Consider the following 229404-nt stretch of genomic DNA (forward strand, 5'->3'; position numbering starts at 1 on the left):
GGCCGATGTGACGGACCGCAAGGGCGCCTTGCAGGCGCTGCAGCGCTGCAAGCCCGCGTTGGGTCAAGTGCGAAGCCTGCTGTGCGACAGCGGCTACGTGGGCAAGCCGTTCGCGCAAGGTGTACAGGAGATCCTGGGTGGGCATGTGACGGTGCAGATCGCCAAGCGAAACGAGCTGCGCACGTTCAAGGTCATGCCCAGGCGCTGGATCGTAGAGCGCAGTTTTGCCTGGTTGGAGAAGAACAGGAGGCTGTGGAAGAACTGCGAGCGATGGCTCAACACCAGCTTGCAGTTCGTCCACCTAGCGTTCCTGGTTCTCCTGATCAGGAGACTTTGAACACGTTCTAAGAAGTCCATGATTGGCACCGAAGGCTATCGAGCAGCCGCTTTGACAATGTTGACTAGGTGCTTCGTGCTAGGGCGGAAATGGTTCCCCTGGCAGAGCAGATGTTCGCGTGATCGAATAGAGCATGCATCGTATTCGCCAGCAACTGAAACGCTGCAGGCATCTGTCCCGCAGCCTCGCTAGTGTTCCGAGCCACCTCGGCCGGGCAAATGCTGCAAGCTTTAATTTGGCTGCACCCAGCTAGTAGCAGCCTTCCGCTAAGTCATGGCGTAGTCCGCGACGGGAGGCGAGCGGTCGCCGACCATATTCAAACCTGCGGCACTCTGTAAGCTAGACGAAGGCGCTCTTGCGGCATACTGTTATGAATACATCTACAGGCTTAGGCGGGCCGCTTCTGCTGGGGCGTCTAGGACGGCCAACGGGTCGCGAACCACACGTCGAGTACTAGTGAGCATATGGAGGGGTATGGTTTCGTTTTTTAGCGTTCACTGTCGTCAACTGAATCTGGCCCCCAAGCTGCACGGTGTCTGTGCCGGGTACGAGTCAGGCAAGTGGCGCGCAAAAGAGTTGTCCCACTACTTGATGGAGTGGTTGCCGGAGTTCTCGCTTTCCTATTCGGAGCGGGCCTCCATCGATCAAACGAACGCTGTCGCGCAATTGCGGCGGGCTGCTCAAGTTGTCTACGACACAGACAAATACGACCGCAGAGGCGAATTTGGCGAGCTCCTCCTCCACGCTCTGATGCGCGAAACCATCGGCACGGAACCCGCCATCAGCAAGATTTTCTTTAAGGACTCAGTCAACAACACGGTCAAGGGCTTTGACGCGGTACACGTCCTCGCAACCTCCTGCGGACTTGAACTTTGGTTAGGAGAGGTCAAGTTTTACAAGAAAATCGAACTGGCAATTGACCACGTGGTCAAGGAACTCGAGGACCACTTCAAGGACGACTACTTGAAGAAGGAGTTTGGCCTCATCGTCAATAAGTTGGATCGTGACTGGTCGGGCGCCAAGGCGCTTCAAGACTTGCTGCACAAGAATCGGTCTCTTGACGAGGTAGTAAGCACTATCGTTGTCCCTGTCCTGCTGACCTATGAGAGCCCAACATCGCGGAGCTACACCACGGCCTCCATTGCCTATAAGCAGGCGCTCGAAGCTGAGTTGATCGCGAACCACAAGAAGTTTGTGAGCAAGAACAAGGTCACTAAGGTTCGTGTCGAGCTGTTCCTCTTCCCCATGGCGAGCAAGCAGGAGCTCCTCACACAACTACATAAGCGGCTGTCTGCCGCCCAGGACATATGACCTATCACCAACTTCGGAAAAAGCTTCTTGCAATAGGTCGCGGTGAAGCGGTGGATGCTTTCGAATTCCTAGCTGATCTTTCGGCGTTCGCTTCGCTAGCTGACGACGAAGACGAGATTCAGCAGGCCCGCGAGATTGTGGTGCGCCTGCTTGAGTACCCGGAGCCGTTCGATAGCTACAAGCCCGTTGTGCAGTCTCTGCTGCGTCGCGTCGGACTGTTTCCCTATGTCGATCATGCTGAGATGGGCGCCGCTGTGCAAATCGCGACCGAGGCCCATCGTCCGACGTCGATGCCCAATGGGATCGTCTTTACCACAAAGCAAGCCGAGGTTTACCGTGAAATAATGGCAGGGCGAAACGTGGTCCTCAGCGCGCCGACTAGTTTTGGGAAGAGTCTTATCATTGATGCGGTTATCGCCAGTCGCCGTCACAACAATATCGTGGTCGTCGTACCGACTCTGGCGCTGGTGGACGAAACCCGCCGACGCCTGATGAGGTTCAGCGATCAGTACAAGGTCATTACCCATCTAAGCCAAGAGCCTGCCAATCGAAACATCTTCGTTCATACCCAAGAACGAGTGGTTGAGAATCCACACATCGAGTCTGTCGACTTCTTCGTGATTGATGAGTTCTACAAGCTCCAGATCGAGGAAGGAAGTGATGGGACAGAGCGTTCAGTTCTGCTCAATCAAGCCTTCTACCGGCTAGTGAAGCAAGCCAAGCAGTTCTACATGCTAGGCCCCAATATCAATGAACTCCCGGACGAGTTCGGCGCAAACTATCGCTGCACATTCATCAAGACCGACTTTAGCACGGTGGCTTCTGAAACACATTCGGTGCCTGAAGGCGGGACCGACGTGGTACGGTTGCAGAAGCTTGTTCCGAAGTTGGAGGGACCATCCCTCGTTTTCAGCGGCTCCGTCAACGGGGCGCGGAAGCTCAGTAAGGCTGTGGCGGATGTATATCGCGCCGCGCTGCCGAGTTCCTTGCTCGCGGCCACTATCGACTGGCTAAGCGTCAACTATAGCTCCAAGTGGGGTCTCGTTAAATCGCTAAAACATAAGGTCGGCACTCATCACGGGAAGTTACCTCGGTCCATCGCCCAGTTGTTGGTGAGACTATTCAATGAGGGTCATCTCGACTACTTGGTTTGCACATCGACACTCATTGAGGGGGTGAATACCGCTGCGCGCAATGTTGTCGTAGTTGACAACAAGATCAACCGCAAAAAGTACGACTTTTTCACCTTCAATAACATTCGCGGTCGGTCCGGTAGGATGCGGAGGCACTTCGTCGGCCATGTCTACCTGTTCCATGATGCGCCCGAGAAGGAGCTCCAATTCGTGGACATCCCCGTCTTCACGCAGAACAACAATGCACCAGACGCCCTTCTAGTGCAGATCGACAAACAAGACCTCTCCGAGGACGCCTCTCGTCGAGTTCGCCAGATCTGGGAACAAAATTGGCTCTCGCTAGACACAATTCAGAAGAATGTCGGACTGGACCCGTGGGCACAGATCGATTTGGCCCGTGAAATCGAGAGTGAGCTAGACAAGTACGCGCCCTTGCTGTCTTGGTCCGGCATGCCAACATATGACCAGTTGAAAGCGGTTTTCGACTTAGCGTGGCGGCACTTTAAGGTCCGAAGTGCGGCCGGCGTTACGTCAGCGAGCCAACTGACTTTCCTCGTCAATCGGTATCGGGTCACGCCGAACTACAACGCTCAGATTGCCCTGGCCATGAAGGGGAAGTCTGGTGACGAAGCGGACGAGGCCATGGAGACCTTCTTAGAGTTTGCACGTCAGTGGATGAGCTTCAAAGCGCCACGGCTCATGAGCGCTGTGAACCGCATCCAGGCCGAAGTCCTCTATCGCAACCGTCGCAAACCAGGTGACTATATGTTCTTCTGTGGGCAGATGGAGTCTCTGTTCATGAGCCCTGTCATCCTCGCACTTGAGGAGTACGGTATTCCGCTGCAGTTAGGGTTGCGCCTAACGCCGATCCTCGGCAACCCGGAAACGCTGGATAAGGCCCTGGATGTTCTAAGCAAGCGCTTCTCGTTTGACTTTAGGGACCTTAGTCCTTTCGAGCAGACGCTTGTTAAGCCACTTTGCCGTGACGGTGTCCTGATGCCAGATGGGTTATCGACCCTGCAGTGATTTTTGAGGTTGGGCTGCTTCTACGGGCGGTTATCGCTTGACTCTCAAAACGGTATTTGGTTTTCTCGTTGATCTCCGTTGCTTGGCCTCGGCATGCCTCGGGGACGACGCAGCGTTCGAACTCCACGGGTGAGTGGTAGCCCAGCGCGGAGTGGCGCAGGCGCGGGTTGTACCAGCCCTCGATGTAGCTGAACACCGCGACCTTCGCCTCTCCCTTGGATGTGAAGCTGCGACGCTCGATCAGTTCGCATTCGAGCGTGGCGAAGAAGCTCTCGGCCATGGAAGGGGCCGCCGTAATTCCCAATCACCCGCGCACCAACACCAGCCCCGGCGGCAACGCCTCCCCGAACACCCGCCGCTGGTCCGCCTCGTCCAGCACCGTCACCTCCCGCACCATCGCCACCCAGCCCGGCGCGGCATGTGCGGCCTCCAACTGCCCGGCGATCCGCAGGCGAACCTCTTCCGGCAGATCCCGCACCCGGTCCCCCGTGGCCTGCGCGATCTGGGCCACGGCGAAGGCCGCGGCCTCGTGCCGCGCCCAGTCCGGCGCGATGTCGGCCTCGATCTGCGCGAGCCAGCCCTGCACGGTCTCAGGGGGCAGCACATGGTGCACGCTGGCATACAGCGGCTGGCGCGCGCCCAGGCGGCCCAGGGCCCACCAGAGTTCGGCTGTGGGGCGTTGCGGTTGCTGCTGTTGTTGTTGTTGCTTCAGCCGCTGCAGCAGCCAGTCGCCGAACTGCATTTTGTCGGCCGGCTGGATGCGTTCGAACGAGGCCGCCATGCGCAGCAGTTCGTCGGGCGCCTGCATGCGCGGGCCCTCTGGCGCGGGGATGTCGGTGCCGCCCGCGGGCTGCAGGTAGTAGGCGATGACGTCGTAGACCATCTGCTGCTGCTCGGCGTCCATGCCGCCCGCGGTGCGGCGCCAGAGGGTCCACCATTCGGACCATTGCTGGCTGTCGTCACTGTGGGCGATGCCGGGGCCGAACAGCTCCCACATCTGCTGCATGCGCCAGCCGTCGAGCGGGTCGCCGAAGCCGGGGCGCAGGGTGAAGCCGACGAGGTTGAACCAGGTGCGTTCGTGCTGGGCGGAGCGGCGGCGGCGTTTGGCGCCCTGCAGCAGGGCGCCGAAGAGGGTGCGCAATAGCTGCGTGGGCCAGGTGGCGCGGTCGCCGAGCAGGCGCTCCAGGGTGGCGCGCAGCTGGCGGACCTCTTTCGCGTCCACGCCCTGTTGCTTCTTGCCGCCATAGACGCGGTCGATGGCGGCGAGTGCTTCGGGCAGGCGGGGGTGGGTCGTTGCCGTGGCCTTGGATGGGGAGGCGGCGGAAGCGGTCCTGGCGCCGGTATGCGCGTCGGCACCTGCATCCCCGTCGTCATCGTCATGCCCATCCTGCGTGGCCGCATCGCCGCGCAGCTGGAATTCGAGTTGCCAGCGCTGGGGATGCTGGGTGTTCACGGCGACGCAGTGCATTTCCAGCGTGCCGACGTCGGTGATGCGGGCTTCGAGCTGTACCTCGACCTGTGCCGCGCCGCCCGCCTGTGTTTTGGGCAGCACGGTGGCGATGGGTGGCAGGCGCTGCAGGCCTTCGTCGCCGTCCTGCAAGGCGACGAGATCCCCCGCACCGTGGTGGCGATCTGTGGCGCTGGTGGCGAGGTTGAAGCGCACCGGGCGGCCCAGGCGCAGGCGGAAGCGCCGGTCCGCGAGCCGCACGGTATCGCCCTCGGGCGTGCCGTGCGGCAGCACGCAGACGCCCTGGCCGCCATCGAGCGCGAGGTAGTAGGCGCGGGCCGCGCTGCTGCGGATGCGGGGCGCGCTGCCGGCGCGGGCCATGGCGTAGGCGACGGCGCCGCGTGCGACGGCGGCGTCGAGGCGGGGGGCATCGACCTCCAGTAGGCGGATGGGCGGGGCGCCGGCCGGTTGCCAGGCGCGCAGGGTGGCGAGCAGGCGATCGCGCAGGGCCCGGGCGTGGAACACGCCGCCGTTGAGCAGCACGGTGTCGGGCAGGGCGCCGCCCTGGCGCTGCAGGAAGGCGGCGATGTGGCGGGTGATGGCGGCGTCGTGGGCGTAGGGCAGGCCGAATTCGACGAGGGCGCCACGGGCACGCAGGGGCTGCGCATCCGCCGCGACCTGCGGGAAAAATCCTTCGACCAGCAGCCGGTCCACGTCGGCGCGCGTGAGGGTGGCGGAGCGCGCGCCGCCGATCAGCCGGCTGCCGCTGCCCTGGAGCGTGACGGTGGTCTCTTGCGGGCCGTCCGGGGCGAGCAGGCGCTCCTTGGCGCTGCGGCAGCGCTGGGTGAGCTGCGCGAGCTGGATGGCCGAGAGCGGGGCATGCGCGGGCTGGCCTGCTTGGCTGGGTTGACCCGCCGGTCCGCCAGACAGCCGCGGCTCGATCCAGCGCGCGAGCGCGAGGTCCATGTTGTCGCCGCCGAGCACGAGGTGGTCGCCCACGCCGGTGCGCGCGAGCTGGGGCTGGCCGGCGGCGTCCAGCGTGACGTCGATGAGGGTCAGGTCGGTGGTGCCGCCGCCCACGTCCACCACGAGCAGGCGGCGCGTGCCGGCCAGCTGGCTGGCGAGGCCGGCGCGGTGGGCGAAGACCCAGTCGTAGAACGCGGCCTGCGGTTCTTCGATGAGGTGGACGGGGCCCAGGCCGGCGAGTGCGGCGGCCTGCAGCGTGAGCTGGCGCGCGCCTTCGTCGAACGAGGCGGGCACGGTGAGCACGGTGGGCTGCTGCGCGAGAGGGGCCTCGGGGTGGGCGTGGTCCCAGGCGTGGCGCAGGTGGCGCAGGTAGCTGGCGCTGGCCTCCAGCGGGGAGACCTTGGGCACCTCATCCGGCGCGCCCCAGGGCAGGATGGCGGCGGTGCGGTCCACGGCGGGGTGCGACAGCCAGCTCTTGGCGCTGGCGACGAGCCGGCCGGGCGTCTGCTGGCCGAGTTCGCGCGCGAAGGCGCCGAGGATGGCGGGCTCCTGCGATGGCCAGGGCAGGGGCAGGTCGGCCGCCGCGAGCGCGCCTTCGGCCGGATGGAAGCGCAGCGAGGGCAGCAGGGGCCGCGGCGCGACCTCGCCGGCCGCGATGCTCTGCGGGATGGGGAAGACCTGGATGTCGTCCGCGCCCAGGGGCGCGAACGCGAGCACGGTGTGGGTCGTGCCCAGGTCGATGCCGATGCGGAAGGCGGCGGCCATCACGCGTCGCGGACGTCGAACTCCACCTTCCACTGCGCGCCGCCGGATGCACCAACACTTGCTTGTGCCAGCAGCTCCAGCGTGCCGATGTCGGTCACGCGCGCGCGCAGCTGCACGGGCACGACCTCGCCCGCGGCGCGGCCTTCGGCGGGCAGCGTGGCCTCGATCTGCGCGAGTTCCTGCAGTTCTTCGGGCGACCAGAAGTCCAGCAGGGTGCCGGGCTGGTCGCCCCGCCGCACGGACGATCCGAAGAAGCGGAAGCGCACGGATTCACCGACCACGAGGCCCAGTTGCTGCGGCGGCAGCGGTGCCTCGGAGCCTTCTTCCATGCCGAAGGGCGCGACGCACAGGGCCTGCACGGGCGGCTCCAGGCCGGGCACGGCGGGCATGCTGGATTCGATGCCGACGTAGAAGGCCTGGGCGGTGCCGCCGCGGATGCGGATGCCGCGGCCCTGGCGCACCTGGCCGTAGTAGGCGGCGCCGCGCGCCACGGCGTGGTCCATGTCGGCGCCCTGCAGCAGGCGGGCGGCGGGCGCGCCGTCGGCGGCGAGCCAGGCGTTGAGCGTGGAGAGCACGCGGTCGGCCAGCAGTCCGGACTTGAACACGCCGCCGTTGAACAGCACGGCCGTGGGGTGCAGGAAGGTCGCGCCCTCGGGCTGCGCGAAGCCCGGCAGTTGCGCGGTGGCGCCGACCTGGCGGCCCAGCAGCGCGGCCAGGTGGCGGGTGACGGCGGCATCCTGCGCATAGGGCAGGCCGATCTGTGTGAGGCCGGCGCGCGGGCGGGCGACGGGCCGGGCGCTGCTCTCGACGGCCGGGAAGAAGCCTTCGAGCAGGATGGTGGAAAGCAGCTCGCGCTGCAGCTCGGTGCGGATGGAGCCGCCGATGAGCTTGGAGCCGCGGCTGGGCACGACCAGGGGCACGCTCTGCAGGCCGGGGTCGCTCAGCAACTGTTCCTTGGCCAGGCGGCAGGCATAGGTGAGCGCGCGCATCTGCCAGGGGTCGAGCTGTCTGCCTTCGGCGGCCAGGCTGCGCGCGACGCCGTGGGCCAGTGCCAGGTCCATGTTGTCGCCGCCGAGCAGGATGTGCTCGCCCACGGCCACGCGGTTCAACTGCAGGTTGCCGGCGTCTTCCGTGACGGCGATGAGCGAGAAGTCGCTGGTGCCGCCGCCCACATCGACGACGAGGATCACGTCGCCCACCTGCACCTGCTTGCGCCAGTCGCCCGCGCTTGCGGCGATCCAGCTGTAGAGCGCGGCCTGGGGTTCTTCCAGCAGCGTGATGCCTTGGTAGCCCGCGGCCTGGGCGGCCTCGGCCGTGAGCTCGCGCGCGGCCGGGTCGAACGATGCGGGGATGGTGACGGTGACGGACTGCTGGTCGAACGGCGCCTCGGGGTGGCGGTGGTTCCAGGCGTCGCGCAGGTGCCGGAGGTAGTGGGTGCTGGCGGCCAGCGGCGAGATGCGTTCGACCTCGGGCGGCGCGTCGGCCGGCAGGATGCCGGCGCGGCGGTCCACGCCGGCATGGCCGAGCCAGCTCTTGGCGCTGGAGACGAGGCGGATCGGCGTCAGCGCGCCGTGGCTGCGCGCCCATTCTCCCGTGATGCGGCCGGGCGCGGTGTTCCAGGGCAGGGCCAGGTCGCCGGGCGCGAATTCGCTGTCGTGCGGCACGTAGAGGAAGGACGGCAGCAGGGAATAGTCCTGCACGGCGCCGGGGCCGCTCTGCTGGGCGATGGGCAGGATGCCGGGCGCCGCGCCTTCGCTGTGCAGGTCGACCCAGGAGAGCGCGCTGTGCGTGGTGCCGAGGTCGATGCCGATGGCGTATTTCGCTTCGCTCACAGTTCGACCTCCGCGGGGGCGATCACGCGGGTGTCGTGCCCTTCGGTGAGGGCGGGCAGGCGCACGGCGGTGGCGCGCCAGCCCTTGTGCTGCAGGGTGCCCGTGAAGGGCGGCTGGCCGACCACGTTGCCGGTGACGCGCACGGCGGCGGCATCGAAGCCGGCCGGCAGGGTCAGGCGGCTGCCCTCGGCTTCGGCACGCACGGGTTCGAGGTCGAAGGTGTCCTGCAGCACCTTGCGCGCGCCGCCGTGCAGCAGGCGCGCGGCGCCGCCCACGTCGGCGTCGGAATAGGCGCCGATGTCTTCCTGCAGGAAATCGACGAAGCGCGATTCGCGCTGCAGCAGGGCCAGAAGCTGCAGGGCGGCATCGACGTCGGCCGTGGCGCGCACGGGGGGCGGGGCAGGTACCGGGGCCGGCGGCGGGGCCTGCACGGGCGCAGGTGCCGGTGCGGGAGGGGGCGGCGGCACTTCGCTGGCCAGCGGAGCGCCGCTGCGCAGCGCCTGCACGCGCGCGGCCAGGCGGCCGTCGCCCAGCAGGGCGAAGAAGCTGCCGATGGCCAGGGAGAGGCGGGAGAAGAAGGGGAGTTCTTGGGGTTCGGTCATGGGTCTGTGGTGGCGCCATCGGGCGCGACGGGCAGCAGGTGGGCCGGCCTGGCGCCGGGCCCTGTGACCGCTATTGTCTTCAATGCGGGAAAGCAGTTGTAAAAACCGAGGATTCCGCACGGGGCTGCCGGGTGACGGGCAGGCATTGCAGCACGCCGAAGACCAGCTCGAACACCGTGAACCCCAGCACGATCGCGTTGGCGCCTTGCACCACGGCATGGATCTGTGCGGCGGCGAACAGCAGCCGGGCGAGGGCATCGAGGCGGCCCAGCAGGACCGAGGGCGACAGCAGCCTCGCCAGCGACCACGCCACCACGACGGAGCCCAGCAGGTTGGCCAGCAGCATGTGCGTGGCGTCCAGCGGGTGGACGGTGCCGGGCAGCTGCCAGTAGAGCGCGAGGGTGGCCAGCTGCGCGTACAGCCAGGCGAAGGTCCAGGGCAGGGCGAAGGGCCAGGTGACCAGCAGGTCGTACCAGGCGCTGGCGCGCACGATCCGGAGATAGGCAGGAGGAGTCATCGATGCGTTCGCAAAAAGTGGTGGAAGAGGGCGCGAGCTTCCACCCTGAAGTAAGCTTCAGGGTCAACCACTTTTTTTCGTTCCGCGCCACTGCGGGGCGGCTGCACGCATGCGCATCGGAGAACTGGCCGAACTGTCGGGCCTCAGCCGGGAGGCACTGCGCTTCTACGAACAGCGGGGGCTGATCCGGGCCCGCCGCCAGGACAACGGCTACCGGGACTATCCGCCGGAGGCGGTGATGCTGGTGCAGTACATCCGCACTGCGCAGCAGCTCGGCTTCACGCTGGCGGAGATCGGCGAGCGCCTGCCGCAGCTGTGGGACGCGCCGGATCCCGCGCCCGCGCTGGTGGAGGTGCTGGTACACAAGCTGACCGAGATCGACGACCGCATCGCGGCGCTCACGGAGTTGCGGGCCATGCTGGCCGGGCGCATCGCGCTCGCCTGTCCGCTGGAGCCCGCGTGACGCCCCGGGCCGGGCGCCGCCGCCTTACTGCATGAACCAGCCGTGGCTCACCACCAGCGACTGGCCGGTGAGCGCATTCGTGGGGAAGGCGGCGAACAGCAGGGCGGCGCGCGCGACGTCGTCGGTGGTGGTGAATTCGCCGTCCACCGTTTCCTTGAGCATGACGTTCTTCACGACTTCGTCCTCGGTGATGCCCAGCGTCTTCGCTTGCTCGGGGATCTGCTTTTCCACGAGGGGCGTGCGCACGAAGCCGGGGCAGATCACGTTGGCGCGCACGCCCTTGGCGGCGCCTTCCTTGGCCACGGTCTTGCACAGGCCGATCAGGCCGTGCTTGGCCGTCACGTAGGGGGCCTTGAGCTTGGAGGCTTCCTTGGAGTGCACCGAGCCCATGTAGATCACGCTGCCGCCGCGGCCCTGCGCATACATGTGCTTGAGGCAGGCGCGCGTGGTGAGGAAGGCGCCGTCCAGGTGGATGGCGAGCATCTTCTTCCAGTCGGCGAAGCTGAATTCCTCGACCGGGTGCACGATCTGGATGCCGGCGTTGCTGACCAGGATGTCGATGCCGCCGAAGGCCTTGGCGGCTTCCTCGACGGCGGCGTCCACCTGGGCCTCGTCCGTCACATCGACGGCCACGCCCAGGGCCTGGGCGCCGGTGGCCTTGAGTTCATCCGCGGTGGCGGTGGCGGCGTCCTTGTTCAAATCGGCGATGACGACCTTGGCGCCTTCCTTCGCGAAGAGGGTGGCGATTTCCTTGCCGATGCCGCTGGCCGAGCCGGTGATGAAAGCGACCTTGTCCTTGAGTTGCATGGGAATGTCCTCGGGTTGGGTTGGATGAGCGGATGGATGAATGGAAGCGGGGAAGGCGGGCCGGTCAGGCGAGGTAGTCGTGTTCCACGGTGCCCAGGGCCAGCGTCATGTCGGCGATGTAGTGCACGGCGGATTCCACCTTGCGCACCGGCAGGTCGGCCACGGGCGCGAGCGCGTGCGGATGCAGCTCCAGCGATGCCGGGGCCGTCCAGGCGCCGTGCAGGGTCACATCGACCATGTGGTAGCGCACCAGCTCGCAGATGCGCGGCGTGCCATCGACGTGGGGAATGATCTTGAGCAGGAAGTTCGGCTGCGCGATGCCGGCGAGCACCGGGCCGGGGTCCAGCTGCCGGTGCTTGAAGCCCATGGTGGCGTTGGCCACGCGCACGCGGCCGTAGTCCAGCGTGCCGACGATCACGTCGGTCTCGTAGCTGAACGCCGGGTTGGCGAGCTTCTTGGGAAAGCCCCACAGCTCGCGACCGCCGGCGATGGGGGGATGGTCGTCGAGGTACATCGCGTGCACGTAGGCACCCTGCTCCACGCCGCGGTCGGTGCGCAGCTGCACGGGGATCACCTGGCCCGACTCGGTGTAGTCGCCGAAGCCGGTGGAGTCGGGCATGCGGATGAATTCGTATTTCACGAGCGGCTCGGTCACCTCGAGCGGCTCGGGCACCACGGCGCGCAGCGCGTCCAGGTCGGTGCGGTAGGTGATGACCATGAACTCGCGCCGCATGAAGCGGTAGGGCCCCGGGGGAAAGGCGGGACTGGTCAGGGGCATGGCGAAAGCCTGCTGGCGGACGTCTTCGATCTTCATGCGGGCACTTTCGGATGGAAGGGGTGGAAAGGCAGGAGGGATCTTCGCCGCCAGTCTTGCCAGGGCCGCTTAGAAACGGCTTAAACAGGGGTGGGACGGGGCCGCGTCCTACAGGCCGCCGGGCTCGCCCGCCGGGTGGCGCACCCGCGCGGCGCCGGGCTCGCTCAGGTCGAAGGTGGTCACGCCGTTGCGGGCCTCGCTGCGCAGCCACTCCGGGTGCGCCAGCGTGGCCTGCATGTCGCGCATGCCGGCCTGCCAGTGCTCGCGCACCGTGGCGCGCGAGAACTCGTAGTCCTTGGAGTCGCGCTCGTAGGGCCGGCCGCGGTAGATGAGGTGGACGATGTCGATGGGCGCGTGCGTGAACTGCGCGCGCAGGGTTTCCACGCTCGGGTCGCCCTGCAGCGCGGGCGGCAGTTTTCCGATCAGGTCGGCCAGGGCCTGCTGCAGGTTGACGTTGGCCGACAGCGCATCGGTGTTCATGCGCGTGCGGCTGGAGTACATGATGTCCTTCTGCCGCTGCGCCACTTCCGAGAGCGTGGCCGGCAGGGCGCCGCGGGCGCTGAACAGGTCCACCTGCAGCACCACCAGCGGGCGCGTGCGGGGATGCACGTCGAGCACGTACTGCAGCGGGGTGTTGGAGACCACGCCGCCGTCCCAGTAGTCTTCGCCGTCGATGTGCACCGCCGGGAACCCGGGGGGCAGGGCGCCGCTGGCCATGATGTGCTCCGGGCCGATCGCCTGCTCGGTGCTGTCGAAATACACCGAGTTGCCGGTGCGCACGTTGACGGCGCCCACGCTGAGCCGCACCTCGCCGTGGTTGATGCGGTCGAAATCGACCAGCCGCTCCAGCGTGCCCTTCAGGGGGCTGGTGTCGTAGTAGCTGGTCACGGGGGCGGAGGCGCCCAGCAGCAGTGCGGGGTCCAGCCGCGGCTGGAAGAAGCCGGGGATGCCGAACAGCGCCCCGGTGGCGGCGCTCCACTGGTTGAGCAGGGCGCGGTCGCCCAGGTACTGCGGCACCTGCTGCCCGAAGCCCGAGGACACGAGGTTCCAGAACTCCCGCAGGCGCGCCACGCGGTGTTCCGGCGCGTTGCCCGCGATGAGCGCCGCGTTGATGGCGCCGATCGAGACCCCGGCGACCCAGTCGAGGGCCGGATGCGCTTCGAACAATGCCTCGTACACCCCCGCCTGGTAGGAGCCGAGCGCGCCGCCGCCCTGGAGGACGAGGGCGTGGTCGGCGGACTGCATGTCCACGCCGGCCGCGGGGAGGCGGGCGTCCGGCAGGGGGTGGGAAGGAGCGGTGGGAGGGCGGGGTGTCCTGGTCTTGGTGCTCATGCGGGTGCCTGGCGGATGGAAGGGAGGGCCCGGGCGGCGGGCCCACGCGATGGAGCAGCGGCGGTACTGCCGGGTTCCCCAATATACGCACCTGCGGCCCGGCAGGCGCGGCGGCGGGCGCTTTCCGTGTCTGGACCATGCCGTGGCCGAAACAATTTTTACCGCACCGCCGCAACTTCATAAATACAAATAATTCGCATTACTTATTTTGTTTGTATCATCGCTTTCCGCGCGACGGAACCGCCGCCGCCCATTCCAGGAAAGCGATGCCTATGTCCTTCTTGCCCTTGTCCGAACCCTCCCTGGCCGATGTGTTCGTGGCCCACCGTGCGCAGTTGTGGCGCGTGGCGCGGCAGATCGTCAATACCGAGGATCTGGCGGACGACGTGGTGCAGGACGCCTACCTGAAGCTGGCGGAAGGGCCCGGGCGCGTGGCGGAGCGGCCCATCGGGTATTGCTGCCAGGTGGTGCGCAACCTGGCGCTGGACTATTGCCGGAGGCACCGCGTGGAGGCGAGCTACCGCACCTTCGACGTGGACGTGGAGGCCATCGACGTGCCATGCCATCGCTCCCCCGACCGCCACATGTGCGAGCAGCAGGTGATCCATGCGATCGACGAGGTGCTCTCGCAGTTGCCGCCGCGCACGCGCATGGTGTTCGAGCTCTACCGCATCGAGGGCCTCACGCAGCGCCAGATCGCCGAACGCCTGGGCTGCGCGCTGGGGCTGGTGAACGGCCTGATCGCGGAGGCGGCGAAGGCGGTGGCGCGCTGCCGCGTCCACATGATGGCGGGGCAGTGACCCTGGTGCGGCGCCCGAAGCGGCCTGACGGGGCGGCCTGACGGGGCGGCCGGAGCGGGGCGCAGGCCGCCCATGGCGGCGGCGTTACTGTCGGGATGCGCTAGGCTCGGCGCATGACTCCCCCCCACGATGAAGATCCCGCATGGGACGCGGCCTGGACCTGGGTCCAGCGCGAATTCGACCGCGAGACGTTCGGTGAGGCCGAGCGCGCCGCGCTGGCCGCGTGGCTGCAGGCGGACCCGCTGCACCGCCAGCGCTACGAAGAAGCCGCGCAGCTGTGGCGGCTGGCCGGCATGGTGCCGCGCCGCACGGACGATGGCGACGGGCATTCCTGAAGTGCGCGGCAGCGGCCCCGGGTGCAGGCCGCGATGAACAGATGGCTCCGCCAATCGTCTTGTGAAGGCAGGCCCGCTTGCATGCGCTCTCCTTGTCGGGAGCCGCGCGGCGGGGCTGGATGTTCAACCGCACAAGGGATGCACCGATGTCTACGAGCTGCTTCGACCGCGAGGACGAAACCTTCATCGTCCTGATCAACCACGAGGAACAGTATTCGATCTGGCCGCACTGGAAGGTCGTGCCCGAAGGCTGGAAGGCCGTGGATGGTGTGCGCGGCGACAAGAAGACCGTGGTGGCCTACGTGGACGGCGCCTGGACCGACATGCGGCCGAAGTCGCTGCGCGACTGGATGGCGCAGCAGGACGCCGGGGCCGCGGCAGAAGGTTCCACCGCCGCGGCGGCCTGACGGCGATGGCCATGGCGAGCGACGCGGACCTGGTGCTGCTGTGCCTGCCCTGTGCGGGCGCGAGCGCGACGATGTACTTGCGCTGGCAGCGGCGCCTGCCCCCCGGGCTGCGGGTGGTGCCGGTGGAGCTGCCCGGCCGCGGCGCGCGCATGGGCGAGCCGTTCGCGCGGTCGTACGCCGATCTTGTCGGCCCGCTGGCGCAGGGCTGCCTGCGCGCCGCCGGTGGTGCCGCGTTCGCGCTCTTCGGCCACAGCATGGGGGCGCTGCTCGCCTATGGCGTCGCCTGCCGCATGGCGGCCCTGGGCGGTGCCGTGCCCGCGGCACTGGCCGTATCGGGCTGCGCCGCACCTGCGCTGCGCAGCGGCGAGCGCTATGCGGAGCCGCTGGACGATGCGCGCCTCATCGCGGACCTGCGCGAGCAGGGCGGCACGCCGGAGGCGGTGTTCGCCGAGCCTGAGCTGCTGCGCCTCACGCTCGACGTGCTGCGGGCGGACTACCGCCTGTGCCATGGGTTCCGCCGGTCGGAGGACCTGGAGGGGGTGGAGGGCGCGGCGCCGCTGTCCTGCCCCGTCCACATTTTCGGCGGGCGCTCCGACCGCATCGCCGCGGCCGAGCTGCAGGCCTGGGCGCGCGAGACGCGGGGCCCTGCGACCCTGGACTGGTTTGGCGGCGGGCACTTCTTCCTGCGCGAGGAGGAGGACCGCTTCCTGCGGACCCTGGCCGAGCGCATGACGGCACCGGGGGCGACGCGCGGCGCGCAGCCCCTGGCGGCCACCGCCTGACCGCGGCCACCCTTTTCCCCTGCTTCCTTTTCTGGTTTCCCGGGCTGCCTTTGGCGCCGCGGGCTGGCAGCGCCTTTGTGCGCACGAGGAGTTCCACATGAATGAAATGCCGATGCAATTCAGGCGCCAGGCGCCCGAAGGGTCCGAACTGCCCCTGCTGATCACGCCGAACCGGCCCGGGGAAGGGCTGCTCGATGCCTTCGGCCGCCTGCTCCCGCGCATCGAGGAGGCACTGCCGGCCGTGGGCGGGGTGCTGCTGCGCGGGTTCGACGTGCCGGCCGTCGAGACCTTCCAGCAGTTCGCGGCGGCCTTCGGCGATCCGCTGCTGAAGTACGAATTCGCCTCGACGCCGCGCTCGGCCGTGGAGGCCTCCACCGGTGCGGGGGTCTATACCTCCACGGAATATCCCGCGCACCAGACCATTCCCCTGCACAACGAGCAGGCCTACACGCGCGAGTGGCCCATGCGCATCTGGTTCCACTGCGTGACGGCGGCGCCGGAAGGGGGCGAGACGCCGATCGCGGACAGCCGGGCCATCCACCGGCGCATGCCCGAGCGCATCCGCCGCCTCTTCGAGCCCGGGGTGCTGTACGTGCGCAATTTCGGCGAGATGGACGTGCCGTGGCAGAAGGTGTTCAACACGGACCGCCGCGATGCGGTGGAGGCGTTCTGCGCTAAGGCGGGCATCGCTTGGGAGTGGAAGGACGACGGCGGGCTGCGCACGCGGCAGCTGTGCCAGGGCATCGAGGTCCACCCCGTCACGGGCGAGACCGTGTGGTTCAACCAGGCCCACCTGTTCCACATCTCCGCGCGCGACGCGGAAGAGCGCGAGGTGCTGGAGGAGGTGCTGGGCATCGACAACGTGCCGCGCAACACCTTCTTCGCCGATGGATCGCCCATGCCCGATGCGCTGATGGACGAGGTGCGCGCGGTGCTGGACGCCGAGACCGTGTCTTTCCCCTGGGAGAAGGGCGACGTGGTGATGCTGGACAACATGCTGGCGGCCCACGCGCGCTCGCCCTTCAAGGGGCCGCGCAAGGTGGTGGTGGCCATGGCGCGGCCCCACGGCAACCTGGGAGCGGGCGCATGAACGCGAAGGATCTCGCACTGTCCGCGGCCCTGGACGCGGAGGCCGCAGCGCCGCGCAATTTCGTCGAGCGGCTGCGCACGCTGGCCGAAGAGCAGCCGGACACGGTCTGGCTGACGGTGGTGGACGAGCCGCAGGGCGGCCGGCGCGAAGTGGCGCTGACGTATGCGGAGTTCGCGCGCCGCGTGCACGCCCTGGCCGCGCGGCTGCAACAGCGGTTCGCCCCGGGCGAGCGCGCGCTGGTGCTGCAGGACAACGACGAGCACTATGCCGCCAGCATGCTGGCGTGCTTTCACAGCGGCATCGTCGCGGTGCCGGTGTTCCCGCCGGAATCGCAGCGGCCGCAGCACCTGGCGCGGCTGCAGGGCATCGCGCGGGACTGCGGCGCGGCCTGCGTGCTGACCACGACGGAGTGGGAAGCGATGGTGCGCGCCGGCTTCCCCGGCCTGGAAGTGATCGCGGGCGACGCGGTGGACCTGGCGCTCGCGGGCGCCTGGCGTGCGCATGAACCGGCGGACGACGACCTGGCCTTCCTGCAGTACACGTCCGGCTCCACGGGGCATCCCAAGGGCGTGATGGTGACGCACGGCAACCTGATGGCCAACGAGCGCGCCATCCAGGAAGGCATGGCCACGGGGCCGGAAGACCGGTTCGTTTCATGGGCGCCGCTGTTCCACGACATGGGCCTGATCGGGGGGCTACTGCAGCCGCTGTACTGCGGGGCATCGCTGGTGCTGGTGTCGCCGCGCTACTTCCTGGAGCGCCCGGCGCGCTGGCTGGAGCTGGTGTCGCGCCACCGCGCCACGGTCAGCGGCGGGCCCGACTTCGCTTACCGCCTCTGCCTGGAGCGCATCGGCGACGCGCAGGCCCTGGGGCTGGACCTGTCGCACTGGCGCGTGGCCTACAGCGGGGCGGAACCCGTGCGGGCCGACACCATGGCGGCCTTCGCCGAACGCTTCGCGGCGCAGGGTTTCCACGCGGGCGCGGTGCATGCCTGCTACGGCCTGGCCGAGGCGACGCTGTACGTGACCGGTGCGCGCCCCGGGCAGGGCCTGTGGGCGCGGGGTTTTTCCGCGCAGGCGCTGGCCGTGGGCGCGGCAGAGCCCGGCGATGCGGGAACGGGCACGTTGCTGGTGGGCTGCGGGGGGGCGGCGAGCGGACACGCCGTGCAGATCATGGATGTGGCATCGCTCACCCCGGCCGACGCGGGCTGCGTGGGCGAGGTCTGGGCGAGCGGGCCCAGCGTGGCGGCGGGCTACTGGGGCCAGCCGGAGGCGACGGCCGCCACCTTCGTGGAGCACGGCGGCCGGCGCTGGCTGCGCACGGGTGACCTGGGCTTCCTGCATGAAGGGCAACTGGTGGTGACCGGGCGCACCAAGGACCTGATCATCCTGCGCGGCCACAACGTCTATCCGCAGGACGTGGAGCGGGCCATCGAAGCCGAAGTGGAGGCGGTGCGCAAGGGCCGCGTGGCCGTGTTCCCGGTGCAGGGGGCGCAGGCCGAGGGGATCGGCGCGGCGGTGGAGGTGTCGCGCGGCATGCAGAAGCTGGTGCCGCCGCACGCGCTGGTGGAGGCCCTGAGCGCGGCCGTGAGCGAGGCGGTGGGCGAGCCGCTGTCGGTCGTGCTGCTGCTGCAGCCCGGCACGCTGCCCAAGACCACCAGCGGCAAGCTGCAGCGCAGCGCCTGCCGCGCGGCCTGGGCGGAGCGCAGCGCCGATGCCTACGCCATCTACGAGTGGGGGCGCTTCGTGCGCGGCGGGCAGGAGGAGGCCGCTGCGTCCGGCGGTGGCGCCCTGGATGCGCTCGAATCCGAGGTGGCGGGCATCTGGCAGGAGGTGCTGCGCACCGCGGCGCCGCAGGCGCTGGACCGCCAATCGCATTTCTTCGTGCTGGGCGGCAATTCGCTCGCGGCCACCCAGGCGGCGGCGCGCATCGCGCAGCGCTTCGGCGTGGCGTTCGCGCCGCGCGTGCTATTTGACCACCCGCGGCTCGGCGCGTGCGCGGAGGCCCTGCGCGCGGCCATGGCCGCGGGGCCGGGGGGCAGTGCCGGCGCCAGTGCGGCCGCGAGCGCCGTGGAGCCGCTGCCGCTGCCGCTGGCCTTGCGCGCCGGGAACCGTCCGCTGTCGCATGCCCAGGCGCGCCAGTGGTTCCTCTGGAAGCTGGCGCCCGCGGAGGCCGCCTACCACGTGGGCGCGGCACTGTGGATCGACGGGGAGTTCGATGCTGCTGCGGCACAGGCCGCGCTGGAGGACGTGGCGCGGAGGCAGGCGTCGCTGCGCACCGTGTTCGGCGAGGGCCCGGATGGCGTGCCGTTCCAGCGCGTGGAGGGCGTGGAGGAGATGCCGGCGATCGCGCTCGAGGTGGAGGACCTGGGCCGCACGGCCTGCTCGGAGCGCGACGATGCCGTGCGCGAGCGGCTGGATGCGCTGCAGTCCCGGCCCTTCGACCTGCTGCAGGGCCCGCCCTGGCGCGTGGCGCTGCTGCGCCTGGATGCGCGCACGCATGTGCTCGCCGTGGTCATGCACCACATCCTTTCGGACGGCGCATCGATGCAGCTCTGGGCCGCCGAGTGGCTCGAGGCCTATGGCGCACGCCGCCAGGGCCTGCCGGCGCGGGCCATGCCGCCGCTGCAGTACATCGATTACGCGGCCTGGGCCGCCGGCCGGCTGGAGGCCGGCGAAGGCGAGCGGCAGTGGGCCTGGTGGCGGGAGCGGCTGGCCGATTGGCACGCGACGCCCTGCGAGGTGCGGCCGGACCATCCACGCCCGCCGCGCGTGTCCTACACCGCCCGCCGCCACGCCTTCGAGGTGCCGGCGGCGGTGGTGCAGGGCCTGCGCGCGCTGCAGGCGCGCGAGAGCGCGACATCTTTCATGGTGCTGCTGGCAGCCTTGCAGGTGCTGTTGTCCCGGTACACGGGGCAGCCGCGCGTGCGCGTCGGCGCGGCGGTGGCGCAGCGGGGCGTGCCCGGCGTGGACGGGCTGGTCGGCCTTTTCGTGAACACCCTGGTGCTGCCCGGTACGGTGGGGCCCCAGGCCACGCTGCTCGATGTGCTGCGCGATGCGCGCGAGATGGTGCTCGGCGCGCAGGCCCACCAGGAGCTGCCGTTCGACCGGCTGGTGGAGGCGCTGCGGCCGGAGCGCAGCGCGGGCGCGAGCCCGCTGTTCCAGGTCATGCTCAACCACCTGGCGGAGGACGAGCGGCTGCTGCAGGCGGTGCCGGGTCTCGCCGTGCGGGGCGAGCCGCTCCAGGGGCCGCAGGCGCAGTTCGAGCTGGTGCTGGAGGCGCGCGAGCGCGGCACCGGGGCGCTGTCGCTCACCTGGGTGTATGCGGGCGAGCTGTTCGAGCCCGCCACCATCGAGCGGCTGGCCGGCCATTTCCTGGCCCTGCTGCAGGCGATGGCCGGGGGGCCTGAGCAGCCGGCGTGCGCGGTGGAGTGGCTTGCGCCCGCCGAGCGCGCGCAGTTGGACGCCTGGAGCCGCAACGGCCACCGCGAGAGCCCGCCCGTGCCGGTCTTCCAGCAACTGGAGGCGCATGCCGCGCGCCAGCCGCAGGCCACGGCGCTGCTGTTCGGCGATGAAGCCATCGGCTACGGAGAGTTGAATGCGCGGGCCAACCGTCTCGCGCACCACCTGCTGCGCGCGGGACTGCAGCCGCAGTCGCTGGTGGGCATCTGCATGCAGCGTTCGACCGAAATGATCGTGGGCATGCTGGCGGCGATGAAGGCGGGATGCGCCTACCTGCCGCTGGACCCGGAACTTCCGGCCGGGCGGCTGGGCGACATGCTGGAGCACAGCGGCGCGGCCTGGGTGCTGTCGCATGCGGCGACGGCCGGGCAGGTGCCCGCGCTGCCGGGCGTGCGCGTGATCGGCGTGGACGGCCTGGGGGGCCTGCCCGGCGCCATGCCGGGCGACGCGGAGAACCCCGGCATCGCGGTGCATGGCGAGCAGCTCGCCTACGTCATCTATACCTCGGGTTCCACAGGGCGGCCCAAGGGCGTGGCCGTGTGCCATGCGGCGCTGCACACCTGCATGGCCTGGATGCAGGGCACCTACGGGCTGGCCGCGTCGGACACGGTGCTGCACAAGGCGCCCTTCGGCTTCGACGTGTCGTGCTGGGAAATCTTCTGGCCGCTCACGGCCGGTGCGCGCCTGCTGGTGGCGCCGCCCGGGGCGCACCGGGATCCGGAGCAGATCGTGCAGTTGATCGAGTGCCACCAGGTCACCACGCTGAATTTCGTGCCATCCATGCTGCGGGCCTTCCTGGACCATCCGGGCATCGAGCACCGCACCCGCCTGCGGCACGTGATCTGCGGGGGCGAGGCGATGCCCGAGACCCTGCAGAGGGAGGCCCTGCGGCGCCTGCCGGGCGCCACGCTGCAGAACCTCTACGGGCCCACGGAAACGACGATCCACGTCACCCGCTGGACCTGCCGGGACGAGTCCGGGCCCGTGCCCATCGGGCGGCCCATCAGCGAAACCCAGGCCTGGGTGCTCGATGCGCAGCTGCAGCCGGTGCCCCAGGGCGTGGCCGGCGAGCTCTACATCGGCGGGGCCCTGCTGGCGCGCGGCTACCTGGGCCAGCCGGGGCTCACGGCCGAGCGCTTCGTGGCCGATCCGCAAGGGGCGGGCGGGCGCCTGTACCGCACCGGGGACTGGGTGCGCTGGAATGCCGAAGGGCAGATCGAATACCTGGGCCGCATCGACCACCAGGTGAAGCTGCGCGGCCTGCGGATCGAACTGGGCGAGATCGAATCGGCGCTGCGCTCCCAGGCCGGCGTGAAGGATGCGGTGGCCGTGGTGCGCGGCGCTGAAGGCGCCGAGTCGCTGGTAGCCTACGTGGCAGGCGCGGGGGATGCCGTGGCGCTGCGTGCGGCACTGGCGCAGCGGCTGCCCGGCTACATGGTGCCCCGCGCCATCGTGGTGCTGGACGCGTTGCCGCTCAATGCCAACGGCAAGGTGGACCGGGCCGCGCTGCCCGATCCCGCGATTGCCGGGGGCACGGGCCGCGGCGAGCCCGCTGCCCCGCAGGGCAGCACGGCGCACCGGCTGGCGGCGCTGTGGAGCGAGCTGCTGGGCGTGCCGTCGGTGGGCCTGCAGGACAACTTCTTCGACCTGGGCGGCCACTCGCTGCTGCTGGTGCGTGCCCACCGCCGGCTGGAGGACGAGTGGGGCTGCCGGCTCGCGCTGGTGGACCTGTTCCAGCACCCCACGGTGGAATCGCTCGCGCGCCGCATCGACCAGGCCGCGGGTGAGAGCGAAGGCGAGGGCGGCAGGGCGCATTCCGGCGCATCCGCTGCGCTGCAGACCGCCGACGACCGCGCGCGCCGGCAGCGGACGGCATTGCTGCAGCGCCGCGCGCATCTTCAAGGAGCCCGTGAATGAATGCACCCATCGACTCTCCCATGATCTCTTCGCAGGCACCGAGCGGGCTGGAGATCGCGATCGTCGGCATGGCGGGGCGGTTTCCCGGCGCCCCGGATGTCGATTCCTTCTGGCAGCGCATCCGCGATGGCCTGGACTCCGTCAGGACCTATTCGGATGCGGAGCTCGAGGCCCTGGGCGTGCCCGAGGCGCTGCGCCGCGATCCCGACTATGTGAAGGCGGGCGTGCCGCTCGACGGGTTCGACCGCTTCGACGCGGAGTTCTTCGGCTTCACGCCGCGCGAGGCCGAGCAGCTCGATCCACAGCAGCGGCTGTTCCTGGAAAGCGCCTGGGCCTGCCTGGAGCATGCCGGCTGCGATCCGGCGCGCCGGGAGGGCAAGGTGGGCGTGTACGGCGGCGAAGGGCCGGGCGTGTACCTCATGCGCCACCTGCTGCCCGCGGCCGGTCTGGACGCGGGCTCGGGCATCGCCGACGTGCTCGGCCTGATGGGCGCCAACGCACCCAGCTCGCTCTGCGCCCGCGTGGCGTACAAGCTGGACCTGCGCGGCCCGGCCGTGAGCGTGCAGACGGCCTGCTCCACGTCGCTGGTGGCCGTGCACATGGCCTGCCAGTCGCTGCTGGGCCACGAATGCGACATGGCGCTGGCGGGCGGCGTGTGGCTGAACCTGCTGCAGCAGGGCGGCTACCGCTACCAGGCCGGCGCGATCCTGTCGCCCGACGGGCATTGCCGCGCGTTCGACGCCGATGCCGCCGGCACGGTGATCGGCAGCGGCGTGGGCGTGGTCGCGCTCAAGCGGCTGGAGGACGCGCTGCGCGACGGCGACACGGTGCATGCCGTCATCAAGGGCAGCGCGGCCAACAACGACGGCGCGGCCAAGGTCGGCTTCACCGCGCCCGGCGTGGACGGGCAGGCCGAGGTGATCCGCGCGGCGCAGCTCGTCGCGGGCGTTTCGGCCGACACCATCGGCTACGTGGAGGCGCACGGCACGGGCACGGTGCTGGGCGATCCCATCGAGATGGCCGCGCTCACGCAGGCATTCCGCGCGGACACGGACAGGCGCGGCTTCTGCGCGGTCGGATCCGTGAAGACCAACATCGGCCACCTGGATGCGGCGGCGGGCGTGGCGGGGCTCATCAAGGCCGCCATGGCCCTGAAGCACGCGCAGTTGCCGCCGAGCCTGCACTGCCGGCAGCCGAATCCGCGCATCGATTTCGCCTCCAGCCCCTTCTACGTCAACACCGAGGCGGCCCCATGGCCCCGGGGCGCCTTCCCGCGGCGCGCGGGCGTGAGTTCGTTCGGCATCGGCGGCACCAACGTGCACGTGGTGCTGGAAGAGGCGCCGCCGCCGGTGCCGCGCGCGGGCCGCTCCGTGGAGGGGCAGGCCGGGCAGGGCATGGAGGGCCAGGGGAGAGTTCCGGAGCCGGAGTGGGAAGTGCTCCCGCTGTCGGCGCGCACCGAGGCCGCGCTGCACGCATCCCGCGCGCAGATGGCCGCCCACCTGCGCGGCGCTGAGCCTGGGCCGCTGGCGGACATCGCGCACACGCTGCAGTGCGGCCGCCGGGCGTGGGCCTGGCGCACGGCCGTGGCGGCGCACGAAACCGGCCTGGCGGCGCAGCGGCTGGAGGCACCCCTGCCCGTGCCGCAGCGCGTGCCGGCCGCTGCGCCGGAGGTAGTGTTCCTGTTCCCCGGCTCCGGCGCGCAGCACATCGGCATGGCGCAGGGGCTCGACCGGCGCAGCGTGGTGTTCCGGCAGGCACTGGACGCATGCGCCGCCGTCCTGCGGCAGGAGACCGGGATGGACCTGCGGGCGTTGATCCACCCCGCGCCCGGCCAGGAGGCCGAGGCGGCCGGGCAACTCGCGCGCGTCGAGGTGCTGCAACCCGCGCTGTTCGCGGTCGAGTATGCGATCGCGCAGTGGTGGATGTCGTGCGGCGTGCGGCCCGCGCTGATGCTGGGCCACAGCCTGGGCGAATATGTCGCGGCCTGCCTGGCGGGCGTCTTCGCGCCCGAGGATGCGATGCGCATCGTGGTCTGGCGCAGCCGGCTGATGGCCGGCCTCCCTGCAGGCGCGATGACGGCGGTGCCATTGCCGGAGGCGGAGATCGCGCCGCTGCTGGCCCTCGGCTGCGACCTGGCTGCCGTGAACGGCGATGCGCTCTGCGTGCTGTCCGGCCCGCCCGCGGCGATCGAGGCGGCGGAAGAGGCGCTGCGCGCGCAGGGCCATGCGCCCCGTCGGCTGCACGTGGCCGTGGCCATGCATTCGCGGATGGTGGAGCCCATCGTGGCGGAACTGGAGCGGCGCATCGCCGCGGTGCCGCGCCATGCGCCGCGCATTCCCTTCGTTTCCAACGTCACCGGCCGGCCGATCACGGCCGAGGAGGCCATGAGCCCGGCCTATTGGGGGCGGCACCTGCGGGGTACCGTGCGCTTCCGCGAGGGACTGGACGCCGTGTTCGCGCAGCCGGGGCGCGTGGTGCTGGAGGCAGGGCCTGGCGAATCCATGGCGGGGCTCGCGCGGCGGCATGCGCAGGCGGCGACGGCCGCCGGCATCTGGGCCAGCCTGGCCCATCCGCAGCAGCGGGACCGTGACGCGCAGCAACTCGCCCAGGCCCTGGCCGGCCTGTGGACGGCGGGCGTGGAGATCGACTGGCCCGCCACGCGCGATGGCGCACGGCGCCGGAACGTGCCGCTGCCCACCTACCCGTTCCAGCGCCAGCGCTTCTGGGTGGAGGCCGGTGCGCAGCGACCGCTGAGCGATGCATCCGCGGCGCAGCCGCAGGGCATTTATTACCTGCCCGCGTGGCAGCGCAGCGGCGCGGTGCCGCAGGCCTCCGGGCCCGGCCCGGGCGATACGGTGCTGCTGCTGGGCGGCGCAGGGCTGCCGCTCGCGGAGCGCCTGGCACAGCGCCTGACGGAGCGCGGAGCGCGCGTGGTGCGGGTGGCGGCGGCCGAAGGCTTCAGGGATGACGGCCATGGCGGCTTCGCGGTGCGGCCGGACGAGCGCGGCGACCATGCGGCGCTCTGGCGCGCGCTCGGGCCGGTGACGCATGCCTTCCACTTGTGGGGGCTGGGGGAGGACTGGGAGCGCGGCTACTTCAGCCTCCTGGCCCTGGCCCAGGGCCGCGAGGACGCGGGCCGGGACGGGCCGCTGTCGCTCACCATCGTGACCGACCGGGCCGAGGAAGTGGCCGGCAACGAGCCGCTGGAGCCCGGCAAGGCGACGGTGGCGGCCCTGGCGCGCGTCCTGGGCCAGGAAATGCCGCGCATCGCCTGCCGCGTGGTGGATGTGCTGGTGCCGAACGCCGGCAGCGCCGCCGAGGCGCAACTGTCCGAAGCGCTGGCGGGCGAGCCGGCACGCCCGGCAGACGAGTTCTGCGTGGCCTGGCGCGTTGCGCAGCGCTGGGTGAAGACCTATGAACCAGCTTCTGCGCCAGCGCCCTGCGCACAGCGCCTGCGGCAGGGCAGCGTGGTGCTGATCACGGGCGGCCTGGGCAGCGTCGGCCTCGCGCTGGCGCGGCACCTGGGCCGGCGCCACGGCGCGCGGCTGGTGCTGCTGGGGCGCACGCCGCTGCCGCCGTACGGGGACTGGGAGGGCCTGCTCGCGCGGCCCGACCTGCCCGCCGCCCAGCGCCGCAGGCTCGTGCAACTGCAGGCGATGGATGCGGATGGCATCGAATGGATGGCCGTGGCGGCCGACGTCACCGATGCGGCGCAATGGCGCGATGCGCTGCAGGCCGTGCATGCGCGCTTCGGCGGCGTGAACGGCGTGGTGCATGCCGTGATGGAGCCGGGCGGCGGCATGCTGGCGACCCGCACGCGGGCGGAGGTGGAGGCCGCCTTTGCCGCGAAGATGCAGGGCACGTTGGCCATGGTGGACGCCCTGCGCGCCGAGCCCGTGGATTTCGTGCTGCTGTGCTCGTCCGTCGCCAGCTGGGTCGGGGGGCTGGGCCGCGGCGACTACGCGGCCGCCAACGCCTGGCTGGATGCCTTCGCCACCGCCAGCCGGCGCGACAGCCCGTGGCCGGTGTTCTCTGTCAACTGGGATGCCTGGCGCGACGTGGGCGCCGGTGCCGACATGGACGTGCCCGAGGGCATGGGCCTGGACGAGCGCACGGGCATGGAGGTGTTCGACCGGGTCGTGAACGGGCCGCTGCAGCCGCAGACGCTGGTGTCGGTCACGCCGCTCGCGCAGCGCCTGCGCCCGCTGGACGGGCTCGTGGATGCGCTGGAGGCCGCGCCGCAGCCGGCACCGCTCTCCGGCGCCGCCGCGCACCCCCGCCCGGTGCTGTCCACGCCCTACCGCGCGCCGGAGGGCGAACTGGAGGACAACCTCGCGGCGCTGTGGACCGAGGCCCTGGGCATCGACGGCATCGGCGCCGACGACAACCTCTTCGAACTGGGCGGCGACTCCCTGCTGGCGATCCGCCTGCTGGCCCGCGTGCGCAAGGCCTATGCCGTGGACATCCACCCCGCGGCCTTCTTCAAGGCCCCGCGCATCGCCGACCTGGCGCAGCTCGTGGAGCTGCGGCTGATCGAGGACATCGAGCGCGGCGCCGCACCTTCTTCCGTTTCCCTGCAGGCCGATTGACATGAGCGACAGTCCTCTTCTTTCCGAGCGCCGCGCGCGCCTTTCTCCCGAACAGCAGGCACTGCTGCGCCAGCGGTTGAGCGGCAGGTCCCCCGCCTCCGATGGGGCGGAGTCGTCCTCTGCATCCACCATGGATGTGCTGCCGCGCAGCGGCGTGCCGGAGGGGGCCGAGGCTCCCCTGTCCTGGGCCCAGCAGGGCCAGTGGTTCCTCTGGCGCATGGACCCCGGCAATACGGCCTACCACGTGGGCGGCGGGCTGGATTTCGAAGGCCCGCTGGATGCCGCCGCCCTGCATGCGGCGCTGCAGGCCCTGGTGCGGCGCCACGAGGGCCTGCGCACCGTCTTCGGCGAAGGCGATGACGGCACGCCGTGGCAGCGCGTGGAGCCCGCGCGGGAGGTACCGCTGCCCTGCACCGACGTTTCAGGGTGGGCGCCGGCCGATCGCGATGCCCGGCTGCAGGCGCTGGCGCGCGAGGTGTGCGCGGAGCCCTTCGACCTGCGCCGCGGCCCGATGCTGCGCTGCGCGCTTGCCCGGCTCGGCCCGCGGGAGCACCGGCTGCTGTTCATGATGCACCACATCGCCTCCGATGCCTGGACGGTGGAGCGCATTCTCGACGAGTGGGCGCGGGGCTATGCGGATGCGCTGGAGGGCCGCGCGCCGTCCGGTGCGCCGCCGGCACTGCGCTACGTCGATTTCGCGGTCTGGCAGCGGCAGTGGCTGCAGGGGCCGGAGGCCGCACGGCACAGGGACTATTGGACACGGCAGCTCACGGAGGAAGCGCCCGTGCTGCAGATCGGCCGGGGCGCCGCGGCCCCGTCGCCGCAGGCAGCGCCGGCACCGGAGGCCGTGGCCGTGCAGCACCTGCTGGCCGTGCCCGCCCCGCTGGCCCAGGCGCTGCGCCAGCGCGCCCGTGCCCACGGCACGACGCTGTTCTGCGTGCTGCTGGCGGCCTTCCACGCCGTGCTGTTCCTCCATGCCGGGCACGCCGTGCAGCGCGTGGGCGTGCCCGTGGCGGGACGCAACCGCCCGGAGACGGCCGACGTGGCCGGCGTCTTCATCAACACCGTGGTGATGCAGGCGCGGCCCGCGCCGCAGATGCCGCTCTCCGCCTTGCTGGCGCAGGTGCATGCGACCGCGCTGGAGGCCCGCGAGCACGAGGACCTGCCGTTCGAGCACGTCGCGCAGGTGCTGCGGCCCGAGCGCACACAGGACGGCGGCGGACTCTTCCAGTGCATGTTCAACCACCTGGGCGAGGGCGGCCGGCCCCTGGCGGGCTGGCCGGGGCTGGCCGTGCGGCGCTTCGATCCCGGGCTGCGTGCGGCGCCGTTCGGGCTCACGCTGGAGACCATGGAAGACCCGGACGGCGGGCTGCGGGCCGCGTTCCGGTACGACGCCGCGCGCTTCGGCGCGCAGGACATGGCGGAGATCGCCGGCCACTACGAACGCATGCTGGATGCGCTGGCGCACGACCCCGAGCGCCCCGTCGGCGAGGTCGCCATGCTCGGCGATGCGGAGCGCGCGCGCCTGCAGGCGTGGTCGGCGGACGGGGAGGCCGTGGACATGGATCTGCCCGTGCACCGGATGTTCGAGCGCCAGGCGGCGCTCACCCCCGATGCGCCCGCCCTGGTGGCCGAAGGCCGCGAGTGGACGTATGCGCAGCTCGACGCGCGCACCAGCCGCCTCGCGCACCGGTTGCGCGCCTGCGGCGTGGGCCCGGAGACACTGGTGGGCGTGGCCCTGGCGCGTGGCGCGGACATGGTGGAGGCGCTGCTCGCGGTACTGAGGGCCGGCGGCGCCTACGTGCCCCTCGACCCCGAACTGCCGGCGGATCGCATCGCCTACATGCTCGGCGACTGCGCACCGGCGCTGGTGCTGACCGATGCCGCCCACCGTGCCTGCCTGCCGTCGGAGATGGCGCAGCCGGTGATCCTGCTGCCCCTGGAGGATGCGCCGGGCGAGGGCACCACCCAAGGCGCTCTTCCGCCCGCGGCGCTGCACCCCGAGCACCTGGCCTACGTGATCTACACCTCCGGCTCCACCGGCCGGCCCAAGGGCGCGGCCAACCGCCACGGCGCGCTGTCGAACCGGATCGCGTGGATGCAGCAGGCCTACGGCCTGGGCCCGGGCGACACGGTGCTGCAGAAGACGCCGTTCGGCTTCGACGTGTCGGTGTGGGAATTCTTCTGGCCACTCGCCGTGGGCGCACGCCTGGCGGTGGCCCCCCCGGGCGCGCACCGCGAGCCCGCGCAGCTGCAGGCGCTCATCCAGCGGCATGCGGTGACGACGCTGCACTTCGTGCCCTCGATGCTGCAGGCCCTGCTGGCGCAGCTGGATGCGCACGCCTGCGCCAGCGTGCGGCGCATCGTGTGCAGCGGCGAGGCGCTGCCGGCCGAGGCGCGCCGCCAGGTGCTGGAGCGGTTGCCCGGCGTGGCGCTGTACAACCTCTACGGCCCGACGGAGGCCGCCATCGACGTCACGCACTGGACCTGCCATGTGCAGGAGCGCGGCCCCGTGCCGATCGGCCGGCCCATCGCCGGGCTGCGCACCCATGTGCTCGATGCCGCGATGCAGCCCGTGCCGCCGGGCGCTCCGGGGGAGCTGTTCCTGGGCGGCGCCGGGCTCGCGCGCGGGTATGCCGCCCGGCCGGGCCTCACAGCCGAACGTTTCGTGGCCGATCCGTTCGAGCCGGGCGCGCGGCTCTACCGCACGGGCGATCTCGTGCGCTGGCGCGAGGATGGCGCCCTGGAATACCTGGGGCGGCTGGACCACCAGGTGAAGATCCGCGGCCAGCGCATCGAACTGGGCGAGATCGAGGCGCGACTGCTGGCCTCGCCCGGCGTGCGCGAGGCCGTGGCGGTGGCCGCGTCCACGCCCGCGGGCATGGCGCTGGTGGCGTACTGCAGCCCGCACGCAGGTGCCGCGCTGGACGCCGAAGCGCTGCGCGCGCGGCTCGCCGCGGAACTGCCCGAGGCCATGGTGCCTTCGCAGATCGCGGTGCTGCCGGCGCTGCCGCTGAACGCCAACGGCAAGGTGGACCGCAAGGCGCTGCCCTCGCTGCAGCCTGCTTCCGGGGCGGCCTACACCGCACCGCAGGGCGAGGTGGAGGAGGCGCTGGCGCGCATGTGGTGCGAACTGCTGGCGCTGCCGCGCGCTGGCCGAACCGACCACTTCTTCGCCCAGGGCGGCCATTCCCTGATGGCCATGCAGCTCGTCGCCCGCGTGCGCTCGGGCCTGCAGGCCGAGATTGCGGTGCGGGACGTCTTCCTGCACCCCGTGCTGGCGGACCTGGCGCGGTGCGTGGAAGCCGCGCGCCCGCAGCGCCCCGTGGCGGACGCGCTGTCGCGCCTGGATGCCTTCCTCGACGATATGGAGATTGCCGGATGAGCGATATGGATGCACTTCTTCCCCAGGCCCGGATGGCCCGGCGCTTCATGCGGCTGACCGATGCGCAGCGCCGCGCCGCCTACGCGAAGATGCGCGAAGAGGGGTTGACCATGGGCCAGTTCCCCATCCTGCCGCGCGAGCCGCAGGACGGTGGGACGGAGCCCGGACAGGCCCCTCTGTCGTACGCGCAGATGCGCCAGTGGTTCCTGTGGCAGATGGAGCCGCAGGGCTCGGCCTACCACATCACCGGCGCATTCGCGCTGAGGGGCGCCATCGACGTGCCCGCGCTGGAGGCCGCCTGGCGCGACGTGATCGCGCGGCATGCCGCGCTGCGCACCGTCTTCCGCGCCGATGCCGAAGGCCATCCCTACCAGCAGGAGTTGCACTCCGTGGAGTTCGGCGTGCACCGGATCGACCTGTCGGACCTGCCCGAGCCCGAGCGGTGCGCCCGCGCCGAGGCCGCCGCCCGCGCCTGCTGCGAGACGCCCTTCGACCTGGGCGAGGGGCCGCTGCTGCGGGTCTGGCTGCTGCGCACCGGCGTGGAGGAGCACCGGCTCGTGGTCGCCATGCACCACATCGTGTCCGATGGTTGGTCGCTGCGCGTGCTGGTCGACTCCTTCGCCGAGCGCTACCGCGCCCGCCATGCGGGCGAGGGCGCCCCCGCGGAGCCCGTTGCCGCGCTGCAGTACGCCGACTACGCCCTCTGGCAGCGCCAGTGGATGGAGGCCGGAGAGAAAGAGCGCCAGCTCGCTTACTGGCGCACCCGTCTGGGCGGCGAGCAGCCCGTGCTGCAGCTGCCCGCGGAGCATCCGCGCCGCGCCGACGGCCGCTACCGGGCGGCCATGCATGCGTGGAACCTGCCCGCGGACCGCGTGCGGGCGCTGCGCTCCGCGGCGCAGGCGCGCGGCATCACGCCGTTCATGGCCCTGCTCACGGCCTTCCAGGCGGCCCTGTACCGCTGGAGCGGGCAGCACGACGTGCGCGTGGGCGTGCCGGTGGCCAACCGCGGCCGCGTGGAGACGGAAGGGCTGGTCGGCCTGTTCGTGAACACCCAGGTGCTGCGCCTGCAGGTCGATGGCCGCATGCCGCTCTCCGCCGCGCTGGACGCGGTGCGCGATGCCTCCCTGGAGGCCCAGGCCCACCAGGACCTGCCTTTCGACCAACTGGTCGAGGCGCTGCAGCCCGGCCGCAGCCTGGCCGCGCCGCCGCTGTTCCAGGTGATGTTCAACTACCAGCAGCACGACCACCGCGCGCTGGGCAACCTGCCGGGCCTGGCGCTCGAGCGCTGGGACATCCCGGGCCAGACCGCCCAGTTCGAGCTCATCCTGGGTGCCGTGGAAGACGGGCAGGGCGGTCTGCGGCTGGAGTTCCACTACGCCCGCGAGCTGTTCGCGGCCGGCACGGTGCGCCGCATGGCGGGCCATTACGAAGCCGTGCTCGCGGCCGTGATGCAGGTGCTGGAAGGCACGGGCGACCCGTGCGTGGGCGACGTGCCCCTGCTGGCCGGTGGCGAGGCGCGCCAGCTGCGCGAGTGGGGCGACTGCCCGCGCGCGCAGCCCCATGCCGAGCCCGTGCACCGCCTGTTCGAGCGCATGGCGCGGCGGCAGCCCGATGCAGTGGCAGTGGAGGCCGGGGATGCCGCCTGGAGCTACCGCGCGCTGGACCGCCGGGCCAACCATCTCGCGCACCACCTCGCTGCGCTGGGCGCCGGGCCGGAGCGGCGCATCGGCGTCGCCCTGTCGCGCTCGCCCGAGCTGGTGGCCGCCCTGCTGGCCGTCCTCAAGGCGGGCGCGGCCTTCGTGCCGCTGGACCCGGCCTATCCGGCCGAGCGCCTGGCCCACATGGCGCGCGACAGCGGCATGGCGCTGCTGCTCACCGAAAGCGCGCTGGTAGGACGCATCCCGCTGCCGCCCGGCGTGGCCTGCATCGCCTGCGACGACGAACCCGGCGCCTGCGACACCGGCCCTCATGTGCCCGTGGGCCCGCGCCAGCTGGCCTATGTGATCTACACCTCCGGCTCCACCGGCCTGCCCAAGGGCGTGCTGGTGGAGCACGGCCCCTTCGCGGCCCACTGCGTGGACACCGCCGCCTGCTACGAGATGGGGCCGGGCACGCGCGAGCTGCACTTCCTCTCGTTCGCCTTCGACGGCGCGCACGAGCGGCTGTTCACCGGGCTCACCTGCGGCGCCGCCGTGGTGCTGCGCGACGACACCCTCTGGACCGCCGAAGAGACCCTGGAGGCCCTGCGCGTGCGCGGCATCACGCACGCGGGCTTTCCGCCGGCCTACCTGGGGCAACTGGCCGACTGGGCCGGGCGGGCAGGCGACGATGCGCCTGCGCTGGAGCTGATCTCCTTCGGCGGCGAAGCGATGCCGCGCGAAGGCTTCGACGCCGTGCGCCGCCACCTGCGGCCGCGCCTGCTCATCAACGGCTACGGGCCCACCGAGGCCGTGGTCACGCCCATGCTCTGGAAGGTGGATGCGCTCGCCTCCTTTCCCCAGGCCTACGCGCCCATCGGCCAGCCGATGCCGGGCCGCACCGCCCATGTGCTGGATGCCGACCTGCAGCCCGTGCCGCGCCACGTGCCCGGCGAGCTGTACCTGGGCGGGACGGGCCTGGCGCGCGGCTATGGCGGCCGGCCCGGCCTCACGGCGGAGCGTTTCGTGGCCGACCCCTTCGGCAGCGGCGGGCGCCTCTACCGCACCGGCGACCGGGTGCGCTGGCGCGAGGACGGCCAGCTCGAATACCTGGGCCGCACGGACCACCAGGTGAAGGTGCGGGGCTTCCGCATCGAGCCGGGCGAGATCGAGGCCGCGCTGCGGGCCGCGCCGGGCGTGGGCGAGACCGTGGTCGTGGCGCGCGCGACGGCGCAGGGCACGCGGCTGGTCGCCTACGTGGCGCCGGCGCCGGCAGCCATGCCCGCAACACCGTCTGCACTGGACGAAGGGGCCCTGCGCGCGCACCTGGAGCGCAGCCTGCCGGACTACATGGTGCCGTCGGCCATCGTCGTGCTCGATCGCCTGCCCACGGGCCCCGGCGGCAAGGTGGACCGCAAGGCGCTGCCCGAGCCGCCCGAGGCCGCGGCCTCCCAGGCGGGCGGGGCGCCGCGCGGCGAAGCCGAACAGGCCGTCGGCCGCGTCTGGTGCGAGGTGCTGGGCCGCGCCGGGGTGGGCCGCGACGACAACTTCTTCGAACTGGGCGGCGATTCCATCCTCAGCCTGCAGATCGTGGCCCGGCTGCGGCTGGCCGGCTGGCGCGCCACGCCGCGCCAGCTGTTCGAGCGGCAGACCATCGCCCAATTGGCCGCCGTCATCGAGCGCCTGCCTTCCGGCGAGGCACGGCCCGCCGGCCCGGCACGCGGCGAGGTGCCGCTGCTGCCGTTCCAGCGCGACTTCTTCGCCATGCCGATGCCGGCCCGCCACCACTGGAACCAGGCCGTGCTGCTGCGCAGCCCCGCTCCGTTGCAGGCGCAGGCCCTGCGCGGCGCGCTGCGCGCTGTGGCGGAGCGGCACGATGCGCTGCGCCTGCGCTTCACGCGCCGGCAGGGCGGGGCAGGCGAGGTGTGGACGCAGCGCTACGAGGACACCGCCACGGCCCTGTCCGGATGGGACGACGTGCTGTGGATGCGCGCTGCAGACGGCCCTGCCCAGCTCAGCGCACTGTGCGAACAGGCGCAGTGCAGCCTGGACCTGGAGCGCGGGCCGCTGCTGCGCGCTGTCGCCGTGGCCCTGCCGGGCGGGGATGCGCGGCTGCTGCTTGTCATCCACCACCTCATCGTCGATGGCGTGTCCTGGCGCATCCTGCTGGAGGACCTGCAGCAGGCCTACGCCCGCTGCCTCGCGGGCGCACCGGCCGCCTTGCCGCCGGCCTCCAGCGGCCTCGGTGAATGGGCTGCCGTGCTGCAGCGCTACGGGCAGGACCACGCCGGCGAGCTGGCGCACTGGGCCGCCCTGGCCGGCTGCCCGGCACAGTTGCCCTGCGCGCGGCCCGAAGGCCCGCGCACCGCGGCCCAGCAGCAATCCGTTTCCATCCGCCTGGACCGGCGCACCACCGAGGCCTTCCTCGCGCAGGCGCCCGCCGCCTACCGCACCCAGGCCAACGACCTGCTGCTCACCGCCCTCGCGCGTGCGCTGTGCCGCTGGAGCGGCCACGACCGCGTGCTGGTGGAGATCGAAGGCCATGGCCGCGAAGACCTCGACCCCGCGGTGGACCTGTCGCGCACCGTGGGCTGGTTCACCTCGCTCTATCCCGTGGCGCTGGACGCGCGGGGGCCGCTGGGCGACGCCGTGCGGCGCGTGAAGGAGACTTTGCGTGCCGTGCCCCGCCACGGCGTGGGCCATGGCGCGCTGCGCCACTTCGGCACGCCGGAGCAGCGCCAGGCCCTGCAGGCGCTGCCGCGCGCGCAGGTGGTGTTCAACTACCTCGGCCAGTTCGACGCCCGGCCGCAGGACAGCGCGGGCGGATGGACGCTGGCGCCCGAGCCGGCCGGCCCGTTCGTGGATTCCGGCGCCCCGCTCATGCACGAGTTCACCGTCAACGGCCGCGTGCTCGCGGGCGAACTGTCGATGGACGTGCTGTTCAGCGGCGCGCGCCACGATGCTGCAGCGGTGCGCGGCTGGATGGCGGATTTCGAGCGCGAGCTGCGTGCGCTGATCGACCACTGCGCGCAGGCACCGCAAAGCGCCACGCCTTCCGACTTTCCGCTCGCGGGGCTGGACCAGGCCGGCCTGGACGCACTCGGGCTGGACTGGGCACAGGTGGAAGACCTGTACCCGTTGTCGCCCCTGCAGGCCGGCCTCGTCTTCCAGACCCTGCTGGATCCGGATGCGGCCGCCTACCGCAACCAGCTGCGCATCGACTTCCGCCACCTCGACGCAGGCCGGCTGCACGCCGCCTGGGAAGCCGCCTTCGAGCGCCACGCGGTGCTGCGCAGCGGCGTGCTGGCCGAGGGCACCCGGCCCCTGCAGTGGGTGGCCCGGGCCGGCAGGCTGCCGTGGCGCGAGGTCGATGCGCGCGGTGCGGTGGATGTGCACGCCCGCCTGGACGCGATCGCGCAGGAGGAGCTGGCCGCAGGCTTCCCCGGCATGCAGCCGCCGCTCATCCGCTTCGCGCTGGTGCGCACCGGCGAGCAAGGCCACCACTTCATCTGGACCATGCACCACGTGCTGCTGGACGGCTGGAGCACCTCGCAGCTCATGGCCGAAGTGCTGCGCCACTATGCCGGCGAGCCCGATGCAGCGCCGGCCGGCCGCTACGGCGACTACATCCGCTGGCTCCAGCACCGCGACGCCGAGGCGGACCGCGCCTGGTGGACCGGGGCGCTGGGCGGCGTGGAAGAGCCGACCCTCCTGGCACGGTGCCTGCCACGCCCCGCGCTTCCCGCAACGCCCGCGCCTTCCGCGCGGGAAGAGGGCCCCGCACGGCCCGATGCCGGCCAGGTGCAGGCGTCCTTCACGCAGGAGGAAACCGCGCGCCTGCAGGCCTTCGCGCGGCGCGAGCGCATCACCCTCAACACGCTGGTACAGGCGGCCTGGGCCCTGGTGCTGCAGCGCCATGCCGGCCAGGAAACGGTGGTCTTCGGCACCACCGTCGCAGGCCGCCCGGCGGAGCTGCCGGGCGCCGAGCGCGCGGTGGGCCTGTTCATCAACACGCTGCCCATGGCCTGCACCCCCCGTTCCGGCGCTGCGGTGGGCGACTGGCTGCGGGAACTGCAGGCCCAGGGCCTGCGCATGCGCGAACACGAGCACACGCCGCTCTACGACATCCAGCGGTGGATGGGCACGGATGCCGCCGGGCTCTTCGATACGCTTCTGGTGTTCGAGAACTATCCCGTCGATGGCGCCCTGCACGCACTGCCCGCGGGCCTGGAGGCCGAGGTGGCCGCGCAGCGCGAGGAAACGCACTACCCCGTCACGCTGCTGGCGCTGCTCGAGCCAGTGCTGACGCTGCAGCTGCGGCACGACCCCGGGCGGATCGATGCCGCCGCGGCCGGCATGCTGGCGGACCAGCTGGTGCGCGGGCTGCGCGCGCTGGCGGAGGATGCCGGCCGGGCCCTGGGCTCGCTGGATGTGCTGCCCCCGCCGGATGTCCGCCAGGCCCCGGCCCCCGTGGCGGTGGACGGCTACGACACGATCCACCGCCTGTTCGAGCACCAGGCCCGCCTGCGGCCCGACGCCATCGCGCTGCGCTTCGAGGGCGACGCGCTGACCTACGGCGAGCTCGACCGCCGCGCCAACCGGCTGGCGCACCGGCTGCGCGCCGCGGGCGCGGGGCCGGAAGCCCGCGTCGGCGTCGCGCTCGGCCGGGGACTCGACCTCGTGGTGGCGCTGCTGGCCGTGCTCAAGTCCGGCGCGGCCTATGTCCCGCTGGACCCCGACTACCCCCCGGAACGGATCGCCTACATGGCGGCCGACAGCGGCATGGCCTGCGTGGTCACGCAGGACGGCCTGTGGGATGCCTCGCCGCTGCCCGCGGGCCTGGCCGTGGTGGAACCGCGGTGCGATGCCGGCGCCTGGCCCGAGACACCGCCGGCTGTGGCGGTGCATCCGGACCACCTCGCCTACGTGATCTACACCTCGGGCTCCACCGGGCGGCCCAAGGGCGCGCAGCTGTGCCATCGCCAGGTGGTGCGCCTGCTGCGCGGCACCGACGGCTGGTTCCGCTTCGGCCCCGAAGACGTCTGGACGCTGTTCCACTCCTGCGCCTTCGACTTTTCCGTGTGGGAGCTCTTCGGTGCGCTCTGCACGGGCGGGCAGCTGGTCATCGTCCCGTACTGGGTGAGCCGTTCCCCGCAGGATTTCCTGGCGCTGCTGCGCACACAGCGCGTGACCGTGCTCAACCAGACGCCGTCCGCCTTCGGGCAGCTGGTGGGCCTGCCTGCCACCTACGAACCGCCGCCGGCCGGCATGCCCGGGCTGTCGCTGCGCGTGGTCATCTTCGGCGGGGAGGCGCTCGACCCGCAGCGCCTGCGGCCCTGGATCGCGCATTTCGGTGATGCGCGGCCCGAGCTGGTCAACATGTACGGCATCACGGAGACCACGGTGCACGTCACCTGGCGCCGCATCACCCGGGCCGACCTGCAGCCGCTGCGCAGCCCGGTCGGCACGGCGATTCCCGACCTCGGCCTGTGCGTGCTCGATGCGGACCTGCGGCCCGTGCCGCCCGGGGTACCGGGCGAGCTGTTCGTGAGTGGTGCGGGCCTGGCGCGCGGCTACCTGCGCCAGCCCGCGCTGACCGCGCAGCGCTTCGTCGCGCACCCCTCGCCGGGCACGCCCGGGGAACGCCTCTACCGCACCGGCGACCGCGTGCGCCGGGGCGAGGATGGGGAGCTCGAGTACCTGGGCCGGGTGGACCACCAGGTGAAGGTGCGCGGCTTCCGCATCGAGCTGGGCGAGATCGAAACCAGGCTCCTGGCCCAGCCGGAGGTGCGCGAGGCCGTCGTGGTGGCGGAGCAGGGCCCGGGGGGCGCTCGCCTGGTCGCCCACGTGAGCGCCCAGCCCGGCCTCGTGATCGACGTCGCCCTGCTGCGCGAGCGCCTCTGGGAGTCCCTGCCGGACTACATGGTGCCGGCCGCGGTGCTGGTGTCTGGCGGCCTGCCGCTCACGCCCAACGGCAAGGTGGACCGCCGGGCGCTGCCATCGGCCGCCCAGGCCCTGCCTGGTGCCGGTGCGCCCGGCGAGCCGCCGCGCGACGGCGTGGAGGCGGCCCTGGCCGCGCTGTGGCGCGAGGTGCTGCAGGTCGAGGCCATCGGCCGCCACGACCACTTCTTCGAGCGGGGCGGGCACTCGCTGCTGGCGGTGCAGCTCGTCGCCGCCATCCAGCGGTCCTGGGGGCGCACCGTGGCGCTGCGCACGGTGTTCGAGGTGCCGGTGCTCGCCGACCTCGCCGCGCGCCTCGCGGCCGACGGCGCGGCGCCGCAGGCGGATGGCGCCGCCGCGGCCAGCGATCCGGCCCGGCGCATCGACGCCCTGCTGGGCGAGCTGGAACTCTGAATCACGAACGGGAAAGACGACCATCGCATGACCACCGAAATGCACGAGCTCTCGCGCCGCTTCGCGGCCCTCACCCCTGACAAGCGCCAGGTGTTCCTGGAGCGGCTGCGTGCCAGCGGCATCGGCTTCGAGGCGCTGCCCGTGGTGCCCCGGGCCGCCGCCGGCGAAGCGCCCATGGCCTACGCCCAGCGGCCCCTGTGGCTCGCGTGGCAGCGCGATCCCGCTTCGCCCGCCTACAACCTGGCCGGCCGCATGGCGCTGCCCGGATCGCCGGATGCCGCCGCGGTGCACCGCGCCCTGGCCACGCTGGTGGCGCGCCACGCCGCGCTGCACACCTGCTTCGGCTGCGACGCGCAGGACCAGCCCGTGCAGAGGGAGGACCCGGAGCAGCGCTTCGGCTGGTCGGTGCGCGAATGGAGCATGCCCCGTGCCCAGGCGCACGAGGCCCTGGCCGCACAGGCGCAGGCCTTCGCCATGGAGCCCTTTGACCTGGAGCGCGGCCCCGTCTTCCGCGCCTGCCTGCATCTCTTCCCCGACGGCGCGCCCGAGCTGGTGCTGTGCGTGCACCACATCGCGGCCGACGGGCAGTCCATCGGCCTGCTGCTGTCCGAATTGCGCGCGCTGCTCGCCGCACCGGGTGACGCGGCGCCGAATCCGGCGGCGCCGGGCGCGGCATCGCTGGGCTATGCGGATTACGCCGCCTGGCAGCGCCACTGGATGGAGGCCGGGGAACTGCAGCGCCAGATCGGCCACTGGCGCGAGCGCCTGCGCGACGCGCCGCTCGCGACCGCGCTGCCGCTGGACCGGCCGCGCACCGCGCGGCGCGGCACGCAGGGCGGCATGGTCCATGCGGTGCTGGACGAGTCCGTATCCGCCTCGTTGCGCGCGCTGGGCCGCGCACATGCGGCCTCGCCCTACCTGGTCTGCCTGTCCCTGCTCGGGCTGCTGCTGCACCGCCTGGGCGGCCAGGACGACCTGTGCATCGGCGTGCCCACCACCACGCGCGACCGGCCCGAACTGGCCGGCGTGGTGGGCCATTTCACCAACGTGCTGGTGCTGCGGCTGCAGGCCGACCGGGCCTGGTCCTTTGCGCAGTGGCTGGAGCATGTGCGCGATCGCTTCGTCGAGGCCAAGGCCCACCAGGAAGTGCCGCTGGACATGCTGGTGGACGCGCTCTCGGTGCCGCGCGTGCCCGGCCTGCATCCGCTCTTCCAGGTCAAGTCCACCCAGCAGCAGGCCGCACCGCGCGGGGCGCAGAAGCAGGCCGCGGCGGCCGGAAGCATCTCCGTGGACGAGGTGCATTTCGACCTGAGCGTGGACGTGATGGACGGTGGCGACACCCTCTCGTTCGGCATCGCCTACGCGGCCGACCTGTTCGACCACGACACCATCCTGCGCCTGGCCGACGGGCTGCGCCTGCTGGCGCGGCAGGCGGCCGGTGGCGGCATCCCGGCCATCGGCCAGGCGGCCCTGCCGCCCGTGCCGGATCTGCGCGGCGAAGACACCGCATGGCCCTGCGCCACCGTGCTGGACGCCTTCGCCGCCGCCGCGCGGCGCGATCCCGCGGCCCCGGCCATCGCCGCGGGCGGGCGCACGATCAGCTACGCGGAGCTCGACCGCGCGAGCGCCGCATGGGCGCAGCGCCTGCAGGCCCATGGCATCCGCGCGGAAGACCGCGTGGCCGTGTGCCTGGAGCGCGGCCCGGAGTTCGTGCTGGCCTGGCTCGCGGCGATGCGGGCGGGGGCCGTCTGCGTGCCGCTGGACCCGGCGCTGCCGCCTGCGCGGCGCGACGAGCTGCTGCACGACTGCGGCGCCGCCCTGCTGGTCGGCGATCTCCCGCAGCCCCCGGACGGCGTGCCGCAGTGGCGCGTGGATTTCGGTGCGTCCGGTGCGGCGGCCACCATGCCGCCGCCTTCGGTCCACCCCTCGCACCCCTCGCACCCCTCGCAGGGCGCCTACATGATCTACACCTCCGGCTCCACCGGGCGGCCCAAGGGCGTGGTCGTGCCCCACGGCGCGCTGGCGAACTACGCCCAGGGCGTGCTCCAGCGCCTGGACGTGGGCCCGGGCCGCTGCTTCGCCATGGTCTCCACCGTGGGCGCGGACCTGGGGCACACTGCGCTGTTCGGCGCGCTGTGCTCGGGCGGCTGCCTCTACCTGCCCTCCACGGCCGAGGCGTTCGATCCGGATGCTTTCGCGGCCGGCATGGAGCGCTGCGGCGCCGACGTGCTGAAGATCGTCCCCAGCCACCTGCGCGGCCTGCTGAATGCGCGCCATCCCGCCGCGGCGCTGCCGCGCCATACCCTGGTGCTGGGCGGCGAGACGGCCGACGACGAACTGCTGCGCACCGTGCGCGCGCTGCGCCCGGGCCTGCGCATCCTCAACCACTACGGCCCCACCGAAACCACGGTGGGCGTGCTCACCCATCCCGCCGCGCCGCCGGACGAGGGCCCGCGCGGGTTCACCGCGCTGCCGCTGGGCCGGCCCCTGCCGGGCATCCGGGCCCATGTGCTGGACGCGCGCCTGGAGCCCGTGCAGCCCGGCATGCCCGGCGAGCTGTACCTGGCCGGGCGCGGGCTCGCGCGCGGCTACGCCGGCCGGCCCGGCACCACGGCGGAACGGTTCGTCGCCTCGCCCCTCGAAGCCGGCGAGCGCCTCTACCGCACGGGCGACCGCGTGCGGCTGCGTGGCGACGGCGCGCTGGAGTTCCTTGGTCGCGCGGACGACCAGGTCAAGATCCGCGGATGGCGCGTGGAGCCCGCGGAGGTCGCCCAGCGCCTGCGCGAGTGCACCGGCGTGGCCGATGCGGTGGTGGTCGCGCGGGCCCGCGACACCGATGGCGCGATGGCCCTGCATGCCTACGTGGTGCCCGCCGAGGCCGCTGCGCCCACCGATCCCGGCGCGCTGCCGGCGCAACTGCACGCGCAGCTACAGGCCGCGCTGCCGGCCTGGATGGTGCCGGACCACATCCTGCCCATCGCCGCGCTGCCGCTCACGCCCAACGGCAAGCTCGACCGCCGTGCCCTGCCGCTGCCCGCCGCCGCGCCCGGCGAAGCCGAGCGCGCCGAGGCCCGCAGCGCGCCCCCGCGCGGCCCCCTGGAGGAAGCGATCGCGAAGGTGTGGAGCGAGGTGCTGCGCGTCGATCGTGTCGGCCGCGACGACAACTTCCACGCCCTCGGCGGCGATTCCATCCTGTGCCTCAAGCTGGTCGCCCGCCTGCGCAGGCAGGTGCCGGGCGGCGCGCAGGCGAGCCTGGCCGACGTGATGCAGTCCCCCACGCTCGCGCACCTGGCGCAGCGGCTGCGCGAACGCTTCGAGGGCGCGCACGATGCGGTCTGCCTGCAGGACGGGGGCGACGGCGTGCCGCTCTACTGCCTGCCCGGCATGGTCGTGAACACGCGCGAGTTCCTGCCGCTGGCCGGGGCGCTGCGCGGCGAGCGCACCGTGTACGCCTTCGTGAGCCACGTGTACACGCGGCAGCGCTGGCGCGGATTCGCGGTGGAAGCCCTCGCGGCCGAGTACGCCGACTTCATCGCGGCCACCGCCGCGGGCGGCCGGTGCGCGCTGCTGGGCTGGTCCTCCGGCGGCGACCTGGCCGTCGAGACTGCACGGCGCCTGCAGGGCCGCGTGGAGGTCGCCTTCACCGCGCTGGTGGACGTGCACCGCACGGAGCCCCTGCGCCCCGGCCGCCCGCTGTCCGCGGCGGAGCGCGCGCAGGCGCAGGCCCGGCTGGATGCCTGGCTGTCCGCCTCCACCATGGCCGGCCGGTGGCACGAACTGCTGGAGCGCATGCAGCCCGAAGAACGCGACGGCGTGCTGCAGCAACTGATCGATGCCCGGCAGCCCCTGCCGCTGGATGGCGAGGGTGAGGACTGCCACGAATACCTGCTCTGGACCACGCTCGACAAGCGCGTGCAGGCTTGCCGGCACGCGCCCGCCAGCGACGGGCTGCCGGTCCACCTCTTCCAGGCGGGCCGCTCCGTGGAAGAGGGCGGGGCGCTGCGCGACTGGTCCGCGATCGCGGACGTGCGCGGCGTGCAGGTCGTGGAAGGTGCGGGGCACCTGGACATCATCCGCCAGCCCGCCTTCATCGAGGCCCTGCGCGACGCCCTGCGCGCGGCCGACGGCGCCCCGCACGCCTGAAAGGAAAGCAGGCGCCTGAAGGCGCCTGCCTGCCTTACCAGCGGTACGTGGCCGTGGCCACCACCCGGCGCGGGTCGCCGTAGTAGCAGTTGCCGTACTGGTCGCAGTTGCCGATGTAGGTCTTGTCGCCCAGGTTGCGCACGTTCAGCGCGAAGCTCCAGCGGTCGATGTCGTAGCCGATCATCGCGTCGAACACGGTGAAGGACGGCACCCGGGCCGGTGCCGCGTCCAGGTCGCCGCGGTTGGAGCCGGTGTAGCGCGCGCCCAGGCCCACCTTGATGCGGTTGGCGAACCGGTAGTCCACCCACAGCGCCGCGGCGTTGCGCGACACCGCGGTGAGCGGCTTGCCGATCTCGCGGGCCGTGCTGCTGGCCGTGATCTTCGCCGTGGGCGTGTAGGTGTAGGAGCCCACCACGTTCAGGCGCGGCATCAGTTCGGCCGAGGCTTCCAGCTCCAGGCCGCGCACCTGGATCTCGCCGGTCTGGCGCGGCACGAAGTTGTCGTCCGCGGTCAGGTAGTTCTTGCGGCGCAGGTCGAAGATGGCGGCGCTGTAGCGCTGCTTGCCGCCCTCGGGCTGGTAGCGCACGCCGGCCTCGTACTGGCGGCCCGTCTCCGGCTTGAACGGCTGGCCCGTGGCCGGGTTGCGCATGGCCGTGGGCACGAACGATTCGGTATAGCTCACGTACGGCGCCCACCCGCCTTCGACCAGGTAGGTCAGGCCGGCACGCTTCGTCGCCTTGTTTTCCGACACCCGGGTCTGGCTGCCGTCCAGCCGGCTGTCCGCATCGCTGGTGGCGCGGTCGTAGCGGGCGCCCAGGGTGAGCACCCAGCGGTCGCGCCACTTGATCTGGTCCTGCAGGTACAGGCCCGTCTGCGCGAGCGTGGCGACGCCGTCATACCACGGCGCGGGCAGCTGCACGGCACCGCCATACACGGGGTTGTAGATGTTGAGCGGGCTCGCGGAGCCGCCGCTGTAGCTGACCTGGTCGATGCGGGTGCGCTGGTATTCCAGCCCCGCCAGCACGGTGTGCTGCACGTCGCCCGAGCGCAGGCGCGCCTCCAGCTGGTTGTCGAGGTTCAGCGCATGGATGCGCTCATTGCTGCCCGACACCGTGCGCCGCAGCGTGGAGAAATTCGCCGGATCGCGCGGGTTCGCCGGGTTCACGGTGATGAAATTGCGGCCCTGCACCGCGGTGTAGTCCACCTCGAGCCGGCCGTAGCGCGCGTTCTGCCGCACCGTGAAGGCATCGTTGATGCGGTGCTCGAACAGGTAGCCGATCATCGCGGTGTCCAGGTCGAACCGGTTGTACCCCGGCTCCCCGGCGAACAGGTCGGTCGGGATGGTGGTGCCGATGGCCGTCGGCACCAGCGAGCCCACGGCCGGCCGCGTGCGCGAATACACCCCCGCGCGGGTGCGGCCGAACTGCGACAGCACGGTCAGGCTGGTGTCGCTGGAGGGCTTCCACGTGAAGGCCGGGGCGATGAAGGTGCGGTCGTCCTTCATGTCGCCCGCCGGCAGGTCGGCATCGCGCGTGAGCGCGGTCAGGCGGTAGAGCAGCTTGCCGTCCTCGCCCACCGGGCCGGAGACATCGGCCGCGATCTGGCGGCGCCCGTGGTCGCCGATCTGCACCTGCACCTCGCGCAGCGGCTCGGCCGTCGGGCGCTTGCTCACGGCGTTCACCAGCCCGCCCGGCCCGCTCATGCCGTACAGCACCGACGCCGGGCCGCGCAGCAGCTCGATCCGTTCGGCGCCGTAGCTCTCCACCGGCCAGATGCCCCAGTTGCCGTTGTTGCGCAGCGGCATGCCGTCCAGGTAGAAGCCTGGCGAATAGGCATCGAAGCCGCGCAGCGACATCCAGTCGTAGCGCGAGTCCGCGCCGAAGCGCGTCGGGATCACGCCCGGCGAGTAGCTGAGCGCGTCCTTCACCGTGCGCGCGCCCTGCGCCTCCATCAGGTCCGCCGGGATCACCGAGATGGACTGGGGCGTCTCGATCAGGGGGGTGTCCGTCTTGGTGGCGGTCGCGCTGCGGCGTGCCGTGTAGCCGTTCACCCGGCCCGTGGCGCTCTCCTCGGCGCCGCCGGTCACCGTGACCGTGGGCAGCGTGGTGGAGCCGGCAGGGGCCTCCTGCGCCCCCGCCAGCGGGGTGGACAGCACGGCCGCGGTGCCGAAGGCTGCGGTGATGGAAGCGTGCAGCAGGCGCTGCCGCGCAGGCCTCGCGGCGGAAACATGGCGCATCGGAAAACCCCCTTCAGGAATGGAATAGGTGCAAAAGTGCGGAATGCATACGAATTGTAATGAGAATGTTTCTTATTAACCAGCCGAGAGTTACGTTTTTTCCGTGACTGCTCAGGTCCGCGGCAGCCACAGCCCGTCGTAGAAGTAGTGCTCGCGCAGCAGCATCACCAGCTGCGCGCGCTTGTGCGGCAGGTCGAACTCCTTGACCTTCGCGTAGCCGGACTTGTCGAGGTTGCGTATCTGCTGGTGGTGGTCGATGCGCGGCTCGCCCAGGATGCGCTGCGTGCGCGCATCGCACAGGAACAGGTAGTGCGAGATCGAGGTGAGCCACGCGGTGGCGAAAGCCTTGCCCCGGAACGCCGGCTCCCCGACCAGCACATGCCAGCCGCGGTCGTAGTCGTGCGCGTCGTAGAACGGCGCGATGCGGCTTTCCTTGGTCCAGTACGCCTCGAAATACGCGAACGCCTCGCCATCCAGGCTGGCGATCATCGAATGCATGTGCGGATCGCGGGCGATCCCCTCCAGGTAGGCCCGGTGCTTCTGCAGGTCGCCTTCCTCCTCCCAGATCACCGCCACGTCGGGGTCGTTCATCCAGCGGTTGAAGCGCGGCAGGTCCCCGTCGATGTCCAGGCTGCGGAAGGTGAACGTGCGCCCCAGCCACGGGATGTAGCGCTGGTAGAGCAGCCCGTGCGGCTTCGGCGCGCGGCGCGGGTGGTAGCGGCCCTCCGTCAGCGCGAAACGCTGCGCCATCGGCGGGGGCACCACGGGCCGCCAGAGCCCGGGCTGCTGCCACAGCGTGTCCCGGCAGGCGCGCCAGTTGCCGTCCGCCGCCGGCAGCACCACGCCGGCCTCCGCCAGCGCGGCCAGGGCCTGCGGGTCAACATGCTGCATCGCGATGTCGCGCCGTTCCGGATGGGCGGCAAAGGCGCCATCCAGCGCCGCGAGCAGGTGCGTTGCCGGCGCCGGCCGGCCACCCTCCGCTGCGGGCCCGAGCGCGAGATCGCCGCCGTGCCCGGACAGTGTCCAGTGCGAGGGCGGGTCCGCCGGCCCGCCCTCCACCTGAAGCGAGGCGCCATCGATGCGCACCGCATGCGCCTGCCCGCCTGCGTACGACAGGAATGGCCGGCCGGCGGTGGCCCCGGCCGGAACACCCGCAGGGGTGGAGGAGGGCGCGGCTGACGGGGAGGAGGAAGCGATGGGGGAAGCGCTGGATGATGCGCTCGGGGTATGGGGCGTGGCGAATTTCACGGTCTGTCTCCTGGTCGTCCTCAAGGGTTGAATGGCGAAGCGGGCCGCGGTGCGCCCGACAGGTGCGGGGCCAGCAGCAGCAGGCCCTGGTGGAGCGCGGGGAACAGGCTGCGGTGGAAGTTGTTCCAGCGCAGTTCCAGGATCGTGTCGGCCGGGTCGATCGGCGTGCCCAGCACGTCGTGGATGACCTCGCCCGAGTCGATCCCGTCATCGACGTAGTGCAGCGACGCGCCGGTCCGCAGGATCGGCGTGGCCGGTTCCGTCGCCATGCGCTGCCAGTCGGTCACGCGCTCGCCGCGGGCTCCGTGCAGGGCGTCCAGCGTGGCATGCGCGCCGCGGCGCCGGTAGGGCGACTCCAGCCGGGTGATGCCCGGGTGGATGTTCACGATGCGGCGGTGGAACGGCGCACCGGGCTGCACCAGCGCATCCAGGATGACCAGCAGGCCGTCGAGCACCACGATGTCGGCCTGCAGCGATTCGAGCGTGCGCTGCAGCGCGGCCTCGAAGGCCTGCTTGCCGGCCGCGCGGCCCGGATCGGCCAGGGGCAGGCGGCGGTACTCCGACGGCACGGGCCGCAGCAGGTCGCGCAGCTTGCGGTCCTGCGTGGCGAGCTCGTGCGGAAAGATCCAGCGCTCGCCCGGCGTGCATGCGAAACCGTAGCCGTTCAGCGCCGCGCGGTCTCGCGGCGATTGCGGGTCGTCGTCGAACACGATGCCCTCCAGGGAATAGGCCTCCCCGAGCGGCGTGGTGTCGAGCGCGTGCGCCAGGTATTCGAGCGGGGAGGGCATGTAGCGCCGCCCGCCGCGGTAGTCGATGAACTGGCCGGCCTGGTCGGCGGCCGCGTTGCGCAGGGACAGTATGTAGACGAGCTTGGCCTGTGGCATGGAAGGGCAGGGGTTGGAGGTCGGAACGTTCTGGAAAAAATGAGTGGATCGCGCAGCGCCGCGGTGGTGTGCCTGCGGGCCGCTTCAGCCCGGGCCCGCCGGCTGCGCCGCGTCCGGTGCATCGGCACAGGCATCCGGCCTGCGCCCGGCAGGCGGTGCGCGGTGCCGCGGGTCCAGCGGGCAGCGGCCGCAATAGCCTTCACCCGGCAGGCGGTAGTACAGGCAGCACTCGCGGTGCAGCGCCACGGATTCGGTGCCCTGCGCGGTGGCCATCGCCACCACGCGGCGCGGGCGGCACAGCGGATTGGCGCGCGGCCCGCCGGCATCGGGCCATAGGGGCGCCTGCAGCAGGTCGGCGGCATCCTGCGCGATGGCGGGCTGCTGCGGCGCGAGCCGCACCGCCTGCTCCAGCACCGCTTCCAGGTGCCGCGCCGCATTGCTCCACAGCACCTTCTGCGGCACGCGCGCCACCTGCTCCAGGGCCGCGAACAGCGGTGCCCAGTGCTGCCAGACCAGCGGCGCATAGCGCTGCGCGGCGGGGGCGCCCGGCAGCGCCGTGCCGGTGCCGCCCAGGTGGATGCCGCGCACCCGCCCGTCCGCGGCCAGGTCCAGGTGCAGCCCCTCCAGCCCCACGGGAAACACATGCCCCAGCACGCTCGCGGCGGCGGCCACCGGCGGCACCAGCACGCCCAGAGTGTCGAGCACCCAGGCCGAGGCGGCCGCGCGCAGGTCCTTCGCCGCCGGCCCCTGCAGCCCCCACACCGCGGCGGCGTACCGGCGCAGCAGGTCTTGCAGCTGCGCGGGCTCGAGCAGCCGCGCACCCGGCCACGCACCCCCGGGCGCAGGCCCGGCATGCAGCCGCTGCGCGAGCGGCGCGAGCGCGCCGGGAAAAAGCGGCCGCAGCAAATCGATCATGGCGCGCGGCGCACGGGCAGTGAGAGGGGCGCGAAGGCGCAGTGCATTCCAAGGTGACGATCCAGCGCGCCGCTTGTTCATCCGCCATCGGTGCAGCAGCGTTGGGCACCCCTCGCGCATGAACATCCCCGCGCCCGCAGCGTCTTTGGAGCAGGCGTCCCGCCTTGCAACCAGCCCTCGACGGGCGGAAAGAGATCTTGCGCATGACTGCAGCCCCCGCTCCGCGTGCCCCGGCTTCCGAGGTGGCGCGGCTCCTCCGGCCCTTCCTTCCGTGGATCGCAATGTCCACGGTATGCGGCCTCGCCGCCGGCATCGCCACCGTGCTGCTGCTGCGCACGGTCAACGACGTGCTGCACAGCGAAGGCGGCATGTCCGGCGGCATGCTGTGGACCTTCGTGGCCCTGTGCGCCGCCGCGCTCTTCGGGCGCCTGGTGGCCGACGTGTCCACCAACTACGTCGGCCAGAAACTGGTGGCGCAGGTGCGCGTCGGCCTGGCCCGGAAAATCCTCTCGGCCCCCATCGACGCGCTGGAGCGCTACCGCACCCACCGCCTGATGCCCGTGCTGTCGCAGGACGTGGACATGATCAGCGACGCGGCCTTCGTGCTGTCGTCCGCGCTCATCGCCTCGGCCGTGATGCTGGGCTGCCTCGTGTACATGGCCTGGTTGTCCCTGCCGCTCTTCGGGCTGGTGGTGCTGGCGCTGGCCATCGGCGCCAGCCTGCAGGTGGTGGCCCAGACGCGGGCCGAGAAAGGCTTCTGGAAGGCCCGCGAGCACGAAGACAGCCTCCACAAGGCCTACCGCGCCATCAGCGAAGGCGCCAAGGAACTGCGCATGCACCGCGAGCGCCGCGCCCGCATGCTGGATGGGCAGGTCGAGCGCATCGTGGCCCGGATCCGCGAGGTCAACGGCCGCGCCATCAACACCTACGTCACCGCCACCGCCTTCGGCTCCGCGCTGTTCTTCCTGCTCATCGCCATGATCCTCGGCTGGGCCGCCTTCCAGCCCACCGAACCGGCGGTGCTCAGCGGCTTCGCGCTGGTGCTGCTCTTCCTCAAGGGCCCCATCGACCAGATCGCCGCCACGCTGCCCCACATGGGCCGCGCCAAGGTGGCCTTCCTGCGCATCGCCGACCTGTCGGCGCGCTTCGCCACGCCGGAGCCCCACCTGCACCAGGACCGCCCCGCGCCCGCCCCCGTGCTGCACGAAGGCATCTCGCTGCAGGGCGTGCGCTACGCCTTCGAGCCGCCCGCCGACGGCGGCGAGCCGTTCGCGCTCGGCCCCGTGGACCTGGAGCTGCGCCGCGGCGAAATGGTCTTCATCGTGGGCGACAACGGCTCGGGCAAGACCACCCTCATCAAGCTGCTGCTGGGCCTGTATGCCCCGCAGGACGGCGAGGTGCTGATCGACGGCGTGGCCGTCACCGCCGAGTCGCGCGACGACTACCGCCAGCTCTTCACCACCGTGCTCTCGGACTTCTACCTCTTCGAGGACCTGGCCGGCGCAGGCGAGGGCGGCGCGGGCATGGCGGCCCTGCCCGAGGCCGCGCGCCCCTACCTGGAGCGCCTGGAAATCGCCCACAAGGTGAGCATCCGGGACGGCGCCTTCAGCACCGTGGACCTCTCCACCGGCCAGCGCAAGCGCCTCGCGCTGGTGCATGCCTACCTCGAAGGCCGCCCGGTCATGGTGTTCGACGAGTGGGCCGCGGACCAGGACCCGGCCTTCCGCCACCTCTTCTACACCGAGCTGCTGCCCGAGTTGCGCGCCAAGGGGCACCTGCTGGTCGTGATCTCCCACGACGACCGCTACTTCCACCTGGCCGACCGCGTCGTCCACATGAGCGCGGGCCGCATCGCCGACAACCGCGTGCGCGCCGGCCGCGAAACCCTGGCCGCCTGACCGTCCGAATCCCGGTGCGGCCGCGAGCCGGCCGGCCCGTCCCTTTTTCAAAGGAGTTGTCATCCCATGCAGCACATCCATGACCTGATCGGTATCGGCTTCGGCCCCTCCAACGTGGGGCTGGCCATCGCGCTCGAAGAGCACCGCGGCACCCACGGCCGCGCGCCCCAGGCCTTCTTCATCGAGCGCCAGCCGGCCTTCGCGTGGCATCCGCACATGCTGCTGGACCACGCGCACATGCAGATTTCCTTCCTCAAGGACCTCGCCACGCTGCGCAATCCGCAAAGCCGCTTCACCTTCCTCAACTACCTGCACGAGCAGGGCCGGCTGCAGGACTTCATCAACCTCAAGAGCTTCTACCCCAGCCGCCACGAGTTCAACGACTACCTGGGCTGGGCCGCGCGCCAGTTCGAGGGCCAGTGCGCCTACGGCGAAGAGGTGTTCGAGGTCCTGCCGGAGCCCGGCCCGGACGGCACCGTCGAACAACTGCGCGTGCGCTCGCGCAACGCGGCCGGCCGCGTGCAGGAGCGCCTGGCACGCAACCTCATCGTCGGCGTGGGCGGCACCGCGCGCATTCCGGAAGTGTTCCGGGGTCTGCAGGGCGACCCGCGCGTCTTCCACTCGAGCACCTACCTGCGCGACATCGCCCGCCAGGGTGCGGCGCGCAGCATCGCCCTGATCGGGGCCGGCCAGAGCGCCGCGGAAATCTTCATGGACCTGCAGGGCCGCGCCCATGCGCCCGAGGTGGACTGGGCGATGCGCGCCCGCGCCATCCGCCCCTCCGACGACAGCCCCTTCGTCAACGAAATCTTCAACGCCGACTTCACCGACTACATGTTCGGCCGCTCTGGCCCGGAGCGCGAATCGCTGCTGCGCGAATACGCCCACACCAACTACGCCGTGGCCGACCTGGAGCTGATCCAGCAGGTCTTCAAGACCTTCTACGAGCAGCGCGTGACCGGCGGCCGGCGCCTGCGCATGCTGCGCCAGCACGAAGTGCGCGCCGCCCGTGCCGATGCCTCCGGCGTCTATTTCACCTTCCACGACCGCGAATCGGGCGAGGACAGCACCGTGCGCTACGACGCCGCCGTGCTGGCCACCGGCTACGAACGCGCCGCCCACCGCGACGTGCTCGCGCCGCTGGCCCCCTACCTGGGCGACTTCACTGTCGATCGTCACTACCGCGTGCAGGCGGCCCCGGGCTTCCGGCCCGCGATCTTCCTGCAGGGCGCCTGCGAATCCAGCCACGGCCTGAGCGACACGCTGCTGTCCGTCACCGCCGTGCGCACCGGAGAAATCGGCCAGGTCCTCGCCGCCGCGCTGCCCCCGGCCCGGGAACCGCTGCGCACGCGCGGCCCGGACGCCCCGGCACGCGGCAGCGCAGGGGACGCCGAGCGGGAGACGCAGCACCTGCACGTGGCCTGAGGGCGCCGGGGCCATGCCCGCAGCGGCCATGCCCGGCACCGGCAGGGCAGGGCCGCGGCGCCTGCCCCCGCCATGCGGACAATCCGGGCCATGCCGCCATCGCCCATGACCCTGCCCGTCCCGTGGCCCCTGCCGCCGGAGGTGCCGCCCGCCCTCCGCGCCTGGCGTGTCCCGCTCCACCTGGAGGCCCCCATCCCCGCGGACGACTGGGCCATGCTTTCTCCCGCCGAGGCCGACCGCGCTGCGCGCCTGCGCCAGCCCGCCGACCGCGTGCGCTCCGCCTGCACCCGGGCCGCGCTGCGCCGCCTGCTGGGCGAGCGCATCGGCCTGCCCCCGCAGGACGTGCCCCTGGCGGCCGGCGCCCATGGCCGGCCGGCGCTGGCGGGGCCTTTGGGGCGGGATGGGCGGGATGGGCGGGAGAGGCTGGATTTCAACGTCTCCCACTCCGGCGCATACGCGCTCATCGCCCTGGCCGAAGGCCCCTGGTCCGTGGGCGTGGACGTGGAGCGCTGCGATGCCTTCGGCGCGCAAGGCCTCGCGGACCCGGCCGCGCTCGAATCCCTGGTGCTGTCCCCCCGCGAGCGGGCCGCGCCGCCCGCCGCACGGCCGGATTTCCCTACGCTCTGGACCGTGAAGGAAGCAGTCCTCAAATGCCTGGGCCTCGGCGTGGCCGAGCACCTGCCGCACGTCTGCGTGGAGCGGCGGGAGGCCGCTGGGGGCAAGGGTGAGGTGGGCGTGGTACTGGAGGGCCCTCTGCAGGATTCGGCCGTACAGGCCTGCGTGCTCGCCGCGCCACCCGGCTACGCCGCCGCCCTGGCCTGGGCCGAGGCGGGGATAGGCACGCCCCGCTGACCGGGCACGCCGTTTGCCGCATGCCGGGCAGGAGCCTTCTCCTCCGGGCCCGGCCCTGCCCGCCATGCCGGGGGAGGGGAGGCGCATCGGCAAATTTGCAGCAAGGAGCGACCATGCCCGCCACGAATTCCCGCACCCCCTGGCCCTTCCCGACGGCCGACGCCCATCCCTCTCCCGCGCCTGGCACCAGCACCGACAGCGCAGCCGGCGGACTGCAGGTGCAGGCCGTCGAGGAAGACACGCTCGACAGCGCCGTGGAAGAGACCTTTCCCGCGAGCGATCCCGTGTCCGTCGTCAGCACCAAGTCCGTCTCCGCCGACGAGGGGGCGGCGGACTACCCGAAGGCCAAGCGTTGACGCCAACGAAAGCGCCGATGCCTACGCCGACGCCAGCCCCGGCAGTAGTCACCGGACCGCCCGGCCCGGCTGCACGGATCCAATGAACCCGCAGCAACCCGCGGCCCTGCTGCCCTTCGGCATCCTGATGGCCCTGTGGATCGCCGCGGGCGCGGCGGACTGGTGGTGCCACCGGCGCACCCGCATCGAAGCGACCACCACGGGCCTCGCGGAATCGGCCTTCCGTGGTGAATTTTGCAGCGGCGACTGCGTACGGGGGCGTTAACCTATATCCAAATGTTTTACAGCGACAAAGCCGATTTAATTCAAACACCCACCTGCGACCTGTAGAGTGCGGGCTGCGCTGCGCTCGACAAGACCCTGCGCGAATTTCCCGAATCCAGAATGCGGCAGACGACCGGCTTGATTATCAAGCCTGTCGTGCGCGGTGCTTTTCGGGAGTTTTTTGACATTCAATCCGTACTTCACCAGAGGCAGGGTATGCAAAGCCGTTTCATCGGTTGGTCGGAACAAGTGCTCGATGTGAACGATATACAGGCAGTCTTGAGGGATATTGGCCGATACGGTTTTGCCATCGTTCATGGCGAATGGCGGTTCGATGCTTCAGACTTCGAGCGCATGGCCGAACTCTATGGCCTCGGCCCCATGTACCAGTCCGAATTCAACCGCCGCATGCATGCGGAAGGCATGTCCATGCATGGCGTGAACCAGGTCGGCGGCCTGGCGAGCGGGCAGCACGATGTGTTCAATGGAACGGCAGGCGCGGCCTTGCACACCGATGGCTCCTACCTGCCGATCGGCACGATCAAGACGTCGATCCTGCTGTGCAGGCAGCATGCGGCTTCCGGCGGCGAATCGATACTGTTCGACAGCCTGTCGGCATTCCGGGCCCTGTCCCGCCATGACCCGGTGCTTGCCCGAAGCCTGCTGGCCCCGAAGGTGTTCCGCCGCAGATCGACCGATCCACGCCTGGACCAACAGTACGAGCACATCGGCCCGGTGTTTCACACCGGAGAAAACGGTGAAATGGCGGGCGGCTTCACCCTCGACGTGACCGCGGACTGGGACTATTCCCGCCGCGCCGACCCCCGGGTGATCGACGCCGTGGCTTACCTGAAACATCTTGCCGAGCCAGGCAGTGCATACACGCTGAGCTTCACGCTGCAAAGAGGGCAGGCATTGGTCATGCGCAACGACCAGCTTTCACATGGGCGAAACGCCTATATCGATGATCCGGCCCACCCCCGCGTCCTGCTGCGAGGCCTGTTCCTCTCCGCTCCACGCGCAATGCAGGAAGCGCTCCCGGCCGCTCCCGTTCACCAGTCCGCGCATCCGGCACAGTGCAGATGACGGATACGACAGGACACATGCCGGCGTCCTGGTGGTCTTCATGGATGTCCTGTGGCGAGAGTGAGCTCGCCACGCGCATCCGGAGTGATATCGAGGAATACGCGGTCGGCCATGACATGGCATCGGCCATCGTCGCATTCGTGCACGAATACCGCGCCGGCGGAAAGAACTGGAGCCGCACAGGGCTGCGCGGAGACGAGGCGCTGGCGCCCATGCGGGCCCTCGCGGAGCGCTCGCCCGAGGTATTCGAACTCATGCGCGCCCAGGTCGCACAGGCCGAGCACAACAAATGGCTGGGCGGCAGCCTGCCCGAAAGCGTCGCGTTCGCGCAGAAGCAATATACGAAATTCGCCATTGTTTCGACCCCGCGCTCCGGCACGCACCTCCTGCGGACGCTGCTCGGCTCACATCCGTGCATCGAGATGCACGGCGAGGCATTCAACCGGTTCGGCCAGCACCTGCTTCCGTATGCACAGGACACCACCGTGCAGAACATCCTCGACCGGCATCTGTTCCGGCCGTACTTCGAATACGTGGAAGCCGTGGGTTTCGTGCTTTTCCGGGATCTCGACACCGAATGGGCGGGTGCAAACATATGGGAGTCCCTGGTTGGCCTGCAGGACCTGAAGATCATCCTGCTGGATCGACGCAACCGGCTCGAGCGCCTGGTGTCGCTGAAGAAAAGCCTGCGGGACCAGATCTGGTATGTCGGTCGCGACGACAAGAGGCACAGGCAGGAAATCAGGCTGACCATTCCACCGGCGGAACTCATCGAATTCATCGACCAGGATCTTGCCAATCGGGCCGAATTCCTCGACTGCTTCAGCCGCCACGCCATCCTCACCGTCGAATACGAGGACCTGCTCGAAAATCCCGGGCCCGTGCATGCGCAATTGCTCGATTTTCTCGGAGTGTCGGCCGCGAGGCTCGTCCCCGGAACCGGAAAAAAAGAAATATCGTCGATGGCATCGGCGATCGAGAACATTCATCAATTGAAATCCGAACTTCAGGGGACGCCGTATGCACGCCATGTCTAGATCCCGCGGTTATTGGCCGCCTTATACCCCCATGGGCTTCGATGATGAGCGGCCGAGAATCGTGCGGGGCGAAGGAGCCTGTCTCTACGACGATGCAGGGCGGCGTTACCTGGATGGCATATCGGGCAGCTACAACCATTGCCTGGGCCATTCCCACCCGGCCCTGATCGATGCGGTCAAGCAGCAGATGGACACGCTGGTCCACGCGTGCAATATCGGTTCGAGCACGGTACTGCCGGAGGCCCTCGCGGAACGGCTCATCGATGCGTCCGCACCCATGGGGCTCGCGCACATGTTCCTCGTGGGAAGCGGCAGCGAGGGGGTCGAAGCCGCACTGAAGATGGCGTGGCAATACCAGGTCAACCGTGGGCGCCCACGGCGCACGCATGTGGTGGCCATCGATGGCGCCTATCACGGCTGCACGCTGGGCGCGATGATCGCGACGCGGCGTGCCTTCATCAACGAAGGAGCATTGCCACTGGTCGCGGCTTGCTCGCTAACGATGCCCCCGCCGCTCAGCAACGACGACTTGCCGGCATGGGAAGCACTTCTGGCCGAACATGGCTCGACCGTGGCAGCGATCATCATCGAGCCGGTGATGGCGATGGCAGGAACACGCCAGTTCCCGGAGGGCTTCCTGCGATCGCTATCGTCGCTCGCCAAGGCCCACGATATTCCCCTGATTTGCGACGAAGTCTATTGCGGGATCGGCCGAACCGGCGTCTTGTGCGAATCGTTCTCCCAGGGCGCCAGCCCTGACATCGTCATTTTCAGCAAGAACCTCGGAGGCGGTTTCCCCATCACCGCCGTGATGGCCACGGCCCACATCGCCGAGAGCTTCTCATCACAGCCCGTCCCGCTTCTCCGGCATGGGCACACGCAGTCCGGCAATCTTCTGGGCTGTCGCGCTGCCCTGTTCATTCTGGATTACCTGCACGCACATGGCTGCTTTGAACATGTTCGAACGAACGGCACACGGCTGCTGCAGTGGATTCGCGAGAAGTTGCCGACAGTCGATGATGCCGTGACCGTGCAAGGAAAAGGGCTGATGCTGTCGATCACTTTCGATTCAGCCGATACCTGCAGGCGTGTGCAAAACGACGCGCGCCGGCAGGGTTTGATCGTCGGGGCTGCAGATCGGCACCTGAAGCTCGCACCCCCTTTCACCATCGATGACTCCGAGATGGAAGAGCTGGTCCACCATCTGATCCGGGCCATAGGCAACGCGCCGCGCCATTGACTTGATTGTTGTGCGAAGAAACATATGACATCGGGATATTTCTCGCTCGGGCAGATCGCCGGGGGCAAGCTGCATCACACACCTTTCAACTGGGGGGAACTGCAGAACATATGGAGCAACGACGCGCTGGCCCGGAAGCTGGCCAGCGAGTTCCCGACGGAAGGTTTCAACTTCCGCGAACGCAACGGTGGGTACTTTTACCGGCGCACCATCGTCCCCCTGGGCTCTTCCGGTGTGGACGATCCGGCAACCCTGTCCGATGCATGGCAGGCGTTGGGCCAGGAACTGGCATCTGGTGCATTCCGGTCGGCCATGGCCGCTTTCAGCGGCACGGACCTGGCGGAATTCCCGATGGAGGCCGTGGCATTCCGTGGAGGCCAGAACACGCACTACCTGCCGCATGTCGATGCATCGCTGCGCCGGGGCTTTCGCCTGATCATCTACTTCAACGCCCACTGGCAACCAGAGTGGGGCGGGCTGCTTCGCATTCTCGATCCGCGGGATCACCACCAGGCCTGCCACACCGTCGTTCCCGTGGTGGGAAATGCCACCGTGATCATTCGCGATGGGCAGTACGAAGATACCTGGCATGAGGTCACGCGACTGTCTGCAACAGCAGGCCTGACCCGAAACACGCTCAACGTCACGTACTATGAACCAGGGACAACCCACACAGCACAGTAAGGCCTCCATGGTTCCCGGCCGCGGGAGAAAGATCGTCATGCTCTACGGCCCGCCTGCCGTGGGGAAACTGACCGTTGGAAAAGAACTGGCGAAGAAATGCTCCGCTGCGCTGTTTCACAACCACCTGACGCACGACATCGCGATCGTCCTGCTCGGCGACAACAGCAGTTTCGAAAGCCGGCGGCAATTTGCATGCCGGTTGAGGCTCAATGCCATCGCGTTGTTGCTGGAGTCCGATGCGCAGGACATCATCACGACCTTCTGTTATGAGGGGCCCCATGACGACTGGTATATCGATGGGCTCAAGGCGCTGTGCGCGGAACACCAGGCGACCCCGTATTTCATTCAACTGAAGGCGCGCAACGACCAGCTCATGGGCCGGGTGGAAAACGCAGACCGGCGTGCGTTCAGGAAGGTCAACAGCGGTGAACAGCTTGCTGCGATCCTGGAGCGATGCGCCTATGGGATTCCGATCCGTGCGGACAACCATCTCTGTATGGATACCTCGGATCTTCTACCCGATGAGGTTGCGGGTGAGATCACGGAGTGGTTGGCAACAGCGCAGTGCCGCGGCGTTCGATCGGTGTGCGGAGGCCTTGCGGCGGCGCCAGAGGGAATTTTTCAGAACCCCTGACACGAGGGGGGCAGAGCAGAGCATCGGGGGGGCAGGCGCGCACATTCCAGTGATTTGAATGCGCAGTTGTGCCTCTGCCGGGGGGATGCCGCGAGATTCGGATCGAGTCCTCCGCCGGCTCGTGGCCTTCCTGCTGGCGATGTGGCTGCTGCACGAGGCCGCCACCTGGCTGGAGCTGCGCATGGTCGCGCCCGCACGCACCATCACGCCGCTGGAGCAGATGGTGCACAGCTTACTGGGATCCTGCCCCTGGCAGGCATCCTGCTGCTCTGCCAGCCGGCCCTGGAGGCGTAGCTCGCGGCAGGGGCGCGGCGCTGGACTGGCGCTGGCGGATGCGTTCGGAATTGCCGTCTTGGCCCGTGCTTGGGGGCTTCGCCGTGGCCATCGTGCTGCTCGCCACGCCGACCCCAGCGCTCGCGAAACCGCCATGGGAGCGCAGAAAAACCCGGTCCAGGTCGCGAAGCCTGGCTTGGTGAATTTTGCGGCGGCGACTGCGTGCAGGGGCGTTAACCATCAATGATGAATTTTGTGAGTTGCTAGAATCAATCCAATACATTGCAAGCCGTCGCGCGTTGCAACATTAGCTCCCGTTCTAAATCTGCCTTGGCGCGGAAACCTTGAAATTGGATGGGTGCGAAAAGGTTCTTCTGTCGTTCCACCAAAATGGCTTTGTCCTGGGTGCCTGCAAGGAAAAGCGCCTTAATAAGGGGCTCGTCGCGCATGACTTTTAAACGCTCCTCGGTCGTAAGTGTGCATCGATCGGCTGGCGCCGCATCGAATTCGAAAACTATGGCAGAAACCACAATACTGCTTAGCCGGCCAGGCGCGATCGAAGCCGCAGCATAAAACCCTACAGCTGTTCCCAGGAAGCTGGCTATAAGCAGCAAGAAAATTCCCACCTTGCGCTGCGCCGCCCGTACACGAAGGCGTTCCGAACGCCGCCGGTAGGGCTGCAAAGAAAAAAGCAGGAGAAGTGTGCTGGTCCCGCGGCTATCCAGATGGAATCGTTTGTTCGATGGTGTAAAGAAAATAAAGGAAAACTCAAATAAAATTGCAGTGGCAGAGAGGAGTAGAGCTACGGCGAGCAGCAGAAAAAAACTCGTTGCGGCGAAATGGGCCATTGGGACGTTTGTGGCACTGATTTTCAATATTTGTCCGATCCACAAGGCAGCATATCCTTTTGCAAGATAGTGAAGCAGGATAGGGGTCGCCAACAGGCAAACCTTGAAGAAAGTGTCTCCCCAAAGTTGCTGAAAGTAAGGTAGTTTCATGAACAGGGAGAGCGTCAGCGTCGATACGAGAAAAACATAACCCAATAGAATTAAGGTTATCCATAAAATCTCTTGAGGTCGCGTAATTGAGTAAAATAGAATTCCTCCTGCCACTGCATGTGCAAGTACAGTAGTCCAAATACGGTTCGCCGACAGAGCGCAAAGTTGATTGGTGAAGAAAATGAATAACTTCCTCCAAGTCTTTGCTCTATTTCTCCAAAGCGTTGCGGCCAGAAATGCATTGAGCAAAATATATAAGAAAATTAGAATAGGAAAACCAAAGACAGCGATGATTAGAGTTATCATGAAATTACTAATGAACTGCGGTTGTTAACGGTTCACGTTTTTAAGTTTGCGAAATGTTTTTATAGATTGATAGAAGAGTAATGTGAAAATCAGAAAAGATGTACCAATAAAAAACGTCGCGATGAACGGCTGGCGGCATCTAAGAAGTTCATGAGTGATGGAGAATTTCCCTTGACAGGGGCCGCTTGCCAAGCTGGCAGAAGAGAATAGCCACATGACACTCCATAAAAAGATAAGGAAGAAAATTAAAGCTGATAGGGATAAAGTGAAGAATTTTGTTTTTTTGCTCATTAAAACCTCCTTTCATGGAGATGGATTGTCAAATGGAAAGGCGCTAGGTGGCCCGCTCGCATCTATTTTTGGTTGATTTGCTCCCATGAAGTCCTTTCCCTCCCTTCCTGGCTATCAGTATTTCACCCGCGCCATTGGCGGAAGTGCTCATTTTTCCCACGAGCCAATATCTAAGGATGCCTGCAACCCCCTCCCCATACGCTGTGTGGCCGAATCAGTGGTACCAGTGCCGCCCATGGCACCACACGGTTCATCTCTTCGAGGAGATCTCCTTGCGGATCTTCCTGGGAGAGCTTTGCCTACGGGTTCTTGTCGTAATTATTTCGGCCTCAATTGGCGATATATAAGAGTGCAAAAACAGCTAACAACTACTTGTGCTTCCATTTTTTTGTTTATTAATAGTTCTGATATGACTACCCCGGTTGTAGGGTGGCTTATCTTGATTTTTGTTTCCGGGTCAGGCGTTTTTTCTATTTCTTTTCCTATCTCTAGGCAGTCATTGCCCGTAATTGGAAAATAGAATTCAAGGAATAATAGCTTCAGCTTGATTTTTGCCTCTTTCAGGGTTGTGAACTCTGTTTTTTCCCCTTCCATTTGATAGAAGGTGTCTCCCTCTTTTTTGACCAAAAAATTCTCGTTACTTGTGCTTGTTAGTCCCAAAGCGGAGTAGCTGTTTTCTGTTGAATTTATTTTTTCAACGCTCTTTCCCCAGTCAAGGCATGCATGGGCGTGAACACCTCCTGACCATAGAATAGTTAAGATCGTCAATAATTTCGCTATGCGCATAATTGGTTCTTTTCGTTAGTTAAACGGCGTAAGAATTTTGCGCGAAACAGGCTGAATAATGGGACTGCTTTTAATGCGCTCTATTTCATGCTGCTAATGGAAAAAAGAAATTTGCACGGCCGGGACAGGTTTGTGATATTCCAGCGGTGAATCGTCGAAGTCTGCTTTTGTTATGCATATCTTCTCTGTGTTATGGAGTGTAGATAATATCTACATCTTTCCATTTGCTACTGCTCAAGAAAATCTCGCTGCTGGTCTTTGGGGATTTGATGGATAATTTTCTTTCTGTCCATAAAAATTCAGGATCGCTATCATTCGTGGAGACAAAAACCTTGTCGCCGAATTTATCTTTATTTTTCTCGTTGATTTTTTGAAGATAAATTATCTTTGCGATTTTGGTTGTGCTGCCACAATTACGCCGCGTAGCAGTAGCTAGGATCTGACCATCTGCAGAAGTTTTTGAAGATATGACCTCATTCCCGCAGTTGCTTTCGTCATGAATGGGGTGGCATCCGGTGATGAGCAGCAGGACGGCGATGTAGAAAGGTCCCACTCCCGAATTCCATGCATTTACAGTTTTGATCCCTTTGAGGACTTGCCCATGGTCATCGGGCTCGTCTCCATTTTTGCGGTTCAAGATAATTTTTATCGAGGTTGCAATTTCGGGCGGCAAAAGTTTGGCGCGGCATCCTTCGGGTAACTGATGCATGTCCAAGTAACGCTACCGTTGGAAATTGTGGGTTCTTGAATCAGTAGAACGTCGTATTTCTTGCTTTGAATAATGATGCTTCCTTCTTTGGTTATCCATCCAAAATCTATTGGCATCTGAAGTTTTTTGTCCTTTATCGGGTTGATTTTTAGTTCTCCACTTATCTTTATGGCCTCTCCAATTGAAAGGGACTTGGAGATCTCTTCTCGATTGGGCTGAGTTTCGCCAATGATCAGTCCTATATAAGATCTTGGCGTGATTTCATCGACCTGAGTGCAGGATAAGCACAATGCGGAAATAATTATAATGAATAATATTTTTCTATAACTTAATTGCACTTGCAACCCCCGTTCGATTTTCTGAGTGATATATATTTTTCAATTAACTCGGGAGTTATCATGCTGTCTGCTTTATCGTCCAGTTGACGATGAAAGTAGCCAAGTGGATTTCCCATTCTGAATCCGTTGCTGAGTAAGCGCTGCAAAAAGCTCTCGTTGACATGGAGCATTTCGTGCGCCAGTGTTTGAAGGAATTGGTACTCATCTCCGCTGGTGATGCACTGAGAGCTTTTGCCGAATCTGTCAGAGTTGAGGGTTATATTGTTTGACCAATCTGTCATGCCTAAGCCATTGTCGCCCATGGGTTGGGGGTTGACTGATGTGGGTGATTTTGGAAATTCGGTTGGATAATTTCCCTTAAGTGTTTTTATGCCATCATCTATTTCTTTTTGTGTTAGTAGCCCCAGTGGATCCTGATATTTAATGGGGTTGTCCTCGGCGTACATATAGCTATTCACCCCACCCGCCAACCCGATCGGATCCTGCGACACATACCTCCCCATCCCCGGGTCATAGTACCGGTGCCGGTTGTAGAACAACCCCGCCCCGTCCCCTTCGTCGTGCTGCCCCTGCATGCGGATCGGCTGGTGCAGCCCCAGCGGGTTGTGCTCTTTCACTGTGTTCCCCCACGGGTCCAGCTCGATCTGCCAGTCTATGCGGCCCCGGGCGTCGATGAGCGCCAGGGGCGTGCCCAGGTGGTCGCAGTGGTAGAGGTGCAGGTGCGTGATGGTGGCGCCTTCGCCGCGCAGTTGCCGCTGCAGGCGCTCGGCGTCCCAGCCCATGTTGTGCAGGTGGCGGCGCGTGTGGTCGCTGGCGCCGTGGAGCAGTTCGTCCTGCAGCGCCTGCAGGGGCGCGTGCTGCTCGCGGTCGCCGGGTTCGGCGGCGCCCAGCAGTTGCGCCAGGGTGGGCGGTTCGGCGCAGGCCCCCGTCTGGATGCGCAGCAGGGGCACGAAGGTGCCCGGGTGGTAGAGCGTGTGGATGCGCTGCGTGTCCTGCGGGCGCAGCGGGTCGCGCAGTTCGGTGAGCGTGAGGGCATCGCCCTGCCAGCCGTGGCAGCGCTCGGTGACGGTGGCGGTCGGCTGTTGTTGTTGCGGGCCGCTGCCCTGCGAGCGTTCGATGCGGCTGGCGATGCGCCGGCTGAAAACGTCGTAGTGGTGGATGCGCCGGACGCGTTCGCCCGTGGCGTGGTCGATCTGCTCGTGGGCGACGAGGCGCTGGGCGTGGTCCCAGTGCAGGCGGTGGGTCTGCCGGCCGTCGGCGTGGGTTTTTTCCACGAGGTTGCCGCAGGCGTCCCAGCGGTAGCGCCAGGGGCCGTGGGCCATGACGCGGTTGTCGGGCCAGCGGTCGCGGGCGTGGCCGGGCAGGGCGCTGCCCTCCTGCCGCAGCAGGTCGAAGGCCGGGTCGTGCAGGTGGCGGCGCACCTCGCCGGCCCAGTCACCCTGCGGGCCGCTTGTGGCGTCGGCGGCGGGCTGCCAGGGGTTGCCGGCCGGGTCGTAGCGGTAGTGCAGCGGCTTGCGCCCGGGCAGGTGCGCCGCGGCCAGGCGGCCGGCGGTGTCGTAGGCATGGTGGATCGAGCCCTGCGGGGTGTCGATGCGCGCGAGCCGGCCGGCCGCGTCGTAGTGGTGCTGGCGCGCGAGCGCGCACAGGCCGGGATGGCCTGCGGACGGCCGTGGCACCCCGCCATCGGCCGTGCCGTGCACCGAAAGCGCCTGCAGCCGCGAGAGCGCATCCCGGCGCCAGCGGGTCTGGCTCGCCCCGAAATCCAGCGCCACGGGACGGTGCAGGCCGTCGCGCTCGATGTGCAGCAGGGGCTCGCCGTCCAGCAGCAGGCCGTGCACGTGGCCAGGGCCGTAGGTCAGCCATTGCAGCGGCGGCAGGCCGGGCAGGTCGGCGCCCGTGGGCGCGCCCCCCGCGTCCAGGGCGTGCGTGCTCTCGTGGCTCCAGAGCAGGGCGCCATCGGCGGCGCGCATTTCCTGGCGCTCGCCCAGGATGCGGCCCAGGCGGTCGCGCCGCAGGTACACGCTCACCTGGTGGCCGTGCAGGGCGGTGTGGTGGTGGGCGGCCACCAGCTGTCCCGCGCCGTCGTGCTCGAAGCGTTCGGTGATGGGCGCTTCCTGCGTGGTGCCCGGCAGGGGCGTGATGGTGCGGGCCAGCAGTTGCCCGGTGCCGCTCCACGCGTAGTCGATGGCGTGGCGCGCGCCGTCGGTGCGGATGCGCTGGCCGCCCCGGTCGTAGGCATGGCGGGTCACCAGGCCGTCGAAGCCGGTTTCCGCGACGAGCCGGTCGCGCACGTCATAGGTGAAGCAGTGGGCCCGCGCATTCTCGTTGTGCAGTTCCACGAGGCGACCGGCCAGGTCGTAGCGGTAGTGCTGGGCGAGCCAGTGCGGCGGGGCCGGGGTGCCGTCCTGCGGTTCGGGCGTGGAAGCACCGCCGTATTCGTAGCGGACCACGCGGCCCCAGGCATCGTGCGCGAAGCGTTCGCACAGGCCGCCGGGGTGGTCGATGGCGGCCAGGTCATCGCCCTCCGGCGTGTAGCGCCAGCGGGTGCTGCGGCCCAGGGCGTCGATGGATTCGGCCGGCCGTCCCAGGTCGTCGTAGGCCGTGCGCAGTTCCAGCCCTTCCTCGCCCTGCACGCGCACCGTGCGGCCCCAGGCGTCGTAGTGGAAGCGCGTCGCGCGGCCGCTGCAGTCGGTGCGGCAGGCCAGCAGGCCCAGCGCGTTCCACTGCAGCGTGCTGGTACCGCCCCGGGCGTCGGTGATGGCGATGGGCAGGTCGGGGTGCGCTGCCGTGGTCTCGGGGTAGCGGTAGTGCGTGGTGTGGCCGAGCGGATCGGTATGGCGCACGAGGCGGCCCCAGGCGTCGTGCTCCCAGGTGGTGACGAGTGGATCGCCCATCGGGCCTTCCGGTGCCGGAGCCTGGTGGCGCAGGGGCAGGCCCAGCGCGTCGTGCGCGATGCGGTGGCTGCGGCCGGCCGCATCGGTGATGCCGATGGCGAGCCCCGTGGCCGGGTCGATGGTGTGCTGCACGCGCCGGCCCAGCGCATCCGTGTGCTCCAGCAGGCGGCCTGCGGTGTCGTGCTTCCAGGTGGAGCGGGCGCCGTCCGCCTCGATGCGCTCGGCCACGCGGGCCAGGCCCCCCGTGCCTTCGAACACGTAGCGGCGCTGTCGGCCCAGGCCGTCGGTGACCAGCGTGCTGGCGCGCACCGGCTGCGGCGGCGAGGCCGTCGGGTCCGCCGGGAGCGGGGTGTAGTCGAAGCGCAGGTCCAGCCCGTGCGGCGTGGTCTGTGCGATTACGCGGCCCTCGGTGTCGTAGGCATAGCGCGTCATGGGGCGGCCGGCGCGGGCATGGCCCGTCATGCGGCCCGGGCGGGCCGCGTCGCCGTATTCGAAGCGGCGCACGGTGCGGCCCGTGCGGTCGGTCACCTGGGCCAATTCTCCGCGGCCGGTATAGGCGTAGCGCACCAGTGCGAGCGGCGCGGGCAGCGATTCGCGGGTCTGGTGCGGATCGGCCTGCAGCCACACGGCCACGAGGCGCACGCCACCGTCTGCGCCCCAGCCATGGGCGGCCGGCGAGGCCGGGGCCACGCGCTCCAGCTCGAAGCCGTAGCGGCGGCCGGCACCGTCGGTGACGCTGCGCAGGTGGCCCGCGAAAGGCCCGTCCGCATGGCGCTCGTGGCGCTGCACGCGGCCGAAGCGGTCGCAGATGCCGTGCAGCACGCCGTGCGGGGCCGCGTGGTCGTTCGTGCCGCCCGTGTTCGCCGCGGGGCCGTCCGGCGCGGCAGGCACCGGTGCCGGCGCGAACACCCACCAGGGGCCCAGCGGCGATGCGGTGGCCACGGTGATGCGCGCATCGGTGCGCACGGGCGCCGGCAGGGCATTCCACAGGCGCGCGAGGCGCCCGGCATGGCCGCCCTGGTGCGCGCCGGGCAGGTGCTCCGTGCCGCAGCGCACGAGCCAGAGGCCTTCGCTCGGGCTGTGGGCGATCTCGCCCGGCGCCAGGGCCTCGAAGGCGATGCGGCGGCCCCGGCCGTCGTGCAGGTGCAGGGCTCCGGGCGCGCCGTCGCCTGCGGGCAGGTGCGCCACGCGGGCTTCTCCGGGCATCCACCAGCCCGGCCCCAGCAGCCCCACGGGTGCGGGGTCGGGGCTCTGGTAGCTGGAGTACGAGCGCACCAGCGCGAAGGGCAGCGGGCCGGGCAGGCCGAAGTCTTCCTCGCCGGGCAGCACCTTGGCGCCCAGCAGCGGGTTCACCGGATGGCCTTCGGTGACGCCGCCCGGGCACACCGAGCAGGCGATGCCGCCGGCCGAGCCGATCAGCACCGTGTGCGAGCCCTGCACGATGGGCCCGCCTTTCTTGGTCAAGTCTGTCTGGCGTGCGGCTGGCTTGCCTTGGGTCATGCGGTGCGGCCCGGCCCGCGGCGGCCGAACGGTGGAGTTCAAAACGGCCGCGATGATAGGAAGCGCATTTCGGGCAGGGAAGGGTTTGCGGAAATTTGTTTTGTGTCGGAGTGTCTTCGTTTATCGATGGGCAAACGAAGCGTTATGGCGAGAGACAGGACGGCCATCGGCGGCCGCCGTTCGCTGCTGGGGTTGTCCACGTTTACAATGATTTGATAATTCAACAATAATTGAAATATGGAAGAAAATGATGCCGTCCGGGCCCTGCTGGCACTCGCCCAGGCCGTGCGCCTGCGGGTGTTCCGTGCGCTGGTCGTGGCGGGCCCGGAAGGGATGACTCCCGGCGCGCTGACCCAGGCGCTGGACGTGCCCGCCACCAGCCTGTCGTTTCACCTCAAGGAGCTGGCCCATGCGGGCCTGGTGACCCAGGAACGCCAGGGCCGCCACCTCATCTACCGTGCCGCCTTCGACCGGATGAACGGCCTCATGGCCTACCTCACCGAGAACTGTTGCCAGGGGCAGCCGTGCCTTCCCCGTCCCTTGGGTGCCCCATGCTCGCCGCCGTCCTGATCTTCGTCGCCACGCTCGTTCTCGTCATCTGGCAGCCGCGCGGCCTGGGCATCGGCTGGAGTGCTTCGCTGGGAGCGGCCGCAGCGCTGCTCTCGGGCGTAGTGCACCTTGCGGACATCGCGGTGGTGTGGGGGATCGTGTGGAATGCCACGGCCACCTTCGTGGCGGTGATCCTCATCAGCCTGCTGCTCGATGAAGCGGGCTTCTTCGAATGGGCGGCCCTGCACGTGGCGCGCTGGGGCGGTGGGCAGGGGCGGCGGCTGTTCGTGCTCATCGTGCTGCTGGGGGCGGCCGTGGCGGCGCTGTTCGCCAACGATGGAGCGGCGCTGATCCTGACCCCCATCGTCATGGCCATGCTGGTGGCGCTGGGCTTCTCGCCCGCGGCCACGCTGGCCTTCGTGATGGCCGCCGGCTTCATTGCCGATACGGCGAGCCTGCCGTTGATCGTCTCCAACCTGGTCAACATCGTTTCGGCCGACTACTTCCAGATCGGCTTCAACCGCTATGCATCGGTGATGGTGCCGGTAAACATCGCCGCCGTGCTGTCGAGCCTGGCCGTGCTGCTGCTGGCCTTCGGGCGCGATGTCCCGGCACGCTACGAGGCATCGCAGCTCAAGGAGCCCGTCGATGCCATCCGCGATCCACGGACCTTCCGGGCGGGCTGGGTGGTGCTGTGCCTGCTGCTGGCGGGCTTTTTCGGGCTGGAGCCGCTGGGTGTGCCGGTCAGCGCCGTGGCAGCCGCGGGCGCTGCCCTGCTGCTGGCGGTGGCGTGGCGCGGCGAAGTGATCGACACCAGGCAGGTGCTGCGTGGCGCCCCCTGGCACATCGTCGTCTTCTCGCTGGGCATGTACCTCGTGGTCTATGGGCTGCGCAATGCAGGGCTCACGGACCTGCTCGCCGCCCTGCTGGACCGGCTCTCGGCCATGGGCATCTGGGGGGCGGCCCTGGGCACCGGCTTCCTCTCTGCAGGACTTTCCTCGGTGATGAACAACATGCCCACGGTGCTGGTCGGTGCGCTGGCCATCGATGCCTCGCATGCCGGCGGCGCGGTGAAGGAGGCCATGGTCTATGCCAACGTGATCGGCTGCGACCTGGGCCCCAAGATCACGCCCATCGGCAGCCTGGCCACGCTGCTGTGGCTGCACGTGCTTGCCAAAAAGGGCACCCGCATCGCCTGGGGCTACTACTTCAAGGTGGGCACCGCCATGACCCTGCCCGTGCTCGCCATCACCCTGGCTGCCCTGGCCATCCGCCTGGGCGCAGGGTGAGGCCCATGCGCCCGGCCATCCGTTTCCATCCGCGAGGATTCCTCCCATGAGCGACATCACGATCTACCACAACCCCGACTGCGGCACCTCGCGCAACGTGCTCGCGCTCATCCGCAACAGCGGCGTGGAGCCGACGGTCATCGAGTATTTGAAGACCCCGCCCGACCGGGCCACGCTGGAGCGCCTGATCGCCGACATGGGTACGCCCGTGCGCGACCTGCTGCGCGAGAAGGGCACACCCTGTGCGGAGCTGGGCCTGGCCGACCCGAAGTGGAGCGATGCGCAGCTCATCGACTGCATGCTGCAGCACCCCATCCTCATCAACCGGCCCATCGTGGTGACGCCCCTGGGCACGCGCCTGTGCCGCCCCTCCGAAACGGTGCTGGACATCCTGCCCGGCCCGCAGCAGGGTGCGTTCTCCAAGGAAGACGGCGAAGCCGTCATCGACGCGAAAGGCCGGCGTGTCCACCAGCCCTGAACTTCCCCACATCGATCCGGAACTGCTGCATCCGGTCTGACTGCAGCGCCTGTGGCCTGCGGAACGCTCGACGTACCCGCCGCGCATCCTGCTGCTTTATGGCTCGCTGCGGGAACGCTCCTTCAGCCGCCTGCTGACCGAGGAGGCTGCGCGCCTGCTGCGTGCCCTGGGCGCCGAACCGCGCATCGTCGATCCCGCGGGCCTTCCGCTGCCGGACGGTGCGCCGGAAGACCACCCCACGGTGCGGGAACTGCGCGAGCTGGTCTGGTGGACCGCTACAGCGAGCGCCGCGAGAGCGCGCAGGCGCTGCCTGCCCGCGTGAACCTGCGGAGCATCTGACCCGGGCCTGCGGCAGCGCCCCGGCCGCAGGGCCCCGGAGAAACCGCGCTCAGGCTTCGGCGGCCTGGGTCAGGGCCTGCAAGGCGGCTTCCACGTCGCCGGCATCCACGCCGTCCACGGGCGCCAGGTGGGGCGCCAGGGCCGCCAGGGCGCCAGGTTCCTTCTGCAGGCGGGCGATCGCCTGGCCCGCGTCGCGCGGCGCGGTGAAGCCCGTGCTCTGCAGCAGCAGGCGGCCGTCCGCAGCGACCAGCTTGAAGTAGAAGCGGCCGTCGGCCTCGCGGTACTGCTTGAATGCGGGCAGGGCGGCGGCCTTGGCGGCCGCGCGCGGCGCGCTGGCCGCCACCGCGCCGCCGCGCAGGCTGCGCAGGCCCACGGCGTGGCGCAGGTCGCGCAGCAGGGGCCCGGCCTCCGCGCGGGCCTTCTCGGCGCCCGCGAGCAGGATGTCCTCGATGCGGCCCGGATCGGCGATCAGCGCGTCGTAGCGCTCGCGCATCGGCGCGACCACGCCGTCCACGCGCTCGAACAAAACCTGCTTGGCCTCGCCCCAGGCGATGCCTTCGGCGAACTGCTGGCGCAGCGCCTCGGTTTCCGCGTCGGTGGCGAACGCGCGGTAGATCTGGAACAGGGCGGAGCCCTCGGTGTCCTTGGGTTCGCCGGGCGCGCGCGAATCGGTCTGGATGCTGTTGATCAGCCGGCGCAGCTGCTCGCGCGGCGAGAAGAGCGGGATCGTGTTGTCGTAGCTCTTGCTCATCTTGCGGCCGTCCAGCCCGGGCAGCGTCGCCACGTGCTCGTCCACCGCCGCCTCGGGCAGCACGAAATGCTCGCCGTAGAGGTGGTTGAAGCTCGACGCGATGTCGCGCGCCATCTCGATGTGCTGCACCTGGTCGCGCCCCACGGGCACCTTGTGCGCCTTGAAGGCCAGGATGTCGGCGGCCATCAGCACCGGGTACATGAAGAGCCCGGCCGTCACGCCGTCGTCCAGCTCCCGGCCCGCGGCCTCGTTCTTGTCCTGCGATGCCTTGTAGGCATGGGCGCGGTTGAGCAGGCCCTTGCCGGTCACGCACGACAGCAGCCAGTTCAGCTCCGGGATCTCGGGAATGTCGGACTGCCGGTAGAACGTGACGTGCTCCGGGTCCAGGCCCGCGGCCAGCCAGCTCGCGGCGATCTCCACCGTGGAGCGCTGGATGCGCGCCGGGTCCTCGCACTTGATGAGCGCGTGGTAGTTCGCCAGGAAGTAGAAGCTCTGCACGCCGGGCCGCTGGCTGGCCGCCACCGAGGGGCGGATCGAGCCGACGAAGTTGCCCAGGTGGGGCGTGCCCGTGGTCGTGATGCCGGTGAGAAAGCGCGTGGTGCTCATGGTCGAAGCGGCTCGGGGCCGGAGAGAACGGAAACGGAAAACGGAAACGGGTGAAAAGGCGGGCCGCCGCACGGCCCGCGGGCGCTGCGCCGGCTCAGCCCAGCAGGGCCGTGAGCGGGGTGAGCAGCAGGTTGATGGCCGAATAGCCCAGGGACATCAGCGGCCGCAGCCACACCGTGCCCACGATGCCCGCCACCACCAGCGCCAGCACGATGAAGAAGCCGTAGGGCTCGATGCGCGAGAGCCAACTGGCCTGCCGCCAGGGCAGCAGCCCCACGAGGATGCGCCCGCCGTCGAGCGGCGGCAGGGGGAACAGGTTGAACGCCCACATGACGAGGTTCACCAGCACGCCGGCGCGCGCCATCTCCATGAAGAAGCGCTCGTCCACCCCGAAGCCCACCAGCATCACCAGCAGCACGGCCCACAGCACCGCCTGCACGAAATTGGACGCCGGCCCCGCGAGCGCGACCCAGATCATGTCCCGCTTGGGGTTGCGCAGGTGCCCGAAATTCACCGGCACGGGCTTGGCGTAGCCGAACAGGAAGGTGCCCGACGTCGCGAAATACAGCAGCAGCGGCATCAGGATCGTGCCCACCGGATCGATGTGCTTGAGCGGGTTGAGCGTGATGCGCCCCATCATCAGCGCGGTGTTGTCGCCGAAGTGGCGCGCGGCATAGCCGTGGGCCGCTTCATGCACGGTGATCGCGAAGAGCACCGGCAGGGCGTAGATGAGGATGGTTTGGATGAGGTTGGAGAAGTCCACCGGCCGATTGTCTCAGAGGCCGCGTTGCGCCCCCCGCACGCGGCAGGGGAACCCCTTGGACCGGGGGGCCCGCGCCGGCGGTAGGATGTCCATTTGTTGCCAAATGCAACCGCGCAAAACCAACAGGAGACACCAGTGATGGCTTGGGATGGATGGAGAACGGGGACGCGGCTCGTCCTGGCCTTCGGATCGGTGGCGCTGCTGGTGGCATGGCTCATGGGCGTGGGGCTGTCCGATATCGGCCGGGCGCAGGAGGCCCACCGCGCCGTGCTGCAGGCGGCGTCGGCCCTGCCGGATGCCGCCCAGCGCGCACCGATCGAGCGCGCGGTCGCCACGGCCGAGTCCGAACTCTCCAGCATGCGTGCCTGGCTGCTGGGCCTGGGCTGCGCGGTCTTCGTGGTGGCGGGCGCGGCCTTCGTGCTGCTGCGCCGCGGCATCGTGGCCCCGCTCGACCAGGCCATCCTCATCGCCGAGACCGTCGCCGCCGGCGACCTGAGCCAGGAGTTCAGCTCCGACCTGCAGGGCGATTTCGGGCGCCTGCTCGGGGCGCTGGGCACCATGGAAGACACGCTGACCGAACTCGTCTCGCGCATCCAGCAGTCCACCCATGCCATCGGCGCCAGCGCCGGGGAGATCGACGCCGGCAACGGCGACCTGGAGCGCCGCACGGGCGAGCAGGTCGCCTCCCTGGCCGAGACCGCGCAGAGCATGGAGCAGCTCACCGCCACCGTCCGCCAGAACGCCGACCGCGCGCGCTCCGCCAGCGGCCTGGCCGTGCAGGCCTCCGGCACGGCCGAGCGCGGCGGCGCCGTGGTGGGCCAGGTCGTGCAGACCATGCAGGCCATCAGCGGCAGCTCGCACAAGATCGTGGACATCATCCAGGTGATCGAAGGCATCGCCTTCCAGACCAACATCCTGGCGCTCAACGCGGCCGTGGAAGCCGCCCGCGCGGGCGAGCAGGGCCGCGGCTTCGCCGTGGTCGCCTCCGAAGTGCGCAGCCTGGCGCAGCGCAGCGCGGTGGCCGCGCGCGAGATCAAGGGCCTGATCGACGCGTCGGTGGAGCAGGTGCGCAGCGGCGCCGGGCTGGTGGACGAGGCGGGGCGCACCATGCAGGACATCGTCGGCGCGGTGGGGCAGGTCAGCGGCCTGCTGGCGGAAATCTCGCACGCGCTGCAGGAGCAGAGCGACGGCATCGTCCACGTGAACCAGTCGGTGGCGCAGATGGAAGGCACCACGCAGCAGAACGCCGCGCTGGTGCAGCAGGCCTCGCGTGCGGCCACGGCGCTGAACGACCGCGCGCAGGACCTTCAGCGTGCGGTGGGGGCGTTCAAGCTGGATTGAGCCGGTCTCTACAGCCCCAGCGCCGACAGCGGCCCGCGGCCCTCGCGCACCACGCGCGGATCGCCACCCGTGGCCATGTCGGTCAGGTCCACCACGGTGGTCGGCTCCAGCGGGCAGGCGCCCGCGTCCACCACGGCATCGATCTGGTGCTCGAAGCGCGCGCGGATCTCGGCGGGGTCGTTCATGGGTTCCGTCTCGCCCGGCGGGATCAGCGTCGTGGCCAGCAGGGGGGCGCCGTGCAGCTCCAGCAGCAGCTGCAGCCCCTTGCGGTCGGGCACGCGCAGGCCGATGGTCTTGCGCTGCGGATGGCTCACGCGGCGCGGCACTTCCTTGGTCGCGTCCAGGATGAAGGTGTAGGGGCCGGGCGTGGCCTGCTTCACGAGGCGGTACTGCCGGTTGTCCACGCGCGCGTAGTTCGACACTTCCGACAGGTCGCGGCACAGCAGCGTCAGATGGTGCTTCTCGTCCACCTGCCGGATGCGGCGCAGCCGGTCCACGGCGTCCTTGTCGTCGAGCTGGCAGACGAGCGCGTAGCTGGAATCCGTGGGCACGGCGAGCACCGCGCCGCGGGCCAGCAGGGCTGCGGCCTGCTTGAGCAGCCGGGGCTGCGGGTTGTCGGGGTGGACTTCGAAATACTGGGCCATGGGGTTCTCAGTGGGCGCGCCGCACGCGGTCGGCCAGCAGATCCCACACGGGCGTGAGGGCACCGGGCAGGGGCGGCAGCGTGCCCAGGTCGGTGTGCGATTCGTCGGGGCTGTGGAAGTCGCTGCCGCGCGAGGCGGCCAGGCCGAATTCCTGCGCCATGGCCGCGTAGATGCCGTATTCGGCGGCCGTATGGCTTCCCGTCACCACCTCGACGCCCTGGCCGCCATGCTGGCGGAATTCGGAAAACAGCGCGTATTCCTGCGTGGCCGAGAACTTGTAGCGGGCCGGGTGCGCGATCACGGCCATGCCGCCGGCCTGCGTGATCCAGCGCACCGCGTCGCCCAGCGCGGCCCAGCGGTGCGGCACGTAGCCGGGCTTGCCCTCGGTGAGGAAGCGGCGGAACACCTCGGAGGTGTCGCGGCACACGCCCGTCTCGACCAGGAAGCGCGCGAAATGCGTGCGGGAGATGAGTTCGGGATTGCCCACGTAGCGCAGGGCGCCTTCGTAGGCATCGCGGATGCCGACCTGCGCGAGCTGCTGCGCCATCTCCTGCGCGCGCTGGCCGCGGCCGCCGCGCGTGTCGGACAGGCCCTGCACCAGCTGCGCATCGTCCGGATCGAAGCCGAGCCCGACGATGTGCACCGTGGTGCCGATGAAGGTCACCGAGATCTCCACGCCGGTGAGGTAGTCCATGCCCTGCGCGGCCGCGGCGGCCATGGCGCGGTGCTGGCCGCCCACTTCGTCGTGGTCGGTCAGGGCCCACAGCTCGACGCCGTTGGCGCGCGCCCGCTGTGCCAGTGCCTCGGGCGTGAGCGTGCCGTCGGAGACCACGGAGTGGCAGTGCAGGTCGGCGTTGAGAAAGAGGGTGGTCACGGATTCATTCTAGGCGTGCTGCGCGCAGTGCGGTGGCGGCCTCCAGGCCGATGGCGCGCAGTCGGGACGACCGGGGGAGCCGCTAACGCTTTCCCGGTGCGTTGAAAAGGGAGCAGGCACGCGGATGTACCCAATCAGCGTAACCCCCATTTGATTTTCATCAAGAAAGTGTAAAAAAATGCATCAACTGGCATTTGCACTGAGCGGCCTTGCCGCGACTGGCGCGGCCCCTGTCCGGTTTTACCTTTCGAAGGATGATGTATGGCGTCTTTTTTCCCGAATTTCACGGTGAAGCGCAAGCTGTGGTTCATCGTGCTGGGGCTCCTGGGCAGCATGCTGGCGCTCCTGGTGGGCGTATTGGCCTATGTGACCCGTGTCGAGGAGAGAACGACCGAAAACCTGCAGGCCATCGGAAAGCGCGTCGCCCTGGCGGAGCGCTGGAAGGGCATGACCCAATTGACGGTGGAGCGGCTGGAACTGGGCAGCCTGGTGGCAGATCCGGCGCTGGCCACCCGTCTGAACGATCGCGTCAAGTCCATGCTGACTTCCATCGGCGCATTGCAAAAGGAGATCACGGATGCGGCGGACACGCCGGAGGACAAGGCCCAGCTCGAGCGGATCGCGGTGGCGCGCGCCGAGGCATTGAAGGTCACCGCGCGATTGCAGGGCACGCCGGACATCGAGGCCCGGCGCAAGATGGTGGAAGAGGCCTTGATGGGCACGGTGGCCCGGTATATCGCGGCGCAGGATACCTTCATCCAGCTGCAGGAATCCCAGCGGCAAGCGGCGATAGCGCAAGGATGGCGGGACCGCGACCGCGCCCTCTGGTTCGCGGCGGGCGCCAGCGCGCTGGTGCTGCTGCTGGGCATGGTCCTGGCCAATCTCGTCGTGCGCTCCGTCACCGCACCCCTGGCGCGTGCCGTGGGCGTGGCCGAAGCGATCGCCCGGGGAGACCTGACGGCAGAGGTGCAGGACGAGCGCAGGGATGAACTGGGACAGTTGCTGCGTTCCCTGTCGGCCATGTCCGCGCGGCTGCGCAGCCTGGTCTCGGAGGTGCGGTCGGGGGTGGAATCGGTGTCCGCTGCTTCGGGTGAAATCGCCAGCGGCAACCAGGACCTGTCCGCCCGCACCGAGAATGCCGCCGCCAGCATCGAGGAGACCGCGGCCAGCATGGAGGAGTTGACGGCCACCGTTTCCCAGTCTTCCGAGACGGCGCGCCAGGCCAACCAGTTGGCGGCTTCCGCGGCGACGGCAGCCCGCCGGGGCGGCGACGTGGTGGGCGGCGTGGTCGCCAGCATGCAGCAGATCACCGACAGCTCACGCAAGATCAGCGACATCATCTCGGTGATCGACGGCATCGCCTTCCAGACCAACATCCTGGCGCTGAACGCGGCCGTCGAAGCCGCCCGCGCGGGAGAGCAGGGCCGCGGCTTCGCCGTGGTGGCCAGCGAGGTGCGCAGCCTGGCCGGCCGCTCGGCCGAAGCCGCCAAGGAAATAAAGGCCTTGATCCATGCCTCGGTGCAGAACGTGGAGTCCGGCTCGCACCAGGTCGCGCAGGCGGGCGATGCCATGGGCGAGATCGTCAGCGGCGTGCAGCGCGTGTCCGATCTCATCGGCGAGATCACGGCCTCTTCCTCCGAGCAGCGCGACGGCATCGCCCAGATCAACCAGGCCATCACCCAGCTGGACCAGATGACCCAGCAGAACGCCGCGCTGGTGGAAGAATCCAGCGCCGCCGCCGGCGCCATGCGCGACCAGGCACGCCGGCTGGCGGAGGTGGTGGCCGTGTTCAACGTGGGGGCCATGGCCGCCGCACCGGCGCGGCCCGTGGTCCCGGCACCGGTACCGGCACCGGTACCGGTACCGGCGGCACGCCCTGCCACGGGCGGCTCCGGCACGGCCGTGGCTCGGGCCCCGCGCCCGGCGCTGGCGCCTGCGGCCGCGCCGCGTCCGGTCCATTCCGGGGCCGCGCAGGCGCGTTCCGCCTCACCCGCAGCCGCAGCCGCAGTCTCCAGCCCGGCGCCAGCGCCGCGCGCGGCTGCCGCGCCACCCGCTGCAGCCCCGCGGGCATCCGCCCGGGCCGCCTCCACGGCGGACAGCGACTGGGAAACCTTCTGAGCGCCCGGCTCAGGTCTGCGCACCCTCCACCAGGAACTGCACCCGCCGCTCGCCCTTCCACTCGTTCACGTCGAGCCGGAACGCCAGCAGCACGCGCGCCGGCAGCGGCTCCGTGTGGCCGAACCAGATGCCGTCCACCGGGCGGCCCTGGTGCAGCAGCTTGAGCGACAGGTGGTTCTTGCCTTCGCCCACGAGGCGCTGGCTGACGATCTCCACCTCCTCGCTGAAGGTGGGCGGCGCGAAGCCCTGACCCCAGACCTCGCGGTGCAGCGTGTCCACGAGTTCGGCGCGGCAGTATTCCGGCGAGAGCGGTCCGTCGGTGTCGAGCCGGCGCATGAGCGTGGCGGCATCCAGCCACTCCTGGGCCACCTGGGCGAACGCGCGCTCGAACACCGGGAACCGGTCCTTCGCCACGGTGCATCCAGCCGCCATCGCATGGCCGCCGAACTTCAGGATCACGCCCGGATGGCGCTTGGCCACCAGGTCCAGCGCATCGCGCAGGTGGAAGCCGGGAATGGAGCGGCCCGAGCCCTTGATCTCGTCCTCCTTGCCCGGCGCACTGCTGGTGGCGAACACGAAGGTCGGCCGGTGCAGCCGGTCCTTGATGCGGGATGCCACGATGCCGACCACGCCCTCGTGGAAGTCCGGGTCCCACACGCTCACCGCGGCCGGCGGCTCGTCGTTCTCGCCGAACAGGCTCTCGGCCATCAGCAGCGCCTGCTCGCGCATGCCGCCCTCGATCTCGCGCCGCTCGCGGTTGATGGCGTCGAGCGTGCGCGCCAGTTCCGCGGCCCGGCCCGGGTCGTCGGTCAGCAGGCATTCGATGCCCAGCGTCATGTCCGCGAGCCGCCCGGCCGCGTTGATGCGCGGGCCCAGCGCGAAGCCGAAATCGAAGGTCGTCGCCACCGCCGCCTTGCGGCCCGCCGCGTCGAACAGCGCCGCGATGCCCGCCGGCATGTGGCCCGCGCGGATGCGCTTGAGCCCCTGCGCCACCAGGCGCCGGTTGTTCGCGTCCAGCCGCACCACGTCGGCCACCGTGCCCAGCGCGACCAGCGGCAGCAGCGGCTCCAGCTTCGGCTGGCCGGCCTTGTCGAACACGCCGCGTTCGCGCAGCTCCGCGCGCAGCGCCATCAGCACGTAGAACATCACGCCCACGCCGGCGATGGACTTGCTCTCGAAGGTGCAGCCCGGCTGGTTGGGGTTCACGATGGCATCGGCCTGGGGCAGTTCCGGGCCGGGCAGGTGGTGGTCGGTGACCAGCACCGACAGGCCCAGCGCCCTGGCCTCGGCCACGCCCTCCACGCTGGCGATGCCGTTGTCCACCGTGACCAGCAGGTCGGCCCCGCGCTCGTGCACGCGGCGCGCGATGGCCGGGCTCAGGCCGTAGCCGTCGGCGATGCGGTCGGGCACCAGGTAGTCCACCTCGCGCGCGCCCAGCAGCCGCAGGCCGCGCACCGCCACGGCGCAGGCCGTGGCCCCGTCGCAGTCGTAGTCGGCCACCACGACGATGCGCCGGTCCTGCGCGATCGCGTCGGCCAGCAGCGCCGCGGCCTCGCGCGTGCCCCGCAAACCGGGCGGCGGCAGCAGCCGCGCCAGCGCGTCGTCCAGCTCGTCGTGCGCGGTCACGCCGCGTGCCGCGTACAGCCGCGCGAGCAGCGGATGCACGCCCGCCTGCTCCAGCGCCCACACGGCGCGGGGCGGGATGTCCCGGGCCACGATCTTCATAGCTGCTCCTGCACGGCCTGGAAGCGCACCGGCCGCAGCCTGCGCCGCAGGCGCTCCAGCAGGCCCGTGGGCGCCGTCTCCCAGGCCATGGCGCTGCGCTCGCCGCACAGCGTCAGGCGCGCGGCGCCGCCGCGCTCCACATGGTCCGCCAGCCGGGCGACCGGCCCGGCGTCCAGCGCCTTCCAGCCCTCGGCCCAGGCGCGCCAGTCCTCGTGCAACGCGGCATCGCGCAGGGCCTGGGGCACCTCGGCCGGCGCAGCGGCGGCCGGCGCCGGGTCGGGCAGGCGGCCCGCGCCGTGCACCCAGAAGGCGTTCACCGGCGCCTGCCCGCGCCCGGCGCGCGCATCGTTGAAGGGATGGGTGTAGAGCAGCATCTGCATCTCGCTGTGCAGGCGGTGCAGCAGCCGCGCCCGGGCCGCATCGGGCATCCAGGCGCGCACGTCGCGCTGCACCACCCGGTCCAGCGAGGCCGTGGCCAGCCCGTCGAACAGCGCGGAGCGCGCCAGCCAGCGCGTGGGCGCGTGGTAGGCCAGCTCGATGCCGTCCTCCGCGAACCAGGGCGCGAGGATGCCCATCAGCTCGCGCGATGCGGCTTCGTCCAGGCCCAGCGAGGCCGGGTCCGCCAGCATGACCTGGTCGGCCCCCACCTGCCACTGGCAGGGCGTCACCCAGGCCCAGGCCGACCCGTCGGCCGGGCCCGGCTGCGCCGCATGGCGCTCCCAGGCCGCCCAGGGCGTGGTGCCGGCGCGGCTGGCCGGCAGGCCCAGGTGGCGCGCCAGCGCGCGCTCGTGCGGCGGGGTGAAGTCGGATTCCTCGCCGGCATCCGTGCCGGCGGGCGACAGGCGCGCGAGCAGCCGGTCCAGGTGGGGCAGGCCGAGGCCCTGCAGGGCCTGCCGGCACCCCGGCGCCGTGCTGGCCGCCAGGGGAATGAGCAAATGGTGGATCTCCGACATGGCGGGTATTGTCCGGGATGCCACAATCGGCGCCGTCCCGCTGCCGCCAATCCCGTCGCGGCGCGGGGCCGCTTTTTCCCCACCATGCAACTTCCCTACGAACTGGCCCTGGGCTGGCGCTACACCCGGGCCGGACGCGCCACGCGGCGCAACGGCTTCATCTCGTTCATCTCCGGCGTATCGATGCTGGGCATCGCCCTCGGCGTCGCCGCCCTCATCATCGTGCTCAGCGTGATGAACGGCTTCCAGAAGGAAGTGCGCGACCGCATGCTCAGCGTGGTCTCCCACGTCGAGATCTTCGCGCCCCAGGGCGCCGCGCTGCCCGATCCCGCGCTCACCATGGCCGAGGCCCGCAAGAACCCCGAGGTGGTCGGCGCCGCGCCCTTCGTCGGCTCGCAGGCGCTCATCGCCCGGGGCGAGGACATGAAGGGCGCCCTGGTGCGCGGCATCGACCCGGCCCGCGAAGGCGAGGTGACCGATCTGGCGGCAAAGAACGCCGATGCCGTGCAGACGCTGACGCCGGGCAGCTTCCATGTGGTGCTGGGCGTGGAGCTGGCGCGGGCGCTCGGCGTGCGCGTGGGCGATCCCGTCACCCTCATCGCGCCGGGCGGGCAGGTCACGCCGGCCGGCGTGGTGCCGCGCCTCAAGCAGATGACGGTCTCGGGCCTCTTCGAATCCGGCCACTACGAATACGACTCCGCCCTGGTGCTCATGCACCATGCCGACGCCGAGCGCATCTTCCGCCTGGAAGGCCCCACCGGCATCCGCCTGAAGCTGCGCGATCTGCACCAGGCGCCGGAGGTGACGCAGGAACTCGCCCGCACCCTCTCCGGTGACCTGCTGATCCGCGACTGGACGCAGCAGAACCGCACCTGGTTCGCCGCCGTCCAGCTCGAAAAGCGCATGATGTTCATCATCCTCACGCTCATCGTGGCGGTGGCGGCCTTCAACCTGGTCTCCACCCTGGTCATGACCGTGACCGACAAGCGTGCCGACATCGCCATCCTGCGCACCCTGGGCGCGAGCCCGCGCAGCATCATGGCCGTGTTCGTGGTGCAGGGCGCGCTCGTGGGCGTGATCGGCACGGCCTGCGGGCTGGCGCTCGGCCTGCTCGTGGCCTTCAACATCGACGTCATCGTGCCGGCCATCGAGCATGCGCTGCACGCCAGCTTCCTGCCCAAAGACATCTACCTGATCAGCAAGATGCCCAGCGACCCCCAGAGCAGCGACATCACCCCCATCGCGGTCATCTCCCTGGTGCTGGCCTTCGCGGCCACCCTGTACCCGAGCTGGCGCGCCAGCCGCGTGAATCCCGCGGAGGCGCTTCGTTATGAGTAGTCAGAGCCATTCCCCGCTGGTGCTGCAGGCCCGCGGCCTCACCAAGCGCTTCACCGAAGGCCGGCTCGACGTCACCGTGCTCAAGGGCGTGGACCTGTCCGTGCACGTGGGCGAAACCCTGGCCATCGTGGGCGCCTCGGGCTCGGGCAAGAGCACGCTGCTGCACCTGCTCGGCGGGCTGGACGCGCCCACCTCCGGCAGCGTGCAGCTGCAGGGCGCGGCCTTCGACACGCTCTCGCCCCAGGAGCAGGGGCGCCTGCGCAATACCCACCTGGGCTTCATCTACCAGTTCCACCACCTGCTGCCCGAGTTCAGCGCGCGCGACAACGTCGCCATGCCGCTGCGCATCCGCCGCGAGCCCTATGCCGCCTGCCTGGAGCGGGCCGATGCCATGCTCGCCGCGGTGGGCCTGGCCGGCCGCGTGCACCACCGGCCGGCGGAGCTGTCCGGCGGCGAGCGCCAGCGCGTCGCCATCGCGCGCGCGCTGGTGACACGCCCTGCCTGCGTGCTGGCCGACGAGCCCACCGGCAACCTCGACCGCGCCACCGCCGACGGCGTGTTCCAGCTCATGCTGCAGCTCGCCCGCGAGCAGGGCACGGCCTTCGTGATGGTCACTCACGACGAGGCCCTGGCCGCGCGCTGCGACCGCGTCGTGCGGCTGGTGTCCGGCGCGCTGGCGGTGGACTGACGCGGCCGGCAGGCAGTTTCCCGCACCCCGCGAAGGAGGATGGACATGGACCGCGCTGCAGCAGAGGGATGCCCCCTGCTGGCGATCACCCAGGGCGATCCGGCGGGCATCGGCCCGGAGATCGTCGCCAGGGCCTTCCGCGACACGCCCGCTGCGATGCGGGGCTGCTTCGTCGTCGGCGAGGTGGAGACCCTGCGCCGCGCCGCACGCTGCATCGCCCGGCCGGGTGAGCCGTCCCTGCCGCTGGCGGTGCTGGAGTCGCCCGCGGAGGCGCTGTCCGCGCCGGCCCGCTGCCTGCCCCTGCTGCCCTTGCCGGGCCTGCCGGGGCCGGTACCGTTCGGGGCCGTGCATGCGCAGGCCGGGCAGGCGGCGGCCGATTGCGTGGTCTGGGCCGCGCGCGCCGCGCTGCGCGGCGAGGTCGCGGGCCTCGTCACCGCACCGCTGCACAAGGAGGCCCTCTCCGCCGCCGGCGTGCACTTTCCCGGCCACACCGAACTGCTGCAGGCCGAGGCGGCGCACCATGCCGGTGTGCCCATCGCCGACATGCCCGTGCGCATGATGCTCGCCAGCGACGAATTGCGCACCGTGCTGGTCAGCATCCATGTGTCCCTGCGCGACGCCATCGCGGCGGTCACGCAGGGCAACGTGCTGCGCACGCTGGAGATCACGCACGCCGCCCTGCGGCGCAGCCTGGGGCGCGACCCGCGCATCGGCGTCGCGGGGCTCAACCCGCACGCGGGCGAGGGCGGGCTGTTCGGCCGCGAGGAGATCGAGGCGATCGCCCCGGCCGTGGCCGTGGCGCGCGAGCGCGGCATCGACGCGCACGGCCCCTTCGCGCCCGACACGGTCTTCATGCGCGCGCGCAGCACGCCGCAGCGCGCGGGCGAATTCGACGTGGTCCTGGCCATGTACCACGACCAGGGCCTGATTCCCGTCAAGTACCTGGGCGTGGACAAGGGCGTGAATGTCACGCTCGGGCTGCCCCTGGTGCGCACCAGCCCGGACCACGGCACGGCCTTCGACATCGCGGGGCAGGGCATCGCCGACGCCTCGAGCCTCGTCGAGGCCGTGCGCATGGCGCGGCGGCTGGCGGCCCCGGCGGACGCCGCCCCGTTCAGCGCCTGAGGCTGTCGCGGATCTCGCGCAGCAGCAGGACGTCTTCCGGCGGCGGGGTCGGGGCGGCCGGCGGCGCGGGCGGCGCCTCGCGCTTGAGCCGGTTGATTTGCTTGACCATCATGAAAATGATGAACGCGAGAATCAGGAAATTCACCGCGACGGTAATGAAACTGCCGTAGGCGAGCACCGGCACGCCCGCCTTGCGCAGGGCGTCCAGCGTGGCCGGGGTGCCGGGCGGCACGCTGCCGAGCACGAGAAAGAGATTCGAGAAATCCAGCTTCCCGAATACCAGCCCGACGATGGGCATGATGACATCGTTCACCAGCGAGTCCACGATCTTCCCGAAGGCGCCCCCGATGATCACGCCCACGGCGAGATCTATCACATTTCCCTTCACCGCGAACTCACGGAACTCCTTTGCAATACCCATTTCGCTTCTCCTTGATATAGCTGAAAACCCTTGCAGTATTGCCGAGCCGGAGGGGTGATAACCCCTGGAATTAACCTTACTTGCGCCGCTACAATTTGTGATTGCTCCCCCAGCGACGACCTATTGAGGACCCCCATGAGTGAAACCCCAATCGACTCCAGCAAGCGGACGTGGCTCATAGCGTCGGGCTGTGCTGGTGCGGTGGGCGGCGTGGCGACGGCCGTGCCGTTCGTGAGCACTTTCCAGCCCTCCGAGAAAGCCAAGGCCGCCGGGGCCGCGGTGGAGGTGGACATCGCCGGCCTCAAGACCGGCGAGAAGATGACCGTGGAGTGGCGCGGCAAGCCGGTCTGGATCATCAAGCGCTCGCCCGAGCAGCTGGCCGCGCTGCCGGGGCTCGATCCCCAGCTCGCCGATCCCAAGTCCGAGCGCAAGCCCTCGGAGCTCACTCCCGAATACGCGCGCAACGAGAACCGCTCCATCAAGCCCGAGATCCTCGTGGCCGTGGGCATCTGCACGCACCTCGGCTGCTCGCCGAGCGACAAGTTCACGCCCGGCGCACAGCCCTCGCTGCCCGACGACTGGAAGGGCGGCTTCCTCTGCCCCTGCCACGGCTCCACGTTCGACATGGCCGGCCGCGTCTTCAAGAACAAGCCCGCGCCGGACAACCTCGAGGTGCCTCCGCACATGTACCTGTCGGAGACCAGGCTCCTGATCGGTGAAGACAAGAAGGCCTGAGGGAGACGCACATGGCTTACCGCGAATTCAAGGACATCTCCCCCAACGCCTCCACGGGCGCCAAGGTCACGAACTGGCTCGAGAACCGCTTCCCCACGGCCTTCGACGCCTACCGCGTGCACATGTCGGAGTACTACGCTCCGAAGAACTTCAACTTCTGGTACATCTTCGGCTCGCTCGCGCTGCTGGTGCTGGTGATCCAGATCGTCACCGGCATCTTCCTGGTGATGCACTACAAGCCCGACGCCGCCAAGGCGTTCGAGTCCGTCGAGTACATCATGCGCGACGTGCCCTGGGGCTGGCTGATCCGCTACATGCACTCCACGGGCGCTTCGGCGTTCTTCGTCGTGGTGTACCTGCACATGTTCCGCGGCCTGCTCTACGGCTCCTACCGCAAGCCGCGCGAACTGGTCTGGATCTTCGGCTGCGCGATCTTCCTCGCGCTCATGGCCGAGGCCTTCATGGGCTACCTGCTGCCCTGGGGCCAGATGTCCTACTGGGGCGCCCAGGTGATCGTGAACCTGTTCGCGGCCATTCCCTTCGTCGGCCCCGACCTGGCCCTGCTGATCCGCGGCGACTACGTCGTGGGCGACGCCACGCTCAACCGCTTCTTCAGCTTCCACGTGATCGCCGTGCCGCTCGTGCTGCTGGGCCTGGTGGTCGCCCACCTGCTGGCGCTGCACGACGTGGGCTCCAACAACCCCGACGGCATCGAGATCAAGGGCCCGAACGCCCCGAAGGACGAGCACGGCCATCCGCTGGACGGCATCCCGTTCCACCCGTACTACACCGTGCACGACATCTTCGGCGTGAGCGTGTTCCTGTTCATCTTCTCGGCGGTGGTGTTCTTCGCCCCCGAGTTCGGCGGCTACTTCCTGGAGTACAACAACTTCATCCCGGCCGATCCGCTCAAGACCCCCGCGCACATCGCCCCCGTCTGGTACTTCACGCCGTTCTACTCGATGCTGCGCGCCATCACCAGCGAGATGATGTACGCCCTCATCGCCTGCGTCGTGCTGGCGGCGGGCTTCGGCGTGGTCAAGGGGCGGCTGCCCGGCTTCGTCAAGGCCGCCATCGCGGTCGTGGCCGTGGCCGCCGTCGCGCTCATGCTGTCCATCGACGCCAAGTTCTGGGGCGTGGTGGTGATGGGCGGCGCCGTCATCATCCTCTTCTTCCTGCCCTGGCTCGACCACAGCCCGGCCCGCTCCATCCGCTACCGCCCCGGCTGGCACAAGTACCTCTACGGCATCTTCGTGGTCAACTTCGTGGTGCTGGCCTACCTGGGCGTGCAGCCGCCGTCCCCGATCGGCGAGCGTGTCTCGCAGGTGGGAACGCTGTTCTACTTCGGCTTCTTCCTGCTCATGCCGTGGTGGAGCCGCCTGGGCGAGCCCAAGCCGGTGCCCGACCGCGTGACCTTCGCCGCGCACTGACGCGGGCCGGAACGACGACCATGAAAAAAATCATCCTCACGCTGATCGCCTCGCTCGGGTTCGTCCTGGGCGCGCACGCCGCGGAAGGCGGCATCGCCTGGGACAAGGCCCCGGTGCGCACGAACGACACGGCCTCGCTGCAGAACGGCGCCAAGATCTTCGTCAACTACTGCCTGAGCTGCCACTCGGCCGCCTTCATGCGCTACAACCGCCTGAAGGACATCGGCCTGACCGACCAGCAGATCAAGGACAACCTGCTCTTCACCACCGACAAGGTGGGCGAGACCATGAAGGCCACCATCGACCCGCGGCAGGCCAAGGACTGGTTCGGCGCCAACCCGCCCGACCTCACCGTGATCGCCCGCTCGCGCGCCGGCCACAACGGCACCGGGGCGGACTACCTCTACACTTTCCTGCGCACGTTCTACCGCGACGACACCAAGGCCACGGGCTGGAACAACCTCGCTTTCCCCAGCGTCGGCATGCCCCACGCGCTGTGGCAGCTGCAGGGCGATCGCCGCCCGGTCTTCGAGGAACACGAGAGCCACGGACACAAAACCCAGGTCTTCAAGGGGTGGGAGCAGCTGACTCCGGGTACCATGTCGCCCCTCCAGTACGACGAGGCCGTGGGTGATCTCGTCAACTACCTGCAGTGGATGGGCGAGCCGGCGCAAAATACGCGGGTTCGCGTCGGGGTGTGGGTGCTGATCTTCCTCGGCGTCTTCACGGTGATCGCCTGGCGGCTCAACGCGGCGTTCTGGAAGGACGTCAAGTAAGCTCGGCCGCCGCCTGCAGCATCGCGCCGCCTTCGTGCGGCGCATTTCGCTTTCCGGAGTGGACGCGCGAGCGCCCACTCTTTTTGATTTTTAGGAGCTTCCCACCATGATGGTGCTTTATTCGGGTACGACCTGTCCCTTCTCCCATCGCTGCCGCTTCGTGCTGTTCGAAAAAGGCATGGATTTCGAGATCCGCGATGTGGACCTGTACAACAAGCCCGAAGACATCAGCGTGATGAACCCCTATGGCCAGGTGCCCATCCTGGTCGAGCGCGACCTCATCCTGTACGAGTCGAACATCATCAACGAGTACATCGACGAGCGCTTCCCGCATCCCCAGCTGATGCCCGGCGACCCGGTGGACCGCGCCCGCGTGCGCCTGTTCCTGCTCAACTTCGAGAAGGAGCTGTTCGTCCACGTGAACGTGCTCGAGTCGCGCGCCACCAAGGGCAACGAGAAGGCGCTGGAAAAGGCCCGCTCGCACATCCGCGACCGCCTCACGCAGCTCGCCCCGGTGTTCCTCAAGAACAAGTACATGCTGGGCGAGAACTTCTCCATGCTCGACGTGGCGATCGCCCCGCTGCTCTGGCGCCTCGACTACTACGGCATCGAGCTGTCCAAGAACGCCGCCCCGCTGCTGAAGTACGCCGAGCGCATCTTCTCGCGCCCCGCCTACATCGAGGCGCTCACGCCTTCCGAGAAGGTCATGCGCAAGTAATGCGGCGCGGCCGCACCCGCGCGCCGCATTCCGCTTCCCAAAAAGCCTTTTTGCCAGATCCCGACATGATGAATGCCCAGGACTCCACTTCCACGCGCCCCTACCTGATACGGGCCCTGTACGAGTGGTGTACCGACAACGGCTTCACGCCCTACATCGCGGTGCGCGTGGACGATTCCGTCCAGGTGCCCCGCGAGTACGTGAAGGACGGCGAGATCGTGCTCAACATCAGCTACGACGCCACGAGCGCCCTGCAGCTGGGCAACGATTTCATCGAGTTCAAGGCCCGCTTCGGCGGCAAGCCGCGCGACATCATGGTCCCCGTGGGCCGGGTGATCGCGATCTATGCGCGCGAGAACGGGCAGGGCATGGCCTTCCCGCCGCCGGTGGACATGCTGGCACCCGGCGCGGCCGGCGGCCTGTCCACGGGGCTGCTGGATGCAGGCGCTGCACCGGAAGGCACCGTGCCGGAACCGTCCACCGACGAAGACCGGGTGGTGCAGCTGGTGCCCACCGACGGCGGCGCGGGCCCGGCGGACGAGCCGCCACGCGGCCCGGCCCCTGCCGGCGGCGGCCGCCCGTCGCTCAAGCGGGTGAAGTGATCCGGGCCGGCTCCGGCCGGCATGCCGCCGTTCCCGCCCGGGAGCGGCATGCGCGCTAGAATGCGCGTTTCGCCGATTTAGCTCAGTTGGTAGAGCAACCGCCTTGTAAGCGGTAGGTCGTCAGTTCGATCCCGACAATCGGCACCATCTTTCCCGCCGTTCGCCTTCCAGCCCCTGGCCGTCCGCATGCCGGGTCTTCAGGTTTGGATTTTCAGGCGAATGGCGTTAACCTCCCACCCCCGGCTGCGCAGATGCGCCTGCAGTGCAGGCAGCAGTTGCCGCACCTTCGCCGCCGCCGCATTGTTGCGGACCAGCAGGCACCAGGTGGCGCCCTCGATCGGTCCTGCCTGGATGGCCGGCCGCAGGGTGGCGGGAATCAGCAACTCGACGGCCCGCAGCCGCTCGCTCGAGTCGCGCGTCAGGCTCGCGAGCCGTGCCAGCGTCGGGGAATCCTCGGTGGCCTGCAGCAGCGTGACGGCGTGATGACGGCGGTTCATGGGGCAATGCGCCGCGCGGCGCGGAGAAACGAAGTGCAGTTGATTATCACGGACGCCTGGCTGGCGCGCAGCCGCGCCATCCACCTCTCGGGCCTGCGCCTGGCCGCCTTCGGGCTACTGCTGTCGGTGGCGGTGATGCTCATGGCGGCGCTGTTCTACCACTGGGTGTTCCTCCAGGGCGCCCGGGAGGGCTGGCCGGTGGTCGGCACCCTGGTGCGGCTGGCCACGCGCGATGAATCCGCCGAGCGCGACCGCTTCATGCGGGCCAACCTCGACGCCATGGCCCGCAAGGTCGGCGAGATGCAGGCGCGCATGCTGCAGCTGGAATCCCTCGGCGAACGCGTCTCCGGCCTGGCGGGCATGTCGCCCGCGGAATTCTCCCGCCCGCCGGGGCAGGGCGGGGCGCTGGTCTCCAGCCGGCCGATGGAGATGGACGAACTGCAGCACACGCTCGACGCGCTCGCCGAACTCACCGACCGCCGGGTGGACCTGCTCACCGTGGTCGAGTCCCGCCTGTTCGACCAGCACATCCGCAAGAACATGGTGCCCACGCAGGAGCCCGTGCTCGGCAAGACCGCCGGCTCGGCCTTCGGCTGGCGCATCGATCCCTTCACCGGCCAGTCGGCCCTGCACACGGGGCTGGATTTCCAGGCGGACACCGGCACGCCCATCCTGGCCGCGGCCGGCGGCGTGGTCGTGGCGCAGGAATTCCATCCGGCCTACGGCAACATGGTGGAGATCGACCACGGCAACCAACTGGTCACCCGCTACGCCCATGCCTCCCGCACCTTCGTCAAGCGCGGCGACCTCGTGCGCCGCGGCCAGAAGATCGCCGAGGTCGGCACCACCGGCCGCTCCACCGGCCCGCACCTGCATTTCGAGGTGCTGGTGCAGGGTGTGCCGCAGGACCCGCAGAAATTCCTGCATGCCGGCGCGGCCGGTGCCGCACCCGGCACGCAGGTGGCGGCGAAGGCCGCCGCGCCTCGCAGGTAAAATCCCCCGCTCCGGAATCGCTGCCCCTGGTTGCAGAACTTGCAAGCAGTGGTAGCGTCCCCCATCTGAACCCACTTCATCACTAGGGATTCGGGTCGCGCTCCCCGCGCAAGCGGGCCGCGGTCCTGTTCGCATGGCCTCCAACTTCCTCACCAAACTATTCGGCAGCCGCAATGACCGGCTCCTCAAGCAATACCGCAAGACGGTGGCCCGCATCAACGCGATGGAGCCGGAGTACGAGAAGCTGAGCGACGATGCCCTGCGCGCCAAGACGGGGGAGTTCCAGGGGCGTGTCGCCCAGGGCGAATCCCTGGACGACCTCCTGCCCGAAGCCTTCGCCGTCGTGCGCGAGGCCTCCAAGCGCGTGATGAAGATGCGCCACTTCGACGTGCAGCTGCTGGGCGGCATGGCGCTGCACCACGGCAAGATCTCCGAAATGCGCACCGGCGAGGGCAAGACCCTGACCGCGACGCTGCCGGTGTATTTGAACGCGCTCAGCGGCAAGGGCGTGCACGTGGTGACCGTGAACGACTACCTCGCCAGCCGCGATGCCCGCTGGATGGGCCGCCTCTACAACTTCCTCGGCCTCGCCGTGGGCATCAACCTGCCCCAGATGCCGCGCGAGGAGAAGCAGGCCGCCTACGCCGCCGACATCACCTACGGCACGAACAACGAATACGGCTTCGACTACCTGCGCGACAACATGGTGTACGAGGCGCACGACCGCGTGCAGCGCGCCCTCAACTTCGCCATCGTGGACGAGGTGGACTCCATCCTCATCGACGAGGCGCGCACCCCGCTGATCATCAGCGGCCAGGCGGAAGACCACACGGCGATGTACATCGCCATGAACAAGGTCGTGCCGCTGCTGGTGCGCCAGGAGGGCGAGGCCGATCCGCGCACGGGCGAGGGCGTGACCAAGCCGGGCGACTTCACCATCGACGAGAAGTCCCACCAGGTCTTCCTCACCGAGCAGGGCCACGAGACGGCCGAGCGCGTGCTCGCCGCGCAGGGCCTGATCCCCGAGGGCGCGTCGCTCTACGACCCGTCCAACATCACGCTCATGCACCACCTGTATGCGGCGCTGCGGGCCAACCACCTCTACCACCGCGACCAGCACTACGTCGTGCAGAACGGCGAGATCGTCATCGTGGACGAGTTCACGGGCCGCCTCATGTCCGGCCGCCGCTGGAGCGAGGGCCTGCACCAGGCCGTGGAAGCCAAGGAAGGCGTGGAGATCCAGGCCGAGAACCAGACCCTGGCCTCCATCACCTTCCAGAACTACTTCCGCCTCTACAACAAGCTCTCGGGCATGACCGGCACGGCCGACACCGAGGCCTACGAGTTCCAGGAGATCTACGGCCTCGAGACCGTGGTGATCCCGCCCAACCGCCCCAGCAAGCGCGACGACCAGCTCGACCGGGTGTACAAGACCACGCGCGAGAAGTACGATGCCGCCATCCAGGACATCCGCGAGTGCCATGAGCGCGGCCAGCCCGTGCTGGTGGGCACCACATCCATCGAGAACTCGGAGATCATCGACGACCTGCTGAACAAGGCCGGCCTGCCCCACCAGGTGCTCAACGCCAAGCAGCACGCCCGCGAGGCCGACATCGTGGCCCAGGCCGGCCGCGCCGGCATGATCACCATCGCCACCAACATGGCCGGCCGCGGCACCGACATCGTGCTGGGCGGCAACATCGAGAAGGAAGTGGCGGCCATCGAGGAGGACGAGTCCCTGGACGAGGCGGCGAAGCAGGCCCGCATCGCCGCGCTGCGCGAGCAGTGGGCCGCCGACAACGAGAAGGTCAAGGCGCTGGGCGGCCTGCGCATCATCGCCACCGAACGCCACGAGTCCCGCCGCATCGACAACCAGCTGCGCGGCCGCTCCGGCCGCCAGGGCGATCCCGGTTCCTCGCGCTTCTACCTGAGCCTGGACGACTCGCTCATGCGCATCTTCGCGGGCGACCGCGTGCGGGCCATCATGGAGCGCCTCAAGATGCCCGACGGCGAGGCCATCGAGGCCGGCATCGTCACGCGCAGCATCGAATCCGCGCAGCGCAAGGTCGAGGCCCGCAACTTCGACGTCCGCAAGCAGCTGCTCGAATACGACGACGTGGCCAACGACCAGCGCAAGGTCATCTACCAGCAGCGCAACGAGATCCTCGACGCGGCCGAATTGTCCGGCGTGATCGCCGGCATGCGCGAGTCCTGCCTGACCGACATCGTGCGCCAGTACGTGCCCGAGGAATCCGTGGAAGAGCAGTGGGACCTCGCCGGCCTGGAGAAGGTCCTCGCCGACGAATGGCAGATCCGTCTGCCCCTGCGGCAGGAGGTCGAGAGCGCCCAGGCGATCACCGACGAAGAGATCCTCGAAAAGGTCCTCGCCGCGGGCAATGCCGCGTTCCAGGCCAAGGTGGACATGGTGGGCGCGGAAAACTTCCACCAGTTCCAGCGGGCCGTGCTGCTGCAGAGCTTCGACTCCAACTGGCGCGACCACCTTTCCGCGCTCGACTACCTGCGCCAGGGCATCCACCTGCGCGGCTATGCGCAGAAGCAGCCCAAGCAGGAATACAAGCGCGAAGCGTTCGAGCTGTTCCGCCAGCTGATCGACCAGGTCAAGAACGAGGTCACGCGGATCCTGCTGACCGTGCAGGTGCAGTCGCCCTCGGAGCTCGACGAGGCCGCCGAGGCGCTGGAAAGCCGTGCCGAGCAGATCGCCAACGTGACCTATACGGCGCCCACCGAAACCGGCGAGCCCGAGACCCTGCCCGATCCGCGCTCGGCCGTGGCCGGCGGCGACGGCCTGAACCTGCCTGAAGGCGTGCGCATCGGCCGCAACGACCCCTGCCCGTGCGGCAGCGGCAAGAAGTACAAGCAGTGCCACGGCAAGCTGGCATGATGCCGCGCTGACCCTTTTCGCTCTCGCCGCAGGGGCCGCCACAGGCGGCCCCTGCCACATCCCCCTTCGCCCCTTTTGCTGCTTTCCAAGGAATTCCGCATGCCCGTGAACCTTTCCGCTCCCGTTGCCGCCGACCTGCACCCGGTCGCCGGCGTCCGCATCGGCGTCACCGAAGCCGGCGTCCGCAAGGCGGGACGCAAGGACGTGACCGTGTTCCTGCTGGACGAGGGCGCCACCGTGGCCGGTGTCTTCACGCAGAACCGCTTCTGCGCCGCGCCGGTCCAGGTCTGCCGCGAGCACCTCGCGCAGGGCGGCTCGGTGCGCGCCATCGTGGTCAACACCGGCAATGCCAATGCCGGCACGGGCGCCGACGGCCTGGCGCGTGCGCGTGCCACCTGCGAGGCGCTCGCCGGCCAGCTGGGCGTGCAGGCCGCCCAGGTGCTGCCGTTCTCGACCGGCGTCATCATGGAGCCGCTGCCCGTGGACCGCATCGTCGCGGGCCTGCCCGCCGCGATCGCCGATGCGCAGCCCGCGCACTGGGCGCGCGCCGCCGAAGGCATCATGACCACCGACACGCTGCCCAAGGCCTTCAGCACGCAGGTGCGGATCGGCGGCGCCACCGTCACGGTGACCGGCATCTCCAAGGGCGCGGGCATGATCCGCCCCAACATGGCCACCATGCTGGGCTTCCTCGCCACCGATGCCTGCATCGCCCCCGAACTGGTGCAGCCGCTGGTGCGCGAACTGGCCGAGGCGTCGTTCAACCGCATCACCATCGACGGCGACACCTCCACCAACGACTCGTTCGTGCTGATGGCCACGCACCGGGCGGGCAACCCGGCCATCGCATCGCTGGACAGCGCCGAGGGCGAGGCCCTGCGCGCCGCGCTGCGCGAAGTCGCCCAGAAGCTGGCCCAGGCCATCGTGCGCGACGGCGAGGGTGCCACCAAGTTCATCGCCATCCGCGTGGACGGCGGGCGCACCGCCGAGGAGTGCCGCAAGGTCGCCTATGCCATCGCCCATTCCCCGCTAGTGAAGACCGCCTTCTTTGCCAGCGACCCGAACCTGGGCCGCATCCTCGCCGCCGTCGGCTACGCCGGCATCGACGATCTGGACCAGACCCGCATCGACCTCCACCTGGACGACGTGCACGTGGCCGTGCAGGGCGGCCGCCATCCCCAGTACCGCGAAGAGGACGGCCAGCGCGTGATGAAGCAGAGCGAGATCACGGTGCGCGTGGGGCTGGGCCGCGGCGATGCCTCCGACACCGTCTGGACCTGCGACCTGAGCCACGACTACGTGACCATCAACGCCGACTACCGCTCCTGATCCTTGTTCATCCCATGAACGATCGCTTCGACCACCTCCTGCAGCGCGCCGAGCAGCTCATCGACCGCATCGAGTCGGTGCTGCCCCGGCCGCTTTCCGCACCCGACTGGAACGCCTCCGTGGCCTGGCGCTACCGCCGCCGCGGCGGCGGGCACGGCGCGCTGGAGCCCGTGCGCCATGTCGCGGGCATCGCGCTCGAAGACCTGAAGGAAATCGACGCGCAGAAGGAAAAGATCGAGCGCAACACCCGGCAGTTCGTCGAAGGGCGTCCGGCCAACAACGTGCTGCTCACGGGCGCGCGCGGCACCGGGAAGTCCTCCCTCATCAAGGCCTGCCTGCAGACCTATTGCGGGCAGGGGCTGCGGCTCATCGAGGTGGACAAGTCCGACCTGATCGACTTGCCCGACATCGTCGAGGTGGTGGCCGGCCGCCCCGAGAAATTCATCATCTACTGCGATGACCTGAGCTTCGAGGAGGGCGAGTCCGGCTACAAGGCCCTGAAGTCCATCCTGGACGGCTCCGTGGCCGCCTCGGCGCCCAACGTGCTGGTCTATGCGACCAGCAACCGCCGGCACCTGTTGCCGGAATACATGAAGGAAAACCTCAGTTACACGCATACCGCGGACGGCGAGGTGCATCCGGGCGAAGTGGTGGAAGAAAAAATCTCCCTGTCCGAGCGTTTCGGCCTCTGGGTGAGCTTCTACCCCTTCAACCAGGACGAATACCTCGCCATCGTCGCGCAGTGGCTGTCCGCGCTCGGCGTGCCGGCTGCGGCCATCGAGGCGGCGCGCCCCGCCGCGCTGGTCTGGGCGCTGGAGCGCGGCTCGCGCAGCGGCCGGGTGGCCTACCAGTTCGCGCGGGACTTCGCGGGGCGCGCCGATGGCTGAGTCCGCCGCATCCGGCGCCCAGCGCGCCCACACCGAGGTGGCGGTCGGCATCCTGTTCCGTCCCGATGGCGCCATGCTGCTGTCCACGCGGCCGGCCGGCAAGCCCTATGCGGGCTACTGGGAGTTCCCCGGCGGCAAGCTGGAGGCCGGCGAAACCGTCGAGCAGGCCCTGCGCCGCGAACTCATTGAGGAACTGGGCGTCACCATCGGCCCGGCATCCGTCTGGAAAGTCACCGAGCACGACTATCCCCATGCGCTGGTGCGCCTGCACTGGTGCAAGGTGCATGCATGGACGGGCGAGTTCGAGATGCGCGAAGGCCAGTCCATGGCCTGGCAGCACTGGCCGCTGGACGTGTCGCCGGTGCTGCCCGGCGCCTACCCGGTGCTGCAGTGGCTGGCGCAGGAGCGCGGCCTGCCGTTCGATCCGGACCTGCTGCCCAAGGCATAGCCGGGCCACGCCGCTGCGCGCGCAGTGCTGTCCCGGTCGCACCGGCAGGGGCAGGGCGGGGTGGCCTTCAGTGTTCCGGCGGACGCTGCTGGTGGTCGCCGAAGGCGTCCTCGTCGGGCGGGGCATCGGCCGCCATGCGGAAATCCTCTGCCGCCCAGGCGCCCAGGTCGATCTGCCGGCAGCGCTCGCTGCAGAACGGCCGGGACCGGTTCTCGGGCGCATACAGGCTCCTGCCCCCGCAGGTGGGGCAGTCCACCCAGAGCTGGCGGGAAGCCGGGGCCGGCGCGTCTGCCCGGCGGGAATCGTTGTCGTCGCGCGAAGTCATGGTCAAACCCTCGTGCAGGCTGCCGGTCACGCGCAGAGCGTGAGCTCGAAGGCCGCGTCTTCCTGCACCGGCTGCAGCTTGCCGTCGGCATCCTGCCGCATGAGCCGCACGGACACGATGAGCCGGTTGCCGCTGATCTCCGGCACCATGTTCCAGGCCGGGTCGATCCGCAGCCGCAGCAGCTGGAACGTGCGCCCCTGGGGCAGGGTCTGCTGGAACTGTCCGTGGTCGGCCGCCACCTTCTGCGGCATGCCCGAATCGCGCAGCAGCTTGAGCAGCACGTAGAGCGATTCCGCCAGCGGCGCGAGGTGGTTCGCCCAGCCCTCGAGATCATGCTGGCGCTTCTCGGGAGAATGGTGCTGCCAGGCGTAATACGCGGGAAGGTCGAAGCCGCAGGTGCCGCCGGGGATGCCCACGCGGCTGCGGATGCTCATCAGCCATTCGTTCTCGGTCAGGGCCTGGCCGGCCTTGCCGGTCTGCGCGTTCAGGGCCGAGAAGCAGTGATCGAGCTGGGCGACGACGCCGTCGAGCACTGCCTCGGAGATCGAGGGGTTGCCCCGGTAGCCGTCGAGCTGGTGGCGCTGCTTTTCCAGGTCCTTGAGCACATCGGACTTCAGGTCGGCCCGGGCCGCCACGTCCATGATCTCGAACAGGGTCACGAGCGCAAAATGGTGGTCCAGCGGATGCGGGCGGGGAATCAGCTCGCCCAGGCGCCGGAAGAGCTGTTCCAGCCGCAGGTAGGTTCTGAGGCGTTCGTTGAAGGGGTATTCGTAAAGAATCACGCTGCAGGGTTCCTGGGGGCGCACGGCGGGCGCCGCCAGCATCGCGCGTCCCATATCGCCCGCATCATAGCCCGAAGCCATCGGCGATTCGCCGGACCTCCGCCCGCAGGGTATCCAAAGGTATTCGGTCGTTGTGGAGCACCATGTCCGCGACGGCGCGGCGTGCGGCCCGCGGCGCCTGCGATGCGATGATGGCCCGCACGGTGTCCGGTGCCAGCCCGCTGCGGGCCTGCACGCGCGCCACCTGGGTCGCCTCGGAACAGTCCACCACCAGGATGCGGTCGAGCTGCGGCGGCCAGCGCGGCGATTCGGCCAGCAGGGGGATGTCGAACACCACGACCCTGGCGCCGCGCGCCACGGCCTGCCCGGCCTCCGCATGGATGGCCTGGGCCACCAGCGGATGGACGATCGCCTCCAGCCGCTGCCGCGCCCCGGCATCCTGGAAGGCCAGCTCCCGCATGCGGGCCCGGTCCATGGCGCCGCCGGCATCGATCATGCCGTCGCCGAAGGCACTGCGGATGGCGGGAATGGCGAGGCCGCCGGCAGCCGTCGCCGAACGGGCGATCCGGTCCGCATCCACCAGCGCGGCCCCGAACTCCTGCAGCCACTGGCCGACCGTGGTCTTGCCGCTGCCGATGCCGCCCGTCAGGCCCAGCCGCAGCGGGGTGGTGCGGGGGGACGTACTCGTCACAGGCCCATGGCCCTCATGGCACTGAACAATGCCCCCAGGAGACTTTCCACGACCGACAGGATAGTGTTCAGTATGCGGTCGGGGCCGAACAGCATGGCAGCGAGCCCGGCTCCGGCGAGGAACGGCCCGAAGGGAATGTAGCCCCCTTCCCTCAGGCCCCGGGTGAATTTCATGCCGACACCGATCAGCGCCCCGATGACCGACGACATCAGGATGATCGGCACCAGGGCCTGCCAGCCGAACCAGGCGCCCAGCGCCGCGAACAGCTTGAAATCGCCGAAGCCCATGCCCTCCTTGTTCCTGATCAGCTTGTATGCCCAGTACACCGTCCAGAGCGAGAGGTAACCCGCTGCCGCCCCGGCCACCGACGCGAAAAGCGGCACCGAGGTCCACTGGAAGGCCGAGGCCAGCAGCCCGCCCCACAGCAGCGGCAGCGTGATGTCGTCCGGCAGCAGGGTGGTATCCCAGTCGATGCAGGCCAGCGCGACCAGCGCGGCGGAGAAGGCGCACCAGGCCGCCGCCGTCGGCGTCGCGCCCCAGTGCCGCGCGCAGAACCAGAACAGCAGGCCGGTCGCGAGTTCGACGGCCGGATAGCGCGGGCTGATGCGGGTCTTGCAGGCCGAGCATTTGCCGCCCAGCCAGAGGTAGCTCAGCACCGGAATGTTCTCGTGCCACCGCACCGCATGGCCGCAGGCCGGGCACCGCGAGCGCGGCGTCACCAGGTTGAAGGGCTCCGCCTCCGGTTTCGCCGCGGCGGCCGTGGCCGTGGCGGCACCCGGTTGCGAGCGCAGGTATTCCTCGCACTCGGCGGCCCAGTCGGCCTCCATCATGCGCGGAAGGCGGTGGATGACGACGTTGAGGAAGCTGCCGATCAGCAGGCCGACGAGGCCGAACAGCGCGGCCTGCAGCCAGGGTTCGAACCCCATCAGACCACCTGTCCCAGCTTGAAGATGGGCAGGTACATCGACACCACGATGCCGCCGATGATCGTGCCCAGGAACACGATGATGATCGGCTCCATGAGGCTCGACAGCCCGGCCACCATTTCATCGACCTCTTCCTCGTAGAAGTCGGCCGCCTTGCCCAGCATGTGGTCGATCGAGCCCGACTCCTCGCCGATGGCGCACATCTGGATCACCATGGACGGGAACACGTTCGCGTTGCCCATCGCGGCCGTCAGGCTGGTGCCGGTGGAGACTTCCTGCTGGATCCTTTCGGTCGCCATGGCATACACCGAGTTGCCCGAGGCGCCCCCCACGGAGTCCAGCGCCTCGACCAGCGGAACGCCCGCCGCGAACATCGTGGAGAGGGTGCGGGTCCAGCGTGCCACGCAGGACTTGTCGATCAGGGCGCCGAAGACCGGAACGCGCAGCAGCACCCGGTCCATGAACATCTGCATCTTCTCGTTGCGCCGCCACGCCTGCATGAAGAAGAAGGCACCGCCGCCCAGCACGCCGAAGATCAGCCACCACCATTTGACGAAGATCTCGCTGACGCCCATCACGAACAGGGTCGGTGCCGGCAGGTCCGCGCCGAACGAGGTGAACACCTCCTTGAACGCAGGAATCACGAAGATCATGATGACGGTGACCACGACGAAGGCCACGATGATCACGGCCGTCGGATACATCAGTGCCGATCGGATCTTTGACTTGATGGCCTCGGTCTTTTCCATGTAGAGCGCGAGCCGGTCGAGCAGCGCTTCCAGGATACCCGCCGCCTCCCCGGCTTCCACCAGGTTGCAGTACAGGCTGTCGAAATACATCGGGTACTTGCGGAAGGCCGCATTCAGCGACGTACCGGTTTCCACGTCGGCGCGGATGTCGTTGAGCAGCTTGGTCACCGAGGCGTTGGTATTGCCGCGTCCCACGATGTCGAAGGCCTGCAGCAGGGGCACCCCGGCCTTCATCATCGTGGCCATCTGCCGCGTGAAGAGCGCGATGTCCTTCGGCTTGATCTTCTTGCCGCTGCGCATGCGGCGCTTCTTGATCTTGGTGGGCAGCACCCCCTGGCGCCGCAGCGTCGCCTGGACCTGGTTCTCGCCCAGGGCCCGGACCTCGCCGCGCACGACCTTGCCGTGGCGGTCCTTGCCTTCCCACTCGAAAACGAAATCCTTGATGTCCCTCGATGCAGCGGTTGCCATGCGGGCCCCTTGAAGATGGATTGCAGCGTTGTTATTCGTTCGTCACGGCCAGCACCTCTTCGAGCGAGGTCAGTCCGAGCCGGGCCTTGTGGAGCCCGGATTCGCGCAGCGACCGCACTCCCTCGGCCTTCGCCTGCTCCGCGATCTCCAGCGCGCTGCCGTCGCGCAGGATGATGCGCTGGATCTCCTCCGAGACCGGCATGACCTGGTAGATGCCGACACGGCCCTTGTAGCCGTTGTTGCAGGCGGAGCAGCCCACCGGGCGGTAGGTCACCCAGGAGCCGTCGATGTCCTCTTCCTTGTAGCCCGCCTCGAGCAGCGTCTCGTGGGGGATGTCCGCGGGCGCCTTGCAGGCGGGGCACAGCCGGCGGGCCAGGCGCTGCGCCGTGATCAGGATCACGCTCGACGCGATGTTGAAGGGGGCAATGCCCATGTTCCGCATCCGCGTCAGCGTCGTGGGGGCATCGTTGGTGTGCAGCGTGGACAGCACCAGGTGGCCCGTCTGGGCCGCCTTGATCGAGATGTCCGCGGTTTCCAGGTCGCGGATTTCCCCCACCATGATGATGTCGGGATCCTGCCGCAGGAACGACTTGAGCGCCGTGGCGAAGGTCAGCCCGGCCTTTTCGTTCACGTTGACCTGGTTGACGCCCGGCAGGTTGATTTCCGACGGGTCTTCCGCCGTCGCGATGTTCACCCCCGGCTTGTTCAGCAGGTTCAGGCAGGTGTAGAGCGACACCGTCTTGCCCGAGCCCGTCGGCCCCGTCACCAGGATCATGCCGTAGGGCCGGCCGATGGCATGGAGCAGGCGCTCCTTCTCCTCGGGCTCGTAGCCGAGCGCATCGATGCCCAGCTTGGCGCTGCTGGGGTCGAGGATACGGATCACGATCTTCTCGCCGAACAGCGTGGGCAGCGTGCTCACGCGGAAGTCGATCACCCGGTCCGGCCCCACCTTGAGCTTCATGCGGCCATCCTGGGGAACCCGCTTTTCCGAGATGTCCAGGCGGGAGATCACCTTGATGCGCGAGGCCAGCTTCTCCTTGATCGCGATGGGCGGCGACGCGATCTCGCGCAGCTCGCCGTCAATCCGGAAGCGGACCCGGTACTGGTGCTCGTACGGCTCGAAGTGCAGGTCGGACGCGCGCATGTTGAACGCGTCCAGCAGCATCTTGTGCAGGAACTTGACGATGGGGGCGTCTTCGACCTCCGTCGCGGCCGTGTCCTGGGCTTCGGTATTCTCCTGCGACGGCAGGTCGTCGAACTCGAAATCGCCCCCCGACACCATGCTTTCCATGGTCTCGGTCGTGGACTTGGTGGTCGCATCCACCAGCCGCACCAGCTTGTCGTACTCGGCGATGATCCAGTCCACGCCCATCTGGGTGGTGAACTTGATCTTCTCCGCAGCCTCCTGGTCGGTGGGGTCCGCCGTCGCGACGATGAGTCGGTTGTTGCGCTTGCTCAGCACGATGACCCGGTACGCCTGGCAGATCTTCGGATCCAGCACGTCGCGCGGCAGGCGCAGCGGATCGATGGCCTCGATGTCGAGCAGGGGGGCGCCGAACACCGACGACACGGTATGCGCCAGGTTGATCGGGGAGACCGAACCCGAGCCGGTCAGCTCCGCGATGAAACTGCTGCGGTTGACCTGGGACTTCCGGTAGATGTCCTCCGCCACCTTCTGGCTCAGCTGCCCGGCCGAGATCAATGCCCGCCCCAGGCCGGGCAGGGCGATACTGGAAGCATCCTTGAGGGCGTAATCGGCGTCAGCCATGTAACCAGAGGAGTCGATAGGTTGGAAAGTGAACCATCCTATCATCGCAACCGCAAAGCACCGTGGATGGCGTGCCCGGCAATGGGAGGCTTGCGGCTATTGCGCAACCGTTGCGTACGGCATGCACGGAAACGACCCCGCAGCGGGTGCTTCGCGCCGTCTTCTTCCGGGGGGCGGCGGCGGGGCACACCCGCGGGAGTGTCGTGCTTTCGCGTCACTGGCGTGCCGGCGCGGTGTCCTCCAGAAACGACAAAGCCGCGTTACCGCGGCTTTCGTTGGTTCTTGCTGCCAATGCACCAAGGAATCTGGTCGGGGTGAGAGGATTCGAACCTCCGGCCTCTACGTCCCGAACGTAGCGCTCTACCAGGCTAAGCTACACCCCGTATGTGTTTGAAGACCTGCAGCGTCTGTTCAAACGCGCCTGTCTAATAGCTGAGACGCCAATTGTAGCAAACCTTCGGTGTACTTATTGGAAGGAAGTGCGGATAGTGCGCGAATGGCTTCCTGGGCCTGGGCGGCGGCGGCGGCGCGCGTGGCCTCCAGGGCGCCGGTCTGCTTCACGATCGCCAGGATGGCGGGCAGTTCGTCGAGCGATCCCTGCTGGATGGCCGTCTCGATCAGCTGGCGCTGGGCCGCGTCCCCGCGCTGCATCGCGATGATCAGGGGCAGGGTGACCTTGCCTTCGCGCAGGTCGTCGCCGAGGTTCTTGCCCATTTCGGCGCTGTTGCCGTCGTAGTCCAGCACGTCGTCGATCACCTGGAAGGCCGTGCCCAGGGCCTTGCCGTATTCGGCGCAGGCCTCTTCGGTCCCCGCGGGCGCGCGGGCCAGCACGGCCGCGAGGCGCGCGCTGGCCTCGAACAGTTTGGCGGTCTTGGAGCGGATGACTTCCAGGTAGCCCTGTTCGTCGAGCGTCGCGTCATGGGTGTTCATGAGCTGCTGGACTTCGCCCTCCGCGATGATGTTGGTCGCCTCCGACAGGATCTGCATGACGCGCATGTCGTCCGCGTCCACCATCATCTGGAAGGCCCGCGAGTGCAGGAAGTCGCCGACCAGCACGCTCGCGGGATTGCCGAAATTCTCGTTGGCGGTGGGGCGTCCGCGCCGCATCGTGGATTCGTCCACCACGTCGTCGTGCAGCAGCGTGGCAGTATGGATGAATTCGATCACCGCCGCCAGGTTGAACCGCTGGGCCCCCTGGTAGCCGAGCGCGCCGGACATCAGCAGCAGCAGCGCCGGGCGCAGCCGCTTGCCGCCGGCGGAGATGATGTAGCGGGCAATCTCGCCGATGAGGGGGACGGAGGACTGCAGTCGGAGGCCGATGACCTTGTCCACCTCATGCATGTCTTCTGCAATCAGTGCAAGGATGGCCGAGGTATGGGGCTGGGCGGACAAGGCGAGGGCGGTCTGCGAGGTGAAAGAAGCATTATAGGAACGGCCATGCGGTGCACGGAGGACGCCGACGGGCGCCTGCAGCCTGGGCCCCGCGCAATGCCCATGTACAAGAAGGGCGACGCATGCTATAGTGCGTGGTTCCGTAAAAACGTTTTTGCGGAATCATCACTTCTCAAGAGGTTTACATGTACGCGGTCATAAAAACCGGCGGCAAGCAGTATCGCGTTGCTTCCGGCGAAAAAATCAAAGTAGAACAGATTGCTGCGGACGTAGGCCAGGAAATCGTGATCGACCAGGTTCTGGCAGTCGGCAACGGCGCTGAACTCAAGGTCGGCACGCCCCTGGTGTCCGGCGCAACGGTCACGGCCACGGTCGTGGCCCACGGCAAGCACGACAAGGTCCGCATCTTCAAGATGCGCCGTCGCAAGCACTACCAGAAACGCCAAGGCCATCGCCAGCAGTTCACCGAACTGCAAATCGGGGCGATCGCCGCTTAAGGAGCAGACACCATGGCACAGAAAAAAGGCGGCGGCTCTACGCGAAACGGGCGCGATTCCAAGCCCAAAATGCTCGGCGTGAAGGCATTCGGCGGTGAGCTGATCAGCGCCGGCTCCATCATCGTGCGCCAGCGCGGCACCAAGTTCCACCCCGGCACGAACGTCGGCGTGGGCAAGGACCACACGCTGTTCGCCCTGGTGGACGGCCACGTGTCGTTCGGCACCAAGGGTGCGATGTCCAAGCACACGGTCAACGTGACGCCCGCCTGAGCGGTTCCGTCCTGACCATGCAGTGAAGCCCCGACCTGTCGGGGCTTCGTCGTTTTGAGCTTCTGCGCCTCGGCGCGCGAGGGCTCCCGGCCGGGGCGGAATCCCCGTTTTTGTAAACTCTCTTCATGAAGTTCGTCGACGAAGCCTTTATTGACGTGGCCGCAGGGGATGGCGGCAACGGCTGTGTATCGTTCCGGCACGAGAAGTACAAGGAATTCGGCGGACCCAACGGAGGGGATGGCGGGCGCGGCGGGCATGTGTTCGCCGTGGCCGATCCGAGCCTGAACACGCTCGTGGACTACCGCTATTCCCGCCGGCACGAGGCCAAGCGCGGCGAACACGGCATGGGTTCCGACATGTTCGGCGCGGCAGGGGACGACATCACCCTCAAGATGCCGGTGGGCACCATCATCTCCGACGCGGAAACCGGCGAGGTGCTGTTCGAGCTGCTCAAGCCCGGCGAGACCATCACCATCGCCAAGGGCGGCGACGGCGGTTTCGGCAACATGCGGTTCAAGAGCGCGATCAACCGCGCCCCGCGCCAGAAGACGCCCGGCTGGCCGGGCGAGCGCCGCAACCTCAAGCTCGAGCTCAAGGTGCTGGCCGACGTGGGCCTGCTGGGCATGCCCAACGCGGGCAAATCCACCTTCATCGCCGCCGTTTCCAACGCGCGGCCCAAGATCGCCGACTACCCCTTCACCACGCTGCACCCCAACCTGGGCGTGGTGCGGGTCGGCCCGGAGCAGAGCTTCGTGGTCGCGGACATCCCGGGGCTGATCGAAGGCGCCTCGGAAGGCGCCGGGCTGGGGCACCAGTTCCTGCGCCACCTGCAGCGCACCCGGCTGCTGTTGCACGTGGTGGACCTGGCGCCGTTCGACGAGGGCGTGGACCCGGTCGCGCAGGCCACCGCGATCGTCGGCGAACTGCGCAAGTACGACGCCGAACTCTACGAGAAGCCGCGCTGGCTGGTGCTCAACAAGCTCGACATGGTGCCGGGCGACGAGCGCGCCGCGCGCGTCAAGGATTTCGTGAAGCGCTTCCGCTGGAAGGGGCCGGTGTTCGAGATTTCGGCACTCACCCGCGAGGGCTGCGAACCCCTGATCCAGGCGATCTACCAGCATGTGCGCGCCCAGCAGCAGGCCGAGCAGGTGCAGGAAGTGGTCGATCCGCGCTTCGCGGGCGACGCGCCTTCGGAGTGACGGGCAGGGCCGCCATCCCCGGTGGGTGGCGGCGCGGGGGCCGTCGTGGCGGCTGGCGCTAGGTACAAAAAAGACGGGGATACATGGTTTCGAGCATATTGCGAGATGCGCGCCGCATCGTGATCAAGGTGGGCTCCAGCCTGGTGACGAACGAGGGCCGGGGACTGGACGAGACGGCCATCACCGAATGGAGCCGGCAGATGGCCGCGCTGGTGGGTGGAACCGGCGGCCCGCGGCGCGAGGTCATCATGGTGTCCAGCGGTGCGATCGCCGAAGGCATGAAGCGGCTGGGCTGGTCCACGCGACCGAGCGAAATCCATGAACTGCAGGCCGCTGCCGCCGTCGGCCAGATGGGGCTCGCGCAGATGTACGAGACCAAGCTGCGTGAACAGGGCCTGGGCAGCGCCCAGGTGCTGCTGACCCATGCGGATCTCGCGGACCGCGAGCGCTACCTGAACGCGCGCTCCACGCTGCTCACGCTGTTGCGCCTCGGCGTGGTGCCCGTCATCAACGAGAACGACACGGTGGTCACCGACGAGATCAAGTTCGGCGACAACGACACCCTGGGGGCGCTGGTCGCGAACCTCGTGGAGGCCGATGCGCTGGTCATCCTGACGGACCAGAAGGGCCTCTACACGGCGGACCCGCGGCGCGATCCGCATGCGCAGTTCGTGCACGAGGCGGCTGCCGGCGATCCTTCCCTGGAAGCGATGGCGGGCGGCGTGGGCACCAGCATCGGCCGCGGGGGCATGATCACCAAGATCATCGCGGCCAAGCGCGCGGCCGGCTCGGGGGCCTCCACGGTGATCGCCTGGGGGCGCGAGCCGGACGTGCTGCTGCGGCTCACGCAGGGCGAGGCCATCGGCACCCTGCTGGTGGCGCAGACCGCCAAGAAGCAGGCCCGCAAGCAGTGGATGGCTGACCACCTCCAGCTGCGCGGTGCCGTGACGGTGGACGTGGGCGCGGCGGCCAAGCTGCGGCAGGAAGGAAAGAGCCTGCTGCCGATCGGCATGGTCGCGGTGGAGGGCGAGTTCTCCCGGGGCGACGTGATCGCCGTGCGCGACCCGGCAGGCGCTGAAATCGCCCGCGGGCTCGCGAACTACGCCAGCGCCGAGGCGCGGTTGCTGTGCCGCAGGCCGTCTTCGGAGTTCGAGCGGCTGCTGGGCTACAGCGCCGAACCGGAAATGGTGCACCGGGACAACCTGGTGCTGTCCGGCGGCTGAACCGCCCCCGTCGCCAAGGCAAAAGGGCGCTCCAGGGAGCGCCCTTTTTTTGTGCGGCCGTGTCAGCCGGCCGACTTCTGGATGCCGGGCATGCCCGGATCGCCATCCCCCGTCCGGGGATCGGGGTCGAAGCTGGCGCCTGGCGGCAGCTCCATGCCCGGGTGGACCAGCAGGGAGGTGGTCCGCAGCTGCGTCGTGGTGCCGAGCGCGACCTCCGGAGCGCCTTCACGTTGGCGCATGCCGCTGCGCAGGTACCGGTTGCGCTGGTCGTTGCGCGGCAGGAAGCGTGCCAGTTCGGTCAGGGCCATTTCATAGACACCGCGCTTGAACTCCACGACGACATCCAGCGGAACCCAGTAGTCGTTCCAGCGCCAGGCATCGAACTCGGGGTGGTTGGTCGCCCGGAGGTTCAGATCCCAGTCGTGGCCGACGAGCTGGAGCAGGAACCAGATCTGCTTCTGGCCCTTGTAGTGGCCGCGTGCGTCACGGCGGATGTACCGGTCTGGCACCTCGTAGCGCAACCAGTCCCTTGTGCGGGCCACCACGCGGACGTGGCACGGCTGCAGCCCCACCTCCTCGTGCAGTTCACGGAACATGGCCTGCTCGGGAGTCTCCCCTCGATCAATGCCACCTTGCGGGAACTGCCAGCTGTGGGTGCGGATCCGCTTGCCCCAGAACACCTGGTTCCTCTGGTTGAGCAGGATGATGCCGACGTTGGGCCGAAAACCGTCCCGGTCGAGCATAATCTAACCCCAATTTTTAAAACTGTATCCATTATGCACGGGCATGGGTGCGCGGCAAGCGTACCGGCCCGGATGGTGAATTCCCTCGTGCAATGAAAGCTTCCCAATTTTTCGTTTCCACCCTCAAGGAAGCCCCGGCGGACGCCGAGGTGGTGAGCCACAAGCTCATGACGCGCGCCGGGCTCATCAAGAAGCTGGGCGCCGGCATCTACAACTACATGCCCATGGGCCTGCGCGTGATCCGGAAGGTGGAAGCCATCGTGCGCGAGGAAATGAACCGTGCCGGCGCCGTCGAGGTCACGATGCCCGTGGTGCAGCCCGCGGAGTTCTGGCAGGAGACGGGCCGGTTCGACAAGATGGGGCCCGAGCTGCTGCGCATCCGGGACCGCCACGGCCGCGACTTCGTCGTGCAGCCGACCAGCGAGGAAGTGGTCACTGACATCGCGCGCCAGGAGCTGCGCAGCTACAAGCAACTGCCCAAGAACCTCTACCAGATCCAGACGAAGTTCCGCGACGAGCGCCGTCCGCGCTTCGGCCTGATGCGCGGCCGCGAGTTCATCATGAAGGACGCCTATTCCTTCGACCGCGACCAGGCAGCGGCCAAGGCCAGCTACCAAGTGATGGCGCAGGCCTACCGCCGCATCTTCGACCGCTTCGGCCTGACCTACCGCGCGGTGGCCGCCGACAGCGGCGCGATCGGCGGCGACCTGAGCGAGGAGTTCCAGGTGATCGCCGCCACGGGCGAGGATGCGATCGTCTATTGCCCGCAGAGCGACTACGCGGCGAACATGGAGAAGGCCGAGGCGCTGGCCCCGCAGGGCGCGCGCCCCGCGGCCTCGCAGGCGCTCGCCAAGACCGCCACGCCCGGCAAGAGCACCTGCGCCGACGTCGCGCAACTGCTCGGCGTGCCGCTGCAGGCGACCGTGAAATCGCTGGTGCTCGCCACCGATGAAACGAACGAATCCGGCGAGATCGTCCGCAGCCAGGTCTGGCTGTTGCTGCTGCGCGGCGACCACGACATGAACGAGATCAAGGTCGGCAAGGTGCCCGGCCTGGATGTCGGCTTCCGCTTCGCCACCGTGGGCGAGATCGAGGACCATTTCGGCTGCAAGCCGGGCTACCTCGGCCCACTGAACCTGCGCCAGCCCGTGAAGCTCGTGGTGGACCGCGAGGTGGCGGTCATGGCTGACTGGATCTGCGGCGCCAACGAGGTGGGTTTCCACATGACCGGCGTGAACTGGGGCCGCGACCTGCCCGAGCCGGACGTGGTGGCCGACCTGCGCAATGTCGTGGCGGGCGATCCGTCCCCGGACGGCAAGGGCACGCTGGCGATCGAGCGCGGCATCGAGGTGGGCCACGTGTTCTACCTGGGCACCAAGTACAGCAAGGCGATGAACGCGACCTTCCTCGGCGAGGACGGCAAGCCGGCCTTCTTCGAGATGGGTTGCTACGGCATCGGCATTACCCGCCTGCCCGCGGCGGCCATCGAACAGAACCACGACGAGCGTGGCATCATCTGGCCGGACGCGATCGCGCCGTTCACGGTGGTGGTGTGCCCGATCGGCATGGACCGCAGCGACGAGGTGCGCGCGGCGGCCGAGAAGCTGCATGCCGACCTGCTCGCGGCCGGCGTGGACGTGATCCTGGACGACCGCGGCGAGCGCCCGGGCGCGATGTTCGCCGACTGGGAGCTCATCGGCGTGCCGCACCGCGTGGTGCTGTCCGACCGGGGCCTCAAGGAAGGCCAGGTCGAGTACCAGCACCGCCGGGACGCGGCGGCGACCAAGGTGGCGTCGGCCGATATCTTTGCCTTCATCAAGGATCGAATCAAGGTATGAACTGGGGTGGTGGGGTGAGGGGCGGGTCGCCCGGCAGGGGCCTGTCCCGGCGGGCGTGCGTGCTGGCCGGTGCGTCCTCAGGATTGGCCGGGTGGCTCGGCGTGCCTGCGACCGCCCATGCGGGCGGGCAGCTGGAAGAGCCGCTCATGGATTCGGTGCGCACCGCGCTCACGTCCGCGATCGCCAACCAGGCTCCGCCCGAGCCGAATTTCTCGACCACGGAAGCCCGGCTGCACTACCTGCGCTGGCTCGGCACCATGAGCGACCGCCTGCGGCGCCGCAAGCCCGACTGGGAAGTGCGCCGCGACTTCCTGCAGACCGTGTGGTATGAGTCCAAGCGCGCGGGCCTCGATGTTTCGCTCGTGCTCGGGCTCGTGCAGGTGGAGAGCGCATTCCGCAAGTACGCAGTCTCGAGCGTGGGCGCGCGCGGCTACATGCAGGTGATGCCGTTCTGGACACGCGTCATCGGCGACGGCGATGCGAGCAAGCTGTTCCACATGCAGACCAACCTGCGCTTCGGCTGCGTGATCCTGCGCCACTACCTGGACCGCGAGCGGGGCGACCTGTTCATGACGCTCGGTCGCTACAACGGCAGCCGCGGGCGTTCGCCGTACCCGGATGCGGTGTTCGCGGCGCAGCGCAACTGGCTGTTCGAGGAGCGCGTCCGGTCCGCCTGAGCGGGCCGATGCGTCGCGTTCAGCTGCCCGGTGCCGGCGCTGCCGGCCCGGAGCCCGCCGGGTGTGCACCACCTTCCTGCAGGCGCGAGACCATGATCTGGTCGATGCGGTAGCTGTCCACGTCCAGCACCTCGAACTTGTAGCCGCCCCAGTTCACGCTGTCCGTGCGGCGGGGCACGCGGCGCAGCATCACCATGAGGAAGCCCGCCAGGGTCTCGTATTCTCCGGCATGGGGCAGTTCGTCGAGGTGCAGGGCCCGCAGCACGTCGCCCACGGGCGTCACGCCGTCGATCAGCCAGGAGTTCTCGTCGCGCCGGACGATCTGCTCCTCGTCGTCCGGGCCGATCAGGTCGCCCATCACCGTGCTCATCACGTCGTTCAGGGTGACGACACCCACGACGAGGCTGTACTCGTTGACGATCACGGCGAAGTCCTCGTGCACCTGGCGGAACTGGTCCAGCACCTCCGCCAGCGAAAGGCGGTCGGGCACGATGAGCACCTTGTGCACGAGGCCTTCGTCCTTCAGGGAGATGGGCTGGTTGTTCAGCACGCGCTGGAAGAGGTCCTTGGCATCGACGTAGCCGACGACGTGGTCGATGTCCCCTTCGCACACGGGGTAGGTGGAGAAGGGCTCGGCCGCGATGCGCGCGCGGATGAGCTGGTCCGGGTCGTCGCGCAGGAAGAAGGCGATCCGGTCGCGCGGCGACATGGCGCTGCTCACGGGGCGGGAGTCGAGTTCGAACACGTTCTCTATCACCTGCTGCTCGCGGGCCGCCAGCACGCCGGCGCGGGTGCCGGCCTCCATCATGGCCAGGATGTCGTCGGACGTGATGCGGTCGTCGCGCAGTGACGACAGGCCGAGCACGCGGAACAGCAGGTCGGCGGCGCGGCTGTAAAGCCAGACGACGGGCCGCAGCACCGCCATGAGGACCGCCATGGGCCGCGCGACGAGCACGGCGAGGCGCTCGGAATTGACCATGCCCAGGCGCTTGGGGAACAGGTCGGCGAACAGGATGAAGAGCGACGTGATGGTCAGGAACGACGCCAGGAAGCCGAAGGTCTCGGCACGCGCGTCGCTGAGCCAGAACTGGAGCAGGGCGGTGAAGTGGGGACTGAGCGCGCCTTCACCCACGATGCCGCCGAGGATGGCGACGGCGTTCTGGCCCACCTGCACCACGGTGAAGTAGTCGCCCGGCTGCTCCTGCATGCGCATGACGCTCTCGGCGCGCGCCTCCCCCTCGTCGGCGAGCTGGCGCAGGCGCAGCCGGCGCGAGGCAGCCAGGGAGATCTCGGCGACGGAGAAGAAGGCGCTGGCCACGATGAGGAGGCCGATGAGGAAGAAACTTTGCGACAGGGTCATGGGACGGGCGGGCGCCGCCATGGATGTGTCGTGTGAAAGGCCGTGCGCCAGCTTTCCGAGTGTACGCGGGCCGTGCCGGCGCGGCCGTGCGGAACAGTCCAGCCGGCTTGCGCGGCGGATCAGCGGGGCATGCGGTGCACGGCGGCCCCTCCGCCGTGCCCGCGCGCCGTGCAGGAATGGCCGGCTATTGCACGAAGCCCATGCGCGGCTTGCCGGACGCGCCGCGCGGCAGGTCGGCCACCTCGACGGTGGAGCGGTGCTGCAGCCGCGCGTTGCCGAAGCCCGTCATGAGCGCCCGGCGCATCTCTCGGGGGGGCATCTGCGCCAGGATGTCCAGCACGTCGGCCTGGGGTTCGGGGTCGATCAGCCGCCCCCAGTCGTGGCCCTCGCGGATGCTTTGGTAGAGGTTGCGCGCGATGGTGCGGGCCTGCTCGGGCGAGGGCGCCTGGACCTCGAACACGTTCATGCGGTTGAGGATGGGGTCGGGGATGCCGCGCTCGTCGTTGGCGGTGGTGATCCAGATCACCTGGCTGGCGTCGATGGCGATTTCCGCGAACTCGTCGGTGAAGCTCTGGGCCGTGTCGTGCTCCAGCAGGCCGTAGAGGGCGCCCAGCGGGTCGTACTGCGCATCGGGAGCGGCCTTGTCGATCTCGTCCACCACGATGACGGGATTGGCGTATTCGCCGTCCACCAGGGCCTCGAACACCTTGCCGGGGCGCGCGCCCTTCCATTGCGAGGACGAGCCCGAAAGCAGCCATCCGGCGGTCATGGAGCTCATGGGCACGAGGTTCATGCCGGTGCCCAGCAGCTCGGCCAGCTGGCGCGCGAAGTGGGTCTTGCCGATGCCGGGAGGGCCCAGGAGCAGCATGGGCGTGACCTCCAGGCCGTCGCGGCTGTCCTGCGCGAGGGCGACGTGGCGCTTCACGTCGTCGAGCACGTCGGTGAAATTCGGAAGCTGCCCGTAGAGCCCCGCCATGTCGGGCACGCCCGAGGGCTTGACCTGGAAGCGTTCGGGACCGCGTTCGAGCATGCGCTCGTACACGGCGCGCAGCGTTTCGTATTCACGCTGGCTGCCGGCGTCCTGGAGCCGGGCGAGCTTGCGCTCCACATCGCCGGGCCGGAACACGTTGCGCAATTGGGCCACCGGCAGGCCCATCGAAGGCGATTGCGGGACAAGGCTGTGTGTCGTCGTCATGGCGCGCTCCTGGTTCGTTGGAGTGAAAGGGCACGCAACCATTCAAGCACACAACATGCCGGGTCCCAAAGATGGAAAAACCCCGTCAACCGGTAGCAGTTGTCCGACAGCCACGCCCCATGGGCCGCGCCCATCCGCAGGCGTGAAAAAGCCGCCCGTGGGGCGGCTGGATGCGGGCGGCCGGGAGGCCGCCGGGCGTCGCTCAGGCTGGTGCCTGGCCGCCGAGCACCTGCTGCAGTTCGCCGGATTCGTACATCTCCATCATGATGTCGGAGCCGCCGATGAACTCGCCCTTCACGTACAGCTGCGGGATGGTGGGCCAGTTGCTGTATTCCTTGATGCCCTGGCGGATCTCCTGGTCCTCCAGCACGTTCACCGTGGCCACGGCCTTGGGGTCCACGCCGCAGGCCTTGAGGATCTGGATGGCGCGGCCCGAGAAACCGCACATCGGGAAGCTGGCGCTGCCCTTCATGAACAGCAGGATGTCGTTGGACTTGACGAGGGCGTCGATGCGTTGCTGGGTGTTGTCGCTCATGGGTTGCTCCTGTAAGGGGCCGCGGTCGGGCGGCCATGGGGGATTATTTCACTGCGGCCCCGAAGAGGGAGGCCTGCACCATGTGGAGGCATGCGCCGGGGTTTCCAGGGGGGCGGCCGTGGCAGGCGCGCCGGGCATGCGTCCGCCCGTGCAGCGCGCATGGCCGGCGAGGTCGGCGCGGCTCTGCACCTCGGCATAGCCCGCGCTGCGCAGCAATGCCTGCACGGCCTGTGCCTGGTTCCAGCCGTGCTCCAGCAGCAGCCACCCGCCCGGGGCCAGGTGGGCGGCGGACTGCACCACGATGGTGCGGATGTCGTCCAGCCCGTCCGGCCCGCTCGCCAGGGCCTGGCGCGGCTCGTGCATCAGGGCCGCCAGGTGCGGGTCGTCTTCTTCGATGTAGGGAGGGTTGGACACGATCGCGTCGAAGGGGCCGGAAATGCCGTCCAGCCAGCTCGTGCGGACGAAGTCCACGGGCAGGTGCAGCCGCTGCGCGTTGGCCCGGGCCACCACGAGCGCGTCCGCGCTGGCATCCACGGCCAGCACCACCTGCGCGCCGGGCAGTTCGTGCCGCAGGGCCAGGGCGATGGCGCCGCTGCCCGTGCCCAGGTCCGCCACGCGCGGCGCGGGCAGGGGCCGCAGGACCTCCAGGGCCCAGTCCACCAGCGTTTCGGTGTCGGGGCGCGGATCGAGCACACGCGCATCCACCTGCAGAGGCAGGCCGTAGAACTCCTTGCGGCCCGTGAGGTAGGCCACGGGCTCGCCGGCCTGCCGGCGCGCGCAGAGGGCATCGAAACCCTCCTGCTCCGCGGCGGACAGCCGGTCCCTGTCATGGGCGAGCAGCCAGGCGCGGCCGGCATCGGGGCGGCCCAGCATGTGCAGCAGCAGCATCTGCGCATCGATGCGCGCGAGGCCGAGTGCCTGCGCGCGCGCGAGGGCCTGGGCGACCGTGGAGGGCGCCGGCGGGGGCGCTGGGGCGTGGTTCATGGCGCGGTGGGCATCAGGCCGCCGATTCCAGTTCGGCCAGCAGTTCGGCCTCGCGCGCGTGGCGCAGGGCCTCCAGCACCTCGCCCAGGTCGCCTTCCATGATGGCCAGCAGCTTGTAGAGCGTGAGGTTGATGCGGTGGTCGGTGAGGCGGCCCTGGGGGAAGTTGTAGGTGCGGATGCGGTCGGAGCGGTCGCCCGAGCCGATCAGGCCCTTGCGCAGCGCGGCCTCCTTGGCGGCGCGCTCGCTGCGCTCCTTTTCCTGGATGCGCGCCTGCAGCACCTGCAGCGCCTTGGCTTTGTTGCTGTGCTGGCTGCGGCCGTCCTGGCATTCGGCCACGATGCCGGTGGGCAAGTGGACCACGCGCACGGCGGAATCGGTCTTGTTGATGTGCTGGCCGCCCGCGCCGCTGGCGCGGAAGGTGTCGATGCGCAGGTCGGCCGGGTTCAGCGTGATCGCCTGCTGCTCGTCGGGCTCGGGCATCACGGCCACGGTGCAGGCGCTGGTGTGGATGCGGCCCTGGGTCTCGGTGGCGGGCACGCGCTGCACGCGGTGGCCGCCGGATTCGAAGCGCAGCGCGCCATAGACGCCGTCGCCTTCCACGCGCAGCACGACTTCCTTGTAGCCGCCGATCTCGTTGTCGCTGGCGCTCAGGATCTCCACCTTCCAGCCGGCCGTGGCCGCGTAGCGCGTGTACATGCGGGCCAGGTCGCCCGCGAACAGAGCGGATTCGTCGCCGCCCGTGCCGGCGCGGATTTCCAGGAAGGCGTTGCGCGCCTCGTCGGGGTCGCGGGGCAGCAGCAGGCGCTGCAGTTCGTCCTCCAGCTGCACCAGCTCGGCCTCGGCGGCGGCGATCTCCTCGCGCGCCATGTCGGCCATGTCGGGATCATGAAGCATCTCGCGAGCGCCGCCGAGGTCGGCCTCGCGCTGGCGGTAGCGCGCATAGCGGCCCGCGATCTGCGTCACCTCGGCATGCTCGCGCGAGATGGTGCGGTACTGGGCCATGTCGGACATGATGTCCTCGCGCGAGAGCAGGAAGTCGAGCTCTTCGAGGCGCTGGGCGTAGCGCTCCAGCTGGCTTCTGAGGAAGGGTTTCATTCTGGGAAGGGGGAGAAGGGCGGCTGCGGCGGTGGTTCGCAGCCTGGGCATCCGGGGCGTGGATGCGGGGGGGCCAGAGACGCTAGTGGGCCTGGCGGCACGGCGGCGGGCGCCGCTACAGGCCGCTCTTGGACTGCGAGCGCAGGAACAGGCGGGAGACGGTCTGGGCCGTCTGGGCGCGCGTGTCGGCATCGCCCGCGCGCAGTTCGGCCAGGGTGCCGTGCAGCATCTTCTGCGTGAGGCCGCGCGAGAGCGCTTCCAGCACGGCGTCCATGTCCTCGCCCCTGGCGATGAGCTTCTTGGCGCGTGCGATCTCCAGCGCGCGCCATTCGTCGGCCTGGGCGTGGATCTGCTGGATGAGCGGCACCACGCCGCCGGTCGGGCTGCGCTGGTCCATCCAGTGCATGAAGCTCTGCACGCCCGCGTCGATGATGGCTTCGGCCTGCGCGACGGCGGCCTGGCGGCTGGCCTGCGCGGTCTGCACGACGCTGGCGAGGTCGTCCACGGTGTAGAGGTAGATGTCCTCGAGCGCCTTCACCTCGGGCTCGATGTCGCGCGGCACGGCCAGGTCGACCATGAACATGGGGCGGTGGCGGCGCTTTTTGAGTGCGCGCTCGACGGCGCCAAGGCCGATGATGGGCAGGCTGCTGGCCGTGCAGCTGACCACGGCGTCGAACTCGTGCAGGCGGTCGGGCAGGTCGGCCAGGCGCATGACCTCGCCGCCGAAGCGGGAGGCGAGCTTCTCGCCGCGCTCCAGCGTGCGGTTGGCGATGGCGAGGCTCTTGGGATTCTTCGCCGCGAAGTGGGTGGCGGCGAGCTCGATCATCTCGCCCGCTCCCACGAAGAGGATGCGGATCTCGGTCAGGTCTTCGAACAGCTGCCCGGCCAGGCGCACGGCGGCGGCGGCCATGCTGATGCTGTGGGCCCCGATCTCGGTGCTGGTGCGCACTTCCTTGGCGACGGCGAAGCTGCGCTGGAAGAGCTGGTTGAGCGTGGTGCCGAGCGCGCCTGCCGTCTCTGCCGCGCGCACGGCGTCCTTCATCTGGCCGAGGATCTGGGCCTCGCCCAGCACCATCGAGTCGAGCCCGCTGGCCACGCGGAACGCATGGCGCGCGACGAGGCTTTCCTCGAGCGTGTAGGAGTGCGAGCGCAGCAGAGAAGGGCTCACGCCGCCGCTGTGGGCGAGCCAGTCGAGCGTGTGGTCCAGTGCCGTCTGCTGGCCGGCGCAGTAGATCTCGGTGCGGTTGCAGGTGGAGAGGATGGCGGTTTCCACCTGCGGATGGCGCGTGGCGCCGCCCAGCGACTGGCGCAGGCCGTGCAGCGTGGGGGCAATCTGGTCGATGGCGAACGCAAAACGGCCGCGCAGATCGAGCGGCGCGGTCGTGTGGTTGATGCCGAGGGCCCAGACTGCCATGCCCGGATTATAAAATTTCCATCCCACCCGTGTGCTTCCCCCGGCACAAGTGTCTTGATCTGCGTCATGCCTTTGCGCTATGGACCCGACTGCCGCCGCACTCCACCTGCTGAATTTCATGGCACCCGCCCTGGGCGTGGCGCTGTTGCTGGCCTGCCTGGCCGCGCTTTTCTTTCGCGGGGCGCCCCGCAGCGTCGGGTTCCTGGGGCAGGTGGCCGTGAGCTTTGCCGTGGGCCTGGGGGTGTGCGTGGCCGGGCTGGTGCTGGCGGGGCGGGACGGGAAGATGCTGACCTATGCCGCTCTGGTAGCTGCCTGCGGCACGGTGCAGTGGGTGCTGATGCGCGGCTGGCGTTGAGCGCGCTCAGTGCATGCCGCTGCCGCAGGGCTGAAGACTTCCCTGCGCCGGCCGGCCCCTCAGCACCGCGAGGCTGAGCCCGGCCGTGATCCAGGCGGCCAGCCCTCCATACAGCATCACCCAGCCGAAGCCCTGAACCACCACTTCCTGCAATGGCACCATGCTCGCGCCCGGCAGGGAGTGGCCGGCCAGCAGTTGCTGCGCGCCGGCCAGGTCGCCCCCCGCGAGCCGCCGGGCCAGCGCCTGCAGCAGGCCCGGTTCCACCGCCGGCCCCCACAGCCCGCGCAATGCGGCCTGGATGCCCGCCACCAGCACCAGGCCCATCACGGCGATGTGGATGACCAGCGTGATGAGGCGTGCGCTCACGTCCATGCCTGAGGCCATGCCGGCGCGGTGTGGCGGCACCGAGGCCGTGGTCATGTTGGTGGCCGGTGTCGTCGTCAGGCCCAGCCCGATGCCGGCGAAGAGCGCGCCGGGCAGCACGGTCCAGCCGCCCAGGTGCGCCAGCAGGCTGCCGCCCCACATCAGCATGAAGCCCAGCCCGATGATGAAGAGTCCGGAGGGGATCACCCAGGCTGCCTGGTAGCGCAGCAGCAGCCACTGCGCGACGGGAGGCATGACCAGGAACGGCACCGTATAGACCAGCAGCATCAGGCCGGTGGCCGTGGTGTCCAGGCCCACGCCGGCGCCGAAGTAGAAGGGCAGATAGATCATGAAGGGCCAGTAGCTGCAGTTCATGCCGATGCAGGCCAGGATGCCGCCCGAGAAGTCGCGGATCGTGAATACGGAGAAGTCGAACATCGGGCGGGGCTGGCTGCGTTCCACGGCGATGAATGCCGCCAGGCTGGCGGCGGCCAGGGTGGCCAGGCCGAGGGCGGCAGGGCTCTTCCAGCCGAGGCTTTCGCCCTGCATGAGGAAGCCGGTGAAGCCGAGCACCGCCAGGGTCAGCGTGCCGAGGCCGGCCCAGTCCAGCCGGTGCTCCCGTGCCTGGGGATCGCGGGACTCCGCCACGCCGGCACGGATCAGCGCCAGCGTGAGCGCCGACAGCGGTCCGTGCACCAGGAACACCCAGTGCCAGCTGGATGCCCAGACGATGGCGCTGCCGGCCACGGGGCCGAAGCCCAGCCCGACGCCGGCCACCACGCCCCAGACCGCGAAGGCGCGACCCCGCTCCCGGCCGTCGGGAAACTGGTGCGAGAGCAGGGCGATGGAGCAGATGAACATCGCGCCGCCTGCGATGCCCTGCACCAGCCGGCCCAGGATGAGCACGGGCGTGGAGCCGGCCCATCCGCACCAGAGCGATGCGAGGCCGAAGGCCAGCACGCTGAGCATGAAGACGCGGCGGCGGCCGTACCGGTCCGCCAGGGTGCCGGTCGCCATCAGCACCGTGGTGCAGCCGATGGTGTAGGCGTTCATGATCCATTGCAGGCCCTGGAAGTCGGCGTGCAGTTCCTTGTCCAGCACGGACAGGATCACGGGCACGCTGGAAATCTCCAGGCCGAACATCAGTGCGGAAAGGCAGATGGCGGCCAGCGCCAGGGGCTGGGATTTGGGACGGTGGGCAGGCATGGGAAGGGTCTCCAGAAAGCAGGCCGGAAAGGCAGGCGCCATTCTGGAAAGGCTGGCTTCATGATGCAAATGATTAAATAATGTGGGATTCAGTTAATTTTTTAATTTATAGGGCGCGATGACCATCGACACCGGATTGCTGCACACCTTCGTCGCGGTGCATCGCAACCAGGGCTTCACCCGTGCGGCCCAGCAACTGCACCTGACGCAGTCCGCCGTCAGCCACCAGATCCGGCGGCTGGAGGCGCTGGTGGGGCGGCCGCTGTTCCGCCGCACGACCCGGCGCCTGGGCCTGACGGCCGATGGCGAGGATCTGCTGCACCACGCCCAGCGCGTGCTGCAGGCACAGGAAGCGCTGGAGCGGCATTTCCGCTGCTCGCCCATCGAGGGCACCGTGCGCCTGGGGGTGCAGGAGCACTTCATGAGCGACGGCCTGCCGCAATTGCTGCACCAGTTCGCGCGCAGTTGCCCCCATGTCCGGCTGGAGGTGAGCGTGGGCCTCACGCTCGACCTGTCGGCCATGGTGCGCGAAGGGGATCTGGACCTCGCCGTGATCACCAGCACGTCGGAGGTGAGCGGCGGCATCCTGCTGCAGCGACTGCCGATGGTATGGGCGGCCGCCGAGTGCTGGGAGCGGCGGGACGGCGCATCGCTGCCGCTGGCCTATTCCCCGCTGCCTTGCGTGTGCGGCCAGATCGGGATCGGTGCGCTCGAGCGGGCCGGCATCGCCTGGCACAAGGCCTTCAGTTCGCACAGCCTGCACGACCTGCGCGCCGCCGTGCTGAGCGGCCTGGCGGTGGCCATGTTCACGAGCGACAACCTGCGTCCCGGCATGGTGCTGCTGGACGAGCGCGACGGGTTGCCGCCACTGCCCATGATGGATTACATGCTGGTGTACAGCGATGAGTCGGTGCAGGACAGCCTTGCGGCGGTGCAGGAACTGGGGCGGCTCATCGAACAGGCCGAATGGGCCTCGCAGGAGGTGACCGCCAAGGGGCTGCAGCGCGGGCGGATGGTGCGTTAGCGGCCGGAGCGGCCACCCCGCGGGTATTGCCCCTGCCTCCACGACCACTCCCGCCTTAAGCTGCCGTCTCCATACCATCGACATTCCCGGAGACTTCCCATGCGCTTGCGCACCTGGCTCACCGCCGCCGCCCTGGCCTGTATGTCCGCGGCCGTCCTGGCCCAGACCGCCTTTCCTGCCAAGCCCATCCGCGTGGTGGTCGGCTTCCCGGCCGGCGGCCCGCTGGACCAGCATGCGCGGCTGCTGACCGACAAGCTGCAGGCCGTGCTGGGCCAGCCGGTGGTGGTGGACTACAAGGCCGGGGCCGGTGGCACGGTGGGTGCGCAGGATGTGATGAAGGCCCCGCCGGACGGCCATACGCTGATGCTGGCCAATACGGGCGTGATGGTCATCAACCCGGCGCTCTACAGCAAGCTGCCGTACTCCACGCTCAAGGACTTCACGCCCATCGCGCGCACGGCGATGCAGCCGCTCGCGCTGCTGGTGAACCCGAAGCTGCCGGCGCAGAACCTGCAGGAGTTCATCGCGTACGCCCGTGCGCGGCCGGGGCAGGTGAACTTCGGCTCGGCGGGCAACGGGGGCATCAGCCACCTGGTGCCGGAGATGTTCAAGACGGCCACGGGGCTGTTCATGGTGCACATCCCGTACCGCGGCAGCGCGCCGGCCTTCACCGACCTGATGGGCGGACAGGTGCAGTTCATGGCCGAGAGCATTCCGCAGGCGGCGGCGTACCACAAGCAGGGCAAGGTGCGTGCGCTGGCCGTCACCAGCCGCGAGCGCAATCCAGCGCTGCCCGATGTGCCGACGGCGATCGAGAGCGGGCTGAAGAACTTCGAGGTGGTGGGCTTCTACGGCTTCCTGGCGCCGGCCGGCACGCCCAGGGACGTGGTGGCGAAGCTCAGCGATGCGTTCGGCCAGGTCATGCAGTCGCCCGACGTGAAAAACCGCATGGTGGCGCAGGGCGCCGACCCGGCCTTCCTGGGCGCCGATGCGTTCGCCAGCTTCCTCGCGGCGGAAATGCCGCGCTGGGCCGTGGCGGTGCAGCAGTCCGGTGCCAAGCTGGACTGAACTGCACGGAAGCAGCCGGCAGGCCTGCGGTGGTGGCCTACACCGTGCCCGGCGTGGGCGTGCCGGATGGGTCCCTGGGCTGGAGGGCGGCCGTGGCGGACAGCGGCGCCACGGCGGTGGTGGCCGGGGGCGAGAGCGCCAGGCCCGCGGCGCGCAGCGATTCGAGGATGGAGAACAGCAGGTCGCTCTTCACGCCGCCGGCGTTGCGCGGGTTGCTCACGTAGCCGATGGCCAGGAAGGTGAGGGTGCCGCTCACGATGTCTTCCAGCGTCACGCTGGGCCCGGGGCTCTCCAGGATGCTTTGGTGCGCCTTGAAGGCGTCCAGGATCAGGGCGCGCATGCGCTGCGCGTCGGTGTCCAGCGGGGCCGGCAGGCGCAGCAGCACGCGGCCCTGCGAGCCGCCCCAGGTCATGTTGCGCACGGTCTTGGTGATGAATTCCGAGTTGGGCACGATCACGGTGGAGTGGTCGCCGAGCTGGATCTCGGTGGCGCGCACGTTGATGCGGCGGATGTCGCCTTCGGTGTCGCCGAGCTTGACCCAGTCGCCCACCTTCACGGGCCGTTCCGCCAGCAGGATCAGGCCCGAGATGAAGTTCTGCACGATGGCCTGCAGCCCGAAGCCGATACCGACCGAGAGCGCGCTCGCGACCCAGGCGATGCGCTCCACGCTGATGCCCAGCGCCGCCAGGGCGGCCGCGATCACCATCACGCCGCCGAAGTAGCCCAGCAGTGTGGTGATGGAGCTGCGCATGCCCGGCTCCAGCGTGGTGCTGGGGAAGTACCGGTCGCTGAGCCAGCGCTTGATCACGCGGATGCCGATGAAGCCCGCCACGACGACGCCCAGGGCCGTCAGCAGGGCCTGCGGGGCCAGCGCGAAGTTGCCGAGGTTCAGCCCCTGGTCCATCGCGCTGCCGCGGCGGAACAGTTCGTCCGGACCGGTGCCGAAGGGGGCCAGCAGGGCGATGATGAGATAGAAGAACAGCACGACGCGCAGGGCGCCGGAGAGCACGACCGCCGCCTGGTCGAGCAGGCCCGGGTCGATGCCCATGCCCGTGTGCAGGCGCCGCCCGAAGCCGCTGCGCGAGGAGAGCAGGGCGTCGCAGAGGTCGTCCACCAACTGGTAGAGCAGGTAGGCGGTGGCGAAGGCGACGCCGCTCCAGACCATCTGCCGCGCCAGGGCCCCGGCCAGCGCGATGTAGCCGAAGGCGACCAGCAGCACCACGGCCAGGGAGGCGATGCCCGCGCAGGCGACCAGCAGGCCGACCCAGAGCGGGCGTGGCGGCGTGGCGGCCGCGGCCGGCGCAGATTCTTCGCCGCCGGCCGGCTCCTGCGCCGGTGCGGGCAGCGGCGCGTTGAGCTGCCGCACCGATGCGGCGACGACGGCCGCCACCAGCAGCGCGAAGCAGGCCTGGGCGGTGATTTCCGCGGCGAGGCTGGCGCCCACGGCGGCGTTGATTTCCGTCACCATGCCGCCGAGCGCCGCGATGATCGCGATCCACCAGGGGTAGGGGCTCAGCCGGCGGGCGAGGTCGTCGGGCAGCGAGGGCAGGCGCCAGGAACTGCGCTTGCGCGAGAGCAGGGCATGCCCCAGGCCGATGGCGAAGGCCGCGAAGACCGCGAGGCCCACGGCGGTGTGCCCGAGCCCGTCGAGCCGCTCTCCGAGGTTGTCGCCCGCGTCGAGACCGCTCAGCAGCCACTGCGCGGCGGTGCCGGTGAAGACCACGTTCGCCAGCACCGAGGCCGAGGCCAGCAATGAGCGCCGCAGCCGGCCCGCGGGCAGCTTGGCCGGCGCCAGGCGTATGAGCAGGCGCTCGCCGGCCCAGTTGCCGGCCACCAGGAGCAGCAGCGCTCCCAGCAGGCTGACGAGGAAGGTCCGGCGCCGCTCGGGTTCGAGCGCGCGCTGCGCGGCCTGTTTGGCCTCGATGGCCAGGACGGACAGGCGTTCGGTGTCGGTGGGCCACGCCGTGCGCAGGTTGCGCCAGAAGGCGGCCCCCAGGGGTGAATCGGCACGCGCGGTGAGTTCGGCCTGGAATTGCTGGCGCCGTTGGCGCAGGAGGTCGGCGCCGAGCTGTTCCGCATCGACGGCGATCAGGCGCGCGAGCTTGAGGTCCGCATCGACGGTGGCGCGCTGCTTGGCGAGGGCGCTGCGCTGCTGGACGACGTCGGGCGAATCGGCGGGCGCGCCTTTTTCGGGGGCGGGACCCAGCCCGGCGAGGCGGCTGTCCAGGTCCGCCAGGTCGGCCGTGCGGCGGGCCACCACCTGCTCGGCCGTGGTGCCCACGGCGTAGGCGTCGTTCACGAGCTTGCGGCCGTCGTCCTGGTCGCCGAGCTTGCGGGGGAGGGCCTCCAGGCGCTTGCGCAGCTCGTCCACGGAGGGCAGCGGCGCGTCGGGATCGACGACGTTCGCCGCCGCGGCTGCCGCAGCGGCCGCCGCGGCCCGGGATGCCCCCGCGCTGCTGGCGGACGCCGGGGCGGAGGCGGGCGCCTGCGGGGCGGCCTGTGCCGTGCCGGGCGGCCCTGCCAGCAGGCAGGCCGCCAGGAGGACCAGCGCCCGCGCGGAATGCGGAAGGCGCCGCAGGAATCGAATCAGGGGAAGGGAGTGAATGGTCGCGTCCATGGCTGGACCCGCGAGGGTATCACCGTGCCGCTGAGTGCCGCAGTTCCCTTCCCGCGGCGGCTACCCCTGTGCCAGCGCTCGCATCGGAGTGCGGGGTGGCTCGCGGTCCATCGGCCCGGGGTCGCGCGGCAGGCGGAAGACGGCCACCGCATCCACCAGGCTCTGCGCCTGGTGGCGCATATGGCTGGCGGCGGCTGCCATTTCCTCCACCAGCGCAGCGTTCTGCTGGGTGGTCTGGTCTATGCTGCCCACGGCGCTGCTGATCTGCGCCACGCCGGTGCTTTGCTCGCCGCTGGCCGCGGTGATGTCGCCGACGATGCCGGTGACGCTGCGGATGGCGCCCACGATCTCGCCCATGGTGGTGCCGGCGGCATCCACCAGCGCAGTGCCGCTGTGCACGCGGCCCACGCTGTCGCCGATCAGCCCCTTGATCTCGCGGGCCGCCTCGGCGCTGCGGCCCGCCAGGCTGCGCACCTCGCTGGCCACCACAGCAAAGCCGCGGCCCTGGTCGCCTGCGCGGGCCGCTTCCACGGCGGCGTTCAGCGCCAGGATATTGGTCTGGAAAGCGATGGAGTCGATCACGCCGATGATGTCGGCGATCTTCTGCGAGCTGTGCTGTATGCCCTGCATGGTCTGCACCACATCGGCCATCGCGGCGCCGCCGCGCACCGCCACCTCGCTCGCGGCCTGCGCCAGCCGATGGGCCTGCATCGCATGGTCGGCGTTCTGGCTGACCGTGCCGCTGAGTTGGCCGGTGGCGGCCGCCGTCTGCTGCAGCGCGGCGGCCTGCTGCTCCGTGCGGTCGCTCAGGTCCTGGTTGCCCTGTGCGATCTCGGCGCTGGCCGACAGCACGCGATCCGAGGTCTGCCTCACGCTGTCCACCACGACGCACAGGCTGGCCTGCATGCTGGCCAGCGACCGCATCACGGTGGCCACTTCGTCCAGTCCGCGCACGTCGATGGGCTGCGTGAGGTCGCCCCGCGCCACCGCATCGGCCACCAGGGCAGCGCGCCGCAGGGAGCGGGCGATGCCGCGGACCAGCGCCAGGCCGAAGAGCGCCGCCAGCAGCACCCCGGCTGCGATCGCACCGCCGAGAACGGCGCGCAGGGTGCCGAAGCGGGCCACGGCGAGCGCATAGTCCTGTTCCGCGAACTGCCGGCTGAGATCGACGGCCGAGGCGATGCTCTTGTCCAGCGGGGCATACAGCGCATCGAACTTGCGCACCGCCAGCACGCGGACGGCAGCGATGTCGGCGTCCTTCAGGGCGGAGAGCGCGGGGCCCAGGCCTTCCTGCATGATCTTCTGGCGCTGCTCGCCCGTCCGCTGCACCGACTCGCGCAGTTCCGGCTCCAGTGGCAGTGCCTGGATACGGGCCCAGAGCTGATCGGATAGGACCACGTTCTCCCGGGCTTCCCGAAGCGCCTGCTCGACTTTTTCGGGAGAGGGCGAGAGCAGGGCTCCCGATATGAGCTGCCGGTTGCGCGCCGTCAGGTAGCGCAGGTCGGCGATGGCGATCTGCGCCGTCAGCCGTTCCCTGTACATCGATTCGAGCGCGTGATTGGACCTGGCGATGCCGAGCAGCCCGACCGCGCCCACCGCGACCAGCAGCGCCGACAACCCGCCCAGCAGCCACAGCAGCCGTGTGGAAATCTTGAAGTTCCGCATAACCTCACCCCTTGGACCATCTTGTAAATTGATGTGTCATTTCGCCCAGCGGGAGCGATTGTGTCCGCCGAAGCGGGCGGGGTGGGCGCGGATGCCATCTGCATCCGGGTAAACGGGGGTGTGTTTTTTGGCCAGATGCGATCGCGATTTCGATATGCCTGCGCGCAGCCCCGGCGGCTTCAACCCATCGCCGGGCTGAACAGATCCACGCGGTCGGTGATGATGCCGTCGGTGCCGAGGTCCAGCAGGCGCTGCGCGGCCCACTCGTCGTTCACCGTGTAGCTGAGCGTGCGCAGGCCGCAGTCCTTCACGGCGGCGACGTGTTCCACCGTCCAGAGCGCGTGGTGGCAGACCACGGCCGCGCAGCCCAGCTGGCGGGCGGTGTCGAGCCAGCCATCCGGAAGGCTGTCGAGCAGCAGTCCGCGCGGCAGCAGGGGCGCGGCGTCGCGCGCACCCGCGAGGGCCGCGACCTTGAACGAGGTGAGCAGCGGCGGCACCTCGGCCTGGTGCCAGAGGCGCGCCGCCAGCGATGCCACGGCGCGGCCGGTTTCTTCCTCGGTGCCCGGCGTGGGCTTGATCTCGATGTTCAGCAGGTAGCCGTTGGCCAGGCAGTAGCGCGCCAGGTGCTCCAGGGTCGGCAGGGGTTCGCCCGCGCTGCCGCGGGAATGCCAACTGCCCGCGTCGAGCTGCGAGAGTTCGCCCCAGGGGCGCTCGCCGGCTGTGCCCCGGCCGTTGGTGGTGCGCTCCAGGGTGGCGTCGTGCAGCAGGAAGACGACGCCGTCGCTGCTGAGCTTGGCGTCGCACTCAAACATGCGGTAGCCATGGTGCGCACCGAGCCGGAAGGCCGCCAGGGTGTTCTCGGGGGCCAGCCGGCCCGCGCCGCGGTGGGCGATCCATCGGGGATAGGGCCAGTCGGCGGGGGGCGTGGTGGATGGGGTGGCAGTCATGGCGATGAACTATAGGACCGCTGGCGGGCGGCCCCGTGGCGCTCAGGAGGTCTGGATCTGTTCGCCGAACTTGAGCAGGTTGCCGTGGGGGTCGTGCACGTAGAGTTCGCGCATGCCCCAGGGGCGTTCCACGGGTGGCGATAGTTCCAGCCCCCGCTGGGCGAATTCGGCATGCAGCGCGCGCACGTCGCCGCGCACGTAGCAGGAGGTGTTCTCGGCAATGTGGCGCTCTCCGCAGAGCCAGAAATGCAGTTCGCAGCCGTCGCGCGCGGCGATGAGGTAGTCGCCGGTACGCAATGCGACCGTGAAGCCCAGCCGCCCGGAATAGAAGGCGGCGCTTTCGTCGAGGTCGAGGGACGCCAGCACCGGGATGGTGGCGTGCAGCGGGGCTTTGTGTTCCATGCGGGCAGTGCCGGCGCGGCTCAGAGCCGCTTGCCGGAGGCGGCGTCGAACCAGTGCAGCCGGTCCATGCGGGGCTCCACGTGGATGGTGTCGCCGGGCTGGGGATGGTGGGTGCCTTCCTCGATGCGCACGATGACCGGCTCGTCCCCGCCGCCCGACTGCAGGCGGCCATAGACGAGGCGCTCGGCGCCCAGCAGCTCCACCGTCTCCACGCGCAGCTCCCAGCCCACGCCGGAGATGTCGATGTGCTCCGGCCGGATGCCGAGGATCGCGCCCTGCCGCCCGCCCGGGGCGTTCTTCAGCAGGTTCATGGGCGGCGATCCGATGAAGCTCGCGACGAAGGTCGATGCGGGCGTGTGATAGACCTCTTCGGGCGTGCCGAACTGTTCCATCACGCCGCCGTTCATCACGATCATGCGCTGGGCCAGCGTCATGGCCTCGACCTGGTCGTGCGTGACGAACAGGCTGGTGATGCCGAGTTCGCGATGCAGTTTCTGGATCTCCAGGCGGGTCTGCGCGCGCAGCTTGGCGTCGAGGTTGGAGAGCGGCTCGTCGAACAGGAATACCTGGGGCTGGCGCACGATGGCGCGGCCCATGGCGACGCGCTGGCGCTGGCCGCCGGACAGCTCGCGCGGCTTGCGCTCGAGCAGGTGGCCGAGCTCCAGGATCTTCGCGGCCTTGTCCACGCGCGCCTTGATTTCGTCCTTCGGCACCTTGGCGATCTTCAGGCCGTAGGCCATGTTCTCGAAGTTCGTCATGTGCGGATAGAGCGCGTAGTTCTGGAACACCATGGCGATGTCGCGCTGGGCGGGCTCCAGGTTGTTGACCACGCGGTTGCCGATGGCGATCTCGCCGCCGGAGATTTCCTCCAGGCCCGCCACCATGCGCAGCAGGGTGGACTTGCCGCAGCCCGAAGGGCCGACGATGACGATGAATTCGCCGTCGGCGATTTCGGCGTTCACGCCGTGGATGACCTGGTTGGCCTTGGGGCCGTGGCCGTAGCGCTTGACGACGTTGCGCAGGGAAAGAGATGCCATGTTGCGATGGGGTTCGTAGCGGGATGCGTGGGTGGAATGGGCGTTTTCAGGGAGGTGGAGGACTACTTCTCGGTGTCCACCAGGCCCTTCACGAACCATTTCTGCATGAGGATCACCACCGCGGCGGGCGGCAGCATGGCCAGGATGGCGGTGGCCATGACGATGTTCCACTCGTTCTGCCCGTCGCCGCCCGCGATCATGCGCTTGATGCCGATCACCACGGGGTACATGTCCTCGCTCGTGGTCGCCAGCAGCGGCCAGAGGTACTGGTTCCAGCCGTAGATGAACTGGATCACGAAGAGCGCGGCGATGGAGGTGCGCGACAGCGGCACCAGCACGTCCTTGAAGAAGCGCATGGGCCCGGCGCCGTCGATGCGCGCGGCCTCGACCAGCTCGTCCGGCACCGTGAGGAAGAACTGCCGGAAGAGGAAGGTGGCGGTGGCCGACGCGATCAGCGGCACCGTGAGGCCCGCGTAGCTGTTGAGCATGCCGAGGTCCGACACCACCTGGTAGGTCGGGCCGATGCGCACTTCCACCGGCAGCATCAGCGTGATGAAGATCAGCCAGAAGCACAGGCCCTTGAACGGGAAGCGGAAGTACACGATGGCGAAGGCCGACAGCAGCGAGATGGCGATCTTGCCCACCGTGATGACGATGGCCGACACGAAGCTCACCCACATCATGCGGGCCACCGGCGCGGTGGAGCCGGCCCCCTGGTCGCGCCCGAACAGGGCCGCCTTGTAGGTGTCCCAGAAGTTCGTGCCGGGCAGCAGGGGCATGGGCGCCTGCACGATTTCCTGGGCGGTGTGGGTGGAGGCCACGAAGGCCAGGTAGAGCGGGAACGCCACGATGGCGATGCCCAGGATCATGATGAAGTGCGCGAGGATGCCTCGCGTGAGGCTGCGTTCGACCATTTCAGTACTGGACTTTCTTTTCAACGTAGCGGAACTGCACGACGGTGAGCGCGACCACGATCAGCATCAGCACCACGGACTGCGCCGCGGAGCCGCCCAGGTCCATGGCCTTGAAGCCGTCGTAGTAGACCTTGTAGACGAGGATGGCCGTGTCCTTGCCCGGGCCGCCCTGCGTGGCGGCATCGACGATGGCGAAGGTGTCGAAGAACGCATACACCACGTTGATGACCAGCAGGAAGAACGTGGTGGGCGAGAGCAGCGGGAACTGCACGCTCCAGAAGCGGCGCCACGGGCCGGCGCCGTCGATGGCGGCGGCTTCGATCAGCGACTTCGGGATGGACTGCAGCCCCGCCAGGAAGAAAAGGAAGTTGTAGGAGATCTGCTTCCAGACCGAGGCCATCACGATCAGCGCCATGGCCTGGCCGGAGTTGAGCAGGTGGTTCCAGTCGATGCCGAAGCGGCCCAGCGCGTACGACACCACGCCCAGCGAGGGCGAGAACATGAAGACCCACAGCACGGCGGCCACGGCCGGCGCCACCGCGTAGGGCAGGATCAGCAGGGTCTTGTAGAACATGGCGCCCTTGGCCACCCGGTCGGCGAACACCGCCAGCAGCAGCGACAGCACGATGCCGCTGGCCGCCACCAGCACCGAGAAGAACGCGGTGGTCTTGAACGACTCGATATAGCCGGGGTCGTCGAACAGCCGGCGGAAATTCTCCAGCCCCACCCATTCGGTGGACGTGCCGAAGGCGTCCTGCATCTGCAGAGACTGCACCAGCGCCTGGCTGGCGGGCCAGAAGAAGAAGACCACGATGATGGCCATCTGCGGCGCGATGAGCAGCCAGGGCAGCCAGGCGGACTGGAATCGGACGCGTTTTTCCATGGCGGATGCAGTTACCTTGCGCCCGGCGTGCGCTGCCGGGCTGTCGAATGACGAAAAGACCCTCCCCGCGGGTGCAGGGAGGGCCGGTACGGGAGGGCGCAAGCCGGCCGGGCCGGCCCGGGGGCCGCCCGGAGGCGGCGGGAATCAGCCCTTGTTGGCCTTCTGGAAGCGCTCCAGCTGTTCGTTGCCGCGCTTCACGATGGCATCGAGCGCTTCCTTGGCGCTCTTCTTGCCGGACCAGACCTGCTCGAGTTCCTCGTCCTCGATGGCGCGGATCTGCACGTAGTTGCCCAGGCGGATACCGCGGCTCTTGTCGGTCACCTTGCGGATCATCTGCGTCACGGCGACATCGGTGCCGGGATGCTCCTTGTAGAAGCCCGACTTCTCGGTCAGCTCGTAGGCGGCGGTCGTCACGGGCAGGTAGCCGGTGCGCTTGTGGCTGGCCGACTGCACTTCAGGCGTGGAGATGAACTTGAAGAACTCGGCGACGCCCTTGTACTCGGCGGGCTTCTTGCCGGCCATCACCCACAGGCTGGCGCCGCCGATGACGGTGTTCTGCGGCGCGCCGGGAACGTCAGGGTAGTAGGGCAGGGGGGCGAGGCCATAGGCGAACTTGGCGTTCTTGGCCACGTTGCCGTAGAAGCCCGAAGACGTGTTGATCATGGCGCACTCGCCGGAGACGAAGCTCGCCTCGGGCACGTTGCCGCGGCCCTTGTACACGAACAGGCCCTGCTTGGCCATGTTGGCGAGGTTCTCGATGTGGCGCACGTGCAGGGGCGAATCGACCTTCAAGCGCGCATCGAGGCCCTGCAGGCCGTTGGCCTTGCTCGCGAACTCCACGTTGTGCCACGCCGAGAAGCTCTCCACCTGCGTCCAGTTCTGCCAGGCCGTGGTGAACGGGCACTTGTGGCCGGAAGCCTTGAGCTTGGCGGCTGCGTTGACCACTTCGGGCCAGGTGGCCGGCGCCTTGTCGGTGGGCAGGCCGGCGGCCTTGAAGGCGTCCTTGTTGAAATAGAAGATGGTGGTGGAGCTGTTGAACGGGAAGCTCAGCATCTGGCCGTTGGGGGCCGTGTAGTAGCCGGCCACGGCGGGGATGTAGGCCTTGGGATCGAACGGTGCACCGGCGTCCTGCATCACCTTGCCCACGGGCACGATCGCGCCCTTGCTGGCCATCATGGTGGCGGTGCCCACTTCGAACACCTGCAGGATGTGCGGCGCGTTGCCGGCACGGAAGGCGGCGATCGAGGCCGTCATGGATTCGTCATAGGTGCCCTTGTAGGTGGGCACGATCTTGTATTCCTTCTGGCTCTCGTTGAACTGGCGGGCCAGGTCGTTCACCCATTCGCCGTTCACGGCCGTCATCGAGTGCCACCACTGGATCTCGGTCTGGGCGTGGGCCGAAATGCAAGCGGATGCGGCGATGGCGGCGGCCAGGGCCAGGTGCTTGGGCTGCATGGAAACTCCTCAAAGTATGGCGATGCGAAAGCGGCGCATGGTATGCGCGCTACATGTCATCGGTATGTCGTTGTCGCATAGGCAGGGATTTCCACGGATCGGGAACTTCCCTGGATGGAGGTCTTTGTGTGGCGGAATTGTGTCTGTTTTGTGACGACTCGCCGGGCTCGTCCGTCGCCTGCGTGACTGGGATTCCACTTGGTGGATCGAAAAGCCCCCTGGGTACAGGGTTTCTTCCCATTGCACAATGGTCGGCCACCTGCAAGGCGTCCGCCATGCATCCTTCCCTTCCTTACTTCTCCTTCCCCGTAGTTCCATGACCAAGACATCGCTGGACAAGAGCAAGATCAAGTTCCTCCTGCTGGAGGGCGTGCACCCTTCGGCGCTCGACGTGCTGCGTGGCGCGGGCTATACCCAGATCGAGGCATTGCCGGGGGCGCTGGAAGGCGAGGAGCTGCACCGCAAGATCGCCGATGCGCATTTCCTGGGCATCCGCTCGCGCACCCAGCTCACGGCCGAGGTGTTCGCGCACGCCCACAAGCTCGTGGCCGTGGGGGCCTTCTGCATCGGCACCAACCAGATCGACCTGGATGCTGCGCGCGAGCGCGGCATCGCCGTCTTCAACGCGCCGTACTCCAACACCCGCTCCGTGGCGGAGCTGGTGCTGGCCGAGGCCATCCTGCTGCTGCGCGGCGTGCCCGAGAAGAACGCCGTGGCGCACCGCGGCGGCTGGCTCAAGAGCGCCGAGAACGCCTATGAGATCCGCGGCAAGACGCTGGGCATCGTGGGCTACGGTTCCATCGGCACGCAGCTGTCGGTGCTGGCAGAGGCGCTGGGCATGCATGTCGTCTTCCACGACGTGGTGAGCAAGCTGCCGCTGGGCAACGCCCGCCAGGCGCCGTCGCTGCAGGCGCTGCTCGCGCAGAGCGACATCGTGACCCTGCACGTGCCCGAAGTGCCCTCCACGCAGTGGATGATCGGGCCGGAAGAGATCGCTGCCATGAAGCCGGGCGCGATCCTGATCAATGCGGCGCGCGGCACCGTGGTCCGCATCGAGGCGCTGGCCGACGCGATCCGCGCGAAGAAGCTGCTCGGCGCGGCCATCGACGTGTTCCCGGTGGAGCCGCGCAGCAACAAGGACGAGTTCACTTCGCCCCTGCGCGGGCTGGACAATGTCATCCTTACCCCCCACATCGGCGGCTCCACCATGGAGGCGCAGGCCAACATCGGCCTGGAGGTGGCCGAGAAGCTCGTGAAGTACAGCGACAACGGCACCTCGACCTCGTCGGTGAATTTCCCCGAGGTGGCGCTGCCCGCGCATCCGGGCAAGCACCGCATCCTGCACATCCACCGCAACGTGCCAGGGGTGCTGTCGGCCATCAACCAGGTGTTCGCCGACAACCAGATCAACATCTCGGCGCAGTACCTGCAGACCAACGAAAAAGTGGGCTACGTGGTGATCGACATCGACGCACAGTCGTCCGAGCTGGCGCTGGACAAACTCGCGAGCGTGCCGGGCACCATCCGGAGCCGCGTGCTGTTCTGAGCGATGGCCGGGGCGGCACGGCCTCTCCGGCCATGCCGGGTACTGGACGGGAAGATGGCTGACAACATGCTTTTTGAATCAATTGATACATTTGGTGACCTCCGGGTTCCCATCCGGCAATTGTCAAAAAACATGAATTTTTCCCACATCAAGCTCGCGCCGCGGCTGGGCCTCGCCTTTGCCGCCATGGTCGTTCTCTCTGTTTTCCTGGGCCTTTTCAGCCTGCGGCAGATGTCGCAATTGCAGGGTCAGACCAGCACGGTGGTGGACAACAACCTGCCATCGGTGATGATCCTCTCTGAATATCGCCGCAATCTCGACCTGATGCGGCGCGTCGAAGCCCTCCTGCTGCTGGAAACGCCCGCCAAGGAGCAGGGGGAATACCGCGACTCGTTCGACAAGACGGTCGCCAAGTTCGAGGAGCTCAACCGGACCTATGTCGAACCCACGCTGATCGGCAGCCCCGGCGAGGCGGCGCTGGCCGCGGTCTTCAAGAAGGATCTTGCGGCCTACATGGCCGCCGCCTCGCGCATCCGTGCGTCCGCGCAGGATCCGGGCCAGCATGCGGAACTGCTGAACCACATGCTCAACACCACGCGTGGCCTGTACTTCGCCACCAGCGAGCAGCTCGACAAGGTGATCCAGTACAACGTGGACCAGGCCAAGGATGCCTCGACCCTGGCGATGAAGATCCTGGGCGACGGCCGCAACTGGCTGGTCGTGACGATGGTGGCTGCCGCCGCCGTCGCCGCGCTGCTGGCCGTGGTCATCGTGCGCAGCATCGTCCACCCCCTGAACCGCGCCATCGACGCTGCCCAGCAGGTGGCCGAGGGCAACCTGGCCGTCGAGCTGCACGCTGAGGGCCGCGACGAGGTGTCCCGGCTGCTGCGCACCTTGGTGGATATGCGCGACACGCTGGCGCGCATCACCGGCGAGGTCCGCCGCAACGCGGAAGGTGTGGCCACGGCCAGTGCCCAGATCGCGCAGGGCAATGGAGACCTTTCGGCCCGCACGGAGCAGCAGGCGGCTTCGCTCCAGCAGGCGGCGGCGTCGATGGAGCAACTGGGCTCCACCGTGCGCCAGAACGCCGAGAGTGCCCGCCAGGCCAGCCAGCTGGCGGCCAGCGCGTCGGGCATCGCGAGCCAGGGCGGGGAGGTGGTCGGAGAGGTGGTCGAGACCATGAAGGGCATCAACGAGGCTTCGCGCCGCATCGGCGACATCATCGGCACCATCGACGGCATCGCCTTCCAGACGAACATCCTGGCGCTCAACGCAGCGGTGGAGGCCGCGCGTGCCGGGGAGCAGGGCCGGGGCTTCGCCGTCGTGGCCGGCGAGGTGCGCAGCCTCGCGCAGCGCAGCGCCGAAGCCGCCAAGGAAATCAAGAGCCTGATCGGCAACAGCGTCGAGCGGGTGGAGCAGGGCACGGTGCTGGTGGACAAGGCCGGCGCCACGATGACCGAAGTGGTCACCTCCATCCGGCGCGTGACCGACATCGTGGCGGAAATCAGCGCGGCGAGCAGCGAGCAGAGCGAGGGCGTGTCCCAGGTGGGCGCGGCGGTGACGCAGATGGACCAGGCCACGCAGCAGAATGCCGCGCTGGTGGAGGAGTCCGCGGCAGCGGCCGGCAGCCTCAAGATCCAGGCGGAACAGCTGGTGCAGGCGGTGGCGTTCTTCCGCACGGCCCCCGGGGCGGCCGTGGCCCGCGCCAGCGCACCGGTGGCTCCCCCGGCGACGGCTGCAGCCCCCGTGCAGGCACGGGCCAGGCCTGCGCCGGCGCCTGCGCTTGCGCCTGCCGTGACGTCCGCCTCCCCGGCCCGGGCCGGGTCCCCGAAAGCCCGGATCGGCACGTCTGCAGCCCCGGCGGCTGCCAGTGCGTCCCGGCCCGCTTCCCGCGCCGCGGGCGGGGAAGACGAGTGGGAGAGCTTCTGACGCGGGCCTGCCCGGGCGGGAGGCCGTGGCCCGGGGCCGCGACGCGTTGGAGGCCGCTGGCTTAAAATCGCGGCCCCCCCAAGGTTGGGAGCGTCCGCGCTCCCCAGGTGATCCCCCCGATGAATGCACCCACTGAGTTGGCAGCCCTGACACAGGCCGCCGAGCCCACTCGCTTGCGCGAGATTCCGTACAACTACACCTCGTTTTCCGACCGGGAAATCGTCATCCGGCTGCTGGGCTCCGACTCGTGGGACGTGCTGGACCAGCTGCGCCGCGAGCGTCGCACCGGGCGCTCCGCCCGCATGCTGTACGAGGTGCTGGGCGACATCTGGGTCGTGCAGCGCAACCCCTACCTGCAGGACGACTTGCTGGACAACGCAGGCCGCCGCAAGATGCTGGTGGACGCGCTGCAGCACCGGCTGTCGGAGATCGGCAAGCGCCGCACGCCCGGCGAGGACGCCGAGCGCGACCGCCTGGTGGGCCAGCTGGTGGAGGCCGCGCGTCGCGCCATCGCGCAATTCGACGCCACCTTCGTGGAGGCCGCCCAGCTGCGGCGCCAGGTGCAGAAGCGCCTGGGCCGCCACACGGCCAGGGACAACATCAAGTTCGACGGCCTCTCGCGCGTGTCGCACGTGACCGACGCCACCGACTGGCGCGTCGAATACCCGTTCGTGGTGCTCACGCCCGACACCGAGGCCGAGATGGCCGCGCTGGTCAAGGCCTGCATCGAGCTGGAACTGACCATCATCCCGCGGGGGGGCGGCACCGGCTACACCGGCGGCGCGATTCCTCTCACCTGGCGCAGCGTGGTCATCAACACCGAGAAGCTCGAAGCCATGACCGAGGTGGAGATGCGCCGCCTGCCGGGCATGGACCGCGAGGTGGGCACCATCTGGACCGAGGCCGGCGTGGTCACCCAGCGCGTGGCCGACGCGGCCGAGCGCGCGGGCTTCGTCTTCGCGGTCGATCCGACCAGCGCAGAAGCCTCGTGCATCGGCGGCAACATCGCCATGAACGCGGGCGGCAAGAAGGCCGTGCTCTGGGGCACGGCGCTGGACAACCTGGTCAGCTGGCGCATGGTGACGCCCGAGGCGCAGTGGCTCGAAGTCACGCGGCTGGACCACAACATGGGCAAGATCCACGACGTGGAGACGGCCACCTTCGAGCTGCAGTACTTCGAGGCCGACGGCAGGACGCCGATCCGCACCGAGCGTCTGGAGATTCCCGGCCGCACCTTCCGCAAGGAGGGGCTGGGCAAGGACGTGACGGACAAGTTCCTCTCAGGCCTGCCCGGCATCCAGAAGGAAGGCTGCGACGGCCTCATCACCAGCGCGCGCTGGGTGGTGCACCGCATGCCGGCGCACACGCGCACCGTGTGCCTGGAGTTCTTCGGCAATGCCAAGGACGCCGTGCCCTCGATCGTCGAGATCAAGGATTTCATGTTCGCCGAGCAGAAGCGTTCGGGCGTGCTGCTGGCGGGCCTGGAGCACCTGGACGACCGCTACCTGAAGGCCGTGGGCTACGCTACCAAGAGCCGCAAGCACGGCGGCGGCCTGCCGAAGATGGTGCTGTTCGGCGACATCGCGGGCGACGATGCCGACGCCGTGGCGCGCGTGACCAGCGAGGTCGTGCGCATCGCCAACTCCCGCGCGGGCGAGGGCTTCATCGCCATCAGCCCCGAGGCGCGCAAGAAGTTCTGGCTGGACCGCAAGCGCACGGCCGCCATCAGCCGCCACACCAACGCCTTCAAGATCAACGAGGACGTGGTGATTCCGCTGCCGCGGATGGCCGAGTACACCGACGGCATCGAGCGCATCAACATCGAGCTGTCGCTGCGCAACAAGCTGCAGCTGTGCGACGAGCTGGAGGCCTTCTTCCAGCGCGGCAAGCTCCCGCTGGGCCGCCAGGACGACGCGCACGAGATCCCCTCGGCCGAGCTGCTGGAGGACCGCGTGGCCCAGGCGGTGGCGTTGATCGGCGAAGTCCGCTCGCTCTGGAGCGGCTGGCTGACCGATGTGGAGACGCTCTTCCCGCAGCTGCAGGACCACACCCTGCGCGCGAGCTGGAAGACGCAGCTGCGAGAGCCGCTCGCCAAGATCTTCCCCGGCGCGTCCTTCAAGCCCATCATGGACGAGGCGCAGGCCATCCACCAGCGCGTGCTCAAGGGCCGCGTGTGGGTGGCGCTGCACATGCATGCGGGCGATGGCAACGTCCACACCAACCTGCCCGTCAACAGCGACGACTACCAGATGCTGCAGACGGCCCACGAGGCCGTGGCGCGCATCATGGTGCTGGCGCGCAGCCTGGACGGCGTGATCTCGGGCGAGCACGGCATCGGCATCACCAAGCTCGAATTCCTGACCGACGACGAGCTGCGTCCCTTCGCCGACTACAAGCGCCGCGTGGACCCGCAAGGCCGCTTCAACAAGGGCAAGCTGCTGCGGAGCCAGGAGCCCGTGGCCCGGACGGAACAGGCGCCGGCGGCCGTCTCGGCCCGCGAGTCGCTGATGTACTCCGACCTGACCAATGCCTACACGCCCAGCTTCGGGCTGATGGGGCACGAGTCGCTCATCATGCAGCAGAGCGACATCGGCGCCATCGCCGATTCGGTCAAGGACTGCCTGCGCTGCGGCAAGTGCAAGCCCGTGTGCGCCACCCACGTGCCGCGCGCCAGCCTGCTCTACAGCCCGCGCAACAAGATCCTGGCCACCTCGCTGCTGGTCGAGGCCTTCCTGTACGAGGAGCAGACGCGCCGCGGCGTGTCGATCAAGCACTGGCAGGAGTTCGAGGACGTGGCCGACCACTGCACCGTCTGCCACAAGTGCTACACGCCGTGCCCGGTCAAGATCGACTTCGGCGACGTGACCATGAACATGCGCAACCTGCTGCGCAAGATGGGCAAGAAGACCTTCCGCCCTGGCAATGCCCTGGCCATGGGCATGCTCAACGCCACCAATCCCGACACCATCAAGCTGATGCGCACGGCCATGGTGGACGTGGGCTTCAAGGCGCAGCGCATGGCCGTCGATCTGCTGCGCGGCTTCGGCCGCAAGCAGACCGCGCATCCGCCCGCCACGGTGGGCACCGCGCCGGTCAAGGAACAGGTCATCCACTTCATCAACAAGAAGCTGCCCGGCGGCCTGCCGAAGAAGACGGCGCGCGCGCTGCTGGACATCGAGGACAAGGACTACGTGCCCATCATCCGCAACCCGGCCGCCACCACGGCCGAGACGGAGGCGGTGTTCTACTTCCCCGGCTGCGGCTCCGAGCGCCTGTTCAGCCAGGTGGGCCTCGCGACCCAGGCCATGCTCTGGCATGCGGGCGTGCAGACCGTGCTGCCGCCGGGTTACCTGTGCTGCGGCTACCCGCAGCGCGGCAGCGGCCAGTTCGACAAGGCCGAGAAGATGATCACCGACAACCGGGTGCTGTTCCACCGCGTGGCCAACACGCTGAACTACCTGGACATCAAGACGGTGGTGGTCAGCTGCGGCACCTGCTACGACCAGCTGCAGGGCTACCAGTTCGACAAGATCTTCCCGGGCTGCCGCATCATCGACATCCACGAATACCTGCTGGAAAAGGGCATCCAGCTGCAGGGCAAGGGCGCCTACCTGTACCACGAGCCCTGCCATAGCCCGATGAAGCAGCAGGACTCGATGAAGACCGTCAAGGCCCTGGTGGGCGAGCAGGTGGTCAAGAGCGAGCGCTGCTGCGGCGAATCCGGCACGCTGGGCGTGACCCGGCCCGACATCTCCACCCAGGTGCGCTTCCGCAAGGAGCAGGAGATCCGCAAGGGCGAGGCCGCGCTGCGCGCCAGCGGCGCCGTCGCCCCGCAGGAGAACGTGAAGATCCTCACCAGCTGCCCCAGCTGCCTGCAGGGCCTGAACCGCTACCAGGACGATCTGAACAACGGCCTGCTCGAAGCCGACTACATCGTCGTCGAGATGGCGCGCGAGATCCTGGGCGAGAACTGGATGCCCGAGTACGTGCAGCGCGCCAATGCGGGCGGCATCGAGCGGGTGCTGGTGTGATGGCCTCCACCTGCCCCCTGTGCAGCGGCGAAGGCGGCACGCTGGTCTGGCGTGGCCGGCTGATGCGCGTGGTGCATGCCGGCGAGGAGGCTGACCGCGGCTTCCCGGGGTTCTACCGCGTCATCTGGAACAGGCACGTGGCGGAGTTCTCGGACCTGGCCGACACCGAGCGCGAGCGCTGCACGGCCGCCGTGGCGGTGGTGGAACAGGTGCTGCGCGAACAGCTCCAGCCCGCGAAGATCAATCTCGCGGCCCTGGGCAACATGGTGCCGCACCTGCACTGGCACGTGATCGCCCGCTTCGGGTGGGACAGCCACTTTCCCGCGCCCGTCTGGGCGCCGCCCCAGCGCGAGCGCGACCTGGTGCAGGAGGCCGCCGTGCAGGCACGCAGCGAAGCCGTCGCGCAACTGATGCGCGAGCGCCTGGCCCGGGCCGGGCTGGACTGAGCGCGCGCGCCGGCCCGCACGGTTCCGGCGCGTGGTCAGTCCGCCGTCGTCACGCGGTTGCGGCCCGCATGCTTGCTGGCATACAGCGCCCCGTCGGCGCGGGCGATGGCGGCTTCCAGCGATTCGCCGCTGCGCAGTTGCGCCAGGCCCAGCGACATGCTCGCCGGGATGGTGAGCGCCCCATAGCGGGCCGGACGTTCGGCCACGGCGGCGCGCATGCGCTCGGCCAGGGCCTGCGCATCTGCCAGGCCGCACGTGGGCATCACCAGCAGGAATTCCTCGCCTCCCCAGCGCGCCAGCAGGTCGCGCGCGCGGCTGCTGCGTGCCAGCAGTTCCGCCACATGCACCAGGACCTGGTCTCCGGCCTCGTGGCCGTGGGTGTCGTTGATGCGCTTGAAGTGGTCGATGTCCGCGATCACCACTGCCGTCGGCTGCCCGGCCTGCCGCGCCTGCGCGATGCGTTCCTGCGCGAGGCTGGCCAGGCGCCGCCGGTTGGACAGCCCCGTGAGCGGGTCGGTGGCGGCCTGGTCTTGCAGCCGGCGCTCGGCGCGCAGGACCGAGCCGTAGTAGTAGCGCGCGGTATAGGCCGCCATGGCGAACACCACGCCCACGTTGAATGCATGCGTGACCGAGAGCCCCAGGTCGCCGAGCGGCGCCTGCGCGCCGTAGCGGCGCGACAGTTCGTACATGCCGATGTAGAGGACGAACAGCGCGAGCAGCATCACCGGCGTGATCCTGCGCCGGCCCCGGCCCACCACGATGGCGGGAATGAACATCAGCAGGTAGTAGTGGAAGCCGCTGTTCCAGCCGACCAGCCAGGTGCCGAGGGCCGAGTGGCCCACCACCTCCAGCCAGATCAGCGCCAGCGCGGCGGCGTTGCGGCGCTGCGCCAGCAGCGCGTAGGCAGCCGCGTACATGGCGATGCTCGCCACATTGATCCAGGTCAACGGCGGCGACCCGAGCAGCAGGAAGAGGGGGATGAAGGCCGTGTCCACCGCCGCGGCCATCACCGTCACGCGCTGCGTCATCACCCAGAAGGCCTTGCGCGCCAGGCGCCCCTCCGGGGCGGGATGAAGCGCGGGAATGGCGGGGGCGTCGTTGCCTGGCATGGTGGGCTGTGGTGCGGCTGGTGGGACAATTCTCGTCCACGAATGTAAGAGTTGCTACCGCCGCATCCCGCGCGGCAGAAAAATGAGAGAACCTTCCATGGCAGACCAGCAAGCGGCGGCCGCCGCGCCGCAATCGCTCACCGTGCACGGTGCGTCGCGCGTGCTCGAAATCGCCTTCGATGATGGCGCGAGCTTCCGCATTCCCTTCGAGTTGCTGCGGGTGTATTCGCCCTCCGCGGAGGTGCAGGGCCATGGCCCCGGCCAGGAGGTGCTGCAGACGGGCAAGCGCGATGTGCAGATCACCGCCATCGAGCCCGTGGGCCACTACGCGATCAAGCCCGTGTTCTCCGACGGACACCAGAGCGGGCTCTTCACCTGGCCGTACCTGTACCGGCTCGGGCGGGACCAGGAATCGCTCTGGCAGCAGTACCTGCAGCGCCTGGCGGATGCCGGCCTCGATCGCGATGCGCCCATGCCGGCAACGCGCACCGGCGGTGCCGGCGGTGCCGGCGCCGGTGGCGGCTGCGGAACGCACTGAGCGTATGCTCTAATATTGATAGCGTTGGCGGTCGCTTCCACGAGCGCTGGCGCCGGTTTTTTCTTCAAGCCCCGCGTACCTGCTGCGCGACACATGCCCCAACCCCGTGCGGGGTTGTCGCTGTCTGCGCGGCCCCTGCGCTCTTAGCATCCCCACCATGAGCACCACCCATTTCGGTTTCCAGACCGTGGACGAGAACGACAAGGCGCGCCGCGTGCGCGGGGTTTTCGATTCCGTCGCTTCCAAGTACGACGTCATGAACGACCTGATGTCGGGCGGCCTGCACCGTGCGTGGAAGGCCTATACCGTGATGGTCGCCAACCTGCGGGAGGGCCAGCGCGTGCTGGACATCGCCGGCGGCACGGGCGACCTGGCGCGCGCCTTCGCGAAGAAGGTCGGCGCGAGTGGCACGGTGGTGCACACCGACATCAACGAATCCATGCTGCGCGTGGGGCGCGACCGCCTCATCGACGAAGGCACCGTGCTGCCCACGCTGGTCTGCGACGCCGAGCGGCTGCCGTTTCCCGACAACCATTTCGACGTGGTGAGCGTGGCCTTCGGCCTGCGCAACATGACCCACAAGGACGCGGCCATCGCCGAGATGTGCCGCGTGCTCAAGCCGCGCGGCCGGCTGCTGGTGCTGGAGTTCTCGCAGGTGGCCAAGCCGCTGCGCAAACCCTACGACTGGTACTCCTTCAAGGTGCTGCCGCGGCTGGGCAAGCTCGTGGCCGGCGACGACGCGAGCTACCGCTACCTGGCCGAGTCGATCCGCATGCATCCGGGCCAGGAAGAGCTCAAAACCCTCATGCAGAAAAATGGCTTTGGGCATGTGGACTATCACAACATGACTGGCGGCATCGTGGCCCTGCATGTTGGAATCAAGTGCTGAACTGGGACGAAGCACGCGTTTCGGATAACTAAACCGAGTGGAGATGACATGATGAAATTCTGGTCTGTGGCTTTGGTGGCGATGCTCGCGGTGGTCCACCTGGACGCCGATGCGCGCCGCATGGGCGGCGGCAAGTCGGTCGGCAAGCAGTCGAGCAACGTGACGCAGCGCGAGGCCGCGACCCCGCCGGCCACGCCGGCGGCTCCCGCACAGAATGCCGTGGGCAACAGCCCCGCCAACGCAGCCGCGGCCAAGCCTGCGGCGGCGCCGAACGCGGCGCCCGCTGCCGCCCCCAAGAAGCCTTGGGGCGCGATGCTGGGCGGCCTGGCCGCGGGCCTGGGCCTGGCATGGCTGGCGCACTCCCTCGGGCTGGGCGCGGCCTTCGGCAATTTCCTGCTGATCGCGCTGCTCGCGCTAGCGGCCTTCGCGGTGATCGGCATGGTCATGCGTTCGCGCAGGCCGGCTTCCGCGGCAGCGGCCGGCGGCGCGCCCTTCGCCTTCCAGGGGGCCGGCTCCGCATCGCCCTCCGATGCGGCCGTGCCGCGCCAGTACAGCCCGCAGAACGTGGGCAACGACGCCTCCGCGCGCCCCTTCGAGCGCAGCGGCATGGCGTTCGACACGTCCCGCGCCGCTGGCGCCGGCAGCGGCGTGGTGATCGGCTCCGCGCTCTCCGGTTCGCAGAACTGGGGTGTTCCGGCCGACTTCGATACGCAGGGTTTCCTGGACGCTGCCAAGCGCAACTTCGTGACGCTGCAGGCCGCCTGGGACCGCTCGGACATCGCCACGCTGCGCTCGATGATGACCGACAGCATGGTCGATGAAATCCGTTCGCAGCTCGGCGAGCGCGAATCCCTGCGCGGTGCCAGCCAGCCCAACCACACCGACGTGGTGATGCTGGAGGCGCAACTGCTGGGCATCGAGGACCTCGGCGACGGCTACATGGCCAGCGTGGAGTTCTCCGGCATGATCCGCGAGGAGCCCTCCGCAGGCCCGAGCCCGTTCCGCGAGGTCTGGAACATGACCAAGCCCAAGAGCGGCACCAGCGGCTGGCTGGTGGCGGGCGTGCAGGCGCTCCAGTGAAACCGGCGGGGCCGGCCTGCCGCACGGCGGGCCGGGCTCCAATGGCACGGACCGTGTACGGGCAAGCTTTCGGGCGTCCGGGCGAGTTCGGGGAATAATCGGGGACTATGGCAGCACCACAGTCCCCTTTTTCGTTCCTGGAAGGCCTCTTCGAGCGCCTGGCCAGCGGCCCCCAGCCCCCGCAATGGCTGGTGCATGAGGTGCAGCACCGCCTGGTGCTGCTCGTCAACCACGTGCTCATGCAGGAGCCCGAGGCCATGGAACGGCTCGTGCGCCAGAGCGGCAGCGTGGCGCGCGTGCAGTGGCGCATCTACTCCATGTCGCTGCGCGTGACGCCGGCCGGCCTGTTCGACCTGGCCGGCGAGGCGGCCGTGCCCGACCTGCGCATGGAAATCACCGATACTTCCCCGCTGTCGCTCGCCCAGGCGGCCCTGCGCGGCGACAAGCCTGCCATCCGCATCGAGGGCGACGTGCAGCTGGCGGCCGAGATACAGTGGCTGGTGGACCATGTGCGCTGGGATCTCGAGGAAGACTTTTCGCGCCTGCTCGGCGACACGCCGGCGCATGCGATCTGCACGGTCGCGCGGCGTGCCGCGCAGGCGCTCAGGCAGTTCGTGGGCATGCGCATGGGAGGGCGCCCTCCGGCGGACGGCTCCGCCCAGGCGGCGGCCCCCGGTTCCGACCGCGGCGTTCCATGAGCCGGCTTTTCCGCGGCGCCACCATCGTCTGGGTGGTGCTGCGCTATGGGCTGGATGAGCTGGTACTGACGAGCTTCCAGAAGCCCTGGCTGCGCCTGCTGGCGCGCATCGTCTCCGTCGGCCGCAAGCTGGACGCGCCGCGCGGGCAGCGCCTGCGCGAGGCCCTGGAGCGGCTGGGACCCATCTTCGTGAAGTTCGGGCAGGTGCTGTCCACGCGGCGCGACCTGCTGCCGCCGGACATCGCCAACGAACTGGCGCTGCTGCAGGACCGTGTCCCGCCCTTCGACCCGGACGTGGCCGTGGCCACCATCGAGCGCGCCTTCCGCCGCCCCGTGGGCGAGGTGTTCGTCTCGTTCGAGCGCGTGCCGGTGGCGAGCGCCTCCATCGCGCAGGTGCATTTCGCCGTCGTGCGCGACCGGCACGGCGTGGAGCGCGAGGTGGCCGTGAAGGTGCTGCGGCCCGGCATGCTGCCCGTGATCGACAACGACCTGGGGCTCATGCGTGCCATGGCCGGCTGGGTGGAGAGCCTGTCGGCCGACGGCAAGCGCCTCAAGCCCCGGCAGGTGGTGGCGGAGTTCGACAACTACCTGCACGACGAGCTGGACCTGATCCGCGAGGCCGCCAATGCCGCGCAGCTGCGCCGCAACATGGAGGGCCTGGGCCTGGTGCGCATCCCGGAGATCCTCTGGGACTTCTGCCACCCGGAAGTGCTGGTGATGGAGCGCATGAAGGGCGTGCCGATCAGCCAGATCGAGCGGCTGCGCGCGGCCGGGGTGGACATCCGCCAGCTGGCGCGCGACGGCGTCACCATCTTCTTCACGCAGGTCTTCCGCGACGGCTTCTTCCACGCCGACATGCACCCGGGCAACATCCAGGTGAGCCTGGAGCCGGGCTCGTTCGGCCGCTACATCTCGCTGGATTTCGGGATCGTCGGCTCGCTCACCGAGTTCGACAAGGAATACCTCGCGCAGAACTTCACCGCCTTCTTCCGCCGCGACTACAAGCGCGTGGCGGAACTGCACGTGGAGAGCGGCTGGGTGCCTGCCGACACGCGCATCAACGAACTGGAGTCGGCCATCCGCGCCGTCTGCGAACCGTACTTCGACCGCCCGCTCAAGGAGATCTCCCTGGGCATGGTGCTGATGCGGCTGTTCCAGACCTCGCGCCGCTTCCACGTGGAGATCCAGCCCCAGCTCGTGCTGCTGCAGAAGACGCTGCTCAACATCGAAGGCCTGGGCCGCCAGCTCGACCCGGAGCTGGACCTCTGGAGCACGGCCAAGCCGTTCCTCGAGAAGTGGATGCTCGACCAGATGGGGCCGCAGCGGCTCTGGCGCGAGGTGAAGGCCGAATCGCCGCATTTCGCGAAGATGCTGCCCGAGCTGCCGCGCCTGCTGCACGACTACCTGCGCCACAAGCCGCACGACCACCGGCGCGAGATGCAGGAGCTGCTCGCCGAGCAGCGCCGCACCAACCGGCTGCTGCAAAGCATCATCTACGGTGGCATGGGTTTTGTATTGGGGCTGCTGGCGCTGCAGTTCCTGATCCGCATCCGGTTCTTCCACTGAAGCCCCTGCAGCGCCGCCTGCGCATCCTCTCCACCCACAACCCTCACTTCGCGACATCGAGGAGCATGCCGTGCTGCTGACCCTGGTCATCGTCTATCTGCTGGTCACCATCGCCATCGGGCTGGTGGCCGCCAAGCGCGTCAAGAACACGGCGGATTTCGCCATCGCCGGGCGCCATCTGCCGCTCTACATGATCATCACCACCACCTTCGCGACCTGGTTCGGTTCGGAGACGGTGCTGGGCATTCCCGCCAAGTTCATCCAGGGCGGCCTGGGCAACGTGGTGGAAGACCCCTTCGGTGCCGGCTTCTGCCTGATCCTGGTGGGCATCTTCTTCGCCGCGAAGCTCTACCGCATGACGCTGCTCACGATCAGCGACTACTACCGCGAGCGCTACGGCCGGGCGGTGGAGGTGATCTGCTCGCTCATCATCATGCTGAGCTACCTGGGCTGGGTCGCGGCGCAGGTGACGGCGCTGGGGCTGGTGTTCAACCTGCTCTCGGGCGGCGCCATCAGCATCCCGGCGGGCATGACGATCGGCGTGGTGTCCATCCTCGCCTATACGCTCTTCGGCGGCATGTGGTCGGTGGCGGTGACCGACTTCATCCAGATGATCATCCTGGTGGCGGGCCTGGCCATCATCGCGGTCTTCGCGGGCGAGATGGCGGGCGGGGCCGGCAAGGTGATCGACTTCGCCGCGAGCCGCGACCTGTTCCGCTTCCTGCCGGAGCCGAAACTCCACGACGTGGTGTTCTTCGTCGCGGCCGGCATCACCATGATGTTCGGTTCGATCCCGCAGCAGGACGTGTTCCAGCGCGTGATGTCCGCCAACAACCTCAAGGCCGCCACGCGCGGGCCCGTGATCGGCGGCATCTGCTACATCCTGTTCGCCTTCGTGCCCATGTTCCTCGTGGCCAGCGCGCTCATCATCATGCCGGCGGAGACGGCGGCGCTGCTGCAGGACGATCCGCAGAAGGTGCTCCCCACGCTGGTGCTCGAGAAGATGCCCTTCGTAATGCAGGTGCTCTTCTTTGGTGCGCTGCTGTCGGCGCTCAAGTCCACCGCCTCGGCCACGCTGCTGGCGCCCAGCGTCACGTTCACCGAAAACATCTGGCGCCAGTTCCGTCCTTCCGTGACCGACCGCGAGCACCTGCGCACCATGCGCATCAGCACCCTGGTGTTCAGCCTGCTGGTGCTGGCCTATTCGATCCGCATGCAGGGCACGTCCATCTATGAGCTGGTGTCCGGCGCCTACCAGGTGCCCCTGGTCGGCGCCTTCGTGCCGCTGGTGTTCGGCCTGTACTGGAAGCGTGCCACGACCCAGGGCGCCCTGTGCGCCATCGTGCTGGGCCTGGGCTTCTGGCTGGCGTTCATGGCGCTGCCCGTGGGCGAGGTGTTCCCGGCGCAGCTGGCCGGCCTGCTGGCCGCCGTCGCGGGCATGCTCGCGGGCTCGCTGGCACCCCAGTGGGTGGGCAATCGCCACGGATCCCACCACCGCGTGGCGGGAGCGGAGTGAGCGGCGCGGGCCGCGAAAAGAGGGCTGGCAGGGGTGGCGGAGCGCCTGCCTATAATTGAAGGTTTTGCAAACCCTCCTTCGCGCCTTGAATAGCACGGTAAAAAATGCCTATCTATGCCTATAAATGCGGCTCCTGTGGCCATGCCAAGGATGTGCTGCAGAAGATCTCCGATGCCCCGCTCACGGTCTGCCCCGCCTGTGGCGCCGAGACATTCACCAAGCAGGTCACGGCCGCCGGCTTCCAGCTCAAGGGCTCGGGCTGGTACGTGACCGATTTCCGCGGCGGCAGCGGCGGCGGCACCAGCGCCCCGGCTCCGGCCGCGGAAGGCGCCGCGGCGCCTGCTTCCGCTCCTGCGGCGGCACCTGCCCCAGCGCCGGCTGCCTCCCCCGCGGCGCCTGCCGCACCCACTTCCAAGAGCTGAACGCCCCTCGATGTCCGCTTTGCGCAAATGGCTGTTCACGGGCCTGCTGGTGATCGTGCCCGGCGTGATCACCGCCTGGGTCCTGCACTGGATCATCAGCACGCTCGACCAGACGCTGCAGATCCTTCCCGAGAACTGGCAGCCCGACCGGCTGCTGGGCTTCCACATCCCTGGCTTCGGCGTGCTGCTCACGTTCGCGATCCTGCTCACCGTGGGTGCGCTCGCGAGCAACTTCGCCGGCCGCAAGCTGGTGGAGTGGGGCGACCGGCTCGTGAGCCGCATCCCGGTGGTGCGCTCGATCTATTCGAGCGTCAAGCAGGTGTCGGACACGCTGTTCTCCGAAAGCGGCAACGCCTTCCGCACGGCGGTGCTGGTGCAGTGGCCGCGCGAGGGTGTCTGGACCGTCGCATTCATCACCGGCACGCCCAGCGGCGAGGTGGCCGCCTACCTGCGTGACGGCTACGTCAGCGTCTATGTGCCGACGACGCCCAACCCGACCGGCGGCTATTTCGTGATCCTGCGCAAGAGCGACTGCGTCGAGCTCGACATGAGCGTGGATGCCGCGCTGAAGTACATCGTGTCGATGGGCGTGGTGGCTCCCCCGGACCTCACGCTCCCCGATTCCAAGTAACCCTTTCCCTTTCGGCGCGCCCCGCGGGGCCGCGCTCGATACCTCCCTCCAGTTTGGGCGCCCCTCGCGGGCGCAGGAAGAAGCACCCATGGCCATGCGTTCCCACTATTGCGGTCTCGTCACCGAAGCCCTGATGGGCCAAACCGTCACCCTCGCGGGCTGGGTGAACCGCCGCCGCGACCATGGCGGCGTGATCTTCATCGACCTGCGCGACCGCGAAGGCAACGTGCAGGTGGTGTGCGACCCGGACCGCGCCGACATGTTCAAGACGGCCGAAGGCGTGCGCAACGAGTTCTGCGTGCAGATCAAGGGCCTGGTGCGTGCGCGCCCCGAGGGCACGACCAACGACAGCCTCAAGAGCGGCAAGATCGAGGTGCTGTGCCACGAGCTGAACGTGCTCAACCCTTCGGTGACGCCTCCGTTCCAGATGGACGACGAGAACCTGTCGGAGACCACGCGCCTCACGCACCGCGTGCTGGACCTGCGCCGCCCCTACATGCAGCGCAACCTGATGCTGCGCTACAAGACGGCGATCCAGGTGCGCAACTTCCTGGACAAGGAAGGCTTCATCGACATCGAGACGCCCATGCTGGGCAAGAGCACGCCCGAAGGCGCGCGCGACTACCTGGTGCCCAGCCGCGTGCACGACGGCCAGTTCTTCGCGCTGCCGCAGTCCCCCCAGCTCTACAAGCAGATGCTGATGGTGGCCGGCTACGACCGCTACTACCAGATCACCAAGTGCTTCCGCGACGAGGACCTGCGCGCCGACCGCCAGCCCGAGTTCACGCAGATCGACTGCGAAACCTCGTTCCTGGGAGAGGAAGAGATCCGCGCGATCTTCCAGCGCATGGTGACCGAGGTGTTCAAGACACAGCTGGACGTGGACCTGGGCGAGTTCCCGATCATGACGTACCAGGACGCGGCATTCCGCTTCGGCTCCGACAAGCCGGACCTGCGCGTGAAGCTGGAATTCACCGAACTCACCGACGTCATGAAGGACGTGGACTTCAAGGTGTTCTCCGGCGCTGCCAACATGCAGGGCGGCCGCGTGGTGGCCCTGCGCGTGCCCGGCGGCGCGCGCGAGAACGGCGGCCTGTCGCGCGGCGAGATCGATGCCTACACCGAGTTCGTGAAGATCTACGGCGCCAAGGGCCTGGCCTACATCAAGGTCAACGAACTGGCCAAGGGTCGTGACGGCCTGCAGTCGCCCATCGTGAAGAACATCCATGATGCGGCCATCGCCGAGATCCTGAAGCGCACCGGCGCGCAGGACGGCGACCTGCTGTTCTTCGGCGCCGACAAGCTGAAGGTGGTCAACGACGCGATCGGCGCGCTGCGCCTGAAGATCGGCCACAGCGAATTCGGCAGGAAGAACGGCCTGTTCGAGAACGTCTGGGCACCCCTCTGGGTGGTGGATTTCCCGATGTTCGAGTACGACGAGGACGACGCGCGCTGGGTGGCCGTGCACCACCCCTTCACGGCGCCCAAGGACGGCCATGAAGACCTGATGGACACGGACCCGGGCCGCTGCATCGCCAAGGCCTACGACATGGTGCTGAACGGCTGGGAGCTGGGCGGCGGCTCGGTGCGGATCCACCGCGCCGAGGTGCAGAGCAAGGTGTTCGCGGCCCTCAAGCTCACGCCCGAGGACGCCCGCGCCAAGTTCGGCTACCTGCTCGACGCGCTGCAATACGGCGCGCCCCCGCACGGTGGCCTGGCCTTCGGCCTGGACCGCCTCATCACACTGATGACCGGTGCCGAGTCGATCCGCGACGTGATCGCCTTCCCCAAGACGCAGCGCGCGCAGGACCTGCTGACGCAGGCGCCGAGCCCGGTGGACGAGAAGCAGCTGCGCGAGCTGCACATCCGCCTGCGCAACCCGGACGCCGCCAAGGCCGCCTGACCGGAGGCCGGCAACGGTTTTGAATCCCATGGCAGGGGCCTCGCGGCTTCTGCCATTTTTTTTGCGAGGAACCTGTCATGCGGAATTTCGCGAAGGGCGCCGCGGCCCTGGCGGCGGTGCTGGCCCTGGCGGCCTGCGGCGAGAAGAAGACGGAACTGGGCGAGGGCGGTTCGGTGGTGAGCGGTTCGGCCGGCCCGCAGGGCGCGCGCAACGCAGCGCACGAACTGGTGCGTTGCGACGCACCGGTCGCCACGCTGGCGCTGGCCGAGAACCCGAACGGCTACGTGATGGGCTCTGCCTACCAGTTGCCGGCGTCGCCCGTGCCGCTGGTCAAGCTGCTGGCCCAGCAGAGCGGATGCTTCCGCGTGGTGGACCGCTCCGCCGGCCTGCGCGGAACGGTGCAGGAACAGGACCTGCGCGAGGCAGGCGTGCTGCGCAAGGACACCACGGTGCACAAGGGCCGGGGCTACGAGGCTCAGTACACGCTGACCCCGAGCGTCACTTTCAGCGAGCAGGACGCCGGGCGGGGCCTGGGCGGCATCCTCGCCATGATCCCCGGGCTGCGCGACATGGCCGGCCTCATCGGCCTCGCCGAACAGGTGAAGTTCAAGGAGGCCCAGACGGCCCTGCTGCTGTCGGACAACGAGACGACGGAGCAGGTGGCCGCCGCCACGGGGGCCGCCCGCACCACCGACCTGGGCGTGGGCGGCCTGGTGCTGGGCCGCCTGGGCGGAGGCGCCGGGGCCGGCTGGAGCAACACCAACGAGGGAAAGGTGATCGCCGCGGCATTCCTCGATGCGCACAACCAGCTCGTGGCGCAGGTGCGCGCGCTGCAGGCGAAGGAGTTGCCGCCGGCGGTGCCCGTGCGCACGCGCCCGGTCGGCGGCTGAGGCGGTCGATGGAGGTGCCGCCCGCCACCTTCAAGCTGCCCGAGTCGGTGCTGGTGGTGATCCATACGCCCGCGCTCGAGGTGCTGATGATCCGCCGCGCGGGCGGTGGCGAGCCGCACTGGCAGTCCGTCACGGGCAGCAAGGACTGGCCGGAGGAGGCATTCGAGGCTGCGGCGGTCCGGGAGGTGTTCGAGGAGACCGGCATCGATGCACGCGCGCCGGGGCATGTGCTGACCGACTGGTTCCTGGAAAACGAGTACGACATCTGGCCCCAGTGGCTGCACCGCTATGCACCGGGCGTGGTGCGCAACCGCGAGCGGCTGTTCGGGCTGTGCGTGCCCGCGGGCACGCCGGTGGTGCTGAGCCCGCGGGAGCACGATGCCTGGCAGTGGCTGCCCTGGCGCCAGGCCGCGCTGGCCTGCTTCTCACCATCGAATGCCGAGGCCTGCCTGTGGCTGCCCCGGTTCGCGGAGTGCGCCGCTGCGGGCAGCGCGGGGTGAGCGCGCGGCCTCAGACCGGGCGCAGGCGCAGCATGTCGGCGGCATCCTCGTCCGCGCCGGCCTCCCGTGCCGGCGGGGCCGTTTCGCCCCTGGCCGCTGCGGGGGCAGGGGCCCGGCCGCCGCGCAGCACCAGTTCCCCGGGCTTGCGCTCCGTTCCCTGGCCCAGCATGGCCCGGGCCGGGGCATGGCCGCAGCGTGCGCGCAGTGCGTCGATGCGCTCCTGGCGATCGGAGGTCACGGCAGCTTCCAGCCGGGCGGAGTAGCGCGTAAGCACCTGCTGCGCCAGGTCCAGCAGCTTGGTGTTCAGCGTGGCTTCCGCATGCACGAGTAGCTGGTCCACCGCACCCGCGGGATCGCCGCCCAGGCTGCGGGCGATGGCTTCCTCTGCGGCCCGGTTCACCCGGGGCAGGCAGGCCCGCAGGGCTTCCGCATATTCCGGGCAGAGGCTGCCGGCGCGTGCCAGCAGCTCGCACAGGCTGCGCGTGTTGGAGTAGCGCATGCCCAGCGATTCGATCCATCCGGGCGCGTCCGGCAGGTCGATGGAGGTGCGGGTCAGCACGGCCAGCAGCCCCACCAGGTTGCATGCGGCCTCGAAATCGAAATCGGGGGCCGCGGCCTCCGCCGCCATCGCGCGCACGCCGGCCACCGCCTGCGCGAACTGACGCTGCAGGATCAGTTGCAGGGCGCGGACCACGTTCTCGAAGCGCAGCAGGCGCTGGCTGGCCGGATGCCGCTCGCGGATGCGGGCGAAATCCGCCATGCAGCGCTCCAGTCCCTTGCGGTCGGTCGTGTCGAAGTAATTGAACGCGAGCAGCACCACCGACTGGTAGTCGAAGAGCTTGGAGTCCAGGCCGAGCACCGCGGCGCGGGAGAGCATCTTCGTGGCGGTATCGTGGTCGCCGAGGTAATAGGCCATCATGCCCAGCTTCTGCAGCCGCACGACGGAATCGGGCGTGAGCTGCGCCGCGGTGCGGTAGGTGCCGAGCGCTTCCTCGAACTGGCCCATCTCGACCTGTGCGCGCCCGAGCACATCGTAGGCGTCGGCGAACGACGCGTCGTCGCTGATGATGCCCTGCAGCGTGTTGACCGCGCGCGGCGCCTGGCCGGCCTCGATCTGCGAGCGTGCCACGCCCAGCTTGGCCCAGGGCAGGGCGCGTGCGTCGATCACGGCCTCGAACAGCGTGCGGGCTTCGTCGTGCCGGCCCAGCCGCAGCAGCAGTTCGCTGCCGATGCGCGCCGCATAGAGCCAGTAGGGCTGGCGTGTCTCGAAGCGCTGCACGCAGAGCTTTGCCGCGCCTTCGAAGTCTTCTTCGCCGATCGCGTCGAAGATGGGCCTGAGGTGGTTCTTGCGCAGTCGCGCCAGCGACAGCCGTTCGAACAACGCACTGGGCGTGAACGGCTTGAGCAGGTAGCCGTCGAGGGCGGATTCGGCCGCTTCGGCCACCGCTGCGTACGACGCCTCGGCCGTCACCATGAAGAAGACCGTGGAAAAAGGCAGCATCTGCGCGCGGCGCAGGTCGTCGAGCAGCGTCTGCCCCGACTGCCCCGCCTCCGCGAAGTATTGCTCGCACAGCACGTAGTCGAATATGTTGTGCTCCAGGCGCGCACGCGCGTCCTGCACCCTGCTGCACTGCACCACGCGCGCAATGCCGTATTCCCGCAGCTGCGCCACGAGGATGCTGCGCGACGTGGCATTGCCATCGATGACCAGGGCCTGCGATTCGGCGAGGTGGGCGGCTTTGGCGCTGGACATGGAAGGCCGCGGCGCGGCGTGGGAGGGGTGGGAGAAGCGAAACACCAGTGTAGAGCCTCGCGGCCGGGAGCGGGAGAGGGAAAGTGCGGGACCCCGGGCGGCTGCGCCACAATCGCGCCATGGAACCATGGGACGTCTCCGACGGCGCCGGCATCCTCCGGATCGCCACCTACAACATCCACAAGGGCGTGCAGGGCCTGGGACCCGCCCGCAGGCTCGAGATCCACAACCTCGGCCACGCGGTCGAACAGCTGGACGCCGACATCGTCTGCCTGCAGGAGGTGCGCAAGGTGCACCGGCGCGGTGCGCAGCATTTCCCGCGCTGGCCCGAGCTGCCCCAGGCCGAATTCCTCGCTCCGGAGGGCTACGAGGCCGTTTACCGCACCAATGCGTTCACGCGCCACGGCGAGCACGGCAACGCGCTGCTCACGCGCTGGCCGGTGATCGGCCACCAGCACGAGGACATGTCGGACCATCGTTTCGAGCAGCGGGGGCTGCTGCATGTGGAGGTCGAGGTGCAGGGCCGCCGCGTGCACGCCATCGTCGTCCACCTGGGCCTCATTCCGGGCAGCCGGGTGCGGCAGGTGGCGCAGTTGCAGCGTTTCGTGGCGCGGGAGGTGCCGGACGGCGCGCCGCTGGTCGTGGCGGGCGATTTCAACGACTGGGGCCAGCAGGTCAAGCACGCGCTGGCGGCTTTCGGCCTGCGCGAATACGAAGGAGTGCCGCGCGCGCTGACCTATCCCGCGCGCCTGCCGCTGGTGCAACTGGACCATGTGTACGTGCGCGGCATGGAGCCCATGGGCCTGCACGTGCCGCGCGGGCGCATCTGGTGGCGCATGTCCGACCACCTGCCGCTGATCGCGGAATTCCGGCTGTGACGCCGCCGGCACCGCGTTCCGCCGCGCCGGCGGCCGCCCCCGCGCCGCGGCGGGGCGTGCCGCGCTTCACCCTGCGCCGGCGCCGCGCGGCACCGGCGGCCTTGTCCGGCGGGCACCGCGTGGCGCTGCTGCAGGGCTCGGCGGAGCTGTTCTCCGCGCTGGTGGCCGACATGGATGCGGCGCTCTCGGACATCCAGTTCGAGACCTATATCTTCGACTGCACCGGCTCCGGGGCCGACATCGCGGAGGCGCTGATCCGCGCAGCCCGCCGGGGCGTGCGCGTGCATCTCGTGGTGGACGGGGTGGGCACCGGCCGCCTGTGCTCGCCCTGGCCCGAGCGCTTCGAGGAGGCCGGCGTGCGCATGCAGGTGTACTCGCCGCTGGGCCCGCTGGGCCTGCTGCTGCCCAGGCGCTGGCGGCGGCTGCACCGCAAGCTGTGCGTGGTGGATGGCTGCGTGCTGTACTGCGGCGGCATCAACGTGCTGGACGACCTGCACGACCCCAACCATGGCGCGCTGGAGTCGCCGCGGTTCGATTTCGCCGTGCGGGTGGAAGGCCGCCTCGTGGAGGAGGCCGGCGAGGCCATGGAGCAGGTCTGGTGGCGCCTGCAGGCCACGCGCGACGCGCGGCAGCGCCGGCTGGCCGAGCTGATGCGCGATCTGCGCGCCGCCGCGCAGGCGCGCCAGGCGGAGCGCCTGGCCCGGGAGGCCGCACCCGGCGGGGCCGCGGCGGCGCACGGGCTGCGCGCCGGGCTGCTGCTGCGCGACAACCTGCGCAACCGCAGCCGCATCGAGCGTGCCTACCGCCGCGCCATCGGCAACGCCCGCCACGAAGTCATCATCGCCAACGCCTACTTCCTGCCGGGGCGCAAGCTGCGGCACGCGCTGGTGCTGGCCGCGCGCCGCGGCGTGCGCGTGCGGCTGCTCCTGCAGGGGCGCTACGAATATTTCATGCAGTACCACGCCGCCCGCCCGGTCTATGGCGCGCTGCTGGCGGCCGGTGTGGAGATCCACGAGTACGCGCCGAGCTTCCTGCACGCCAAGGTGGCGGTGATCGACGCGCAGGGCGAGCACCCCTGGGCGACCGTCGGTTCGTCCAACCTCGATCCGCTGTCCATGCTGCTGGCGCGCGAGGCGAACGTGGTGGTGGAGGACGCGGGATTCGCGCGGGCGCTGCGGGCGCGGCTGGTGGACGCCATGGAGCACGCCGGCCGGCAGCTGGACCCGCAGGCCTACGGGGCGCGCCCCTGGGGCCAGCGGCTGCGCGACCGGGTGGCGTTCGCGCTCATGCGCCTGGCCCTGTGGGTGACCGGCAGCCGGTACTGAGGCCGCCTTCCCTTATCGTTCGTTGCTATTGATTTGGTAGCTTGGTGTGGCCGTCCAGCGCTGCCGGAGGTGGTGAAACCCTTGTCGAGCCGGGATGGCGCATCGCTGGTACCATCGCTTGCATGTTCACACACCTCGCCGACGATCCGAACAGCGCGCCCCCGCCCGAAGGCGCCCCTGTCTCGGCCAAGATCCGTGAGCGCCTGCTCGCGGCCCGCAAGCGGTTCCATGCCAATGACAACATCGCCGACTTCCTGGAGCCCGGCGAACTCGAGCAGTTGCTCGACGAGGTCGAGGCCAAGATGCAGGGCGTGCTCGACAGCATGGTCATCGACACGGCTGGCGACCACAACACCCAGGACACGGCCCGCCGCGTGGCGAAGATGTACCTGGGCGAGGTGTTCCGCGGCCGTTACGTCAAGCAGCCCGCGATCACCGAGTTCCCCAATGCAGAGCACCTGAACGAACTCATGATCGTGGGGCCGATCACCGTGCGCAGCGCCTGTAGCCACCATTTCTGCCCCGTGATCGGCAAGCTGTGGATCGGCGTGCTTCCGAACGAGCACACCAACGTCATCGGCCTGTCGAAGTACGCGCGCCTGGTGGACTGGGTCATGGGCCGCCCGCAGATCCAGGAGGAGGCCGTGGTGCAGTTGGCCGACCTCATCATGGAAAAGACCCAGCCCGACGGCCTCGCGATCGTGATGGAGGCCAGCCACTTCTGCATGTCCTGGCGGGGCGTGCGCGAGATGGACAGCAAAATGCTGAACTCGGTGATGCGCGGCGTCTTCCTGAAAGATGCCGCGCTGCGCCGGGAATTCCTCTCGCTCATCCCCGGAAGGACCTGACATGCTCGTACGCCTGCTCTATGCGAGCCGCGCGGTGGACACCTCCAGCGCGGCCATCGAAGACATCCTGGCACAGTCGCGCCAGCACAACCCGGGCAGCGGCATCACCGGGGTGCTGTGCTATGGCGGCGGCGTGTTCCTGCAGGCCATCGAGGGCGGCCGCTCCGCCGTGAACGAACTCTACGGCCACATCCTGCGCGACCCCCGCCACAAGGACGTCGAGCTCCTGCACTTCGAGGAGATCGAGGAGCGCCGCTTCGGCGGCTGGACCATGGGCCAGGTGAACCTCGGCCGCATCAACCATTCGATCCTGCTGAAGTATTCCGAGAAGCCGGAACTGGATCCGTACCTGGTGTCCGGCCGGGTCTCCCTGGCGTTGCTGGAAGAACTCATGGCCACGGCGTCGGTCATCGGCCGCGCCTGACGCGGCGCGCCTGCAGCCTCCCGGGCTGCCGGGCGCTCTCCCATCCGCTACCGCCCTGCCGCTGCAGGGCCCCGCATGCCCCTTTCCGCCTTCGCACTCATCCTGCTGGCCGGCCTCATCCACGCAGGCTGGAACATCGTCGCCAAGAAGGCGGGGGGCGATGCGCGCTTCGCCTTTTTCACCTCGGTCGTGATGATGGTCGCCTGGGCCCCGGCCGGCATCTGGCTGGGCCGGGAGGCCGTGCCGCTCTGGGGCGCGGTGGAGTGGGGTTTCGTGGCCGCCAGCGGACTGCTGCATGTCGCCTACTACGTGATCCTGCTGCGCGGCTACCGCCAGGCGGACCTCACGGTGGTGTATCCCGTGGCGCGGGGCTCCGGGCCGCTGCTCTCTTCCTTCGTGGCCATCGCCTTCCTGGGCGAGCACATCAGCGCGCTGGGCCTGGCCGGCATCGCAGGCGTGGTGGGCGGGGTGTTCCTCATCGCCGGCGGACCGGCCCTGCTGCGGGCATCGCACGACCCCGCCGCGCGTGCCCGCGTGCACAAGGGCATCGCCTACGGGCTGCTCACGGGCGCCTTCATCGCGAGCTACACCGTGGTGGATGGCTACGCCGTGAAAGTGCTGCTGATGTCGCCCATCCTCGTGGACTACATGGGCAACTTCGTGCGGGTGGCGCTGCTGGCTCCGGTCGTGCTGCGCGACGTGCCCACGGCGCGGCGGCTCTGGCGTGCCCAGTGGCGCTTCGCCGTCGCCGTGGCGGTGGTGAGCCCGGTGGCCTACGTGCTGGTGCTCTATGCGATGCAGGAGGCGCCCATGTCGCATGTCGCGCCGGCCCGGGAGGTGTCGATGCTGTTCGCGGCCCTCATCGGCGGCCACCTGCTCGGCGAAGGCGACCGCGCGGCCCGCCTGGCGGGCGCCGTGCTCATCGCGGCCGGCGTGGCGGCGCTGGCACTGGGGTGATGGATGGCGGCGCCGGCACTCCCTCCTGCCCCCGGTCCCGGACCGCTGCTGCTCGGCTGTGACTTCTCCAGCAGCCCGGGCCGGCGCAAGCCCATCGTGCTCGCGCTCGGCCGCGAACGCGGGGGCCGCGTGGCGCTGTCGGGGCTGGAGCGGTTCGAGACGCTGGAGTCCTTCGGCCGCTGGCTGGCAGCTCCCGGTGCCTGGGTGGGCGGCTTCGACCTGCCGTTCGGCCTGCCGCGCGGGCTGCTGGAGGCCCTGGGCTGGCCCACGGACTGGGCCGGCAGCATGGCCTACTACCGCAGCCTCACCCGCCCGCAGATCCGCGAGACGTTCGCGGCCTTCTGCGCTGCCCGTCCCGTGGGCGCGAAATTCGCCCACCGGGCCACCGACGGGCCGGCCGGCTCCAGCACCTCGATGAAATGGGTGAACCCGCCCGTGGCCTACATGCTGCACGCGGGGCTGCCGCTGCTGATCGATGCCGGTGTCCACCTGCCCGGGCTGCAGGCGGGCGATCCGGCGCGCGTGGCGCTGGAGGCCTATCCCGGCCTGCTGGCGCGCGAGATCCTCGGCAGGCGCAGCTACAAGAGCGACGAGGCAGCGAAGCAGACCACCGAGCGCTTCATCGCCCGCAAGGACCTGATCGCTGGCCTGGAGTCCGGCGCCACCCGCCTCGGCCTGCGGCTGGCGCTCACGCATGCGCAGCGGGACACGCTGGCCGGCGACGCGAGCGGCGACAGCCTGGATGCCGTGCTGTGCCTCGTGCAGGCCGCCTGGGCGGCGCAGCGCCATGCCCAGGGCGACCCGCGCTATGGGCTGCCTGCCGGCATGGATCCCCTGGAAGGCTGGATCGTGACCGCGCCGTTTCCCGGTCGCTGAAGGCCCACGGCAAATCCCTGCTTTGCGCCGGCTTCACACGGGGGCCGCACAATGCGGCCAGCATCGCCGAGGACATCGGCGGCGAAAGGAGTCCTGCATGCTCGACAAGGCCGCGGCAAGAACGTCGGCGTGGCACCGCGCCGCCTGCGCCGCACTGGCAGCACTGTGCTGCATGGCCGCGCACGCCGGTCCGGCCGCCTGGTACTACTGGCGCAGCAAGGTGGATGGCCTGCGGGTCTGCGCGCAGGTGTCCCCCGGCCCGGGCTGGGAGCGCGACAGCGAACCCTATGAAGGCCCGGGATGCACGGCGCCGCGCAAGGTGTTCGTGATCCCGATGCGTTGACCCCGTCAGCTCCCCAGCGCGGTCTTGGCGAGCGCGGACATCAGGTTCCTGGCGTCCGCCGGGGCGGCCACCTGCGCGGCCCCGATCAGTTCCACCCCGCCCGCGCCCCGCGTTGGCACGGTGGCCGGGCGGAACAACATGCCTGCGGCCCCGTCGGTGGCGGCGAGCAGCGTGAGCGGGTCGTAGAGGTTCAGCCGGCTGATGCTCTCCCATACCGCGTCGAATGAGGCCTCGGCAGATGCCCTCCACGCCTCGAAGGCCGGCGCGTCCTGCCCGGGGCAGGCGACGAAGGTGTCATAGAACCATCGCTTGTCGAGCCGGGCAATCTGGCCTTCCATGATGCCCCGCCACAGATGCCTGAGTGCGTCGCGCTGGATGTCCATCAGATAGCTGCCCACCGGGTGGCCGGTCTTGCCCAGCGCTTCGTAGAGCTCTGGCGGCACTGCGGCCTGGTAGGCGGCTTCCTTGCTGACGATGCGCAGGGGAATGCCGTATTCCTGGGCCGTGCGGTAGAACGCGCGCGCGGCGGCTTGGTCGGTGTGGTTGTTGTAGGCGCGCTCGTCGGGCTGCACCCATCCTTCGGCGTCCGGGGTCTCTTCGATGCCACCCATGATGACGATGCGTTCCACCTTCTCCCTGACGAGCGCGGGGTGCTGTTGCAGCAGGGCGTTGGCATCGGTCATTCCGGCGATCGCCACCAGCGTGGCCCTGCCTTCCAGGCGTGCCAGGCTGCCGCCGATGTTCTGCCCCGCTTCCGCCCCCAGGCGCTCTTGCGCGGCGCGCAGCGGCTCTCCGCGCTGCAAAAAGACACCGTGGTCTGCCGATCTCCGGCCGATGTCGTAATCGCCGCCTGCCGATACGGCGACCTCGGGCATGCCGAGGGCATCGAATACCCCCTTGGCGAACCGCGCGCGCTCCTTCCTGACTTCGGCGGGGCCGAGGGTGGTCACGACATGGTGGATCTTCGCCAGCCCCATGTCCTGCAAGGGCTTTCCGATGACGAAGGACACCGCGTCGTCCGGGTCCTTGTTGGGATCACTGAACAGAATGCAGTTCTGTGGCCGCGCAGGGCGGGATTGCCTGAGCCGCTCGAGGACTGCGGCTTCCGCTGCGGACAGGGGCGTCCGCGCCGGCTGCGGGCTTTCCGACCGGGTCCATAGCGCTGCGAACAGCAGCGCGGGCCAGAGTGCGGCCGTAGGCGCCTGCCGGAGGGAGCGCAGCCCAGCGCGGGGTGGTGGACGGCCCAGGCCCGGCCCTGGGATGCCGCGCAGTTCTGCCAGCGGTCCGGCTGCATCGCGGCGGGATGAGCGGCGGGTCGAGGAAGTCGGTGCCGTGTTGTTTTCGCCGCTCGGCACTGGGGTCGCGGGCCGCGCGGATTCGGCGCGGCCGGGAAGGGATGATGGAGAAATGGATGTCATCGTTCCATCCTGCGCGAACGCTGGCAGTTGCCGGATGGAAGAGCGCAGGGCCTTGCCGTACCGCGAAGCGCAGCACGCCCTGCGTGCCCGCGCCTGCCAGCATCGCATCAAACGCTCTCGCGCTCCACGATCGAGAACCCGATGTCCACGCGGGGTTCCGGCACGGCGCGGCCCTCCGCCCGGTCGGCGATGAAGGATGCGGCGATCCGGCCGATGCGCGTGCCGTCGATGCGCACGGTGGTCAGGCTGGGCGCCAGGGTGGCGGCGAACTCGATGTCGCCGAAACCCACCACGGCCAGGTCCCGCGGCACCACGATGCCGCGCTCGCGGGCCTCCGTGAGCACCCCGAGCGCCAGCATGTCGGAACTGCAGAACACGGCATCGATATCGGGGGCGTCCTCCCGCAGCGCAGCCAGTGCATCGCGCCCCTGGGCATGCGACGTGGGGGCGGGCACCCACCGCAGGACCGGCTCCTGCAGGCCCAGTTGCCGGGCGGCCTCGGAAAACCCCCGCTGGCGCCGTGCGGCGCGCTCGTCGTCACCGCTGACGAGCGCCAGCCGGCGGCGCCCGCGGCCGTGCAGGTAGCGACACACCGCCTCGCCCAGCCGCTCGTGCGACAGCCCCACCAGCATGTCGATGGGCGTGGGGGTGGTGTCCCAGGTTTCCACCACGGGAATGCCCGAAGCGAGCAGCAGGCGCCGCCCCTCGGGCGAGTGCATCACGCCCGTGAGCACGATGCCGTCCGGCCGCCGCCCGACGATGGCGCGCAGCAGTTCGTCCTCGCGCGACGCCGCGTAGCCCACCTCGCCGAACACGACCTGGAAGCCGCGCGCATGCAGCGCATCGGTGAGCGACTGGATCATTTCCCCGAACAGCTGGCCGCGGATGGTGGGCACCAGGGCCATGACGAGGTGGCTGCGTGCAGAGCGCAGGCCGCCCGCCAGCAGGTTGGGTACGTAGCCCAGGGCGGACACGGCTTCCTCCACGCGGGCGCGGGTGGCCTCGCTGACCTGCCGCGGCGTCTTCAGCACGCGGGAGACCGTGATCATCGACACCCCCGCACGGTCGGCCACTTCCCGCAGGGTGACGGTGGCGCGGGGGGGCGCCGACCCGGAGCGGGCGGCCGGAGCGGGATGCGGGTAGGGAGAGTCGGGGGGCTGGGCCATCCGGCGAGTCTAGGGTGTACCGCTCCACGCGATGGCGCCGGACGACGGAACTGCCTTTCCATGGTGCAGGGTTTACCCTCTGCTTTCGATGGATGTTAACGTTAACATCCGCAAAACAGGAGACAAAAGCCATGCCCGCCACCCGAGTCCGCCGTTACCTCTGCGCCGTCCTTTCGCTGTCCGCCATGCTCTGCACCGGGACTTCCGCCCTGGCGCAGGGAGCCTGGCCCGACAAGCCGGTCACCATCATCGTGCCCTTCCCCGCAGGCGGCTCCACCGACATGGTGGCGCGCGCCATGGCCCTGTACATGGGAGACAGGCTGGGCCAGAACTTCGTGGTGGACAACCGGCCCGGCGCGACCGGCACCATCGGCGCCGGCTTCGTGAAGCGATCGGCTCCCGATGGCTATACCCTGCTGGTGTCGTCGCTCGGCGCCTTCGTCGTCACGCCGCACCTGCAGAAAAACGTGCCCTACGACGCCACCAGGGATTTCGACTACATCACCGTGCCGGTGCAGGCGCCGAACGTGCTCGTGGCCAACGTGGCGCAGAAGGCCCGCACGGTGCCCGAGGTGATCGCCCAGCTCAAGGCCCAGCCCGGCAAGGTGAGCTTCGCGAGTTCCGGCAACGGCTCTTCCGACCACCTTGCCGCCGAGGTGTTCTGGCAGCAGACCGGCACGCAGGGCCTGCACATCCCCTACAAGGGTGGTGCGCCGGCCATCAACGACCTGCTGGGCAACCAGGTGGATTTCTCTTTCCAGAACGTGAACGCCGTGCTGCCGCACATCCGCGCGGGCAAGCTGCATGCCATCGCCGTCACCGGCAGCAAGCGTTCGCCCGTTCTGCCCGACGTTCCCACGCTGGCCGAGGCCGGGGTGGCGGGCGCCGAGGTGTATTCCTGGCAGGGCATGGCCGCGCCCAAGGGCCTGCCCGCCGCAGTGAAGGACAAGCTCGCCGCTGCCGCCATCGCGTCGATGAAGGACCCCGCCGTGCGCAAGCGCATGGAAGAGCAGGGCCTGGAAATCGTGGCGAGCACGCCGGCAGAGTTCACCGCCTTCCAGGCCCGCGAGTGGAACCGCTGGAAGCAGCTCATCGAGACGCGCAAGATCACCTCCGACTGATCAACGGCACCTCCCTGAGCGGCTACGCCGCATCCCTCCGCTCTCGCCGTGCTGCGCAAGGCGGGCAGAGGGACGACGCCGGTGGCCCGGATACGCTATCAGGAGCGGTACTTACTTCCTTTTCTCATTCACCATGACATCTTCCGACAACCTCCAGGCCCCGGGCGCCACGCCCGTCATCACCGACCTGCGCGTCGTGCCCGTGGCCGGCCACGACAGCATGCTGCTGAATCTGAGCGGCGCGCACGGCCCCTTCTTCACGCGCAACCTGCTGATCCTGCGCGACAGCGCCGGCCGCACCGGCGTGGGCGAAGTGCCGGGCGGCGAGAAGATCCGGCAGACGCTCGAGGATGCGCGCGCGCTGATCGTGGGCCAGGGCGTGGGCAACCACCGCGCGGTGCTGAACGCGATGCGCGCGCGCTTCGCCGACCGCGACAGCGGTGGCCGTGGCCTGCAGACGTTCGATCTGCGCGTGACGATCCACGCGCTGACCGCGGTGGAATCCTGCTTCCTCGACCTGCTGGGCCAGCACCTCGGAGTCCCCGTGGCCGCTTTGCTCGGCGATGGGCAGCAGCGCGAGGCCGTGCAGGTGCTGGGCTACCTGTTCTACGTGGGCGACCGCCGCCAAACCGACCTGGCCTACCGCGACGAATCCGGCGCGCAGGACGACTGGTTCCGCCTGCGCAACGAGGAAGCGCTCACGCCCGAGGCCATCGTGCGCCTGGCCGAGGCCACGCATGCGCGCTACGGCTTCGCCGACTTCAAGCTCAAGGGCGGCGTGCTGCGCGGCGAGGACGAGGTGGAGGCGATCCGTGCGCTGCACGAGCGCTTCCCGCAGGCGCGCGTCACGCTCGACCCCAACGGCGGCTGGCTGCTGAAGGACGCCGTGCGCCTCACGCGCGACCTGCACGGCGTGATGGCCTATGCGGAAGATCCGTGCGGCGCCGAGGGCGTGTATTCCGGCCGCGAGGTGATGGCCGAATTCCGCCGCGCCACCGGCCTGCCCACCGCCACCAACATGGTCGCCACCGACTGGCGCGAGATATCGCACAGCCTGTCGCTGCAGTCGGTGGACATCCCGCTGGCCGACCCGCACTTCTGGACCATGGCCGGATCGGTGCGCGTCGCCCAGGTGTGCGAGGCCTTCGGCCTGACCTGGGGCTCGCACTCCAACAACCACTTCGACGTGTCGCTCGCCATGTTCACCCACGTGGCGGCCGCGGCGCCCGGCAAGGTCACGGCCATCGACACCCACTGGATCTGGCAGGACGGACAGCACCTCACGCGCGCACCGTACCGGATCGAAGGCGGGCAGATCCAGGTGCCGCAGCGCCCCGGCCTGGGCCTGGAGCTGGACATGGATGCGGTGGAGGCCGCGCACCGGCTCTACCTGCAGCACGGCCTGGGCGCACGCGACGATGCGGTCGCCATGCAGTACCTCGTGCCGGGCTGGCGCTTCGACAACAAGCGGCCCTGCATGGTGCGCTGAAGGGCAGGGCACCGCCCGCCGGTTCGGGCGGATGCCCTACAGCCGCACCCGGTGCGGCGCGGTAGGGTCTTCGGGTGGGCCGCCTTCCGGCGACGGACGGCGGCCCCGTTCTTTTCCAGGAGACCCTTGCATGCTGAAGCTCAAGAACCCCGGCCTGCTGCGCGAGCAGGCGTATCTGGATGGCCGGTGGGTGGATGCCGACGACGGCGGCACCATCGACGTGACCAATCCCGCCACGGGCGAATCCGTGGCCCGCGTGCCGCGCATGGGCGCCGCCGAGGCCCGCCGCGCCATCGAGGCCGCGAACCGTGCCTGGGGCCCCTGGCGCCGCCGCACGGCCAAGGAGCGCGCCGCCATCCTGCGCCGCTGGAACGACCTCATGCTGGCGAACGCCGACGATCTGGCCGCCATCATGACCGCTGAGCAGGGCAAGCCGCTGGCCGAGGCCAGGGGCGAGGTCACCTATGCGGCCTCGTTCATCGAATGGTTCGCGGAAGAGGGCAAGCGTGTGCACGGCGACACGCTCGCTTCGCCCGCGGCCGACAAGCGCATCGTGGTGCTCAAGGAGCCGATCGGCGTCTGCGCGGCCATCACGCCATGGAACTTCCCTGCAGCGATGATCACGCGCAAGGCCGGCCCGGCGCTCGCGGCCGGCTGTCCCATGGTGCTCAAGCCCGCCAGCGCCACGCCGCTCTCGGCACTGGCCCTCGCGGTGCTGGCCGAGGAGGCGGGCGTGCCGCCCGGCGTGTTCAGCGTGCTCACCGGCGGCTCCAGCGACATCGGCGGGGAGATGACCTCCAACCCGCTGGTGCGCAAGCTCAGCTTCACGGGCTCCACCGAAACCGGCCGTGCCCTGATGCGCCAGAGCGCCGACACGATCAAGAAGCTCTCCCTGGAGCTGGGCGGCAACGCGCCCTTCATCGTGTTCGACGACGCCGACCTCGACGCGGCCGTGCAGGGCGCCATCGCCTCCAAGTTCCGCAACGCCGGCCAGACCTGCGTGTGCGCCAACCGCATCTACGTGCAGGCCGGCGTGTACGACGCCTTCGCGGAGAAACTGGCCGAGACCGTGCGTCGCCTGAAGGTCGGCAACGGCATGGACGAGGGCGTGGAGCAGGGACCGCTCATCGACGAAGCCGCCGTGAAGAAGGCGCAGGAGCATCTGCAGGACGCCGTGGCCAAGGGCGCGCGCATCCTCACGGGTGGCAAGCCGCATGCGCTGGGCGGCACCTTCTTCGAGCCTACGGTGCTGACCGGCGCCACGCCGCAGATGCAGCTCTCGCGCGAAGAGACGTTCGGCCCGGTCGCGCCGCTCTTCCGGTTCGAATCCGACGAGGAGGCCGTCCGGCTGGCCAACGACACCGAGTTCGGCCTGGCGAGCTACTTCTACAGCCGTGACATCCAGCGCGTATGGCGCGTCGCCGAATCGCTCGAATACGGCATCGTGGGCATCAACACTGGCTTGATCTCGAACGAGGTCGGCCCGTTCGGGGGCGTGAAGCAGTCGGGCCTGGGGCGCGAGGGTTCGCACTACGGCATCGATGACTACGTGGTCATCAAGTACCTGTGCCTGGGGGGTATGGAGCCGTGAAGACGGCCACGGTAGCGCGGCTGCAGGCGCAGGCCCGCAACCGGCCGCTCAGGCCTCCACCAGAGCCAGGTACGCCCGCCGCGTCTCCGGCGATACCGATTCCACCAGCTGCTGGTGCGGCGTGCGGTGGCGGGCCACCATGCGCGCCGAGGCCACCGTCTTCGACTTGCAGAACCAGTGGCAGGTGTGCTGCATCAGCAGCAGTTCCGCCGTCAGCGTGAAGGCTTTGTCGCGCTGCGTGAGGCTGGCATCGTTGCGCACGCCGCGCGCGATGCCCTGCGCATGGACGACGAACGCCTGCCGCAGGTCGAACGATGCCGCGGGAAACAGCTGCAGCGCGAAGGGCAGGGCCACCGGAATGCGGCTCACGCGCGTCTTCTCCGGCGGCACCTGCGAAAGCTCCGCCGCGAAGCGCTGGAACTGCTCCGCCAGTTGCTGCTCCGTGGTGCGCAGCAGCTGCCAGATCTGGTCGCGCCGCGCTTCCTCCTTCTCGCCGAGCGCCCGAAGATAGCCCTCCAGCAGGTTCTCCATGAGCTTTTCGATCTGGTAGTTCGCCAGGTGGCGGGCCAGCAGGCCGATGCGGCGGCGCTGCTGCCGCAGGTTCAGCATGTGCACGCCGGCGGCGATGAAGGCCGCCATGATCAGGGTATCCATTCGGTGGTGTTATCCAGGGAGAGGTGGGGTCGAAAAAGGGTCACGCCCACGACAGCGCCGACAGGTCGTTGGCAAAGATGGGCATGTCCTTCCACAGGCCGCGCAGGTTGCGGTTCGCCACCGTGGCCCATTGCGCCTGGTAGAGGAAGGCGTGCACGCAGTCCTCCGCCAGCAGCCGCTGCGCATCGCCCAGCAGCCGGGCCCGGTCGGCGGGCTGGGCCGCGTTCCTGATCTGTTCGTACAGCGCGTCGAACCGCTGCGAACGGTATCCCCAGTAGTAGTCGGGCTTGGCGAAATTGCCCAGGTCGAAGGGCTCCACATGGGAAATCAGCGTGAGGTCGTAGTTCTTGTTGGCATAGGTGCCGCTCAGCCACTGCGCCCATTCCACGTTCCGCGGTTTCGCCACGATGCCCACCTTGGCCAGCTGCGCCGCGATCACCTCGCCGCCCTGGCGTGCATAGGGCGTGGGGGGCAGCGTCATCGTGAGCTCGAGCGGTGTCTTCACCCCGGCCTCTGTCAGCAGCCGCCGGGCCTTGTCGGGGTCGTAGGGGTTGATTCCCGTGGTGTCCACGTAGCCGAATGCGCCCGGCACGTAATGGCTGCCGATGGGAACGCCCAGCCCGTCCGCGCCGCCCTGGATCACCGCCTTGCGGTCGATGGCCGCCGCGATGGCCCGGCGCACGCGCACGTCGTCCAGCGGCTTGCGCTGGTTGTTGATCGCGAGGATGGTCTTGGCGCGCGAGCCGCTCACGATCACCTGGAAGCGCGGGTTGGCCTTGAACTGGGGCACGCTGCGGGGCGCCACGCGGGGAAACGCGTCCACGTCGCCCGCCATCAGGGCGGCCACCTGGGCGGCAGGATCGGAGATGAAGCGGAACACCGCGCGGCGGATCTTCGCCGTGCCCGGCGTGCGGTAGCCGTCCCACGCGGACAGCGTGACCGACGCTCCCTGGCTCCAGGCCGTGAACTGGTAGGGGCCCGTGCCCACCGGCCGCACGCCGTTGCCCTCCGCACTCGTGGGCTCTACGATCGCGGCCGTGGCCTGGCCGAGCAGGAACAGCAGGTCGGGATCGACCTCCTTGCCGATGACGGTCACCGTGTGCTCGTCCACCACCTGCGTGGCGAGGTTCGCGAAGGTGCGCTTGTCCTTGTTGGTGCTTCTCTCGCCGGACGCACGGTCGAAGGAATACTTCACCGCCGCGGCATTGAAAGGGACTCCATTGTGGAACTTCACGCCCTGGCGCAGGTGGAACGTGATGGTCTTCAGGTCCGGGGAGATGTCCCAGCGCTCCGCCAGCAGCGGGGAGGTACTGCCGTCGGGGTTGATGCGGGTCAGCGTCTCGAACACGTTGTAGAGCGTGATCTCGCCGATGGCCGATGCCGCACCGGACGTCGGATCCAGGCCCGGCGGTTCCAGCGTCATCGCCAGCACGACGGTGTCCTTGCGGGTCTGGGCCAGGGCAGGCAGCGGCAGTGCCAGCGGCGAGGCGGCAGCTGCGGCGAGGAGGGTGCGGCGGTCGATGGGCATGGGCGTTGGTGTCTCCGGTCGGTCCGGGTGTGTTTGTACACCACGCGGCGCATTCCGCCCTGCCGGCCTGCATCACCGGGCCGTGCGGCTCAGAGAAATGCCAGCCTTTGCCGCCGCAGGGCGTCCCGGTCGATGCTGGCTTCCAGCCGTTCCAGGTCGGCGTCCGACACCCCCTCGCGGGCGAAGTGGGCCTTCCAGCCATCGACCGTGCGCGCCACCTCCCGCTCCAGCGCCGCGCGGTCCTGCGCGGGGGCCGCCAGGTCCGCCAGCCCTTGCGCCTGGTTGATCAGCCACAGGCACATCACATAGGAGGCCATGGCCACGGAGGGATCTCCGCGCTCGATGCGCGCCATGGTGGGTAGGGAGACCCCCAGTTTCCTCGCCCACTGCGCCTGTGTTTCACCGCGCCGCTTGCGGGCGGTGGCGATGTTCTCGGCCAACTGGCCGATCTGCTGCAGCACGGCCCGAGGGGAGTCGGCGGGACGGGTGTTCTGGCGAGGCATTCATAGATATTTCATAGAAGAATAAAACCCGGGCGCCACCCGGGGAACGGCCGCTACCAGTTCCCGGGTATAGGGATGCCCGGGTGACCGGAACAGCACGTCCGGCGCCCCCCGCTCCACGACGCGGCCTTCCCTGAGCACCACCACCTCGTCGCACAGGTGGCGGACGACGGCCAAATCGTGGCTGATGAGCAGCAAGGAGAGCCCGGCCTGCTCCTGCAGGTCCTGCAGCAGGTTCAGCACCTGGGCCTGCACCGAGACGTCGAGCGCGCTCACCGGCTCGTCGGCCACGACCAGGGCCGGGCGGGTGACGATGGCCCGCGCGATCGCGATGCGCTGGCGCTGGCCCCCGGAAAACTCGTGCGGATACTTGCCCGCGTCGGACGGGCGCAGGCCCACCTGGGCCAGCACTTCGGCCACGCGTTCGCGCTGCTGCGGGCGGGGCAGGCCCTCCAGTGCCGCCAGCGGTTCGGCCACGATGCGCTCCACCGTCATGCGCGGATCCAGCGAGCCATACGGGTCCTGGAACACCATCTGTACGTCGCGCCGTGCCGCGCGCAGGTCCGCCGCGCCGAGCGCGTGCAGATCGCGTCCCCGCAGCTGCACCTGGCCCGCGGTCGGCGTGTCCAGCGCCATCACGAGCCGCGCCAGCGTGGACTTGCCCGAGCCGGATTCGCCCACCACCCCCAGGCTGCGGCCCGGCGCCAGCGTGAAATCCACGCCGTCCAGTGCCCGGAAGCGGGGCGCCGGAGTCCACAGGCGCTCGCGCGGCAGCAGGTAGTCGCGCACCAGGCCGCGCACTTCCAGCAGCGGTGCCGGCATGCCGTCCGCCTCTGCCGCAGCGCGGCCCTGGGTGTGCGGCCCGCTCACCGCCGTGCCTCCGCCGCCTGTGCTGCCTGCACGGCCTCCAGCCGGATGCAGCGCGCATGGTGGGCCGGCCCCGCGGCCACCGGCTCCGGCAAGCCGGCGTCGCAGTCCGGCACCGTGAAGACGCAGCGGCCCGCGAACGGGCAGCCCGGCGGCAGCGCGCCGATCTCCGGCACCGTGCCGGGAATGGTCGGCAGCCGCGCCCGGCCGCTTCCACTGCCACTTCCACTTCCGGCCTCGTCCGTCCAGCGCGGCCGCGCGGCGAACAGCCCCTGCGTGTAGGGATGGGCGCGGTGCGCGAACACCTCGCGCGTGGGGCCGTCCTCGACCACGCTGCCGCCGTACATCACCAGCACCCGGTCCACGTTCTGCGCGACAACACCCAGGTCGTGCGAGATCAGCACCAGCGCCATGCCGCGCTCGGCCACGAGCCCCGCGATCAGTTCCAGGATCTGGCGCTGCACGGTGGCATCCAGCGCGGTCGTCGGTTCGTCGGCGATCAGCACGTCCGGCCCGCAGGCCAGCGCCATCGCGATGGTGATGCGCTGGCGCTGCCCGCCCGAGAATTCATGCGGATAGGCGTCGAAGCGCTGCGCTGCCCGCGGTATGCCCACGCGGTCCAGCAATGCCACCGCCTGCGTGCGCGCCTCGGCCCGCGCCAGGCCGAGGTGCCGCCGCAGCGGCTCCATCACCTGCGCGCCGATGGTGTGCACGGGGTTGAGCGCCGTCATCGGCTCCTGGAACACCATCGCGATGCGCCGTCCGCGCAGGCGTGCCAGTTCGGATTCGGGCATGTCCAGCAGCTCCTGGCCATCGAAGCGTACGCTGCCCGTGGCACGTGCGCCTTCGGGCAGCAGGCCCATGAGCGCCATCGCGGTGAGCGACTTCCCGCAGCCCGACTCGCCCACCAGGCCGAGCGTGCCGCCGCGTGCGAGCGTGAAATCCACCCCGTGCACCGCCCGCGCCATGCCGTGGCGGGTGGGCAGGTCCACCCGGAGGCCGCGCACCTCGAGCAGGGCACCCGGGGCGGGAATCTGGGAAGAGGGGGGGAACGTCCCGGAAGTCACTGTCGGTTCTTCTTCGCTCAGCGGCGGCGTGCCAGGCGTGGATCGAGCAGGTCGCGCAGCCCGTCGCCCAGCAGGTTCAATCCCAGCACCGCCAGCGCGATCGCCAGCCCGGGCCACACGGCCAGCAGGGGCGCCTGGAACATCAGCGTCTGCGCTTCGCTCAGCATGCGGCCCCACGAGGGCTGCGGCGGCTGCGTGCCCAGGCCCAGGTAGGACAGCGCGGCTTCGGCCAGGATCGCCAGCGCGAACTGGATCGTCGCCTGCACGGTCAGCACCGCGGCGATGTTGGGCAGCACGTGCTCCAGCGTGATGCGCCAGGGGCCCTTGCCGCACGCGCGGGCCGCCAGCACGTACTCCCGCGCCCAGACGGCCTTGGCCGAGGCGCGCGCCACGCGCGCGAAGGTCGGGATGTTGAAGATGCCGATGGCGATGATCGAGTTCACCACGCCGGCGCCCCAGACGGCGGTCAGCATGATGGCCGAGAGGATGGCGGGAAACGCGAACGTGAAATCCGCCAGGCGCATCACCGCCTCTTCCACCCAGCCCCGCCGGGCCGCGGCCAGCAGCCCGAGCGCCGTGCCGGCCGTGAGCCCGATGCCTACCGCGATCACGCCCACCAGGATCGAATTGCGCGCCCCCACGAGCAGCAGCGATGCCACGTCGCGCCCGTACGCATCCGTGCCCAGCCAGTGCGCGGCCCCGGGCGGCAGCAGGACCGATCCCATGTCCATGTCATAGGGCGATCCGGGCGTCCACACGAAAGAAAGCCCCGCCGCCAGCGCCATCAGCAGCGTCAGCGCAGCCCCGAGGGCGAAGCTGGGATGCCGCAGGGCGCGACGCAGCCCGTCCCCCGCCATGGCGGTGCGGGTGGTGGCAGGACCGGTGGCGTGGATCGGCGGGCGCATCAGAGTCCGGTCGCTTTCACGCGGGGATCGATCGCTGCGTAGAGCAGGTCCACGGCGAAGTTCACCACGATCACCATGGCCGCCAGCAGCATCACGCAGTTGCGCACTACGACGAGATCGCGGTTCGCGATGGACTGGAAGATCAGCCGGCCCAGCCCCGGCAGGTAGAAGACGTTTTCCACCACGATCGTGCCGGCCAGCAGGTTCGCGAACTGCAGCCCCATCACGGTGACCACGGGAATCATCGCGTTGCGCAGCACGTGGCCCCAGAGCGCAGAACGCCGCGACAGGCCCTTGGCCCGGGCCGTGCGCACGAAATCCTCGCGCAGCACCTCCAGCACCGCGGAGCGCGTGATGCGCGCGAGGATGGCGGCCTGCACCGCCGCCAGCGACACGGCGGGCAGCAGCAGTGCCTGCAGCGCCGCGAGCGGACCGCCGCCCGATGCCTCCGTCCAGCCGGGAAACCCTCCCGCAGAGAACCACTGCAGCTTCACCGAGAACAGCAGGATCAGCAGGATCGCGAACCAGAAATTGGGGATGGCGATGCCGATCTGCGCCAGTCCCATCACCCCCACGTCGCCCCAGCGGCGATGGCGGGATGCTGCGTACACCCCCGCCAGCAGCGCGAGCACGGTCGTGATCGCCATCGCCATCACCGCCAGCGGCACCGTCAGTGCCAGGCGTTCCAGGACCAGCTCGCGCACTGGCGTGCCGTAGGCGAGGCTGGTGCCCATGTCGCCCGACAGCAAGCCGCCGATCCATTGCACGTAGCGCCGCGGCGCGGGTTGGTCCAGCCCCAGCCGGGCGGCCAGGGCCGCCACCGCCTCGGGTGACGCGTCGGGGCCCATCATCACCTGCGCGGCATTGCCGGGTAGGATCTCCAGCACCAGGAACACGACCACCGATGCCCCGGCGAGCGTGGCGGCGAACGTGAGCAGGCGCTTGAGCAGGAACGGTCCCATGGAGGCAGCGGTCTTGGGCGTGGGCGTAAAACGCGCAGCATAGCGGCAAACCGCACGGGGCCGTCGCCGGGTGCTGGATGCGCGTCCCCTGGCGCGGCATGGGGATGGCGGGCTGGGATAATCCTGGGCATGACACCCGTTTCCCGCACGCCCGCCGTGCGCCACTCCGCCCGGAGGCATCCATGGCCCTGATGATCACCGACGAGTGCATCAACTGCGATGTGTGCGAGCCCGAGTGCCCCAACCACGCCATCTACCTGGGCGAGGCCACCTACGAGATCGATCCGGACAAATGCACCGAGTGCGTGGGGCACTTCGACGAGCCGCAGTGCGTGCAGATCTGTCCCGTGGCCTGCATTCCCGTGAACCCCCGTCACGTCGAGAGCCGCGAGACGCTCCTGCAGAAGTACCTGCGCCTGACCGGGGCCGCGGCGGGGACGGGGGCCTCCGAATCCTCCGAATAGCGCACGGGGCCGTGCGCCGCAGCGAACCCGCCTAGTCGCCGCCGGGAGCCGCAGGCGCGTCCACCGGCGCCGCAGCCGGCCGCGGGGGCTTCGGCCGTGGCGGCTTGGTCGTGTGCACCAGCAGCGTGGCCTTGTCCATGTCTCCGGCCAGCATGGCGGGCGCGGCCTTCAGGGAATGGGCAATGCTGTCCTCGATCAGCGTGCGGTGGTCGGGCGACGGCTTCTTGAGCACCCAGTTCGCCACCTCGGCCTTCACGCCCGGATGCCCGATCCCGATGCGCAGGCGCCAGTAGTCCGGCGAACCCAGCTGGGCATGGATGTCGCGCAGGCCGTTGTGCCCCGCATGGCTGCCGCCCCGCTTGAGCTTGGCCTGCCCCGGCACGATGTCCAGTTCATCGTGCGCCACCAGGATTTCCTGTGGCTGGATCTTGAAGAAGCGCGCCAGCGCGGCCACCGACTTGCCCGAGAGATTCATGAAGGTCTGCGGCTGCAGCAGCCATACGCTCTGCCCGTCCACGTTCGCCCGGGCGACCAGCCCGTGGTAGGCGCGCTCGGGCACGAGATGCACCTTCAGGTCGCGGGCCAGCCCGTCGATCCACCAGAAACCCGCGTTGTGCCGCGTGGCGTCGTAATCCGGCCCGGGGTTGCCCAGGCCCACAAACAATTTGATCATGGTGCGCGCGATTATCCGGGGAGCGTGGGCAGGCGCTCCAAAAAGCAACGGCCCACGCGCTCGCAAGCGGTGGGCCGTGGCCGGCGAAGGCGGCCCCCCGGGGGCTGCCTTCGGTCAGCGGGCAGGAATTACTTCTTGCCCTTCTTGGCGGGAGCGGGAGCCGGTGCGGCAGCGCCTTCGGCCGGAGCCTCGACTTCGGCCACGGGCGTCACCACGGACACCAGCACCGGGTTCTGCTGGCTGCCACGCACCACGGCGGACACGCCGCGGGGCAGCTTGATGTCCTTCAGGTGCAGCGAGCGGCCCTTTTCCAGCTTGCTCAGGTCCACGTTGATGAACTCGGGCAGGTCGGAGGGCATGCAAGACACGTCCAGTTCGGTCGCCACGGGGTTGACCATGCACTTGTCGATCTTCACGGCCGGGGATTCTTCGGCGCCGGAGAAGTGCAGCGGCACCTTCATGTGCAGCTTGGTCTTCTCGTCCACGCGCTGGAAGTCGATGTGCAGGACGAGTTGCTTGTAGGGGTGGTATTGCACGTCGCGCAGCAGGACCTTGCTGGTCTTGCCGGCCAGTTCCATGTCCAGCACGCTGGAGTGGAAGGCTTCCTTCTTCAGGGCGTGCCACAGGGCGTTGTGGTCCACCTCGATGAGTTGGGGTTCGGCGGAACCGCCATAGACGATGCCGGGCGTCTTGCCCGAATTGCGCAGACGGCGGCTCGCACCCGTACCTTGCTTTGCGCGCTCAAAAGCGACGAAGTTCATGTTTCACTCCTGTGGGGGCCTGCCGCGACCAGCGGGCCCTGCGTTGACAAAGACCCGCGCCGTCAAGGCCGCGGGCCGTAAAGGTTCCCGAACGCGCAAGCCTCCCGAAGGAGGCTTGGCATCAACTGCCCGAGCGGAAGGCCGGGGCAGGGGAGGATGGAATCCTCAGTCCGAGAACAGGCTCATCACCGACTCTCCCTTGGCAATGCGCTGGATCGTCTCGGCGATCAGCGGTGCCACGGAGAGCTGGCGAATCTTGGCGCATCCCTTGCCGGCTTCGCTCAGGGGGATGGTGTTGGTGACGACCACCTCGTCGAGCGCGTCGCCCTGGGAGATGCGGTCGATGGCGGGGCCCGAGAAGATCGGGTGCGTGCAATAGGCGTATACCTTCTTGGCCCCGCGCTCCTTGAGGACCTCTGCGGCCTTCACGAGGGTGCCGGCCGTGTCGATCATGTCATCCATGATCACGCAGTTGCGGCCTTCGATCTCGCCGATCACGTGCATCACTTCCGAGACGTTGGCCTTCGGGCGGCGCTTGTCGATGATGGCCAGATCGCAGCCGAGCTGCTTGGCGAGGGCTCGTGCACGCACCACGCCGCCCACGTCGGGCGACACGACGATGAGGTCTTCGTAGTTCTTCTGGCGCAGGTCGCCGAGCAGCACGGGGGACGCATAGATGTTGTCCACCGGGATGTCGAAGAAGCCCTGGATCTGGTCGGCGTGCAGGTCCATGGTCAGTACGCGGGCGACGCCGACGGCCTGCAGCATGTTGGCCACGACCTTGGCCGAGATCGGCACGCGCGTGGAGCGCGGGCGGCGGTCCTGGCGGGCATAGCCGAAGTAGGGGATCACGGCACTGATGCGCTCGGCGGATGCGCGCTTGAGCGCATCGACCATGATCAGCAGTTCCATGAGGTTCTCGTTCGTGGGAGCGCAGGTGGACTGCACCACGAACACGTCGCGTGCGCGGACGTTCTGCTTGATTTCCACGGTGACTTCTCCGTCGGAGAAGCGTGCCACATCGATGGCGCCCAGGCTCGTGCCGAGATGCCGGGCGATATCAGCGGCCATGCCTGGATTGGCATTGCCGGTGAAAACCATGAAGTCGGGGTGGTTGGCTTGCATGCGAGACCCAGCAGTCTGAAGTAAATGCCCGAAGCGAAAAGCTTTGGCAGGGGAAGAAGGATTCGAACCTTCGCATGCCGGAATCAAAATCCGGTGCCTTAACCAGCTTGGCGACTCCCCTACACAGGTTGACTGCCTGATGGCAATCCACCTCAATCTTCATCTGCTGCCCACCCTGCGAGTGGGTGGAGCCTCAGATTATCACATACTTTTGCCCTCCATTCGGTGGGCAGATCGAATAAATCGATCGCATGTGTCATTTGCGCAAACACCGCACTTCCCGAGCCGGTCATTCGTGCCTGCAATCCCTTGTGCTCCAGCCAGCGGATGGCTTCGGAGACCTCGGGGCAGAGCAGTTCTGCGACCGGCTGCAGAACGTTTTTACCAAATTGGTAGTGTGCTGCAGCAAAGCCTGAGATTGTAGCACGCTCTGAATTGCGTTCCAGCGAAGGAGACGAAAAAATCGATTTCGTATCCAGTCCGGCTTCGGGCTTGACCACCACGAACCGGCTCTCCGGCAGCGCGTGCACGTTCTCGAGCGGCGTGATTGTCTCACCGATTCCCTCGACCCAGGCGTTCCTGCCGCGCAAAAAGAAGGGAATGTCGGCGCCGAGCGACAGGCCGATGCGCTCGAGCGACACGCGGCCCAGGCCCAGGCCCCAGAGCCGGTTGAGGGCGAGCAGCGTGGTCGCCGCGTCGGAGGAGCCGCCGCCCATGCCGGCCTGCGCGGGGATGGACTTCTCCAGGATGATGTGCGCGCCCTGCCGCGTGCCCGTAGCCTCCTGCAGCGCCCGGGCTGCGCGGGTGCAGAGGTCGTCGGCAGGCAGTTCGGCGCCCATGTCTTCCCGGCTGATCCCGCCGTCCGCGCGCGACTCGAAATGCAGCGTGTCGCACCAGTCGATCAGCATGAAGGCCGACTGCAGCAGGTGGTAGCCGTCGGGCCTGCGCCCGGTGATGTGCAGGAACAGGTTGAGCTTTGCCGGGGCAGGCAGGTCGTGGAGCGCGCGCATGGATCGGCTCAGCGGTCCAGCACGATGCGCAGCGTGGCCTCCGGCAGCGGGCTCTGGCGCCGGGCGGTCAGCCGGCCGTCTTCCAGCCTGCTGGTATCGACCGTCCAGCCGGGCACTGCCACGGCGTCGCCATCGAGCCAGGCGAAGAGCGCGGCGACGGGCAGGGCGCTGCCCGTCAGTTCAAGCACCAGCGCGTCGAGCGATGCGGACGTGCGGCGCTCGACGCCCTTTTGCAGCACGGCGCCGGCAGGCGACCATTGCAGGGTGGCGAGCACGTTGCCCAGGGGATTCAGGAGCACGAGTTCTCCCTGCTGCGGTCCGCCGCTCAGTTCGAACCCGGCGCTGACAGGGTTCACTGCGGGATCATCCACCTGCAGCGCCATGCGGCCGTTCCATTGCCGGTTACCCGCCTGCTCCGCGGTCCTGGACGGGCGGGGCGGGCTGGCGCATCCCGCCAGCACCAGGGCGCATCCGGCCAGGGCCCCGACCAGGCTGCGGCGCAACGGCATCGCCGGCAAGGGCGCCGCCCTCACGGCGTGGCCTTCAGCCGCTTGATGGTTTCCTGCAGCGTTTCGTTGTCCTTGTTCAGCTGGAGCCCGGTGCGCCAGACCTCCAGGGCCCTGGAGCGCTCGCCCATGGTCCACAGCACCTCGCCCAGGTGGGCCGCGATCTCGGGATCGGGCTGGCGCTGGAAGGCATCGCCCAGCACGCGCGCCGCCTCGGCATGGTTGCCCAGGCGGAACTCCACCCAGCCCAGGCTGTCGGTGATGAACGGGTCCTTGGGCGCGTAGGTCAGGGCCTTCTGGATCAACTGCCGGGCCTCCTGGAGGCGGATGCCGCGCTCGGCCAGCGAATAGCCGAGCGCGTTGTAGGCGTGGTGGTAGTCGGGACGCTTTTCGATGATCTGGCGCAGCAGCCGCTCCATGCCGGCCAGGTCGCCGGCCTTCTCGGCCAGCATGGCCTGGTCATACGCCAGGTCGTAGTCTTCCGGCGCCATGGCGACGGCCTTGCCCTGCACCTCGAAAGCCTTCTGGTATTGCTTGGCATCGCGCAACAGTTGCGCCTCGGCCACGAGCTTCTGGCGCTCTTCCAGCGGATTGCGCGCCGGCAGGCGGCGGATCAGTGCGATGCCTTGGTCCAGCTTGCCCTGCCGTGCCAGCAGCGAAGCGCGCCGCGTCTGGGCGGCCAGGAGTTCGGCCGAGTTCTCGATCTTGCCCAGCCAGGCTTCCGCCTGGGCGAGGTCGCCGCGCTTCTCGGCGATCTGCGAGCGCAGCAGGTAGGCCTGGCCGATGGCGGCCTTGCGCGGGTCCGTGGGCGGATAGGACTGCAGCAGGCGTTCGAACTGCTCCAGCGCCGCTTCGGATTCCTGCAGCCGGTCGGATTGCAGGGCCAGGGTTGCCTTCAGCAGCCAGGCCTCCGCCATGTCCGGGGCTTCCCGCGTGAGCAGGTCCACTTGCATCCCGGCCTCGGAATAGCGCTGCAGGTTGAGCAGGATCCCCGCATAGGCCATGCGGATCTCCGGCTGGGGCTTGCCGCCCATGTAGCGGGCCACCAGCGGCTCGGCGTCGGCTTCTCCCGCTTCCATGAGCTGCAGCGAGAGCAGCGCCGCGGCGTCCAGCGTGGGCTCCTGCGCCAGGGCGTTGCGGGCGGCCTCCAGCGCGCCCTTGCGGTCGCCGGCAGCGAGCCGCATCCGTCCCAGCGCCGTCCAGGCGAGCGGGCCGGCCGCCGGGTTCTGCAATTGCTCCGCCAGGGCCTTCTCGACGATGGCGGCCGCGGCTGCCTTGTCCGACGCGCGTCCGTACAGTTGCGGAATGGCCTGGAGGGTCAGCAGCCGGTCCTTCGCCGGAGACTGCGCCAGTTCCTGCCGCAGCAGGTCGCCCGTCTCGGGAATGCGGTTGAGCGCGATGAGGATCTGCAGCACGTAGCGATTGGCCTCGCGCGACTGGGGCTGGGCTTCCTTCCAGGCGCGCGCGGCCGCCAGGGCGTATTCGCCGGAACGCGACTGCAGCGCGATGTCCGTCGCGCGCCGGTAGAGCTGGGCGTCGCCACTGCGCCGTGCGGCCTCGAGCATGAGGGCATAGCCCGTGCCGGGGTCTCCCTGGCTGGTGCTCAGTTCGCCGACGAGGATGTCGTAGAACAGCTCGGCGTCCAGGGCCGCACGGGCCTCGCTGTTGGGGATGTTCTCCACCTGCAGTTCCGCCTGCGGTGCCCGCGCGGATGGAGGTGGGGGAGCAGCCGGTGCCGCGAAAGAGGGCGCCGCGACGGCACACAGTGCGCACAGGAATGCGGCACTCCGAAGTCGATGTGATTGCTCCATCGACTCATAATAATCCATGCCAGATACAGTTTCCGGAGCCCGACCATATGCCTGAGTTGCCAGAGGTGGAAGTCACGCGCCGCGGCATCGCGGACGTCATGGCGGGCGCGGTGATCGAGTCCGTGGTCCTGGGGAAGTCGCTGCGCTGGCCCCTGGGCTGCGCTCCCGAAGACCTGCACGGCCTGCGCGTGGTGGCCGTGCGGCGCCGCGGCAAATACCTGCTGGTGGACCTGGACCGCGGCATGCTGCTGATCCATCTGGGCATGTCCGGGAGCCTGCGCTTCGACCGGAGTGCCGAGTCGCCCGGCGCGCACGACCATTTCCTCATGGCCACCAGCCGGGGCACCCTCCGCCTGAAGGACCCGCGCCGCTTCGGGGCCGTCGTCTGGGCGGATTCCGAAACGAGCCCGCAGGCGGTGAAGCTGCTGGGCCGGCTCGGGGTGGAACCGCTCGGCGATACCTTCACGCTGGAGGGCTTCGTAGCGGCGCTGCGTGCCAGCCGGCTGCCCGTCAAGCAGTTCCTGCTGGGGGGCAGCGCGGTGGTCGGTGTCGGAAATATCTATGCGTCCGAGGCGCTGTTCCTGGCCGGCATCCGGCCGACGGCGCGTGCTTCGTCGATCGGGCCGCTGCGCGCCCGGCGCCTGCACGAGGCGATCCGCACGGTGCTGGCCCGGGCGGTGGAGCGCGGCGGCAGCACACTGCGGGACTTCGCCGGCGTGGATGGCAATGCCGGGCATTTCCAGCTCGAAGCCCACGTCTATGGGCGCGAGGGCCTGCCGTGCCGTACCTGCGGAACGCCGATACGTTCCATGCGGCAGGGGCAGCGCAGCACGTACTATTGCATCCGCTGCCAGCGGCCGTGATTTGGGCGGGCAATCTGGCCCGGGGTGCTGATATATTTTGCACGTGCCTGCAGGGCCGCAGCGCAGCATCCACCTCCAGGAGCACCGTGGGACCTTCTTTCAACGAGCAATTCGACCAGCATGGCGCCTGGCGGCGCGCTTTCGCGCTGCAGCTGAAGCACCTGGGGGAATGGATGTCGTCGCATGCCCTCATGGATGCGGCCATCGAGGAAAAGCTGCGCCGCCTGGAAGACCAGGTGCGCAGCGACAAGGTCATGGTCGCATTCGTCGCGGAGTTCTCCCGTGGCAAGTCCGAGCTCATCAACGCGATCTTCTTTGCCGACTATGGCCGCCGCATCATGCCGGCCAGCGCGGGGCGCACCACGATGTGCCCGACCGAGCTCGGGTATGACCCGGCGCTGCCCAACAGCCTGCGGCTGCTGCCCATCGAGACGCGCACGCAGCCCCAGGGGCTGGCCGAATGGCGGCTGCGGCCGGACCAGTGGAGCGAAGTCCCGCTGAATGTCGGCGACGCCGAGCAGCTGGCCCAGGCCATCGAGAAGGTTTCGGAGGTGCGCCGGGTCACGCAGGACGAGGCACGGGCCCTCGGCTTCTGGCACGACGACCAGCCGCAGGAAAACCCCGTGCCCGACGCGAAAGGACTGGTGGAGGTGCCGGCGTGGCGCCACGCGCTGATCAACATCCCCCATCCCCTGTTGCGGCAGGGCCTGGTCATCCTGGACACCCCCGGCCTCAACGCCGTGGGTGCGGAGCCCGAGCTCACCATCAATCTCATCCCGCAGGCCCATGCCGTGGTGTTCATCCTGGGTGCGGATACCGGCGTCACGCGGTCGGACCTGGAGATCTGGCGCCAGCACGTGGCGCCGTCCGTGGGCCATGCGGACGCACAGCTGGTGGTGCTCAACAAGATCGATACCTTGTGGGACACGCTGAACTCCCCGACCCAGGTGCAGGAGCAGCTGGACCGCCAGCGCCTGGCCTCCGCCGACATGCTGGGCGTGGCGCCTGGCCAGGTGCTTCTGGTGTCCGCCCAGAAGGGCCTGGTGTCCAAGATCCATTGCGATGACGTGCTGCTGGAATCGAGCGGACTGCCGGCGCTGGAGGATGCGCTGGGGCAGGGCGTGATGGGCAAGCGCCAGGCCATCCTGCGTTCGGCCGTGACGGCCGGCGTGGCCTCCCTGCGCTCGGAGGCGGGCCGGACGATCAATATCCGCCGCCGCGACCTGGACGACCAGATGCTGGAGCTGCGCAGCCTGCGCGGCAAGAATGCATCGGTGATCGAGTCCATGCGCGTGCGCATCGAGCAGGAGCAGCGCGAATTCGACGCCAGCGCCGCCAAGATCCAGGCGGTGCGTGCCGTGCACCTGAAGCTGCTGCGCGACATCTTCCATGACCTGGGCGCGCGCTCGCTGAAGGCGGAGATGACGTCGCTGATCGAAACCCTCCAGCAAAAGGGTCTGAAGCTCGGGGTCCGCAAGGTGTACGCGGAAACGTTCGAGCGCCTGCGTGCCATCATGGACAAGGCCCAGGCGTCGGCCACCGAGATCCACGCCATGCTGGGGGGAACGTTCCGCCAGCTCAATGCGGATTTCGGCTTCTCCCTGCAGGTGCCCGCCACGCCCCGGCTCGATGGCTTCCTGACGGAGATCCAGCAGATCGAGGCCCGCCACCTGCAATACATCGGCGTTGGCAACACCCTGCGGCTGGCGCAGCCCGATTTCACCCACCGCCTCGTGCGGGCGCTGGGAATGCGGCTGCGTACCGTGTTCGAATCGGCCGCGAACGACCTGGAGCTGTGGAGCAAGTCCGCCACGGCCCAACTCGACGCGCAGTTGCGCGAGCGCAAGCGCAGCTTCGCCCGGCGCATCGAGGCCGTGGACCGCATCCAGCATGCCGCCAGCGGACTCGTGGAGCGCATCTCGGAGATCGAGCAGGCCGAGCAGGAACTCGCGCAACTGGAGGCGCGCCTGCACGAGCTGACGGAGCGGCTGGCTTCCCTGCCGGCGGAAAACGGCAAGCCGCAGCCCCGGACGCCGCTGTCCGCATGAAGCGCGCGGCCCCCGACATCGCCACCGAAGTGGTGCGCTGGCAGGCCGTGCATGGCCGCAACCACCTGCCCTGGCAGCAGACGCGCGACCCCTACCGGGTCTGGCTGTCCGAAATCATGCTGCAGCAGACGCAGGTCAGCACCGTACTGGATTACTACGCCCGGTTCCTGGAGCGGTTTCCCGATGTGCGGGCCCTGGCCGCGGCGCCGGAGGACGACGTCATGGCCCTCTGGAGCGGGCTTGGCTACTACAGCCGCGCCCGCAACCTGCACCGGTGCGCCAAGGAGATCGTGGACCGGTACGGCGGAGAGTTTCCGCGCTCCGCCGAGGCGCTGGCCGGCCTGCCCGGCATCGGCCGTTCCACGGCCGGCGCCATCGCCTCGTTCTGCTTCGCGGAGCGCGTGCCGATCCTGGACGCCAACGTCCGGCGGGTGCTCACGCGGGTGCTCGGCTTCGATGCCGACCTGGCCGTTGCCCGCAACGAGCGTGACCTGTGGGATCGCGCCAGCGAGTTGCTGCCGCGCGGCGACCTGCAGGAATCCATGCCCCGCTACACGCAGGGCCTGATGGACCTGGGTGCGAGCCTCTGCACGCCGCGCAAGCCCGCCTGCATTCTCTGTCCCCTGCAGCCGCAGTGCGCTGCGGCCCAGGCCGGCAACCCCGAGGATTACCCCGTGCGCACGCGCAAGCTGCTGCGGCGGGCGCAGGCATGGTGGTTTCCGCTGCTGCACGATGGCGAGGGGCGCCTCTGGCTGCAGCGCAGGCCGTCCGAGGGCATCTGGGCCGGCCTGCATTGCCCGCCCATGTTCGACAGCCGGGAGGAGGTCCGGGACTGGCTGGCACAGCGGGGCGTGGTCCGCCCGCCGCGGGAACTGGATGCCGTGTTCCATGTCCTCACGCACCGGGACCTGCACCTGCATCCCCTGCTGGTGCCAGGGCCGGCGCATGCCGCGGCCGGCCAGGCCGGAGCCGGGCAGGAGGGGGGCTGGTACACGGCCGCGCAATGGAAGGCGCTGGGATTGCCGGCCCCCGTGCGCAAGCTCCTGGACCAATTGCGGCTGCCCGCCGCCTAGCGTCCGTCGAGTTCCCGGTGGCGCCGCAACGTCGTCCAGCGGTCTGAAAATTCGGCTGCGAGTTGCTCGACGAGATAGACGGACCGGTGCTGCCCGCCCGTGCAGCCGATCGCCACCGTGACATAGCTGCGGTGGTTCTGTGCCAGCGGCTCGAGCCAGTGTCCCAGGAAGCCGGAGATGTGCTCGCGCATCTGCAGCACCTCCGGGGCCTGTTCCAGGTAATGCACCACCGGCTGGTCCTTGCCCGTGAGGTGGCGCAGGCCCGGCTCGTAGTGCGGGTTCGGCAGCATGCGCACGTCGAAGACATAGTCCGCGTCCACCGGCACGCCCCGCTTGAACGCGAACGACTGGAACACCAGTGTCAGTTGCCCGGGCAGCGCGGGCATCAGGCTCTTCACGTAGCCCTGCAGCTGCGCGGCGCGGATGGCGCTGGTGTCGATCACGTGCGATTGCTCGCGCAGGTCGGCAAGCAGTTCGCGCTCGAGTTCGATGGTTTCCAGGAGCGCATGCGGCTCGCCATACCATTCATCGCGGGACAGCGGATGGCGGCGGCGCGTTTCCGAAAAGCGGCGCACCAGCGTGTCCGTGGTGGCATCCAGGAACAGCGAATGCACGGTCACGCCTTCCGCGCGCAGGCGGCGCAGCTGCTGCGGCACCAGGGGCAGCGCCGTGGCGCTGCGCACGTCCATGGCGATGGCCACCCGGTTGCCGTGGTGCTGGTGCTCCAGCGCCACGAAGGCCGCGAGCAGCTCCGGGGGCAGGTTGTCCACGCAGTAGTAGCCCGCGTCTTCCAGCGCATGCAGCGCCACGGACTTGCCGGAGCCCGACATGCCCGTGATCAGCACGATCTCCAGGGTGCTGGCCGTCATGCTCTGGCTCCCTTGGCTGCCGCGCGGCTGTTGTCCAGCATCTCGCGGGCGTGCGCCAGGGTGGCGGCCGAAGCGCGCTCGCCGCCGAGCATGCGTGCCATTTCCTGGATGCGGCGGTCGCCTTCCGCAGCGGCCACCGTGCTGACCGTTCCCTGCTGGCGGGAGCGCTTGGACACGACCAGGTGGTGGTCCGCGCACGCGGCCACCTGCGGCAGGTGGGTCACCGCCAGTACCTGCCGGTCGCGGCCGAGACGCTGCATCAGCTGCCCCACGGTTTCCGCAACGGAGCCGCCGACACCGGAATCGACCTCGTCGAAGATCAGCGTCGGCGCTTCGCCCAGGCGGCTGGTGGTCACCGAGATCGCCAGCGAGATGCGCGACAGCTCGCCGCCCGAGGCCACCTTGCCGATCGGGCGAGGCGTCACCCCCTGGTGGCCCGCTACCAGGAACGCCACGCTGTCCAGCCCGTGCGGGCCCGGCTCGGCCTGCGTGTCGAGCGCCACGTCGAAGCGGCCGCCCTTCATGCCCAGGCCCTGCATGGCCTGGGTGATGGCGCGAGCGAGCTGTGGAGCGGCCTTGGCGCGCTTCTGCGAAATCTCCCGGGCGGCCTGCATGTAGGCGGCTTCGCTTTTGCGGGCCTGCTCCGCGAGGGCTTCCACGTCCGAGGCCCCGTCCAGGCGTGCGAGCTCTTCCTCCCAGCCGGCGAGCAGTGCGGGCAGGTCCTGCGGCTGGCGCTTGAAGCGCCGTGCCAGCGACATCCAGAGACCCATGCGCGCATCCAGCGTTTCGAGCCGGTCCGGGTCCACGTCGGTGTGGCGCAGGTAGGACTGGAGCGAATGCGCCACGTCCGATGCCTGGGCCAGGCAGGACGCCAGCACGTCCAGCATGGACTGGAACTGCGGGTCGAGCGATGCCTTGGCTTCCAGCAGGCCGCGGGCGCGTACCAGCGGGCCGTGCGCACCCGATTCATCATCTTCCAGCGCCGACAGCGCGTCCTGTGCCGTGTCGATCAGCGCCTGCGCATGCGACAGGCGCGTGTGCTGCGCGTTCAGTTCTTCCCATTCGCCATCGGCGGGGGCGAGCTTCTGCATCTCCGCGATCTGCCACTGGAGCCGGTCACGCTCCTGCTGGATGTCGTTCTGGCCCGCGACGGCGGCATCCAGTGCCTTGCGGTCGTCGCGCCAGCGCGTCCAGAGGGGCTGCAGGCCTTCCGGGCGGATGCCGCCGTATGCATCCAGCAGGCCGCGCACCGCGTCCGCGCGCGTGAGGCTCTGCCAGGCATGCTGTCCGTGGATGTCGAGCAGGTGGGAGCCCAGGGTGCGCATCTGCGTCGCGGTCACCGGCACCCCGTTGATCCACGCGCGGCTCTTGCCCTGGGTGTCGATGGTGCGGCGCAGCAGCAGGCCGTCTTCCGGAGGGATGCCTGCATCGTCCAGCCAGGCCGCGATGGCGGGGGTGCCATCGAACTCGGCGCACAGGTCCGTGGACGCCGCACCTTCCCGGACCACGCCCGGGTCGGCGCGCGCGCCCAGCAACAGCTGCAGCGCGTCGATGAGGATGGACTTGCCGGCGCCGGTCTCGCCGGTCAGGACGGTGAATCCGGTATGGAGGTCGAGCTCGAGGGACTCGACGATCACGAAATCACGCAGTGCGATCCGCTTCAACGCCATGCTCAGTAGCCTCCTTCGTTCCAGCGGAGCTTCTTGCGCAGCGTGGCGAAATAGTTCCAGCCGCGCGGATGGAGAAAGCGCGCCCGGTAGTCCGAGCGCTGTACCAATATGCGGTCGCCGTGCTGCAGGGATGCGAGCGACTGCATGTCGAAATTCGCGCTGACGTCGCGGCCGCTGACGACCTCCACGGCCACCTCCATGCTGTCCGACAGCACGATGGGCCGGTTCGACAGCGTATGCGGCGCGATCGGCGCCAGCACCCAGCCGGGAATCGTCGGGTGCAGCATCGGGCCGCCTGCGGACAGGGCATAGGCGGTGGAGCCCGTGGGCGAAGCGATGATGAGGCCGTCTGCGCGCTGGTTGGACACGAAATGGCCACCCACTTCCACGCGCAGTTCCACCATCCCGGACGTGGAACCGCGGTTGACCACCACGTCGTTCATCGCCAGAGCCTCGAACACACACTGGCCCTGGCGCATCACCCGGGCCCGCATGAGGGGACGCAGGTCTTCCTCGTACTCTCCGCGCAGCATGGGCTTGAGGACCGTCGGGTACTCGCCCAGGGGGATATCGGTGATGAAGCCGAGCCGGCCCTGGTTGATGCCGATCAGCGGCGTTCGGTACTGCGCGAGCTGCCGGCCGACGCCCAGCATCGTGCCGTCGCCGCCCACCACGAGGCAGAGATCGCAGTCCAGCCCGATGCGCTCCACGGAGAGCGCAGGGTAGTCGGTGAACCCCGTGTTCGCAGCGGTATCCGCCTCGAGGGCGACCTCGCACCCTTCGTTGGCCAGGAATCTGGCGATGCCGTCCAGCGCGTCGCGCGAACTGTCGGACATGCCTGCAGAAGTGGGCGCCTGGTACTTGCCGACGAGCGCCACGCGTTGGAACCTGAGCTTCATCACGGAAATTAGATCATTAAAATGATTCAATGCTCGACGACCGTGCCAAGTTGTTGCTCAAAGCGCTGATCGAGCGCTACATCGCCGACGGCCAGCCGGTGGGTTCGCGCACGTTGTCGAAAGCGTCGGGCCTGGACCTCTCTCCGGCCACCATACGCAATGTCATGGCGGACCTGGAGGACATCGGGCTGATCGCCAGCCCCCATACCTCCGCGGGCCGCATCCCCACGGCCAAAGGGTACCGGCTGTTCGTTGACACCATGTTGACGGTGCAGCGCGGCGAGCTGTGCTCCCCCGAACTCGCGGCCGACCAGCCGCAGAAGGTCATCGCGAACGCCGCGCAGCTGCTGTCGAGCCTCTCGCAGTTCGTGGGCGTGGTCATGGCTCCGCGCCGGCCGTCGGTCTTCCGCCACATCGAGTTCCTGCGCCTCTCGGAACGGCGCCTGCTCGTCATCATCGTCTCGCCGGACGGCGATGTGCAGAACCGCGTGATCTTCACCGAAGTGGACCATTCCCAGTCGCAACTGGCCGAGGCCGCCAACTTCCTCAACAGCCACTATTCCGGCCTGGGGATGGACGAGGTGCGCGAGCGGCTCAAGACCGAGGTGGACCAGTTGCGCGGAGAGATCGCTTCCCTCATGCAGGCCGCGGTGAACGTCGGCTCCGAGGCCATGGCCGCCTCGCAGGAGGAGGTGGTCATCTCCGGCGAGCGCAACCTGCTGGCCCTGAGCGATTTCTCCAACGACATGGGCAACCTGCGCAAGGCCTTCGACCTCTTCGAGCAGAAGACCCAGATACTGCGCCTGCTGGACGTTTCCAACCGGGCCGAAGGCGTGCGCATCTTTATTGGAGGCGAAAGCCAGGTCGTGCCTTTCGAGGAGCTGTCGGTGGTCAGCGCCCCGTATGAGGTGGACGGGCAGGTCGTGGGCACGCTGGGCGTCATCGGCCCCACGCGCATGCCCTACGATCGCATGATCCAGATCGTGGACATCACCTCCAAGCTGGTGACCAATGCGCTGAGCCATCGTCGCTAGGGTTGCCCGGCCCGGATGGCGCGGCACGCGGCCATGGCGGACCGGAAGGCCGGGAGGGCAGGCGGTTTACCGGCCGTCGCTCCACGTACCGCCCTTGATCACCGCGGTCGAGGTTTCGCAGGCTTGCCGCTTCTGCTGGATCGCATCGGCCGACAGCCCGTAATAGTAGGCATCGAGCGGCCGGCCCATCAGTCCCTTGCACGCACCGCTGGCAGGCCGCGGACACTGGCGCATGAGTGTCACCTTGCCCGGCTTGCCACCCAGTCCGGCCGATGCCTGTGCGACCGCGTCGCAGCTGCTCTTGAGTTGCTCCGCCGTGACGTCGGACGAGAACTCCATGCAGTCTTTCACCGCCGTCCCGGAACCCGCGACGGAGACGGTGCCCTCGATCACGCAGGCGCGGTTGGCGGACCAGGCCGCAGGGGCAACGAGCAGGCCGATGACAAGCAATGGGGTGGCGATCCTCATGTTTTCTCCAATCCGGGCCGGCCGTGTGCGGACCCGCCATACGTTTTTCAGTTTCCAGGTCGATGGGATCCCCGCACCCGAACCGGCTGGTTCTTCGAGGGGAACGCGGATTTATACGTGGCCGCCCCTTCGGCCGGCCCCCCGCCGGGGCAGGAATTGCGTAACCCCTTGTGTCGGCCGGACCGGGCCAGGCTTGGCGCGGCTGCGCCGGGCGGATCAGGATTCATCCATCCGGACGCCGCGCAGCCTGGAGATCAGTTCCACCCGGTTGCTCGCGCCGAGCTTCTGGAGGATGGCCGTGAGGTGCTCCTTGACCGTGTGCTCCGACAGGTGCAGCGCATTCGCGATGGGTTTGTTGGGCAGTCCCTCCAGGACCAGCGCGAGGATCTGCCCCTGGCGCGGGGTCAGGCCGAGATCGGCAGGTGAGAGATGGATCTCGCGGGGTGTCGTGGCGCCGATGGCTGTGGTGGTGGCCGTGCTGGAAAGGCATGCCGTCGCCCCGGCGTCGAACCAGGGGGTGCCGTCGAGCACGGCGTTGATGGCCGCGTGGAAGGCCTCGGGCGGTTCCCGCTTGTGGATGAATCCGTGGGCGCCGCTGGCCCGGGCCTTGAGCACGATGGCCGGATGGTGGTCCGCGCTCACGATCAGCACGCGTGTTCCAGGGGACATCGCGAAAAGATTGTCGATGAAAGACGTTGCGGCACCCTCCGCGAGCCAGAAATCCACCAGCGCCAGGATGGGCGAGCCATTCGAGGCAATGATGCGCAGGGCCTCGGATGTTTCGTGGGCATGGCGGGCCTCCTCCAACCGGGGGTGGAGGCGCAGGAACTCGGCCATGCCACGTGCAACGAGTGGATGGTCATCGACGACAAGCGCGTAGTGCGACAGAGGAAGGCGGGAAAAGGCGGACAGGGGCATGCGACGTTCGGGCTATCAGGCCGGATCATCAAAAGCAACTCGACCGTAACTTTCGAGAGTAACCGACGCGCGGTCGCCGGCCGGTTACAAAACCTATGTCCAGGCGTCCGAGTGAAACGGGGCCGTGCGGGGGCTCGTTGATGTTCCATATGCTGGGTTCCAGGAGCCGATCGGCGACCGAAGGGGTTGCGCGTTCCGCAAAAACGTATGCATTGGTTTTTTTCGTGGCCCAGCTGCGTATGCGACAATCGCAGGCTGTGGGCCGTTAGCTCAGTTGGTTAGAGCAGAGGACTTGACGGGGAGGTTCCTGTCCCCAGGCGACGGCCTGGGAATGGAGCGGCACCCAATGGGTTGCTCAAGGTAAGTTCGCTCTGCCTTGAAGTAGAACTTCTCAAATTCGGTGAACGCTACTGCGCGCCCTGCGCGCTATGCCAACGCCGAGCGAAGCCCTCCGCAAGGAGGGAACGTGTAGAGACTCGACGGGAAGGCCGAAAGGCAAGACAGAGTCCAGGCCACGAACCGGAAACGGGCGGCGAAAGCCGAAGTGGCACGCATAATCCTTTGGTCGCTGGTTCGAGCCCAGCACGGCCTACCACATACACAAAATCGTGGCGACCCGCGTCGCCCGACGCCGGCTACAGCCGCATGCCCCCTTGGGTGCCCCGCCACCGAGAAGCGGAGTGCTTTCGCGCGGGCTGATGGGGGCTGATGGGGGCTGCTGGTGGATGTCGATGCCGCCAGTGCGGCCAGCATCCGCGTTTCGCTCGCTGCATCACGGGTTCGCTCCGAAGACGACACGTGCGTCTCCGCTTCGATATGGTGCCGTTGATCTCCCAGCCATCGAGATCGAAGTCCCACTATCGGAAGGTGCCCATGAAAAAACTGACATCGTTTTTGTTCGCGCTGTCGCTCTCCTTCGCCGGCGCGGCCGGTGCCGCGCCCATCGCTGCCGGCAAGCAGCGTTTCCTGGGGTGCGCCTATAGCGCGCCGGAGGCGCAGGATTTCGCCAAGTACTGGAACAAGGTCACGCCCGAAAACGCCGGGAAATGGGGCAGCGTGGAGGCGGTTCGCGGCCGCATGGACTGGAGGGCTCTCGACGAGGCGTACAACTTCGCAAAGAAGAACCGCATGCCTTTCCAGTTCCACCAACTGGTGTGGGGCAGCCAACAACCAACCTGGGTGCGGACGTTGCCGCCGGCAGAGCAACGTGCCGCAATCGAGCATTGGTTCGCCTCGGTAGCGCAGCGCTACCCCGACATCGACTTCGTGGAAGTGGCCAACGAGATACTGCCGGGCCACAACCAGCCCGACGGCAGGTATCCCGACAGCGGCAATTACATGCAGGCGCTGGGTGGCGCAGGCTCTTCCGGCTGGGACTGGGTCCTGCAGGCGTTCCGGCTGGCGCGGCATTACTTTCCCCGTGCCAAACTGATGATCAATGACTTCGGCATCACCGGCAACGCCAATGCCACCCGCCAGTACCTCCGGATCATTCAGCTGTTGCAGCGCGAGCATCTGATCGATGCGATCGGCCTGCAGGAACATGCCTTTGAAACCGCTTACGCGCCCATGTCGCTGCAGCGCTCCAACCTCGACATCCTGGCGTCCACAGGCTTGCCGATCTACGTCACCGAGTTCGATCTGGATGGGCCGACCGATGCCCAACAGTTGGCCAGCTACCAACGCGTGTTCCCGATGTTCTGGGAGCACCCGGGCGTGCGCGGCGTGACTCTGTGGGGCTTCCGGCCTGGCCTGTGGCGCGACGCCGAAGGCGCCTACCTGGTCCGGGAGAACGGCATGGAGCGCCCGGCGCTGACGTGGCTGCGCAACTACGTGGCGAGCAGGCCGTGACGGGCCGGTGAGTGGGGCATGGGCCTGGGAGTGCCGAAGGATTCAACGTGGTGTTTGAATCCGTGCGCAGGGTCAGATCTTCCGTCCGTTCCAGATCCAGATGACTTTGCCCAGGACTTCCACCGCGTGCTTGCCTTCCAGTACATCCACCGTCTTCACGGTGGGGTTGTCGCTGCTGATCTCGTAGGCCCCGTCCAGCCGCTGGCGCACGCGCTTGATGAAGAGGCGGTTCTGGGCTCCCAGGACATACACGCCGTCCACTTCTACCGTGCGTACGCCTGCGTCCACCAGCAGTACGTCACCGTCCAGGAACGTGGGTTCCATGGAATCCCCATAGGCATGGATGAAGCGGAGGTTCTCGGGGGTGCTGAGGCCGCGCAGCGTCCTGCCGATCCATGTGGGGGAGAGCGTGAGACGGCCCACCATCACATCCTCGTGCGCCATTTCGCTGCCTGCACCCATGGATGCTGCATTCGCCAACTGCGGCACGGTCACGCTGCCCGATGTGGACACTGCGGCGGGCTGGCTCGGCTTGCGGTGCGCCGGGGCGGCGTGCCTGTCGCCGGTCAGCAGCCACGCGGCGGAGCAGCCGATGAGTTCTTCCGCCTTCAGGGCGCCGGCCTTGGAAACGCCCCGCATCTCCCAGTTCTTGATGTTCTGGGGGGACTCTCCCAGCAGGCGTGCGACGGCGGACTGGCCGGTCACGTCCTTGATCTCGGAGGCGGCCTGGTAGAGGCGTAAGGCGCTTTCGTGCATGGCGCGATTGTCCATCGATTAAACAAAATGTTGTTAAACAAATTGTTTGACCCCTGTTTAAACATGGTGTTAAATACAGGCATGGATCGAGACACCGGGGCTGAGGCCCTGCACAGGTGCTCCCGGTCCGCCCGACGCCCCCTTACCTCTGAAGGAATACCATGTACCGCAACGATTCCCGCACCGTCCAGGAAGCCTACAGCACCGCCGGCAACTCCTCCAACCTCCGTCTTTGCGTGCGCGAGGGGGCGTCCCGGTCGGATGCGGACCTTCTGGTGGCTGCCGGCTGGAGCCGCTCCCGCGTCGGAGGCGCGCTGCTGCGGCTGCATTCGGAATACGACGGGGCCGACCATTCGGGCATGCCGCGGTCCGACATGCTCCATGCTTCGCCCAAGGACCGGTCGCAAGACGTGGAGCAACGCCTCGCGCTCCGGCATGCCCAGGTGCTCGCCCGGCTGAAGACGCTGCCGCAAGTGCGCGAGCAACTGGCCGCGCAGGCGACTCGCTGGCGCATCGATGCGCCGCATTCCGTGGCTACCGCAGTGCTGTATTGGTGGTTGCAGCCGACGTGTTCGGCGTGCGAAGGCCGCAAGTTCGAGTCCGTGCCGGGTACGGCGCGGCTTTCATCCAGGGCATGCAAGGCGTGCGCAGGCACGGGCCTTTCCCGCGTGCCGCATGGCGAGGCGGGTCGCCGCATGGCCAATTTCATCGACGACTGCGTGCACCGGGCACGCCAATCCATCGGAAATCGCTTGCATTCCATCAGAAGCTGAATTAGAATTGCATCAGTCGATTGCAGGGGGGAATAATCCTCTTGCCCGACGCCTCTTCGTCGAACGCCCGCAGCAACTTTCAGGCCTCTGGTCTGGGTGGTTTGCGGTAGATCCTGAGGAAGGCGCACGTCCTTTTTTTGAAGCCCGCAGTGTTGTTGCCCTGCGGGCTTTTTCGTTCGCCACTAAAAAAGCCCGCGCAGCGTTTGCTGTCGCGGGTTTTTTTCATCGGAAGGTTCGCCATGCGAGGCATGAGATGCGCCCGTTGCAGCCCCGCGTGCTGTGCGTGCTTGCGCGTCCGAGTGTCCAGGTGCCTGTACTGCGGCGCCTCATGACATACGGCTTGCCGGCTCCGGCCCTGGCGTAAGCATCCCCGGTCGTCTCCCCCCGGGCAGCCGCAGAGCCGGCCAGGTTTCTCTTTTCGCGCAGTTCATCCACTTCCGGCCTCACGGCCATCTTCGCCCGACAGGGCATCCACCCGCCCGCGCAAGCGGGCTTTTTTCATTGAAAGGCCCAACATGGCTGTCTCCCTTCCCGACGGTGCAACCGTCGCCATCGCAACCGGCTACGGCACCGCCAAGGCCGTCACCGCCATCTCCAACGCAGCACCCGGCGTGGCCACCAGCACGGCGCACGGGCTGGCCAACGGCGCGTTCTTCGAGCTGAAGTCCGGCTGGCAGAAGATCAGCGAGCGGATCTTCAAGGCCGCCAATGTCGCAGCGAATGCGCTGGAAATCGCTGGCTCCGATACGGCCGACGTGAACCGCTTCCCGGCGGGCTCGTCCGCCGGTTCGCTGCGCGAGATCCTGGCCTGGACCCAGATCCCGCAGATCCTGGAGTTCACCACCAACGGCGGCGACCAGCAGTTCGCGAACTTCTCGTTCCTCGAGGAGGACTACGAACGCCAGCTGCCCACGGTCACCGGTGCGCAGTCCATCCAGATCGGCATCGGCGACGACCCCACGCTGCCTGGCTACCAGGCGCTCAAGGCCGCAGGCGAGTCGCGCGCGATCCGTGCAGTGAAGGTCGCGCTGCCCAACGGCTCGGTGATCCTCTACAACGGCTACGTGTCGTTCAACGAGACCCCCACCCTGACCAAGGGCCAGGTGATGCAGGTGCGCGCCACCATCTCCCTGCAGGGCCGGCCGGTCCGCTATACGGCCTGATCCAGGCCGGTGCCCCAAGGCCCTGCGGGGCCTTTTTTCATGCCCCGCCGAACGTATGCGGCGAGGGCCTTTTTTCCTTCTCCTGAAAGCACAACATCATGGCAAAAATCGTCCTGGGCAAGCGTCCCGAAACGTTCAAGCGCAAGGTTTCCTTCCCGATGCTCGATGGCAGCACGGGAGTGATCCACTGCGAGTTCTTCTACCGCACGAAATCCGAATTCGGCCAACTCGTCGATGAGATCACGGAGGCCGCGGCCATGCCCGTGTCAGGCAGCCCCGGCACGATCAGCGACATCCTCGGCAACGCCGTGCGCAAGAACGGCGACTACCTCCTGAAGATCGTGAAGGCCTGGGATCTGGAAGACGTGGAGGTCAACGCGGAAAACGCCACGCGGCTTGCCGACGAGATTCCCGGCGGTGCCACTGCGATCTTCGATGCATATCGCGAAGGCTGCGTCGAGGGCAAGCTGGGAAACTGACCCGCGTCGCGCGCGCCATGTACGAGCCCCCGGCCAGCGACGCCGAACTGGCCGCATGGGGGCTGGAGCGCAGCGATTACGCGGAGACAGCCACTGAAGTGTGGCCGGAGAACTGGCCTGTCTATGTGCTGTGGTCGCGCATCTGCAACCAGTGGCGCGTGGGCATGGCCGGGGCCGTCGCGCTGGACTACGGCGTGCTGTTCCATGAGCTGGACCGCGCCGGCCTGGATCCCGACACATACGACGAGCGCTTCCGCGACATCCAGGTGATCGAGTCCGAAGCGCTCACGGTCTTTGCCGAGAGGGCGGAGAAGGAGCGGGCGCGCTTTGGCGGGGCGGCATGAATTGCTGCGCCCGCATGCGTGGCTTGCCTCCGCCACCCGTTCCCGCACAGGTCCCGCCCTTTGGCGGGCTTTCATTTCCCAGGCCGCCCGGCTGCATGCCGCGCGGCCTTTTTTTACATGGGCAGGAGCTATGTCCGACAACACAGTGCAGGGCACACTTCAACAGGATGCAGCGCAGGCACTGCAGGCCCTCGCCAGCATGGAGGCCGGAGTCCGCGGCATGATCGAACGCCTGCTTCAATCGGAGCAGGCACTGCGTGGCGGCGGCGCGGCGATGGAGACCTACGGGTCATCGGTGGCTCAGGCATCGGCGGCCATGCAGGTGCTGCCCGTGCAACTGGCAGCCATGGCCGCCGGCCTGATCGCGGGACAGGAGCCGATCGCGCTCCTGTCGGAGCAGGCGGTGAAGCTGGCGGAGGCCTTTGGCGGCATCGCTCCGGCAGCTGCGGCCGTAGGGGAAGCCGTCGCGACGATGGTGAATCCGTTCACTGCGGCCGCCGCCACGGCAGTCGTTCTGACGGTGGCCTACCAGCAAGGGAAACAGGAAGCGGACGCTTATGCGCGCGCGATCGCCTTGTCGGGCAATGCAGCAGGCCTGACCGTTTCGCAAATGCAGGATGCCGCCAGTGCCGTCTCGCAGACCGTGGGCACGCAGCACGAGGCTGCGCGGGTGATCGCGCTGCTCGGCGAGTCGGGCCAGGTGGCGGCAGAGGACCTGCAGCGCTTCACCGAAACGGCGCTGCGCATGGAGCGTGATGTCGGCGTGGCGGTGGCGGATACCGTGAAGGCCTACGTCGAACTGGGCGAAAAGCCGGTGGAGGCTTCGCGCAGGCTCAATGAGCGCCACAACTACCTCACTGCCGCGGTGTACGACCAGATCAAGGCGCTGCAGGAGCAGGGCCGGGCTTCGGAGGCTGCCGCCCTGGCGCAAGGTGCATACGAGCGGGCCATGGCCGGTGTGGCCGACACGATGCGCGACCGCCTGGGCTACCTGGAGCGCGCATGGCTCGGCCTTGGTTCGACCGCCAAGGGTGTCTGGGACCAGATATTGGGTATCGGCCGGCCCGCTTCGATTTCCGAGCAGATCGCCGGGGTGCAGGCGCAGATCGAGCATTTGCAGCAACGCAACCAATCCATCGGCATCAAGGACGGCAAGCAGACCAGGGACTTGCAGGACAAGCTGGCTCTTCTTCAGGAGCAGCAACGGATGGAAATGCGTGCTGCCGAGTCGCGGGCTGAGATTGCCAAGGCAGAGAGGGCTGCGATCGAAGTCAGCGACAGAGCCGGCGAGGAAAAGAAGCGCAATGCATCCTCTTCCCCGCATTGCCCATCACCGGTGGCCGTCGCCAGAACGGAGCGCGACTGCTGCATGGGCAAAACGGCCGACAACTCCGCGGGCGCAGGGCGGAACATGGCTGCCGGAAGCAATACGGCAGGCCCTGGACTCGCTGCGAGCGCAGACATCGCTGGCGGCAGTGCCGGCAAAGAGCGCAACGGGGAACTCGAGAAGGCCCGCCGCGCATACGCCGCGCTCATCGACGAGGCTGGCAGAACCGCCAAGGCCATCGAGCAGCAGGCATCCGAGCTTGAGGCCTCCAATGCGCTGTGGGGCAAGGGAAAGGTCGAGATCGAGGAATACCGGCTTTCGCTCATCAAGGCAAAGATCACGGAACTGGAGTCTGGTAGCGACTCCAGCTATGACCCCGCCTACGTGGAGAAGCTGCGCGAGCAGGCCGCAGCCCAGGAGCGGAAGATCAACCAGACCCGCATTGCCGAGCACAACGTGCTCCAGAAACAGGCCGACGACATGCTCCGTTCGGCCGAAGCCAGCGTCGCCGCAGCCGAGCAGGAAGCCGGCCTGGCGTCGTTGACGGCGGTCGAGCGGGCCAAGATCGTCGCGCAGCGCCAGATCGAGGCGAAGTATGCGGAGAAGCTGGCCGATGTTGACCGAAGCAACGATCAGGATAAAGCGAAGGTGCGCGAAACCCTGGAAGAGGCCAAGCGCAAGGAAACCGAGGCAGCCGTGGCCAAGGTCGTGCGCGACGATTGGGCGAAGACGGCGGATCAGATCCAGCAGTCGCTGACCGACGCCCTGTTCAAGGGCCTGGAGAGCGGGAAGGACTTCGGCCGGCACCTGAGGGATGCGTTGAAGAACATGTTCAACACGCTGGTGTTGAGGCCTGTGATCAACGCGATCGTGGCGCCGGTGTCAGGTGCATTGGCGGGCGTTTTGGGTGGAAGCAGCGGAAGCCCTTCCGGAGGAGGAGGGGGCTTCAGCAATTATGGCGGCTTGATCGGCGCAGGTCTCCAGGCCTACGGTGGTTACACCGCCGGAGCATCGGCTGCCAGCCTCGCCTACGCCAATGGCGTGGGCCTGGCGGGCGGTGACGCCCTTGGGGCGCTCATAGCGGGGAATGGCGGCTGGACGGGAGTGGGAAGCGCTTTCGGCGGAATCATGTCGTCCATCGCGACGGTCATGCCCTATGTCGCGGCCATTGTTGCTCTGTGGTCGATTGTCAGCAGCCTGGACGACAGTGGCACCCTGCACCAGGGATCCACCGTGCAGTACAGCGCTGACAAGGGGTTCGAGCGCAGCGTGGAAGGCCATGCGTTCGGGGTGAACCTGGGGATGATGTATTCGGCCGAAACAGACAAGGCCGTTTCGTCCGTCGCCAAGGGCGTGGTGGACCTGCTCGACGGATTCGGCAAGGCCTTCGGTCGCAATGGCAAGTACGAGATAGCCACGGGCTTTGCCGACGACTCGTCCAAGGACGGTGCCTGGGGCACGCTGCGCATCTCGCGCGACGGCAAGGATCTCGTGAACTGGGAGGACAACCGTCAGAGCAGATGGGCTGCACGCGAATTCGCTGATGGACCGGAGGGGTACAAGCAATACCTTGCCGCGGTGGCGAAGGATACGCGCCAGGTGTTGCTCGACATGGACCTGCCGAGCTGGGCTGACCAGATCCTGAACGACCTCGGCACCGATGTGAACATGGAGGGGCTCCAGGCTGCCGTGGCGCAGATCGGCAAAATCGAATCGGTTTTCCAGACGATGTCGAGCACGCTGGTCGGTTTCGCGGGCATCAGCGACGAGGCGTTTGCCGCACTGATGAAGGTGGCGGGTGGCGTGGAGGCGCTGGGGTCCAGTGCAGCGACCTACTACCAGAAGTTCTACGACAGCGGAGAGCAGCGCGAGGCGGCTCGCAAGCAGATCGAGAAGCAATTGGCCGCGGCAGGAGTCCAGCTTCCCGATATCGATGCGTCGGATGCGCGCAAGCAGTATCGCAAGCTGGTGGAGGCCCAGGATCTCAATACGGAGGCAGGACGGAAGGCTTATGCGGTGCTGCTGCAACTCGCGGGAGCCTTCGATGCGGTGGCGGTGTCTTCCGAGGAGGTCGCACGCAAGCAGCAAGCCATCTCCGACAAGCGCTGGGATCTCGAGCAGCGCCTGCTGGTCGCCGAGGGCAAGAACCGCGAGGCGCTAGACATGCGCCGCAAGCAGGAATATGACGCGCTATGGAAGCTCGATCCGGAACTGGCAAAGCTGGTCAACCGTATCTGGGAGCTGGAGGATGCCGCTTCCGCGGCCGCGGAGGCCGAAGCCAGACGCAAGCAGGATCGCGAGGACGCCTATGGCCGCCTGCAGAATGCCGCCACGCTGGAGAGCGAACGCCTCAATGCGCAGCTGGAGTCCATCGATGCCCGGCGCAAGGCCATCGACACGCAGCGCGAACTGGCGCAGGAGTCGCTGTCGCTCGTCAATGGTGTATTCGAGCTCGTGCGCAGCAATGCCCGCGAGCTGTATGGGCAGGTGGGCGCCACCGCCACCATGCAGGCGGCGCGTGGATGGGCTTTCGTGGAGCAGTCGCTGGCGACGGCCCGCTCCACGGGTTATCTGCCTGACCAGGCATTGCTGCAGGAGGCCATCGGCGCGGCGCGCAGCGGTCTGGAGCCGGGCAACTACGCCACGCAGTTCGAGCTGGACCGCGACCGGCTGGGCCTGGCCGGCACGCTGTCGCAGCTGGAGGCCATCAGCGGAGGGCAGAAGAGCGTCGCCGAGCAGCAGCTCGCGGCGCTGAAGGGGCAGTCCGAAGCCCTCGATGCGCAGACCGATGCGATCAACCGGCAACTCAAGGCCCAGCAGGAAATGCTGGACTACTGGCGCCGGCAGATCGACATCGCGAACGGGACCTTCGATGCCACGTTGAGCGTTGCTGCAGCGATCGACAAGTTGCGCTCCGTGCTGGGCAAGGGCGGTGGCGAAGGCGCCTCTGCATCGCCTCCTGCTTCGGGCTCGGGCAGCGGCGGGGCCGTGTGGGGCGGCTCCAGTGGGGGCAACGCTGATGGCGGTGGCGCTGCAGCGACGCAGGCCAGGTACCGGCGCCTCCTATACCTGGGTACGGCAGGCATCGGGTACGAGCCGGTCATCGACCAAGCCCTGATCGCGCGGCTCGACAAGCTGTCCCCGCTGTACCACTCGTTCGACGGAACGGGCGACCTGGTCGGGTTGCTCAAGGCGATCAAGGGAGCTGGTGGAACGCTGGACGACCTCTCGATCCTGAGCGGCTACTGGGTGTCGGACTGGGTGAAGGCCGCCGCGTCGGTGGGGTTCCCGGCCTTCGACCAGGGGACGAACTATGTCCCGCACGACACCCCGGCCATCGTCCACAAGGGCGAGCGGATCATCCCGGCCGCCGACAACCGGGCGCTGATGGCCTCCATCGATCGCAGTGAGCAAAGCGGTGCATCCGCGCTGCTCGCTGAAGTGCAGGCCCTGCGCGAGGACAGCCGCCAGCAGGCGGGAGAGACGGCGCGCCTCAACGCCCGCGTGGCGAAGGTGCTGGAGCGGTGGGACGGAGACGGCATGCCGCAGCAAAGACAGGAGGAAATCGCATGAGCAAGCAGACATTGACCGTGGTGCGGCCTCTGGTGGTCACGCCGGCCATGCTGGTGGGCAGCAACGTGCCGGAGTCCGATCATCCACCCTGGTCGGCGGGCACGACCTATGCCAAGGGCGCGCGCGTCGTCCAGGCCACCGTGCACAAGGTGTACCAGAGCACGCAGGACGGCAACGTGGGCAAGGACCCTGCGGTGGACCCTTCGGGCGCCTGGGTGGAGGTGGGAGCGACGAACCGCTGGAAGGCCTTCGACCGGTCGGTGAGTTCGCAGACCGCGCAGGCCTCCAGCATCCAGTACCGGGTGCGGCCCGGGCAGGCCGTCACGTCGATGGCGGCCGTGCACATCACCGGGGCGATTCGCCTGCGAGTGCGCATGGTCGATCCGGCCTATGGCACGGTGTACGACCGCACCGAAGACCTGTCGTGGGTGCCGGCCGCGCCGGACTGGTGGGAGTGGTATTTCGGAGAACACCGGGCTCCCAGCCAGTCGGTGCTGATGGATTTGCCGAGCTTTCCCGGGGCGGACGTGCTGATCGATCTCGATGGCACGTCCGCCCTTGCCGTGGGCGTGCTGCTGCTGGGCCAGGTGCGGACTTTCGCGCTGGGCGTGAAGGCCGGCGCGCGCGTCGGCATCCAGGACTACAGCCGCAAGGAACGAACGGATTTCGGGGATGTGGTGGTGGTGGAGCGGGCCTTCGCCCGGCGCGCCAGCTTCTCGCTGCTGCTCGATGCCGCGGAGGTGGATTCCTTCAACGACTTCCTGGCCGAAGTGCGCGCCACTCCCTGCCTCTGGATCGGCTCTTCCCGATACGAATCGACCACGGTGTATGGGTTCTACAAGAGCTTCGACATCGTGATTTCCTACTACGACTACTCGGACTCCGAACTGGAGCTGGAAGGACTCACATGACTGACATCGTTTCCCCGCCGACCATCGATGCAATGCCGCCGGCACCGCAGCCGACGGACACGCGCGAGCAATTCAACCAGAAGGCGTTTCCCCACGCGGCGGCCCAGCAGACGCTGGTGACGCAGACCAACGCCAGCGCCGCCGCCACGAACCAGAACGCCATCGCGGCCAACGAGCGCGCCATGGCCGCTGGCGCGGCGGCCGCAGCGGCCACCCAGCAGGCAGACGCGGCGATGGATTACCGCAATCAAGCCAACAGCGCAGCCACCGCGGCCGCGGCTCTCCGGGACGAAGCGGTAGCCAGCGCCATTCAGTCCGAGGCCAGCCGCATCCAGGCCTCCAAGCTCAACCTGGGCGACAAGACTGCGCCGCCGGCCACTGACAACCAAGGCCAACCACTGCGCCCAGGCGCAACTTACTACGACACCACCCTGAGCAAATGGCGAGTCTGGGCTGGTTCTTCGTGGGCGGACGGGATCAGTGCGGTAGCCGGCGTTTCGAGCCTGAATGGTGAAACCGGGGGGCTTGTCAAGAACACCCTCGCAGGCTATGGCATTCAGAACTTCAAAATCGAAACGTCGGGTAATGCAGACCTGAATACGCTTTTGACTTCCGGGGTATACCGCTTTCTAAGCACTACACCCAATATGCCACCAGGAGCGGGGAATTCGGTCGTCACTGTTTCCAGGGGAGAGGACACCGGCAGCCAGAGCGTCATTGATTTCTCGACCGGAGCACTGCTGACAAGGGGTTTCCTTGATCAAGGCGGGGGCTCTGTTGTTTGGAGCAATTGGCGCCGTCCACTGTTGAGCAATGAAACCGCGGTTCAGGTTTCCGGAACATCTCTGGACCTGAGACTTGGAGCGTATTTCAAGGACACAGTTTCTGCCAACAAGATATATTCATTTTCCAATCAGCTTCCTGGCAGTTCGTTTGTTTTGGAAGTCACTCATACAGGTGGGGCCATTTCCTTTTTGTCGACGGTTTTTCCGGGGTCGGTGGCGCCATCGCTCACCGTCAATCGACGGCATTTGTTTTTCTTTCAATTGCCTTCCCTGGATAACGCTTGGCTTTGCTATTGTTTTGCAAATTTTCCGCTATGACTGAACTGGGCGAAGTCTGGCTTTGAAAGGAGTTTTGGTATGTACGTAAAAATAGATAATGGTGAATATCCGGTTAATGAAAGCGAAATCCGGACACGACACCCCGAGTGGTGCTACCCCGTCCCTTTCGAGCCGTGTGATGGCTATGCGTTTGTGCATCCCGCGGCCCCACCCGCACACAATCCAGCAACCCAGCGCGTGGAGGAAACCGCACCACGGCGGAACGGCGAGGTGTGGGTGCAGTGTTGGCGCGTGGTTTCGTTGCAGGAGAAGGAGGCCTCCGGCCTGCTGGCGATGGAGCAGGCCCGCCTCAACGCAGCGGTCACCGCCCGGCGTTGGGATGTCGAGACAAGCGGCATCACCCTGCCAGGCGGACTGCGCATCGAGACCGCGCGCGCAGACCAGGACGCGATTACACGTGTGCTCGTGAACGCAGAGGCTGCTGGCATCACGGAGGTGCGCTTCAAGGCGGCTAGCGGGTGGGTAGAGCTTTCGCTCGAGCAACTGCGCCAGATTGCCAACGCGGTCGCGCTGCATGTGCAGGCTTGCTATGACGCTGAGCACGCGCACCATGCGGCCATCCATGGCCTGACCACTCTGGCGCAGGCACTGGCATACGACATCCATGGGGGCTGGCCAGCATGACCCGCAGCACCGCCAACCCCCACCCCGGACGGTTCATGAGATTCGACCCCACCATCAACACCGGGACCATCGTCCAGACCCTGGTGTTCGTGGGTTCCGTGACGCTGGCCTATGGTGCCTACCGCGAGGACCAGACGCGGCAGGACGGACGCATTGCCCAGGTCGAGGTGCTGGCCGAAAAGGACCGCGAGGCCACCCGTGAATCGCTGCGCGAGATCAAGGGCCGGGTGGACGATCTGCAGCGCAGCAACCAGGACATTAAGGAGTCGCTGGCGATCCTGCGCGGACATGCGGTGGAGCCGGGAGGACGCAAATGACCATGGTGACTTCCGAGCGCGGCATCGCGCTGATCGAGGAGTTCGAGGGCTTCCGCGCCCAGGCCTACCGGGATCCCGTGGGCATCTGGACCATCGGCCATGGCTTCACGCGCGGCGTGCGTGCCGGGGACACGATGACGCGCGAGCAGGCCGATGCCCGCCTGCGGCAGGAGCTGGGCGAGTACGAGGCGGGCGTGGCGCGGGCTACGGGCGGCCGGGCCACGCAGGCGCAGTTCGATGCGCTGGTGTCTTTCGCGTTCAACGTGGGTGTCGAGGGCATGGCCGCTTCCAGCGCCGTGCGGGCGCACAACCGTGGCGACCACCAGGCCGCTGCGCGGGCATTCGCCCTGTGGAACCAAGCCGGAGGCAAGGCGTGGCCCGGGCTCACCCGGCGCCGTGCCGCGGAGGCTGCGCTGTACCTGGGCGATGCGCCTGCCGGCATGCCCCAGGCCGTCGAGCCCGAGTGCGCCATGGCCGAGAGCACGATCAACCGCGCAGGCGTGGCCGCAGGCAGTACTGCGGCGGTGGCCGCCATCGCCGAGACGGCGCGGGCGGTCAGCGACATCAAGGCCAGCGCGGACAGCCTGGGGGATTGGCTGCAGCCGTTGCTGATGGTGGCCGTGGTGGCGCTGTGCGCGTATATCGTCCGTGAGCGGATCCGCGTGCGGCGGGAGGGCTGGTCATGACCCCGCTGCACTGGCTGCTGCTGGGGAGCATGGCGGGCAACGGCTTGCTGGGCTGGGCCTGGCTGGGCGAGCGGGATGCGGTAGCCGCGGCGCAGGCAGAGGTGTCTGCCAGGGGGCGGCAACTGGCCGGTGCGCAGGGAGCCGCACAGGCATGCAATGCGGCCGTGGATGCCCTGCGCGCGCAAGCCGACCAGCGGGCGCATGCGGTGGCGGAAGCTCGCCGTGCGGCCGCAGTGCGTGCGCAGGCCCGGGACCGGCGCGCGGACGACATCCTGGCCCGGCCCGTGCCGGTGCCTGGCGATGCGTGCGCCAGCGCGCAGGCCCGCGTGCAAGCCTGGCTCCAGGAAAGGAGCAGACCATGAGGTGCATGCGGATGGTGCTGCTGCTGGCCATGGCATCGCTGGCGGGATGTGCCAGCGCTCCGCACACCGATGTCCTGCAGGTCCGTGTACCAGTGCCGATGGCCTGCCAGGAGCCTGTTCCCGAGCGTCCCGCCATGCCCACGGAGGCGTTGCGGCCCGGTGCTTCGCTCGATGACTTCGCGCGCGCTGCCATGGCGGAGATCGAGCGCCGTGAAGGCTACGAAGGCCGGCTGGCTGCTGCCCTGGAGGCGTGCCGCATGCCGTTCGCTACAGTTCCTGGAGCCATGCCATCGCCGGCGCCGCGCCCTGGTGCTTGAAAAAGTCACATGTTTCTTGGGAGGGGCGGATTTCTGTACTACAATAGCGTTCTGCTTCTGATGCGACGGACTTGATCCGAAAGGTTCAAAAAAATCTCTCAGAAGTTTTTGAAGAGTGGCAAAACATGCTATAATTCAAAGCTTAGCGGCTGTAGCTCAGCTGGATAGAGTACTTGGCTACGAACCAAGGGGTCGTGGGTTCGATTCCTGCCAGCCGCACCAAATGGTAAGCCTCGTGATGTCAAAGTCACGAGGCTTTTTCCATTTTCTGCCAGCTGCCGCTGGTGGTCGTCATCACCTGGAGCCGACCGATCCCATGAGCAAGGCCTTCACCAAGGAAACGGACAACGCCCCCGACGACGATGCGGAGTTTCCATCCGCGCCGCCGTTGCCCGCCGGCAGCAAGAACTACATGACACCGGCGGGCTATGCCCGGCTGCGGTCCGAACTGCTCGACCTGATGGACAACGAGCGGCCGAAGGTGGTGGAGGTCGTTCACTGGGCTGCGAGCAATGGCGACCGTTCCGAGAACGGCGACTACCTCTACGGCAAGAAGCGCCTGCGCGAGATCGACCGGCGCATCCGCTTCCTGACCAAGCGCCTGGACATGGCCGAGGTGGTCGATCCGTCACTGCACCATGGCAGCGACCAGGTGTTCTTCGGCGCCACTGTCACCTATGTGGACGACCTGGACGTGGAGCGGACGGTGACCATCCTGGGCATCGACGAGGTGGACAGCAGCCAGTCGCAGGTGAGCTGGGTGTCGCCCGTGGCGCGCGCGCTGCTGAAGGCGCGCGAAGGCGACGAGGTCCGGCTGGGGACGCCTGGCGGGCTGCGCACGCTGGAGATCCTGCGGGTCGAGTACCCCGCGCGGACGCCTTCCTGAGATCCTTCTTGCGCCCATTGGGGGCGTGAAGGGGCGCATGCATAACCGGTGCGCTGTTCAGGAGAGGCCGGTGGCGGCCTGCGCGTCCGGCTAGGGTGAGGGCAGGATGCGGAAGGCGCGCAGGACGGCGGTGGTGCGCCGCAGGTTGCGCAGCGCGGCCTCGACGTGCGCCTGGTCGCGCACGGCCACCACGAGGCGCAGGTCGGTCGTGTCCATGGCCTTTTCCTCGTCCATGTCCACATGCACGATGTCCGCTTCGGAACTGGCGAGTTCCGCGGCGATGCGTGCCAGCACGCCCTTGCCGTTGGTGACCGTCACCACGATGCCGGTTTCGAACATGCGGGTCGGCTCGTCCGCCCAATCGACGGTAATGAAGCGCTCGCTGTCCTTGTGCTGCAGCTTCTTGGCCACACCGCATTGGGCGTTGTGGACGACGAGGCCTTCGCCGCGGCCCAGGTAGCCGACGATCGGGTCGCCCGGCACCGGCCTGCAGCAGCTGGCGTACTGCACGGAGGCGTTCTCGCTGCCGTCCAGCGTGACGCCGCCCTGCGAGACGTTTTCGTGCGAGGTGTAGCGCTCGCGGGTCAGCAGCAGGGCGTCCGGGCGGTGGCCATGCTCTGCCATCAGCACCATGAGGCGCTTGGCGACGATGCCGGCGATGCGCTTGCCCAGGCCGATGTCGGTCATGAGCTCGGTGCGCGTGCGGTTGCCGGTGAAGCGCAGGAGCTTGTCCCAGAGGGCCTGGTTCTCTTCTTCCGAGGGCAGGCGTTCCAGGCCCTCGGCCCGCAGCGCCTGGGTGAGCAGCTTCTCGCCCAGGCCGGCGGACTCGGTGTGCGCGAGGGTCTTGAGGTAGTGGCGGATCTTGGAGCGTGCGCGGCCGGTGCGAACGAAGCCCAGCCATGCGGGGTTGGGGGTGGAGACGGGGGCGGTGATGATCTCCACCACGTCGCCGTTCTTCAGCTCGGTGCGCAGCGGGACCTGCTCGTTGTTGATCTTCGCGGCCGTGGCCCGGTCACCCACGTTGCTGTGGATGGCGTAGGCGAAATCGACCACCGTGGCGCCGCGGGGCAGGGCCATGATCTGGCTCTTGGGCGTGAATACGTAGACGGCGTCCGGGAACAGGTCCACCTTCACGTGGTCCCAGAACTCGGCGGCGTCGCGCGTCTCGTTCTGGATGTCCAGCAGCGACTGTAGCCACTTGGTGCCCAGGCGTTCGGCCGTGCTGCCCTCGGCGTTCTCGGCCTTGTAGAGCCAGTGCGCCGCAACGCCGGCCTCGGCCACCACGTGCATCTCCTCGGTGCGCATCTGGAACTCGATGTTGACGCCGGAAGGGCCCACGAGCGTGGTGTGCAGCGACTGGTAGCCGTTGAGCTTGGCGATGGCGATATGGTCCTTGAACCGGCCCGGCACGGGTTTGTAGAGCTGGTGGAGGACGCCCAGTGCGGTATAGCAGTCGGTCACCGACGACACGATGACCCGGAAGCCGTAGATGTCCGTCACCTGGGCGAAGCTCAGGTGCTTGGTGTCCATCTTCTGGTAGATGGCGTAGAGCGTCTTTTCGCGGCCGGCGAGCCGGGCCTTCATGCCGATGCGGGCGAAGGCGGCGTCCACCTCGGCCTGCACTTTCTGGATGAGGTCGCGCCGGCGGTTGCGCGCCTTGTTCACCGCCTTGGAGAGAGTGGCGTAGCGCCACGGATGCAGGTGGCGGAAGGACAGGTCCTGCAGTTCGCGGTAGGTCTGGTTCAGGCCCAGGCGGTGGGCAATGGGTGCGTAGATCTCGAGCGTCTCGGATGCGATGCGGCCCCACTTGGTGCGCGGCATGTCCGAGAGCGTGCGCATGTTGTGCGTGCGGTCCGCCAGCTTGATGAGGATGACGCGCACGTCGCGCGCCATGGCCAGCAGCATCTTGCGGAAGGACTCGGCCTGGTTCTCCTCGCGGGTGTTGAACTGCAGCTTGTCGAGCTTGGTGAGGCCGTCCACGAGTTCGGCGACCTGCGGCCCGAAGCGTTCCAGCAGGTCGGCCTTCGTGACGCCGCAGTCTTCCATCGCATCGTGCAGCAGCGCCGCCATCAGGGCCTGGGCGTCGAGCTTCCAGGTGGCGCACTGGGCTGCCACCGCGATGGGATGGGTGATGTAGGGTTCGCCGCTGCTGCGCAGTTGCCCCAGGTGCGCCTTGTCAGCGAACTTGTAGGCCTGCCGGACCTGTTCGATGCTGGCCGCGTCGAGGTAATCGAGGTTTTCGGTGAGCGAGGCGAAACTGGCGGCGGCCGCATTGGCGGCCGCCGTGGACGCGCCCGCCGCCGGGGTTTTGCCGGGGCGCGGCTCCGGGACGGAGGGTTTGATCAGTACCTCATTCATACCCTGAAATGTAGCGCGCTCGCGCCATGCCGGCCGGAGACGAAAAAAAGCACCGCCTGGCGGTGCTGTTGCTCGGGGCGCGTGGAATACGCCCAGGGGTGGCGGTCGGCAGGTTCAGCCGGGAACCTTCTTGAGCATCTCCAGGCCGATCTTGCCTTCGGCGATCTCGCGCAGGGCCGTCACGGCGGGCTTGTTGCGGCTCTCGATCTTGGGGGCGTGGCCCTGGCTCAGCATGCGCGCGCGGTACGTGGCTGCCAGGACGAGCTGGAAACGGTTCGGGATGTGCTCGAGGCAGTCTTCAACGGTGATGCGTGCCATGCGGATTCTCCTGGCGGTCTAGACGATATTGAGGGATTCGAAGGTGTCGGCCCGGGCCCGGCGCTGGGCTGCGTACTTGAGCCGCTGGGCGTGAACGACGGTTTTCATGTCGAAAAGCGCCCGTTCGAAAAGCTCGTTGATTATAACGAAGTCGAATTTCTCGGCCTGCGCCATCTCGATGGCCGCATTCTTGAGCCGCAGCTCGATCACGTCGGGAGCGTCCTCGCCGCGGCGCTCCAGCCGCGAGCGCAGCTCTTCCCAGCTGGGCGGCAGGATGAAGATGAGCACGGCGTTGGAGAAGGCTTCCTTCACCTGCATGGCTCCCTGGAAGTCGATCTCGAGGATCACGTCCGCGCCCTGGCCGATGCGTTCCTCGATACTCTTGCGGGAGGTGCCGTAGCGGCGTCCGTGCACGTGCGCCCACTCGATGAAGCCGTTGGCGGCGACCATCGCGTCGAACTCCTGCTCCGAGGTGAAGAAGTACTCGCGCCCATGCCGTTCCTGGCCGCGCGGCGGGCGCGTGGTGTGGGAGACGGAGGGCTGCACGTGGGAGTCGAGTTCGAGCAGGGCCTTGACCAGGCTCGACTTGCCTGCGCCGCTCGGCGCTGCCACTACGAAGAGATTTCCGGGATAGTCCATACGGGATGTGCGCGGGCTGCTATCAAAACAGGAGAATTATCGCTCACTCGATGTTCTGCACCTGCTCGCGCATCTGCTCGATGAGCACTTTCATGTCCACGCTGATGCGGGTCAGGTCCATGGCGGCGGACTTGGAACCGAGGGTGTTGGCCTCGCGGTGCAGTTCCTGGATGAGGAAGTCCAGCCGCTTGCCGATCTCCCCGCCCTTCTTCAGCAGGCGCTCGATCTCGTCGAGGTGGGAGTCGAGGCGCGTGATCTCTTCCGCGACGTCGATGCGGATGGCGAACGCGGTGGCTTCCGCCAGGGCACGGTCCTGTGCGGCCTCGGGCACCGGCACGCCTTCGGCGAGCGCCATGGCTTCCTTCCAGCGCTCCAGGAAGCGCTGGCGCTGCTGGTCCACCAGCTGGGGCACCAGGGGCGTGGCCTGGCGTGCCAGGGCGCGCAGTTGCTTCAGGCGGTCCTGCAGCATGGCGGAGAGCCGCTTGCCCTCGCGCTCGCGCGCCGCCACCATGTCTTCCAGGGCCCGCTGGGCGAGGGCCTGGATGTCCTCGGGGCTCCAGGACGCGGAAGATGCCGCGGAACCCGCGCACAGGCGCAATGCGTCGGCCACGGACAGCGGCGCGGCGGAAGGCAGCCAGGCACGGACGGAGTCCTGCGCCGAGTTGAGCTGCTGCAGCATGCGCGCGGAGGGCGGGGCGATGAGGCCCTGGGCCTCCGATTCGATGGAGGCGCGCACCTCCACCTTGCCGCGCTTGAGATGCTGGGTGACGAGGGCGCGCAGGCCCGGCTCCTGGGCCCGGAGCTCGTCGGGCAGGCGGAAGGAGAGATCCAGGAATCGGCTGTTGACGGAGCGGATCTCGATACCCAGGCGGGCGGGGCGGGCACCGCTGTCGGCATCGGTGGCGGAGGCTTCGAGCTGGGCGCTCGCGTAGCCGGTCATGCTGTAAACTGCCATCGGACTTTTTCGGTGATTGCTTGCGATCCGGCGATTATCCGGGTTCCTTTTCCCGATCGGGACGCGTCCAAGTTTTTTCGCGAATATGTCAAAAATCAAGCCGGCCCCCCTGCCGCCCGACACCATGCTGGGCGGCTACCGCGTGGTACGCCGGCTCTCCTCCGGCGGCTTCGGCGTCGTGTACCTCGCAGTCGATGCGGAAGGCCAGCAGGTCGCCATCAAGGAGTACCTGCCTTCCTCCCTCGCCACGCGCTCGCCGGGCGAACTGCTGCCCAAGGTGCCGCCCGAGAAGCTGTCCCTCTATCGCCTCGGGCTCAAGAGCTTCTTCGAGGAAGGCCGCGCCCTGGCCCAGATATCCCACGCCTCGGTGGTCAGCGTGCTCAACTTCTTCCGGGAGAACGAGACCGTCTACATGGTGATGAACTACCTGGAAGGCGCCACGCTGCAGGATTTCATCATCACCGCGCGCGACCTGAAGACGCAGAAGGTGTTCCGCGAATCGACGATCCGCTCGCTGTTCGACGAGGTGCTGCGGGGCCTGCGCATCGTGCACCAGCACAAGATGCTGCACCTGGACATCAAGCCGGCCAACATCTTCATCACCGACGACAACAAGGCCGTGATGATCGACTTCGGGGCGGCGCGGGAGGTGCTGTCGAAGGAGGGCAACTTCATCCGGCCGATGTACACGCCCGGCTTCGCGGCGCCCGAGATGTACCGGCGCGATTCCTCCATGGGGCCCTGGACCGACATCTACGCCATCGGCGCCTGCATCTATGCCTGCATGCAGGGCTTTCCCCCGAACGAGGCGCCGCAGCGCGCGGAGAAGGACCGGCTGTCGCTGGCCCTGAGCAAGCTCCGGGGTGTCTATTCCGACAACCTCATCGAGGTGGTGGAGTGGTGCATGGCGCTCGATCCGCTCTCGCGCCCGCAGTCGGTCTTCGCGCTGCAGAAGGAGCTGAGCCGCGAAGGCGAGCGCCGCTATACCAAGCTGTCCGTCGGCGAGAAGATGCGGCTGCAGCTCGACACGCTGGTGTCGGATACCAGGAAGAACGTGCAGAAGGTGGGCGAGGCCACGCGCCTCGGCGGAGGGGCGAAACAGAAATGAAATTCTCGGTCTTCCAGGTGAGCCGCCGCGGCGGCCGCGAGATCAACGAGGACCGGATGGGCTATTGCTATACCCGGGAGTCCAGCCTCTTCGTGCTGGCCGACGGGATGGGCGGGCATCCGGATGGCGAGGTGGCCGCGCAGATCGCGGTGCAGACGGTGTCCGCCGCGTTCCAGCGCCAGGCCAAGCCCGTATTGCCCTCGGTTGATGCCTTCCTGGCCGAGTCCCTGCTGGCCGCGCACCACCAGATCCTGCGGTACGCGAGCGACCGGGGCATGCTGGACACGCCCCGGACCACGCTCGTCGCGGCGGTGGTGCAGGCGGGCAGCGCGAGCTGGGTGCATTGCGGGGATTCCCGCCTCTACATGGTCCGCTCCGGCGAACTGCTCACGCGTACCCGCGACCACTCCTACATGGAACTGCGCAATGCCTCCCTGCCCGGCATGGACCGCATGAACCGCAACGTGCTGTTCACCTGCCTGGGTTCTCCGACCAAGCCCATCTACGACATCACGGGGCCTGTCGCGCTGGAGCAGGGCGACCGGCTGCTGCTGTGCTCCGACGGCCTGTGGGGCGCGCTGGACGACGCCTCCATCGCCCGCCAGCTCGGGAGGCTGCCGGTGTCCCAGGCGGTGCCGGAACTGGTGGAGGATGCCCTGCGCAGGGCGGGGGATAGCAGCGACAACGTCACGGTGGTGGCGATGGAGTGGGAAACTCCGGATACCTTCGAATCCACCCAGGGCATATCCACGCACAGCATCGGCGACGACGGCTTCGCGTCCACGATCCAGGCCGGGCCGTTCGAGGCCGGTGCGGCCGACGAGCTGGACGATCTCGACGACGAGGCGATCGAACGCTCCATCGCCGAGATCAACGAGGCCATCCGCCGCTCGGCCGCGCGCAAGGCCTGAAGCCGCGGCGCGTGCCGTGCCCGGCTCGCGCGGGACGGCCGGGTGCTGCCTCGGCGGGCGCTCCTGCGGCCCATTCAATCCCTTTCACACGCGGTTGCATTCCATGCCTTCATCCTCCCTTTCCGTCCCTTTCGAGCGCAGCGCGGGCCGCGGCGTCGATGCCCTGCGCCCCGTGCGCATCACCCGCCACTACACCATGCATGCAGAAGGCTCGGTGCTGGTCGAGTTCGGGCATACGAAGGTGCTGTGCACGGCCTCTGTCGAGGAACGGGTGCCGCCGCACAAGCGCGGCAGCGGCGAAGGGTGGGTGACGGCGGAGTACGGCATGCTGCCCCGCGCGACCCACACCCGCAGCGACCGCGAGGCCGCTCGGGGCAGGCAGAGCGGCCGCACGCAGGAAATCCAGCGCCTGATCGGCCGCAGCCTGCGGGCGGTGTTCGACCTGCATGCGCTGGGCGAGCGCACCATCCAGCTCGATTGCGATGTGCTGCAGGCCGACGGCGGAACGCGCACGGCCGCGATCACCGGCGCCTGGGTCGCCGCGCACGACGCCGTATCGTCCCTCATGGCGGGTGGCAGGATCGCCGCGTCGCCCATCACGGCGCCGCTGGCGGCCGTGTCGGTGGGCATCGTGCAGGGCACGCCGCTGCTCGACCTGGAGTACACCGAGGATGTGCAGTGCGACACCGACATGAACGTCGTCATGATGGACGGCGGCCGGTTCGTCGAAGTGCAGGGGACGGCCGAAGGCGTCGCGTTCACGCGCAGCGAGATGGACCGGCTGCTCGACCTGGCCGCGCAGGGGGTGGACGCCCTCATCGCCCTGCAGCGGCTGGCGCTGTCGGCGCCGGCTTCCGGCCTGTGAGCCTTTTCCCGAAAGCATTCCCACCATGAAACTCGTCCTCGCATCCAACAACCGCGGCAAGCTGGCCGAACTGCAGAGCATGTTCTCTCCCCTGGGCGTGGAACTGGTGCGGCAGGCGGACCTCGGCGTGGGCGAAGCGGACGAGCCCTTCCATACCTTCGTGGAGAATGCCCTGGCCAAGGCGCGTTTCGCCGCGGAGCACACCGGCCTCCCGGCGCTGGCCGACGATGCGGGCCTGTGCGTGGATGCCTTCGGCGGCCAGCCGGGCGTGCAGACCGCTTACTACGCCACCCGTTTCGGCTACGAGAAGGGCGATGCGAACAACGTGCGTGCGCTGCTGGAGCAGATGCAGGGCATCGCTTCGCGGCGCGCAGCGATGGTGAGCACGCTCGTGGCCGTGCGCAGCCCCGACGATCCGGAGCCCCTCATCGCCGTGGGCCGGGTGGTCGGCGAGATCACCACGGAGCCGCGCGGAAGCGGGGGCTTCGGCTTCGATCCGGTGATGTTCATCCCGGAGTTCGGCAAGACGTTCGCGGAGCTGCCCGCGGAGGTGAAGAATGCGCACAGCCACCGGGGACGGTCGGCGCAGCAGATGCTCGCGCTTATGCGGGAACGCTGGTTCTGACCCACCCCTGCCGCCCTGGCCCGAACGCCTTCCCCTCCGGCATTTACCCGTCTTCCAACGTTTCCCTTCCCGTGTCCATTTCCATCGTTCCTGCCGCCCATCCTGGCGCCGAAGAGGCGCCCGCCCCGCTGCGCGACGTGCGGCATTCGATGCGGCCCGGCGTCCTGAGCCTGGGCGCCCCGCCGCCGCTGTCGCTGTACGTGCACCTGCCCTGGTGCCTGAAGAAGTGCCCCTACTGCGACTTCAATTCGCATGAGGCGCGGGGCGGCGCGGGGGCGCTGCAGGAGCAGCGCTACCTGGATGCGCTCATGGCGGACCTGGAAGCCGCCTTGCCGCTCGTCTGGGGGCGCACGGTGCACAGCGTGTTCATCGGCGGGGGAACGCCCAGCCTGTTCTCGCCGGAAGCCATCGACCAGCTGATCGGCGGGGTGCGGGCGCGGCTGCGGCTCGAGGCGGACGCCGAGATCACGCTCGAGGCCAACCCCGGGACCTTCGAGAAGGATCGCTTCCGCGCCTACCGCGCGGCCGGGGTGACGCGGTTGTCCGTCGGCGTGCAGAGCTTCGACGACCGCTTCCTGCAGGCGCTGGGGCGGGTGCACGACCGGGCACAGGCCCTGGCTGCAGTGCAGGAGGCCGCGCAGGCGTTCGATACGTTCAACCTCGACATCATGTACGCGCTGCCCGGGCAGGGCCTGGAGGACCTGGAGCGGGACGTGGCGCTGGCGCTGTCGCTCCAGCCTCCGCACCTGTCCATCTACCACCTGACCATCGAGCCCAACACCTATTTCGCCAAGTTTCCCCCGGTGGTGCCGGAGGACGACCTGGCCTATGCCATGCTGGACCGGATCACCGAGATGACCGAGGCGGCGGGGCTGCGCCGCTACGAGATTTCCGCCTATGCCCGTCCAGGGCACCAGTGCGTGCACAACACGAACTACTGGCAGTTCGGGGACTACCTCGGCATCGGCGCGGGGGCGCACGGCAAGCTCAGCTTCGCCCACCGCGTGGTGCGGCAGGTGCGGTTCCGCGATCCGCAGCGCTACATGGAGCAGGCCCTGGCCGGCAACGCCGTGGCGCAGGACCACGAAGTGCGCAGGGCGGACCTGCCGTTCGAGTTCATGCTCAATGCGCTGCGCCTGCGCGAAGGTTTCGCGCTGCAGGATTTCATGGATCGCACGGGGCTGCCGCTCAGTGCCATCGCGGGCGCGCTGGACGAGGCCGGGCGCAAGGGCCTCATCGTGAGGGACTCCGTGCGTGTGCGCCCCACGGAGCGCGGGTTCGACTTCCTCAGCGACCTGCAGGAGCTCTTCCTGGCAGATTGAAGCGGGTTCCGGTGCGGGCCGTGGCCCGCGGTGCGCCGGATCAGCCGCAGCGGGCCGCGGTGATGCGGCCGGATGCGTCCACCTCGAGGTTGAGACGCTGCGGGTCGTATTCCTTGGTGACGATCTGCCCGGGGCGCAGCAGCCGTGCAAGTTGGGACCCGGATCGCACGCGCGCATCCTCGACCACTCTCGCGGTGCTGTTCTGGCCGATCAGGCCCTGGGCCGGCTGGGCGTTGCAGGTGCCGCCCATGGGGGCGCCCGTCGGGCCGACCGGGGCCGGCGCGGGCTGTCCGCCCCACGGCATGTTCGCCGTGCTGCAGCCGCCGGCGAGGAGTGCGAAGGCGGCAGTGGCGAGAAGGCTGGCAGTGGTGCGCATGGAAGGTGGCTCCGTCATCTGAAGGGGTGGTGCAGGGTGTCTGGTGCCGCCTGGCGAGATACGCCGGCCCGGCCGCCTGACCTTAGCGCAGAGGGCGGTCCGGGAACGTCACGAGCGGTAACACGGGGCTGCCGCGGGCGGTGGCGTCACGGGCGCTGTGCAGCCGCGGCCGAGGTTTCCAGCCCGAGGGCCCGGATGCGCGCGGCGGCTGCATTGGCTTGCGATGCCGAGGTGAACGGGCCGGCGCGCACCCGCAGCAGTTCGCGGCCATCTGCCGCGGTGACCGGCTGCGTGCTTGCCGGAATGCTGGCACCGCGCAGCATGCCGTGCGCGCGTTGCGCATTCGCAGGCTCGGCGAAAAGGCCGACGTTGATGTAGAGCTTGCGCGCGGGCACCGCTGCGGAGTCGGTGCGGTCCGCAGTTGGGCGCGAAGCCGCGGGGACGGCTGTGCGGCGGGAGGCGGCGCTGGCCGGTGCCTGGGCCGGCCGGGCCGATGCGGGCGCGGCAGCGGATGCCGCCGGGGACCGCGCAGAGGCGTTGCCAGGCACTGTAGGGGATGACGCGGTGGACGCAGCGGATGCCGGCGCCACGGCCGGAGAGGCCGCTGAAGCTGCCGGGGCGGGACTTGCCATGGCCCGGGGCGCCGCGCTGGCCGCCTGCCGGGGCGGCACGGGCAGGGATGCGGCCGCCGGGCTGGTGCCCGGCGGCACTGCCGCCCGAGAACTTGCCGGTGCAGATGCCGACGCCGGCGCCGACGCCTGCGCTGTGGGAATAGAGGGCCGGGATGCTGCGTCGGTCGGCTCGGCTGCCGATGGTGCGGACATGGGGACCGCAGCGGCGGGAACGGAGGACGGGCCCGCAGTGCCTGCGGCGGCCGATGCGTCCCCGGGCAGGTGGGACGGCGCGTCGGATGCAGGCGCCTGCACGGCGGAAGCAGTGGCCCGTGCGCCCCGTGCGGCGGCAGGCGGAGGGTGGGAGGCGGCGGCAGGCGCCATGGCGGACAGGTCCGCCTGGAACAACAGCAAGGCGGCCAGCAGCAGTGCCAGCATGGCGTTGGCCGCGCCGATCCACACGAGCCTGCGCTGCGTCGGCGCATTTTCCTGCAGCCGCTCCTGGGCCTGGGCGAGCGTGGCGGAGGCCGCGAGCGCCTTGGTGATCCGCTTGCGGATTTCGCCATGGACGATGGCGTTGCCGTAGAGCCCCGGGATCACGGTGGCCGCCAGCAGCACCGCCATGCCCAGGCCGGCGAGCACGGGAAGCGGCCAGGTTCCGGTGTAGCGACCGACCGCGACGGCCAGCAGCGCCAGGCCCTCGAGTGCGGCCACATAGACGAGCGCTGCGCTCCACAGCTGCCGGAACACCATCCAGTTGAGCGTGAGCAACGCGGCTGCCCAGTTCCATCCGGGCAATGTGCGGCCGGCCTCGTCGAAGCGCTCGAAAGCGGGCAGGTACCTCGCCGCGCCGATCGGGCCCAGGGCAGCGCGGTACAGCGCGGCCATGGTGCTTTCCGTGGAGCGTCGGGCAGTGGTGGCGGCGGTGACCGCGTAGGCCGAGGGTGCGGACATGGCCCGGATTCTGGCATGGGCCGCCCGCGGCGCGGCAGGCCGCATGGCAAGGGAAAGCGCGGTTTTGTCGCCGGGCTGGGCGGCGCGGTGTCCGACAGGCAGGTGCCGCGGTGGCTTCCACCATCGTGTGCATGGAGGCGCCCGAATCGCACCTGCCCGGTCCGTTCCCGTGTGGAAAGGTGGGGTGGCGGTGAGCGGCGGGTGCCGCGCCTTTCACGCATCTGCTTGGAAAGAGGTCTGGCAATGGAATCAATCGAAGGCAGCCGGGAGGCCATGCGGCCCCTGGCGGTGGTCACGGGAGCGTCTTCCGGAATCGGCCTGGAGCTGGCGCGGTGTGCCGCCCGGGGCGGCTACAACCTCGTGCTGGCGGCGGATACCCCCCTCAACGGTGCGGCCGACGCGTTGCGTGCCGAAGGTGCGGAGGTCGAGTTCATCCAGGTGGACCTGGCCACGGCCGAAGGGCTGGAAAAGCTCTGGGCGGTCGTTGGCGACCGCATGGTGCATGCGCTCATGGCCAATGCGGGCCACGGCCTGGGCGGAGCCTTCCTGGACCAGCCTTTTGCCGATGTGCGCCATGTGATCGATACCAACGTGACCGGCACGGTATGGCTGGTGCAGCGCGTGGCCCAGCGCATGTGTGCGGCCGGCCGGGGGCGCATCCTCATCACCGGATCGATCGCCGGCTTCCTGCCCGGCAGCTTCCAGGCCGTGTACAACGGCACCAAGGCGTTCGTCGATTCGTTCGCGGCCGCGCTGCGCGACGAACTGCAGGATTGCGGGGTGACGGTGACCTGTCTCATGCCGGGTGTGACCGATACCGCGTTCTTCGAGCGGGCGGGCATGCTGGACACCAAGTTCGGCACCCAGCCCGGCAAGTCCGATCCGGCCGAGGTGGCTCGCACGGGCTACGCCGCGATGGAGGCCGGGGAGGCGGACGTGGTGGTGGGCCTGGGCAACAAGCTGCAGGTGGCCCTGGCGAAGATGGCACCCTCCCAACTGGTCGCGGCCCAGCACCGCAGGATGGCCGAGCCCGGCACGGCCGAACGCTGACGGTGGCGGCAGGGCCGTACGGCGTGGCCGGCCCGGGCAGATCGCTCAGCCGTCAGCATGCTCCAGGGTGTAGAGGCCCACGTCGATGTGCCCCGTGCGGAAGCCGGCTTCGCAATAGCACAGGTAGTACTCCCAGAGCCTGCGGAACGGCTCGTCGAAGCCCAGCGGCTCGATCGACGGCCAGGTGGCCTGGAAGCGCTGGCGCCATTGGGACAGGGTGGTGGCGTAGTCGGGGCCGAAGGTCTCGCTGGAGCGGATGCGCAGGCCCGCGCCCGCGGCCTGGCTGGCGAGCACGGAAGGCGAGGGCAGCATGCCGCCGGGGAAGATGTACCGCTGGATGAAGTCCGCCCCCGAACGGTAGTGGTCGAAGTGGCGGTCCGCGATGGTGATCACCTGCAGTACTGCGCGCCCGCCCGGTCGCAGGCGGTCGCGCAGGGTGGCGAAGTAGGTGGGCCAGTAGGCCTCGCCGACGGCTTCCAGCATCTCGATGGAGACGATGTGGTCGAAGGTGCCGGGCACGTCCCGATAGTCCTGCAGCCGCAGTTCCACGGCATCCTGCAGCCCTGCCTGCCGCATGCGCTCCTGCGCGAAGCGCAGTTGTTCCGAAGACAGCGTGATGCCCGTCACCCGGGCGCCCCGCCGGGCCATGTCCTGCGCCAGCGCACCCCAGCCGCAGCCGATTTCCAGTACCTCGTCGCCGGGTTGCAGTGCCAGGTGCTGCGCGATGCGGTCCAGCTTCACGGCCTGGGCCGCCTCGAGCGATTCCGAGCCCGTGGGATAGATCGCGCTGGAGTAGAGCATCGACGGGTCCAGCCACTGCGCGTAGAAGTCGTTGCCCAGGTCGTAGTGGAAGGCGATGTTGCGCCGGCTTCCGCCGCGCGTGTTGGAGCGCAGCAGGTGGCGCAGCCTGCCGGCCCAGCGTGCCGGCCAGCCGCCTCCAATGGCGCGGCTCCAGGGGGCCTCGTTGCGGCTGCCGCATTCCAGCAGGGCCACGAGGTCCGGCGTGGACCATTCACCCCGGCGGTACCCTTCCGCCAGGCCAAGGTCGCCGCCGGTCAGCAGCCGCCACACGGGTTTCCATCCGTGCAGGACCAGGGCCGCCTGCGGGCCGGGCTCTGCGCCGGCGCCGTGCAGGGCCCTGCCATCCGGCAGGTGTACCGAGAGTGATCCGCAGGCCATGCAGGAGAGCAGCCTGCGCAGCAGGTGCTCCAGAGGCCGGTGCAACCAGGGCCGGGCAGCGGAGCGACGCCCGTGCGGCAGGTGGTGGGCGGAGGATTCCGCGGACAGGCCGCTCGCGGCCTTCGTGGGCGAGGTGGAGGAGGGCGTCATGTTTCTTCGGGGCGGATGATGGTCAGGTGCCGCTCGGGGGCAGGCGGCTTGGCATGGACTTTCACGCCCTTGAGCCAGATCTGCAGCGCTTCCCAGTGGATCGCGCCCATCACCTTCAGCGTGAGCAGGGGATGCGTGAAGAAGGCCCGGGCGAGCGCGCCGTCCGTCAGGGGCCGCAGGTGCAGCCGCCATGCCGCGTGGAGCACGGGGCCGGCGGCGTCGCCGGCCGTCACGCCGAGCGACAGCCTGTCGCCAGGGACCTGCGGGCGCCGCAGGTCGAACGCATAGCGCAGGGACAGGGGCAGGAAGGGCGAGACGTGGAAGGACTTGTCGCATCCATGGCGCTGCCGTGCGTCGTGCGCCTGAGCACCGGGCACTGCCACCAGGTAGCTGTGGCGCTCGCCGAAGGTGTTGTTCACTTCGTAGAGCACCGCGAGCAGGCCGCCGTCGGGCCGGTGGCAGGAATACACCGTGAGCGGGTTGAAGGCGTAACCGAGGATGCGCGGCATGGTCAGCATGCGGATGGGCCCGATCCCGGCCAGGATGCCCGCCGCGGCGAGCTGGCGCTCCACGTGGCTGCGCAGCCTCTCGCCCGTGCCCGCGCCGTAGTCCCGTTCGTGCAGGCTGAAGAGGTTGAACCGGTTGAGGGAGAAGAAGCGCAGCCGGCGCGCCAGTTCCGGCAGCTCATCCACGTCCAGCCAGAGGGCATGGACGCGGTAGCGCAGGCGGTGTCTCGCGGGGCGGTGGCGCTGGTGCGTCACATCCCCGACGCACAGCGCGCTGCCGGGTACCGGCGCGGTCGCGGGAATCATGCGGGGGCTCCGGGTGCATGCGCCGGCGTGCAGTGGATGCGGCCTGACTCATTCGGCACCGACCAGGGGCGCCGGACGCCGCCCAGGGCCTCGGCCACGGCGAGGCCTGCCTGCAGCCCGTCCTCATGGAAGCCCGCGCCGAAATACGCACCGCAGAACCAGGTGCGCCGCTGTCCCTGGAGATTCCACAGCTGCCGCTGGGCGCGCAGCGCGCCGCCGTCGAAGATGGGGTGTTCGTACGTTTGCGTGTGCAGCACGTGGCGGGGATCGGGTTCGCGGACCGGGTTCAGGGTCACGAACAGGGGCAGGTCGTCCGGCAGGTGCTGGAGCCGGTTCATCCAGTAAGTCACGCTCAGGCCGTCGGCCAGGCTGCGGTCGCTGGCGTAGTTCCAGCTGGACCAGACCGCGCGGCGGCGCGGCATCAGGGCCGGGTCGCTGTGCAGCACGGTGCGGTTGCGGCTGTAGCCGAACGCGCCCAGCCAGCGCGACTCCTGGGGCGTGGCATCGGGCAGCAGGCGCAGCGCCTGGTCGGCGTGGGTCGCGATCACCACATGGTCGTGGCGTCGCGATTCCCGTGCGTCGGCGGTGCGGACGTGGATGCCGTCGTCCATGCGGCGCACCTCCACGGCGGGCCGCTCGAGCGACAGTCCGTCCTGTCCCAGGTCGGCCACGAGCTTCTCCACGTAGCGGCGGCTGCCGCCCCGGACCGTGCGCCATGCAGGCCGGTGGCCCAGGTTGAGCAGCTGGTGGTTCTCGCAGAACCGGACGAAAGACTCCGTGGGGTACTCGCCGATGCGTGCGGCGGGGGTGGACCAGATGGCTGCCGCCATGGGGTAGAGGTGGTCTTCGCGGAAGGCACGGCCGAAGCCGCGGCGGTCTAGGTATTCATCCAGCGGCAGCAGGCCCATCTGCTGTGCGTCGCCCGGGGCGAGCCGGTAGAAGCGCACCAGGTCCCGGAGCATGGACCAGAAGCGCGGGCGCAGCAGGTTGGTGCGCTGCGCGAACAGGCCGGACAGGCCGGAGCCGGAATATTCCAGCGCCCCGCCGTCCATGCTCACCCCGAACGACATGTCCGTGGCAACGGTTTCCACTCCGAGGTGCGCGAAGAGGGCCGTGAGGTTGGGGTAGGCCGATTCGTTGTAGACGATGAAGCCGGTATCGACGGCCATGGGGCCCGCCGGCCCTTGCACATCCACCGTGTGGCTGTGGCCCCCGGGCCGGGCATCCGCCTCGTACACGGTCACCCGGTGGCGGCTGGCCAGCAGCCAGGCTGCGGACAGGCCGGAGATGCCGCTGCCGATGACGGCGATATCGAGCGGGCCGTTGCGGGGTGCCCCGCCTGCGGAGCCGCCGCCAGCGGCGGACATGTCTGGTGTCGTTCTCATTGGAATCCTCGGATGCTGCCGTGCTGTACGCATCTGCCGGGCTCTTGGATTGCGATGCCGCGGGGCGTGATCTAATCCGCCCATCGCTGCGTAATGGCAGCATCATGACCATCGTCCGCAAGCCCCTGGCAGAGCAGCCTCCCGCGAGGACCGCTTCCACTCTGCCTCCCTACCTGTCGATTGTGTCGAAGTATCACACTGAAGGACTGCCTTCATCACCTTCGTCGGAAGCGTGGATCGCGCTGGTGCGTGCCGTGGCCGACCACGGTGACCGGCAGGCCTTCGCGGCGCTTTTCAAGCATTTCGCCCCGCGGGTGAAGGCCTACTTGATGCGCCTCGGCCTGGCGGAGGGCGTGGCGGAAGACCTCGCGCAGGAAGCGATGGTCAATCTCTGGCGCAGGGCGGGCACCTTCGATCCTGCCCATGCGGGTGTCTCCACCTGGGTGTTCACCATCGCGCGGAACCTGCGCATCGACCATCTGCGCCGCAAGTCCAACCAGTTGTCCGACAGCGACGAGGGGCTCGACATCGCCATGGACGACGATGGCCCCGAGGAGCTGACCTACGCCGCCCAGTGCGAAAGCGATGTGCGGCGGGCGATCGAATCGCTCGCCCCCGAACAGGCGCAGGTGCTGCGCCGCTCCTTCTTCGAGGACCAGCCCCACGCCCGGATCGCCGAGGACCTCGGCATCCCGCTGGGGACCGTGAAATCCCGCGTACGCCTGGCCGTACGCCACCTGCGCCGCCTGCTCGGCGCCCATGCGCCATGACGATCCACCACCACCCTGGAGATGACCTGCTCCTCGACCTGGCCGCGGGACGGTTGCCGCCGGAGCCTGCGCTGCTGGCTGCGGTACATGCCGAGATGTGTCCGCAATGCGGACAGCGCCTGAGGGCCCTGGAGGCCGTGGGCGGCGTGTTGCTGGAATCCCTGCCGCCCCGGACGCTGAGGCCCGACGCGCTTGCCCGCGTGCTGGGGGCCATCGATGCCCTCCCGGGGGACGAGGGGCGCCGCCCGGGTGCGGCCACCACGCCCGTGGCGGGCGGCCCCGACTGGCCTGCAGGAGCAGCGTGGCCGCAGGCCCTGCGCGGCATGGCGTTTTCGCCCTGGAAATGGATTGCCCCGGGCATGCGCTGGAGTCGTCCGCTCCTGCCGCCGTCCGGTGACGTGAACGTGTTCCTGCTGCGCATCGGACCTGGCCGCAGCCTGCCTGCCCATACCCATGGCGGGCTCGAATGGACGCAGGTGCTGCACGGCGCCTTCCATGACGGACATGCGTTGTTCGGCGCGGGGGATTTCGATGCTGCCGACGACAACGTGCACCACCAGCCGGTGGTGCAGGGGCCGGGTGACTGCATCTGCCTGGCGGCCGTCGATGGCCGCCTGCGCTTCGACGGGATGCTGGCGCGGCTGGCGGGCAGCCTGGTGGGCATGTAGGACCGGCCCGGGAAGGCCGGAGCCCCAGGCCTTCAGGCCGATGCGGGTGGAAACCACCGGAGGACGACCGCGCAGGCGATCGCGCTGGCGGCCCCGGTGGCGACCGTGCCCCAGGCCATGTCCATGGCGGTGACATGCCAGGGCCAATCCCGCAACACGGCCTGGTTGGTCAGCCCGAAGGTGGCATAGGCCACCAGCCCGAGTGCGGCGCCCAGGCCCAGGGCCTGCTGCCAGCTTTGCTTTTCCACGCCCGGCACGACGGCGAAAAAGACCATGCCCGCCACGTACAGCAGGTAGAACACCACCGCGGGGGCGAACGAGACGCCCTCCTGCATGAGGTGCCCTATGTTGGGACGGTACAGGCGCTGGGCCATGGTGCCGAGCCACACCGAGTCCAGCGCGAGGAAGGCGAGGGCGGTGGCGGCGTAGGCGATGGCATAGGTGCGTGGCATGGTCGGCTTTCAGAGGGTGGAAACGGAAGGGAGTGCGGTGGTGCGCGGGGCGTGCGGATGCCGTCAGGGCAGCCGGTAGCTGAGCTTGCGCCCGCCCTGCACGGTGGAATCCAGCCCCACCCACTCTCCGGTATCGGTGGCATACCAGACGTCGATGGGGTTGCGGGGCCCTGTGATGCGCCAGCGCGTCGCTGCGCGGGGCTGGCCGCGCACAGTGATCGAGCCGTCTTCCTCCCGGGATATCTGCACCGGCTCGAGCTTCCCGCTCTGCGGGTCCAGCAGTTGCCGGGAATCCAGGATGGCCGGATTCCAATAGGCGAAGCTGCGCGTACAGGGGGTGTTCGGCGCCAATTCCTGGCGCACCGTGCTGCGTTCGCCGTCGTCGTCGGTGTCGGCCGCGATGCGTCTCAGGCAGTTGCCACGCCACTGCTCCCGGGCTTCGTGCCGGTAACGGTACACCGCGATGCCCAGCACTTTCACCGTGAAGCGCGCGGAGCTTTCCAGCTGGCGGCTGCCGCCCTCCAGGGCGCCGAGCCGGAACCGGTGCTCTCCGATCGTGCTGCCGTCCAGCGACACGGTGAAGCTCCATTGCTGCTCCGTCGCACCCTGCGCATGGGCACTCGCCGTGGCTGCGGCCAGCAGCAGTCCGGGCACCAGCCTCCACGCCAGCACGGCGGCCCGCAGGAGGCGGCGGGGGCGTGCGGGCCCGTTCACGAGGGCCTCCCGGACCGCGGCGGCATCGGGATGAAAGCGCTCGTGCGGCGCTGGTACTCCCGGTAGGCCGGCCTGCGCGAGTGCATGTCCTTTTCGAGCAGCGCCACCCCGGAGACCCGCAGGAGCAGGGTGGTCATGAGCAGGGGCGAGACGATGGTCCAGAACGCCGGAATGCCGGCCACGCCGAGGGCCGCCAGCCACAGGCCCCACCACACGCAGGCCTCGCCGAAGTAGTTGGGGTGCCGGGTGTAGCGCCACAGGCCCTGGTCCATCACCCGGTCCCCACGCCCGCCCTGGCGCTTGAACCGCGCCATCTGCGCATCCCCCACGGCCTCGAACACCAGGCCGAAGACGGCGAGTGCCAGGCCGGGCAGGGCCAGCCAGGCAGTGCCCGGGCGGGGGAACGCCACTGCGGCGAAAAGCGGGGCGGATACCACCCACGCCAGCACCGACTGCAGGCCGTACACCAGGTAGAGGCTCCTGATCCCGAAGCGCTCGCCGTGGCGCTCCCGCATGGCTTGGTAGCGTCGGTCCTCCCCGTGGCCCCAGTTGCGCAGCGTGATGTAGACGGCGAGCCGGGCTGCCCAGGCAGCGGCCACGCCGACGACCCACCAGGGCGCCCCGTCCCCGGATGCGGAGTCCAGCCGCAGGGCATACACCACGCCGGCCCCGGCGATCATCGGGCCCCAGACCCGGTCCACCAGGCTCGCATCGCGGCGGGCCAGGCTGACCGCCCAGGTGGCCAGAGCCACGGCGATGGTCCATGCCAGGCCGCCCAGCGCGGCCTGCCAGGCGTCCGTGCCAAGGAAATTTGCCATGCCGGCCTCCTGCCCTGTCAGGCCGCGCCCTGCGCGGGCCGCTTGTCGAACAGGTAGTGGCTGACCCACCACTGCTGGCCTTCGCCATAGGCGAAGAGTTCCTCGACGGCCAGGAAGAAGAGCCGCCAGCGCGTCCACCAGGTGTCCGCCTCGTGGCCATACACCTGCCTGAACAGCGGCTGGAGCTCTGCGTGGTGCGCGTCCATGTTGTCCAGCCACGCCCGCGATGTCTTCGCGTAGTGGGTGCCGTCCCATCGCCAGCGCCGCGCAACGCGCAGGTCGTCCTGGCAGTGCAGGGCCAGGTCGTCGCTGGGCATCATGCCGCCCGAGAAGAAATGCTCGCTCATCCAGTCGCTGGCGTCCCGGGCGACGAACGGGTAGGGCGCCTCCCGGTGGGTGAACACGTGCATGAAGAAGCGGCCGTCGTCGGCCAGCCAGCGTGCCACGTGCGAGAAGGCGCGGGGCCAGTTGCGCAGGTGCTCGAACATTTCCACCGACACGATCCGGTCGAAGCGCTCCGGGGTGTCGAAGACGTTGAAGTCGCAGGTCTGCACGCGCACATTGCGCAGCCCACGGCGCGCGGCTGCGGCCTCGATGTACTGGCGCTGTGAGTGCGAGTTGGAAATGGCCGTGATCGTGCTGGCAGGGTACCGCGCGGCCATCCACAGCGTCAGCGAGCCCCAGCCGCAGCCCAGCTCCAGGATGCGCTGCCCGTCTTGCAGGCCGGCATGTTCGCAAGTCTCGGCGAGGGCGGCCTCCTCGGCCTGCTCCAGGGTCGTGGTGCCGGCCGGCCAGAGGCAGCTGCTGTACTTGCGGTGGGGACCGAGCACCTTGCCGAAGAATTCCGCCGGCACCTCGTAATGCTGCGCGTTGGCTTTCTCTGGAACCAGGGCCAGCGGCGCCGAACGGATGCGCTCCAGGAAGGCCTGGGTCTGCTCCGCCGCGGACACCCCGTCGCCGCTGCGCAGTTCTGCGAGCCGGTCTTTCAGCAGCCGGCGGATGCCGTGCCGTACGAGCCGGTCGGGCAGCAGGCCCCGTTCGACGAGGCGGATGGCGGTGGCGGTGTTCTGCAGCATGCGAGGGGCTCCGGCGTGCGGCGTGCCGGATGGCCCGCCTGGTTCCGGCCTGTACGCGGCGGCCCCCGTTTTGGATTGCAGGCGCGCCGGCATCCCGTGGCTGCCATCGCGGGTTCAGGTCTTGGTGCCGGTGGCGCCGTCGAGCACCATGCGCACGCGCCGGGCGAGATCCGCCAGGCGGTAGGGCTTCTTCAGGATCTCGAATTCGCTGGGCGCGACGTTGGCGAGGCTGCCCATGTCGCGGTCGAAGCCGGTGGTCAGCAGGATATGGATGCCCGCCACCGTCTTGCGCATCTCGCGGGCCAGCTCGTAGCCGTTCAGGCCGCCGGGCATCACCACGTCGGTGAAGAGCAGGTGCGGCAGCGCGGAAGGCTCCAGCGAGCGCACGAGCTTGAGGGCCGCGTGCGCGCTGTGCGCCACGTGGACCGTGTATCCCAGGCCTTCCAGCATGGCCTGGGCGAGGTCGGCCACCTCGACACGGTCGTCCACGACCAGCACGGTTTCCGTGCCGCCGCGCGCATGGGGGGCGAGCGACTCCACCAGTTCGGGGTGCGCGCGCCCGTGGACGGCCGGGAAGTACATGCGCACCGTTGTGCCCACGCCGACTTCCGAATAGATCGTGACGGCACCGCCCGATTGCTTGGCGAAACCGTACACCATGGACAGCCCCAGGCCGGTGCCCTTGCCTTCTTCCTTGGTGGTGAAGAATGGATCCATCACGCGCGGCACCATGTCGGCAGGGATGCCCAAGCCGGTGTCGGTGACCGACAGGGTGGCATAGCGGCCCGGCGGCAGGCCGGAGAAGGCATGGCCGTCCTGGGCGTGCAGCTCGATGCCCCGCGTCTCGACCCGGATGCGGCCCCCGCTGGGCATGGCATCGCGGGAGTTGAGCAGCAGGTTGAGCACCGCCACCTCCAGTTGCGTGGTGTCCAGTTCGCAGTTGGGTACGTCGTCACCGAGCTCGTAGTCGATCTGGATTTCTTCGCCGAGCGTGCGCTCGGCCAGCGAGGCCATGCCCGTGGCCATCGCGTTCAGGCTGACGACCCGGCCCTGGAGCTTCTGCTTGCGCGAGAACGCCAGCAACTGCTGAGTGAGCGTGGAGGCCTTGCTGACGGCGCTGCGGATGCTGTCGATGGAGCGGTCGATGTCCTCGCGGGCGAGCTTCTGGCTGCGGTTGCGCACGCGCATCACGTCCAGATGGCCGGACATGACCTGCAGCAGGTTGTTGAAATCGTGCGAGATGCCGCCGGTCAGCTGGCCGAGCGCTTCCATCTTCTGCGCCTGCGACAGCGCTTCCTCGGCGTCGCGGCGCCGGCTCACGTCGAGCTGGGAGGCAAAGAAATAGACGAGTTCGCCGCGGGAGTTGTACACGGGCGAGATGAACAGCGCATTCCAGAACGTGGAGCCGTCCTTGCGGTAGTTGAGCAGTTCCAGCGAGATCTCGCGCCGCTGCTCAATGGCTTCGCGCAGGGCCGCGACGGTGTTGCGGTCGGTGGCGGGGCCCTGAAGGAACCGGCAGTTGTGCCCGAGGATGTCCTGCGGCTGGTAGCCCGTCATCGAAATGAAGGCGCGGTTGCAGAACACGATGGGGTTGTCGGGCTGGCGGGGGTCGGTGACCAGCATCGGCATTCGCGTGGTTTCGATGGCCGCGAAAAAGATGTCGTCCTTGTGCTCTGCGACTTCGGCCGGGGCGCCTTCCGCGACGACGGGGCGTGCCTGGCCGGTGATGGGGGGCTTCTCGCTGCTCATCAGGCGGACTATACGGACAAACCGCCTTCCTGCACATTTCCCCCGGTGGCGCCCGCCTGTAGGCGCAGGCGCCGCCCACTGCAGCTGGCGGCGGCGTCCTACGCGGGCACATGGCACAGCGAATTCAGCGACCTGCTCGCGGCATGCCGGCAATTGCCCGGGGCGCGCGGGGAACTCGCCCGCCTCATGGCCCCCCGGCCGCGCGACCTGACCCTGCTCAAGCCCTGCCATTCCGCATTCCAGTCCACGCCGCTGCTGCACCTGCTGCGGCAGATGGGGACGCGCCGCGTCATCGTCGCAGGCCTTGCCGCGGACATGTGCGTGATGCTGAGCGCCACCGATGCACGGATGCTCGGCTACGACGTCTGGGTGTCCGGGGATTGCACCGCCGCCGAAACCCCCACGCGCAAGCGCAGCGCCCTGCGGCAGCTGGACGAGGCCTTTCAGTGCGACGTGCTGCCCGGAAACCTGCTGTGACAGTTCCGGCAGGGGCGGCAGGGCTTGTCCTACGCCCAGGCCGCAGGGGGCCGCCCAGCATGGATGCATCGCAATGGCATTGCAGAGGAAACCATGAAGCCTGACGACACCTCCAACCCGAACCTGCCCGACACTTCCCGCGAAGCGATCGCGGCTTCCGGGCCGGAACGCCGGCGCGACACCGGCCACTACGACCAGTACGGCATGCGCGACGACGCCCGTCCCGCCGCCACCCCCGCCGGCGCGGAGAACCTCGCCACCGGCGAAGGCGCGCGCCGGTTCGGCGCCAGCGGCGACGAGAGCACCTACGGCAACCGCGAGCGCCAGCGTCCCGGCGACCAGCATTCGGACCGGCTGCAGACCGGGCCGATCGCATCGGTCGATTCCTCCGGCTCGGCACGGGGCCTGGGGCTCGACTACGGCGGCGACCAGCCCGATGGGCCCATGCCGTCCTCCCGCCAGGGTGCGGCGCTGACCGGCGAGACGCGCGACCGCGGACACCAGCATTGACCGGCACGGCCGGCCTGCACGATGCGTGAAGACACCTTGCCGCCAGGCCGCAGCCTGCGCCCGCTGGCCTGGGCCGGTGGCTGCATCGGCTTCAGCCTGGGCGGCTTCTTCGACGGCATCCTGCTGCACCAAGTGCTGCAGTGGCACCACCTGCTGAGTCGCGTGCGCTCCCCCGTGCTGGAAGACATCCGCGCGCAGATCCTGGCGGACGGGCTGTTCCATGCCCTGATGTATGTCATCGCGGCCGCCGGGCTGTGGCGGCTGTGGAAGGCGCGTGACCTGCTCGCCGCAGCCGGCGCGGACCGGCGCCTGGCCGGCAGTGCCTTGCTCGGCTTCGGGCTCTGGCACCTGCTGGACGCCGTGCTGTCGCACTGGCTGCTGGGCCTGCACCGCGTGCGCGACGCGGCGGAGATACCGCTGCTGTGGGACATCGGCTGGCTGGCGGTATTCGGTCTGGTGCCGCTGTGGTTGGGCTGGGGCCTGCTGAAATCCCTGCCGGGAGGCCGCGGAAGCGGCCCTGGCGGTGATGGCCGCCGCATGCCCGCGGACCGTCCCGCTGCGCAGCCGGCCATGCGGGGCTCCAGCCCCGGTGTGGCGCATCGCTGGCTGGCCGCCGTGCTGCTGGTCGGTGGCGCAGCGCTGGCCTCGCTGTGGCCGCAGGGCGACCGGGGCGGCGATGTGATGGTGCTGTTCCGGCCGGGAATTTCCGCGGCCGACGCCATGGGGCGCCTTTCCGCTGCCGATGCGCGCGTGGTCTGGGCGGACCGGTCCGGAGCGCTGTGGGCCGTGCGCGTGGACGACCCTGCGCAGGCTGGCCGCCTGTACCGGCAGGGCGCCTGGCTGGTGAGCGATTCGCGGCTGCGCTGGGGATGCTTTTCCTGGATGGGCGCCGGGCCTTCCGCGTGAGCGCGGGCATTCCTTTCCCTTCCTTTCCCCTTTCCTTTCCTTTTCATCACTGCAAGAAGGAGCATTCCATGAACCACCGCCACCTGATGATTTCCGCCTCCGTCGCCCTGGCGTGCGTCGCCTACGCTGCCGGAGCCGCCGCGCAATCCCAGCCGCCGGCCCAGTCGCCCACCCACGAGCAGCCCCGGGCCGGCGCCGCCCGGGCCGTGGACGGCGCGGAAGGGCAGGCGTCGCGCCTCACGCGGGCGGACAAGTCCTTCCTGGACGATGCCGCCCACAACGGCCATGCCGAGGTCAAGAGCAGCCAGCTGGCGCTGCAGAAAGCCCGAAACCCCAAGGTGCGCGCCTTCGCGCAGCAGATGGTGGACGACCACACCAAAGCCAACCAGGAACTGGCCGCCCTCGCCGCCGGGAAGAACGTGCGCGTGCCCGAAGGGCCGTCGCTGATGCAGGAAGGCAAGCTCAAGCTGCTGGGCACCGCCGACGGCACGGACTTCGACAAGCGCTACATGGAGAGCATGGGGCTGCAGGCGCACCGGGACACGATCGAGCTTTTCGAGAAGGGTGCCCGGGATGCGCGTGACCCGGAGGTAAAGGCTTTCGCGCAGAAGACGCTGCCGAAGCTGAAGCAGCATCTGGAGATGGCGCAGCAGGTGGCGGGGGAGGTGGGGGTGAGCGGGGACAAGGTGGATGCCGCCCGCAAGCCGTAGTCTGGTGCCGATCCGCGGGGTAGAAGCGATGCGGTTCAGGCCATGGATTCTCGGTCGTTCATCCTCGCACACACCCGCAGATCCGGCCCGACCTGGGCGACCGAACGGATAGTGAGCCCGAGCGCCTCTCCCAGGTCCGGAAGGGGGCCGAACGGCGCAATGCCTCTTCCTTGTCCGAGGAGCTTGGGAGCGAGGTAGAGCAGCACCTCGTCCACCAGGCCGGCCGCGCACAGCGCCCCGCTGGCGATGGCGCCTCCTTCCACATGCACCTCATTGGCCTCTCGCGCTGCGAGGTCCGCCATCACGGCGCGCAAGGCAACCCTGCCATCGGGGCCCGGCATATGCACGATTGTCGCTCCGGATGCGCGGAGCGCGCTCTCCCGCGGTTCGTCCCGGACCGCGCAATAGATCACGACGTCACGCGCCTGCGCGCGCAACAATGCGGCATCCGGCGGGGTGCGCAGCCGGCTGTCGAGCACCGCGACCCAGGGCTGGCGTTCGGTGGGCACCTCGCGCACGTCCAGCCGCGGATTGTCCGCGAGCACGGTGCCCACGCCGGTGAGGACCACGCAGGCCCGTGCGCGCCAGGTATGCACGTCGGCGCGCGCCGCGGCGGATGTGATCCATTGGCTCTGCCCGTCCGGCAGTGCCGTGATGCCGTCCAGGGACGCGGCGGATTTCAGCCGCACCCAGGGCATGCGCCGCACCATGCGGCTGAGAAAGCCGATGTTCAACTCCCGTGAGGCCTCTGCGCCCGGGCCCACTTCCACCTCGACCCCCGCAGCGCGCAGGCGCTCGAACCCCTGGCCGGCGACGCGCGGGTTGGGGTCACCCAGCGAGGCGACCACACGGGCGATGCCAGCTTCGACCAGCGCATCGCAGCAGGGGCCAGTGCGGCCGTGGTGGGAGCAGGGCTCCAGGGTGACATATGCCGTGGCTCCCCGGGTGATGTGGCCCCGGGCCCGGGCATCGCGCAGGGCCATGACCTCCGCATGGGAGCCTCCGGCGCGCTGGGTCGATCCCTGGCCGATGACCTGCTGGCTGGCATTGACTAGCACGCATCCCACGCGGGGATTGGGGGAGGTCCTGTATAGCCCTTCTTCCGCCAGCCGGAGCGCAAGCTGCATGAAATCGGTAGGGGGAGAGGCCGGGGAGAAAGGCGTGGACATCCCGGCATTTTGCGCCGACTGGTCCGGTTGGCCTGCCGAACGGCATCGCCAGGCACACGCACCCGCCCTAAGATTCCGGCATGGCCGATAACAGTTTGTTGTACTCCTTACGTTCGCGCGGGCGGGCGGAAAGGGCATCGCCGCGGCGTTGGGAATCAGGGTTTACCCTGATCGAAGTCCTGGTGTCCATCGTGGTGCTCTCGTTTGGGATCCTGGGGCTGGTCGGGGTGCAGGCCTTCGCGCTGCAATCGACGCGCGAGGCCCGCCTGCAGGCCCAGGCAGCCAACCTGGCTCGCGAAATGGCGGAGATGATGCGCGGCAACAACCAGATCGGCATCAAGAGTGATGCCAGCTTGAACCCGTACCTCATCAATCTGCAAAGCCCGTTGGCCCCGGCAACCGCCAGTTACTGCCTGGGCGTGGCGTCGTCGTCCGCCTGTGCTGATGGCACGGCCGTTGCGCGCGCGGAATTGACCGATTGGCTCACGCGGGTGGATGCCGCCCTGCCCGGTGCGCGGGTGGTCATCTGCTTCGACAAGGCCCCCTACGACAGCAACGGCATGCCGCAATGGAATTGCACTGCTGGAACTGCTGGTGTGGATGAAGTCGCAGTGATCAAGATCGGTTGGACCCGTAAATCCACGCTGCGCGCGTCTGCTACCAGCGATGGCGTGGAAACCGCCACGGCCACCGGCAGCTATCCCTACGTGGTGTTTCCCGTTACGAGCGGCAACCCGATGGGGGCCCCTTCGCTATGACCCGCTTTCCCCATCCCGTGACCCGCCGGGTACGGCAGAACGGCCTGACGCTCGTAGAGCTGATGGTCGCCATGGTCATCAGCCTGCTGATCGTGCTGGCCGCGGCCGTGAGCCTCGTGGTCGCCCGGCAGGGCTTCAACAACGTCGACGCTGCATCACAACTGCGCGACAACGCCCGCTTTGTGGAAGACATGGTCCAGCGCTTGGGCGTGCAGGCGGGCTACCGCGATCTGTTCCATGCAGCCTACGATGAAAGCGCCAGCACCACCGGGCTCGATCCGTCTGCTGTGCCCAATACCTTCGTCTATGGTTTCAACAACAAGGCGCGCGCATCGTCAGACAACTGGTACGAAGCCAGTACAGCCCGTACTTCAGGCAGCCTGGGATACGGCAGCGACGTGCTTGTGCTGCGGTTCCAGCCGGCCACATCCAACAGCGATGCCACCAAGACGGACAAGGGAATGATCGACTGCTCCGGCAACACCCCCCAGGTGGGTGCGAAAGATCGCTATGACCGGGTGACGAGCGTGCTGCATGTCGCAATCAGCAATGACGGCGAGCCCGCACTGATGTGCACGACCTGGACACGCGATCCTGCGACGGGAAATCTCTCGCAGTCCGACCCGCTTCCCCTGATCTCCGGCGTCGAGGATTTCCAGGTGCTCTACGGCGTGGACGGCATTCCCGCCAACAATGCCACCATGCCCGCGGCTTCTACGGTGGACAGCGTGCAGGACCGCTTCCTGCGCGCCGATCAGATCACGGTGTCCGATTCGCTGATCTCGGCCGCAAACTGGCGCCGTGTGCGCAGCATCCGGATCGGCATGGTGCTGCGGGCCGCGCCGAACTCGGCCGTGGATCGCACCTCCCAGACCTTCTACCCCCTGGGTACTGCCAAAGGGTCGGGCGGAGGGGCCATCGGCAGCATGTTCGCCGATGCCACCAACGACCCCGGCACCGTGTTCACTCCCGCGGCCGATGGCCGGCTTCGGCAGGTGGTCACTTTCACCGTGCATTTGCGCAACAACCAGCGGGAGCCTGGATGATGTCCAGATATCAGCCTGAACTAAGCGCACGAAGCGGTGCGCCCTGTGGCCGGTCGGAAGCTGGCATGTCGCTGATCGTCGTCCTGCTGATACTCGTGGTGGTCTCCATCCTGGGCGTGGCGGGAATCCAGATCTCGATGATGGGCGAACGCTCGACCCGCAACGACCGCGACAAGCAGGTGGCGTGGCAGTCCGCGGAGGCAGCACTCATCGATGCGGAGCTGGACATCCTCGGCAAACCCGATGCCGCCACCGTTGCCAAGCGTGGAGAAGTCTTCAAGCGGGGCAGCACGGACGTCACGAAGTTCCTTCCGGGTTGCGGGGGAGATCAAAGCGCCAAGAACCTGGGTCTTTGCTACACCCTGCCTGGCGTGGCGCCTGCATGGTTGACGGTGGATCTGGCCTCGTCCACGAACCCCCAATCCGTGGCCTTTGGCACGTTCACCGGCCGTGCTTTTCCGTCGGGCCAGGCTGGTTTGCAGCCGGCCGCTCCGCCGCGCTACGTGATCGAACTGGTGGAAGACCCTGAGGGCGCCCGCACCACGGCGCCCAAAGACCGCAAATACATCTACCGCGTGACCGCCATGGGATTCGGCCCCAGTGCCTCCACTCAGGGCGTCCTGCAGATCGTCTACAGAAACTGAGCCCGCCATGAACTCCCAGAGTCCATCCCACCGGCCCTCCCTGCGTCAGCGGGGCTTCATCAACAAGCCGTTCCTCGGTGCCGTGGCCATTCTTGCAGGCCTCGTCGCCTTCGGAACGTCGTTCCTGGCGATCGGCGCCGGCTCTCCCGTCACCACGCCGCCGATCAATCTATCCAGTGATCCGCTGTACGCGGTGAACGTGAAGGACAAACCCACCATGGCCCTGGCCCTGTCGGTGGAGTTTCCTACCGTAGGCGCCCAGTACGTCAACGTGCCCAATACGAACACCGATGATTCGTACGCCAACACCAAGGAATACCTCGGCTATTACGACGCGGAAAGCTGCTACCAATACAACGACGCACCGACCGAGACGCCGGAAAGCGGGAGGACTGCCGCCGATTACAAACGCTTCGATCCCATAGGAAGAGCCACGAACCGCAAGTGCAGCGATGCCTTCAGCGGAAACTTCCTGAACTGGGCCACCAATTCGGCTGTGGACATGCTGCGCCTTGCGCTCTCCGGTGGGGACCGCTATGTCGATACCTCGACGCTGACCATCCTGCAGCGGGCCGTGCTGCCGAACGGCGATCCCATCTGCATGTGGAACTCGAACAACTTCCCGGCTAAGCGGCTGGCGAAGGACGGGGGAGGGGCGAACTCCTATTGGGGCGCGGTGCCGAATGCCATGGTGACCGGCGCCAACGGCAACGACATCTGGGTGGCCAACACCCTGAACCGGGTGTACTTCCGGGCGGGGGCGTCCGCCGCGGGATCCTGCTCCGACACCAGTGGATATACGCTTGGCGCTCCCACCACGACGCAGAGCCGCGGCACGACCACCTACCAGAACAACGTAGCCTTGCCGAACGACGCCGTGCTGTGCACAGCGGAAAACGCAATGTGCAACTTCACCGGCGTGCGTGAGGTGTGGTTCGGTGTTCCTCCCACCCTCCTGGCCCCGCGAGGAAACTGGGCGATTGTCCCCGCCTCGAATGGCATCAATTGCAACTATCAGGTGATCGGCGATCCTGCCCCCGGCAAGGGCAAGAGTTGCTACACGCGCCCCTACGCGGGCACATGGCAGCCCCCTCAAACCACGACCCTCAATTCCGACGGCTTTTTCTATTCACGCGTGCAGGTCTGCAACAAGACCGGCGACCTGCTGCAGGATATCCGTGACTACGGCCTGTGTACCCAATACCCGAGTGGCAACTACAAGCCCGTGGGCGTGATCCAGAAGTATTCCGACCAGCTCAGGCTGGCGGCTTTTGGCTACCTGATGGACCAAACGGCGAGCTATAACAATGGCCGCTATGGTGGCGTTCTTCGTGCACCCATGAAATACGTCGGTCAGAAGACCTTCGATGTACTGGGGCGCGAGGAGACCGCGACGAATGCGAAGTCCGAGTGGAATATCAACACTGGCATCTTCAACAAGAATCCCGAATCGGATACTGTCTTCGGCATCAGCGGGGTGATCAACTACCTGAACCAGTTCGGACGAACCGGGCCCGTGCCGGGGCGCTACAAGCAATACGATCCGGTCGGGGAGTTGTATTACCAGGCGCTGCGCTACATGCAGGGCTTGCCGCCCACTGCGGATGCGATTTCCGGCCTGGGCACTCCTTCCGCCGGCAGCGCGCTGTACGACGGCTATCCCGTCTATACCGACTGGACGAACATCGACCCTTATGGTGGGTCGCGTTCCTCCTCCGAAAACTATTCGTGCGTGCGCAGCAACATTGTGGTAATCGGGGACATCAACACCCACGACGGCAATTGGCGCAACATTCCCACCTCCGATGATCCTGCCAACAATGCCACGAACTTCCGGACGTGGCACCAGGTGGTTCAGTCGTTCGAGAAGGGCACCTCCATGGCCTACGTGGACGGCCAGGGCGCGAACCGTACTACCTTCAATCCGAACACGCCCAATCCGAACGTTCCTTCCAGCAGCCAGACCAGCCAGATCATGGGGTACGCCTACTGGGCGCATACCCAGGACATCCGCGGCACCCGGTGGACTGCGGCGACCACCAAGCAGCGCCCCGGCCTGCGCGTGAAGACGTTCCTGTTCGACGTGAACGAATACGCAACCCAGAACGACACCGCGACCCGGCAGACGCGCAACCAGTTCTTCATGGCCGCCAAATACGGTGGCTTCAATTCGACTTCCTCGTCGTCATCGAGCGGTTCGCCGGATCCTTACAACACCTACGGCAATCCTTTCAGGAACCAGATCACCGACACGAACGACAACAACGTCTGGCAAAAGCCAAGTGCGCCCGGTGAGGCATCCAGCTACTATCTTCAGAGCGATGCGCGTGGCGTGCTTGCCGCGTTCAGGGCGATCTTCGAGAATTCGATCGGAAGTGCGCGCAGCATCGCCGGAAGTTCCTCTGCTTCTCGCGTGCAGGCCAGTACCGACAATTTCCTGTATTCCGCGAAGTTCGACGTCGCTTCATGGACTGGCGACGTGATTGCCGAGCAGATCACTCGATCCGGGACCGGTTCGTCGGTTGGCCTTTCCGTGTCGTCTAATCCGGTGTGGAGTGCCGCTGCCCGCCTGAAAATCAAAAATGCTGCCGATCGGAAGATTTTCGCCGGCCATGGCAGCCGTCTGGCTGCGACGGAGTTCACCTGGAGCGCAATCAACGGCAAAGCGATGCAGACATCTCTGAGCAAGGCCTCGCCGAGCGCTACGGCGGATTCGCTGGGGCCTGACCGGTTGAATTACCTGCGTGGTGTACGCACCAATGAAGGCGCCGGT

197 protein-coding genes, 4 tRNA genes and 2 pseudogenes (1 of these 203 only partly in view) are annotated in these 229404 nt (G+C 68.7%); 116 read left to right on the forward strand and 87 right to left on the reverse strand.

What is annotated here, in order from left to right:
- The 3 genes from T336_RS0108640 to T336_RS24925 all read left to right on the forward strand — a co-directional run.
- Positions 1 to 337: transposase (locus tag T336_RS0108640; protein WP_026432237.1), on the forward strand; the 337-nt coding region annotated here is incomplete at its 5' end.
- 474 nt (positions 338 to 811) lie between these two features.
- Entirely contained in the window at positions 812 to 1648 is an 837-nt protein-coding gene (locus T336_RS0108645; RefSeq protein ID WP_026432238.1) for a HamA C-terminal domain-containing protein, read from the forward strand.
- Positions 1645 to 3807 (forward strand): DEAD/DEAH box helicase, encoded by a 2163-nt coding sequence (locus T336_RS24925; protein ID WP_035225550.1) that lies wholly within the window; start codon positions 1645 to 1647, stop codon positions 3805 to 3807. The genes T336_RS0108645 and T336_RS24925 overlap by 4 nt, the downstream gene beginning before the upstream one ends.
- A 61-nt stretch (positions 3808 to 3868) precedes the next feature.
- Here T336_RS24925 and T336_RS26015 read toward each other — a convergent pair.
- From T336_RS26015 to T336_RS0108670, 5 genes and pseudogenes are all read right to left on the reverse strand, one after another.
- Positions 3869 to 4090: pseudogene (locus T336_RS26015) on the reverse strand (IS3 family transposase); the annotation flags it as partial.
- A 21-nt stretch (positions 4091 to 4111) separates the two neighbouring features.
- Positions 4112 to 6985, reverse strand: coding sequence for an Hsp70 family protein (locus tag T336_RS0108655; RefSeq protein ID WP_026432239.1), 2874 nt, complete (start codon positions 6983 to 6985; stop codon positions 4112 to 4114).
- On the reverse strand, positions 6985 to 8817 hold the full coding sequence (locus T336_RS0108660; protein ID WP_026432240.1) for an Hsp70 family protein: 1833 nt from the start codon (positions 8815 to 8817) through the stop codon (positions 6985 to 6987). Before T336_RS0108660 ends, T336_RS0108655 begins: the two co-directional genes overlap by 1 nt.
- Positions 8814 to 9419, reverse strand: a complete 606-nt coding sequence (locus tag T336_RS0108665; RefSeq protein ID WP_026432241.1) for a DUF2760 domain-containing protein — start codon at positions 9417 to 9419, stop codon at positions 8814 to 8816. The genes T336_RS0108660 and T336_RS0108665 overlap by 4 nt, the downstream gene beginning before the upstream one ends.
- Positions 9420 to 9498: 79 nt before the next feature.
- A complete protein-coding gene (locus tag T336_RS0108670) occupies positions 9499 to 9936 on the reverse strand; it encodes a hypothetical protein (protein WP_026432242.1) in 438 nt (145 codons plus the stop codon).
- A 109-nt stretch (positions 9937 to 10045) separates the two neighbouring features.
- Between T336_RS0108670 and T336_RS0108675 the strand changes: the two genes are divergently transcribed.
- Positions 10046 to 10399, forward strand: coding sequence for a MerR family transcriptional regulator (locus tag T336_RS0108675; protein WP_026432243.1), 354 nt, complete (start codon positions 10046 to 10048; stop codon positions 10397 to 10399).
- Positions 10400 to 10423: 24 nt separating this feature from the next.
- Here the strand turns inward: T336_RS0108675 and T336_RS0108680 are convergent, their stop codons facing one another.
- From T336_RS0108680 to T336_RS0108690, 3 genes are all read right to left on the reverse strand, one after another.
- Positions 10424 to 11206, reverse strand: a complete 783-nt coding sequence (locus T336_RS0108680) for a 3-hydroxybutyrate dehydrogenase (RefSeq protein ID WP_019701179.1) — start codon at positions 11204 to 11206, stop codon at positions 10424 to 10426.
- Between the two features lie 64 nt (positions 11207 to 11270).
- A complete protein-coding gene (locus tag T336_RS0108685) occupies positions 11271 to 12020 on the reverse strand; it encodes an acetoacetate decarboxylase (protein ID WP_019701178.1) in 750 nt (249 codons plus the stop codon).
- 108 nt (positions 12021 to 12128) lie between these two features.
- A complete protein-coding gene (locus tag T336_RS0108690) occupies positions 12129 to 13352 on the reverse strand; it encodes a DUF3734 domain-containing protein (RefSeq protein WP_026432244.1) in 1224 nt (407 codons plus the stop codon).
- Positions 13353 to 13618: 266 nt separating this feature from the next.
- Here T336_RS0108690 and T336_RS0108695 point away from each other — a divergent pair, with 266 nt between their 5' ends.
- The 10 genes from T336_RS0108695 to T336_RS0108740 all read left to right on the forward strand — a co-directional run bounded on the left by T336_RS0108695 (position 13619) and on the right by T336_RS0108740 (position 42252).
- The gene (locus tag T336_RS0108695) at positions 13619 to 14152 is read left to right on the forward strand and encodes a sigma-70 family RNA polymerase sigma factor (RefSeq protein WP_019701175.1); all 534 of its coding nucleotides are present in this window, start codon (positions 13619 to 13621) and stop codon (positions 14150 to 14152) included.
- A 113-nt stretch (positions 14153 to 14265) separates the two neighbouring features.
- On the forward strand, positions 14266 to 14487 hold the full coding sequence (locus T336_RS0108700; RefSeq protein WP_026432245.1) for a hypothetical protein: 222 nt from the start codon (positions 14266 to 14268) through the stop codon (positions 14485 to 14487).
- A gap of 146 nt (positions 14488 to 14633) precedes the next feature.
- Positions 14634 to 14894 (forward strand): MbtH family protein, encoded by a 261-nt coding sequence (locus T336_RS0108705; protein WP_026432246.1) that lies wholly within the window; start codon positions 14634 to 14636, stop codon positions 14892 to 14894.
- A gap of 5 nt (positions 14895 to 14899) precedes the next feature.
- On the forward strand, positions 14900 to 15676 hold the full coding sequence (locus T336_RS0108710) for a thioesterase II family protein (RefSeq protein WP_026432247.1): 777 nt from the start codon (positions 14900 to 14902) through the stop codon (positions 15674 to 15676).
- A 97-nt stretch (positions 15677 to 15773) separates the two neighbouring features.
- Entirely contained in the window at positions 15774 to 16766 is a 993-nt protein-coding gene (locus tag T336_RS0108715) for a TauD/TfdA family dioxygenase (protein WP_026432248.1), read from the forward strand.
- Entirely contained in the window at positions 16763 to 22144 is a 5382-nt protein-coding gene (locus T336_RS0108720) for a non-ribosomal peptide synthetase (protein ID WP_026432249.1), read from the forward strand. The genes T336_RS0108715 and T336_RS0108720 overlap by 4 nt, the downstream gene beginning before the upstream one ends.
- Positions 22141 to 26733: a type I polyketide synthase gene (locus T336_RS0108725; RefSeq protein WP_026432250.1), complete on the forward strand. Its 4593-nt coding sequence runs from the start codon at positions 22141 to 22143 to the stop codon at positions 26731 to 26733. The genes T336_RS0108720 and T336_RS0108725 overlap by 4 nt, the downstream gene beginning before the upstream one ends.
- A 1-nt stretch (position 26734) precedes the next feature.
- Entirely contained in the window at positions 26735 to 30118 is a 3384-nt protein-coding gene (locus T336_RS0108730; protein WP_026432251.1) for a non-ribosomal peptide synthetase, read from the forward strand.
- Positions 30115 to 38109 carry a non-ribosomal peptide synthetase gene (locus T336_RS0108735; protein WP_156957819.1) on the forward strand — a complete coding sequence of 2665 codons (7995 nt, stop codon included), beginning with the start codon at positions 30115 to 30117 and terminating at the stop codon, positions 38107 to 38109. Before T336_RS0108730 ends, T336_RS0108735 begins: the two co-directional genes overlap by 4 nt.
- A 27-nt stretch (positions 38110 to 38136) precedes the next feature.
- On the forward strand, positions 38137 to 42252 hold the full coding sequence (locus T336_RS0108740; protein ID WP_026432253.1) for a non-ribosomal peptide synthetase: 4116 nt from the start codon (positions 38137 to 38139) through the stop codon (positions 42250 to 42252).
- 34 nt (positions 42253 to 42286) lie between these two features.
- On the opposite strand, the gene T336_RS0108745 is transcribed toward T336_RS0108740, so the two are convergent.
- From T336_RS0108745 to fhuF, 4 genes are all read right to left on the reverse strand, one after another.
- The gene (locus T336_RS0108745; protein WP_026432254.1) at positions 42287 to 44488 is read right to left on the reverse strand and encodes a TonB-dependent siderophore receptor; all 2202 of its coding nucleotides are present in this window, start codon (positions 44486 to 44488) and stop codon (positions 42287 to 42289) included.
- Positions 44489 to 44599: 111 nt separating this feature from the next.
- Positions 44600 to 45736 (reverse strand): GNAT family N-acetyltransferase, encoded by a 1137-nt coding sequence (locus T336_RS0108750; RefSeq protein ID WP_026432255.1) that lies wholly within the window; start codon positions 45734 to 45736, stop codon positions 44600 to 44602.
- Between the two features lie 20 nt (positions 45737 to 45756).
- Positions 45757 to 46620, reverse strand: coding sequence for a formyltransferase family protein (locus tag T336_RS0108755; protein WP_026432256.1), 864 nt, complete (start codon positions 46618 to 46620; stop codon positions 45757 to 45759).
- 84 nt (positions 46621 to 46704) lie between these two features.
- A complete protein-coding gene (gene fhuF / locus T336_RS0108760) occupies positions 46705 to 47535 on the reverse strand; it encodes a siderophore-iron reductase FhuF (RefSeq protein WP_026432257.1) in 831 nt (276 codons plus the stop codon).
- A 203-nt stretch (positions 47536 to 47738) separates the two neighbouring features.
- Here fhuF and T336_RS0108765 point away from each other — a divergent pair, with 203 nt between their 5' ends.
- The 11 genes from T336_RS0108765 (at position 47739) to T336_RS24930 (ending at position 57531) form a co-directional block, all read left to right on the forward strand.
- Positions 47739 to 49433, forward strand: a complete 1695-nt coding sequence (locus T336_RS0108765; protein WP_026432258.1) for a cyclic peptide export ABC transporter — start codon at positions 47739 to 47741, stop codon at positions 49431 to 49433.
- 66 nt (positions 49434 to 49499) lie between these two features.
- The gene (locus T336_RS0108770) at positions 49500 to 50858 is read left to right on the forward strand and encodes a lysine N(6)-hydroxylase/L-ornithine N(5)-oxygenase family protein (protein ID WP_026432259.1); all 1359 of its coding nucleotides are present in this window, start codon (positions 49500 to 49502) and stop codon (positions 50856 to 50858) included.
- A 105-nt stretch (positions 50859 to 50963) separates the two neighbouring features.
- Complete coding sequence (locus T336_RS0108775) at positions 50964 to 51710, forward strand: 4'-phosphopantetheinyl transferase family protein (RefSeq protein ID WP_244883902.1); 747 nt, start codon at positions 50964 to 50966, stop codon at positions 51708 to 51710.
- A 113-nt stretch (positions 51711 to 51823) separates the two neighbouring features.
- Positions 51824 to 52066, forward strand: coding sequence for a hypothetical protein (locus tag T336_RS0108780; RefSeq protein ID WP_026432261.1), 243 nt, complete (start codon positions 51824 to 51826; stop codon positions 52064 to 52066).
- An 82-nt stretch (positions 52067 to 52148) separates the two neighbouring features.
- The gene (locus tag T336_RS27110; protein WP_026432262.1) at positions 52149 to 52331 is read left to right on the forward strand and encodes a hypothetical protein; all 183 of its coding nucleotides are present in this window, start codon (positions 52149 to 52151) and stop codon (positions 52329 to 52331) included.
- Positions 52332 to 52450: 119 nt separating this feature from the next.
- Positions 52451 to 53416 carry a TauD/TfdA family dioxygenase gene (locus T336_RS0108790; protein ID WP_244883903.1) on the forward strand — a complete coding sequence of 322 codons (966 nt, stop codon included), beginning with the start codon at positions 52451 to 52453 and terminating at the stop codon, positions 53414 to 53416.
- Positions 53413 to 54453: a sulfotransferase family protein gene (locus tag T336_RS0108795; RefSeq protein ID WP_026432264.1), complete on the forward strand. Its 1041-nt coding sequence runs from the start codon at positions 53413 to 53415 to the stop codon at positions 54451 to 54453. Before T336_RS0108790 ends, T336_RS0108795 begins: the two co-directional genes overlap by 4 nt.
- Positions 54437 to 55693, forward strand: coding sequence for an aminotransferase family protein (locus T336_RS0108800; RefSeq protein WP_244883904.1), 1257 nt, complete (start codon positions 54437 to 54439; stop codon positions 55691 to 55693). Before T336_RS0108795 ends, T336_RS0108800 begins: the two co-directional genes overlap by 17 nt.
- Before the next feature lie 24 nt (positions 55694 to 55717).
- Positions 55718 to 56377, forward strand: a complete 660-nt coding sequence (locus tag T336_RS0108805) for a 2OG-Fe(II) oxygenase (protein ID WP_026432266.1) — start codon at positions 55718 to 55720, stop codon at positions 56375 to 56377.
- A 37-nt stretch (positions 56378 to 56414) separates the two neighbouring features.
- Positions 56415 to 57011 (forward strand): AAA family ATPase, encoded by a 597-nt coding sequence (locus T336_RS0108810; RefSeq protein WP_244883905.1) that lies wholly within the window; start codon positions 56415 to 56417, stop codon positions 57009 to 57011.
- A 121-nt stretch (positions 57012 to 57132) separates the two neighbouring features.
- Positions 57133 to 57531 (forward strand): hypothetical protein, encoded by a 399-nt coding sequence (locus T336_RS24930; RefSeq protein ID WP_244883906.1) that lies wholly within the window; start codon positions 57133 to 57135, stop codon positions 57529 to 57531.
- 22 nt (positions 57532 to 57553) lie between these two features.
- On the opposite strand, the gene T336_RS26575 is transcribed toward T336_RS24930, so the two are convergent.
- Positions 57554 to 58588, reverse strand: a complete 1035-nt coding sequence (locus T336_RS26575; RefSeq protein ID WP_156957820.1) for a hypothetical protein — start codon at positions 58586 to 58588, stop codon at positions 57554 to 57556.
- 214 nt (positions 58589 to 58802) lie between these two features.
- Here T336_RS26575 and T336_RS26580 point away from each other — a divergent pair, with 214 nt between their 5' ends.
- On the forward strand, positions 58803 to 58955 hold the full coding sequence (locus tag T336_RS26580) for a hypothetical protein (protein WP_156957821.1): 153 nt from the start codon (positions 58803 to 58805) through the stop codon (positions 58953 to 58955).
- A 242-nt stretch (positions 58956 to 59197) separates the two neighbouring features.
- Here T336_RS26580 and T336_RS26585 read toward each other — a convergent pair whose 3' ends face one another.
- The 3 genes from T336_RS26585 to T336_RS24935 all read right to left on the reverse strand — a co-directional run bounded on the left by T336_RS26585 (position 59198) and on the right by T336_RS24935 (position 65070).
- Complete coding sequence (locus tag T336_RS26585) at positions 59198 to 59665, reverse strand: hypothetical protein (RefSeq protein ID WP_156957822.1); 468 nt, start codon at positions 59663 to 59665, stop codon at positions 59198 to 59200.
- A 190-nt stretch (positions 59666 to 59855) separates the two neighbouring features.
- On the reverse strand, positions 59856 to 60374 hold the full coding sequence (locus T336_RS26590; RefSeq protein WP_156957823.1) for a hypothetical protein: 519 nt from the start codon (positions 60372 to 60374) through the stop codon (positions 59856 to 59858).
- A gap of 328 nt (positions 60375 to 60702) precedes the next feature.
- Positions 60703 to 65070, reverse strand: a complete 4368-nt coding sequence (locus tag T336_RS24935) for an RHS repeat-associated core domain-containing protein (RefSeq protein WP_244883907.1) — start codon at positions 65068 to 65070, stop codon at positions 60703 to 60705.
- A 273-nt stretch (positions 65071 to 65343) separates the two neighbouring features.
- Here T336_RS24935 and T336_RS0108820 point away from each other — a divergent pair, with 273 nt between their 5' ends.
- The 4 genes and pseudogenes from T336_RS0108820 to T336_RS26020 form a co-directional block, all read left to right on the forward strand.
- The gene (locus T336_RS0108820) at positions 65344 to 65676 is read left to right on the forward strand and encodes an ArsR/SmtB family transcription factor (protein WP_026432268.1); all 333 of its coding nucleotides are present in this window, start codon (positions 65344 to 65346) and stop codon (positions 65674 to 65676) included.
- The gene (locus T336_RS0108825; RefSeq protein ID WP_026432269.1) at positions 65658 to 66944 is read left to right on the forward strand and encodes an arsenic transporter; all 1287 of its coding nucleotides are present in this window, start codon (positions 65658 to 65660) and stop codon (positions 66942 to 66944) included. Before T336_RS0108820 ends, T336_RS0108825 begins: the two co-directional genes overlap by 19 nt.
- A 46-nt stretch (positions 66945 to 66990) precedes the next feature.
- Positions 66991 to 67422 (forward strand): arsenate reductase (glutaredoxin), encoded by a 432-nt coding sequence (gene arsC, locus T336_RS0108830; protein WP_019702194.1) that lies wholly within the window; start codon positions 66991 to 66993, stop codon positions 67420 to 67422.
- A 40-nt stretch (positions 67423 to 67462) separates the two neighbouring features.
- Positions 67463 to 67693: pseudogene (locus T336_RS26020) on the forward strand (NADPH-dependent FMN reductase); the annotation flags it as partial.
- 117 nt (positions 67694 to 67810) lie between these two features.
- Here the strand turns inward: T336_RS26020 and T336_RS0108835 are convergent.
- Together T336_RS0108835 and T336_RS0108840 are read right to left on the reverse strand one after the other, a co-directional pair.
- Positions 67811 to 69118 (reverse strand): tryptophan--tRNA ligase, encoded by a 1308-nt coding sequence (locus T336_RS0108835; protein ID WP_026432270.1) that lies wholly within the window; start codon positions 69116 to 69118, stop codon positions 67811 to 67813.
- A gap of 94 nt (positions 69119 to 69212) precedes the next feature.
- Positions 69213 to 69881, reverse strand: a complete 669-nt coding sequence (locus T336_RS0108840; protein WP_011796751.1) for a site-2 protease family protein — start codon at positions 69879 to 69881, stop codon at positions 69213 to 69215.
- 138 nt (positions 69882 to 70019) lie between these two features.
- Here T336_RS0108840 and T336_RS0108845 point away from each other — a divergent pair, with 138 nt between their 5' ends.
- Positions 70020 to 71222 carry a methyl-accepting chemotaxis protein gene (locus tag T336_RS0108845; protein ID WP_026432271.1) on the forward strand — a complete coding sequence of 401 codons (1203 nt, stop codon included), beginning with the start codon at positions 70020 to 70022 and terminating at the stop codon, positions 71220 to 71222.
- Positions 71223 to 71230: 8 nt separating this feature from the next.
- Here T336_RS0108845 and T336_RS0108850 read toward each other — a convergent pair whose 3' ends face one another.
- Both T336_RS0108850 and T336_RS0108855 read right to left on the reverse strand, forming a co-directional pair.
- A complete protein-coding gene (locus T336_RS0108850) occupies positions 71231 to 71866 on the reverse strand; it encodes an L-threonylcarbamoyladenylate synthase (protein WP_013596001.1) in 636 nt (211 codons plus the stop codon).
- A gap of 7 nt (positions 71867 to 71873) precedes the next feature.
- The gene (locus T336_RS0108855; protein ID WP_026432272.1) at positions 71874 to 72740 is read right to left on the reverse strand and encodes a 3',5'-nucleoside bisphosphate phosphatase; all 867 of its coding nucleotides are present in this window, start codon (positions 72738 to 72740) and stop codon (positions 71874 to 71876) included.
- A gap of 261 nt (positions 72741 to 73001) precedes the next feature.
- On the opposite strand from T336_RS0108855, the gene T336_RS0108860 reads away from it, so the two are divergent.
- Positions 73002 to 74858, forward strand: coding sequence for a methyl-accepting chemotaxis protein (locus T336_RS0108860; protein ID WP_026432273.1), 1857 nt, complete (start codon positions 73002 to 73004; stop codon positions 74856 to 74858).
- 9 nt (positions 74859 to 74867) lie between these two features.
- On the opposite strand, the gene recJ is transcribed toward T336_RS0108860, so the two are convergent.
- Both recJ and T336_RS0108870 read right to left on the reverse strand, forming a co-directional pair.
- Complete coding sequence (gene recJ / locus T336_RS0108865; protein WP_026432274.1) at positions 74868 to 76583, reverse strand: single-stranded-DNA-specific exonuclease RecJ; 1716 nt, start codon at positions 76581 to 76583, stop codon at positions 74868 to 74870.
- On the reverse strand, positions 76580 to 77536 hold the full coding sequence (locus T336_RS0108870; protein ID WP_026432275.1) for a phosphoglycerate mutase: 957 nt from the start codon (positions 77534 to 77536) through the stop codon (positions 76580 to 76582). Before T336_RS0108870 ends, recJ begins: the two co-directional genes overlap by 4 nt.
- A gap of 84 nt (positions 77537 to 77620) precedes the next feature.
- Between T336_RS0108870 and T336_RS0108875 the strand changes: the two genes are divergently transcribed.
- The 3 genes from T336_RS0108875 to pdxA are packed head-to-tail and all read left to right on the forward strand — an operon-like array spanning position 77621 to position 80687.
- Complete coding sequence (locus T336_RS0108875) at positions 77621 to 78874, forward strand: lipoprotein-releasing ABC transporter permease subunit (RefSeq protein ID WP_026432276.1); 1254 nt, start codon at positions 77621 to 77623, stop codon at positions 78872 to 78874.
- Positions 78867 to 79562, forward strand: a complete 696-nt coding sequence (gene lolD, locus T336_RS0108880) for a lipoprotein-releasing ABC transporter ATP-binding protein LolD (protein ID WP_035225559.1) — start codon at positions 78867 to 78869, stop codon at positions 79560 to 79562. Before T336_RS0108875 ends, lolD begins: the two co-directional genes overlap by 8 nt.
- 45 nt (positions 79563 to 79607) lie before the next feature.
- Complete coding sequence (gene pdxA, locus T336_RS0108885; RefSeq protein WP_026432278.1) at positions 79608 to 80687, forward strand: 4-hydroxythreonine-4-phosphate dehydrogenase PdxA; 1080 nt, start codon at positions 79608 to 79610, stop codon at positions 80685 to 80687.
- On the opposite strand, the gene mscL is transcribed toward pdxA, so the two are convergent.
- A complete protein-coding gene (gene mscL / locus T336_RS0108890; protein ID WP_019702185.1) occupies positions 80677 to 81108 on the reverse strand; it encodes a large conductance mechanosensitive channel protein MscL in 432 nt (143 codons plus the stop codon). The two genes, pdxA and mscL, sit on opposite strands and share 11 nt — an antisense overlap.
- A 135-nt stretch (positions 81109 to 81243) precedes the next feature.
- Here mscL and petA point away from each other — a divergent pair, with 135 nt between their 5' ends.
- The 6 genes from petA to T336_RS0108920 all read left to right on the forward strand — a co-directional run bounded on the left by petA (position 81244) and on the right by T336_RS0108920 (position 85516).
- The gene (gene petA / locus T336_RS0108895; protein WP_026432279.1) at positions 81244 to 81843 is read left to right on the forward strand and encodes a ubiquinol-cytochrome c reductase iron-sulfur subunit; all 600 of its coding nucleotides are present in this window, start codon (positions 81244 to 81246) and stop codon (positions 81841 to 81843) included.
- A gap of 11 nt (positions 81844 to 81854) precedes the next feature.
- Positions 81855 to 83273, forward strand: coding sequence for a cytochrome b (locus T336_RS0108900; protein WP_019702184.1), 1419 nt, complete (start codon positions 81855 to 81857; stop codon positions 83271 to 83273).
- A 20-nt stretch (positions 83274 to 83293) separates the two neighbouring features.
- Positions 83294 to 84049 carry a cytochrome c1 gene (locus T336_RS0108905; RefSeq protein ID WP_026432280.1) on the forward strand — a complete coding sequence of 252 codons (756 nt, stop codon included), beginning with the start codon at positions 83294 to 83296 and terminating at the stop codon, positions 84047 to 84049.
- Positions 84050 to 84155: 106 nt separating this feature from the next.
- Entirely contained in the window at positions 84156 to 84767 is a 612-nt protein-coding gene (locus T336_RS0108910; protein ID WP_011796735.1) for a glutathione S-transferase N-terminal domain-containing protein, read from the forward strand.
- A 68-nt stretch (positions 84768 to 84835) separates the two neighbouring features.
- Complete coding sequence (locus T336_RS0108915) at positions 84836 to 85369, forward strand: ClpXP protease specificity-enhancing factor (RefSeq protein ID WP_026432281.1); 534 nt, start codon at positions 84836 to 84838, stop codon at positions 85367 to 85369.
- A 71-nt stretch (positions 85370 to 85440) separates the two neighbouring features.
- Positions 85441 to 85516: transfer RNA gene (locus T336_RS0108920), tRNA-Thr, on the forward strand.
- A gap of 50 nt (positions 85517 to 85566) precedes the next feature.
- On the opposite strand, the gene T336_RS0108925 is transcribed toward T336_RS0108920, so the two are convergent.
- Positions 85567 to 85866 (reverse strand): hypothetical protein, encoded by a 300-nt coding sequence (locus T336_RS0108925; RefSeq protein WP_026432282.1) that lies wholly within the window; start codon positions 85864 to 85866, stop codon positions 85567 to 85569.
- A gap of 6 nt (positions 85867 to 85872) precedes the next feature.
- Between T336_RS0108925 and T336_RS0108930 the strand changes: the two genes are divergently transcribed.
- The 5 genes from T336_RS0108930 to T336_RS0108950 all read left to right on the forward strand — a co-directional run bounded on the left by T336_RS0108930 (position 85873) and on the right by T336_RS0108950 (position 92425).
- Complete coding sequence (locus T336_RS0108930) at positions 85873 to 86859, forward strand: M23 family metallopeptidase (protein ID WP_026432283.1); 987 nt, start codon at positions 85873 to 85875, stop codon at positions 86857 to 86859.
- Positions 86860 to 86992: 133 nt separating this feature from the next.
- Positions 86993 to 89761 (forward strand): preprotein translocase subunit SecA, encoded by a 2769-nt coding sequence (secA, locus tag T336_RS0108935; protein WP_026432284.1) that lies wholly within the window; start codon positions 86993 to 86995, stop codon positions 89759 to 89761.
- A 99-nt stretch (positions 89762 to 89860) separates the two neighbouring features.
- The gene (gene argJ / locus T336_RS0108940; protein ID WP_026432285.1) at positions 89861 to 91090 is read left to right on the forward strand and encodes a bifunctional glutamate N-acetyltransferase/amino-acid acetyltransferase ArgJ; all 1230 of its coding nucleotides are present in this window, start codon (positions 89861 to 89863) and stop codon (positions 91088 to 91090) included.
- A gap of 14 nt (positions 91091 to 91104) precedes the next feature.
- The gene (locus T336_RS0108945; RefSeq protein ID WP_026432286.1) at positions 91105 to 91977 is read left to right on the forward strand and encodes an ATP-binding protein; all 873 of its coding nucleotides are present in this window, start codon (positions 91105 to 91107) and stop codon (positions 91975 to 91977) included.
- Entirely contained in the window at positions 91970 to 92425 is a 456-nt protein-coding gene (locus T336_RS0108950) for an NUDIX domain-containing protein (protein ID WP_019702178.1), read from the forward strand. Before T336_RS0108945 ends, T336_RS0108950 begins: the two co-directional genes overlap by 8 nt.
- A 67-nt stretch (positions 92426 to 92492) precedes the next feature.
- On the opposite strand, the gene T336_RS0108955 is transcribed toward T336_RS0108950, so the two are convergent.
- The 8 genes from T336_RS0108955 to T336_RS0108990 form a co-directional block, all read right to left on the reverse strand.
- Positions 92493 to 92750, reverse strand: a complete 258-nt coding sequence (locus T336_RS0108955; RefSeq protein WP_026432287.1) for a DNA gyrase inhibitor YacG — start codon at positions 92748 to 92750, stop codon at positions 92493 to 92495.
- Positions 92751 to 92776: 26 nt separating this feature from the next.
- The gene (zapD, locus tag T336_RS0108960; protein ID WP_026432288.1) at positions 92777 to 93532 is read right to left on the reverse strand and encodes a cell division protein ZapD; all 756 of its coding nucleotides are present in this window, start codon (positions 93530 to 93532) and stop codon (positions 92777 to 92779) included.
- A 64-nt stretch (positions 93533 to 93596) separates the two neighbouring features.
- Complete coding sequence (coaE, locus tag T336_RS0108965) at positions 93597 to 94223, reverse strand: dephospho-CoA kinase (protein WP_026432289.1); 627 nt, start codon at positions 94221 to 94223, stop codon at positions 93597 to 93599.
- Positions 94220 to 95149, reverse strand: a complete 930-nt coding sequence (locus T336_RS24940) for a prepilin peptidase (protein WP_051647103.1) — start codon at positions 95147 to 95149, stop codon at positions 94220 to 94222. Before T336_RS24940 ends, coaE begins: the two co-directional genes overlap by 4 nt.
- A complete protein-coding gene (locus T336_RS0108975) occupies positions 95149 to 96366 on the reverse strand; it encodes a type II secretion system F family protein (RefSeq protein ID WP_019702173.1) in 1218 nt (405 codons plus the stop codon). Before T336_RS0108975 ends, T336_RS24940 begins: the two co-directional genes overlap by 1 nt.
- Before the next feature lie 31 nt (positions 96367 to 96397).
- Positions 96398 to 98134: a type IV-A pilus assembly ATPase PilB gene (pilB, locus tag T336_RS0108980; RefSeq protein ID WP_026432290.1), complete on the reverse strand. Its 1737-nt coding sequence runs from the start codon at positions 98132 to 98134 to the stop codon at positions 96398 to 96400.
- A gap of 306 nt (positions 98135 to 98440) precedes the next feature.
- Positions 98441 to 98517: transfer RNA gene (locus T336_RS0108985), tRNA-Pro, on the reverse strand.
- A 28-nt stretch (positions 98518 to 98545) separates the two neighbouring features.
- Positions 98546 to 99526 carry a polyprenyl synthetase family protein gene (locus T336_RS0108990; RefSeq protein WP_026432291.1) on the reverse strand — a complete coding sequence of 327 codons (981 nt, stop codon included), beginning with the start codon at positions 99524 to 99526 and terminating at the stop codon, positions 98546 to 98548.
- Positions 99527 to 99711: 185 nt separating this feature from the next.
- Between T336_RS0108990 and rplU the strand changes: the two genes are divergently transcribed.
- The 4 genes from rplU to proB all read left to right on the forward strand — a co-directional run bounded on the left by rplU (position 99712) and on the right by proB (position 102715).
- Complete coding sequence (rplU, locus tag T336_RS0108995; protein ID WP_011796717.1) at positions 99712 to 100023, forward strand: 50S ribosomal protein L21; 312 nt, start codon at positions 99712 to 99714, stop codon at positions 100021 to 100023.
- A 12-nt stretch (positions 100024 to 100035) separates the two neighbouring features.
- Complete coding sequence (rpmA, locus tag T336_RS0109000; protein WP_013595975.1) at positions 100036 to 100293, forward strand: 50S ribosomal protein L27; 258 nt, start codon at positions 100036 to 100038, stop codon at positions 100291 to 100293.
- Between the two features lie 125 nt (positions 100294 to 100418).
- On the forward strand, positions 100419 to 101492 hold the full coding sequence (gene cgtA, locus T336_RS0109005) for an Obg family GTPase CgtA (protein ID WP_019702164.1): 1074 nt from the start codon (positions 100419 to 100421) through the stop codon (positions 101490 to 101492).
- Positions 101493 to 101575: 83 nt separating this feature from the next.
- Complete coding sequence (proB, locus tag T336_RS0109010; protein WP_026432292.1) at positions 101576 to 102715, forward strand: glutamate 5-kinase; 1140 nt, start codon at positions 101576 to 101578, stop codon at positions 102713 to 102715.
- Positions 102716 to 102777: 62 nt separating this feature from the next.
- Here the strand turns inward: proB and T336_RS0109015 are convergent, their stop codons facing one another.
- Positions 102778 to 103458 carry an RNA pyrophosphohydrolase gene (locus T336_RS0109015; RefSeq protein ID WP_026432293.1) on the reverse strand — a complete coding sequence of 227 codons (681 nt, stop codon included), beginning with the start codon at positions 103456 to 103458 and terminating at the stop codon, positions 102778 to 102780.
- Between the two features lie 92 nt (positions 103459 to 103550).
- Between T336_RS0109015 and T336_RS0109020 the strand changes: the two genes are divergently transcribed.
- Together T336_RS0109020 and T336_RS0109025 are read left to right on the forward strand one after the other, a co-directional pair.
- Complete coding sequence (locus T336_RS0109020; RefSeq protein WP_026432294.1) at positions 103551 to 105296, forward strand: proline--tRNA ligase; 1746 nt, start codon at positions 103551 to 103553, stop codon at positions 105294 to 105296.
- Complete coding sequence (locus T336_RS0109025) at positions 105293 to 105973, forward strand: lytic transglycosylase domain-containing protein (RefSeq protein WP_019702160.1); 681 nt, start codon at positions 105293 to 105295, stop codon at positions 105971 to 105973. Before T336_RS0109020 ends, T336_RS0109025 begins: the two co-directional genes overlap by 4 nt.
- Positions 105974 to 105992: 19 nt before the next feature.
- On the opposite strand, the gene paeA is transcribed toward T336_RS0109025, so the two are convergent.
- The 6 genes from paeA to hemA all read right to left on the reverse strand — a co-directional run bounded on the left by paeA (position 105993) and on the right by hemA (position 112557).
- Positions 105993 to 107333: a polyamine export protein PaeA gene (paeA, locus tag T336_RS0109030; protein WP_035208165.1), complete on the reverse strand. Its 1341-nt coding sequence runs from the start codon at positions 107331 to 107333 to the stop codon at positions 105993 to 105995.
- 184 nt (positions 107334 to 107517) lie between these two features.
- Positions 107518 to 108528, reverse strand: coding sequence for an AAA family ATPase (locus T336_RS0109035; protein WP_026432296.1), 1011 nt, complete (start codon positions 108526 to 108528; stop codon positions 107518 to 107520).
- A gap of 202 nt (positions 108529 to 108730) precedes the next feature.
- Entirely contained in the window at positions 108731 to 109063 is a 333-nt protein-coding gene (gene grxD / locus T336_RS0109040; RefSeq protein WP_019702158.1) for a Grx4 family monothiol glutaredoxin, read from the reverse strand.
- 48 nt (positions 109064 to 109111) lie between these two features.
- A complete protein-coding gene (gene prmC / locus T336_RS0109045) occupies positions 109112 to 110047 on the reverse strand; it encodes a peptide chain release factor N(5)-glutamine methyltransferase (RefSeq protein WP_026432297.1) in 936 nt (311 codons plus the stop codon).
- A gap of 13 nt (positions 110048 to 110060) precedes the next feature.
- Positions 110061 to 111143 carry a peptide chain release factor 1 gene (gene prfA / locus T336_RS0109050; RefSeq protein ID WP_026432298.1) on the reverse strand — a complete coding sequence of 361 codons (1083 nt, stop codon included), beginning with the start codon at positions 111141 to 111143 and terminating at the stop codon, positions 110061 to 110063.
- 115 nt (positions 111144 to 111258) lie between these two features.
- On the reverse strand, positions 111259 to 112557 hold the full coding sequence (gene hemA, locus T336_RS0109055) for a glutamyl-tRNA reductase (protein ID WP_019702155.1): 1299 nt from the start codon (positions 112555 to 112557) through the stop codon (positions 111259 to 111261).
- 79 nt (positions 112558 to 112636) lie between these two features.
- On the opposite strand from hemA, the gene T336_RS0109060 reads away from it, so the two are divergent.
- The gene (locus T336_RS0109060) at positions 112637 to 112912 is read left to right on the forward strand and encodes a hypothetical protein (RefSeq protein WP_019702154.1); all 276 of its coding nucleotides are present in this window, start codon (positions 112637 to 112639) and stop codon (positions 112910 to 112912) included.
- 6 nt (positions 112913 to 112918) lie between these two features.
- Here T336_RS0109060 and T336_RS0109065 read toward each other — a convergent pair whose 3' ends face one another.
- A complete protein-coding gene (locus T336_RS0109065) occupies positions 112919 to 114481 on the reverse strand; it encodes an MFS transporter (protein WP_026432299.1) in 1563 nt (520 codons plus the stop codon).
- Positions 114482 to 114599: 118 nt separating this feature from the next.
- On the opposite strand from T336_RS0109065, the gene T336_RS0109070 reads away from it, so the two are divergent.
- Entirely contained in the window at positions 114600 to 115505 is a 906-nt protein-coding gene (locus T336_RS0109070; RefSeq protein WP_026432300.1) for a LysR family transcriptional regulator, read from the forward strand.
- 99 nt (positions 115506 to 115604) lie between these two features.
- Positions 115605 to 116573, forward strand: a complete 969-nt coding sequence (locus tag T336_RS0109075) for a Bug family tripartite tricarboxylate transporter substrate binding protein (protein ID WP_026432301.1) — start codon at positions 115605 to 115607, stop codon at positions 116571 to 116573.
- A gap of 37 nt (positions 116574 to 116610) precedes the next feature.
- Here the strand turns inward: T336_RS0109075 and T336_RS0109080 are convergent, their stop codons facing one another.
- The 8 genes from T336_RS0109080 to ugpB form a co-directional block, all read right to left on the reverse strand.
- Positions 116611 to 119190, reverse strand: coding sequence for a DUF3772 domain-containing protein (locus tag T336_RS0109080; RefSeq protein ID WP_026432302.1), 2580 nt, complete (start codon positions 119188 to 119190; stop codon positions 116611 to 116613).
- Positions 119191 to 119250: 60 nt separating this feature from the next.
- Entirely contained in the window at positions 119251 to 120855 is a 1605-nt protein-coding gene (locus T336_RS27500; protein ID WP_026432303.1) for a methyl-accepting chemotaxis protein, read from the reverse strand.
- Between the two features lie 179 nt (positions 120856 to 121034).
- Positions 121035 to 121802, reverse strand: coding sequence for a glycerophosphodiester phosphodiesterase (ugpQ, locus tag T336_RS0109090; protein ID WP_019702147.1), 768 nt, complete (start codon positions 121800 to 121802; stop codon positions 121035 to 121037).
- Positions 121803 to 121844: 42 nt separating this feature from the next.
- Positions 121845 to 122204, reverse strand: a complete 360-nt coding sequence (locus T336_RS0109095; protein WP_019702146.1) for a bleomycin resistance protein — start codon at positions 122202 to 122204, stop codon at positions 121845 to 121847.
- A 20-nt stretch (positions 122205 to 122224) separates the two neighbouring features.
- Positions 122225 to 123241, reverse strand: a complete 1017-nt coding sequence (locus tag T336_RS0109100; protein ID WP_019702145.1) for a sn-glycerol-3-phosphate import ATP-binding protein UgpC — start codon at positions 123239 to 123241, stop codon at positions 122225 to 122227.
- A gap of 62 nt (positions 123242 to 123303) precedes the next feature.
- A complete protein-coding gene (gene ugpE, locus T336_RS0109105) occupies positions 123304 to 124155 on the reverse strand; it encodes a sn-glycerol-3-phosphate ABC transporter permease UgpE (protein ID WP_019702144.1) in 852 nt (283 codons plus the stop codon).
- Between the two features lies 1 nt (position 124156).
- The gene (gene ugpA / locus T336_RS0109110; protein WP_019702143.1) at positions 124157 to 125038 is read right to left on the reverse strand and encodes a sn-glycerol-3-phosphate ABC transporter permease UgpA; all 882 of its coding nucleotides are present in this window, start codon (positions 125036 to 125038) and stop codon (positions 124157 to 124159) included.
- Positions 125039 to 125182: 144 nt separating this feature from the next.
- Positions 125183 to 126493 (reverse strand): sn-glycerol-3-phosphate ABC transporter substrate-binding protein UgpB, encoded by a 1311-nt coding sequence (gene ugpB, locus T336_RS0109115; protein ID WP_019702142.1) that lies wholly within the window; start codon positions 126491 to 126493, stop codon positions 125183 to 125185.
- Positions 126494 to 126809: 316 nt separating this feature from the next.
- Here ugpB and serA point away from each other — a divergent pair, with 316 nt between their 5' ends.
- The 4 genes from serA to T336_RS0109135 all read left to right on the forward strand — a co-directional run bounded on the left by serA (position 126810) and on the right by T336_RS0109135 (position 134445).
- Positions 126810 to 128039, forward strand: a complete 1230-nt coding sequence (gene serA / locus T336_RS0109120; protein WP_026432304.1) for a phosphoglycerate dehydrogenase — start codon at positions 126810 to 126812, stop codon at positions 128037 to 128039.
- A 132-nt stretch (positions 128040 to 128171) separates the two neighbouring features.
- On the forward strand, positions 128172 to 129968 hold the full coding sequence (locus T336_RS0109125; protein ID WP_026432305.1) for a methyl-accepting chemotaxis protein: 1797 nt from the start codon (positions 128172 to 128174) through the stop codon (positions 129966 to 129968).
- Between the two features lie 119 nt (positions 129969 to 130087).
- Entirely contained in the window at positions 130088 to 133999 is a 3912-nt protein-coding gene (locus T336_RS0109130; RefSeq protein WP_026432306.1) for a DUF3683 domain-containing protein, read from the forward strand.
- Positions 133999 to 134445, forward strand: a complete 447-nt coding sequence (locus T336_RS0109135; RefSeq protein ID WP_026432307.1) for an HIT family protein — start codon at positions 133999 to 134001, stop codon at positions 134443 to 134445. The genes T336_RS0109130 and T336_RS0109135 overlap by 1 nt, the downstream gene beginning before the upstream one ends.
- 35 nt (positions 134446 to 134480) lie before the next feature.
- Here T336_RS0109135 and T336_RS0109140 read toward each other — a convergent pair whose 3' ends face one another.
- The gene (locus tag T336_RS0109140; RefSeq protein WP_026432308.1) at positions 134481 to 135554 is read right to left on the reverse strand and encodes a GGDEF domain-containing protein; all 1074 of its coding nucleotides are present in this window, start codon (positions 135552 to 135554) and stop codon (positions 134481 to 134483) included.
- Between the two features lie 97 nt (positions 135555 to 135651).
- Between T336_RS0109140 and T336_RS0109145 the strand changes: the two genes are divergently transcribed.
- The 11 genes from T336_RS0109145 (at position 135652) to nudB (ending at position 146186) form a co-directional block, all read left to right on the forward strand.
- A complete protein-coding gene (locus tag T336_RS0109145; protein ID WP_026432309.1) occupies positions 135652 to 136092 on the forward strand; it encodes a gamma-butyrobetaine hydroxylase family protein in 441 nt (146 codons plus the stop codon).
- 157 nt (positions 136093 to 136249) lie between these two features.
- Positions 136250 to 136981, forward strand: coding sequence for a bifunctional demethylmenaquinone methyltransferase/2-methoxy-6-polyprenyl-1,4-benzoquinol methylase UbiE (gene ubiE / locus T336_RS0109150; RefSeq protein ID WP_019702135.1), 732 nt, complete (start codon positions 136250 to 136252; stop codon positions 136979 to 136981).
- A 48-nt stretch (positions 136982 to 137029) separates the two neighbouring features.
- A complete protein-coding gene (locus tag T336_RS0109155; protein WP_019702134.1) occupies positions 137030 to 138061 on the forward strand; it encodes a Tim44 domain-containing protein in 1032 nt (343 codons plus the stop codon).
- A gap of 107 nt (positions 138062 to 138168) precedes the next feature.
- Positions 138169 to 138759: a hypothetical protein gene (locus T336_RS0109160; protein ID WP_026432310.1), complete on the forward strand. Its 591-nt coding sequence runs from the start codon at positions 138169 to 138171 to the stop codon at positions 138757 to 138759.
- Positions 138756 to 140324, forward strand: coding sequence for a ubiquinone biosynthesis regulatory protein kinase UbiB (gene ubiB, locus T336_RS0109165; protein ID WP_026432311.1), 1569 nt, complete (start codon positions 138756 to 138758; stop codon positions 140322 to 140324). The genes T336_RS0109160 and ubiB overlap by 4 nt, the downstream gene beginning before the upstream one ends.
- 70 nt (positions 140325 to 140394) lie before the next feature.
- On the forward strand, positions 140395 to 141840 hold the full coding sequence (locus T336_RS0109170; protein WP_019702131.1) for a high affinity choline transporter 1: 1446 nt from the start codon (positions 140395 to 140397) through the stop codon (positions 141838 to 141840).
- Between the two features lie 104 nt (positions 141841 to 141944).
- Complete coding sequence (locus T336_RS0109175; RefSeq protein WP_019702130.1) at positions 141945 to 142262, forward strand: FmdB family zinc ribbon protein; 318 nt, start codon at positions 141945 to 141947, stop codon at positions 142260 to 142262.
- Positions 142263 to 142272: 10 nt separating this feature from the next.
- Entirely contained in the window at positions 142273 to 142893 is a 621-nt protein-coding gene (locus tag T336_RS0109180; RefSeq protein WP_026432312.1) for a DUF502 domain-containing protein, read from the forward strand.
- A gap of 88 nt (positions 142894 to 142981) precedes the next feature.
- Entirely contained in the window at positions 142982 to 144796 is a 1815-nt protein-coding gene (gene aspS / locus T336_RS0109185) for an aspartate--tRNA ligase (RefSeq protein WP_019702128.1), read from the forward strand.
- Positions 144797 to 144873: 77 nt separating this feature from the next.
- Positions 144874 to 145686 carry a CsgG/HfaB family protein gene (locus T336_RS0109190; protein ID WP_019702127.1) on the forward strand — a complete coding sequence of 271 codons (813 nt, stop codon included), beginning with the start codon at positions 144874 to 144876 and terminating at the stop codon, positions 145684 to 145686.
- A gap of 8 nt (positions 145687 to 145694) precedes the next feature.
- Positions 145695 to 146186 (forward strand): dihydroneopterin triphosphate diphosphatase, encoded by a 492-nt coding sequence (gene nudB / locus T336_RS0109195; RefSeq protein WP_026432313.1) that lies wholly within the window; start codon positions 145695 to 145697, stop codon positions 146184 to 146186.
- A gap of 10 nt (positions 146187 to 146196) precedes the next feature.
- Here nudB and T336_RS0109200 read toward each other — a convergent pair whose 3' ends face one another.
- Positions 146197 to 147939 (reverse strand): response regulator, encoded by a 1743-nt coding sequence (locus tag T336_RS0109200; protein ID WP_026432314.1) that lies wholly within the window; start codon positions 147937 to 147939, stop codon positions 146197 to 146199.
- Between the two features lie 119 nt (positions 147940 to 148058).
- Here T336_RS0109200 and T336_RS0109205 point away from each other — a divergent pair, with 119 nt between their 5' ends.
- From T336_RS0109205 to T336_RS24945, 7 genes are all read left to right on the forward strand, one after another.
- Positions 148059 to 148817 carry an endonuclease/exonuclease/phosphatase family protein gene (locus T336_RS0109205; RefSeq protein ID WP_026432315.1) on the forward strand — a complete coding sequence of 253 codons (759 nt, stop codon included), beginning with the start codon at positions 148059 to 148061 and terminating at the stop codon, positions 148815 to 148817.
- A 56-nt stretch (positions 148818 to 148873) separates the two neighbouring features.
- The gene (gene clsB, locus T336_RS0109210) at positions 148874 to 150142 is read left to right on the forward strand and encodes a cardiolipin synthase ClsB (RefSeq protein ID WP_209435954.1); all 1269 of its coding nucleotides are present in this window, start codon (positions 148874 to 148876) and stop codon (positions 150140 to 150142) included.
- Positions 150143 to 150264: 122 nt separating this feature from the next.
- Entirely contained in the window at positions 150265 to 150990 is a 726-nt protein-coding gene (gene folE / locus T336_RS0109215; protein WP_017439518.1) for a GTP cyclohydrolase I, read from the forward strand.
- 1 nt (position 150991) lies between these two features.
- Positions 150992 to 151414: a BLUF domain-containing protein gene (locus T336_RS0109220; RefSeq protein ID WP_019702121.1), complete on the forward strand. Its 423-nt coding sequence runs from the start codon at positions 150992 to 150994 to the stop codon at positions 151412 to 151414.
- Positions 151415 to 151489: 75 nt separating this feature from the next.
- The gene (locus T336_RS0109225; RefSeq protein WP_026432317.1) at positions 151490 to 152371 is read left to right on the forward strand and encodes an EamA family transporter; all 882 of its coding nucleotides are present in this window, start codon (positions 151490 to 151492) and stop codon (positions 152369 to 152371) included.
- A gap of 3 nt (positions 152372 to 152374) precedes the next feature.
- Positions 152375 to 153247 carry a DUF429 domain-containing protein gene (locus tag T336_RS0109230; protein WP_026432318.1) on the forward strand — a complete coding sequence of 291 codons (873 nt, stop codon included), beginning with the start codon at positions 152375 to 152377 and terminating at the stop codon, positions 153245 to 153247.
- A 97-nt stretch (positions 153248 to 153344) separates the two neighbouring features.
- The gene (locus T336_RS24945) at positions 153345 to 153590 is read left to right on the forward strand and encodes a hypothetical protein (protein WP_035225571.1); all 246 of its coding nucleotides are present in this window, start codon (positions 153345 to 153347) and stop codon (positions 153588 to 153590) included.
- Between the two features lie 5 nt (positions 153591 to 153595).
- Here the strand turns inward: T336_RS24945 and xopQ are convergent, their stop codons facing one another.
- The gene (gene xopQ, locus T336_RS0109240; protein ID WP_317135408.1) at positions 153596 to 155116 is read right to left on the reverse strand and encodes a type III secretion system effector XopQ; all 1521 of its coding nucleotides are present in this window, start codon (positions 155114 to 155116) and stop codon (positions 153596 to 153598) included.
- The gene (locus T336_RS0109245) at positions 155116 to 156174 is read right to left on the reverse strand and encodes a LacI family DNA-binding transcriptional regulator (RefSeq protein ID WP_026432321.1); all 1059 of its coding nucleotides are present in this window, start codon (positions 156172 to 156174) and stop codon (positions 155116 to 155118) included. Before T336_RS0109245 ends, xopQ begins: the two co-directional genes overlap by 1 nt.
- A gap of 131 nt (positions 156175 to 156305) precedes the next feature.
- On the opposite strand from T336_RS0109245, the gene T336_RS0109250 reads away from it, so the two are divergent.
- From T336_RS0109250 to gabD, 3 genes are all read left to right on the forward strand, one after another.
- A complete protein-coding gene (locus tag T336_RS0109250) occupies positions 156306 to 157295 on the forward strand; it encodes a Bug family tripartite tricarboxylate transporter substrate binding protein (protein ID WP_026432322.1) in 990 nt (329 codons plus the stop codon).
- A gap of 133 nt (positions 157296 to 157428) precedes the next feature.
- On the forward strand, positions 157429 to 158784 hold the full coding sequence (gene gudD / locus T336_RS0109255) for a glucarate dehydratase (RefSeq protein WP_026432323.1): 1356 nt from the start codon (positions 157429 to 157431) through the stop codon (positions 158782 to 158784).
- Positions 158785 to 158914: 130 nt separating this feature from the next.
- Entirely contained in the window at positions 158915 to 160375 is a 1461-nt protein-coding gene (gene gabD, locus T336_RS0109260) for an NADP-dependent succinate-semialdehyde dehydrogenase (RefSeq protein WP_026432324.1), read from the forward strand.
- Between the two features lie 48 nt (positions 160376 to 160423).
- On the opposite strand, the gene T336_RS0109265 is transcribed toward gabD, so the two are convergent.
- From T336_RS0109265 to T336_RS0109295, 7 genes are all read right to left on the reverse strand, one after another.
- Positions 160424 to 161029: a hypothetical protein gene (locus T336_RS0109265; RefSeq protein WP_026432325.1), complete on the reverse strand. Its 606-nt coding sequence runs from the start codon at positions 161027 to 161029 to the stop codon at positions 160424 to 160426.
- Positions 161030 to 161069: 40 nt separating this feature from the next.
- Complete coding sequence (locus tag T336_RS0109270) at positions 161070 to 162557, reverse strand: ABC transporter substrate-binding protein (RefSeq protein ID WP_026432326.1); 1488 nt, start codon at positions 162555 to 162557, stop codon at positions 161070 to 161072.
- An 89-nt stretch (positions 162558 to 162646) separates the two neighbouring features.
- Complete coding sequence (locus T336_RS0109275) at positions 162647 to 163060, reverse strand: helix-turn-helix transcriptional regulator (RefSeq protein ID WP_026432327.1); 414 nt, start codon at positions 163058 to 163060, stop codon at positions 162647 to 162649.
- Positions 163061 to 163930 carry an ATP-binding cassette domain-containing protein gene (locus T336_RS0109280; RefSeq protein WP_026432328.1) on the reverse strand — a complete coding sequence of 290 codons (870 nt, stop codon included), beginning with the start codon at positions 163928 to 163930 and terminating at the stop codon, positions 163061 to 163063. It lies immediately after the preceding gene.
- Entirely contained in the window at positions 163927 to 164994 is a 1068-nt protein-coding gene (locus tag T336_RS0109285; RefSeq protein WP_209435953.1) for an ABC transporter ATP-binding protein, read from the reverse strand. The genes T336_RS0109280 and T336_RS0109285 overlap by 4 nt, the downstream gene beginning before the upstream one ends.
- A gap of 17 nt (positions 164995 to 165011) precedes the next feature.
- Positions 165012 to 165851 carry an ABC transporter permease gene (locus T336_RS0109290; RefSeq protein ID WP_051647110.1) on the reverse strand — a complete coding sequence of 280 codons (840 nt, stop codon included), beginning with the start codon at positions 165849 to 165851 and terminating at the stop codon, positions 165012 to 165014.
- Positions 165852 to 165898: 47 nt separating this feature from the next.
- On the reverse strand, positions 165899 to 166861 hold the full coding sequence (locus T336_RS0109295; RefSeq protein ID WP_026432331.1) for an ABC transporter permease: 963 nt from the start codon (positions 166859 to 166861) through the stop codon (positions 165899 to 165901).
- Between the two features lie 182 nt (positions 166862 to 167043).
- Between T336_RS0109295 and T336_RS0109300 the strand changes: the two genes are divergently transcribed.
- Positions 167044 to 167325: a YfhL family 4Fe-4S dicluster ferredoxin gene (locus T336_RS0109300; protein WP_026432332.1), complete on the forward strand. Its 282-nt coding sequence runs from the start codon at positions 167044 to 167046 to the stop codon at positions 167323 to 167325.
- A gap of 31 nt (positions 167326 to 167356) precedes the next feature.
- On the opposite strand, the gene pth is transcribed toward T336_RS0109300, so the two are convergent.
- From pth to T336_RS0109335, 7 genes are all read right to left on the reverse strand, one after another.
- Complete coding sequence (pth, locus tag T336_RS0109305; RefSeq protein WP_019702268.1) at positions 167357 to 167998, reverse strand: aminoacyl-tRNA hydrolase; 642 nt, start codon at positions 167996 to 167998, stop codon at positions 167357 to 167359.
- Between the two features lie 128 nt (positions 167999 to 168126).
- A complete protein-coding gene (locus T336_RS0109310) occupies positions 168127 to 168759 on the reverse strand; it encodes a 50S ribosomal protein L25/general stress protein Ctc (protein ID WP_013595910.1) in 633 nt (210 codons plus the stop codon).
- A gap of 165 nt (positions 168760 to 168924) precedes the next feature.
- Positions 168925 to 169884: a ribose-phosphate pyrophosphokinase gene (locus T336_RS0109315; RefSeq protein WP_013595909.1), complete on the reverse strand. Its 960-nt coding sequence runs from the start codon at positions 169882 to 169884 to the stop codon at positions 168925 to 168927.
- A 44-nt stretch (positions 169885 to 169928) separates the two neighbouring features.
- Positions 169929 to 170005, reverse strand: a tRNA-Gln gene (locus tag T336_RS0109320).
- 31 nt (positions 170006 to 170036) lie between these two features.
- Positions 170037 to 170894, reverse strand: a complete 858-nt coding sequence (ispE, locus tag T336_RS0109325; protein WP_026432333.1) for a 4-(cytidine 5'-diphospho)-2-C-methyl-D-erythritol kinase — start codon at positions 170892 to 170894, stop codon at positions 170037 to 170039.
- Between the two features lie 8 nt (positions 170895 to 170902).
- Positions 170903 to 171427 (reverse strand): lipoprotein insertase outer membrane protein LolB, encoded by a 525-nt coding sequence (locus T336_RS0109330; RefSeq protein ID WP_026432334.1) that lies wholly within the window; start codon positions 171425 to 171427, stop codon positions 170903 to 170905.
- Positions 171424 to 173229: a tetratricopeptide repeat protein gene (locus tag T336_RS0109335; protein WP_026432335.1), complete on the reverse strand. Its 1806-nt coding sequence runs from the start codon at positions 173227 to 173229 to the stop codon at positions 171424 to 171426. Before T336_RS0109335 ends, T336_RS0109330 begins: the two co-directional genes overlap by 4 nt.
- Positions 173230 to 173258: 29 nt before the next feature.
- Between T336_RS0109335 and mutM the strand changes: the two genes are divergently transcribed.
- The 3 genes from mutM (at position 173259) to mutY (ending at position 177195) form a co-directional block, all read left to right on the forward strand.
- A complete protein-coding gene (mutM, locus tag T336_RS0109340; RefSeq protein WP_026432336.1) occupies positions 173259 to 174074 on the forward strand; it encodes a bifunctional DNA-formamidopyrimidine glycosylase/DNA-(apurinic or apyrimidinic site) lyase in 816 nt (271 codons plus the stop codon).
- A gap of 86 nt (positions 174075 to 174160) precedes the next feature.
- Positions 174161 to 176122: a dynamin family protein gene (locus tag T336_RS0109345; protein WP_019702262.1), complete on the forward strand. Its 1962-nt coding sequence runs from the start codon at positions 174161 to 174163 to the stop codon at positions 176120 to 176122.
- Complete coding sequence (gene mutY, locus T336_RS0109350; protein ID WP_026432337.1) at positions 176119 to 177195, forward strand: A/G-specific adenine glycosylase; 1077 nt, start codon at positions 176119 to 176121, stop codon at positions 177193 to 177195. The genes T336_RS0109345 and mutY overlap by 4 nt, the downstream gene beginning before the upstream one ends.
- Here the strand turns inward: mutY and rapZ are convergent.
- The 3 genes from rapZ to T336_RS0109365 are packed head-to-tail and all read right to left on the reverse strand — an operon-like array spanning position 177192 to position 180633.
- Positions 177192 to 178064 (reverse strand): RNase adapter RapZ, encoded by an 873-nt coding sequence (gene rapZ, locus T336_RS0109355; protein WP_019702261.1) that lies wholly within the window; start codon positions 178062 to 178064, stop codon positions 177192 to 177194. The genes mutY and rapZ overlap by 4 nt on opposite strands.
- Entirely contained in the window at positions 178061 to 179734 is a 1674-nt protein-coding gene (recN, locus tag T336_RS0109360; protein ID WP_026432338.1) for a DNA repair protein RecN, read from the reverse strand. The genes rapZ and recN overlap by 4 nt, the downstream gene beginning before the upstream one ends.
- 2 nt (positions 179735 to 179736) lie before the next feature.
- A complete protein-coding gene (locus T336_RS0109365; protein WP_011796649.1) occupies positions 179737 to 180633 on the reverse strand; it encodes an NAD kinase in 897 nt (298 codons plus the stop codon).
- A 29-nt stretch (positions 180634 to 180662) separates the two neighbouring features.
- On the opposite strand from T336_RS0109365, the gene hrcA reads away from it, so the two are divergent.
- Positions 180663 to 181667, forward strand: a complete 1005-nt coding sequence (gene hrcA / locus T336_RS0109370; protein ID WP_013595899.1) for a heat-inducible transcriptional repressor HrcA — start codon at positions 180663 to 180665, stop codon at positions 181665 to 181667.
- A gap of 66 nt (positions 181668 to 181733) precedes the next feature.
- On the opposite strand, the gene T336_RS0109375 is transcribed toward hrcA, so the two are convergent.
- Together T336_RS0109375 and T336_RS0109380 are read right to left on the reverse strand one after the other, a co-directional pair.
- On the reverse strand, positions 181734 to 182135 hold the full coding sequence (locus T336_RS0109375; protein ID WP_019702259.1) for a hypothetical protein: 402 nt from the start codon (positions 182133 to 182135) through the stop codon (positions 181734 to 181736).
- Positions 182136 to 182351: 216 nt separating this feature from the next.
- The gene (locus T336_RS0109380) at positions 182352 to 183053 is read right to left on the reverse strand and encodes a LuxR C-terminal-related transcriptional regulator (RefSeq protein ID WP_019702258.1); all 702 of its coding nucleotides are present in this window, start codon (positions 183051 to 183053) and stop codon (positions 182352 to 182354) included.
- A gap of 873 nt (positions 183054 to 183926) precedes the next feature.
- Between T336_RS0109380 and T336_RS0109385 the strand changes: the two genes are divergently transcribed.
- Positions 183927 to 184904: an endo-1,4-beta-xylanase gene (locus T336_RS0109385; RefSeq protein WP_051647105.1), complete on the forward strand. Its 978-nt coding sequence runs from the start codon at positions 183927 to 183929 to the stop codon at positions 184902 to 184904.
- Positions 184905 to 184976: 72 nt separating this feature from the next.
- Here T336_RS0109385 and T336_RS0109390 read toward each other — a convergent pair whose 3' ends face one another.
- Positions 184977 to 185660: a LexA family transcriptional regulator gene (locus T336_RS0109390; protein ID WP_035208194.1), complete on the reverse strand. Its 684-nt coding sequence runs from the start codon at positions 185658 to 185660 to the stop codon at positions 184977 to 184979.
- A 161-nt stretch (positions 185661 to 185821) separates the two neighbouring features.
- On the opposite strand from T336_RS0109390, the gene T336_RS0109395 reads away from it, so the two are divergent.
- The 14 genes from T336_RS0109395 to greB all read left to right on the forward strand — a co-directional run bounded on the left by T336_RS0109395 (position 185822) and on the right by greB (position 198546).
- On the forward strand, positions 185822 to 186433 hold the full coding sequence (locus tag T336_RS0109395) for a hypothetical protein (protein WP_026432341.1): 612 nt from the start codon (positions 185822 to 185824) through the stop codon (positions 186431 to 186433).
- Positions 186434 to 186948: 515 nt separating this feature from the next.
- A complete protein-coding gene (locus T336_RS0109400; protein ID WP_019702254.1) occupies positions 186949 to 187596 on the forward strand; it encodes a phage tail protein in 648 nt (215 codons plus the stop codon).
- 98 nt (positions 187597 to 187694) lie between these two features.
- Positions 187695 to 188075, forward strand: a complete 381-nt coding sequence (locus tag T336_RS0109405; RefSeq protein ID WP_019702253.1) for a phage tail assembly chaperone — start codon at positions 187695 to 187697, stop codon at positions 188073 to 188075.
- 17 nt (positions 188076 to 188092) lie between these two features.
- The gene (locus tag T336_RS0109410; RefSeq protein WP_019702252.1) at positions 188093 to 188419 is read left to right on the forward strand and encodes a DUF1799 domain-containing protein; all 327 of its coding nucleotides are present in this window, start codon (positions 188093 to 188095) and stop codon (positions 188417 to 188419) included.
- 130 nt (positions 188420 to 188549) lie between these two features.
- Entirely contained in the window at positions 188550 to 193319 is a 4770-nt protein-coding gene (locus tag T336_RS0109415) for a phage tail length tape measure family protein (RefSeq protein ID WP_026432342.1), read from the forward strand.
- Positions 193316 to 194230: a carbohydrate-binding protein gene (locus T336_RS0109420; RefSeq protein ID WP_026432343.1), complete on the forward strand. Its 915-nt coding sequence runs from the start codon at positions 193316 to 193318 to the stop codon at positions 194228 to 194230. Before T336_RS0109415 ends, T336_RS0109420 begins: the two co-directional genes overlap by 4 nt.
- Positions 194227 to 195333 carry a pyocin knob domain-containing protein gene (locus T336_RS26595; RefSeq protein ID WP_156957824.1) on the forward strand — a complete coding sequence of 369 codons (1107 nt, stop codon included), beginning with the start codon at positions 194227 to 194229 and terminating at the stop codon, positions 195331 to 195333. Before T336_RS0109420 ends, T336_RS26595 begins: the two co-directional genes overlap by 4 nt.
- A 39-nt stretch (positions 195334 to 195372) precedes the next feature.
- A complete protein-coding gene (locus T336_RS26025) occupies positions 195373 to 195978 on the forward strand; it encodes a DUF4376 domain-containing protein (protein ID WP_084151395.1) in 606 nt (201 codons plus the stop codon).
- 35 nt (positions 195979 to 196013) lie between these two features.
- Entirely contained in the window at positions 196014 to 196295 is a 282-nt protein-coding gene (locus T336_RS0109435) for a hypothetical protein (RefSeq protein WP_035225600.1), read from the forward strand.
- Positions 196292 to 196981: a lysozyme gene (locus T336_RS0109440; RefSeq protein WP_026432347.1), complete on the forward strand. Its 690-nt coding sequence runs from the start codon at positions 196292 to 196294 to the stop codon at positions 196979 to 196981. Before T336_RS0109435 ends, T336_RS0109440 begins: the two co-directional genes overlap by 4 nt.
- Entirely contained in the window at positions 196978 to 197343 is a 366-nt protein-coding gene (locus T336_RS0109445) for a hypothetical protein (protein WP_026432348.1), read from the forward strand. The genes T336_RS0109440 and T336_RS0109445 overlap by 4 nt, the downstream gene beginning before the upstream one ends.
- 5 nt (positions 197344 to 197348) lie before the next feature.
- Positions 197349 to 197660 carry a hypothetical protein gene (locus T336_RS0109450; RefSeq protein ID WP_026432349.1) on the forward strand — a complete coding sequence of 104 codons (312 nt, stop codon included), beginning with the start codon at positions 197349 to 197351 and terminating at the stop codon, positions 197658 to 197660.
- A gap of 145 nt (positions 197661 to 197805) precedes the next feature.
- A tRNA-Arg gene (locus T336_RS0109455) sits at positions 197806 to 197882 on the forward strand.
- A 94-nt stretch (positions 197883 to 197976) separates the two neighbouring features.
- The gene (greB, locus tag T336_RS0109460; protein WP_026432350.1) at positions 197977 to 198546 is read left to right on the forward strand and encodes a transcription elongation factor GreB; all 570 of its coding nucleotides are present in this window, start codon (positions 197977 to 197979) and stop codon (positions 198544 to 198546) included.
- Between the two features lie 90 nt (positions 198547 to 198636).
- Here the strand turns inward: greB and T336_RS0109465 are convergent, their stop codons facing one another.
- The 4 genes from T336_RS0109465 to T336_RS0109480 all read right to left on the reverse strand — a co-directional run bounded on the left by T336_RS0109465 (position 198637) and on the right by T336_RS0109480 (position 202816).
- On the reverse strand, positions 198637 to 200904 hold the full coding sequence (locus tag T336_RS0109465) for a RelA/SpoT family protein (protein WP_019702243.1): 2268 nt from the start codon (positions 200902 to 200904) through the stop codon (positions 198637 to 198639).
- A 114-nt stretch (positions 200905 to 201018) separates the two neighbouring features.
- Positions 201019 to 201222 (reverse strand): DNA-directed RNA polymerase subunit omega, encoded by a 204-nt coding sequence (gene rpoZ, locus T336_RS0109470; RefSeq protein ID WP_011796632.1) that lies wholly within the window; start codon positions 201220 to 201222, stop codon positions 201019 to 201021.
- An 18-nt stretch (positions 201223 to 201240) separates the two neighbouring features.
- The gene (gmk, locus tag T336_RS0109475; RefSeq protein ID WP_013595881.1) at positions 201241 to 201861 is read right to left on the reverse strand and encodes a guanylate kinase; all 621 of its coding nucleotides are present in this window, start codon (positions 201859 to 201861) and stop codon (positions 201241 to 201243) included.
- Positions 201862 to 201904: 43 nt separating this feature from the next.
- Positions 201905 to 202816: a YicC/YloC family endoribonuclease gene (locus tag T336_RS0109480; protein WP_019702242.1), complete on the reverse strand. Its 912-nt coding sequence runs from the start codon at positions 202814 to 202816 to the stop codon at positions 201905 to 201907.
- An 85-nt stretch (positions 202817 to 202901) separates the two neighbouring features.
- Between T336_RS0109480 and T336_RS0109485 the strand changes: the two genes are divergently transcribed.
- From T336_RS0109485 to hemW, 5 genes are all read left to right on the forward strand, one after another.
- Positions 202902 to 203924 carry a serine/threonine protein kinase gene (locus T336_RS0109485; RefSeq protein ID WP_013595879.1) on the forward strand — a complete coding sequence of 341 codons (1023 nt, stop codon included), beginning with the start codon at positions 202902 to 202904 and terminating at the stop codon, positions 203922 to 203924.
- Positions 203921 to 204835: a PP2C family protein-serine/threonine phosphatase gene (locus tag T336_RS0109490; protein WP_026432351.1), complete on the forward strand. Its 915-nt coding sequence runs from the start codon at positions 203921 to 203923 to the stop codon at positions 204833 to 204835. Before T336_RS0109485 ends, T336_RS0109490 begins: the two co-directional genes overlap by 4 nt.
- A gap of 103 nt (positions 204836 to 204938) precedes the next feature.
- Positions 204939 to 205700, forward strand: a complete 762-nt coding sequence (rph, locus tag T336_RS0109495) for a ribonuclease PH (protein WP_026432352.1) — start codon at positions 204939 to 204941, stop codon at positions 205698 to 205700.
- A 25-nt stretch (positions 205701 to 205725) separates the two neighbouring features.
- Positions 205726 to 206325 carry an RdgB/HAM1 family non-canonical purine NTP pyrophosphatase gene (gene rdgB, locus T336_RS0109500; RefSeq protein WP_026432353.1) on the forward strand — a complete coding sequence of 200 codons (600 nt, stop codon included), beginning with the start codon at positions 205726 to 205728 and terminating at the stop codon, positions 206323 to 206325.
- A gap of 71 nt (positions 206326 to 206396) precedes the next feature.
- Positions 206397 to 207647 carry a radical SAM family heme chaperone HemW gene (hemW, locus tag T336_RS0109505; protein ID WP_026432354.1) on the forward strand — a complete coding sequence of 417 codons (1251 nt, stop codon included), beginning with the start codon at positions 206397 to 206399 and terminating at the stop codon, positions 207645 to 207647.
- A 40-nt stretch (positions 207648 to 207687) separates the two neighbouring features.
- Here the strand turns inward: hemW and T336_RS0109510 are convergent, their stop codons facing one another.
- Positions 207688 to 208023, reverse strand: a complete 336-nt coding sequence (locus T336_RS0109510) for an I78 family peptidase inhibitor (protein WP_026432355.1) — start codon at positions 208021 to 208023, stop codon at positions 207688 to 207690.
- Positions 208024 to 208169: 146 nt separating this feature from the next.
- Entirely contained in the window at positions 208170 to 209588 is a 1419-nt protein-coding gene (locus T336_RS0109515; RefSeq protein WP_026432356.1) for an SPOR domain-containing protein, read from the reverse strand.
- A gap of 243 nt (positions 209589 to 209831) precedes the next feature.
- On the opposite strand from T336_RS0109515, the gene T336_RS0109520 reads away from it, so the two are divergent.
- On the forward strand, positions 209832 to 210638 hold the full coding sequence (locus T336_RS0109520; protein ID WP_019702234.1) for an SDR family NAD(P)-dependent oxidoreductase: 807 nt from the start codon (positions 209832 to 209834) through the stop codon (positions 210636 to 210638).
- Between the two features lie 45 nt (positions 210639 to 210683).
- Here T336_RS0109520 and T336_RS0109525 read toward each other — a convergent pair whose 3' ends face one another.
- The 3 genes from T336_RS0109525 to T336_RS0109535 are packed head-to-tail and all read right to left on the reverse strand — an operon-like array spanning position 210684 to position 214164.
- Positions 210684 to 211967, reverse strand: coding sequence for an SAM-dependent methyltransferase (locus tag T336_RS0109525; RefSeq protein WP_026432357.1), 1284 nt, complete (start codon positions 211965 to 211967; stop codon positions 210684 to 210686).
- Complete coding sequence (locus T336_RS0109530) at positions 211964 to 212779, reverse strand: DUF1365 domain-containing protein (RefSeq protein ID WP_019702232.1); 816 nt, start codon at positions 212777 to 212779, stop codon at positions 211964 to 211966. The genes T336_RS0109525 and T336_RS0109530 overlap by 4 nt, the downstream gene beginning before the upstream one ends.
- Positions 212776 to 214164, reverse strand: coding sequence for an NAD(P)/FAD-dependent oxidoreductase (locus T336_RS0109535; RefSeq protein ID WP_026432358.1), 1389 nt, complete (start codon positions 214162 to 214164; stop codon positions 212776 to 212778). Before T336_RS0109535 ends, T336_RS0109530 begins: the two co-directional genes overlap by 4 nt.
- A 104-nt stretch (positions 214165 to 214268) precedes the next feature.
- Between T336_RS0109535 and T336_RS0109540 the strand changes: the two genes are divergently transcribed.
- Together T336_RS0109540 and T336_RS0109545 are read left to right on the forward strand one after the other, a co-directional pair.
- Positions 214269 to 214934: a sigma-70 family RNA polymerase sigma factor gene (locus T336_RS0109540; protein ID WP_013595868.1), complete on the forward strand. Its 666-nt coding sequence runs from the start codon at positions 214269 to 214271 to the stop codon at positions 214932 to 214934.
- Entirely contained in the window at positions 214931 to 215602 is a 672-nt protein-coding gene (locus T336_RS0109545) for a ChrR family anti-sigma-E factor (protein ID WP_026432359.1), read from the forward strand. The genes T336_RS0109540 and T336_RS0109545 overlap by 4 nt, the downstream gene beginning before the upstream one ends.
- 32 nt (positions 215603 to 215634) lie before the next feature.
- Here the strand turns inward: T336_RS0109545 and T336_RS0109550 are convergent, their stop codons facing one another.
- The 5 genes from T336_RS0109550 to T336_RS0109570 form a co-directional block, all read right to left on the reverse strand.
- Entirely contained in the window at positions 215635 to 216054 is a 420-nt protein-coding gene (locus T336_RS0109550; protein WP_019702229.1) for a DUF2177 family protein, read from the reverse strand.
- Positions 216055 to 216117: 63 nt separating this feature from the next.
- A complete protein-coding gene (locus tag T336_RS0109555; RefSeq protein WP_026432360.1) occupies positions 216118 to 216768 on the reverse strand; it encodes a DUF6134 family protein in 651 nt (216 codons plus the stop codon).
- Complete coding sequence (locus tag T336_RS0109560) at positions 216765 to 217586, reverse strand: DUF1295 domain-containing protein (RefSeq protein ID WP_026432361.1); 822 nt, start codon at positions 217584 to 217586, stop codon at positions 216765 to 216767. Before T336_RS0109560 ends, T336_RS0109555 begins: the two co-directional genes overlap by 4 nt.
- Before the next feature lie 17 nt (positions 217587 to 217603).
- Entirely contained in the window at positions 217604 to 218662 is a 1059-nt protein-coding gene (locus tag T336_RS0109565; RefSeq protein WP_019702226.1) for an SAM-dependent methyltransferase, read from the reverse strand.
- 114 nt (positions 218663 to 218776) lie between these two features.
- Positions 218777 to 220411, reverse strand: coding sequence for a hybrid sensor histidine kinase/response regulator (locus T336_RS0109570; RefSeq protein ID WP_026432362.1), 1635 nt, complete (start codon positions 220409 to 220411; stop codon positions 218777 to 218779).
- A gap of 45 nt (positions 220412 to 220456) precedes the next feature.
- Between T336_RS0109570 and T336_RS24955 the strand changes: the two genes are divergently transcribed.
- From T336_RS24955 to T336_RS0109590, 4 genes are all read left to right on the forward strand, one after another.
- Positions 220457 to 220888, forward strand: coding sequence for a cysteine hydrolase family protein (locus tag T336_RS24955; protein WP_244883909.1), 432 nt, complete (start codon positions 220457 to 220459; stop codon positions 220886 to 220888).
- A gap of 93 nt (positions 220889 to 220981) precedes the next feature.
- Entirely contained in the window at positions 220982 to 221398 is a 417-nt protein-coding gene (locus T336_RS0109580; protein ID WP_026432364.1) for a hypothetical protein, read from the forward strand.
- 21 nt (positions 221399 to 221419) lie between these two features.
- A complete protein-coding gene (locus tag T336_RS0109585) occupies positions 221420 to 222304 on the forward strand; it encodes a DUF2243 domain-containing protein (RefSeq protein ID WP_026432365.1) in 885 nt (294 codons plus the stop codon).
- A 68-nt stretch (positions 222305 to 222372) separates the two neighbouring features.
- The gene (locus T336_RS0109590; RefSeq protein ID WP_026432366.1) at positions 222373 to 223014 is read left to right on the forward strand and encodes a DUF4142 domain-containing protein; all 642 of its coding nucleotides are present in this window, start codon (positions 222373 to 222375) and stop codon (positions 223012 to 223014) included.
- Positions 223015 to 223049: 35 nt separating this feature from the next.
- Here T336_RS0109590 and ribD read toward each other — a convergent pair whose 3' ends face one another.
- Positions 223050 to 224183 carry a bifunctional diaminohydroxyphosphoribosylaminopyrimidine deaminase/5-amino-6-(5-phosphoribosylamino)uracil reductase RibD gene (ribD, locus tag T336_RS0109595; RefSeq protein WP_051647107.1) on the reverse strand — a complete coding sequence of 378 codons (1134 nt, stop codon included), beginning with the start codon at positions 224181 to 224183 and terminating at the stop codon, positions 223050 to 223052.
- Positions 224184 to 224263: 80 nt separating this feature from the next.
- On the opposite strand from ribD, the gene pilV reads away from it, so the two are divergent.
- The 4 genes from pilV to T336_RS0109615 form a co-directional block, all read left to right on the forward strand.
- Positions 224264 to 224941 carry a type IV pilus modification protein PilV gene (gene pilV, locus T336_RS0109600; RefSeq protein ID WP_026432368.1) on the forward strand — a complete coding sequence of 226 codons (678 nt, stop codon included), beginning with the start codon at positions 224264 to 224266 and terminating at the stop codon, positions 224939 to 224941.
- Positions 224938 to 225987: a PilW family protein gene (locus T336_RS0109605; RefSeq protein ID WP_026432369.1), complete on the forward strand. Its 1050-nt coding sequence runs from the start codon at positions 224938 to 224940 to the stop codon at positions 225985 to 225987. Before pilV ends, T336_RS0109605 begins: the two co-directional genes overlap by 4 nt.
- Positions 225988 to 226052: 65 nt before the next feature.
- The gene (locus tag T336_RS0109610) at positions 226053 to 226631 is read left to right on the forward strand and encodes a pilus assembly PilX family protein (RefSeq protein WP_026432370.1); all 579 of its coding nucleotides are present in this window, start codon (positions 226053 to 226055) and stop codon (positions 226629 to 226631) included.
- Positions 226632 to 226638: 7 nt separating this feature from the next.
- Positions 226639 to 229404: the 5' portion of a pilus assembly protein gene (locus T336_RS0109615; protein ID WP_026432371.1), read on the forward strand. Its footprint extends 1737 nt past the window's final position; only the first 2766 of its 4503 coding nucleotides appear in the window; it begins with the start codon at positions 226639 to 226641; the stop codon falls past the right edge of the window.

The sequence above is a fragment of the Paracidovorax oryzae ATCC 19882 genome (genome assembly GCF_000687165.1).
GTDB classification, from domain to species: domain Bacteria; phylum Pseudomonadota; class Gammaproteobacteria; order Burkholderiales; family Burkholderiaceae_C; genus Paracidovorax; species Paracidovorax oryzae.

Coding starts and splice junctions, on each gene's coding strand:
- T336_RS0109160 (WP_026432310.1), top strand. CDS start 138,169: ATGGCAGCACCACAGTCCCCTTTTTCGTTCCTGGAAGGCCTCTTCGAG.
- T336_RS0109390 (WP_035208194.1), bottom strand. CDS start 185,660: ATGCACGAAAGCGCCTTACGCCTCTACCAGGCCGCCTCCGAGATCAAG.
- T336_RS0109560 (WP_026432361.1), bottom strand. CDS start 217,586: ATGGCAAATTTCCTTGGCACGGACGCCTGGCAGGCCGCGCTGGGCGGC.
- T336_RS0108675 (WP_026432243.1), top strand. CDS start 10,046: ATGCGCATCGGAGAACTGGCCGAACTGTCGGGCCTCAGCCGGGAGGCA.
- T336_RS0109025 (WP_019702160.1), top strand. CDS start 105,293: ATGAACTGGGGTGGTGGGGTGAGGGGCGGGTCGCCCGGCAGGGGCCTG.
- T336_RS0109480 (WP_019702242.1), bottom strand. CDS start 202,816: ATGGCAGTTTACAGCATGACCGGCTACGCGAGCGCCCAGCTCGAAGCC.
- T336_RS0108770 (WP_026432259.1), top strand. CDS start 49,500: ATGCAGCACATCCATGACCTGATCGGTATCGGCTTCGGCCCCTCCAAC.
- T336_RS0108755 (WP_026432256.1), bottom strand. CDS start 46,620: ATGCCACAGGCCAAGCTCGTCTACATACTGTCCCTGCGCAACGCGGCC.
- T336_RS0109180 (WP_026432312.1), top strand. CDS start 142,273: ATGTCCGCTTTGCGCAAATGGCTGTTCACGGGCCTGCTGGTGATCGTG.
- T336_RS0109565 (WP_019702226.1), bottom strand. CDS start 218,662: ATGCTGCAGAACACCGCCACCGCCATCCGCCTCGTCGAACGGGGCCTG.
- T336_RS0109020 (WP_026432294.1), top strand. CDS start 103,551: ATGAAAGCTTCCCAATTTTTCGTTTCCACCCTCAAGGAAGCCCCGGCG.
- recN (WP_026432338.1), bottom strand. CDS start 179,734: ATGGCGTTGAAGCGGATCGCACTGCGTGATTTCGTGATCGTCGAGTCC.
- T336_RS0109535 (WP_026432358.1), bottom strand. CDS start 214,164: ATGAGAACGACACCAGACATGTCCGCCGCTGGCGGCGGCTCCGCAGGC.
- ugpB (WP_019702142.1), bottom strand. CDS start 126,493: ATGCAGCCCAAGCACCTGGCCCTGGCCGCCGCCATCGCCGCATCCGCT.
- T336_RS0109490 (WP_026432351.1), top strand. CDS start 203,921: ATGAAATTCTCGGTCTTCCAGGTGAGCCGCCGCGGCGGCCGCGAGATC.
- T336_RS0108870 (WP_026432275.1), bottom strand. CDS start 77,536: ATGTCGGAGATCCACCATTTGCTCATTCCCCTGGCGGCCAGCACGGCG.
- ugpE (WP_019702144.1), bottom strand. CDS start 124,155: ATGGTCGAACGCAGCCTCACGCGAGGCATCCTCGCGCACTTCATCATG.
- arsC (WP_019702194.1), top strand. CDS start 66,991: ATGAGCGACATCACGATCTACCACAACCCCGACTGCGGCACCTCGCGC.
- T336_RS0108695 (WP_019701175.1), top strand. CDS start 13,619: ATGCCTATGTCCTTCTTGCCCTTGTCCGAACCCTCCCTGGCCGATGTG.
- secA (WP_026432284.1), top strand. CDS start 86,993: ATGGCCTCCAACTTCCTCACCAAACTATTCGGCAGCCGCAATGACCGG.
- T336_RS0109485 (WP_013595879.1), top strand. CDS start 202,902: ATGTCAAAAATCAAGCCGGCCCCCCTGCCGCCCGACACCATGCTGGGC.
- paeA (WP_035208165.1), bottom strand. CDS start 107,333: ATGACCCTGTCGCAAAGTTTCTTCCTCATCGGCCTCCTCATCGTGGCC.
- T336_RS0109015 (WP_026432293.1), bottom strand. CDS start 103,458: ATGCTCGACCGGGACGGTTTTCGGCCCAACGTCGGCATCATCCTGCTC.
- ubiE (WP_019702135.1), top strand. CDS start 136,250: ATGAGCACCACCCATTTCGGTTTCCAGACCGTGGACGAGAACGACAAG.
- T336_RS24925 (WP_035225550.1), top strand. CDS start 1,645: ATGACCTATCACCAACTTCGGAAAAAGCTTCTTGCAATAGGTCGCGGT.
- proB (WP_026432292.1), top strand. CDS start 101,576: ATGGTTTCGAGCATATTGCGAGATGCGCGCCGCATCGTGATCAAGGTG.
- T336_RS0109530 (WP_019702232.1), bottom strand. CDS start 212,779: ATGATTCCCGCGACCGCGCCGGTACCCGGCAGCGCGCTGTGCGTCGGG.
- T336_RS0108680 (WP_019701179.1), bottom strand. CDS start 11,206: ATGCAACTCAAGGACAAGGTCGCTTTCATCACCGGCTCGGCCAGCGGC.
- rpoZ (WP_011796632.1), bottom strand. CDS start 201,222: ATGGCACGCATCACCGTTGAAGACTGCCTCGAGCACATCCCGAACCGT.
- T336_RS0109405 (WP_019702253.1), top strand. CDS start 187,695: ATGGCAAAAATCGTCCTGGGCAAGCGTCCCGAAACGTTCAAGCGCAAG.
- T336_RS0109300 (WP_026432332.1), top strand. CDS start 167,044: ATGGCCCTGATGATCACCGACGAGTGCATCAACTGCGATGTGTGCGAG.
- T336_RS0109550 (WP_019702229.1), bottom strand. CDS start 216,054: ATGCCACGCACCTATGCCATCGCCTACGCCGCCACCGCCCTCGCCTTC.
- grxD (WP_019702158.1), bottom strand. CDS start 109,063: ATGAGCGACAACACCCAGCAACGCATCGACGCCCTCGTCAAGTCCAAC.
- ugpQ (WP_019702147.1), bottom strand. CDS start 121,802: ATGACTGCCACCCCATCCACCACGCCCCCCGCCGACTGGCCCTATCCC.
- T336_RS0109445 (WP_026432348.1), top strand. CDS start 196,978: ATGACCCCGCTGCACTGGCTGCTGCTGGGGAGCATGGCGGGCAACGGC.
- T336_RS0108665 (WP_026432241.1), bottom strand. CDS start 9,419: ATGACCGAACCCCAAGAACTCCCCTTCTTCTCCCGCCTCTCCCTGGCC.
- T336_RS0109380 (WP_019702258.1), bottom strand. CDS start 183,053: ATGCCCCTGTCCGCCTTTTCCCGCCTTCCTCTGTCGCACTACGCGCTT.
- T336_RS0109315 (WP_013595909.1), bottom strand. CDS start 169,884: ATGCAAGCCAACCACCCCGACTTCATGGTTTTCACCGGCAATGCCAAT.
- T336_RS0108645 (WP_026432238.1), top strand. CDS start 812: ATGGTTTCGTTTTTTAGCGTTCACTGTCGTCAACTGAATCTGGCCCCC.
- T336_RS0109385 (WP_051647105.1), top strand. CDS start 183,927: ATGAAAAAACTGACATCGTTTTTGTTCGCGCTGTCGCTCTCCTTCGCC.
- T336_RS26580 (WP_156957821.1), top strand. CDS start 58,803: ATGACACTCCATAAAAAGATAAGGAAGAAAATTAAAGCTGATAGGGAT.
- T336_RS0109335 (WP_026432335.1), bottom strand. CDS start 173,229: ATGGATTATTATGAGTCGATGGAGCAATCACATCGACTTCGGAGTGCC.
- T336_RS0109580 (WP_026432364.1), top strand. CDS start 220,982: ATGAAGCCTGACGACACCTCCAACCCGAACCTGCCCGACACTTCCCGC.
- T336_RS0109220 (WP_019702121.1), top strand. CDS start 150,992: ATGCTCGTACGCCTGCTCTATGCGAGCCGCGCGGTGGACACCTCCAGC.
- T336_RS0109135 (WP_026432307.1), top strand. CDS start 133,999: ATGGCCTCCACCTGCCCCCTGTGCAGCGGCGAAGGCGGCACGCTGGTC.
- rdgB (WP_026432353.1), top strand. CDS start 205,726: ATGAAACTCGTCCTCGCATCCAACAACCGCGGCAAGCTGGCCGAACTG.
- aspS (WP_019702128.1), top strand. CDS start 142,982: ATGGCCATGCGTTCCCACTATTGCGGTCTCGTCACCGAAGCCCTGATG.
- T336_RS0109140 (WP_026432308.1), bottom strand. CDS start 135,554: ATGCCAGGCAACGACGCCCCCGCCATTCCCGCGCTTCATCCCGCCCCG.
- lolD (WP_035225559.1), top strand. CDS start 78,867: ATGAGTAGTCAGAGCCATTCCCCGCTGGTGCTGCAGGCCCGCGGCCTC.
- T336_RS0109510 (WP_026432355.1), bottom strand. CDS start 208,023: ATGCGCACCACTGCCAGCCTTCTCGCCACTGCCGCCTTCGCACTCCTC.
- T336_RS0109065 (WP_026432299.1), bottom strand. CDS start 114,481: ATGCCTGCCCACCGTCCCAAATCCCAGCCCCTGGCGCTGGCCGCCATC.
- pilV (WP_026432368.1), top strand. CDS start 224,264: ATGGCCGATAACAGTTTGTTGTACTCCTTACGTTCGCGCGGGCGGGCG.
- T336_RS0109450 (WP_026432349.1), top strand. CDS start 197,349: ATGCGGATGGTGCTGCTGCTGGCCATGGCATCGCTGGCGGGATGTGCC.
- ribD (WP_051647107.1), bottom strand. CDS start 224,183: ATGTCCACGCCTTTCTCCCCGGCCTCTCCCCCTACCGATTTCATGCAG.
- rph (WP_026432352.1), top strand. CDS start 204,939: ATGCCTTCATCCTCCCTTTCCGTCCCTTTCGAGCGCAGCGCGGGCCGC.
- T336_RS0109100 (WP_019702145.1), bottom strand. CDS start 123,241: ATGGCATCTCTTTCCCTGCGCAACGTCGTCAAGCGCTACGGCCACGGC.
- serA (WP_026432304.1), top strand. CDS start 126,810: ATGACCAAGACATCGCTGGACAAGAGCAAGATCAAGTTCCTCCTGCTG.
- T336_RS0109410 (WP_019702252.1), top strand. CDS start 188,093: ATGTACGAGCCCCCGGCCAGCGACGCCGAACTGGCCGCATGGGGGCTG.
- T336_RS27110 (WP_026432262.1), top strand. CDS start 52,149: ATGAACCCGCAGCAACCCGCGGCCCTGCTGCCCTTCGGCATCCTGATG.
- T336_RS0108780 (WP_026432261.1), top strand. CDS start 51,824: ATGCCCGCCACGAATTCCCGCACCCCCTGGCCCTTCCCGACGGCCGAC.
- T336_RS0109125 (WP_026432305.1), top strand. CDS start 128,172: ATGAATTTTTCCCACATCAAGCTCGCGCCGCGGCTGGGCCTCGCCTTT.
- T336_RS0108910 (WP_011796735.1), top strand. CDS start 84,156: ATGATGGTGCTTTATTCGGGTACGACCTGTCCCTTCTCCCATCGCTGC.
- T336_RS0109130 (WP_026432306.1), top strand. CDS start 130,088: ATGAATGCACCCACTGAGTTGGCAGCCCTGACACAGGCCGCCGAGCCC.
- T336_RS0108700 (WP_026432245.1), top strand. CDS start 14,266: ATGACTCCCCCCCACGATGAAGATCCCGCATGGGACGCGGCCTGGACC.
- T336_RS0108835 (WP_026432270.1), bottom strand. CDS start 69,118: ATGAGCACCACGCGCTTTCTCACCGGCATCACGACCACGGGCACGCCC.
- T336_RS0109440 (WP_026432347.1), top strand. CDS start 196,292: ATGACCATGGTGACTTCCGAGCGCGGCATCGCGCTGATCGAGGAGTTC.
- T336_RS0109080 (WP_026432302.1), bottom strand. CDS start 119,190: ATGGACGCGACCATTCACTCCCTTCCCCTGATTCGATTCCTGCGGCGC.
- hrcA (WP_013595899.1), top strand. CDS start 180,663: ATGCTCGACGACCGTGCCAAGTTGTTGCTCAAAGCGCTGATCGAGCGC.
- T336_RS0109435 (WP_035225600.1), top strand. CDS start 196,014: ATGAGATTCGACCCCACCATCAACACCGGGACCATCGTCCAGACCCTG.
- T336_RS0108710 (WP_026432247.1), top strand. CDS start 14,900: ATGGCCATGGCGAGCGACGCGGACCTGGTGCTGCTGTGCCTGCCCTGT.
- petA (WP_026432279.1), top strand. CDS start 81,244: ATGAGTGAAACCCCAATCGACTCCAGCAAGCGGACGTGGCTCATAGCG.
- prmC (WP_026432297.1), bottom strand. CDS start 110,047: ATGAACCACGCCCCAGCGCCCCCGCCGGCGCCCTCCACGGTCGCCCAG.
- T336_RS0108800 (WP_244883904.1), top strand. CDS start 54,437: ATGCACGCCATGTCTAGATCCCGCGGTTATTGGCCGCCTTATACCCCC.
- T336_RS0109245 (WP_026432321.1), bottom strand. CDS start 156,174: ATGGCCCAGCCCCCCGACTCTCCCTACCCGCATCCCGCTCCGGCCGCC.
- T336_RS0109035 (WP_026432296.1), bottom strand. CDS start 108,528: ATGACGACGACACACAGCCTTGTCCCGCAATCGCCTTCGATGGGCCTG.
- mscL (WP_019702185.1), bottom strand. CDS start 81,108: ATGGGTATTGCAAAGGAGTTCCGTGAGTTCGCGGTGAAGGGAAATGTG.
- T336_RS0108765 (WP_026432258.1), top strand. CDS start 47,739: ATGACTGCAGCCCCCGCTCCGCGTGCCCCGGCTTCCGAGGTGGCGCGG.
- T336_RS0108735 (WP_156957819.1), top strand. CDS start 30,115: ATGAGCGATATGGATGCACTTCTTCCCCAGGCCCGGATGGCCCGGCGC.
- T336_RS0108900 (WP_019702184.1), top strand. CDS start 81,855: ATGGCTTACCGCGAATTCAAGGACATCTCCCCCAACGCCTCCACGGGC.
- T336_RS0109375 (WP_019702259.1), bottom strand. CDS start 182,135: ATGAGGATCGCCACCCCATTGCTTGTCATCGGCCTGCTCGTTGCCCCT.
- ispE (WP_026432333.1), bottom strand. CDS start 170,894: ATGCGCGCGCTCCACGACCTGCCTGCCCCGGCAAAGCTCAACCTGTTC.
- T336_RS24940 (WP_051647103.1), bottom strand. CDS start 95,149: ATGGGGTTCGAACCCTGGCTGCAGGCCGCGCTGTTCGGCCTCGTCGGC.
- T336_RS0108975 (WP_019702173.1), bottom strand. CDS start 96,366: ATGGCAACCGCTGCATCGAGGGACATCAAGGATTTCGTTTTCGAGTGG.
- T336_RS0109175 (WP_019702130.1), top strand. CDS start 141,945: ATGCCTATCTATGCCTATAAATGCGGCTCCTGTGGCCATGCCAAGGAT.
- T336_RS0109540 (WP_013595868.1), top strand. CDS start 214,269: ATGACCATCGTCCGCAAGCCCCTGGCAGAGCAGCCTCCCGCGAGGACC.
- T336_RS0109060 (WP_019702154.1), top strand. CDS start 112,637: ATGGACCCGACTGCCGCCGCACTCCACCTGCTGAATTTCATGGCACCC.
- ubiB (WP_026432311.1), top strand. CDS start 138,756: ATGAGCCGGCTTTTCCGCGGCGCCACCATCGTCTGGGTGGTGCTGCGC.
- T336_RS0109200 (WP_026432314.1), bottom strand. CDS start 147,939: ATGTCCAGCGCCAAAGCCGCCCACCTCGCCGAATCGCAGGCCCTGGTC.
- T336_RS0109590 (WP_026432366.1), top strand. CDS start 222,373: ATGAACCACCGCCACCTGATGATTTCCGCCTCCGTCGCCCTGGCGTGC.
- T336_RS26585 (WP_156957822.1), bottom strand. CDS start 59,665: ATGCGCATAGCGAAATTATTGACGATCTTAACTATTCTATGGTCAGGA.
- T336_RS0109290 (WP_051647110.1), bottom strand. CDS start 165,851: ATGGCGGGGGACGGGCTGCGTCGCGCCCTGCGGCATCCCAGCTTCGCC.
- gmk (WP_013595881.1), bottom strand. CDS start 201,861: ATGGACTATCCCGGAAATCTCTTCGTAGTGGCAGCGCCGAGCGGCGCA.
- T336_RS0108950 (WP_019702178.1), top strand. CDS start 91,970: ATGGCTGAGTCCGCCGCATCCGGCGCCCAGCGCGCCCACACCGAGGTG.
- T336_RS0109310 (WP_013595910.1), bottom strand. CDS start 168,759: ATGAACTTCGTCGCTTTTGAGCGCGCAAAGCAAGGTACGGGTGCGAGC.
- T336_RS0109610 (WP_026432370.1), top strand. CDS start 226,053: ATGTCGCTGATCGTCGTCCTGCTGATACTCGTGGTGGTCTCCATCCTG.
- T336_RS0109395 (WP_026432341.1), top strand. CDS start 185,822: ATGTACCGCAACGATTCCCGCACCGTCCAGGAAGCCTACAGCACCGCC.
- T336_RS0109095 (WP_019702146.1), bottom strand. CDS start 122,204: ATGGAACACAAAGCCCCGCTGCACGCCACCATCCCGGTGCTGGCGTCC.
- T336_RS24945 (WP_035225571.1), top strand. CDS start 153,345: ATGCTCGACAAGGCCGCGGCAAGAACGTCGGCGTGGCACCGCGCCGCC.
- T336_RS0109265 (WP_026432325.1), bottom strand. CDS start 161,029: ATGGATACCCTGATCATGGCGGCCTTCATCGCCGCCGGCGTGCACATG.
- rplU (WP_011796717.1), top strand. CDS start 99,712: ATGTACGCGGTCATAAAAACCGGCGGCAAGCAGTATCGCGTTGCTTCC.
- folE (WP_017439518.1), top strand. CDS start 150,265: ATGTTCACACACCTCGCCGACGATCCGAACAGCGCGCCCCCGCCCGAA.
- T336_RS0109465 (WP_019702243.1), bottom strand. CDS start 200,904: ATGAATGAGGTACTGATCAAACCCTCCGTCCCGGAGCCGCGCCCCGGC.
- T336_RS0108790 (WP_244883903.1), top strand. CDS start 52,451: ATGCGGCAGACGACCGGCTTGATTATCAAGCCTGTCGTGCGCGGTGCT.
- T336_RS0109205 (WP_026432315.1), top strand. CDS start 148,059: ATGGAACCATGGGACGTCTCCGACGGCGCCGGCATCCTCCGGATCGCC.
- T336_RS0109515 (WP_026432356.1), bottom strand. CDS start 209,588: ATGTCCGCACCCTCGGCCTACGCGGTCACCGCCGCCACCACTGCCCGA.
- cgtA (WP_019702164.1), top strand. CDS start 100,419: ATGAAGTTCGTCGACGAAGCCTTTATTGACGTGGCCGCAGGGGATGGC.
- T336_RS0108845 (WP_026432271.1), top strand. CDS start 70,020: ATGGCTTGGGATGGATGGAGAACGGGGACGCGGCTCGTCCTGGCCTTC.
- T336_RS0108820 (WP_026432268.1), top strand. CDS start 65,344: ATGGAAGAAAATGATGCCGTCCGGGCCCTGCTGGCACTCGCCCAGGCC.
- T336_RS0108705 (WP_026432246.1), top strand. CDS start 14,634: ATGTCTACGAGCTGCTTCGACCGCGAGGACGAAACCTTCATCGTCCTG.
- T336_RS0109075 (WP_026432301.1), top strand. CDS start 115,605: ATGCGCTTGCGCACCTGGCTCACCGCCGCCGCCCTGGCCTGTATGTCC.
- ugpA (WP_019702143.1), bottom strand. CDS start 125,038: ATGGAAAAACGCGTCCGATTCCAGTCCGCCTGGCTGCCCTGGCTGCTC.
- T336_RS0108875 (WP_026432276.1), top strand. CDS start 77,621: ATGCAACTTCCCTACGAACTGGCCCTGGGCTGGCGCTACACCCGGGCC.
- T336_RS0109570 (WP_026432362.1), bottom strand. CDS start 220,411: ATGAGCAGCGAGAAGCCCCCCATCACCGGCCAGGCACGCCCCGTCGTC.
- T336_RS0108915 (WP_026432281.1), top strand. CDS start 84,836: ATGAATGCCCAGGACTCCACTTCCACGCGCCCCTACCTGATACGGGCC.
- T336_RS0108795 (WP_026432264.1), top strand. CDS start 53,413: ATGACGGATACGACAGGACACATGCCGGCGTCCTGGTGGTCTTCATGG.
- T336_RS26025 (WP_084151395.1), top strand. CDS start 195,373: ATGTACGTAAAAATAGATAATGGTGAATATCCGGTTAATGAAAGCGAA.
- T336_RS0109605 (WP_026432369.1), top strand. CDS start 224,938: ATGACCCGCTTTCCCCATCCCGTGACCCGCCGGGTACGGCAGAACGGC.
- argJ (WP_026432285.1), top strand. CDS start 89,861: ATGCCCGTGAACCTTTCCGCTCCCGTTGCCGCCGACCTGCACCCGGTC.
- T336_RS0108905 (WP_026432280.1), top strand. CDS start 83,294: ATGAAAAAAATCATCCTCACGCTGATCGCCTCGCTCGGGTTCGTCCTG.
- recJ (WP_026432274.1), bottom strand. CDS start 76,583: ATGAAGATCGTGGCCCGGGACATCCCGCCCCGCGCCGTGTGGGCGCTG.
- T336_RS0109155 (WP_019702134.1), top strand. CDS start 137,030: ATGATGAAATTCTGGTCTGTGGCTTTGGTGGCGATGCTCGCGGTGGTC.
- T336_RS0109585 (WP_026432365.1), top strand. CDS start 221,420: ATGCGTGAAGACACCTTGCCGCCAGGCCGCAGCCTGCGCCCGCTGGCC.
- mutM (WP_026432336.1), top strand. CDS start 173,259: ATGCCTGAGTTGCCAGAGGTGGAAGTCACGCGCCGCGGCATCGCGGAC.
- T336_RS0108670 (WP_026432242.1), bottom strand. CDS start 9,936: ATGACTCCTCCTGCCTATCTCCGGATCGTGCGCGCCAGCGCCTGGTAC.
- T336_RS0109520 (WP_019702234.1), top strand. CDS start 209,832: ATGGAATCAATCGAAGGCAGCCGGGAGGCCATGCGGCCCCTGGCGGTG.
- T336_RS0108810 (WP_244883905.1), top strand. CDS start 56,415: ATGCTCTACGGCCCGCCTGCCGTGGGGAAACTGACCGTTGGAAAAGAA.
- rapZ (WP_019702261.1), bottom strand. CDS start 178,064: ATGACGGCCAGCACCCTGGAGATCGTGCTGATCACGGGCATGTCGGGC.
- T336_RS26595 (WP_156957824.1), top strand. CDS start 194,227: ATGACTGACATCGTTTCCCCGCCGACCATCGATGCAATGCCGCCGGCA.
- T336_RS0108805 (WP_026432266.1), top strand. CDS start 55,718: ATGACATCGGGATATTTCTCGCTCGGGCAGATCGCCGGGGGCAAGCTG.
- gudD (WP_026432323.1), top strand. CDS start 157,429: ATGACATCTTCCGACAACCTCCAGGCCCCGGGCGCCACGCCCGTCATC.
- T336_RS0109070 (WP_026432300.1), top strand. CDS start 114,600: ATGACCATCGACACCGGATTGCTGCACACCTTCGTCGCGGTGCATCGC.
- T336_RS0109365 (WP_011796649.1), bottom strand. CDS start 180,633: ATGAAGCTCAGGTTCCAACGCGTGGCGCTCGTCGGCAAGTACCAGGCG.
- pdxA (WP_026432278.1), top strand. CDS start 79,608: ATGGACCGCGCTGCAGCAGAGGGATGCCCCCTGCTGGCGATCACCCAG.
- T336_RS0108860 (WP_026432273.1), top strand. CDS start 73,002: ATGGCGTCTTTTTTCCCGAATTTCACGGTGAAGCGCAAGCTGTGGTTC.
- T336_RS0108775 (WP_244883902.1), top strand. CDS start 50,964: ATGACCCTGCCCGTCCCGTGGCCCCTGCCGCCGGAGGTGCCGCCCGCC.
- pilB (WP_026432290.1), bottom strand. CDS start 98,134: ATGGCTGACGCCGATTACGCCCTCAAGGATGCTTCCAGTATCGCCCTG.
- T336_RS0109250 (WP_026432322.1), top strand. CDS start 156,306: ATGCCCGCCACCCGAGTCCGCCGTTACCTCTGCGCCGTCCTTTCGCTG.
- fhuF (WP_026432257.1), bottom strand. CDS start 47,535: ATGATCGATTTGCTGCGGCCGCTTTTTCCCGGCGCGCTCGCGCCGCTC.
- T336_RS0108945 (WP_026432286.1), top strand. CDS start 91,105: ATGAACGATCGCTTCGACCACCTCCTGCAGCGCGCCGAGCAGCTCATC.
- T336_RS0108725 (WP_026432250.1), top strand. CDS start 22,141: ATGAATGCACCCATCGACTCTCCCATGATCTCTTCGCAGGCACCGAGC.
- T336_RS0109415 (WP_026432342.1), top strand. CDS start 188,550: ATGTCCGACAACACAGTGCAGGGCACACTTCAACAGGATGCAGCGCAG.
- T336_RS0108740 (WP_026432253.1), top strand. CDS start 38,137: ATGACCACCGAAATGCACGAGCTCTCGCGCCGCTTCGCGGCCCTCACC.
- T336_RS0108685 (WP_019701178.1), bottom strand. CDS start 12,020: ATGAAGATCGAAGACGTCCGCCAGCAGGCTTTCGCCATGCCCCTGACC.
- mutY (WP_026432337.1), top strand. CDS start 176,119: ATGAAGCGCGCGGCCCCCGACATCGCCACCGAAGTGGTGCGCTGGCAG.
- T336_RS0109295 (WP_026432331.1), bottom strand. CDS start 166,861: ATGGGACCGTTCCTGCTCAAGCGCCTGCTCACGTTCGCCGCCACGCTC.
- pth (WP_019702268.1), bottom strand. CDS start 167,998: ATGATCAAATTGTTTGTGGGCCTGGGCAACCCCGGGCCGGATTACGAC.
- T336_RS0109275 (WP_026432327.1), bottom strand. CDS start 163,060: ATGCCTCGCCAGAACACCCGTCCCGCCGACTCCCCTCGGGCCGTGCTG.
- T336_RS0108925 (WP_026432282.1), bottom strand. CDS start 85,866: ATGAACCGCCGTCATCACGCCGTCACGCTGCTGCAGGCCACCGAGGAT.
- T336_RS0108715 (WP_026432248.1), top strand. CDS start 15,774: ATGAATGAAATGCCGATGCAATTCAGGCGCCAGGCGCCCGAAGGGTCC.
- T336_RS0108690 (WP_026432244.1), bottom strand. CDS start 13,352: ATGAGCACCAAGACCAGGACACCCCGCCCTCCCACCGCTCCTTCCCAC.
- T336_RS0108730 (WP_026432251.1), top strand. CDS start 26,735: ATGAGCGACAGTCCTCTTCTTTCCGAGCGCCGCGCGCGCCTTTCTCCC.
- T336_RS0109230 (WP_026432318.1), top strand. CDS start 152,375: ATGGCGGCGCCGGCACTCCCTCCTGCCCCCGGTCCCGGACCGCTGCTG.
- T336_RS0108955 (WP_026432287.1), bottom strand. CDS start 92,750: ATGACTTCGCGCGACGACAACGATTCCCGCCGGGCAGACGCGCCGGCC.
- T336_RS0109190 (WP_019702127.1), top strand. CDS start 144,874: ATGCGGAATTTCGCGAAGGGCGCCGCGGCCCTGGCGGCGGTGCTGGCC.
- hemA (WP_019702155.1), bottom strand. CDS start 112,557: ATGGCAGTCTGGGCCCTCGGCATCAACCACACGACCGCGCCGCTCGAT.
- T336_RS0109400 (WP_019702254.1), top strand. CDS start 186,949: ATGGCTGTCTCCCTTCCCGACGGTGCAACCGTCGCCATCGCAACCGGC.
- xopQ (WP_317135408.1), bottom strand. CDS start 155,116: ATGCGATGCTGGCAGGCGCGGGCACGCAGGGCGTGCTGCGCTTCGCGG.
- T336_RS0109270 (WP_026432326.1), bottom strand. CDS start 162,557: ATGCCCATCGACCGCCGCACCCTCCTCGCCGCAGCTGCCGCCTCGCCG.
- T336_RS0109545 (WP_026432359.1), top strand. CDS start 214,931: ATGACGATCCACCACCACCCTGGAGATGACCTGCTCCTCGACCTGGCC.
- prfA (WP_026432298.1), bottom strand. CDS start 111,143: ATGAAACCCTTCCTCAGAAGCCAGCTGGAGCGCTACGCCCAGCGCCTC.
- T336_RS0109225 (WP_026432317.1), top strand. CDS start 151,490: ATGCCCCTTTCCGCCTTCGCACTCATCCTGCTGGCCGGCCTCATCCAC.
- greB (WP_026432350.1), top strand. CDS start 197,977: ATGAGCAAGGCCTTCACCAAGGAAACGGACAACGCCCCCGACGACGAT.
- T336_RS26590 (WP_156957823.1), bottom strand. CDS start 60,374: ATGCATCAGTTACCCGAAGGATGCCGCGCCAAACTTTTGCCGCCCGAA.
- nudB (WP_026432313.1), top strand. CDS start 145,695: ATGGAGGTGCCGCCCGCCACCTTCAAGCTGCCCGAGTCGGTGCTGGTG.
- T336_RS0108745 (WP_026432254.1), bottom strand. CDS start 44,488: ATGCGCCATGTTTCCGCCGCGAGGCCTGCGCGGCAGCGCCTGCTGCAC.
- gabD (WP_026432324.1), top strand. CDS start 158,915: ATGCTGAAGCTCAAGAACCCCGGCCTGCTGCGCGAGCAGGCGTATCTG.
- T336_RS0108930 (WP_026432283.1), top strand. CDS start 85,873: ATGCGCCGCGCGGCGCGGAGAAACGAAGTGCAGTTGATTATCACGGAC.
- rpmA (WP_013595975.1), top strand. CDS start 100,036: ATGGCACAGAAAAAAGGCGGCGGCTCTACGCGAAACGGGCGCGATTCC.
- T336_RS27500 (WP_026432303.1), bottom strand. CDS start 120,855: ATGCGGAACTTCAAGATTTCCACACGGCTGCTGTGGCTGCTGGGCGGG.
- T336_RS0109525 (WP_026432357.1), bottom strand. CDS start 211,967: ATGACGCCCTCCTCCACCTCGCCCACGAAGGCCGCGAGCGGCCTGTCC.
- T336_RS0109420 (WP_026432343.1), top strand. CDS start 193,316: ATGAGCAAGCAGACATTGACCGTGGTGCGGCCTCTGGTGGTCACGCCG.
- T336_RS26575 (WP_156957820.1), bottom strand. CDS start 58,588: ATGATAACTCTAATCATCGCTGTCTTTGGTTTTCCTATTCTAATTTTC.
- T336_RS0108850 (WP_013596001.1), bottom strand. CDS start 71,866: ATGGCCCAGTATTTCGAAGTCCACCCCGACAACCCGCAGCCCCGGCTG.
- T336_RS0108720 (WP_026432249.1), top strand. CDS start 16,763: ATGAACGCGAAGGATCTCGCACTGTCCGCGGCCCTGGACGCGGAGGCC.
- T336_RS0108825 (WP_026432269.1), top strand. CDS start 65,658: ATGCTCGCCGCCGTCCTGATCTTCGTCGCCACGCTCGTTCTCGTCATC.
- T336_RS0109145 (WP_026432309.1), top strand. CDS start 135,652: ATGGCAGACCAGCAAGCGGCGGCCGCCGCGCCGCAATCGCTCACCGTG.
- T336_RS0108655 (WP_026432239.1), bottom strand. CDS start 6,985: ATGGCCGCCGCCTTCCGCATCGGCATCGACCTGGGCACGACCCACACC.